Source organism: Paratissierella segnis (genome assembly GCF_014385195.1).
GTDB classification, from domain to species: Bacteria; Bacillota; Clostridia; order Tissierellales; family Tissierellaceae; genus Paratissierella; species Paratissierella segnis.
Genome location: NZ_JACRTG010000029.1, coordinates 1 through 168,094 on the forward strand (window position 1 = coordinate 1; position 168,094 = coordinate 168,094).

145 protein-coding genes are annotated in these 168,094 nt (G+C 34.2%); 28 read left to right on the forward strand and 117 right to left on the reverse strand.

Annotation, left to right across the window (positions count from 1 at the left end):
- Positions 1 to 301: 301 nt before the first annotated feature.
- The 15 genes from wecB to H8707_RS11930 form a co-directional block, all read right to left on the reverse strand.
- Positions 302 to 1,414, reverse strand: coding sequence for a non-hydrolyzing UDP-N-acetylglucosamine 2-epimerase (wecB, locus tag H8707_RS11860; RefSeq protein WP_316699674.1), 1,113 nt, complete (start codon positions 1,412 to 1,414; stop codon positions 302 to 304).
- 12 nt (positions 1,415 to 1,426) lie between these two features.
- Positions 1,427 to 2,455: a glycosyltransferase family 4 protein gene (locus H8707_RS11865; protein WP_262430352.1), complete on the reverse strand. Its 1,029-nt coding sequence runs from the start codon at positions 2,453 to 2,455 to the stop codon at positions 1,427 to 1,429.
- A 202-nt stretch (positions 2,456 to 2,657) separates the two neighbouring features.
- Positions 2,658 to 3,287 (reverse strand): uracil phosphoribosyltransferase, encoded by a 630-nt coding sequence (gene upp / locus H8707_RS11870; RefSeq protein WP_262430353.1) that lies wholly within the window; start codon positions 3,285 to 3,287, stop codon positions 2,658 to 2,660.
- Between the two features lie 103 nt (positions 3,288 to 3,390).
- Positions 3,391 to 3,831: a ribose 5-phosphate isomerase B gene (gene rpiB, locus H8707_RS11875; protein WP_262430354.1), complete on the reverse strand. Its 441-nt coding sequence runs from the start codon at positions 3,829 to 3,831 to the stop codon at positions 3,391 to 3,393.
- Positions 3,832 to 4,016: 185 nt separating this feature from the next.
- Positions 4,017 to 4,454 carry a low molecular weight protein arginine phosphatase gene (locus H8707_RS11880; protein WP_262430355.1) on the reverse strand — a complete coding sequence of 146 codons (438 nt, stop codon included), beginning with the start codon at positions 4,452 to 4,454 and terminating at the stop codon, positions 4,017 to 4,019.
- Positions 4,455 to 4,464: 10 nt separating this feature from the next.
- On the reverse strand, positions 4,465 to 5,508 hold the full coding sequence (locus H8707_RS11885; RefSeq protein ID WP_262430494.1) for an L-threonylcarbamoyladenylate synthase: 1,044 nt from the start codon (positions 5,506 to 5,508) through the stop codon (positions 4,465 to 4,467).
- A 280-nt stretch (positions 5,509 to 5,788) separates the two neighbouring features.
- Positions 5,789 to 6,856, reverse strand: coding sequence for a peptide chain release factor 1 (gene prfA / locus H8707_RS11890; protein ID WP_262430356.1), 1,068 nt, complete (start codon positions 6,854 to 6,856; stop codon positions 5,789 to 5,791).
- A gap of 45 nt (positions 6,857 to 6,901) precedes the next feature.
- Entirely contained in the window at positions 6,902 to 7,777 is an 876-nt protein-coding gene (gene prmC / locus H8707_RS11895; protein WP_262430357.1) for a peptide chain release factor N(5)-glutamine methyltransferase, read from the reverse strand.
- On the reverse strand, positions 7,771 to 8,721 hold the full coding sequence (locus H8707_RS11900; protein ID WP_262430358.1) for a DUF1385 domain-containing protein: 951 nt from the start codon (positions 8,719 to 8,721) through the stop codon (positions 7,771 to 7,773). Before H8707_RS11900 ends, prmC begins: the two co-directional genes overlap by 7 nt.
- A 99-nt stretch (positions 8,722 to 8,820) precedes the next feature.
- Positions 8,821 to 9,021, reverse strand: coding sequence for a 50S ribosomal protein L31 (rpmE, locus tag H8707_RS11905; protein WP_262430359.1), 201 nt, complete (start codon positions 9,019 to 9,021; stop codon positions 8,821 to 8,823).
- Between the two features lie 88 nt (positions 9,022 to 9,109).
- A complete protein-coding gene (gene rho, locus H8707_RS11910) occupies positions 9,110 to 10,465 on the reverse strand; it encodes a transcription termination factor Rho (protein WP_262430360.1) in 1,356 nt (451 codons plus the stop codon).
- A gap of 149 nt (positions 10,466 to 10,614) precedes the next feature.
- Positions 10,615 to 11,472 carry a class II fructose-1,6-bisphosphate aldolase gene (locus H8707_RS11915; RefSeq protein ID WP_262430361.1) on the reverse strand — a complete coding sequence of 286 codons (858 nt, stop codon included), beginning with the start codon at positions 11,470 to 11,472 and terminating at the stop codon, positions 10,615 to 10,617.
- A gap of 162 nt (positions 11,473 to 11,634) precedes the next feature.
- Positions 11,635 to 12,447, reverse strand: coding sequence for a 3-keto-5-aminohexanoate cleavage enzyme (gene kce, locus H8707_RS11920; protein ID WP_262430362.1), 813 nt, complete (start codon positions 12,445 to 12,447; stop codon positions 11,635 to 11,637).
- 261 nt (positions 12,448 to 12,708) lie between these two features.
- On the reverse strand, positions 12,709 to 13,086 hold the full coding sequence (gene kal / locus H8707_RS11925; RefSeq protein ID WP_262430363.1) for a 3-aminobutyryl-CoA ammonia lyase: 378 nt from the start codon (positions 13,084 to 13,086) through the stop codon (positions 12,709 to 12,711).
- A 118-nt stretch (positions 13,087 to 13,204) separates the two neighbouring features.
- Positions 13,205 to 14,188 (reverse strand): D-alanine--D-alanine ligase family protein, encoded by a 984-nt coding sequence (locus tag H8707_RS11930; protein ID WP_262430364.1) that lies wholly within the window; start codon positions 14,186 to 14,188, stop codon positions 13,205 to 13,207.
- A gap of 227 nt (positions 14,189 to 14,415) precedes the next feature.
- Here H8707_RS11930 and H8707_RS11935 point away from each other — a divergent pair, with 227 nt between their 5' ends.
- The gene (locus H8707_RS11935; protein WP_262430365.1) at positions 14,416 to 15,630 is read left to right on the forward strand and encodes a 6-phosphofructokinase; all 1,215 of its coding nucleotides are present in this window, start codon (positions 14,416 to 14,418) and stop codon (positions 15,628 to 15,630) included.
- A gap of 72 nt (positions 15,631 to 15,702) precedes the next feature.
- Here H8707_RS11935 and H8707_RS11940 read toward each other — a convergent pair whose 3' ends face one another.
- The 7 genes from H8707_RS11940 to H8707_RS11970 all read right to left on the reverse strand — a co-directional run bounded on the left by H8707_RS11940 (position 15,703) and on the right by H8707_RS11970 (position 21,468).
- Positions 15,703 to 16,203 (reverse strand): YjbQ family protein, encoded by a 501-nt coding sequence (locus H8707_RS11940; RefSeq protein ID WP_262430366.1) that lies wholly within the window; start codon positions 16,201 to 16,203, stop codon positions 15,703 to 15,705.
- A gap of 32 nt (positions 16,204 to 16,235) precedes the next feature.
- Positions 16,236 to 16,961 carry a triose-phosphate isomerase gene (locus tag H8707_RS11945; protein ID WP_262430367.1) on the reverse strand — a complete coding sequence of 242 codons (726 nt, stop codon included), beginning with the start codon at positions 16,959 to 16,961 and terminating at the stop codon, positions 16,236 to 16,238.
- An 11-nt stretch (positions 16,962 to 16,972) separates the two neighbouring features.
- Positions 16,973 to 17,800 (reverse strand): class II fructose-bisphosphate aldolase, encoded by an 828-nt coding sequence (locus H8707_RS11950; protein ID WP_262430368.1) that lies wholly within the window; start codon positions 17,798 to 17,800, stop codon positions 16,973 to 16,975.
- Between the two features lie 141 nt (positions 17,801 to 17,941).
- Positions 17,942 to 19,336 (reverse strand): PTS transporter subunit IIC, encoded by a 1,395-nt coding sequence (locus H8707_RS11955; RefSeq protein ID WP_262430369.1) that lies wholly within the window; start codon positions 19,334 to 19,336, stop codon positions 17,942 to 17,944.
- A 20-nt stretch (positions 19,337 to 19,356) separates the two neighbouring features.
- The gene (locus tag H8707_RS11960; RefSeq protein ID WP_262430370.1) at positions 19,357 to 19,632 is read right to left on the reverse strand and encodes a PTS sugar transporter subunit IIB; all 276 of its coding nucleotides are present in this window, start codon (positions 19,630 to 19,632) and stop codon (positions 19,357 to 19,359) included.
- 160 nt (positions 19,633 to 19,792) lie between these two features.
- Positions 19,793 to 20,956 (reverse strand): iron-containing alcohol dehydrogenase, encoded by a 1,164-nt coding sequence (locus tag H8707_RS11965; protein WP_262430371.1) that lies wholly within the window; start codon positions 20,954 to 20,956, stop codon positions 19,793 to 19,795.
- Complete coding sequence (locus H8707_RS11970) at positions 20,953 to 21,468, reverse strand: PTS sugar transporter subunit IIA (RefSeq protein ID WP_262430372.1); 516 nt, start codon at positions 21,466 to 21,468, stop codon at positions 20,953 to 20,955. The genes H8707_RS11965 and H8707_RS11970 overlap by 4 nt, the downstream gene beginning before the upstream one ends.
- Positions 21,469 to 21,728: 260 nt before the next feature.
- Here H8707_RS11970 and H8707_RS11975 point away from each other — a divergent pair, with 260 nt between their 5' ends.
- Positions 21,729 to 22,049, forward strand: a complete 321-nt coding sequence (locus H8707_RS11975; protein ID WP_262430373.1) for a helix-turn-helix domain-containing protein — start codon at positions 21,729 to 21,731, stop codon at positions 22,047 to 22,049.
- 430 nt (positions 22,050 to 22,479) lie between these two features.
- Here H8707_RS11975 and H8707_RS11980 read toward each other — a convergent pair whose 3' ends face one another.
- On the reverse strand, positions 22,480 to 25,953 hold the full coding sequence (locus H8707_RS11980; RefSeq protein ID WP_262430374.1) for a UvrD-helicase domain-containing protein: 3,474 nt from the start codon (positions 25,951 to 25,953) through the stop codon (positions 22,480 to 22,482).
- The gene (locus tag H8707_RS11985; RefSeq protein WP_262430375.1) at positions 25,950 to 28,634 is read right to left on the reverse strand and encodes a PD-(D/E)XK nuclease family protein; all 2,685 of its coding nucleotides are present in this window, start codon (positions 28,632 to 28,634) and stop codon (positions 25,950 to 25,952) included. The genes H8707_RS11980 and H8707_RS11985 overlap by 4 nt, the downstream gene beginning before the upstream one ends.
- A 306-nt stretch (positions 28,635 to 28,940) precedes the next feature.
- Here H8707_RS11985 and H8707_RS11990 point away from each other — a divergent pair, with 306 nt between their 5' ends.
- The 3 genes from H8707_RS11990 to H8707_RS12000 are packed head-to-tail and all read left to right on the forward strand — an operon-like array spanning position 28,941 to position 32,958.
- Entirely contained in the window at positions 28,941 to 29,651 is a 711-nt protein-coding gene (locus H8707_RS11990) for an ABC transporter ATP-binding protein (RefSeq protein WP_394354670.1), read from the forward strand.
- The gene (locus H8707_RS11995; protein ID WP_262430376.1) at positions 29,652 to 31,658 is read left to right on the forward strand and encodes a COG1361 S-layer family protein; all 2,007 of its coding nucleotides are present in this window, start codon (positions 29,652 to 29,654) and stop codon (positions 31,656 to 31,658) included. It abuts the gene before it with no gap.
- A complete protein-coding gene (locus H8707_RS12000) occupies positions 31,651 to 32,958 on the forward strand; it encodes an ABC transporter permease (protein ID WP_262430377.1) in 1,308 nt (435 codons plus the stop codon). Before H8707_RS11995 ends, H8707_RS12000 begins: the two co-directional genes overlap by 8 nt.
- A 92-nt stretch (positions 32,959 to 33,050) precedes the next feature.
- Here H8707_RS12000 and H8707_RS12005 read toward each other — a convergent pair whose 3' ends face one another.
- From H8707_RS12005 to H8707_RS12060, 12 genes are all read right to left on the reverse strand, one after another.
- Complete coding sequence (locus H8707_RS12005) at positions 33,051 to 35,123, reverse strand: BglG family transcription antiterminator (protein WP_262430378.1); 2,073 nt, start codon at positions 35,121 to 35,123, stop codon at positions 33,051 to 33,053.
- Positions 35,124 to 35,154: 31 nt separating this feature from the next.
- Positions 35,155 to 35,580, reverse strand: a complete 426-nt coding sequence (locus H8707_RS12010) for a GNAT family N-acetyltransferase (RefSeq protein ID WP_262430379.1) — start codon at positions 35,578 to 35,580, stop codon at positions 35,155 to 35,157.
- Positions 35,581 to 35,684: 104 nt separating this feature from the next.
- A complete protein-coding gene (locus H8707_RS12015) occupies positions 35,685 to 36,128 on the reverse strand; it encodes a PTS sugar transporter subunit IIA (protein ID WP_262430380.1) in 444 nt (147 codons plus the stop codon).
- A gap of 97 nt (positions 36,129 to 36,225) precedes the next feature.
- On the reverse strand, positions 36,226 to 37,353 hold the full coding sequence (locus H8707_RS12020) for a mannitol dehydrogenase family protein (protein ID WP_262430381.1): 1,128 nt from the start codon (positions 37,351 to 37,353) through the stop codon (positions 36,226 to 36,228).
- A gap of 23 nt (positions 37,354 to 37,376) precedes the next feature.
- Positions 37,377 to 37,658, reverse strand: coding sequence for a hypothetical protein (locus tag H8707_RS12025; protein WP_262430382.1), 282 nt, complete (start codon positions 37,656 to 37,658; stop codon positions 37,377 to 37,379).
- A 12-nt stretch (positions 37,659 to 37,670) separates the two neighbouring features.
- Positions 37,671 to 39,137, reverse strand: a complete 1,467-nt coding sequence (locus H8707_RS12030; RefSeq protein WP_262430383.1) for a class I mannose-6-phosphate isomerase — start codon at positions 39,135 to 39,137, stop codon at positions 37,671 to 37,673.
- A 95-nt stretch (positions 39,138 to 39,232) separates the two neighbouring features.
- On the reverse strand, positions 39,233 to 39,361 hold the full coding sequence (locus tag H8707_RS12035; RefSeq protein WP_262430384.1) for a hypothetical protein: 129 nt from the start codon (positions 39,359 to 39,361) through the stop codon (positions 39,233 to 39,235).
- A gap of 1 nt (position 39,362) precedes the next feature.
- A complete protein-coding gene (locus H8707_RS12040) occupies positions 39,363 to 40,646 on the reverse strand; it encodes a PTS transporter subunit IIC (protein WP_262430385.1) in 1,284 nt (427 codons plus the stop codon).
- Between the two features lie 15 nt (positions 40,647 to 40,661).
- Positions 40,662 to 40,967 (reverse strand): PTS sugar transporter subunit IIB, encoded by a 306-nt coding sequence (locus H8707_RS12045; protein WP_262430386.1) that lies wholly within the window; start codon positions 40,965 to 40,967, stop codon positions 40,662 to 40,664.
- Between the two features lie 156 nt (positions 40,968 to 41,123).
- Entirely contained in the window at positions 41,124 to 42,146 is a 1,023-nt protein-coding gene (locus H8707_RS12050) for a class I mannose-6-phosphate isomerase (protein ID WP_262430387.1), read from the reverse strand.
- A 159-nt stretch (positions 42,147 to 42,305) separates the two neighbouring features.
- Complete coding sequence (locus H8707_RS12055; RefSeq protein WP_262430388.1) at positions 42,306 to 44,225, reverse strand: S-layer homology domain-containing protein; 1,920 nt, start codon at positions 44,223 to 44,225, stop codon at positions 42,306 to 42,308.
- Between the two features lie 219 nt (positions 44,226 to 44,444).
- Complete coding sequence (locus H8707_RS12060; RefSeq protein WP_262430389.1) at positions 44,445 to 46,043, reverse strand: CTP synthase; 1,599 nt, start codon at positions 46,041 to 46,043, stop codon at positions 44,445 to 44,447.
- Positions 46,044 to 46,348: 305 nt separating this feature from the next.
- Between H8707_RS12060 and H8707_RS12065 the strand changes: the two genes are divergently transcribed.
- Both H8707_RS12065 and ald read left to right on the forward strand, forming a co-directional pair.
- The gene (locus tag H8707_RS12065) at positions 46,349 to 46,951 is read left to right on the forward strand and encodes an S-layer homology domain-containing protein (RefSeq protein ID WP_262430390.1); all 603 of its coding nucleotides are present in this window, start codon (positions 46,349 to 46,351) and stop codon (positions 46,949 to 46,951) included.
- 135 nt (positions 46,952 to 47,086) lie between these two features.
- Positions 47,087 to 48,205 carry an alanine dehydrogenase gene (gene ald, locus H8707_RS12070; RefSeq protein WP_262430391.1) on the forward strand — a complete coding sequence of 373 codons (1,119 nt, stop codon included), beginning with the start codon at positions 47,087 to 47,089 and terminating at the stop codon, positions 48,203 to 48,205.
- A 98-nt stretch (positions 48,206 to 48,303) separates the two neighbouring features.
- Here the strand turns inward: ald and H8707_RS12075 are convergent, their stop codons facing one another.
- From H8707_RS12075 to H8707_RS12180, 22 genes are all read right to left on the reverse strand, one after another.
- The gene (locus H8707_RS12075) at positions 48,304 to 49,461 is read right to left on the reverse strand and encodes a UxaA family hydrolase (protein WP_262430392.1); all 1,158 of its coding nucleotides are present in this window, start codon (positions 49,459 to 49,461) and stop codon (positions 48,304 to 48,306) included.
- A 14-nt stretch (positions 49,462 to 49,475) separates the two neighbouring features.
- Positions 49,476 to 49,775 (reverse strand): UxaA family hydrolase, encoded by a 300-nt coding sequence (locus H8707_RS12080; protein WP_262430393.1) that lies wholly within the window; start codon positions 49,773 to 49,775, stop codon positions 49,476 to 49,478.
- A 14-nt stretch (positions 49,776 to 49,789) separates the two neighbouring features.
- Complete coding sequence (locus H8707_RS12085) at positions 49,790 to 51,061, reverse strand: nickel-dependent lactate racemase (protein ID WP_262430394.1); 1,272 nt, start codon at positions 51,059 to 51,061, stop codon at positions 49,790 to 49,792.
- Between the two features lie 35 nt (positions 51,062 to 51,096).
- Complete coding sequence (gene ilvD / locus H8707_RS12090; RefSeq protein ID WP_262430395.1) at positions 51,097 to 52,767, reverse strand: dihydroxy-acid dehydratase; 1,671 nt, start codon at positions 52,765 to 52,767, stop codon at positions 51,097 to 51,099.
- 18 nt (positions 52,768 to 52,785) lie between these two features.
- A complete protein-coding gene (locus H8707_RS12095; RefSeq protein ID WP_262430396.1) occupies positions 52,786 to 53,982 on the reverse strand; it encodes a M20 family metallo-hydrolase in 1,197 nt (398 codons plus the stop codon).
- 33 nt (positions 53,983 to 54,015) lie between these two features.
- Positions 54,016 to 54,696, reverse strand: a complete 681-nt coding sequence (locus H8707_RS12100; protein WP_262430397.1) for an aspartate/glutamate racemase family protein — start codon at positions 54,694 to 54,696, stop codon at positions 54,016 to 54,018.
- 29 nt (positions 54,697 to 54,725) lie between these two features.
- Positions 54,726 to 56,114 (reverse strand): allantoinase AllB, encoded by a 1,389-nt coding sequence (gene allB, locus H8707_RS12105; protein ID WP_262430398.1) that lies wholly within the window; start codon positions 56,112 to 56,114, stop codon positions 54,726 to 54,728.
- A 37-nt stretch (positions 56,115 to 56,151) separates the two neighbouring features.
- A complete protein-coding gene (gene buk / locus H8707_RS12110) occupies positions 56,152 to 57,228 on the reverse strand; it encodes a butyrate kinase (RefSeq protein ID WP_262430399.1) in 1,077 nt (358 codons plus the stop codon).
- Positions 57,197 to 58,135, reverse strand: a complete 939-nt coding sequence (locus H8707_RS12115; RefSeq protein ID WP_262430400.1) for a phosphate acyltransferase — start codon at positions 58,133 to 58,135, stop codon at positions 57,197 to 57,199. The genes buk and H8707_RS12115 overlap by 32 nt, the downstream gene beginning before the upstream one ends.
- A 6-nt stretch (positions 58,136 to 58,141) precedes the next feature.
- The gene (locus H8707_RS12120) at positions 58,142 to 58,675 is read right to left on the reverse strand and encodes a 2-oxoacid:acceptor oxidoreductase family protein (RefSeq protein ID WP_262430401.1); all 534 of its coding nucleotides are present in this window, start codon (positions 58,673 to 58,675) and stop codon (positions 58,142 to 58,144) included.
- The gene (locus H8707_RS12125; RefSeq protein WP_262430402.1) at positions 58,675 to 59,424 is read right to left on the reverse strand and encodes a thiamine pyrophosphate-dependent enzyme; all 750 of its coding nucleotides are present in this window, start codon (positions 59,422 to 59,424) and stop codon (positions 58,675 to 58,677) included. The genes H8707_RS12120 and H8707_RS12125 overlap by 1 nt, the downstream gene beginning before the upstream one ends.
- Positions 59,424 to 60,482, reverse strand: coding sequence for a 3-methyl-2-oxobutanoate dehydrogenase subunit VorB (gene vorB, locus H8707_RS12130; protein WP_262430403.1), 1,059 nt, complete (start codon positions 60,480 to 60,482; stop codon positions 59,424 to 59,426). Before vorB ends, H8707_RS12125 begins: the two co-directional genes overlap by 1 nt.
- Before the next feature lie 28 nt (positions 60,483 to 60,510).
- Positions 60,511 to 60,717, reverse strand: a complete 207-nt coding sequence (locus tag H8707_RS12135) for a 4Fe-4S dicluster domain-containing protein (protein WP_262430404.1) — start codon at positions 60,715 to 60,717, stop codon at positions 60,511 to 60,513.
- Between the two features lie 10 nt (positions 60,718 to 60,727).
- Positions 60,728 to 61,492 carry an IclR family transcriptional regulator gene (locus H8707_RS12140; protein ID WP_262430405.1) on the reverse strand — a complete coding sequence of 255 codons (765 nt, stop codon included), beginning with the start codon at positions 61,490 to 61,492 and terminating at the stop codon, positions 60,728 to 60,730.
- 134 nt (positions 61,493 to 61,626) lie between these two features.
- Positions 61,627 to 64,983 (reverse strand): adenosylcobalamin-dependent ribonucleoside-diphosphate reductase, encoded by a 3,357-nt coding sequence (locus tag H8707_RS12145; RefSeq protein WP_262430406.1) that lies wholly within the window; start codon positions 64,981 to 64,983, stop codon positions 61,627 to 61,629.
- A gap of 274 nt (positions 64,984 to 65,257) precedes the next feature.
- Complete coding sequence (locus H8707_RS12150) at positions 65,258 to 66,661, reverse strand: ADP-ribosylglycohydrolase family protein (protein WP_262430407.1); 1,404 nt, start codon at positions 66,659 to 66,661, stop codon at positions 65,258 to 65,260.
- Between the two features lie 26 nt (positions 66,662 to 66,687).
- Positions 66,688 to 67,605: an ABC transporter permease gene (locus H8707_RS12155; protein WP_262430408.1), complete on the reverse strand. Its 918-nt coding sequence runs from the start codon at positions 67,603 to 67,605 to the stop codon at positions 66,688 to 66,690.
- Positions 67,598 to 68,677 (reverse strand): ABC transporter permease, encoded by a 1,080-nt coding sequence (locus H8707_RS12160; protein WP_262430409.1) that lies wholly within the window; start codon positions 68,675 to 68,677, stop codon positions 67,598 to 67,600. Before H8707_RS12160 ends, H8707_RS12155 begins: the two co-directional genes overlap by 8 nt.
- Complete coding sequence (locus H8707_RS12165) at positions 68,664 to 70,220, reverse strand: ABC transporter ATP-binding protein (RefSeq protein ID WP_262430410.1); 1,557 nt, start codon at positions 70,218 to 70,220, stop codon at positions 68,664 to 68,666. The genes H8707_RS12160 and H8707_RS12165 overlap by 14 nt, the downstream gene beginning before the upstream one ends.
- A 65-nt stretch (positions 70,221 to 70,285) precedes the next feature.
- Positions 70,286 to 71,407: a BMP family ABC transporter substrate-binding protein gene (locus tag H8707_RS12170; protein ID WP_262430411.1), complete on the reverse strand. Its 1,122-nt coding sequence runs from the start codon at positions 71,405 to 71,407 to the stop codon at positions 70,286 to 70,288.
- 45 nt (positions 71,408 to 71,452) lie between these two features.
- Positions 71,453 to 72,346: a ribokinase gene (locus H8707_RS12175; protein WP_262430412.1), complete on the reverse strand. Its 894-nt coding sequence runs from the start codon at positions 72,344 to 72,346 to the stop codon at positions 71,453 to 71,455.
- A 60-nt stretch (positions 72,347 to 72,406) separates the two neighbouring features.
- Positions 72,407 to 73,387 (reverse strand): LacI family DNA-binding transcriptional regulator, encoded by a 981-nt coding sequence (locus H8707_RS12180; RefSeq protein ID WP_262430413.1) that lies wholly within the window; start codon positions 73,385 to 73,387, stop codon positions 72,407 to 72,409.
- A gap of 323 nt (positions 73,388 to 73,710) precedes the next feature.
- Between H8707_RS12180 and H8707_RS12185 the strand changes: the two genes are divergently transcribed.
- A complete protein-coding gene (locus H8707_RS12185; protein WP_262430414.1) occupies positions 73,711 to 74,214 on the forward strand; it encodes a hypothetical protein in 504 nt (167 codons plus the stop codon).
- 471 nt (positions 74,215 to 74,685) lie between these two features.
- Entirely contained in the window at positions 74,686 to 74,886 is a 201-nt protein-coding gene (locus H8707_RS12190) for a hypothetical protein (protein ID WP_262430415.1), read from the forward strand.
- A 718-nt stretch (positions 74,887 to 75,604) separates the two neighbouring features.
- Here H8707_RS12190 and H8707_RS12195 read toward each other — a convergent pair.
- The 8 genes from H8707_RS12195 to deoC (H8707_RS12230) all read right to left on the reverse strand — a co-directional run bounded on the left by H8707_RS12195 (position 75,605) and on the right by deoC (H8707_RS12230) (position 82,948).
- On the reverse strand, positions 75,605 to 77,725 hold the full coding sequence (locus H8707_RS12195) for a BglG family transcription antiterminator (protein ID WP_262430416.1): 2,121 nt from the start codon (positions 77,723 to 77,725) through the stop codon (positions 75,605 to 75,607).
- Positions 77,726 to 78,075: 350 nt separating this feature from the next.
- Complete coding sequence (locus tag H8707_RS12200) at positions 78,076 to 78,621, reverse strand: methyltransferase domain-containing protein (protein WP_262430417.1); 546 nt, start codon at positions 78,619 to 78,621, stop codon at positions 78,076 to 78,078.
- Positions 78,622 to 78,706: 85 nt separating this feature from the next.
- Positions 78,707 to 79,960 (reverse strand): PTS ascorbate transporter subunit IIC, encoded by a 1,254-nt coding sequence (locus H8707_RS12205; protein ID WP_262430418.1) that lies wholly within the window; start codon positions 79,958 to 79,960, stop codon positions 78,707 to 78,709.
- A 20-nt stretch (positions 79,961 to 79,980) separates the two neighbouring features.
- Positions 79,981 to 80,766, reverse strand: a complete 786-nt coding sequence (locus tag H8707_RS12210; RefSeq protein WP_262430419.1) for an SDR family NAD(P)-dependent oxidoreductase — start codon at positions 80,764 to 80,766, stop codon at positions 79,981 to 79,983.
- A gap of 53 nt (positions 80,767 to 80,819) precedes the next feature.
- Complete coding sequence (locus H8707_RS12215) at positions 80,820 to 81,107, reverse strand: PTS sugar transporter subunit IIB (protein ID WP_262430420.1); 288 nt, start codon at positions 81,105 to 81,107, stop codon at positions 80,820 to 80,822.
- Positions 81,108 to 81,566 carry a PTS sugar transporter subunit IIA gene (locus H8707_RS12220; RefSeq protein WP_262430421.1) on the reverse strand — a complete coding sequence of 153 codons (459 nt, stop codon included), beginning with the start codon at positions 81,564 to 81,566 and terminating at the stop codon, positions 81,108 to 81,110.
- Complete coding sequence (gene deoC / locus H8707_RS12225; protein WP_262430422.1) at positions 81,563 to 82,237, reverse strand: deoxyribose-phosphate aldolase; 675 nt, start codon at positions 82,235 to 82,237, stop codon at positions 81,563 to 81,565. The genes H8707_RS12220 and deoC (H8707_RS12225) overlap by 4 nt, the downstream gene beginning before the upstream one ends.
- 27 nt (positions 82,238 to 82,264) lie before the next feature.
- Entirely contained in the window at positions 82,265 to 82,948 is a 684-nt protein-coding gene (gene deoC / locus H8707_RS12230; protein WP_262430423.1) for a deoxyribose-phosphate aldolase, read from the reverse strand.
- Between the two features lie 268 nt (positions 82,949 to 83,216).
- On the opposite strand from deoC (H8707_RS12230), the gene H8707_RS12235 reads away from it, so the two are divergent.
- Entirely contained in the window at positions 83,217 to 83,414 is a 198-nt protein-coding gene (locus H8707_RS12235) for a hypothetical protein (RefSeq protein ID WP_262430424.1), read from the forward strand.
- 532 nt (positions 83,415 to 83,946) lie between these two features.
- Here the strand turns inward: H8707_RS12235 and H8707_RS12240 are convergent.
- Positions 83,947 to 84,936, reverse strand: coding sequence for a 2-hydroxyacid dehydrogenase (locus tag H8707_RS12240; RefSeq protein WP_262430425.1), 990 nt, complete (start codon positions 84,934 to 84,936; stop codon positions 83,947 to 83,949).
- 275 nt (positions 84,937 to 85,211) lie between these two features.
- Here H8707_RS12240 and H8707_RS12245 point away from each other — a divergent pair, with 275 nt between their 5' ends.
- The 7 genes from H8707_RS12245 to H8707_RS12275 all read left to right on the forward strand — a co-directional run bounded on the left by H8707_RS12245 (position 85,212) and on the right by H8707_RS12275 (position 90,628).
- Positions 85,212 to 85,994 (forward strand): LamB/YcsF family protein, encoded by a 783-nt coding sequence (locus H8707_RS12245; protein WP_262430426.1) that lies wholly within the window; start codon positions 85,212 to 85,214, stop codon positions 85,992 to 85,994.
- A 3-nt stretch (positions 85,995 to 85,997) separates the two neighbouring features.
- A complete protein-coding gene (locus H8707_RS12250) occupies positions 85,998 to 87,191 on the forward strand; it encodes an NRAMP family divalent metal transporter (RefSeq protein WP_262430427.1) in 1,194 nt (397 codons plus the stop codon).
- Positions 87,192 to 87,206: 15 nt separating this feature from the next.
- Positions 87,207 to 87,953: a 5-oxoprolinase subunit PxpB gene (gene pxpB, locus H8707_RS12255; RefSeq protein WP_262430428.1), complete on the forward strand. Its 747-nt coding sequence runs from the start codon at positions 87,207 to 87,209 to the stop codon at positions 87,951 to 87,953.
- Positions 87,946 to 88,974, forward strand: coding sequence for a 5-oxoprolinase subunit C family protein (locus H8707_RS12260; RefSeq protein ID WP_262430429.1), 1,029 nt, complete (start codon positions 87,946 to 87,948; stop codon positions 88,972 to 88,974). The genes pxpB and H8707_RS12260 overlap by 8 nt, the downstream gene beginning before the upstream one ends.
- Before the next feature lie 321 nt (positions 88,975 to 89,295).
- Positions 89,296 to 89,775, forward strand: a complete 480-nt coding sequence (locus H8707_RS12265; RefSeq protein ID WP_262430430.1) for a glutathione peroxidase — start codon at positions 89,296 to 89,298, stop codon at positions 89,773 to 89,775.
- Positions 89,775 to 90,215, forward strand: coding sequence for a MarR family winged helix-turn-helix transcriptional regulator (locus H8707_RS12270; protein ID WP_262430431.1), 441 nt, complete (start codon positions 89,775 to 89,777; stop codon positions 90,213 to 90,215). Before H8707_RS12265 ends, H8707_RS12270 begins: the two co-directional genes overlap by 1 nt.
- Positions 90,212 to 90,628 (forward strand): flavodoxin family protein, encoded by a 417-nt coding sequence (locus tag H8707_RS12275; protein ID WP_262430432.1) that lies wholly within the window; start codon positions 90,212 to 90,214, stop codon positions 90,626 to 90,628. Before H8707_RS12270 ends, H8707_RS12275 begins: the two co-directional genes overlap by 4 nt.
- A 53-nt stretch (positions 90,629 to 90,681) precedes the next feature.
- Here H8707_RS12275 and H8707_RS12280 read toward each other — a convergent pair whose 3' ends face one another.
- From H8707_RS12280 to chvE, 7 genes are all read right to left on the reverse strand, one after another.
- Positions 90,682 to 91,713, reverse strand: coding sequence for an aldose epimerase family protein (locus H8707_RS12280; RefSeq protein ID WP_262430433.1), 1,032 nt, complete (start codon positions 91,711 to 91,713; stop codon positions 90,682 to 90,684).
- A gap of 44 nt (positions 91,714 to 91,757) precedes the next feature.
- Positions 91,758 to 92,447, reverse strand: coding sequence for an L-ribulose-5-phosphate 4-epimerase (locus tag H8707_RS12285; RefSeq protein WP_262430434.1), 690 nt, complete (start codon positions 92,445 to 92,447; stop codon positions 91,758 to 91,760).
- A gap of 11 nt (positions 92,448 to 92,458) precedes the next feature.
- Complete coding sequence (araA, locus tag H8707_RS12290) at positions 92,459 to 93,922, reverse strand: L-arabinose isomerase (RefSeq protein WP_262430435.1); 1,464 nt, start codon at positions 93,920 to 93,922, stop codon at positions 92,459 to 92,461.
- Positions 93,894 to 95,597: a ribulokinase gene (locus H8707_RS12295; RefSeq protein ID WP_262430436.1), complete on the reverse strand. Its 1,704-nt coding sequence runs from the start codon at positions 95,595 to 95,597 to the stop codon at positions 93,894 to 93,896. The genes araA and H8707_RS12295 overlap by 29 nt, the downstream gene beginning before the upstream one ends.
- Positions 95,598 to 95,611: 14 nt before the next feature.
- A complete protein-coding gene (gene mmsB, locus H8707_RS12300) occupies positions 95,612 to 96,790 on the reverse strand; it encodes a multiple monosaccharide ABC transporter permease (RefSeq protein ID WP_262430437.1) in 1,179 nt (392 codons plus the stop codon).
- Positions 96,777 to 98,330 (reverse strand): sugar ABC transporter ATP-binding protein, encoded by a 1,554-nt coding sequence (locus H8707_RS12305; RefSeq protein WP_262430438.1) that lies wholly within the window; start codon positions 98,328 to 98,330, stop codon positions 96,777 to 96,779. The genes mmsB and H8707_RS12305 overlap by 14 nt, the downstream gene beginning before the upstream one ends.
- A 171-nt stretch (positions 98,331 to 98,501) precedes the next feature.
- Entirely contained in the window at positions 98,502 to 99,644 is a 1,143-nt protein-coding gene (gene chvE, locus H8707_RS12310) for a multiple monosaccharide ABC transporter substrate-binding protein (protein ID WP_316699677.1), read from the reverse strand.
- Between the two features lie 278 nt (positions 99,645 to 99,922).
- Here chvE and H8707_RS12315 point away from each other — a divergent pair, with 278 nt between their 5' ends.
- Positions 99,923 to 100,768: a DeoR/GlpR family DNA-binding transcription regulator gene (locus H8707_RS12315; protein ID WP_262430439.1), complete on the forward strand. Its 846-nt coding sequence runs from the start codon at positions 99,923 to 99,925 to the stop codon at positions 100,766 to 100,768.
- Complete coding sequence (locus H8707_RS12320; RefSeq protein WP_262430440.1) at positions 100,765 to 102,255, forward strand: sugar ABC transporter ATP-binding protein; 1,491 nt, start codon at positions 100,765 to 100,767, stop codon at positions 102,253 to 102,255. Before H8707_RS12315 ends, H8707_RS12320 begins: the two co-directional genes overlap by 4 nt.
- Positions 102,256 to 102,277: 22 nt before the next feature.
- On the opposite strand, the gene H8707_RS12325 is transcribed toward H8707_RS12320, so the two are convergent.
- The 26 genes from H8707_RS12325 to H8707_RS12450 form a co-directional block, all read right to left on the reverse strand.
- Entirely contained in the window at positions 102,278 to 103,435 is a 1,158-nt protein-coding gene (locus H8707_RS12325) for a galactokinase (RefSeq protein WP_262430441.1), read from the reverse strand.
- Positions 103,436 to 103,452: 17 nt separating this feature from the next.
- Positions 103,453 to 104,466 (reverse strand): galactose/methyl galactoside ABC transporter permease MglC, encoded by a 1,014-nt coding sequence (gene mglC, locus H8707_RS12330; RefSeq protein WP_262430442.1) that lies wholly within the window; start codon positions 104,464 to 104,466, stop codon positions 103,453 to 103,455.
- 15 nt (positions 104,467 to 104,481) lie between these two features.
- Complete coding sequence (gene mglA / locus H8707_RS12335) at positions 104,482 to 105,981, reverse strand: galactose/methyl galactoside ABC transporter ATP-binding protein MglA (protein ID WP_262430443.1); 1,500 nt, start codon at positions 105,979 to 105,981, stop codon at positions 104,482 to 104,484.
- A gap of 109 nt (positions 105,982 to 106,090) precedes the next feature.
- Positions 106,091 to 107,095 (reverse strand): galactose ABC transporter substrate-binding protein, encoded by a 1,005-nt coding sequence (locus H8707_RS12340; protein WP_262430444.1) that lies wholly within the window; start codon positions 107,093 to 107,095, stop codon positions 106,091 to 106,093.
- 146 nt (positions 107,096 to 107,241) lie between these two features.
- The gene (iadA, locus tag H8707_RS12345) at positions 107,242 to 108,384 is read right to left on the reverse strand and encodes a beta-aspartyl-peptidase (protein WP_262430445.1); all 1,143 of its coding nucleotides are present in this window, start codon (positions 108,382 to 108,384) and stop codon (positions 107,242 to 107,244) included.
- Between the two features lie 37 nt (positions 108,385 to 108,421).
- Positions 108,422 to 109,675, reverse strand: a complete 1,254-nt coding sequence (lysA, locus tag H8707_RS12350; protein ID WP_262430446.1) for a diaminopimelate decarboxylase — start codon at positions 109,673 to 109,675, stop codon at positions 108,422 to 108,424.
- A 13-nt stretch (positions 109,676 to 109,688) separates the two neighbouring features.
- Complete coding sequence (locus H8707_RS12355; protein WP_262430447.1) at positions 109,689 to 109,994, reverse strand: type II toxin-antitoxin system RelB/DinJ family antitoxin; 306 nt, start codon at positions 109,992 to 109,994, stop codon at positions 109,689 to 109,691.
- Between the two features lie 355 nt (positions 109,995 to 110,349).
- Entirely contained in the window at positions 110,350 to 111,117 is a 768-nt protein-coding gene (gene ku, locus H8707_RS12360) for a non-homologous end joining protein Ku (protein WP_262430448.1), read from the reverse strand.
- Positions 111,118 to 111,183: 66 nt separating this feature from the next.
- Entirely contained in the window at positions 111,184 to 111,807 is a 624-nt protein-coding gene (locus tag H8707_RS12365) for a response regulator (protein WP_262430449.1), read from the reverse strand.
- A complete protein-coding gene (locus H8707_RS12370) occupies positions 111,800 to 113,188 on the reverse strand; it encodes a HAMP domain-containing sensor histidine kinase (RefSeq protein WP_262430450.1) in 1,389 nt (462 codons plus the stop codon). The genes H8707_RS12365 and H8707_RS12370 overlap by 8 nt, the downstream gene beginning before the upstream one ends.
- The gene (gene pgsW / locus H8707_RS12375) at positions 113,178 to 114,242 is read right to left on the reverse strand and encodes a poly-gamma-glutamate system protein (RefSeq protein WP_262430451.1); all 1,065 of its coding nucleotides are present in this window, start codon (positions 114,240 to 114,242) and stop codon (positions 113,178 to 113,180) included. The genes H8707_RS12370 and pgsW overlap by 11 nt, the downstream gene beginning before the upstream one ends.
- A 16-nt stretch (positions 114,243 to 114,258) precedes the next feature.
- A complete protein-coding gene (gene pgsC / locus H8707_RS12380) occupies positions 114,259 to 114,672 on the reverse strand; it encodes a poly-gamma-glutamate biosynthesis protein PgsC (protein WP_262430452.1) in 414 nt (137 codons plus the stop codon).
- A 7-nt stretch (positions 114,673 to 114,679) separates the two neighbouring features.
- The gene (gene pgsB, locus H8707_RS12385) at positions 114,680 to 115,807 is read right to left on the reverse strand and encodes a poly-gamma-glutamate synthase PgsB (protein WP_262430453.1); all 1,128 of its coding nucleotides are present in this window, start codon (positions 115,805 to 115,807) and stop codon (positions 114,680 to 114,682) included.
- Positions 115,808 to 115,855: 48 nt separating this feature from the next.
- Positions 115,856 to 116,992 (reverse strand): M14 family metallopeptidase, encoded by a 1,137-nt coding sequence (locus H8707_RS12390; RefSeq protein WP_262430454.1) that lies wholly within the window; start codon positions 116,990 to 116,992, stop codon positions 115,856 to 115,858.
- A gap of 171 nt (positions 116,993 to 117,163) precedes the next feature.
- Positions 117,164 to 118,435, reverse strand: a complete 1,272-nt coding sequence (locus H8707_RS12395; RefSeq protein WP_262430455.1) for a TRAP transporter large permease subunit — start codon at positions 118,433 to 118,435, stop codon at positions 117,164 to 117,166.
- A gap of 14 nt (positions 118,436 to 118,449) precedes the next feature.
- The gene (locus H8707_RS12400) at positions 118,450 to 119,148 is read right to left on the reverse strand and encodes a DUF6305 family protein (RefSeq protein WP_262430456.1); all 699 of its coding nucleotides are present in this window, start codon (positions 119,146 to 119,148) and stop codon (positions 118,450 to 118,452) included.
- Positions 119,149 to 119,217: 69 nt separating this feature from the next.
- Positions 119,218 to 121,002, reverse strand: coding sequence for a gamma-glutamyltransferase (gene ggt / locus H8707_RS12405; protein ID WP_262430457.1), 1,785 nt, complete (start codon positions 121,000 to 121,002; stop codon positions 119,218 to 119,220).
- 118 nt (positions 121,003 to 121,120) lie between these two features.
- Positions 121,121 to 121,333 carry a hypothetical protein gene (locus tag H8707_RS12410; protein ID WP_262430458.1) on the reverse strand — a complete coding sequence of 71 codons (213 nt, stop codon included), beginning with the start codon at positions 121,331 to 121,333 and terminating at the stop codon, positions 121,121 to 121,123.
- A 121-nt stretch (positions 121,334 to 121,454) separates the two neighbouring features.
- Positions 121,455 to 122,840, reverse strand: a complete 1,386-nt coding sequence (locus H8707_RS12415) for a tryptophanase (RefSeq protein WP_262430459.1) — start codon at positions 122,838 to 122,840, stop codon at positions 121,455 to 121,457.
- A 68-nt stretch (positions 122,841 to 122,908) separates the two neighbouring features.
- Positions 122,909 to 123,331, reverse strand: coding sequence for a PPC domain-containing DNA-binding protein (locus H8707_RS12420; RefSeq protein ID WP_262430460.1), 423 nt, complete (start codon positions 123,329 to 123,331; stop codon positions 122,909 to 122,911).
- A gap of 153 nt (positions 123,332 to 123,484) precedes the next feature.
- Positions 123,485 to 124,543, reverse strand: coding sequence for an NAD(P)-dependent alcohol dehydrogenase (locus H8707_RS12425; protein WP_262430461.1), 1,059 nt, complete (start codon positions 124,541 to 124,543; stop codon positions 123,485 to 123,487).
- A gap of 120 nt (positions 124,544 to 124,663) precedes the next feature.
- A complete protein-coding gene (locus tag H8707_RS12430) occupies positions 124,664 to 126,082 on the reverse strand; it encodes an AraC family transcriptional regulator (RefSeq protein ID WP_262430462.1) in 1,419 nt (472 codons plus the stop codon).
- A gap of 110 nt (positions 126,083 to 126,192) precedes the next feature.
- A complete protein-coding gene (treR, locus tag H8707_RS12435; RefSeq protein ID WP_262430463.1) occupies positions 126,193 to 126,906 on the reverse strand; it encodes a trehalose operon repressor in 714 nt (237 codons plus the stop codon).
- A 77-nt stretch (positions 126,907 to 126,983) separates the two neighbouring features.
- Complete coding sequence (gene treC, locus H8707_RS12440) at positions 126,984 to 128,648, reverse strand: alpha,alpha-phosphotrehalase (RefSeq protein WP_262430464.1); 1,665 nt, start codon at positions 128,646 to 128,648, stop codon at positions 126,984 to 126,986.
- A 14-nt stretch (positions 128,649 to 128,662) separates the two neighbouring features.
- On the reverse strand, positions 128,663 to 130,087 hold the full coding sequence (treP, locus tag H8707_RS12445) for a PTS system trehalose-specific EIIBC component (RefSeq protein WP_262430465.1): 1,425 nt from the start codon (positions 130,085 to 130,087) through the stop codon (positions 128,663 to 128,665).
- A 263-nt stretch (positions 130,088 to 130,350) separates the two neighbouring features.
- Positions 130,351 to 130,917, reverse strand: coding sequence for a sigma-70 family RNA polymerase sigma factor (locus H8707_RS12450; RefSeq protein WP_262430466.1), 567 nt, complete (start codon positions 130,915 to 130,917; stop codon positions 130,351 to 130,353).
- A gap of 204 nt (positions 130,918 to 131,121) precedes the next feature.
- On the opposite strand from H8707_RS12450, the gene H8707_RS12455 reads away from it, so the two are divergent.
- A complete protein-coding gene (locus H8707_RS12455; protein ID WP_262430467.1) occupies positions 131,122 to 131,250 on the forward strand; it encodes a hypothetical protein in 129 nt (42 codons plus the stop codon).
- A 321-nt stretch (positions 131,251 to 131,571) separates the two neighbouring features.
- On the opposite strand, the gene H8707_RS12460 is transcribed toward H8707_RS12455, so the two are convergent.
- Entirely contained in the window at positions 131,572 to 132,579 is a 1,008-nt protein-coding gene (locus tag H8707_RS12460) for an aldo/keto reductase (protein WP_262430468.1), read from the reverse strand.
- Positions 132,580 to 132,671: 92 nt separating this feature from the next.
- The gene (gene murJ / locus H8707_RS12465; protein ID WP_262430469.1) at positions 132,672 to 134,168 is read right to left on the reverse strand and encodes a murein biosynthesis integral membrane protein MurJ; all 1,497 of its coding nucleotides are present in this window, start codon (positions 134,166 to 134,168) and stop codon (positions 132,672 to 132,674) included.
- Between the two features lie 852 nt (positions 134,169 to 135,020).
- On the opposite strand from murJ (H8707_RS12465), the gene H8707_RS12470 reads away from it, so the two are divergent.
- The 5 genes from H8707_RS12470 to H8707_RS12490 all read left to right on the forward strand — a co-directional run bounded on the left by H8707_RS12470 (position 135,021) and on the right by H8707_RS12490 (position 140,684).
- Positions 135,021 to 136,694 (forward strand): peptide ABC transporter substrate-binding protein, encoded by a 1,674-nt coding sequence (locus H8707_RS12470; protein ID WP_262430470.1) that lies wholly within the window; start codon positions 135,021 to 135,023, stop codon positions 136,692 to 136,694.
- A gap of 137 nt (positions 136,695 to 136,831) precedes the next feature.
- On the forward strand, positions 136,832 to 137,761 hold the full coding sequence (locus H8707_RS12475; RefSeq protein WP_262430471.1) for an ABC transporter permease: 930 nt from the start codon (positions 136,832 to 136,834) through the stop codon (positions 137,759 to 137,761).
- Entirely contained in the window at positions 137,761 to 138,705 is a 945-nt protein-coding gene (locus tag H8707_RS12480) for an ABC transporter permease (protein ID WP_262430472.1), read from the forward strand. The genes H8707_RS12475 and H8707_RS12480 overlap by 1 nt, the downstream gene beginning before the upstream one ends.
- 12 nt (positions 138,706 to 138,717) lie before the next feature.
- Complete coding sequence (locus H8707_RS12485; protein ID WP_262430473.1) at positions 138,718 to 139,722, forward strand: ABC transporter ATP-binding protein; 1,005 nt, start codon at positions 138,718 to 138,720, stop codon at positions 139,720 to 139,722.
- Positions 139,722 to 140,684 carry an ABC transporter ATP-binding protein gene (locus H8707_RS12490; RefSeq protein ID WP_262430474.1) on the forward strand — a complete coding sequence of 321 codons (963 nt, stop codon included), beginning with the start codon at positions 139,722 to 139,724 and terminating at the stop codon, positions 140,682 to 140,684. The genes H8707_RS12485 and H8707_RS12490 overlap by 1 nt, the downstream gene beginning before the upstream one ends.
- Positions 140,685 to 140,722: 38 nt before the next feature.
- On the opposite strand, the gene murJ (H8707_RS12495) is transcribed toward H8707_RS12490, so the two are convergent.
- The 15 genes from murJ (H8707_RS12495) to H8707_RS12565 form a co-directional block, all read right to left on the reverse strand.
- The gene (murJ, locus tag H8707_RS12495; RefSeq protein ID WP_262430475.1) at positions 140,723 to 142,264 is read right to left on the reverse strand and encodes a murein biosynthesis integral membrane protein MurJ; all 1,542 of its coding nucleotides are present in this window, start codon (positions 142,262 to 142,264) and stop codon (positions 140,723 to 140,725) included.
- A gap of 275 nt (positions 142,265 to 142,539) precedes the next feature.
- Complete coding sequence (locus H8707_RS12500; RefSeq protein WP_262430476.1) at positions 142,540 to 143,400, reverse strand: S-layer homology domain-containing protein; 861 nt, start codon at positions 143,398 to 143,400, stop codon at positions 142,540 to 142,542.
- A gap of 165 nt (positions 143,401 to 143,565) precedes the next feature.
- Complete coding sequence (locus H8707_RS12505; protein WP_262430477.1) at positions 143,566 to 145,116, reverse strand: putative bifunctional diguanylate cyclase/phosphodiesterase; 1,551 nt, start codon at positions 145,114 to 145,116, stop codon at positions 143,566 to 143,568.
- 242 nt (positions 145,117 to 145,358) lie between these two features.
- Positions 145,359 to 146,102: an ABC transporter ATP-binding protein gene (locus H8707_RS12510; RefSeq protein WP_262430478.1), complete on the reverse strand. Its 744-nt coding sequence runs from the start codon at positions 146,100 to 146,102 to the stop codon at positions 145,359 to 145,361.
- Complete coding sequence (locus tag H8707_RS12515; protein WP_262430479.1) at positions 146,102 to 146,869, reverse strand: ABC transporter ATP-binding protein; 768 nt, start codon at positions 146,867 to 146,869, stop codon at positions 146,102 to 146,104. Before H8707_RS12515 ends, H8707_RS12510 begins: the two co-directional genes overlap by 1 nt.
- A complete protein-coding gene (locus H8707_RS12520) occupies positions 146,853 to 147,917 on the reverse strand; it encodes a branched-chain amino acid ABC transporter permease (protein ID WP_262430480.1) in 1,065 nt (354 codons plus the stop codon). Before H8707_RS12520 ends, H8707_RS12515 begins: the two co-directional genes overlap by 17 nt.
- 3 nt (positions 147,918 to 147,920) lie before the next feature.
- The gene (locus H8707_RS12525) at positions 147,921 to 148,814 is read right to left on the reverse strand and encodes a branched-chain amino acid ABC transporter permease (protein WP_262430481.1); all 894 of its coding nucleotides are present in this window, start codon (positions 148,812 to 148,814) and stop codon (positions 147,921 to 147,923) included.
- A gap of 382 nt (positions 148,815 to 149,196) precedes the next feature.
- On the reverse strand, positions 149,197 to 150,015 hold the full coding sequence (locus H8707_RS12530) for an ABC transporter substrate-binding protein (protein WP_262430482.1): 819 nt from the start codon (positions 150,013 to 150,015) through the stop codon (positions 149,197 to 149,199).
- Between the two features lie 35 nt (positions 150,016 to 150,050).
- Positions 150,051 to 150,380 (reverse strand): ABC transporter substrate-binding protein, encoded by a 330-nt coding sequence (locus tag H8707_RS12535; protein ID WP_262430483.1) that lies wholly within the window; start codon positions 150,378 to 150,380, stop codon positions 150,051 to 150,053.
- 124 nt (positions 150,381 to 150,504) lie between these two features.
- Positions 150,505 to 151,350, reverse strand: coding sequence for a transposase (locus tag H8707_RS12540; RefSeq protein ID WP_262430484.1), 846 nt, complete (start codon positions 151,348 to 151,350; stop codon positions 150,505 to 150,507).
- A 150-nt stretch (positions 151,351 to 151,500) separates the two neighbouring features.
- The gene (locus H8707_RS12545) at positions 151,501 to 156,366 is read right to left on the reverse strand and encodes a SpaA isopeptide-forming pilin-related protein (RefSeq protein WP_262430485.1); all 4,866 of its coding nucleotides are present in this window, start codon (positions 156,364 to 156,366) and stop codon (positions 151,501 to 151,503) included.
- Between the two features lie 176 nt (positions 156,367 to 156,542).
- The gene (locus H8707_RS12550; RefSeq protein ID WP_262430486.1) at positions 156,543 to 157,664 is read right to left on the reverse strand and encodes a response regulator; all 1,122 of its coding nucleotides are present in this window, start codon (positions 157,662 to 157,664) and stop codon (positions 156,543 to 156,545) included.
- Positions 157,645 to 160,731, reverse strand: a complete 3,087-nt coding sequence (locus tag H8707_RS12555) for a hybrid sensor histidine kinase/response regulator (RefSeq protein ID WP_262430487.1) — start codon at positions 160,729 to 160,731, stop codon at positions 157,645 to 157,647. The genes H8707_RS12550 and H8707_RS12555 overlap by 20 nt, the downstream gene beginning before the upstream one ends.
- A gap of 960 nt (positions 160,732 to 161,691) precedes the next feature.
- The gene (locus H8707_RS12560) at positions 161,692 to 163,482 is read right to left on the reverse strand and encodes a 5'-nucleotidase C-terminal domain-containing protein (protein WP_262430488.1); all 1,791 of its coding nucleotides are present in this window, start codon (positions 163,480 to 163,482) and stop codon (positions 161,692 to 161,694) included.
- A 118-nt stretch (positions 163,483 to 163,600) separates the two neighbouring features.
- Positions 163,601 to 164,515, reverse strand: a complete 915-nt coding sequence (locus H8707_RS12565) for a LysR family transcriptional regulator (RefSeq protein WP_262430489.1) — start codon at positions 164,513 to 164,515, stop codon at positions 163,601 to 163,603.
- Between the two features lie 177 nt (positions 164,516 to 164,692).
- On the opposite strand from H8707_RS12565, the gene H8707_RS12570 reads away from it, so the two are divergent.
- The 3 genes from H8707_RS12570 to H8707_RS12580 all read left to right on the forward strand — a co-directional run bounded on the left by H8707_RS12570 (position 164,693) and on the right by H8707_RS12580 (position 167,972).
- Positions 164,693 to 165,919: a CD0519/CD1768 family membrane protein gene (locus tag H8707_RS12570; protein WP_262430490.1), complete on the forward strand. Its 1,227-nt coding sequence runs from the start codon at positions 164,693 to 164,695 to the stop codon at positions 165,917 to 165,919.
- Between the two features lie 16 nt (positions 165,920 to 165,935).
- Positions 165,936 to 167,000: an aminopeptidase gene (locus H8707_RS12575; RefSeq protein ID WP_262430491.1), complete on the forward strand. Its 1,065-nt coding sequence runs from the start codon at positions 165,936 to 165,938 to the stop codon at positions 166,998 to 167,000.
- Positions 167,001 to 167,204: 204 nt separating this feature from the next.
- Positions 167,205 to 167,972: a carbon-nitrogen hydrolase family protein gene (locus H8707_RS12580; RefSeq protein WP_262430492.1), complete on the forward strand. Its 768-nt coding sequence runs from the start codon at positions 167,205 to 167,207 to the stop codon at positions 167,970 to 167,972.
- Positions 167,973 to 168,094: the final 122 nt, after the last annotated feature.

Here is a 168,094-nt window from a genome sequence, read left to right on the forward strand (position 1 = left end):
TGTTTTGGCATGCTGTCAAGGGTGGCGGCGCACCAAGTTTAAATATATTTTGCAATTTTCTAGGTTCATTTGAGCCTAATTTCTTTGACTCTGTTTTTCATAGGCTACTTTACACTATCAATTTAATTAAAATTAATAATAAAAATTAAAAATAATATCTCATAAATCAACTAATAAATGTATTTAATTGATTATTTAAGAGCTAATATCCATATTGAAAGCCTTAGGAAAACGTATGCACAAGTTAGACAAATGTACCCCTTTTACAATTCACAATCAAAAAGATAGTGAAGAGTGCCTTTTACCTATTACCTAATTTAAAAAGTATTTCCACTATTTTTTCTGCTGCGTTACCGTCCCCATATGGATTGACTGCTTTTGCCATCTTATCGTATTCCTCTTTATTTGTTAACAAAGTTTCTAAATTGTCATATATATCCTTATAATCGGTTCCTACAAGTTTTGCAGTACCTGCTTCTATGCCTTCCGGTCTTTCAGTTTCCCTTCTTACAACCAAAACAGGTTTTCCCAAAGAAGGTGCTTCCTCTTGAAGCCCACCGGAATCCGTAACTACAATACTGGATTTAGCCATTAAATTTGTAAACGGTTCATAGTCTAAAGGATCTATTAAATGTATACGTGAATTATCTCCAAGTATTCTATGAGCAATTTCTCTTACCTTTGGATTTAAATGAATCGGAAATACCAATTCTACTTCCTCATGATTATTGACTATATCCCTTAAACTCGTAAAAATATTCTCCATAGGTTTGCCTATATTTTCTCTCCTATGAGATGTTAATAATATGATTTTTTTATTTTCATAATCCAATTCATTCAATAAATTATTGTCAAATATATAACGATCCTTTACGGTATATTTCAACGCATCTATAACTGTATTCCCTGTAATAAATATTTTTTCTTCAGGGTAATCTTCATTAAGTAAATTTTGCTTATTTCTTTCTGTCGGAGCAAAATGAAAGTCAGCAATTACTCCGGTCAATTTTCTATTTGCCTCTTCAGGATATGGTGAATATAAATTTCCACTTCTAAGCCCTGCTTCTACATGCCCTATTTTAACCTTATGATAAAAGGCCGCAAGAGCACCTGCAAATACAGTTGTAGTATCACCTTGTACTAAAAGTATATCGGGTTTTTCTATGTTTATAACTTCTTCCAATCCTTCCAAAGCACGTGTAGTAATCTCGGTTAATGTCTGCCCCGGCTTGAAAATATTTAAATCATAATCCGGTTTTATATTAAACAAACGTAATACCTGATCCAGCATTTCCCTATGTTGTGCTGTAATGCAAATAACGCTCTCTATATTAGATCTTTTTTCTAATGCTTTCAAGATGGGAGCCATTTTAATGCCTTCTGGTCTAGTCCCAAATACCGTCATAACTTTCAAAATATATACCCCCTATTTTTTACTGTTTCTAAACAATCCCATTTTAATTGCAAGAAAAACAATTAAAATAAATAATAATACGGAAAAATAAATAGCCTGATGACTATTGTATTTAGCAACTAAAACCGCAACAATTCCAAATATAGCTGATATTCCATATAGTATTAAAACCGTTTGCCTTTGGGAATATCCCTTATCCAACAATCTATGGTGTAAATGCCCTTTATCGGCAGATGTAATTGACTTACCACTCAGCAACCTCCTAAATATTGCAAATGTTGTATCAAAAATAGGAACTCCAAGGATAATTATGGGAACAATTATCGCGATTGTTGCTATGCTTTTCATAACTCCTTCTATGGATATGGCCGCCAGCATAAATCCTAAAAACAAGGCTCCTGTATCCCCCATAAATATCTTTGCAGGATTGAAATTAAAAGGTAAAAAACCTAAACAAGCCCCACCCAATATACAAGAAAGTATCATAACATCTGTATAATCAAACTTTGCTGCAACAAGCATCAAAGAAAAACTTGAAATCATAGCTACTCCTGCGGCCAAACCATCCAATCCATCAATTAAATTTATAGTATTTGTTATTCCCACAACCCAGAATAAAGTAACCGGTATTGAAAAATATTTTAGATAAAATAATGTATTGTGCATGGAAAAGGGATTTGTAACAAAATCAATCTTTACATCTCCAATTATTAAAACCAATCCTGCAGCTAACTGAAATATGACCTTCTTCTTTGGACTTAATCCCTTTATATCATCAATGATTCCGGAAATGACAATTATGGTCCCACCTAAAATTATTGATAATAGACTTTTATCTTTTGGTAAAAATATTATGGACGAAATTACTACAGAAATAAATATTGCCAAGCCACCCAACAATGGCATCGGCACTTTATGTACTCTTCTTTCATCCTTAGGAATATCTATTGCATTAACTTTAAAAGCCAATTTTCTAATCAACGGCGTCATTATAAATGAAATGAATATTGCTACAAATAATGGTAAAATATATCCTGTCATAAATATTCTCCTTAGTAACTTTCATTATAAAATCTTTTCTAAAGATAAAGCATCAATGAAGTTTTATGAAGCTTCACCAACTGAATATCGGAACTCAAAAGTAGAATTTTTCTATTCATTATAGATAAATTTTATATTAGAAATACATTAATGTCAAACATCTTTAAAAAAAAGGACAGAATATCTGCCCTTTTTATAAATATTATTTAGTTCCGAACAATCTATCTCCCGCATCTCCTAATCCGGGCACGATATAAGCATGATCATTTAGCTTTTCATCTATTGCCGCTACATAAATATCAACATCAGGGTGAGTCTCCTGCATTGCTTTTATTCCTTCAGGTGCAGCAATTAGATTTACTAATTTGATGCCCTTAACTCCTCTAGCTTTAAGAACATCAATAGCAGCTATTGCCGATCCCCCAGTGGCTAGCATGGGATCTAAAACTATCAATTCCCTTTCTTGTATATCTTCAGGTAATTTACAATAATACTCAACAGGTTTAAGTGTTTCAGGGTCTCTATACAGACCTATATGTCCGACCTTTGCTGCAGGAATAAGATTTAACATCCCATCTACCATTCCAAGTCCAGCTCTTAAAATAGGAATTAATCCTACCTTTTTCCCGGAAATTACATGAGCTTTTGTCCTTCCCATAGGGGTTTCTATCTCAACTTCTTCTAAAGGCATATTTCTAGTAACTTCATAAGCCATCAATGTAGAAATTTCCGTAACTAATTCTCTAAACTCTTTAGGACCTGTATTTTTATCTCTAATAATTGTAAGCTTATGCTTGATTAACGGATGATCTAATTCTATAATTTTTGACATACGCACTCCTCCTATGTATTTTTTACTTATTGCATTATAACATAAATTATGATTTAATTCATAGTGTTTTTTCAAATATGAATTAAATCATAAATCATTTGGGCTATTTATTTTCAAGCTCACTGATTAAATTTATTCGCCTTTCATGCCTTCCACCTTGGAACTTACTATTTAGCCAAGTTGATACTATTTCTATTGCCAAATCCTCTCCTAAAATTCTTCCGCCTAATGCCAATACATTGGCATTGTTGTGTTCAACACTCAATCTAGCTGAAAAAGGTTCATTACATAATGCACATCTTACGCCTTTTACCTTGTTTGCTGCTATTGAGATACCAATCCCAGTTCCACAGATTACAATGCCTTTATCTACTTCTTTAGATACAACTGCATCTGCTACCTTTTTCCCGTACTCGGGATAATCTACAGATTCGCTTGAATTGGTTCCATAATCTACATATTCTATTGACTGACTTTCTAAAAATTCCTTTATTCTCTCTTTTAAATTGAAACCGCCATGGTCACTACCAATTGCTATTTTCATCAAATTTCATCCTTTCTTGCCTCTTTCCCCTTACTAAATTGTCCATCATACTCTGTCCATTGTATTTCTCATCCCCAAAGTTCGACCCCAATAACTCTTCACTCTTAGTTCTTCACTGTTTTTGAAACGGAGATCCTTCAATTGCAATGCTTATGCTGCTATCTCAGGATGACATCTTGCAGAGATTATCCTGCCGCAATTTTTTCCATTGCCCTAAAGATTTCATCTCTTGCCATTTCATAATCTTTTAAAGTTCCCCCATAAGGGTCTTCAATATCCTTTTCTATCCCAAAGGCATAATAATTCAATGAATATACCTTTTTATCGCTCTTTGGAAATCTCTTTATAATTGCTTCTTTCTGGTTGTCAGTCATCGTTAATACAATATCTGCCTCTTCAATCATACCCCCATGTAACTGATTGGATATATGATTTGAAATATCAATCCCGATACTATCCAATGCTAAAATTGCATTGCTGCTTGCTCTATCTCCATCAAGTGCAAATATTCCTGCGGATCTTACTTCAATATTTGTATTGTATTTCTTGGATAAATGTTTTAAAATTCCCTCACCCATGGGACTTCTACATGTATTTCCTGTGCAAACAATCAGTACTTTCAAAATTCCACTCCTATACATTAATTACTTTTCCACCGGCTGCCTTTGTCATTCTATTCATTATCGCCATTCCAATATGGTCTAATTCAACACCTTCAGCTAGGATAATATCTACATTTTCTTCATCAAAATGCCTTAAAGCGTTAAATAGATTTGAGGCTATTGTCTCTCTATTGTTTCTACTGCCTACTACTAATACCAATCCTTCATCATAATTAGCTTTGGTTTCCTCTGTTGCCATTATACCAACTTTTTTGCCCTCTGTTAATAATCTTTTAACATTTTCTTTTATGCTTCCAACAATATCTTCAACCTTACCTGTATATAGATACATTTCCGCCTTCGGAGCATAATGTCTATATTTTTGACCGGGTGATTTTGGAGTTACTCCTTCTTTTAATGTGCCAATATCTTGCTCTACATCCGGAATAATTTCTTTTAAGTCCTCCATAGTAATACCGCCGGGTCTTAAAATCATTGGAACATCTCCTGTTAAATCCAAAACTGTGGATTCTACTCCAACACCGGTACTCCCCCCATCAATTATCATATCTATTCTTCCATACTGATCATCGATTACATGTTTTGCGATAGTTGGACTTGGCGCCCCTGACAAATTAGCAGATGGAGCGGCTATTGGAGTGTTAGATGATTTTATTAATTCCAATGCTATAGGATGATTTGGCATTCTTATTGCTACGGTATCAAGCCCCGCTGTAATTACACTTGGAACTAATTGACTTCTTTTAAAAATCATTGTCAATGGTCCCGGCCAAAATCTCTCCATACATTTATAAGAAAGCACAGGTATTTCATTTACTAAGGGATAAATTTGTTCAATAGATGCAATATGTAAAATCAAAGGATTGTCCTGAGGTCTCCCTTTAGCTAAAAAAATCCTTTTTACCGCTTCTGCATCTAAACCATTTGCTCCAAGTCCATAGACTGTTTCCGTCGGGAAAGCTACAAGCTTTCCTTCTTTAATGTATTTTGCTGCTTCTTTTATTAAGTTTTTATCTATATTGTTTTTATCTATTTGTATTATTTGAGTATTCATAACTGCCTCGCTTTTCAATTAACAACTTAATTCAATTCATAATTCACAATTGTTAGGGTCATCCTAAGCATAATGCCGGATAATTACTGCTGTTGTCATTCGTAGGGGCGGATGACCCTATCCGCCCATTAGGATCCCTACTATTTTTTTAGCTCATACTAACATGGGATTCTTCACTAGCGTTCAGAATGACGCCTTTGGCGTGTTGATGCGTCAATACACAATTCTCAGTTCATAATCGATCCTTAGGTCTTTAAAAAAGGAGAAGTTTCCTCCCCCTTTAACCTACTTGTTGAAGTTTCTCAGCTTGATCTGAAGTAACCAATGCGTCAATCATCTCATCTAAGTCTCCATCAATGAAACTATTCAATTTATATAGGGTTAAATTAATTCTATGATCAGTTACCCTACTCTGGGGGAAATTATAAGTTCTAATTCGCTCTGATCTATCCCCTGTTCCTACTTGCCCTTTCTTCATATCAGCTATTTCAGCATTTTGTTCCATCATTTTCATATCATATAATCTTGATTTCAAAATTTTCATAGCCTTTTCTTTGTTCTTAAGCTGGCTTTTTTCATCTTGACATGAAATAACCATTCCGGTAGGAATATGTGTAATCCTTACTGCTGAGTCCGTAGTATTTACGGATTGACCGCCATTGCCGGATGAGCGAAATACATCTATTCTCAAATCGTTGGGTTCAATTTCAACATCTATATCTTCAGCTTCGGGTAAAACAGCTACTGTAGCAGTAGATGTATGAATCCTACCATTTGCTTCTGTTTCAGGTACCCTTTGAACCCTATGAACTCCGGATTCATATTTTAATTTGCTGTAAGCACCTTTACCTTTAATCATAAATATGACTTCTTTATATCCGCCGATTCCTATTTCATTGGTATTCATTATTTCTATTTTCCAATTGTGTCTTTCGGCATATCTTAAATACATTCTGAAAAGAACTCCGGCAAACAGAGCTGCTTCATCTCCACCTGCTCCGCCTCTGATTTCAACAATAACGTTCTTATGGTCATTAGGATCTTTTGGAATCAATAAAATCTTTAATGCATCTTCAGATTTGGATAATTTTTCCTCCAAAACTTTTATTTCTTCCTTGACCATTTCCCTCATATCATCATCTAATTTTTCATAAAGCATCTGTTTAGCTTCTTCTAATTCTTCTTTTGTCTTTGTATATTCTCTATATTCCATGACAATAGGTTCTATATCAGCATGCTCTTTCATGACCTTTTGCCATTCCTCCAGGTCATTGATAAGCTCCGGATCCATCATTCTTTCATTTAATTCTTGATATTTATTTTCGATAAAAGCTAATTTATCCAACATAATATACAGCCCTTTCTAATCAATTCACAATTCACAGTTCACAACTCACAGTTCACAATCGAAAGAAAAACCCATAGCAACTCTATCTCGTCCCTGCAAATCCTTTAAAATATTGATATTTTTATATCCTTCATTATCTAATATATTCGAAACCTGTTTCCCTTGATTATACCCTATTTCATATATAAGAAGTCCATTTTTAATTAATAATTTTTTTGCATCTTCAGTTATTTTTCTATAAAAATTTAACCCATCTATTCCACCATCCAGTGCAAGCTTAGGTTCATAGAGCTTGACCTCGCTTTGTAACTGTTCAATTTCCTCTTTGGGGATATATGGTGGATTAGACACTATTATCTGAAATTCATTTTGCATATTCAATCTTAATATGGGTTCAAACAAATCCCCTTTTAAAAGTTCTACATTGGATAGGTCGAATCTTTCCTTGTTGATATTCGAAACTTTGATAGCAGCATCATCTATATCAATGCCATACACATAAGCTCCCGGACAGTATTTAGCAATGGATAAGGATATTGCGCCGCTACCTGCTCCTATATCCAAGACATTAATCCTATCCCCTTTATAGTATCTATTGATAAAATTGATAATATACTCTACCAAAATTTCCGTATCGGGTCTTGGGATTAGAACACCATCCTCTATATAAAAATCAAGTCCCATAAATTCCTTCTCACCTAATATATATTGTATGGGATAGCCTTTCGATCTTTTCTTTACCATTTCCATAAATTGATTTTCAATGTCTTTGGTGACTTGTCTTTCCCCATGTGAATATATATAGGATTTATCAACATTTAATAACTTTGCCAATATTAACCTTAACTCTAAAGGAGGATTATTAAATTCTTCTTTTTTTAGAAAATTTAAACCCAAAGTTATTAATTCATCAATTACCACTTGTCATCCTCCCTATTTTGGGGAATTACAGCCTCTAAAGCTTTTATCGCTACTTCTATTTGTCCATCGTCAGGTTCCCTAACAGTTGCTATTTTTTGAACCATTAATCCGGGTAAACTTATATAATAGCAAAAACTAGAGTTGCTTCTGCCGATAAACCTATTTACTTCATATGAAATCCCTGCAATTACAGGAAACATGAGCACTCTTATTAATACCCTTTTAAGAGGATTAGGCCAACCAAAAAATGATAACACAATTACGCTTATTATCATTACCATAAATAAAAAGCTGGTTCCGCATCTTGGATGAAGTATGGAATATTTTTTTACATTTTCTACAGTCAATTCTTCTTCGTTCTCATAGCAATGGATTGTTTTATGCTCTGCTCCATGATATTCAAAGACTCTTTTTATGTCTTCCATTTTTGAAATCGCGATTACATAAATAAAAAATATGATGATTCTTATTAAGCCTTCAACTAGGTTTAAGAGAATGTGATTTTCTATTTTAGATTTTGCAAAATTAGTTATAAAACTTGGCAAGATCATAAAAATACCAACAGCCAATACTACTGATATAATTACAGATAGAGTCATTTCCACATCTTGAGCCTTATCTTTAAAGACTCTTTGTGTAAAAGTCTCTTTGTCGGATTCTGCTTCCTCTTCTTCATAGAACTCAGCCGAATACATTAGCGCCTTAGTGCCGATTGATAAGGATTCAACTAAGCTCACAACACCTCTAATAATAGGCCAACCGAGAAATTTATATTTATTTTTTATGGGATTTAATTTATCCACTTTTAATTCTATATCATTATTTGGTTTTCTGATTGCAATAGATATATCATTTGGTCCCCTCATCATAATGCCTTCTATAAGAGCTTGCCCTCCTATGGTAGTTTTATGTTTTGGGTTTATTTTAGAAGATTTTAATTTCAATTTTTCACCGTCCTTCACTGTTCACTGTGTTTTACTCAATTTAAACAAAAATAAAAGGTTAGGTGCCCATGCAACTAACCTAAGATGTAAAGAAATTTATTAGTCAATATTGTATTTCTTCTTAAATTTCTCAACACGTCCACCACGTTCAACAAATTTTTGACGTCCTGTAAAGAATGGATGACATTCTGAACAAATTTCTACTCTTAGTTCATCTTTTGTTGAACCCGTTTTAAATGTATTTCCACAAGCACAGGTAACTGTAGCTTCTTTGTATTCTGGATGAATGCCTTTCTTCATGTTTTCACCTCTCTCTTTGCAAAACTCTGCAAAAAATACATATGCTCTATAACCACTAAATTATAGCATATATTTTTTTTTTTTTCAACTAAATCCAAATTTTATTTCGCATATCATTTATGAAATCAGCGTTAGTTTTTGTTTGAATAAGTTTTTCAATCAGGTTTTCCGTCACATCTTGAGTATTTGCATTGCCCATTGCTTTACGCAATGCCCATACTGTTTCTAATTCTTTTTGACTTAACAGCAATTCTTCTCTTCTGGTACCTGATTTATATATATCAATAGCAGGGAAAATTCTCTTTTCAGACAATTTTCTATCTAAATGAATTTCCATATTACCTGTACCTTTAAATTCTTCAAATATCACATCGTCCATTCTACTGCCTGTTTCAACCAAGGCAGTAGCAAGTATAGTAAGGCTCCCGCCTTCCTCCAAATTTCTTGCCGCTCCAAAAAATCTCTTTGGTTTGTGAAGTGCACCAGGATCTAACCCACCGGACAATGTTCTGCCTGTAGGAGGAATAATAAGGTTGTATGCTCTGGCAAGTCGAGTAATGCTGTCAAGCAATATTACCACATCCTTACCATGTTCGACAAGCCTTTTTGCTCTCTCCAAAACAATTTCCGAAACCTTAGTGTGGTTTTTAGGTAATTCATCAAATGTGGAGTAAACTACATCACCTTTAACAGATCTTTTCATATCCGTTACTTCTTCAGGCCTTTCATCTATCAGCAATATGATCAATTCTACCTCCGGATGATTTTGGGATATTGAATTTGCTATCATCTTCAAAATAGTCGTTTTTCCGGCCTTAGGAGGTGATACAATCATTCCCCTTTGTCCCTTTCCTATAGGTGCAACTAAATCTACCATTCTGGTAGCATATTCATTTGGAATAGTTTCTAGGATTAATCTTTCATTTGGATATATTGGTGTAAGACTATCAAAATCCGGTCTCCTTGTAGCAGTATCAGGAGGCATATCATTAACCGACTTGATGTAAAGTAGGGCTTTAAACTTTTCTCCCACCTTTGGTGGTCTTGTAATACCTGTTATCTTATCTCCGGTTTTTAATCTAAATCTTCGAATTTGAGAAGGTGAAATATAGATATCATCATCACCTGATAAATAATTTTCTCTCCGTAGGAATCCATACCCATCCGTATGCAATTCCAATATACCTTCTGCAATGTTTATATCTTCTAATTGCTCAATTTCTTCTATAGCATTATCCGATATATCTTCCATATCAATTTCTTTAATGTCCATTTTTTCTTCAGTACTTTCATTATCTTTGGATTGATCTGTTGCAGCTAAATTCCCCGCAATAGCGTCAATCAATTCTCTTTTCTTATACTTATAAGCACTTGAAATCCCGTAAGCTTTTGCTATCTCCCTAAGCTCTGTTATATTTTTCCCTTCAAGTATTTCTTGATCCAAATCATCACCATTCCTTAATTAACAATATAACAATTAACATATAACAATTAACATATAACAATTTTAAAAACACTGTAATTCAAGAATTTCTTTGGTAATTTCCAATATATCTGTTAGCGGTTAATTGTTCATGGGAAACAGCCCAAGGGCTATTTCCATGCTTTTCCTACGCTACCGAATACTTCAATTTTTTCTTTAACTGTTTCCTTCATTGCTTCTCTTGCAGGCCCCAAAATCTTTCTTGGATCTATTTCGTCGGGATGTTCTACAAAGAAATTCTTAACCGATTTAGCAAATGTTGCTCTAATATCGGTATCAATATTTATCTTACAAATTCCTAGTGGTATAGCTTTTCTTAAAGCATCATATGGAACACCACTTGAGCCATGTAAAACCAATGGAACAGATACTACTTCTCTAATAGCTTTAATCCTATCAAAGTCTATCTTAGGTTCTCCCTTATAAACACCATGTGCGGTACCAACTGCAATCGCCAATGAGTCTACTTTAGTTTCTTCCACAAATCTTCTAGCTTCCTCAGGATCAGTAAAAGTTGCATCCCTATCCGATACGGTAATATGATCTTCAGTACCACCTATTTTACCCAATTCGGCTTCTACAGATACACCAACTGCATGAGCAATTTCTACAACCTTCTTACTATAAGCTATATTTTCCTCTAATGCAAATTTAGAGCCGTCGATCATGACTGATGAAAATCCATTTCTAATGCATAACATAACTTGATCAAAATCCGTACCATGATCCAGATGGAGTGTTACCGGCACCTTTGCTAATCTGCTGGCCGTCTTTCCTAGATCTGAAATATACTCAATACCGGCATATTTAATGCCGCCTTGACTTGCTTGTAAGATAACTGGGGAATTCAATTCATTTGCTGCCTCTACAATTGCTTGTACTATTTCCATATTGTTGATATTAAACGCTCCAACAGCGTATCCATTTTTTTGTGCATGTAGCAAAATCTCCTTGCCTGTTACTAACATTATATCCCCTCCATGATTTTTGTATAAAATAAATTATTTGTTAATATAATTATACCGCATATAATTGATATTTCCATTATTTTCTGTAAAAATGACCAGAAATTTGTGTAAAATTCGCCTTTTAACTTTTAATTTTATCTCTTCTTTCTGAATTGTCAACTATTATCTAAGTCCCAATATCTTTCTCGTTTCTTCCGGTGTTGCTATTTCTCTACCTAATTCCTTAGCAAGTCTTACTACCTTTTCAACCAGTTCTCCATTGGATTTTGCCAAAACTCCCTTTTCAAGATAGACATTATCCTCAAACCCTACTCTTACATGACCACCCATTACGATGCCTAAAGCTGCCATTGGAAGCTCATGTCTTCCTACACCGGCTACTGTCCAAGTTGAACCTTGAGGGATACTATCTACTAAAAATGCCAAATCTCTTGCTGAAGCAGTCATCTGCACCCCTAATACAAAATCAAAATGCATTGGAGCTTTAATAAATCCTTGTCTGTGAAATCTGATTGCATAATCAACCATGCCCTTATCAAATACCTCTATTTCAGGCTTTATTCCACGTTCATTCATTATCTTTGCAAAGTTCTTGATTGTATTTTCGGTGTTTACAAATATTTCATCTCCACCAAAATTCAATGTCCCACAATCCAATGTAGCCATTTCAGGATATAACTCCGTTGGCTGTAATCTTTCTTCATCGCTCATGCCAACTGCTCCGCCTGTTGAAGGCTGAATAATTACATCCGGGCATCGATTCTTTATTTCTTCAATACAAGCTTTGAATCTATCCTTGCTTTGAGTTGGTGTGCCATCATCTTCTCTAACGTGCAAATGTATAATACTAGCCCCTTTTTTATAAGCGCTTTCAGCTTCTCTGCCTATTTCTTCTACTGTATACGGAACATTTGGATTGTTTTCCTTTGTAACTTCCGCTCCACAAATTGCTGCAGTAATGATCAACTTTTCCATTATATACCCCCTAATCAATTCACAATTCACAATGCACAGTTCACAATTAAAAAAGCAATTCACAATTCACAATGCACAGTTCACAATTGAAAAAGCAATTCACAATTCGCAATGCACAGTTCACAATGCACAATTACTTGGGTCGAGTTTTAGGGCCTTTAAAAGAGGAGATCCTTCAATAGTAACATCCTGCAGAAATAATACTGCCTTTTGTTTTCCACTCTTCACTCTTAGTTCTTATATTTTCACTATTTTTCCCTATTACCTAACTGTCCTCATCTTGTCCTTCGGTACGACACAAGTGCCTTCAGCCCTGCAAACGACTATTGGATGTTCCAGCACATCACATGCGGATTCATTGATATCTGGTCTCGGTGTTATAATTTTTCTTGCTTCAAAGGTCATTTTTCTTGATGTATTCCCTATCTTCGTAATTTCCCCAACAGCCTCAATATAATCCCCTGCATAAACAGGTGCTATAAATTCAACTTTGTCATAGGCCACAAACAAGCCTTCATCCCCATCATGCCTGATAAGAAGCTCCGTAGCTACATCACCAAACAATTGTAATATCCTTGCACCATCTACTAAGTTTCCTCCATAATGTGCGTCAGCCATGCTCATACGAACCCTAATCATAAGCTAAATCCCCCTTATAGCTATTTATCTTTAAAGGTTTTATAACCTTAGTCGCATTTATTATAACATATAGTGGCTAAACTAGGTAGCTTTTCTTGAAACCCAATAATTGAGACAATTATGAAATTTTTATATAGGATTGTTTAAGGTCATATCGTTTTAAAGCATATTTAATTATACTTCCTATAAAATCTCCCGCTGACATCTTCTCAGCCTCAGCCATATAGCCCATATATCCGTTATGCGCTTTGCCTGAAGGCATGGTAAGTCCGGCAAAGGTATTAAGTTCCAAAAAATAAGGTGTACCATCTTGGGCAATAATCATATCTATACGTCCAAAATCCTTTGCGTTTAAAACCTTGTATATTCCCTTTGCTATATCTTCAATCTTATCTTGTTCTTCTTTGGGAAAATTTGCAGGGCAATGAATGATTTCATTATCCAACATTTTATGTTCATAAGTATTAGTGATGGATGAGTTATACTCGATTTCTAAAATGGGCAACACCCTTGGGTTTGAATTTCCTATAATACCTACAGTTATTTCTCTACCCTTGATAAACTCCTCTACTAAAGCAGCTTGACCAATTTTTTTGGTGATTTTATCAACTACCTTAGGTAAATCTTTAGGATTATTTACTACATTTTCTTCACTGATTCCTGCACTCCCACGACCGTCGATGGGTTTCACAAATAATGGATATTTTAAAGAATGTTCAGGAATCATCTTAGAATCTTTTGTTACAAAAAACTTTGGCGTTGGCAGATTATGATAAGTAACCAGTTCTTTACGAACTGACTTATCAGCGGACACCAAATCCAAATCGGACCCGACAAATGGGATCCCAAAAGCCTTTAAAAAAGCGACTTCTCTAAGTGATGAAGCATTGAAAACAATATCTACTTTTTGGTGAGTAAGCTCTTTCACCGTTTCTTTGATATCTTTTTTCCACTCGATTAAAACTGCATCAAAACCAGCCTCTTTGATTGCATTCATATGTTGGAAAGCCTCATCATAGGCGTCGTCATAAATGTTGTTTTGCGAAAGCTTTCTTTGCATCTCAACATTTCTAAATTTACGCCAGAATACTCCTACTTTCAATTTTACTGCACCTCTTTTATTGTTTTTAATATATGAAATAAAGCTCCTTCCGTTATAGATACTTACAGGAACTAATATAAATCATATCACATTATATTTCTATACGCAAAACAATGGATATATTGGTTTGCTTTTCATTGAATTATTGTTGTCTTTCTGATAATATAGATTATAAAGTGAAATTAATTACCAATATAATAAATCTACTATGAGAGGAGTAATATATGATGCTCGAAGGAAAAGTATTAGTTGCGCAAGGGGGAGGTCCTACATCTGTTATAAATCAATCGCTTGTAGGTGTAGTACTGGAATCCAGAAAATTTCCTCAGGTGACCAGAGTATATGGGGCATTAAATGGTGTAAGCGGAATAATCAATGAAGAATTTGTTGATTTAACACAGGAAACGACACATAATCTTGAAAAAATAGCATCAACGCCTTCATCAGCATTATTCTCAACAAGGGATAAGCCTGATGAGGAATATTGCAAGAAAATATTCGAGGTATTAAAGATTCATGGAATAAGATATTTCTTCTATATAGGTGGAAATGATTCTGCTGATACAGTTAGAATAGTAAATGAACAGGCAACCGAATCAGGATATGAATTGAGAGCAATACATATCCCTAAAACAATAGACAATGACCTTCTAGTAAACGATCATTGCCCGGGATATGGCTCAGCGGCAAAATTTGTAGCACAAGCTTTTATGGGAATAAACCTAGATGTAAGTTCTCTGCCGGGAGTTTATATAGGAGTAGTAATGGGAAGACATGCAGGATTTTTAACTGCAGCTTCTGCTATGGCTCAAAAGTTTCCTGATGATGGTCCGCATCTAATATATTTGCCTGAAAGACCATTTATAGTCGAAAACTTCCTATCTGATGTAAAAGATGTCTACGAGAAATACGGTAAATGTATAATTGCAGTATCAGAAGGAATTGTTGATGAAAATCATGTTCCAATCATTACAAAACTTTCAGGAAACGTTGAAAAAGACAGTCATGGAAATGTTCAGCTTTCAGGAACAGGCGCTTTAGGCGACTTATTGGTAAAAATAATTAAAGAAAACTTAAATATAAAAAGAGTTAGAAGCGATACATTCGGATATTTACAAAGATCCTTCATAGGATGTGTGTCCGAAGTAGATCAATATGAAGCCAGAGAAGTGGGTGAAAGGGCAGCTCAATTTGCATTGTGGAACAATGTAGATGGCTCAGTTACTATCCATAGAACAGGCTCCTACTCTGTAGATTACAAGCTTACAAGCCTTGATAAAGTAGCTAGACTGACAAAGTCTATGCCTGATAATTTCATTAATGAAAAAGGTAATCATGTAACGGAAGAATTCAGGAATTATCTTCGACCGCTTCTTGGTCCGGATATGCCACAAGCTCATAGGATTAGAGCTCCAAAGGTTGAAAAAAAGTTAAATAAATAAGTAAAAAATAATTGAACTACACACTGCTTTTTGATAGCGTGTAGTTCAATCATGTAACTAAAAATTAAATCTTTACTCTCCATTTATACATAATACACATTTTCTTTTTCTTGGTCTATTATAATCAAAGTCCACAAACCAAATGGATCCGTAGGGTCCTGTCTGAAGTACTCCTTCATCAATAACAAAAGTCTCAGAGGCTCCTATTAATGTCGATTTCAAATGAGCTGGTCCGTTTAAAATAATTCCTTGGAATTCAACATGCTGACCCCCTCCTATGTTTAAATGCTTAGGACCTGGATAAAAATAATTATCATTAAATTCAACTTGATCAGGAAATATTTTTCTTAACCCTTGGTTTAAATCTATTTGTAAGTAATCATGACCTACCGGATCTTCATCATGAACATATTCTTCAAAAAATACAGCACATGTAGTATGCAAAGACTGAACTGTCACGGTTCCATTTTTAATACTAGATTCAGAAATAACCTCTTCTATTTTATCTGTTATATTAAAAAAGTGAATTTTAGGAAATTTTGTTTCAAATTCAAGATATTTTATTTTAATCATTAGCGTCTTTCCTTTCAAAGTTTTTCTATTAGTTAAACTTCCTGCTTATAAATTCGTGAACCAAAGTCCTTCTTAGCTCTTAGGATACCATCTAAAAAATCGTCAATTTTTGCAATAGGGTCTGAGCAGCAGAATACCCCCGAAGCTCCGCCACCTGACTCAGAACCATTTTTAATGTTGCGATATATATCATTACCATTCTTAATTCCAGCGCCTTGCGATACAATAATATTAGGGTCATAATCTCTTATCGCTTTTGTTGTTGAATGTATATATTCCTCAGAAGAAACAACTCCAGTTCCAATTAAATTTGATTGTTCACATATAATACCTGTTGGATGTAAACTTGCAATTATTCTTACTTCTTCAATTGAATCAGCACAAACAAAGGTATATAATCCAGCTTTTTTTGCATATTTCATAGCATTAATCAATTGACTAAGTGTCATTGGTTTTGCTGAAGCATGATTAAGTATGACACCGTCCGCTCCTGCATCTACTAGGGCCTCAGCTGAGACTCCTCCCATTGTATTGCCTTGTTCAATGGGATCCATAAACTGTGCATTGATAATGATGTGAGGGGCTATCAATGAAACCCTATAAATATCAACAATAGGTACTTCCATTGTTACAGTTATATCATTTTCCACTGCTATTTTTTCACAATATTTAGCAATTTCAAGTAGATCAGCACCCCACATGTAAGATTTAGCATTAATACCCAACGTTGGTGTTTTGATTACCTTTTTTTTAATCATCCTACTTCCTCCTAACAACAATTGAATACACGATAATAGTGTTCAAGTTTTTCTTTGATTGCTTTATCAGCAATCATCATCATCAATCTATAATCATTTGGTCTCTCTTCAAGTATTGAATTTGCTCCTACTACACAAAGGTCAGTGAAAATATTTATTTTACTTATTCCTAATTCTGCACACTTTTTTAAATTTTCATCTCCTGTCGAAGACCCTCCATGTAATACAAGAGGGATACTTACAGCACTTTTTAATTCAACAAGCCTTTCAAAATTTATCTTTGGTGTTCCGTTATAGAACCCGTGTGCAGTTCCTATGGAAACAGCTACTGAGTCAATATTAGTTAAATTAACAAATTTGACTAACTCATTAACTCCAGTATATTTAGATGATTTTACTTTTTCATTTTCATAATTTTCTCCAGCACCTACATGTCCTATTTCTGCCTCTACCGTCACATTTCTAGGATGAGCGTATTCAACTATTTCCTTTGTTTTTCTTACATTTTCTTCAAAACTATCAGTCGATGCATCTATCATCACAGAAGTAAATCCCTGATCAATCGCTTTCTTTATAAAATCTATGGATTTACCATGATCAATATGCAATGCTACTGGAATTTTTGCTTTTTCTGCATAATAACTTCCTATTAAATAAGCTTCTTCTAATGATAGAAAATTCTGCATTCCTTCACTAAAAGCTATAATAGAAGGTCTATCCAGCTTTTCTGCAACCTCAATATAAGATCTGACCATATTCAGGTTAATAAAATCCGGTGAGGGAATTGCATAGTCTCTACTGTTTGCATCTAATAACATTTCTTTTGAGTTTACTAGCATAATATTTCTGATATATCATATGAGATTACATACACGCAAATATGATACATCTCCTCCTTTCTAGTACATGCAATGATTTATTTAAGCATTCCTTTATAGAACATAACTATTGATACTATTTTCTGTGTTATTTTATTTCTTCTATACCTGTTTTACTTCTTTAGTTTCTTCTTGTTGATCCTTATTCTTAAAATATATTCTTTGTAGAACAATAGTACCTACGATAATTATTAAGCTGAAGATAAGTCCTGCCGTATTGCTAAAACGGAATGCAAGAAAAAACGGAGCTGCCGCAATCAATGTACCACCAGAGAGTGATGAAATTAATGCGTACTCTGTTTCAAATCCACTAAGTATTGCTACTTCAGTTATTACTGGGGCCATATATGATGCTATTAGCAATGTGCTTATAAATAAAATCGTGGTAGAAAAAAGTGTTCTCCCAAATTTACCTTTGTGTACAACATTTAGCATTGAACTACAGTAACCACAGGCAGCCAAAGAAGCAATTGGAATAACCCTATTTCCGGGAACAATTGCAGCTAGCACAATGAGGATTGGAATAGCTATAACTGTAATTAACATAACAGTGTTGTGCCCTAAACCAACAGCATTATCCATACCGATATACAAATCGCTATTTCCATCCATTTTACTCCTCATCTTTTGGACAGCTTGATTAATTGGTAATAATCCTTCCATTAAAATTTTGACCATTCTTGGTGTCAAGTATAAAAATGCCGCCATTGCCATTCCTGTAGTAAAAGATGTCTTTGCACCTTGACCAGCAATAAACCCAAGTACCGTTCCTAAAATAAATCCTAAGTAAATTGGATCCTGGATAATCTTAAATATAGCGTTTTCTTGAAGTTTCTTACCCTGCCCACCACCTACCTTTGTTTTTTTATCATTTCTAAACCTTTTACCAATGAAGTTATATATAGGTTCCATAATGAAACCAAATATCCATTGGTCAAGAACACCGCCATGTGGTATTGAAATGCCTGGAATCCCAGTTACCTCCTGTACACGGGGAGCTGTCCTATCTGCAAATAACAAAATAATTGCAGCGTGAGCTATTGCTGCTAATAAACTATATAAAATATTATTTGTAACAAAATATACTAATGACCCTGTCACTGCATAATGCCAAAAATTCCAAATATCTACATTCATTGTTCTGCTAGCACCAATTGTCACCATTATTACATTAAATAAAATCATAACAGGGATAATCATAGCTCCAATTTGAGTTCCAAACGCAATACCTGATAATGCTTGCCATCCAACATCTACTACATCTAGATTTAGGTTAGCTTTTGTAACAAGCCCATTTGCGACCGGTCCCAAATAATCACTAACAATTGACAAAGCTAAATCCAATCCAAATAGTCCAATACCTACAGTAATTCCACCTTTGATTGCCTTATCTACATTGACTTTAAAAAGAACTCCAATTATTGCAATCATTAAAGGAACCATTAAATACTTTCCTAACCCGGCAAGATTCGCAAAAAACTCATTTATAAATGCCATTTTATTTTCCTCCCTTTAAATTAACTTAAAATTTCTAATATCTCTTTCTTTGCCTCTTCTGAATCCTTCCCAGTAATAAATCCGATACCGACAACTGAAGGAACAGAATATTCTCTTTGCAACTGTGATGTGCTTATAATTAAGTCTGCTCTGCTCTCATAACTTTCAATTTCGGGAATACTACATTGAATAATTTCATGAGCAATATTCGCATCATTTAAAATTTCTTCAACATTTGCTGAAATCATTGTTGAAGTTGCAATTCCACTGCCACACGCAATAATAATTGTTTTCATGGTTGTTTACCTCCTTTCTATGAAATCGTTATAATTAAATTACAGCTTTTTCTGTAATAATTATCAATTCCTCTAATTCATTTGTTTTTCTTTCTTGGTAAGCACTTTATCTCTTCGTCTATAATAGCTTTCATAAGAAAAGTACACTCTAATTGTTGTTCTACAATGCTAATTTATATATATTTGCTACATCTTCTTTGAATAACTTTTTAAAAGATCCTATAGGACCCTCTTCAGTTGCTTTATCTGCCATTAGTTCAAATTTATCTGTAGGCAGATTCCCCTCAATAAAAGAAGTGGGTAAACCTATACGATGCAAAAAATCTTCAAATTTTCCAATTCCTTCGAGGACAATTTCATTTTTATTTTTACCTTCTGCTGATACATCAAAAACTTTGGTTGCAAATCGAATAAATCTATCTATATCTACTTTATATACATATTTCATCCATGCAGGAAATACTATAGCTAATGTTACTCCATGGGTTTCCCCATATAATGCTCCAATTTCATGTCCTATCTTATGGCTAGCCCAATCTTCTTCTCTTCCAATACCTAATACTCCATTATGAGCTATTGTACCAGCTAACATAATTTCGGATCTTGCATTATAATTCTGGGGATCTTTCTTTAAAGCGTATGCATTTTTTATTATACTTTTCATCGCCCCTTCACTCATATGGTCTATAAAATCAACATTAGGAGTGTTTGTAAAGTATCTTTCAAATATATGCGATAACATGTCCATAATTCCTGCGAAAGTCTGCTTATCTGGCAAAGTTAGAGTAAGCTTTGGATCCATAATTGCAAATACAGGCCTCATTTCATTACTTCGTAATGATCTTTTATACAAACCATCTTCATTAGTTATTACTGATCCCGTACTAGTTTCGCTTCCCGTTGCTGGTATTGTAAGTATTACACCCACTGGAAGTGATTCCTTAGGTTCAGCTTTACCAGTAAAAAAGTCCCACACATCCTCTTCATATTTTGCACCAATACCTATGGCTTTGGCAGAATCTATAACACTACCTCCACCTACTGCCAATATAAGGTCTATATTATTCTCCCTGCTTATTTTGATCCCTTCTTTTACTAAAGATAATTTAGGATTAGGTTCCACCCCTGATAATTCAAATACATTTACATTCTCTTTTCCCAATATTTGAATTACCTGATTGTATAACCCATATTTTTTGATGCTTCCACCACCATAATGCAACAAAATATTTTTATAATTACCAGATATCATGTTTTTTAATTCTTTTACTGAATTTTCACCAAATATTAACCTAGTCTTACACTGAAAATCAAAGTTTTTCATAATAATTCCTCCTTAAATTTGGGTTTCACCACTTCTCTACAAACCGCATCTATTAAATTTACATATTCCTCCTTATTTTTAACAGATAAAATAGATTCCATTATATAATCATTCTGCCATAGTTTTGTCAAATTAGAGATCGCTTGGGCTTGATGTTCCCTACTTTTTATCAATAGAAAAAACACAACTTTTACATCAATTTCCTCATCATTAACGTCCATACGATGGAATCTGATGGGAGTATCTAATATAACAGTTATCAAAGCATTTTTATTTATGTGCTCAGAATCTACATGCGGAACAGCAATATTATAAAGATTCGATATTAAACCTGTAGGAAATTGTGCCTCTCTTAATTTTAATGCTTCTAAAAAAGAATCTTTCACATACCCTTCTTTATATAAACCATCTGCTATCAAACTGAATAGATCATTTCTGTTTTTTTCACTACTAAAATAAAGTTTTCCATTATCAATTAGATTGCCCAAATTTACCTTATTGTTATTTGCCATATGCTTATACTATTAAACTTTATAATTTTTATTGTATAAAGTTATAGTTTGCACCTCCTTATATAATAATAGGCTCTCAAAAAAACTTAGAGTTTGTAACTTATCACCAATGAAAAGAATCTTTGTATTCATATAGATTAATTTTTATAAATAATGTCAATATTAAATATTGATAAAATTTATATTGATTATAAATCATATGACTAAATTTGTCAATGGTTATTGATATTATTTATATATAAATATATCGGGAGGTTATTATGAAACGTTTAAAGGAATTACGAGAAGAAAAAAATATAACTCAAGTACGCATGGGAATTGAACTAGGTGTGTCCCAAGAAACCATTAGTGGGTATGAAATTGGAAAAGCTATGCCTCCTGCAGATATGCTTGTAAAACTTGCAGATATTTTAGATACATCCGTTGATTATATACTCGGTAGAACCGATAACAGATATTTTAATAAGTTAAACAAGTCTGATTTAAGTGAACAAGAACTCGAATTATTATTGAATTTTCGTAAATTACCCCAAAACAAAAAAGAACGTTTAATAGGATTCTTAATTGGAATAAAAGAATAGACACATCATTCCTTTATTCGTCTTAATAATTTCACCAAAAATATAGCTGTCTGAAAAAACGAATTTAACCCTTAAACCTCAAATAACAAGAATATGCTTAGAAACTTGCTTCCCTTTGGAAGTAAATTTCTAAGCATTCTTTATTTCCCAATTTATATATTATTTTTATTAGTTATCTATTACCTCTTACTTCTTACCTATCTTTTTTGTTTTCAACTCTTAGTTCTTAGTTCTTCACTATTTTAAAACCGGAGATCCTTCGATAGTTAGGTTAATCCTGCCCAGCTCACCCTTAGACTACAAAGGGTACACGGTAAGGATGACAACAGCAGTGATTATCCTGCAGCTGGATTGTGGATCTACAGCAAGCTGTCATCCCGACCAAAGTGGAGGGATCTCCTCTTTTCAATTATAAATTATTAGCTATTCGTTATAGGTAAATCAGCTCATCTATATATGTTGAATAAATAATTAAATCCTTAACATATGCTTTTTCCTCTTTTAAAATCTCCTCAAATAATATCTTATATCCTTTTAGCTGCGGGGTATAAAGCCTCTTAAGAGTTTTTATTGCATTCCCCATTCCTATTGTATTGGTCTTATAATCGAGAATAGTCCAAGTATCATCTACATTCTTTATCACCAAATCCATCGTTCCGTTTATGAGGAATTCTTTACTGCTATCATTTGAGCTTAGCCCTGAGATCATCTCATAGATTTCCATATTCTCTTTATTAATAGCTATAGTAAATGGCATTTCAGTATAGACTTCTTTCGCATTTAACAAAAGTTCTCTTACTTCTTGATTGTTTACAAAATTTGATAGCACTTCTTCGACGAAGTCCTGCAGTGCTTCCTTCAATATAGTCTGCGCCTCTTTGTTGCCTTTGGTAAGCTTTACTTCCAGCAATATACTGGCCATTGGACTTAATGGGTGATATATTTGAGATACATTAGCCGAATTTATTTGGATTTTTTCTACTATCTCACTTAAGGCTCGGCTTGTAGAGTATTTTACATCCTCATCTTTAAATTTTTCAAGATTATTGCTTTTTTTCATCAGTATTTCGATTGCTCTATGGACTATAGTCCCATATAATGGTCCCTTTGGATTTTTGTAAATATCTTTTTTATATTTCTCTTTATTATAATATTTTAATCTTGGTCCTCTTTTGACTAAAATGTAGCTTTGTTTTTCTTTATTATATTCCAATTTAAATTTAGAAGGAATTAATTTTACATAGCCGGGATTGGATATTTCTTTTTGTATTCGTAAATCTTTGGTTAGAGCTAATTCCCTTTGTTTCTCATAGGATAATTCCTCCGTTGTATCGTCTTTTATATTATCTTCTAATTCGTTATCTATATAATTATCGATTTGCGAGGATAAAGGATATAAAAAATTTGCTTCCTCTTCAGTATTTGCCACAATCAAAACCGACTTTGTACGAGTGGCCGCTACATACAATAATCTGTCTATTTCCGCTGAAATAAAATTCATTTCTGTATTCCTGTTTTCTTCTTCATTTGGACCCATTGTTTTAAAATTATTATCAGGATAATTTATATATCCTATATTTTCACCATTTTCATTTTTAAAAACAAAATGACATGGCGAACTAAGAGCTGTAGAACGGCGTTTAAAACCTCCTGCCAATATTACAATATCAGCCTCCAGCCCTTTTGCCTTATGAATATTCATTATCCTTACAGCATTTTTTGATTCATATTCATTTAAAGGCAACTCATTGCTTACCTTCTTTGACATCAAATTTTTAAGTTCTTCTTTTAAATCATAGAAACTTTTTATTTCCTTAGATTTAATGATTTCAATTGCTTGCCTAATGGCAGAATTTGCATCCTTTAACTCTAGGTCCCCATATTCTCTATAAATATCAAAAATGCCTACCCTATCTTCGACAATCCTTTCTAAAAACCCAACAGGGCTAAGAAACCTAGTCATAGATATCATTTCACTCATGGATTCAAAGGCCTTTTTTATGCTGGGATGTACTATTTTTTCTTGTTTTTTTCTATTGAAAATATAAGCAGCCAAATTTTTATCTTCTTCCATAAACAAATCTATGGTTTCTAAATCTATATAAAATGAATTTCTTAAAGCCGATACCAATTTAACATTGTTTTTATAATCAGTTAAAGCATCTACAAGTATATACAAATTCATGACTTCTCTTGTATTTCCCAATATCTTTTCACCGGAAAGCAAGGCTTGTATATCCATCTTTTTCAATGCTTTAAGATATACACCTGTTTCTTCATTGGTTTTTGTTAGAATCATAATATCACTTGCTTTAATCCTTCTAAGCTGGTTATAATAATCCCTTTCATTGGAATCTATTGTATCTGTACTCACCTTTTCAGCAATATAATAATTATCGATTAAATCCTTAACCATATTTGCAACATAATATTCGTCATTTCTGTCAGGATAATCATACAAATATACCCCCAAAAGCTGCTTGTCCGATTCCTCTGTTTTATCATCCCATAGGCTTAATATCTTTTTGAATCCGGCTTGATAAGAGTTTGACTCCTCCCCAAATCCGAAGAAACCCCCTTCTTTTTTCTTGAAGGTATTTTGAACCCAATCACAAATGCAGTCTGAAGATCTGAAATTTATATCTAAATATACCACTTCTCCTGTTCTCTCAATCATGCTTTTAACTTGGTTGTAGGTAGTTATATCCGCCCTTCTAAATCTATAAATGGATTGTTTAGGGTCCCCTACCACAAATAATGAGCCCGGCAGAGGAGTCAAGTCCTGCCAACCCCTTATACCGTCATAGAAGCCGCTGTGAGTTAGATATAAAAGCAATTCCGCCTGCATTGGATCAGTATCCTGAAATTCATCTACATAAAAATATTTATATTTATCTTTGAAATGCTCCCTCGCCTCATCCGATTCCTTAATCAATTTTGACGCCTTATATAACAAATCATTGAAGGTAAGTTTACCTTTATAATACGCCCTCTTATAGTCAACGACCATATTGACAAATTCAGTGCAGGTATTGTATTTTATCCTTTGAATCTTCAGATTAAGATTGTATAAATCATATATTAAAACTCTAAATCTTTCAGGCTCATCAATTTCAGTTCCCTTTTTAATAAGTCCATTGTAAAGCTTATCAATATCAAAAACAAAATCCTTACCATTAAATGTATTATAGAATTTATTTAAATAGTCCTTTAGTTCTCCATCATCTTCTAATATGGAATTTACAAGCTTGGCAATTGATTTTTGCTTGCCTAAATTCTTATATTTCAAATCTTTATACTCTTCTTTTATCCTCTCAAAGTCTTTAAATATTTCCTTATAATCAATTGGTTCATACCCTGCAAATTTTATGTCAGGATTATTTAAAGCCAATAATACGCTGGAATTTAATTTTAAATAATTAATCCCAAAATACTCAAGAATATCAGCCAATTCTTTGTAGTCCCTTTGTTTATCCCTTAAGAAGTTGTACCAAATATTTGTGTGAAATTCCCCATCGTCCTCTATAATCTCATATCCGGGCGTTAGATCGGCATCAAAAGGCAATTCGCTTAACATAAGCTGACAGAATGAATGAATAGTCCCAGTAAATATCTTGTCCACAGATTTTAGCCTGTCGATTCTGCTTAAATCTTTCTCAGTCAAAAGACATTTTAACGCCTCTTTCTGAATTCTCTCAGACAATTCTGTTGAAGCTTTTTTGGTAAAGGTTATTGCAACTATATTGGACGGATCGATATCCTCATTTAATATCTGATTTATTATCCTTTGAACTATTAAGGTAGTCTTTCCCGCTCCGGCACCGGCTTCAAGCAGATAGTTTTTATCATAGGTATTTATAATCTCATCCCGCTTTGACATCTCATCCATTATCAATCGGTTCATCCAATCTTCACCTCCTCATGGTTTTCGTCCGTATCTACCATACATATAGGGCTATAGTCGCAATACATACACGTATCCCTGTCATCCGGATCATAGACTGCATTCTTTTGTTCAGCTAACACATCTATGTTCAATAAATCGGATATCCTGTTTTCAATGACTTTAATAAAATCACCATCGAATCTTATATCAATTGAACTGTCCTCAAAGATATAAGAAAATGAACTTATCTTATAGTCCCTATAAATAGGATGGATTTCAATAATCCTCTCTAAAACTTTTTTATAGATATAATATTGCATCTTTCTGGTTTTAGAATAATCAAATTCATCAATTTCCTTTGTCTTTCCATTTTCATCTATTATTTGTTTCTTGGTCTTAAGTCTCAACAGCTTTTCAAAATTACTTTTATTTCCTGTTTTATAGTCGATTATTCTCAATTCCTTAGTATTCCTATTTAAATCAACTCTGTCAATTGCACCTATAACCGGTAATTCCAAATCCAGAATATTTATTTTTACACAAGGAAGTATTCCAAAAGTTTTATTGTCCTTATCCATACCGAAGGAAAGCTCATTTACCAATACTTCCCACTCGTCATCTATATGAGAGGTCTCTATCATACCATTACAGATTTCAAGCAATTTGACCTTCTCCTTTAAATATACATCATCCAGAATGCTGGCCTTATTTTCCCTTGCCCTAGTACATGCATCTTCCAGAATTTCATTTAAAACCTTATCCGTTCTATCTCCTCTTTCCAAATTAAAATACCTATTCAATATTTCATGTACCAAACTGCCTCTTTCAAGGGGATCCAACCAATATTCTATCAATGTCTCCTTTGGTTCGATAGCTTTGATTCCCATTTTATACGCAAAGTAGGCTTTTCTTACACAGCCGGAAATGGTCTCCAAAGCAGAACCAGATTTAACTAAATCCCTGCCTAAAATAGTATATTTTTCTTCATATATTGGCTTCTCTCTATTCGTTTTATAAGTTTCCATTAACTCAGTATAAACTTGAGATGGGGATTTGCCCTTTACCTCAACAGTATCAAAATTTGAATACCCTATGGAGATGCTCTCAAAATCTGCCGTCAACAATTCCTTAATCTTGTACTTTTTGCTATTATAATTCTCCCTTGCATATTTTAAATTACCGGATAATCTTTTTTTGAACATGTCCAACAAAATTGGAGATTCGATTACCTTGTTGGATATGCTATCGCTATCCATCTCAATTAAATAAAGGTGCTTCCTTCCGGTATACCCTGCATTTCTAAAGTTAGTAGCAAAAACCATTCCAGGTTGAGGCTGTGACCTCAAAATTCTATTTTTGAGAATATAGGATGAAATCATATCCATATATTCATTCACATTTACTTCCATTTTGATATTGCTGATTTGATTCAAGGTCTCTAAAACTACATTTTTTGCCGCACCATCATATTTGTTGATATTTTTAACGTATTTTTCAATTATATTGGATAATTTAAATATATATTTACTAAAGTCAAAACTGTTCTCATTTGGTATCGCATCAAATATATCGCCAAAGAACTCTTGTAGATAGATTAATTCCATTTTTCTATATTCGCTATAGTTATTGAACTCCAAAGGGAAAACCCCATCTAAATACAATTTCCTAAAGTAATTGTCTCTGTCATATACAATTTTTAAAGACATCAATTCATCATATAAATCCGAAGCTGGAAAATTTGTCTTGATATCTCCATTTACAAAGATTGGTCTTAATTCAGTCACGCTGTAGTATCTATTCACCCAATTGAATATCGTACTGATAAATCTATATACGCTGCTATTATCAATCCCAAGTCCGTCTCCGAATGTAATCGGCAGATTGTTTTTTTCAAATTCAATATTTATTAGATCAGCATAATTGTTGTTAGTATAAGCAATGACAATTTCATCAGCCGGGATTAATTTTTGCTTCATATCTTCAATAATATAACCTATCTCTTCCTTAGTGCCATATTTGTTATAAAAGCAGAAATTCTTGTTCTTTAAAATACCTTCATCAACAAAATCCTTGAAATAATAATTCCTCGGATGCCCTTCCAAGGTCTTTACGGGCATATCAATTTTTACAAAATTGTTATCCGTCAATTTCTCAAACAACGATTCCTCTGCATAATTTAATTCAATATTCGAAGCTACAACTATTTGATTGTTTTTATAAGTATTTAAGTCCTCAAGAAGAGAAGCTTTTATAATTACATCACAATGATCCATTGCATTTAAATCTTTAAGTTCCTCGCCATATGCTTTGTAAATCATATCCAGATTTTTAATCTTGGGGAACTCCTCTATGCCGGCATATTTCAACTCCATTATCGCTTTATAGACTTCTTCCGCAGTTGTGGAATCAATCAAACTTTGTTTAAAGAAAAATTCATCCTCTTCTTTAGATAATTTTTTAAGTATTCCTATCATTAAATTGCTTCCGATGATACTATCAACTATCATAATCCTGTTTTTTTCTATGTATTCCTCGCAAATTTCAAAGGCTAATCCCTTCAATGTAGCTATCTTAAGATTGATAGCCGGATTGCCATCCCTAGCCATTTTATTTACTATTTGCATTCCAATTGATTTGGTAGGAACAATAAAGATTTTCTCGCAAGTTAAATTTATTTTACAGAATTCATTCAATTTCATAAAATTCCCCCTATTACCTATTACCTTTTGTCTGCCTTTTCAAAACCAGAGATCCTTCGTTTCACTCAAGGATGACGTAAGCAGTGATTATCCTTAGTTCTTAGTTCTTGCTATCTTTTCATTGTGAATTGTGAACTGTGAATTGTGAATTGAATTAAGTTGTGAATTATCCTTATATCCCATTATATCTTTCATTTCACATAAAAGGTTAATAAATTGATAAAATTTAAACTTTTTGTAACTATTATTCTAATCTATCTAATGATAAAATGGTAATACAGTATATGGCAGGAGGTGGGGATTTCATTGGATGATCTTATAGTTCTTAAAAACTTAAGAAAAATATATAAAATGGGAGACGAAAAAATTGTAGCATTAGATGATATAAATCTAAATATAGGTAAGGAAGAATTTTTATGTTTGCTTGGCACCTCAGGATCCGGTAAAAGTACGCTCTTAAATATGATGGCAGGTCTTGAAAAGCCGACTAGGGGTGAAATTATAGTCAACAAACTCCATTTGGAGAGAATGAATGAAAAGGATTTAACAAATTACAGGCAGCGGTATATAGGTTTTGTATTTCAGTCTTACAACCTTATTTCTACACTATCAGCATTGGAAAATGTAAGCTTAGGACTTATCTTTAAAGGAATACCAAAATCTAAAAGAGAAAAAATGGCTAAAACCATGCTTATTAATGTAGGCTTGGGAAACAGACTTCATCATAAGCCCTCGGAGATGAGCGGTGGGCAACAGCAAAGGGTTAGTATTGCAAGAGCCTTTGTCGGAGATCCCAGTATAGTTTTTGCTGATGAGCCAACGGGTAATCTTGATACAAAAACTACCTTTGAAATAATGAACTTGATTACATCAATGGCAAAAGAATCAAACCAAACATTGATTATTGTAACTCATGATACGGAGATCTCAGTATATGCAAACAGAATTGTATACATGAGGGATGGTAACATAGAAAAGATTGTCGCAAATGAAAAAGCAGAGGGGGAAGTTGTTTAGATGAAACGGATTTTATGTTTTATATTGATGGCATTACTAATAATAGGTGTAATTCCAATAGTAGGGTTCGCTGATTATGGCTCATTGTTTATTTCAAGCTCAAATACGATTACAGCGAAATCAGGTGAAACTGTTAGAGTTCCTGTGGAAATAGAAAATATAAGCAATGAAGCAATAAATGACATTGTAGTAAAAGCTAGTATAGAAAATCCTGATTCTATATATTTAGTAGGTTCTACCTTTAAAAATATAAATTATATAGACGGTAAGGACAGTAAAAAAGTGCATTTCGAGGTTGAAGTTGACCCTAGCGCAAAAAAAGGCAGCTATAAAATAGATATAAGTGTATCAAGCTATGATGGTGACACTACGGCAGATTCCATATACATACGTGTAGATAGTAAGCCAGCCAAGCTAAACATTTCAAGATTAGATATCCTCCCAAATAGTACAATAGGCATCGGCGAAGAATTCAATTTAGGAATCGAATTGGAAAATCTGGGAGATATCATCGCAGAAGATATAAGAGTATCCCTTGACGGATTGTCAGAAGAGGGAATTTCCCTTGCCCAAGGTTCAGGAATACAAAATATCCAATCCATTCCGGCGGGACTTAAAAATTTTGCTGTATTCCAATTGAAAACGTCAAAGAAAATAACCCCCGGAAGTCATCAGCTTAAGTTGAAACTGAAATATAACGAGACAGACGAGGATTCACTGGATGTCTTTGTAAGCGTATCAGCAAATAAGGATAAAGCAGCAAATCTCATATTTGAAAATTTACTCTATCCCTCAGATACTGTAGGACAAAATCAAGAAGTTGTAGTATCCTTTGATTTGACAAATCTGGGACAATCAGAAGCTAAAAATATAGTAATAAAGGCAGAAAGTAAGGACATGGAAGGATTAGTTCCTAAATCAGTAAGTCAATTGAGGATTGATTCCGTAGCTCCCGAAGCTACAGAAAATGTGGAATTTAGATTTTTAACTACAAAAAATGCAGCCACTAAAAATTATCCGGTGGAAATAAACGTAGAATATGAAGATGATATAATTGCAGATGGAGAAAAATATACCTTAAATCAATTTGTCGGTTTCTTTACATCAGGTGAAGAAGAAAATCAATCTAAGCCAAAGCTTATTATAGATAAATACAATTTCGAGCCTAGCTTGGTTAAAGCCGGAGAAAACTTTACTATGAATTTATCATTTTTTAATACTAATAGCGGCAAAGCAGTTAAGAATATAAAAATATTTTTGACATCAAATGAAAAAACGGACACTGATAGCAATTCAGCAGGAGGATCGGTGTTTACTCCGGTGAACAGTTCAAACACCTTTTATATTGAAAGCATTCCACCAAAGGGAAGAGTAGAAAAAAAGATTACCATGTTTACAGTCCCTGATGCACAAGCTAAAACATATACACTTACGGCAAATTTTGAATATGAAGATACCAAAGAGGAGTATACTGCAGAAGAATTGATTGGCGTTCCGGTTATTCAAAGTTCCAAATTGGACATTGGTGAACTAAGTGTCTTCCCGGAATGCTATGTAGGTGAATCCACACCTATATCATTGGAATTTTATAATACCGGAAAGGTAACCCTTTACAATATGATGGTAAAGCTTGAGGGGGACTTCCAAACGGAGAACGGTCAATACTACGTTGGCAATTTTGACAGCGGTGAAAGTGAGTTCTTTGAAGGATATGTAATTCCCAGCGCTCCCGGCGAATTGAACGGAACTGTAATATTTACCTATGAAGACTCCACAGGTCAAGAACAAGAAGTAAAAAAAGAATTTACCCTAAACGTAATGGACGCACCCCCTATGCCTGAGTTTCCTGAAGGCATCCCTCCGGAAGAAGCTAAGCAAGGCGGTATCAAAGGCATCTTAAAATCCAAAGTCTTTTGGGGAATAGTTGTTTTAATAGCAGCAGGCGTAGCAGGCACTTTAGTATATAAAAAGAGAAAGAAAATAAAGGAAATGGAAACAGATGAGTAATATAGACTTAGTACGAATGGGAATTAAAAATCTGTGGAGAAGAAAATTAAGAACTTTTCTTACTGTTCTTGGTGTTATGATAGGTACCAGCTCCATTGTCGTCATGTTGAGTTTAGGGTTTGGACTAAGCGAATCCTTCACGGAACAAATATCTCAATGGGGAAGTTTGACAACTATTAATGTTTATAAAAGATGGCAGGACCCTTCCATGCCAAAACAGAAAGAGTCAAAACTTGATGAAACTGCTGTATTAGCTTTTAAGGCAATACCAAATGTAGAAGCTGTAAGCCCTACTCTGGAAACCTATGGTACAATAAAGACCGGCAGATATGTAGCTAATGTCCCGATAAAAGGCATAGTTCCTGAAGCAATGGAAGCCTTCGGATTTGAAGTTCAGGAGGGGAGGCTGCTCAATGATAATGATGAATTGACAATTTTATTTGGCGGCGGAATGAGCAATAACTTTTACGATCCGAAATCAAGAGTTTGGAGAGAACCAAAGATTGATCTTATGAAAGACAGATTTACCTTCACTTTTGATCAGGATATGGGATATAATTACGGCGGCGGTATGGGCAATGAGAAACCAAATTATAAAGAATATAAGATAAAAGTAGCAGGAGTACTGACAGAAGGAAATTGGGAAACGAACTACGGTGTCTATATGCCTTTACGTGAGGTCCAAAAATTGATGGTGGAAAAGGCAAAAGCCGAAGATCCTAAATCAAGACCTTCAAAAGAAACCGAATATGAACAAATAAATGTTAAAGTAAATGATATGAAAAACGTTCAAGCAGTTCAAGATGCAATAAAGGATTTGGGGCACGAAGCATATAGTTTAAATGACCAGCTTGAATCCATGAAAAAGACAGCCGGTACAATCCAAATGGTATTAGGAGGAATCGGCGCTGTTTCTTTGATTGTAGCAGCAATAGGCATTACAAATACAATGGTAATGAGCATCTACGAGAGAACAAAAGAAATAGGCGTAATGAAAGTAATCGGCGCATCAATAAAGGATATAAAAAGGCTATTTTTGCTTGAATCAACCATGATTGGTATAATCGGAGGAGTATTTGGAGTAGCTCTAAGCTACATACTATCTTTCTTTGTCAATAAATTTAGTGGCGTTTTCGGTGACTTCCTAGGCACAGGAGGAGAAAGTAAGATATCCATCATACCCATATGGCTAATATTTGCAGCCACTGCCTTTTCTGCATTGATAGGTATTTTGTCAGGATATTTCCCTGCAAAACGCGCAATGAATTTGTCCGCTTTAGAAGCAATAAGAACAGAATAAAAAGGAATGCGGTAAATAATTGTTTTATTTACCGCATTCCCACATCACCTATACAAATATATTTTTATTATATAAACGTTACAAATAGTTTTTTAATTATTGTATTTTAAAAAAATATTTATAATGTCTTGTTTAGTTTTTGCATCACATATTTCATTAATCACCGATTGATTACATAAAATATTCATAACGTTTAAAAACATATTTAAATATTTTTTTACGTCAGTAAGTGAGAATGCAACCACTATCTTTACTGGATCATTATCTTTATGTCCAAATTCAATTGGTGTAGCAAGGCGCAATAAAGAAACTCCAATCTCAACAGCCCCATCTGTAGAATTTGCATGTGCAACAGCTACATTAGGTGCAAAAACAATATAAGGACCATTTTCAGTGACAACATCAACCATTGCCTTTAAATATTGCGCTGTTATTTTTTGATTCCATAATAACGGTTCACCTGCTGCAATTATTGCTTCTTTCCAACCGTAAATAGGTTTATCCAGCAATATATATTCCTCACTTAATAAGTCACTGACCTTTAAAATATTATGCCCTCTAGCAGCTCCGTCATTTTCTTCTTTACATGTGTTTTCATCTTCAGAAAATTGGTTTATTAGTATTTTCTGTGTTGTTTTTTCTATCCTAGCGATTTCTCTTTCATCTTCTTCAATTGGTATCTTAGCAATCATTTTATAAATATTATTTATATCCTTCTCAGAAAACATTGGATTTACTTGTATCCACGGCACATTAATATTTTTTAGAGGAATTGTACTGACAATGAAATCAAGCTTTAGATTTTCTATTGCATTGTTTAAGTTATGCGCAGCAACTATTGATAAAATATTTACACGAAAATAATTTTTTATTTTTTCTGCCAAAAAATTCGAAGTGCTAAATCCTGTATCACAAACTACAATGATATTGGGGACTATATTCTTCTGTCTTATTCTTTCTAACGCAGCAACTATGTGCATCAATATATAAGTTAACTCATCATCATCTAATTTAATGTCTAAATTATCCTCTAAAATATAACTGTTTGCTTTTAAAATCTGGTAATCATTAGAATACTGCACTAACAATTCTTCTTTATAAGGATTATACAATTTTTCATGATTATTATATCTGGTATATACGCCAATAATATGTGCACTAAGGAATTGTTGCAATTTATAGTCATTTAAAAGCATAATCCCATATATTAAGGATAATTTATATAAAAAGCTTTTAACAATAATATAAAAATTAATAGAATTTTCTCCTATGATTTCGTTAGAATATGTTAAAGTGTATTTTTTTATTCTGTCAGCTAAAAATGCTACATCACTTTTAGGGGGGTCATTGGTAATATAGATGAGTTTTAAAACATATCTTGAAATTTCAAATACATTTCCCTGAGGATTTAAAGAACTCTCATAGGTATTTTCAATTGATTGTCCCCTGAAATTTTTATTTGCCATTAATGACAAAAGAAAAATAATATCATAAAATTCAATATCCGTCATAAATATATTATAATGTTTTTCCGCTAAAGAAACGGCAACTTCTATTCCATGAAAAAATTTACTTAAATCAAATCTATTTCTAATAAAAACCGTAAATATATTTTCTACAGTAAAGTCATAAATTTCCTTTGGTAATAGTCCAAAATCATATATTAATTTGCATATTAAATCAATCCGTTGGCTTTCGCTAATTCTAAGAAAAAACCCCTTGTTTTTATTATCCTCAAACAAAATTCCATATGAACTAAATTGCTGAGATACAAATGCAAGATCTTTAATAATAGTCCCCCTGTCCACAAATAGTGAAGAACTAAAATCTGAAATAGTTATAGGACCATTTGAAGATAATAGCATTAAAGAAATTATTAAATACCGTTCTTCCACTGACAGCTTATAATCATAAAAGTTACATTTACTAATAAGACTTAAAAGTTGAAATTTTTGTTGAGAATTTCCTTTATATTCAATTTTATTATTAGCACAAAAAATCAATCCTTCTAATTTATTATTTAACAAAAAATCTTCAATCGTTTTCGCATAATTTCTTATAGTGCGTGTACTTACGTGAAAATTGTCCGCAAGTTCATCAATGGAAAATGTTGATTCAGCTTGAGTAAGTAAAAATTTTAATAGTTCATATACTCGTGTATTCATTTCATCCTCCATAAAAAATTAATAATATCCGTTATAATTCTATCCTATAGACATCTCTTACAAAATCATTATCTGAACAAAACTGATCAATTTCTTCTGCTTTTAATTGTTTTAAAAAATATGCTCCTGCTTTTTTTGCAACATTCAGCGATGCAATATTATCATGTGAAATTGAAATATCAATGAACTGCATTCCTTTTATCCTCGCAATATTTATAAGACACATTAGTGTTTTTGTAGCATAACCTTTATTTCTATGTTTTTCCTCAATATAATAGCTGACATTACCCATATATAAAATTACCTTGTCTCCTCCTATAATTAAATAGCAATAACCTACAATCTCCTCACTCTCTAAAGAAACAACATCATAGAAAAATAATTGTTTAATATCTCTTTCTCTTTTAAATATATCAAAATTTATTTTTCTTTCGATTAATTTAATACCATCTTCCATATAATCAATCGCTTTCTTTATTATCACTTTATATACTAATTATTATTTCATAATATCATAAATTTTACAAATTCATCGAATCTTTACACTTTTAAATTTCCTTTCTATTCTCTCCATTTATTTAAGAATTTTTCTTTTAAAACTTCAATTGGAGTGTCCTTAGGTGAATTTAAAAATTCATCATCTTGAAATATATTTGAAATCACAGAGAGCATTTTGAGTTGGTCTTCACTTGATTTAATTGCAATATTAAACACATAATCAACGGCAATTTCTTTCTCGGGATCCTCCATGTTTTTAAACAAAACCGGATTTGTTAACCTTAGCATGCATACCGCAGGCTTTATAACATAACTCCCATCTGTATGTGGAATTGCTACAGGCACTTTGCTGGGCAGTCCAGTAGGAAATACCTTTTCTCTTTCAATACATTTTTCTGCAAAATTTTCTTTTACACAGCCATTTTTATACAATAAACAACTTGTAATTAAAATGGCTTCTTCCCAATCAGATGCTTCTCTTTCGATCACATAGACATTATTTTCCATTTCTTCTCCTCATACATAAATTTAAGTATCTGTTTATGATAAATCCCGTAAATATTTTAAACTTAATGTTTAAAATATTTACGGTTAGGCCTAAGCATTATACAAGTTCAGAAATATAATTAAATATATACTCTCCTGATGCATCAATAGCCCACATATCTTTTATTTTATTTATCAGCTCATGTTTGCTCATGTTTGACTTTTTTGCTTCACTTTCTACCATATCTCTTATTAAATTCAATCCAGGATCAATATTATAATTATTGTCCTTTAAAATAAGCAAGGGTTTAATGAATCTTTCTTCCCTTTCCAATTTTCTCCACATATCCCTTGCTATATCAGACAGTGCTCTTTTGTTTGAAGTTGCATTTGGATCATTTCTTGTATTCCTTTTATTCCTATAAAAATCATTCCATTTTTCAATTTCTTCTGTATTCATTCCAAATCCGACTTCTAAACTTTTCTTTACTAAATCAAAGTAAGGTTTAAGTTCCTTTTGAATTTTACCATCACAAATTGCTTCACCAAAAGTGGAAATATTGTATTTTAGACCTAAAAACGCTACTGAATCGGCATATGTGTTTAACAAAAATCTTTTCCTGTAAAAATGTTGCTTTAGATTATCTACTGCTGGTATCAGTTTGATGTTCGTATCCTTAATGACCTCTCTGTCCACTCCTATTTCAAAAAATTTTTCTGTATATACCAATAAATCATCTTCTAACGATGCACTGCAACCTCTATCTACCATAGTATCCGGCACAACTATTTTTTTCATTTGCTCCAGCGTTTTATCGTCAGACACTGTGCTAAATAACAATTTTTTAAAATAGTCTGAAGCATTTTCCAAGTTTTCACAACATAAAACTTTTCTTGTTTCATTATCATCAAAGCGCCAAACTTCACTTATAAGTTTTGCAACATGAACTAAGTTCTCCTTACGTACAGAAGTAGTAACTGTTTTAACTTCTTTTAAGACCCTTTTTAATTCATCGATATCATTTATACTTGAAAGTGCTCCTTTAATTTTTATTTTTCGTTCTCTTTTACCTTCCTCCTCATCTGCAATGTAAATTGTATACTCTAATGTTTGTTTTAATTTGTTAATAAGTTTTTCATTAACATCAACAACGATTACATCACAATTGCTATCCGTAAGTATAGGTACTATAAATCCTCTACCCAATGAACCTGCTCCAAAATGAATAATTAACTGTCTTTCCATTTCTTCCTCCTAAGCAAATAAAGTTATTGTGGATAATATATTTGTAAAATGGCTATTTCTTCATTTTCTGACCTTCCGCATGGTCGTATCGTATATTGCCCCACATCTGCAGGAATAAATACTGCTTCTGCATAATGCATTACAAATGGTTCAAAAGAATTATCTAAGCTTTCTATAACTGCCTCCTCACCATCAACTAAAACATGGATAATAATATTATCATTTGTTTCAAAATATATAGGCTTTGTAAACCAATATCTATGGACAGCCATCGGTTCATAGTTTATTGCGGAACTATCTTCCATCCTCCAACCATATCACTTTTCTACTAAAGGTTGTTTTGCAACCAAATTATCATATACCCATTCTCCTTGGAAATCTTCTTCGATATTATATTGACCATGGTCAATGTTTATTGGTCGTGGTTTGCCATCATAGTCCACTCTTCCCCAATCCCAAAGTTTAAAAGTAGCAAAACAAAACGCATCTATTTCCAAAACCAAAGTGCCTTCTCCCGAGGCATGAACAGTACCACTCGGAATAAATACATGGTCATGTTTTTTTACAGGAATATTATTAACGTATTTTGAATCATCAAAAATTTCTGTTCCCTTCTGCGCTTCTAGTAATTCTTCAACCATATTAGAGACCTTTATCCCTTCTTTTAACCCTAAATACACAGATGAATGGTCGCTGGAGTCTAAGATATAGTAGCTTTCATGATGCCCATAAGAGGAATTAAATACATCAAAAGCATAACTCGTAAGAGGATGTACCTGAAGACTTAAATTCCCTCCATGCCATGTATCCAAAAAATTAATATGCAACGGGCATTTATATCCCCATGTATAATAAGTCTTTTTACCCAAAAATTGTTTTGGTTTATAATAAATAAGGTCCATACATGGAATTTCTACTATATTTCCACCACACTGTAATTTTATTGATTGATAATCTAATATTCCTGTCATACCCCAACCTACATTTTCCCAATCTTGATGAACGCCTAAAACCTTTTGTATCCATTTGCCACCCCAAATGCTTTTAATAAAGATTGGAACCGGACTAAATGGCCTTTTAGACACTTGGATTATTGCATTACGATATCCATCGGCACTTATAAGCACAGGCTTCATTGGAATATTAAAATCTATCATATAATCAAGTTTATCGAATAAGGAACGCTTATGCTTATCCATCATTCTCCACTCAAGAAATGTCCCTCTTTTATCCTTTTTTAAAGGTTCCTCATCATAATTTTCTGCACCCCAATTATCCAATCCTTTTCTATATCTGTCTTTAATTTCCTGTCTAGCAATATTTCCATATATTAATATGTCTCCACAATGGATAATACTAGCCCCAACACCATAAATAATAATTACTCCATCAGTATGATCAATTTCTTCTCTTAAACTGATGACATCATCATTATTAAAAAATTCTGTTAAATATCCTACACTAAATACCCCATATGTCCTATCTTCAGGAACTATAAATTTTTTAAATTTATCAAAAATAATCTCTTCAGGGTATTTTGCCTGTTCAGAATTTATCATTAAATCTGCATCAAGCTTGGAAACTAAATTGTCTAATATTTCCTTTTGATCAACTCCATGATAACAGTCTATAACAACACAAACTTTCCCATTTTCTTTCTTTTTTACTTCAATAGCTTTGCTAATTTCATCTATAATCTGATCATATCCCAATAGTGAATTGATATCGCTAATTTTTACTACAGGATTTGCTTCAAAATTCGGGGCTCTTTCTTTGTTAAACATTACTTACCTCCATTAGTTTCCTAATGCTTATTTAAAAAAACATTCTATATCTTAAATCTTTTTACATTAAAACAGCTATTTTTATGGACTTTTGTTTAAATATTGCAGCCTCGAAAGCTAACTGACAACTTGACTTGCACCTCAGTTAAATCCAATACTTTGTTAGTAAATCCTTCATCTCCTATTTCTATCTGCCTTGGACCTACTAAAAAAGCTTGTTTCATATTAAAGAACGCTTAATCCTAATAATTTAAATAATTTTACAAATGCATATCCAATAAAACTTCCTCCCTCATCCCAAGAAACTATAGTAATTCCAGATGCTATAGCTTCAGTCATTCGACCTGTTAATCTAGCCGCTTCTGTAACAATAGGTCCAAGCTGTGTTGCAACTAGAGATGCAAGGAATATATATAGACTCATACATATAACGGTATGGACTACATTACCTTTTGTATAAGGAACGACTCCTCCTATCCAATAAGGCATACCTGCCAAGCTTGCTATAGGAATAAAAGCAATCCCAGGGGTTACCATTGCCATAACGATTGAAATAGGAACAAGAATTACGAAAGAAGCCATAACAGAGGGATCACCAAGTAACATAGCCGGATCAACTGCTACATTTAGCTTTCTTCCACTAAAGTGTTTGTTCATAAATCCAATAACAGAAGTAGTAACCGGCACAATACCTTCACAAATCAACGCTGCCATTTTAGGAAATAGTGTCATAGTTGCTGACATGACTACTCCCGTCATCATTATATTCTTAAAATTATACCCGGCAAGAATACCTAAAATAATACCTAAAAGCATTCCAATAACCATTATTTCGCCAAATATCCCAAACCTATCCTGAATACTTTCAGCATCAGCTTTAAGGTCCTTCAATCTAGGAATTTTATTGATTACTTTCATTACAAAGAAAGTAAATATGGCAGGAATTGTTGCTGAAGTTGCATAGACAGCAATATTGGGAGTTCCGTTAAATTCCTGAAAGGTTGGAGCTGTCAAATCTCCAAGTTTAAGCATAATAACTAAGGTTATTATTGCCACAATAGTTCCATAAAGAACACTGCCCGTTAAAGCATATATAAGAAGACCAATATATATTCCATGCCATGTATTATGAACATCTGTCCACATAGTATCTGTCCACTTTAGAAGAATAAACACAATATTAATTACTAACATTATGCACAATGCAGGTATTGCCCCAGGAAACATCCATGATCCGCCTGATCCGCCTGATCCATATCCGCCATCTATCATACTAAGTTCAATTCCCAATCTTGTAGACAAAGCTGTTGCAATTGACTGCATTTCCCCAACACAATAGCTCATAATTAAATTAATTCCTGTCATACCTACAGAAAATAGGCAAGCACTACGCAAAGCATTTTTAATCCCTCCTCCAAAAACTAAGCATAACACTCCCATAACAATCCCAATAAATACTGCAGGAGGAAGAGAGATTATGTACCTCACCACATTAGATAAAATCTGCATTTTTTTACCTCCATTTTAATTTATATCTTTTAATATTTCTACTAGTTCGTTTATCAGTTTTTCTTCGCCTTCCTTATCTTGAACAACAAAAGCCATACCGTTCAAAACAGGAAAAGCATGTTTTTTTCTGTAATTTGTAGAACAAACTAAGATGTCGATTTGTGATTCATAACGCGGAACTTCACTTATTAATCCATGCTGAATTTTAACGTCTTTTATAATGCCTTTTTCTTTTAACCCTTTTTTTATACCTTCCGCGGCCATAAAAGATGTGAGTTTACCAGCTCCACAGCAAACAAATATAAATTTTTTCTCAGCCATTTTCTTTCCTCCTCTCTCTAAAAATTACAGCACTTAATCATTGTTACCTTTCTTCTTAGAAACTACTGATTTATATTATTCTTTGAATATTGATTAATCTATTAGCAACAAAACAGCTATATTCATTGCTATAGAAATTGCTGCAGTGTTCAGTGGTTAACCATGTGCTGCCAAAATTTTCAATTTCCCATTTACATGCATTTCACTAATTTTACTTGTTAAAAGAAAACTTGAACCTGCCTTAACCTTATAACCTTCTACTTCTCCTTCTCCTTCAATCACAAAACAAGCATAAAAAGGTTTTTTCTTTGGTACAACGCTTGCACCGACTACATCAATAATTCTCACAGAATAGTTGTGATTGTCTATAAGCTCTTTTTCTTTTGCCAAACCATAATTATATTCCTTAAAATCATAAGTCATTTCTTCATAAGGGATTAAGATATTGGCCTTTGCCTTTTCAATGTCTAATTGCCTTTCCTTGCCATTTTTGTCTTTCCTATGATAGTCATAAAAACGATAGGTAAGCAGACAGGAAGTACATACTTCAATAAACGTCGTTCCTTTTTGCAAGGAATGAAGTGTCCCTGCTTCTAAATTAAGGAAAGTTCCCTTATGTATAGGTGTTCTTAAAGCTAAATCATCGTATGCATCTCTTGCTATATAATCCTCTAGTTCTTCCATGGCCTTTGCCTTGTGTCCCAGAACTACATCCATTGGTTCTTCATCAACATCCACAATATACCAACATTCTGATTTTCCATGACAGTTTTCATGTTTTAATGCATAGTCTTCACGAGGGTGTACCTGAATGCTCAAATCAGAACAAGCATGACCAATACCGACTTGTATAGGTACGATTTCCCATTTTCTTTCCTCCTCGCTTCCAAACAGCTCCGGATTTTCTTTGTAAAGCTCGTAAACGCTTTTCCCAATAAATTTTCCGCTTATAAATTTATTGCTTCTATCCTTTAGCCCTGCAAAAATACTTAATCCAGCAATATTAGATATGTCAGTTTTTTCGTAAAAATCTATGGGGTATCGTTTTAAAATTGATCCGTCACCCCAAATTGCATAAAACGGCGGGGTTTCCAAAAACATTATTCTATCTTCATTTTCCATGGCTATTATCTTTCCCTCCCTTTGGCAATATGATAAATGCTGCCGTTTATTTTTCACAATTAAACCATATCATCCAATTTTCATATCCACAAGTTCATAAAAGTGCAAAAAAAAATGAACAAGGTTGCACCTCTTTAAGGAGTTTAACCTTGTTCACAATATTATGAAATGAAATAATTATTTTACAACTTAAATTGATCTAATTTGAACTATCTCTTATCTAATATTTATTTCATCTGCTATAAATGAATACCCGTCATAGTAACCATATATATCTACTTCATCATTTCTCGCAAGATAATCAAGATCATAGTCATAATACCTTCCATATCCCACTAGAGTATCCTTGGTAGTTTTAACATACAAAGTATCCCCATAAGACACTCCGGATATATCGGAGTTATAAACTTCCAAATCAATTTCCTTGTTTTTATTACTGATGCGTTTGATTTTTCCTCTAACTAAAGATTGGCTGGCAACGGAATTTGCTTTTATTTCTATAATTTCATCACTGCCTACTACTGCATCTACATAGAATCCCTTTCTCAAATCGAAGCTTGTTCCCTTGGTCTTATCTATTGTAATCTTTGCATCTCTTGCTAAAGTATAAGTTTCCTCTTTATTTGTCTTTTTATTAAGTATTGTTATTTTAGTTCTTTGATTCAATTCATCAGTTATTTTAGTTATTTGACCACTTATATCTTTTTCCACAACTTCTGCATCAATATCAACCACAACATCATATTCCAATTCAATCTCTACTTCATCCTGAACTCTCAAATCTTCTATATGAGCACTTTTGCCATTTCTGTATACATCGGCATCTGAATCTACTTCAAATTCCCGTTCATTGCCCTTGGAATCCTCTATGGTTATATAATACTTAACATCTGAACTCTTGCCATCTTTATCTATCTTGGTAATAACACCTTCAAAATCCCTCGATGCTGAAACCGCCTCAATCTCTGAAGCAACATTGTTTTTAGAAATAATATTCACTTCATCTTTAATCTTTAAGTCAAATAGGGTAATGTCTTTACCATCTAATGTTATGTCAGCATCCTTATCAACAGTCAACTCAGCTGTTTTATTTGTTTTATTGTCCTTGTATTCAATAACTATTCTATTGGCTGAAGGATAAACATATTTAATATATCCTGTCAATTTTTCTTCAACAGATGTAGCTTTAATAGTAGTTACGGTATTCCCGTCTCTTGGAACAGTGATTTCAATATCCTGTCCCTCATAGAGATTCGCAAAAGGAATACTCTTCCCATCTAATGTAATACTAGTTTTAGAATCTACGAGATAGGCTGTTTCCTTATTGTTTTTATCCTTAATAGTAATAAAATATGTGTTATTTCCATAATTAGTTATCTTATATAAAACACCATTAATAATATCAGTCCCTACGTTTGGGGTCGGGTCTGGAGTTGGAATCGGAGTTTGAGGATTGCCTTGCAGATAATCGTAAGCCATGGATATCATCTTTGCCATTTGCTCTCTTTTTACAGGGTCATTGGGTTTAAACTCGTAATTGCCCATACCCTCAGGGCTTAATACTTTAGCATCTATTAATAGGTAAAGAAGCGGCTTGTATTTTTCATGTTCAGGCTTTAAATCCTTATAAACTTGTCCAATCTGCGAATTTACGGATACCTTATCCAGTCCCATTGCCTTTGCAAGGAAAACACTGGTATCTATTCTATTTACTCTCTTTGTTGTGCCGGTCTTAATAGCACCCATAGAATCCGCATATTTCAATTCATCCTCGGATATAACACCTTTATATAGGCAAGTCATAACAGCGTCTTGCGCCCAAGCAGGTACGTTATATAAGGTTACTATAGTTTGATACTTATTCCTCATACTTTGCTTTTCAGTTTCTGTTATGTTAATGATCCTAGATACAAAACTTAATACTTCCAAATAGGTAAGGTTGTCTCCCGGTCTAAATCTTCCATCCGGATCTCCTTTTATATAACCTGATTTGCTCATTCTTTCAATATATTCATATGCCCAATGACTATTCTGAACATCTTTATAAGTTGCCGCATAACTTGGCATAGTAGATATCAACATAAATAACATCAAAGATAAAGATATCACTTTTATAAACTTCTTGCTAAAACGCATAACATAAGTCCCTCCTTTTTACCTATTATATCACCTTTTCTCATAATATTCCTTATTTTAATGATTACAATTGTATTACAAAAACAATTGAAAAAATAGTGAAGAGTTGCTTTGGTCGAGCTATGGGGACATTAAACATAGATTCTTCACTAGCATTCAGAATGACACCTTCGGTGCAATTCACAATGCACAATTCACAATGTTTTTACCTCTTACCTCTTACCTATCTTTTAATGCTGCTTTGATAAACTCCCTAAACAATGGATGGCATCTCGTTGGTCTTGATTTATACTCAGGATGGAAATTCACTCCGACAAACCATGGGTGATCTTTTAATTCAATTATCTCAACTAGTTTTTCATCCGGAGATAACCCAGACATTATCATTCCGTTTTCAACAAATCTATCTCTAAATTCATTGTTGAATTCATACCTGTGTCTATGTCTTTCGTAGACTATCTCATCATTATAAATATCCATTGCTTTTGTATCCGATGCAATCTTGCATGGATAAAGTCCCAATCTCATACCATTAGGTTTAACCAAGTCTTTAGATTCCGGAAGTACATCAATTACCGGGTAATTGGTGTTTGGATTGATTTCAGAACTGTTTGCATCCTTCATATCCAATATATTTCTGGCATATTCAACTACAGCCAATTGCATTCCCAGTGCTATCCCGAAAAATGGAATCTTTCTTTCTCTAGCATATTTTATTGCCTGAATTTTGCCCTCTACACCTCTATCTCCAAATCCTCCCGGCACTAAAATCCCGTCTGCTTCTTCAAATAATTTCTCACTATTTTCTTCATTTACATCTTCCGCTTGTATCCACTTGATTTCTACTTCTACATTATTAGCTATAGCGCCATGCCCTAATGATTCAGCAACAGAAATATATGCATCCCTAAGCTCTACATATTTGCCTACAAGCGCAATTGTAACCTTCCCCTTTGGATTTTTTACTCGTTCAACTATTGAATTCCATTCAGTTAAATCCAACTCACTGCATTCTAATCCTAAATGTTTGATAACCAAATCCGGTAAGCCTTGTTTTTCAAGCATCAATGGAATCTCATATATATTTGGGGCATCTAAATTTTCTATAACTTCACTGGAGTCTAAGTCACAGAACAGTGCGATTTTATCCTTCAAATCCTGTGATAATGGCACTTCTGTTCTACATATCAGGACATCAGGCTGTATACCTAAACTTCTTAATTCCTTAACGCTATGTTGGGTAGGCTTGGTTTTTAATTCACCTGCCTTTGACAAATACGGAATCAATGTAACATGAATATACATTACATTTTCCTTTCCAACATCATATTTGATCTGCCTAATAGCTTCTAAAAACGGTAGTGACTCAATATCTCCAACTGTCCCGCCAATCTCGGTAATTACTACATCCAATTCTCTTTCCTTTGAAGCTCTGATCATTCTTTCCTTTATTTCATTGGTAATATGCGGAATTACCTGTACTGTCCTTCCTTTATACTCTCCTGCCCGCTCTTTATTAAGTACAGACCAATAAATTTTTCCCGTCGTTACGCTGTTATTTTTAGTAAGATTTGTATCAATAAACCTCTCATAATGACCTAAATCCAAATCAGTTTCAGCACCATCATCCGTAACAAAAACTTCACCATGTTGATAGGGACTCATTGCTCCAGGATCTACATTTATATATGGATCAAATTTTTGTATTGTGACTTTTAAGCCACGACTCTTTAATAATTGTCCCAAACTAGCCGCAGTAATTCCTTTCCCTAAAGATGATACAACTCCTCCTGTTACAAAGATAAACTTAGTAGACAAAATTTTCCCCTCCTCAGTTAACACTTCAAATTAAAAATAAAATCTAACTTTACAATTTTATATTAATATTCTTTATAAGTCAAAACATTTATAACTCGAATTTAATATTATTTGTAACCCTAATTTAATATTAGTATGCCAATTACTATAGTATAATTATAGCATACACTAAAAAAGCCTAATATAAAATAATATTACAATTTTAATTCATACCGAAATAGTAAAACTTCATAAATCAATATAGGGGAAAAACAACTTCTCGAATTTATGAAGTGATAGCTTATTAAAAAGAAAGGAGAAATTTTTTGAAAAAAATTATAGTAATACTAATTGTTTTATCTATGGTGCTTTCGCTATTATTACCTATTATCGTAAATGCTGAAAAAGAAGATCTATCTATCTCCGCAGGCAAATCCCTTGAAAGCATGGGAGTATTGGAAGGCAATATCAATGGTGATTTAATGCTTGATAAAATATTAAATAGACAAGACATGGTAGTACTTATTAGTAGATTATATAAGGAAGAAAACAGAGCAAAATCATTTTTAATTAAACCAAAGTTTTCAGACATAACAAATGAATTTTATGCGTCTTATATAGCTTGGTCTACTGATAAGGGACTTATAAAAGGAGTAGGCAATGATAAATTTGGATTTGGAAAGGATACAACTGTCCATGAATTTCAAGCTTTATTGCTAAGAGTTTTAGGATATAATGAAGAGTCCAATCTGTGGAATTCCGTTCCTGAGTTGGCTGTCAAACTCGGTATTATGGATGGGCTTGAAAATAACCCCGGTGAAAAACTCAGCCGTGGTCAAATGGCTGTTATGACGCTAAATACATTGAAACTCACAAAAAAAGGAAGTACAATTACTTTGGCAGAATTTTTGAATATTAAGCTTGATTGAAGAAAGGTCATTGGGTCAATCCTGATATGCTCCACTTGTAGTAGACAGTTAAAATCATAAAATCTTTCACACTAGTATTTTAATATCCCGTATTGTATAATTAAATTAAAGTACTATTTAAAGGGGTGTTGAATTATGATAATAGGAGTGCCCAAAGAAATTAAGGCTCAGGAAAGCAGGGTAGCACTTACTCCGGCAGGAGTTGATGCTTTGGTGCGTGCCGGGCATAAGGTTTTGGTAGAAAGGGAGGCCGGACATGAAGCAGGCTTTTTAGATGAGACTTATACTTCATCCGGTGCTGAAATCATTGAAAGCGCAGCTGATCTTTGGAATGAATCGGAAATGATTGTAAAGGTAAAAGAACCTCTGGAACCAGAGTATAAGTATTTTAGAAAAGGTCTCATAATATTTACCTTCTTCCACCTAGCTGCAGAGCCGGAATTAACAAAAGCATTGATAGAATCTCAAGCTGTGGCAATAGCATATGAAACTGTTCAAAAGGATGATAGGTCTTTACCGCTTCTTACACCTATGAGCGAAGTTGCAGGCCGAATGGCTGTACAAGAAGGGTCGAGATATCTTTCCAAAATCCATGGCGGAAAGGGAATTCTTTTGGAAGGCGTACCGGGAGTACCTCCTGCACATGTTACAGTAGTAGGCGGAGGCATCGTTGGTACAGGAGCATTAAAAACCGCCATAGGTCTTGGCGCTAGGGTTACGGTTCTTGATGTCAATGTAGACAGGTTACGTTACTTAGGTGAGATATTTATGGGCAAAATCGAAACCCTATATTCTAACAATTATAATATGATGGAAGCTATAAAGACATCGGATTTGGTTGTAGGTGCAGTTTTGATTCCAGGAGCAAAAGCTCCCAAACTTGTTACAGAGGAAATGGTAAAAGCAATGCAGCCCGGCGGAGTAATAGTTGACGTTGCCATCGATCAAGGCGGCTGTATTGAAACGATTGAAAAACCAACTACCCATGCAGACCCTGTATTTATAAAACACGATATAATCCATTATGCTGTAGCAAATATACCCGGAGCCGTTCCCAAGACTTCAACTCTGGCATTGACAAATGCAACTTCAGGATATGTGCTAAAAATTGCAAACAAGGGATGGAAACAAGCTCTTAAAGAAGATGCCGCATTAGCAAAGGGTGCAAACGTTATTGATGGAAATATAACCTATAAATCAGTAGCTGATGCTTTTAATTTACCTTATGTCCCTATAGAAGAAATGTTAAATTAAGCTTGTATAGCCCTGATCATAGTAGAGAAATCTCCGATATAAAAAAGGAGATCCTCTACTCCATCAGGATTGAGATCTCCGCTATTAATAATCAATATTTATTGTGTGGGGCTGTCTCTGTAGATAGCAAACTCTCCGCAGCCTAATTGTTCGGCTTTTGTCATCTTACCATTGCATACTTCTATGATTTCATTAAATATTTCTTTGCCTATATCCTGAACCGTACAAAATCCATCAATAATTTTCCCCGCATTTATATCTATGTTTTCTTTCATACTATGGTATGTTTGGGTATTGCTTACTATCTTTATAACTGGTGCAATAGGTGCGCCAACCGGTGTTCCTCTTCCTGTTGAAAAAACACAAACCTGTGCTCCTCCTGCTAATATGCCTGTTACGGAATCCACATCCGTCCCCGGAGTATCCATAATAATCAATCCCTTTTTTGAAGGCTTAACAGCATATTCCACGACTTCCTGTATTACTGCATTTCCTCCCTTGTGAGCGGCGCCAATAGATTTTTCTTCAAGAGTGGTAATCCCACCTTCCTTATTTCCCGGTCCCGGATTAGTAGAGCGAATATCAACTCCGAAATTGAGACTGGACTGTTCGGCACGTTTTACTATATTTATTATATCCTCCGCTACTTTTTTATTTACCGCTCTTTCAGCAAGTAAGTTTTCTGCGCCTATTAATTCCTGTGTCTCTGACAAAACCGACGTCCCGCCTTGCTTTACTAATAAGTCACTGGCAACGCCTATTGCCGGATTTGCCGTAATGCCGGAGGCTGCATCCGACCCTCCACATTCCAATGCCAAAATTAAATCGGAAATATCATGTTCCTCTCTTTGCTGTTTAGACAATTCACTCAGCATCTCTCTGCCAATTCTCACACCTTCAGCTGTTGCATTGATTGTTCCGCCTGATTCCTGTATTAAAATACATGCTACAGATTTTCCGGTTTGTGCAATTTCCTCCGCTACTTTTTTTGTTTGAATAACTTCACATCCTAAACCCACTACAATACATGCACCTACATTGGGATTGCTGCCGTAGCCCACTAAGGTTCTATGAACCCGTTCCGCTTCACGAGGTAAATGTCCGCATCCGTTTTGATGGGTAATAGGTACTGCTCCTGTTAGTTGCTGAGCAATATTCCTTACAGGATTATTGGCGCAAGCAACTGTTGATAATATCAATAAATGATTTCTGACTCCAACTGTTCCGTTGGAACGAGTATATCCCATAAACTTCATTAATAATTCACCCCTTATTTTTTATCTCCTCGTCCTCTAGCTCCTTCTATATTATGAAGATGTGCGTGTTCTCCCTTTTTAATATCTTGAGTTGCTCTTCCGATTACTGCTCCGTATTTTATAATATCGGAACCGGATAAAATATCGTATAAAGCAAATTTATGGCCAAATGCAATATCATCCTTCAGATTTACTTCCATCGTTAGGATATCTCCCCTTGCTAAAACCTTAGTACCCTTAGCCAAATTCTTTAATGCAGTGGCGACGTTATCTTTGTCGCTTATTATTATTGCATCTTGGGTTTTTTCCGCCATTTTTATCACCATCCTCATTCTATTATATAACCCTCAGCATCAAATTGGATTTCTCTAAATTCCCCAATCCTTTCAATTCCTTCATAATCCTTAATTTCTTCCCAATAAGCCAGAGAAACTTCAATTTCATCCATATGTAATGTATTTTTAATCCTTACAATCTTTGCTTTATTGAAATCAATATTGTTACAAGATCTTATAGCTATAAGCAAAGCTTCCTTATCGCTGTTTGCATACATAGGAATCCTTCCGCTGTAAAGAACCGTCGAATTTGCTATATTGGTCCAAGTTGAATCCCAATCAATGTCATTTAACATGCGTTGCGTACTAATATCAACAAATCCAATACCGCAGGCATTATGACGGGTATCCTCCGTTAGTCCTCTAACAAACAGCTGCTGATAATCAAGTACCTCATGAGAAATGATATTGGGGTCAAAGCCGGTGCCGCTTACGTTTTTTCCCATCTCATCTATCACTATGACATCCATATGGGGATACTTAAAATGTGCCATATTCTTTTTAGCAATTTGAAGCAGTTCGGCATCTTTTTCCAATATATTTTCTCTGGGTACAACTTCAAGTTTACAGATTTTATCATAGGCATTTTCAACGATACCTACAGCAAATACATTTTTAAAACATTTTAAAAATTCTTCACATACTTGCGGAATTCTTTCTGCAAATGTCGGGAAGCCTTTCATATGAAACATTGCTGACCCAACATGCTTGCCCAAGCCTATAGCCATCATCTTTGCTAATCCGCTTTCATGTTTTCCATGAAAATTGGTATGCGGTTTTACTTTATTGATTATTACAATACCATCACTGTTATAAGCATATTTATCAATATAAAGGGGAGTACCATCTTCAAGACTTGAATATTGAACTACATCCATACTTGAAAGAATTTCAGCACCCATGCTTTCTTCTATAATATTGAATGTTGCAAGCATTTCTTTCTGTCCTTCGGCAGTGCCGCCGGCATGGCTGCCCATTGCCGGTATAATAAAAGGTTTTGCTCCCCATTCTTTAAGTTGGTCTACTACTGTTTTAGTTATTAAATCAATATTAGAAATTCCCCGGCTGCCGCCGGTAATGCAGATTCTTTTATCCCTATACCATTCCTTGTCGGTAATCGTTTCGTTCATATTGCTAATCAAATGACCCCTTATATCTTCAATACAAGAGGAATCAAATTTTTGCCTAATTTTCACCATAGGGGGAATTACAATATCTTCCAGTCCCTTAAGAACAAAGTCAGATTTCGGGAAATCTATAAACATAATTTATTGCCCCTTCCTTTAATAAATATATGAGCTTATTCCAATACTCCGCCCTGATCAGCTGACTTAGCTAACTTAGCATATCTTGCCAATACGCCCTTAAGTTTTTTAGGAGTATAACTCCAAGATTCTCTGCGTTTAACAAGTTCTGCCTCAGATACATGAAGTTCCAACTTTCTATTTATGACATCAATACTAATTTCATCACCATCCTGAACAAGTGCTATTGGACCGCCGGCTGCAGCTTCAGGAGAAATATGCCCTACAAAGCAGCCGCTGTTAGTTCCCGAAAATCTGCCGTCAGTAATAACAGCTGTAGATCTTTCAAGTCCTTGCCCATCCAACATCTTTGAAGCTTTAAACATTTCACGCATTCCGGGACCACCCTTTGGACCTTCATATCTGACAACTACAACATGTCCCGGCTTTATCTTGTTTTGTGAAATTGCCAAAGTACATTCTTCTTCCGAATCAAAACAAATTGCCTTGCCTACAAATTGTCTTACGTCTTCATGTATTCCTAAAGGCTTTGACACTCCTGTATTTGGCGCCAGATTGCCACGCATAATAGCTATTCCTCCCAGTTTATCATGGGGGTTATCAAGGTTGCGAATCAAATCTTTATTTGCAGGATATAAAAATTTGTATTCGTTCAAATTATCCTCTAAGGTCTTGCCTGATACTGTCATACAATCACCATATAAGAGTGTTTTTAATTCTTTCATTACGGCAGGAACACCTCCGGCATAGTAAAAATCTTCCATATCATACTGTGAAGCCGGAAAGATATTTGCAATAGCAGGGATTTTTTTACTGTAATCATCTATTAAATCGATAATCTCGGATGGAGAAATACCCAATTCATATGCTATTGCACACAGGTGAATAACCGCATTGGTTGAGCCGCCTGTTGCCATTAAAAATATAATTGCATTTTCTATAGACTTAAGAGTCAAAATCTTTCCTGATGTTATATCCTTTTGAACTAATTCAACAATCTTTACTCCGGTTTCCAATGATGCCCTTAATCTTTCATTGTAAGGAGCTGGAATGGCGGCAGTTCCCGAAAGACTCAAACCCAACGCTTCACTAATACAGCACATCGTGTTTGCAGTTCCATAAAATTGGCATGAGCCTGACGAAGGGACACATGTTGTTGTCAAAGCCTGCACTTCATCCATAGTTGCCAGCCCTGCTTGATACATTCCCAAGGCTTTAGTTACAGTGGATGCATCGGCATTTTTAACATCTCTGAAAGGTCCGCCGCTTAACATACAGCCTCCATTGATTAATATACAAGGTATATTAAGTCTTGCAGCTGCCATAATCATTCCGGGAACTATCTTATCACATGATGCTATCAATACTAATCCGTTAAACTTATGAGCCTTTGCCTGTATTTCTATGCTGTCTGCAATATTATCCCGAGACGGAAGCACATAATTTCCTCCGGCATGACCTGTCGCAATACCATCACAAATTGCTATTGTCCCAAATTCAACAGGAGTTCCTCCTCCTCTGTAAACTCCATTTTTGACATATTGTGCGATGGTTCTTAAATTATTATGTCCCGGTACCATTTCATTGAAAGAATTTGCTATTCCTATAATAGGACGTGATAAATCATCATCAGAAAGAGAAGCACCTTTGCACATTCCTTTATTGGAAATATATTCCTCTGTATTGAAAATCCCAACTTCTTTCATATTTAAAAACTCCTTAACTTATATTTGTTCATCAATCTTCAACAAGGTTTTAAACAAAATTTCACAGCCTTTTTCAATATCATCCCAATCTGTCCATTCACTTGGACAATGGCTTTTGCCTTTTTCACTGGGTACAAATATCATACCGACCGGTGCTTTTTTTGCTATGGCATTGGCATCATGACCTGCACCACTGTGTATTGTTTTATATTTAATATTATTATCTTTACATACTTTATCAATAATAGATATAATGTCTTTATCGCATTGACATGATTTTTTTGAAATTATTTTTTCAAATGTAAATTTTGCACTATCAATGCTATCGGCTATAGCTTTTATTCTCTCTATCGTATCATCAATAACATTTTGGTCCATATGCCTTAACTCTAAGATAGCCTCTGCCTTTCCGGGTATAACATTTGCCATATTCGGATAAATATTTACAACCCCAAATGTCCCCACAAGAATATCGTCAACATTTGATATATAATCATCAGATTGTACTGCAAGCTTAGCTAAAGCTTGAAATGCATCTTTTCTGCCCTTCATCATCGTTGTACCGGCATGATTGCTCTCACCTAATGCGGTTATTTTATATCTTGTAATTCCTACAATACCGCTTACTATACCGATGGGTATATTATTTTCATATAGAATATTTCCCTGTTCTATATGAAACTCTATAAAGCATTTAATCCTATCCGTATCAATAGTGCTGTTTTTTATATCATCTATGGATAGATTGTATTTACCTAGCTTTTCAACCAGTCCTTTCTTATCCAAATCTATTAAACCCATCATTGCCCTGCTTCCGAAGGTACCTCCCATTTCTCCTCCTTCTTCCGCATTAAAGCCTACTATTTCTATAGTGTGATTCAGCTTAATATTGTTTTCTTTAATATAGTATGCAAACTCTAAACCTGCAACAGCGCCCATATTGCCATCGAATATCCCGCCATTTACAACGGTATCCAAATGAGATCCGGTCATTATTATCTTTTCCGATTTTTTACCTTTTTTTCTCCCGATTACATTGCCAACTTTATCAATATGTACCTCAAGCCCTGCATCTTCCAGCAATTCTTTGAACAAATCAGCCGCTTTATAGTATTCATCGGTAAAACCGAGCCTTGTTATTCCGCCATACATAGTTCTCCCAATGCTGCCCAGCTTAAGGATATTGTTCTTTAATCTATCAGTGTTCAATTTCACAGCTTCCATCTCCTCATATTGCTTGGGAACAAATTACTTAGATAAGCTCTTAAATCTTCTTACCTTGCTTGTACTTAAGCCGGCCTTTACCAATCCTACTGCAATAATTAAAGCGCATGTTACACCGTCCAAAACCGGTACATGCAGTATTTCCTGCATCCTGCCTGCTACATGTCCCATTCCCGCACATCCTAACACTATCACTTCACTCATATCTTCATCTATAGCTTTTTTAGCGGCTAATATTAAATTGTCCTGATCCTGCCAGTTAAAGCCTTCCCCGTTATTTGCAACGGCAAAGGAAGCAAGGCTACTTATCAGCCCATATTTACGTACCAAAAGTTCCTTATTGGGAATTCCTTTATCCGATGCCATAATTATTGAAAACTTGTGTCCCAACATTGATGCTATCTTAAGTGAAGCTTCTCCAACTCCTACTACCGGTTTATCACACAGCTCTTTTAAAAGATCTAAATTGGGATCACTATGACATGCTATAACAAAGGCATCATAATATTTTTCTTTTTCTTCTATTATCTTTTTCAGCCCCGGCATTGTTTCAGCTATATCGTTATATGTAGTCACGAATGCCGGAGCAGTTTCATTTGTTATACAATCGACTTCATATTCACCTTTAGCAAAATTTCTGGCATTTCTTTCAATGACTTTTGTCATCTCTTCATCGCTGTTTGGATTGATAATTAAAATTTTCATTTGCTATGCTCCTTTCCTTAAGGACATCATTATTGATAAGGTTTTATTAATTGTCCGTATCCTGCCATAGAATCTTTAACTACACCATCTTCCATTACAGTATTGCCTCTTAATATAACTTTTTCTATATATCCTTGGACTTTTCTTTCATTGAATAATTCAGCAACATCTCTTCCTTTTGTATACATCTTATTTTTATCTATTGTGTATGACTTAGTCATATCCACAATCATAAAGTCCGCATCCAATCCGGGCTTAATAAATCCTTTTTTATGGTCAAGTTTGAATATTTTAGCCGGGTTTTCACATATAAGCTCAACCATTTTAGCTAAAGTCATCTTTCCCTTATTTACCGCATCCAGCATTAAAGGCACTCTGGTTTCCAATCCGGGGAATCCTGCCGGAGCTTTAAAGATATTGTCATAGCCGGGCATCTTTTCTTCAATTATATATGGACCATGATCACTGCCTATGATATCAACTGTACCATCATTTATATAATCCCAAATCTTGTCAACATCATCTTTTTTTCTAATTGGTGGGTTGCATTTTGCCATTGGTCCCAAATCGATACATTCCTCTTCTGATGTGAAAATATATTGCGGACAAGTCTCTACTATGACCTTTATCCCTTGTTCTTTAGCTGTTTTTAATATTTTCATTGCCTCGGATGTGGTAATATGACAAATCAAAATTCTTGTATCTGCAGCTTTTGCCAATACCAACAGTTTTATAATACATTCAATTTCGGCTACTATAGGTCTTGATTCATAATGAGCTTTAGTATCGACTCGGCCGCTGTCAGTAAGCTCTTTAGTTATTCCTTTGATTATGTCATCATTCTCAGCATGAAAAGCCATCATCATATCATATTTATGAGCTTCTTCCATAGCTTTCAGCAGATTATAATCATCACTTATGGTCAATCCTTTAAATTCACGTTCTCTTCCTTTCATAGGCTCCTGCAAAAATGTTTTAAAGGATACAATTCCATGCTCCTTCATGTCTTTTACATTGCCTATGCTTTCAGTGCCTAATGCTCCATAGAATCCGCAATCCACCACCATCTGCGGTTTTGCAATATTGATTCTGTTTTCCAAAATTTCACTATTGTATGGAGGCGGAACTGAAATCGGATGTTCCAGAACCGTAGTTACCCCCCCATTGGCAGCTGCCATAGTTCCCGTTAGGAAGGTTTCCCTCTCTTCACTGCCCGGTTCTCTGATATGAACGTGTGTATCAATTGAGCCCGGAAGTACAATTTTGCCTGTACAATCCAATATCTCCCCATCAAATGGTTCAAATCTATCACCTTCAAGTATTTCTTCAATAATTCCGTCATTAACAACAATACTTGCCTTTTTCAATTGCCCGTCTGCAAAGACATCTGCATTCACAATCTTTAATTTTCTTTTCATAACACATCTCCTATAAATATTTAACCCTTAATCTTTATTATTCAGTGTAATTCTTTACTTGTTCTTTTCCCTCTAAAATCTTCATCCCGCCGTAACATAAAGCTTCCATTTCCATATCTCCAGGTAATACTTTTATTTCGGCTAAAAATGATATGTGTTTTTTAAGTTTTTCTACTAATTGACAAGATTTAGCTAAGGAACCGGTTAAAACTATAAAATCCAGCTTTCCATCTACGACAGGTGCTAATGAAACTATGGATTTACTTAATTGATATATCATAGCATCATAAATAAGCAATGCATATTTATCTCCGGAATCAATTCTATCCTCTATTTCAACTACATCATTGGTGCCCAGATAAGATACTAAACCACCATTTCCTCTCATAATCTTATGAACAGCTGCCGCACTATCGTATTCCTTTCCAAAACACAAATCTACCAATTGTCTGGAATGTATGCCCCCGGCTCTGTCGGGAGAGAATGTACCTTCTCCATCGCCAACTACATCTATTATCTTACCTTTGCTGTGAAGAGATATAGTTATTCCTCCGCCTAAATGAGCGGCGATAATATTCAGCTTTTCATAATCCTTATTTAGCTCCTTACAAATCTTTCTGCATACATACCTTGTGTTTAAAGTATGCACCAAACTAACCCTCTCGATTTCCTTCATCCCTGAAATCTTGGCTATGTCTGTAAGTTCACAAGTCGACGGTGAATCATATACATAAGACTTTACTCCGGCTAAATCAGCAATATATCTGGCAATAACAGGTCCCAATATTCCAGCATGTTGCACAAACGGTTTATCCCTTAATCTACTAACCATTATATCATTTATTTCATAAGCTCCGCCTTCTGTCGGGAAGGTAGAGCCGCCTCTTGACATGACAATATCAAGGTCCTTATACTTAATGTTTTTATCTTCTAAAAACTTCATTACCGATTCTTTTCTCATGTCCAATTGAGCTGAAACATTTTTAAATTTATTTATTTCTTCTATGCTATAGGAAATATTGCTTCGTAAAACTTCATTATAATTGTGGAAAATTGATACTTTTGTAGAAGTTGATCCGCAATTAATTATTAATAACGTCTTTTGTTCTTTCATCATCATCCCCCGCTGAAATTATTGCCCCAATTATCATGGAATATAATTTATTTTCTATTGATGAAGCTCTTGATGTTAATCCTATGGGCTTCTTGGTGCCTACTATAAATCCTGCAAATTTTGAATTTGGAGTATAATTAAAGCTCTTACCTAATAAATTCCCTGAAACTAAATCGGGAGTTATGAGAATATCTGCATCGCCTTTAATCAACCCATCATATTTCTTAATCTCGGCAGATTTTTTATCGATAGATAAATCCAAAGATATAGGACCTTCTATAATACACTTATTTAATTCTCCGCTTTGGTTTAATTTCTTAATATAGTCAGCATCAATTGTATCCTGCATTTTATTATTGACTTTTTCTATAGCTGATAATATTGAGATCTTAGGAAGCTCATAACCCAGCTTGTTAAAAAAATCGCGGCTATTCTTAACTATATCAATTTTTCCATTTAAATCAGGCTTTATATTCACACTGGTATCGCTTAACCCTATTATCTTTTCATAGTATGGTAATTCTATTAGGGATATGTGAGATATAAGATTTGATACCATAAAATCCTTTTTTCTTTTTAAAATAGCTTTTAGTACATCTGAAGTATCAACTAGGCCTTTCATCATAAAGCTATCTTTATGCTTATATAATTCTTCACAACTAATGTTGCTTTTTTCTTCATTTGTCTCTGCATCAATTATGGTCATACTTGGAAAATTAATATTGTTTTTTTCAATGATTTCAACTATCTTATCTTTATTGCCAACTAAAATTGGTTCAATATACCCAAGTGAGGATGCTTTTTTAGTAGCTTTTAACAGTTTTTCTTCCTCAGCGCCAACTATAATTATTTTTTGTGTATTTATTTTTCCTGCTTTCTCAATAATCTCATTTAAATTTCTAAACATATATTTCTACTCCCCTTGCCCTAATCCCTTTTCAAAAGCATTAAGGTTAGTTTCTAAATATTGTTTTTTACTTGACATGCTTTCTTTAATTATTTCTTTAACTACATCTTCCCCAACAAATTTAGTAAAACCTGTAAATGCCCCTAACATAACCATATTTGAAGCTAATCTGTTTCCTGCTTCAGCAGCAATATCATCTGATTTTACCCTGACTTGATTAATTCCTTCCAGAACCTCTGATTTGTGTATTTGAGATTCATTTATTATTAAAGTACCACCGGATACTACGCTATTTTTAAATTTATCATACGAAGGCTCATTCATTACAATGATGTAATCTGCCTTATTTACTATAGGCGTACCAATTTCTTCATCAGAAATAACTACAGTACAATTACAAGTTCCTCCTCTTTGTTCACCGCCATAGGATGGAAAGAAGGTAGCATTTTTACCTGCTGAATCTGCTGCTAGGCATACTAATTTACCCAATGTTAATACCCCTTGTCCACCAAATCCTGCCATAATAATATTTATATACATTACTCCTCTACCTCCGTTTTATCTCTATATACTCCCAGTGGAAAATATTTGCTTGTAACATTGCTTACATGATCTAGGGTATCTTTAGGATTCATTTTCCAATTTGTAGGACAGTTTGAAAGCAATTCTACAAATGAATATCCCTTATTATTTATTTGATTAGTAAATGCCTTTTTTATGCCCTTTTTAGCATCATTAATATTTCTGGGACTGTTTAATGCAAATCTTGCTACATATGCCGGAGCCTCCAGTTGTGATATAAGTTCAGCCATTCTAATCGGATATCCTTCTGTGCTGGCATTTCTACCATAAATTGTGGTTGTACTCTTTTGTCCAATTAGAGTTGTTGGAGCCATTTGTCCTCCGGTCATTCCGTATATGCAATTGTTTATAAAAATTACTGTAATATTTTCTCCTCTGTTTGCTGCATGTAAAGTTTCCGCAATACCTATAGACGCTAGATCTCCGTCACCTTGATAACACATTACAACCCTGTCTTTAGCCATTCTCTTATATCCGGTTGCCACAGCTGCAGCTCTTCCGTGAGCGGCACCTATTAAATCAAAATTAAAATATAATTGAGAGAGATTTGCACAACCTACAGCTATAACTCCTACCATCTCTCTCCTAATAGCTAATTCGTCAACTGCCTCCCCAATTATCCTGTTAGCTATACCATGCATACAACCCGGGCAATATTTATGGCCATTTTCACGTAAGGATAAAGGTTTTGTATATAATGTCTTCATTATTTAAGTCCCTCCTTGACCTCTAGTACCTTATTCAAAATTTCTTCAGGAGAAATAACTACTCCCCCTGAGCGTCCAAAGGTATCTATCTCAATTTGACCTTTTACACCAAGTTCAACATCTTCAATCATTTGACTTGGTATTGTCATTTCAACAATTAGTATTTTCCTCACTATGCTCTTATCCAATTTTTCAAATGCCTTATATGGGAAAGGATTTAGGGTTATAGGCCTTAACATTCCTATCTTTATTCCTTGTTTTCTGGCTTCTTTAATTACTGTTTTACATATTCTTGCGGATGTACCATATGAAGCTATTACAATTTCAGCATCCTCCAGCATATACTCTTCATATTGAACATCATTTTCTTCCCATCTCCTAAACATCTTTGCCATTTCAATATTATCTCGTTCAAGGTCTTCCCCACTCCAGCACATAGGGATTATTTCTTTAAGTTCTTCATTTTCAGTTCCGCTTAATGCCCAGTCCGGTGCTTTGATTTCTTTAAAATCAGGAAGTTCTACTGATTCCATCATTATGCCGACAACGCCATCTGCTAAGACCATTACCGGATTTCTATCTCTATAAGCATAATCAAAGGACTTGTATGTAAGGTCTACTGCCTCTTGTACAGTAGAAGGCGCAAATACTATCATTTTAAAACCGCCATGCCCTGAAGCTTTAGTAGCAAATAGATAATCAGATTGTGCCGGTAAGATACCTCCTAATCCCGGACCGCATCTTCCCACGTTTATTATTACTGCCGGTAATTTAGCCTGAGCTAAATATGACATTCCTTCTGCTTTTAAAGATATTCCCGTTGATGAAGATGAAGTCATGCTCGGTTTTCCTGAGCTGGCAGCTCCATATACCATATTTATTGCCGAAACCTCACTTTCAGCTTGTACAAAATCTCCACCTACTTCTCTTAATCTCCATGATAAATATTCAGGTATTTCATTTTGCGGGGTTATAGGATAACCTGCAAAGAACTTACATCCGGCTCTTACAGCTGCTTCTGCTATTGCCTCATTACCCTTCATAAATTTTCTCTCCATGATTTCAAAACCTCTCTTATAAAATAATTTATTTTACACTGACAGTAATTGCTGCTTCCGGACACATAGTGTAACATATACCACATGCCGTGCATTTTTCAGGCTCAATTTGTACTGCATAATTATAGCCTGTTGAATTAGTCTCCGAGGACTTAACCATTATCTTTTTTGGACACTTTATCATACAAAATTCACAGCCCTTGCATTTTTCATTATCAACAGTAACAATATTCATTTTACCCCTCCTAAGCTTGTACTTGTTTATATCCCATCTTTTGGGATAATTTATATATTCTATTTAAAACCCGGTCTTTGATACTAATTATAACTTCATCATTGAACCTAAAATTAGGTCCGGCTATGCTTACGCTGCCAATAACGCTTCCTGCTGCACCAAAAATAGGAACAGCAAAAGCCGTAACTCCTGCATCAACCTCACTTGTTGTTAAGCAATACCCGTTTTCCCTTATGGTTTTAAATTCATCTTTAAGGATGTTTAAATCATCCCGGTAATTAAATAAATTTTGTTGAATAGCAAAACACCTTTCCAATTCACTTTCACTTAAATGGGCTGCAATAACCTTGCCTGATGCTCCTTTTAGCATCGGTATATTTCTCCCAATTTCCGATACGATTTTTAAATCATTACTACTTTCAATTTTATCTATGCAAGTAGCTTTGTAATTGTTATATCTTATCAAAATAACTGTTTCATTAGTTAATGTCTGCAGCTCATTCAAAATTTTTATTGCTTCTGCCTTAAGAAGATCATTCTCATGTCTTATATTCCCAAGCCTAATAATTTCACTTCCCAGAATATATTTTCCTTCTGCATTTACATCTACAAAACCGCAATTATTCAAATTAGTCAGAATTCTAAAAACAGTGCTCTTGTTCAATGACAACATTTCAGCAAATTCAAGTAAACCTATTTCCGTTCTGTTTTCATTGAAACATTTAAGTATATTTAATGCCCTCTCAATTGATCTTATATTATATTGCTCTTCCATATTCCCTCCTAAGTTTCATCTAGTAAAACCTTGGTTTCAAATAATATTGTAATATTCCTGTCCTCTATTGTCAATAGGCTTATTACATTCAAAAAACCGCGGAATATTGATATTCCGCGGTTTAATTATTTATTTTATATTGAACAAGGACTATAACCGCAATCTTGGCATTCAGCACAGCCGCCGGAGTGGTTTAACTTCCCTCCGCACATTGGGCATGTATCCGGGTCTTCCTTCAACTGTTCCGCTGCTAATTGGTCAATTTCTCTCTGCAATTCATCAATTTTGTCAAGTCTACTGGTCTTATCCTTATTGGTAATGAGTATCCCACTTCTTGCACATCCGTCACGATAGATCGTTATACCCTTCAAGCCCTTCTCCCAAGCATAAATATACAAATCCTCTACTTCTTCAATTGTAAATTCATTTGGTACATTTACTGTCGAAGAAATACTTGCATCTATATATTGCTGCCATGTTGATTGTACTTCAATTCTATCTTTGTAATTTAAATTTGTAGTCGTCACTATGAATTCAGGCAAATCTTCTTCCCTATATATTGCGTTTAAGTCCATATATTCCTTTACAATTGGAGTAAATACCTTATAATAGGTGTCCTCATGGTGCAAAGATTCCGACTTTCTGGTATAACTTACTTGAAATATCGGCTCTACACCATTGCTGCAGCCGATAAGGGTTGAAATGCTCCCTGTAGGAGGAATAGTTAACAATTGGCTGTTTCTAAGTCCATATTCCTTAATCAATTCCAACACATCGCTGTCTGCATTTGATAACAAAAATGGAGAATTTAAGATCGCATCAGCGTTATATCTTGGGAATGGTCCATCTTTTTTTGCAAGCATTGCAGATTGCCTTAATGCTTCATTTATCATTGTTCTTCCAATTTGATGAATAATATTTATTGACTCGCTGCTCCCATATTTTATGCCAAGCTTTATAAACATATCTGCAAGTCCCATTATTCCCAGACCTATCTGTCTTAAATCATAAGACATCTGCCTTTGTTCAGGTATAGGATGCATTTTCATATTTTCATCAAGGACTTCATTTAAAAACATAATACCATTTCTGACCATTTCCGAGAACTTTTCAAATTCAAATCTGGCATACTTTGTAAATGGATTTTTAACAAACTCGCTTAAATTGATTGAGGCTAAATTGCAACTGCCAAAGGCAGGTAATGTTTCTTCTGCACATGGATTGACCCCTGCAAATTCAAAACTCTTATCTTCACTCATTAAATGCCATGAATTGATTTTATCTGTATAAAGTATCCCGGGCTCCGCCATATCCCAATTGTTTTTTGCAAGTTTTCTAAATAAATCTTTAGCCCTGATTTTTTTGCTTATCTCTTCGCCGGTCGCTTCAACTTTAAAATATAATTCATATTCCTCATCATTTTTTACTGCTTCCATAAACTTATCATCTATATTAACAGAAATATTGGCATAAGTTATCTTTGATAAGTCGTTTTTAACATCTATAAAGTCCCCTATATCCGGATGATTGACATCCATATTGAGCATCAAAGCACCACGTCTGCCTCTCATTCCGATAAGTCCTGTTACCAAGGAATATAAATCCATAAATGATACGGCTCCTGTAGTTGTACTCGCTGCATTGTTGACCCTAGCTCCCCTTGGTCTTAGCTTTGATAGGGTTAGACCGCAGCCACCACCGTAAGAGTATGTCCTTGCAAGATATTTTGCAGTATCAAATATTGATTCGATATTATCTTCAACTTTTGGCATCACATAACAATTATGAACTACCAATCCATTAACCGTATAGCTGTTTGAGTTTTCCACTGATAAATTGTAGACCTTAGTTTTTACATTTTCAATTATTTCAGTATACTCAACCCTCGTATATACTTCTCCATCCATTGATAAATACTTAGTAGATCCTTTCAAATCATTATTCAATATATGATTTACTCTATTATCGCTATATGACTTTTCCATTAACCCTATGAGTTTCTCCTTAGAGAAAGGTGTGGAAATATGGAGTTTATAAGCTGTATATATTCTGGTTTCATTGGATAAAGATTGTTTGATCTTCTGCGGTTTTCTTACAATAACACCATTTAGCATCAATGTTTCCCTAATATCATATAATAGCTTTTCATTATTCATTACCAATTTTATAGCGCCTGTTTTTAATATACAGCCGTCTGAATCCAATATCCCAAGCACTAAATCCAAACTTCCGATTAACTCCTTTGGTATCCTCTTATTACTTCCGTTAGTTCCAAAATACTTAGCAACAAATTCAGCTAAAAATGGATTCTCAATCCTTAATATGAGAGTGTTTTGTTCAATATTTTCAGTAACCAGAGGCTCATATTTTAAGTTCTCTATAATTATATTTCTGCATCTATCAAATGCTTCTCTTTCATTATTTGAATTAAAAACTATCTGAAAGATACTATGATTTCTCTTTCCTCGTCTTCTGGTTATACTTCCATCACCAATCCATCTTCCAAATAAATATTGCATTTCTTTATTCATATTAATAGTATTATAAATCGGATTGCCAAACTTGATGCCATGTGCATCATTGCCACCAATAAAACGTGTCCCCAAAACAACCATATTGTTCTCATCTACTTCTACAAACTCGTTTTCAAGTGGGTCTATATAATCTGAAAGTTTTATAGTATATTCCTCTACTTCATACCTTAGTGTAGGTGTCTTTATAAAATGGCTATTATTATAGTACTTTCTGTCCATTAATTTCCCGACCAATCTGTCAGCACGAACCCACCCGGAAGAAGTAAAAAATCTATGATTTGGGGTACAAATTATGCTATCATACATATATTCCGTTTTTATTTTATATAAATCCCCGTCATAATCTCTGGACATTACATTATTTACTAACTGCCATGTATTATCGTGTGTTATAACGTAATCTCCTACTTTGACATCTTCAATATTTATTAATCCTCTTTTTGTTATTACTTTGCTTCCAGCTACAAAGCAATTACTAAGTGTAATCTTCTTGCCTAATTTGTCAAGTCCTCTACCTGCCAGTATCCTTCCTGCAGGCATAAATTTTTTGTCCTTTATTGCTTTTTTAATAGGATTGTTGACTCCGCTTACTCTTTCCAAAAAATCTTCAAAGGTTTCTGCATCATATCTATATTTCTTTTCATAGATATCTCTTTGAAGGTCGGTCATATTCCAACCTTGTTCCCTTAGCCTTGCTCTTTCTTCTCTATAAATAATATATTTTCTGGCAACCTCAGGTCTGGTTTTCATTAGCTGTATTTCCACAAAGTCTTGAATTTGCTCTATATTGACAACACCCAAGTCTGTAAATTCATCTAATGCTTCCAATGCAATTTGTTTTACTAAAGCTTCATCTACACCATTTTCAGTCTCCTTCATTGCCTTGGAAACAGCTATTTCAATTTTTCCCTTCTCGAAATCAACGACTTTCCCATTTCTTTTTTCTACTTTTAACACGACTGCACCACCATCCGTTAATATGATTACACACTAAAACACTATATATTGTATATTTTTTTATACCCAATACTATATATATACAATCTATCATATTTTAATTTTATTTTCAAGTTGAATTATGTAATATTTTGTTGAAAAATAATGTCACCAAAGCATTTATGAGCCTTAGTGACATATTTTAAATTACATTCCCAGTGTCTTTAATTAAAAAAATCCTCTGTGATTTATAGTCAATAAATATATTAGCTAAAGGAGGTTTTTGTATCATAAATTAGCAAAGGAGTTTTTCTGAATGATGTCTCACTGCTGTAATAGTCTTTTCTACCAGACTGTCTATAGTAAACTTATCCATCTTGCGCATAAATGTCTTTATAATATTGCCTAAAGGTTCTATCCATGATTTAGATATACCTTCTAGTCCTATTATGATAGCCAAAGCATTCAAGATCGGTCCAGCGTTACAATCTACATCTTCTCCCTCCATTGCAATTATATATGCGGTTTCATCAAAATCTCCGTTACCAAACCACAATGCTACAATCTCAGCAGCTGCATTTGGATAAGCATGAATCCAATGATATTCTTTTAACCTTTCCTGACATAATCCCCAAGCTTCTTCCCAGTCTTTGCTCGACTTACATATATTTAGAGTATTTCTTACTACTTCATAATATTGACTTTTGTATGGCATTAAATACACTGTCTTCTCCACTACTTTTCTTATATCGCTTTCAGTAAAACATAAAGATACTAATATGGCATTAAACATTCCACCAATCATTCCATTGTTAGAATGAGATATTACACTATCATATACTGCTAATTTAGCAGCTAATCTAGGATTGCCCGGAGCTACCATACCATGAATAGCCGTTCTCATCTGTGATCCTATCCAATCTGAAAAATAGTTGTTTTGTATTCCACTTTGCGGTGGCATTAAACCCCTTCTCAAATTACATAAAGCTGTCTCCTCCGCAGAATACCCATCTGTTATAAAGGCTAACCATTTATATGCAATATCCTCAGAGGTAATACTATAACCCTTTTCAACGAATGTTTCCAAAAATGCCAATTCATAGGTTATATCGTCATTATAGGTTTCAGGTTTTCGCAGGTATTCTCTTACTTCGCCAAAAATCTTACGAATATTATCTGTATTATAACCTTCAATTTGTGTACCCAATGCACCGCCAATCAATTGTGCTACCCAACCAGCCTTAATCTTATCTGCAAAATCATCGGAATAAACATTGTAGCTTTCGCAATCGGGAAAATCTACTTCTCCTTCAATATCCTCCCAAGTTTGATAATGTTTATATTTCCAATAAGATGAATTCTTATTTCTAGGAGCATTGTTCAACAAATAATATATTCTTGCAGTTATTTGTTGCAATAGAACTGGATCCTTTTTTTTTGCGGCTTTTAATCCTATATCTATTAGTTCTTCAGCCTCGGATACATCATATCCCCTATTATCCATACTTTGTATAGCAGCTACAACTAGGTGACATGGTGCCAAAGACCCTGGAACAAAACTTTCCCAATCCTTATAAAGTCTTTCATCTGATAGATTCCCGTTTTCAAGATATTCCATCCAATTATTTTCCTTTTCTTCAGTATCTAAGGAAGGAAAAGCAGTTTTTTTCCAATTATATTCCCGCTCCCAAGCTTTCATTTCCATTCCTCCTTTTATTTATTTTTTTATTTAGAAATCTTCTTCTCTGTTCTAGAATAGGAATAGATTGCTATAGCAATAATAGTAACAACATAAGGTATAGTTTGAATCAATTGTACAGGTAAATTTAACATTTGTAATCTTATAGCAAGAGAATCAGCTGCCCCAAACAATAAAGAGGATAACAATACTCCAATAGGGGTACCACGACCCATAGATTCAGCTGCCATTCCTATAAACCCCCTACCGGCTACCATTTCCTTTGAAAAGAAAGAAACATAACCCATGGACATAAATGACCCACCTAATCCAGCCAAAGCTCCCGCTATTATAAGTGCTATATATTTATATTTATAAACTTTTATGCCAATTGATTTAGCTGCATCAGGGTTCTCCCCAACCGAACGAATTCTCAATCCTGTGGGTGTCTTATATATAAATAATGCCAGCACTACAGTCAATAATAACCCCAAATATGTTATAAAATTATGTCCAGACAGAATGCTGCCAAGTATTGGCATATCCTTTAATAAAGGAATATGAATATTTGGTAAAGTAGGACTCATCAAACTCTGTGTTGACCCCTTTTCACCTGTTACATAATATATAATGAAAATAGTCAGTCCACTAGCCAAGGTATTAAGTGCAATACCTGCAAGTACAGGTTCGCTCTTAAGGGAAAGTGTAACATAACCAAACAAGCACGCTAGAAGCGAACCAACTATTACAGCCGTTAGCATCCCCAGAAATGGATTCTGCGTATAATGACTCCCTAAAACTCCAGCCAATGAGCACATAAGCATTATTCCTTCAGTTCCTATGGAGTCTATTCCGCCTTTGGTAAAAATCATACATGCCAATGCTGCGAAAAGTATCGGTGTCATCACTCTTATTGTCGTAAATAAGAAATCTGTAGAGAATATTAAATCCAGTACATTATTCATCTTCTAACACCCCCGTTGCATCTAGCTCTTTAGCCTCTTTAATTATTAGCCGTTGACGATATCCTTTTAATATAGCCTGTGCCGAAATAAGTACTATGACTACCGCTTGAATAATCTTAATAATTTCAAATGGTATATCTGTACTTCTTGACATAATATCTGCTCCTGTACGCAAATACGCTAAAAACAGTGCGGATAGAGGAACATATTCTGCCTTGTAACGTGCTACTATAGCTATTAGAACACCATCCCAGCCATATCCCGGTAACCCAGAATATTGAAATCTTTTATACATTCCAAATAGTTCTATAGCGCCACCGAGCCCTGCAATCATACCACCAATCAATTGTGACCCAAGAATAACCATCCCCGTATTTAATCCAGAATATCTAGCCATAGTTTTGTTTTTCCCTACTAAAGTGACTTTATATCCAAATGAAGTCTTATTAAGTAACAACCATGATAATATAACCATTACCATAGCAACTATAATGCCAGTATTAATCCTAGTTCCCGGTATTATCTTCTTTAAAAGCATACTCTCAGGAAACAAATATGAATAATTTGCATTCATACTTGGGTCATAAAAATAAGTAGTAATTATAAACAACCCAATATATAAACATACATAGTTTAGCATCAAAGATGTAACCAGCTCATTGGCATTGCATTTAACCTTTAGCATGGCAGGTATTGATGTAACCAATCCGCCAGCTAATGCTGCAAAAAGCATAGCTACAATGATATTAATAACTGGAGGTAAATCAAATAACAATGCACCAGCAGTGGCAGCAACACTACCTATGAAGAATGCACCTTCCATAGATAAATTAAATAGACCAGCTCTATAAAGCATAGTTACCGAAAGTCCCGTAAATATTATAGGAACCATGGCTTCAATTACATTACCTATGCGCCTAATTGATTTTAAAGGTCCAAATAGAAAATCTGAAATAGCAGACAAAGGTTGATCGCTTACCAGTAATATAATTGAAAATACAATCAATATAGATGTAGTAATGGCTACGATTGTACGAAGAATTTCTACTAAAGCTAATTTATTCTTTTTCAAACTTGCCCACCCTCTCTTCTAGACTTTGTCTCTTTATTCCTAACATATAAAGCCCTAATTCATATTCTGTAGTATTTTTACCATCCTCAAAAAAAGCAGCTACCTCACCATCTGCCATTACCAGTATACTGTCACTTAGCTCCATTATTTCATTCAAATCAGCTGAAATTAATATAATGCCTCGCCCTTTATCTCTCAAATCAATAATTTTTTTCCATATGAATTCATTAGCACCCACATCAATTCCTCTAGTAGGTTGATTTGCAATTAAAAGATTCGGATCTGATGAAAATTCACGTGCTACTACTACCTTTTGCGTATTTCCGCCGGAAAGCATAGCCACTTGCTGATCTTCATTTCTACACAATATCTTAAACTCTCTAATCAATTCCCTTGCATAACCCTTGATTTTTTTTATATTTAATAACCCCTTGTTCTTTAGAGATTTATTATCAATACTATCGGAAACAAGATTTTCCCATATGCTTACATCTTTGGTTACTCCTATTGTCATTCTATCTTCTGGAATATAGGAAATGCCCAAATTTCTAATATCACGGATACTCTTATCTAATAAGCTGATATCTCTAAAAGTTATTTTCCCATTGATATTATTGTTAAAACCAAATATGCTTTCTGCAATCTCATTTTGCCCATTTCCTTCTACGCCAGCTATCCCTAAAATTTGTCCTTTTCGAACATTAAAACTCACATCCTTTAAGAGCTGTTTCCCATATTTATTTTTATAATTCAAATTTTCCACTCTTAAAAGAACTTCCCCAAAACTTGCAGGTTTTTTATCAACATCTAATACCACATCACGTCCTACCATAAATCTAGAAATTTCCTCTTCAGTAGAATTCTCAACAGGAATTACCCCTATTGATCTACCCCCACGCAATACCGTAATCCTATCACATATCTGCCTTACTTCTCTTATCTTGTGGGATATAAAGATAATAGTATGACCGTTATCTTTCAATAATATTAGTTGCTCAAACAATTCCTCTGTCTCTTGTGGCGTGAGAACTGCAGTAGGTTCATCCAGAATTAAAAGCTTTGCTCCTCTAATTAGAACCTTTAAGATTTCAACTTTTTGTTTTAATCCAACAGAAATATCTGATACTTTCGCCATTGGGTCAACATTTAAGTTGTACTTTTTAGCCGTATCAGCAACTAATTTAATTGCAGACTGAGTATCAGTAAATACACCTTTTCTGGGTTCCATCCCCAATATTACATTTTCATAAACTTTTAAAGAATCAACTAACATGAAATGTTGATGCACCATACCGATTCCTATGTTTATCATATCTGAAGGGTTCACAGCTTCTATCCTTTTGCCCTCAAAATATATATCCCCGCTGTTTTTTCCCTCAATCCCAAATAAAATTTTCATCAAGGTGCTTTTCCCTGCGCCATTTTCTCCCATTAGTGCATGTATTTCACCTTTATTCACAGATAATGTAACATCCTTATTCGCAATTACACCATTTGAATAAATTTTGGTAATATTTTTCATTTTCAAAATTTCATTACTCATAGCAAGCCTCCACAATTAACCTTTTCAAAAAGAGACACATCAGTGTCTCTTTTATGCATTAATAACTAGGGTTTTACTGAGTTGATAATATCATCAATTTTTTCATTTTCTAGTCCTAATGCTGATGTAACTTTAATCTCGCCTGATGTTACTTTTTCCTCAGCCTTTTTAACTTCCTCTCTTATATCTTCCGGTACGTTGGATTCATAGTATTCATTGATTGCAATACCAGAACCACCTTCTTTGATTCCAAGACTCTCAAAATTCCCATATGGTAAAGAACCTTCCAAATGCAATTTTCCTGCACGTAATAGTGATTGATCTACTTGTTTTAGTACAGAAGTTAAAATTACATTTGCCTTAGCTTCATCTACACCTTTAAACAGCAAAGCTTGATCGGAGTCAACCCCAATTATATATTTATTCATCTCAACAGCTGCCTCTATGCATCCCAAACCTGCTTGTTCTGCAGCTGGAAATATAATATCAACGCCTTGGTTATATTGAGCTATAGCAGTTTCTTTGCCTTTTGCAATATCATCCCAAGATCCTACATAAGAAACATAAACTTTAATATCTGGTTCAACTGATTTTGCACCTTCAATATACCCTACAAGAAAGTCACTTATAATTGGATGAACTTCTCCACCTATAAATCCAATTTTCTTCTCAGGATTCGAATTTTCCATATCCGATTTTGTTACTAATGCTGCCAAAACACCTGCTAAATACGAGCCTTCATTTTGTTTATAGCTAATTGCATATACATTGGGATACTGTCCATTTTCTATTTCTGTATCAAATAAAATAAATTTTTGATCCGGGAATTCTGTAGAAATTGATTGTATCAATTCCCCTGCATTAGATCCATTTGTTATAATGGCATCATATTTTCCCCCTTCAGCAAGATCCATAAAAGTTGGTTCCCATTTTGTTTGATCTCTACCTATTTCTATAATATTGGTCTCGAACCCTAATTGTTCCGTGATTAATTTGATTCCATTTGCTGCTGAATCATTAAAAGATCTATCACCTAATTGTCCGGTAACTACAAAAACAAATTTAGGTTTTTTAGTGCTATCCGTATCGCTAACTTCAGGAGTACTTGGTGCTTCAGGCTTAGAACAGCCAGATAACATAGTTAACAATAATGCAGTCATAAGTAATATTGATATAATTTTTTTCATACAATTACCTCTTTCCTTTTTTATTAAATTAGTAAAATAAAACATTTATTTAAGTATTAAATTGTGCAATTCAACCTTCTCTTTGGTAGGAATCGAATCTGATGCTCCTTTTTCGCTTATTGCTAATGCAGAGGCTACTGATGCTCTTTGAAGGGATATAGGAATGGAATTTCCCTCTATCACAGATGCCAAAAAAAAGCCTGCAAAAGTGTCTCCTGCACCAGTAGTATCTTTTATCTCAATATCATATACGCCAAAACTATGGCTTTCATCTTTATCCACATATAATGCACCCCTATTTCCAAGGGTTAGAATAATTTTGGCATTTGGAAACATTTTCAACATGCTCCAAGCAACCTTTGCATTATCCTTTTCACCAGTAATTGACATGCCTTCTAACTCATTTAAAATAAACCATGTGACATTTTTAAGTGGCAATAAACTAATATTTTCATCAATAGGTGATGGATTAAACATTATATGCATATCCTTCTTTTTAGCTTCTTCCATAATGTAATCAATATTGCTTATTTCATTTTGAAGCAAGATAATATCTCCTTCTGAAAAATTCTCAAGAACATGATCAATAAATTCCTTTTTAACATCTTGATTTGCACCGCCATAAATTATAATGCTGTTTTGACCTAATTTATCAACTTGGATAATAGCTTGTCCTGTTTTAGAATCTGATACTCTTATATTTTCTGTATCTACGCCTTCATTGTTTAGAACTTGAATCAATTGTTCTCCATCCTTGCCTATCATTCCAGCATGGAAAACCTTACAACCTGCTCTGGCTAATGCAATAGATTGGTTAAATCCTTTTCCCCCTAAAAAAACCTCCAATGAATCGGATGCTATAGTTTCACCTGGTTGAACTAAATGGTCAACATTATATACATGATCTATATTCAGAGATCCAAAATTCAGAACCTTCAAACACTCACCTCCATCTAAATAATTATTTCTTTTTACTTTGCCTTAATTCGTTGTAATAGACTAAGTTGTCTCTCTTACAATAAGTTCCGTTTTTAAAACTTTGCTCATCTCCATTTCTTTATTATTAATTACATCTATCAACATCCCAACTGCTTCTTCACCCATTTCATAAATAGGTTGTCTAATTGTTGTAAGAGGTGGATCCATATATTTTGAAATTGAAATATCATCAAACCCTATGACCTTTACATCTTGAGGCACCTTAATTCCTCTTTCCTTCAATGCTTTTATCGCGCCAATCGCTATTAGATCATTGCCGCAACAAATCCCATCTATATTAGTTTTTTCCAGTAAAGACACTGTGCCTTTATATCCGGTTTCTATGGTATAATTTTGTAAAAATATTTTATTTTTATCAAAATTTATTTTGCTTTCTAATATAGCGTTTTCATAACCTTGTAACCTTTGAGCAGACGATTTAGTCGTTTTATTAGATGATATAAAGCCTATATTTTTGCATCCCTTTTCAATAAGTAATTTTGTTGCATTATATGTCCCTTCTTCATTATCAACGGTTATTCTCCCAACTTTTTCGTCTGTAGATATATCTCTATCTAATAAAACCATTGGAATCTTTCTTCTTCTCAATGACCTTTTAACACTGTTTTCAGAAGCTGTTAATATGATTCCATCAACCATTTTTTCTTGTAGTATCTGAATATATTTTTCTTCTTTTGATTCCTTATTGTCGGAATTACACAAGATAACAGAATAGCCTTTTTTTTCTGCCGCATCTTCTACTCCCCTAGCTAATTCAGAGAAAAACAGGTTCATTACATCCGGCATAATAATCCCAATAGTTTTGGTATTTTTTATTCTTAAACTTTTTGCAATTCCATTGGGAATATATCCTTCTCTTTCAACAATATCTAAAACATTTTTCCTTGTTGCTTCACTAATATCTTTGTCTTTACCATTTAATATTTTAGAAACGGTTGCAGTTGATACACCTGCAAGCTCAGCAATTTCTTTAATAGTCATTTTATTCCCTACCTCATTATTAAGTAATCGTTTAACTAAATCGTTTACTTAATTATATCACATAGAAAATTAAAATCAATATATAAATCCAAAAAATTGATTCATTTATGATAATGTCCTAATATATCGTTTATGATTATGTCCCAACAATCATAAATAATATATAATATAACCCTATGACAAAAATAATGGGGTGACTAAAATGAGAAAGGTAATTTTAACTATGACAGAAAATGAAAAATACAAAATAATTAAGAAATTAGTTAATACAAATGGAAATAAGAAAAGAGCCGTCTTATCATTAGGTTGTACATGTAAATAGAATGATTCAAGGATATAAAATACATGGAAAGGACTATTTCGTACATGGTAATCGTGGAAGAAAGCCTACTCATACTATTAAAGAAGATATAAAAAATACAATAATATATCTTTATCGTACAAAATATTATGATGCTAATTTTGAACATTTTTCTGAACTACTTGAAAAGTATGAAAATATCAAAGTTTCACCAAGTACTGTCCGTTCTTTTTTAATGGAAGAATTCATTCTTTCTCCTATGGCTCATCGTTCTACAAAGAAAAGAGTTAAAAAACAGTTGGAAGAACAAAGGAAGAATACAGCCTCTAAAAAAGAATTAGAGAGTATTAGTAATAAAATTGTAGAGATTGAAGATGCTCATCCTAGAAGACCTAGATGTGCATACTTTGGGGAAATGATTCAAATGGATGCTTCTGATCATCTTTGGTTTGGAGATGTAAAAACACAACTGCACGTTGCTGTAGATGATTCTACAGGTGCTATAGTAGGTGCAAGAGACTCTTAATGGCTACTACAATGTATTGAGTCAGATACTTAAGGGTTATGGTATACCCTACATGTTTTTTACGGATAGGCGCACTGTTTTTGAGTATAAAAAGAAAAAATCCTCTTTGGTAGAAGAGGATTCTTTCACTCAATTCGGCTATGCCTGCAAGCAATTAGGAATTGATATTAAAACAAGTAGTGTTACCGAAGCCAAAGGACGCGTAGAAAGAATATTTCGAACCCTACAATCACGTCTCATAATAGAATTACGGCTTATAACGGCATTCCCACCATTGAGCAAGCTAATGCATTCTTAGACTCTTTTATAAAAGAATATAATGCTAAGTTTGCTCTGCCAATAGATGATATCAAATCTGTCTTTGAAAAACAACCAGATGATGAGAAAATAAATCTAACTTTAGCTATCCTTACAAGCCGCAAGGTAGATAATGGGCATTGCATTAAATTTGAAAATAAGTATTTTAAGTTAATGGATAGAAATGGATCTCCAGTATATTATCGCAAAGGTACTTCAGGTATGGTAGTTAAAGCATTTAATAAGGATTTGTTTTTCTGCATAGATGAAATTGTTTATGCTTTAGAAGAAATACCTTCACATGAACATAAATCAAGAAACTTTGACCATGATATTAATGTTGAAAAACCAAGAAAAAATATATACCTCCAATGAGCCATCCATGGAAACAGGCATCATTCGAGAAGTATATGAATAAACAAGCACATAGACCGGACATAACTGGGTTAATATCTTAATTAAACTAATAATCTATAAGGGTCTTATAAAATCGTGTATTTTAAAGGTTTATTAAATATGCTTAAATTTCAGAACATTAATCATAAATTGATTTAGCACAACATTTCATGTCTTTATTGTAGAGGTATGTATGCTAGGCTGGCATAAGTGTGCCAACAGGCTTTGTTACCCAGTGCATTTCTGGGGGCAGAGCCTGTTTTCAAGCCTGTTTTAGCTTATATATGGGTTCCTGCAGTCAAGATTTTAATTGTTTAAAAGTTAAATCAATACTAAAAATATCAAAGCACCAAAACATATGATAAGATACCTCCTAAGTAGACAAGGTAAATAACCAAATCTACTTAGGAGGTATTTTTATGGGACATTTTCAAAAGTGCTTGACAGTTTTTTGAAACCTGGTATGTTTATGCAAATATATCCTGCTACTATCTGGAATTTATTTGTCCTATTTAATATAACATATCCAAATTTTCATGAATTTTTTATTTAGCCGACTCTTTTTTTATTTAATGAGAAAAAAGTAAAACTCCCTATTAAAATAAAAAATAAATACAAACCAACTTTACAAAAGAAAGAAAAAAGAGAACAGAGCGTTATAGCAAGGGTGATACTAAGCTATCTATAAATTATAAATTTAGTTGATAATCGCAAAAATATCTTCTGTACTTTTAGCAGTTATCAGCTTTTGTTTTTTTTGTGGTATATTTAACAATTCAATAATTTCTGCAATTATATTTAGATGACTAGTGTTATCATTGGTAAGTAGCATGATTATAAGTGATACTGTGCGCGAAGAATCTAAACGCATAGGAATCGGTTTTTTCAATGTTATTATACTCATGCATGGACCTGATATATCTTGTGTTAACAAATGAGGCATGGCAACATCATCATCAATAACGGAATATCCCTTATATTTTTTATTAAAATAAATCATTTCATTTACATGTTTCTGCGTGATATAACCTTTATTAATCAACAAGTCCCCAGCAGCTTGTATTGCTTCATCACAATTTTGTACATCTACTCCTATCCGCACTAACCCAGGTCTCAATACATGTTTAATCCCAAGGATTACGTCTTTTTCACCTAAATAAGGTTGCTCTTGTAACCGCTTTGCTACATCTACAATGAGCATAAGCTTTTGCTGAGGTTTAATATCTAGTGCATTTATTACAATATCAATTGTTTTATTTATAGATTTGCAATCATAATCCAACTGAAGTTGAAATGGAAGACTTGACATTAGTTTCACGATGTCTTCAATAGGAAGCATGGGATTTACATATATATATTTATTATAGGAATTTTGTAGAGGAATAGTACTAATTATAATATCTCCTTGTAATTCATGTTCTGTTTCTAAAAATTCATTATATGAAATAATATTTGTAACATTAATATTGTTAAACAAACTTTTTAGACGATATTCTAAAAAACGTGAAGTAGCAAGACCACTGTTGCAAACAATAATTACATTTATGATACGACTGACTTCCTCTAATTTCCCATCAGAAATTGAAGAAACTAATATAAATGCGACATCACTTGCTTCCTGTTCAAAGCAACAGGGTTCTATATTTAACCTATTTATTGAAATATCATGCAGCCACTTATAAACAGCTTTATATACATTGGGATATTTTAAAAAAATACTTTCTTTCTCTACTTGATTTTCACGATGACTATATATTTTTAAAAACTGACGGCACGTAAAAATGTTTATATAAGTAGCAATATCCACTAATGAACGCATATCTACATTTATACTTCGCCCTAAATATATCTCCATGCTAGCAATAAATTCCTTAGCCATTTTCATTTCAATTGAATCTTCTTTGATGACTGAGCTATATTTGTCTAAAGAATACCATACTAAATTAAGATACCTCTGTTCATCTTCATTTATACTATCTATGTCTATTAATTTAACAACCTCTGAAAAATCAATATTTTGCTGAGCATAAATTTCCATAAAAAATGAATTGTTTTTAAAACTTACCTTTATACTATGACCTTGTTTAATTCTTGTAACAACAATGAGCAAGTGGAAAAATAAATCACATATGCCTTCATCTGTTAAATTGGTAGAATTCTTACTTTGAAGCAACTGAATAATAGACCATATCTTTTCACGGTACATTTCAAAAATATAAGCAAGTTTATCAAGCCGATAGGTAGTAAGCAAGCCCTTTAAATCAGCAAAGTGAGAATGAATCATTATTGGATACATATAGTCAAAGGAAATCATTATATTTTTTAATAGAATAAAGCATCCACGGCGTATATTCTCCTCACTATCCTCAACATATGTACCAATACGAGGACGAGACACAAGATTGACTTGGTTTTCCTCCATCCATGCTTTAATATCTCTCATATCATTTGTAACAGTAGCTGTACTAATTTTAAAAATCTGTGATATTTTGATTGTAGTTATCGGTCCTTCTCGAAACAAAATCTGACCTACAATAGCAAGAATTCGCTCTTTGGGTAAAAGGAAACATCCTTCTATGGAATAGTCCCTTAGAAGATCAATAATTTCATGACCTAATTCAATAAGTTGAACGCCCAAATTTGGAACCCTTCTAATAGGATTTAAGTCATTGGACAAAAGCCATTCATCAATTTTTTCCATATCATTACGAATGGTACGATCACTGACAGAACAAAATTCAGCTAATTTTGCAATAGGAATTGGTTTTGTACGTCTCAATAGAAAATGAACAATCCCTATACATCGTCTATTAATCATAACTTACACCTCACAAGTACATATTTACCTCCATTAGGATGACAGTCAACGTTACTATTTCTATTAAATTTGCTTCCACAGGAGATTTTACTATGAAAATAGTTATCCTATCGTTGTGGAGTTGATATCCACAAAAAACTATCGTTGCAACGTCTGTATCTACTGATAAACAAGGTATCTCTACCTACCAGCAAAAAACCCTTTTAACTATTAATAGTGATAATAAACGATTTCACTGTCGGTTTATTGAAGACAATTGTTAATCCAAGTGATGGTATATCCATTTTTATTGATTCCCCTGAGAAATAAACTTGTAGAAAACTTTTACTGATTAGAATGGAAGAACAATATCATTTCATACTTAAGAATTCAATTTCTTCATAAATAATTTTTCTTCCATAAAGAAAATTAATTTCATGCTGATTGACACGATATTTATATTTTGACAACTTAAAGAGCAAAGTTTCGAAACATATAAGTTGTCCTACAAATTCATCTTTAAGGGCAATATATATCCTTCCAGTTGGTTTTATTAACATTAGAACCTGCTTCACAATGTCAGCAATATTCATTTTTTTAGTGAAAACATGAAAGATGCATATGACATCATAATAATGAGCAATCAAATCTTTGTATTGATTCGTATAGACTAGGTTAACACAACTAGAAACAAAAGTCTTTTCTGCAAATTCAATACGTGTAATATCTAAATCATAGCCAGTTACTGTTTTAGCATGCTTAGCTAAATAGTAGCTTCCTCCACCATAACCACATCCATAGTCCAAGACAACCTGTTTTTTAATCTTTTCTTCTGTCAGCTCATATGGGGCAAAAATTATGCTTAAAAATTTACTTGTTCGGATAGTATCAAAAAAAATATCAATATTATTGTCCATAAATCTCCTTCATTCTATAAGCAAGATATCCGTCATGTCGAAACGGATATCTTGTTCTAATTAATTTATTAAATAAATATATTAATTATTTAAATAAAGAAAATATCTTTATAAATAGTAACCCAATTGTATTGAAATCGATTGCTTCATAAGCACCACCTGTAGCTACAAGATGCCCAGTAAATGGGAAAGTAAAAGCAACCATATATTGAAGCAAGAATCCTGTAACAAAAGCGCTAAATACAGCATTTTTGTAACCACCATGTGCATTTGCATAAACACCGATTAATGCACCTTCAAAAAAGTTTATTTGTACACCTGGAAGAACAACAGGTGAGAACCCAGTAATACTCATAACCAAAGTTGCACAGACTGACCCCACTAGGCTAGATACAAAACCTATCATTACTGCCGTTCCCCCATAAGGGAAAATTGTGGGATAATCCAAACCAAGCTTTGCATTGGGAAGAATCTTTTCTGCAACACCTGCAAATGCGGGGATTAATTCGGCAAGCATCATACGAACGCCATAAAGAATGACAGCGATGCCACCACCAAATGTTAATGATTGTAATATAACATATACGATCCATGGTGTCGATTCAGCAATCTCCTGAGTTACAGATATTCCAGCTACAAATACAAAAACAAAATTAAGAATCAAAAAAGCTACACTTGTAGACATTATACTGTCTTTCATCCAATTTAAGGATTTTGGAAAACTTATCTCTTCGGCAGACTTGCTATTTTTTTTAAACAATCTACCAGATTCACCAGCAATTATAATACCAATGCTACTTGGAACAAAATTGCAATGCTCATCGGTAAGTGGTTTTGCATAATGAGCTGAAATCGTAGTAGATATCCAGAAATAAATTCCTGAAAAAACACCTCCAATAAGAACAATCTGGGCTATTGAAAGGCCAAACCCACCCATTACACTTGCCATAAATGCAGTCCAAAACAATTGAAGATGAACGGTTAAAGCAAGATTTCTCCACTTAGTAAACCTAGCTAAAATAATATTGATAATAAAAGCTACAATAAACATTAATGCCGATTCAGTACCGTATTTTAACATAGATTCTGAATATACTGCCCAGTATAACGGAAGAACACCGTTAACACCTAATCCTTTCTGAACAAGTGTGGTAAGAAGATTGATAGGTGTACCAATTATCCCTGTACCTGCACTAAGAATAAGATATCCCATCATGGTTTTCAATGTCCCAAGAATAATATCCCCGCTTTTTTTTCTTTGGATAATAAGACCAATTAAAGCTATAAACCCTAACATTATTGTAGGATCACCTAAAACATTAACTATAAAATTAATCACAGAGACTTCCCCTCCTTTATTCACTTTTTATTCCAAGCGATAGTAGGTGTTTGTGTAGCCCACATCCCACCATCTATACCAATAGTTTGACCAGTAATATATTCAGCTTGTTCAGAACATAAGAAACTTAGAAGCTTAAATATATCTTCAGATTCGCCGAATCGACGCAATGGAATCTGGGATAGCTTGGATTCTTCCCTATGTTGAACAAAAATTTCTGACATCATTGGAGTATTGACTACACCAGGCGCATAACAATTAACTCGGATATCATATGGTGCTAGCTCAGCAGCCCAAACCCTAGTAAGTGTTACCAAGCCATTCTTTGCCGCGCCGTATGCTCCTGAGGATGTATTGGGGAAAGTAGCAAGAATAGATGAAACGTTAATTATATTACCACCTTCCCTTTTCATAAATGGTATAACTGATCGCGTACAATACATTGGTGCCATCAGATTTACACGAATCATCAACTCTATATGATCATCAGTAGAGGTTTCAATCATGCTTTTGTGTAATATCCCTGCATTGTTGATCAAAATGTCGATTTTGCCAAAATGTTTACCTATATCTTCAATAATTGCTGAAACTTGTGTACTGTCACTCACATCAGTCGCATAAGCCTTAAAACGGTCTGAATCAGTAGGACCCATATCTTTTACTACCTCATCAAGAGACTTCGAATTCAAATCAAGTAGACTTACTGCTGCACCTGCATGATAAAATTGCTCAGCAAAATATCTACCTTGACCTTGACCAGCGCCTGTAATGACAACGATTTTTCCTTTAAACCCTTCTGTTCCCATGGTTCTCCTCCTTTACAAAAATATTTGATATTAACAACGCCTAGTCTCTAACATTAAAGCATATTCTTCTCTTTAAAAAATACTTCTAGCTTATCTCGTATCTCTTGTTTATTTACAAAGCTGTTTAAAATAATGATAGGAACATTGATTTCGGTTATAACTTCTGCTATTTCACTACCAACCAGTATTAAATCAGCATCTTTTACAGCACCCTTATATGTTGTAGTATCACTTACCTCTAGATCAGCATTAATACCGAGGCTATCAATGACTTTTTTAGCATTCATTTTTAAAATTACACTGCTTCCACATCCACATCCACATATTACCAGAATACGCACTTATAAGTTCACCTCCTTTCCATTAAAAATGTCCGCAATTTTTTGTTTGTTTTTGCATTTTGCAATTTCATAGATAATATTTTCATCTTCAAATATATCTGCAATCATTTTCATATGCGCCAAATGAACACCATCATTATATCCTGCCAATCCTATTACTAATTGAACAGGATCATTAGACTGGTTACCAAAATAAACAGGTGCCTTGAGAGTAACAATGCTAATACCGCTACTTATCACACTAATGCTAGGTCTAGCATGAGGTATTGCTAACCCTGGAGCAATTACAATATATGGACCTAGTTCTTTGACCATTTTTATCATATCATCCACGTATTCTGACTTGACAAACCCATTCTTCACCAGCAGATTCCCAGCTATTACAATGGCTTCTTCCCATGTCTTAGGTTCGGCACCTAAGATAATACAATTATTAGAAACTACATTTGCTGCTTTCATTCATCCAATCCAGCAACGATCTCTTTTCCTGAGCTCGCTCCTATCCTCGTTGCACCTGCTTCAATCATCTTAAGCGCATCAGCAGTAATACGTATACCACCAGCAGCCTTTAGTCCAGTAGTAGGTTTTATATGTTTTCTAATCAGCTTTACATCCTCAACTGATGTGGATCGTGGTAACATTGCGCTAAAACCAGTGGAAGTCTTTACAATATCAACCTGATTTGCCTCAGCTAACTCACAAGCTTTTATTATTTGCTCCTCATTAAGAAGTGGTGTTTCGATAATCAATTTAAGTAGAACACCATTATCATGGCATAATTGGGAAACCCCAAATAACTCTTGGTTTACAATATTATAAAGCCCAGATTTAAGAGCACATACATTAAGAACTAAATCAATTTCTTCTGCTCCTTTTTCAATAGCTTCTTTAGTAGCACAAATTTTGACCTCAGGTACATCCATACCTAAAGGGAAACTTATTACAGTACACACCTTAGTATTAGTGTTTTTGAGAACTGATGTAGCTGTCTCTACCAGCGTGGGAAGTATGCATACGCTTGCAAAACCTGCTTCATCAGCTTCCTTACAAAATTCGGTGATATATTGTTCCGTCTGACCAGGCTTCAAGTTTGTCTGATCAATAAATTTAGCAAGTACTTGTTTTTTCATAATAATCTCTCCTTTCTTTACTAAGCTTTATAAACTGTCCACAATTTCGAATGAAGCACTAGTTGCGATACGTGAAACTCCAGCTTCAATAAAAGCTATAGCATCTTCTTTGGTACGGACACCACCAGATACCATTATTTTAAGATCATCTCCATAATGTTTTTTAACAAGCTTAACTTGGTCAAGAGTTGTTGAATAACCATATCCAGGGTTAGTCTTTAAAAAAGGTATTCCTAATTCAAGTGCAATTTCACAAGCACAAAGTTGCTCATCCTCTGTAAGTAAGCTTGCAAAATACAATAATTTGCATATCCTGCCTTCCATCATTTCTACGCATGGCTTTAAATCTTCCTTTACCTTTTCATAATGTTTAGACTTGAATGCACTGATATCCATTGCGATATCTAACTCGTCAGCCCCATCTTTTAAAGCAGTCTGAACCTGTAATACTTTTGATTTATGGTTCATACTTCCTAATGGATAAGATATTACAGAACATAATTGCTTACCAGCAGCGTGCAAAATCTCTGCATTGCTCTTAATAAAGAATGGTTCTGTCAAAGTCATTTTGAAGTTGTAATTTAGAGTTTTGCGGACAAAAGACTCCACTTGTGTCATAGTCGGTGCAGGTGTAGCACCAAGTGATGCATCTATGATACTTTCCACATCATACTTAGTAACATTCATTTTATAACTCCTTTCTCTATACATGTATTCTTGATAACAGTGAGGCTAAATTTGAATCACTGCTACTTAATTTCAAGCATAGCATGAGGAATATTATGTGTAAATCATATATGTTTTCACTCCCATTTTGAAATTTATTATTGAATAACTAGATAAGCTATACTAAAAAGGACAAGTTAATTCTGAAAAAATAATACTATTAGGTCAAATGACCCAGGGTAATGTATAATAAGAGTTAGTAGATACTGACGAATGGAGGATTCCCCAATGGGGAATTATAGCAGAAGAAATAATGGAAAGTAATAATTCATGTCAAAGATTACTTAATGAATTAAAAGAAGAATATGGGTTAAGCCCAATAGAGACGAAAGCACTGATTGAGCAGTATCTAGTACCAGCTGCACTTACCGCGAGTTTTAATTGTGAAGAAAATCCAGAAAACAGAAAAGGTTTAGCATTTACAAAAATTAAAATCCAACAATTAACATGAATTTATGAAGATAATCTTCTTAGCTATGAAGATATAGGAAATATACTGTGGATAAGTATATGCATTATAAATCGTTACATAAACACTATCGAAAGGTATAAAAAGGTGGAAAATTTCTTTAATTTGATCTAATAGAAAACAAGCTTTTGAAACTAGTTTTTGTGATTTAACTTTAAAAAGTCTAATTTAGCCCTGCTATTGATATAGGCTCACTGCGGAAACCTTCAGCGAGCCTATATCAATAATTTTATTTTGACCTAATGACTTCTCTAAATCCATAACCCTTATGCAAGTATGCAAAAATTTGTATTCCAAAAATATCCCTCCTATTTATTTAAGGTATAGTATAACATACCCACTCATCATTCATTAAAAAAACAGTATTTGTTAAACAACACAATCTATAAGAAGAACCAAAAACAATCATCATATGTTGTAGAAAACTTCTTAGAAAATATAATTCAAGAGAAAAACAAAACACCCTAAACAGTAGTATAATAAATTGGAGATGCATAATGCATAAATGAAGCTGTTAATTCTTTTCAAATTCAATTATATCTCGTAATTCTGGTACAACATCCTTTGGCAACTCTCCATACAAACCTTGAACCAAATTTTGTGCAGCTGCCATAGCCATTTTATTTCTTGTTTTTTCAGTTGAAGATGCAATATGTGGCACCGTAATCACATTTTTCATTTTTAGCAAAGGGCTATTGCTGTCAACTGGTTCTTGTTCATATACATCAAGACCGGCAGCTAATATCTTATTATTTTGTAATGCTCTTATTAAAGCATTTTCATCTACAGTTTTTCCTCTGGAGGCATTGATGAAAATAGCTTCTTTTTTCATCTTTGAGAATTTATCATCATCCATAAGATGATATGTCTCATCTGTTAATGGAGTCATTAAAACCACAAATTCACAAGTACCTAGTAAAGAATCCAATTCTAGATACCTTACCCCAAAGGAATCCTCAATTTCATGTCTTCTATTCCTATTATAATAATAAACATCCATATCAAAACCTAACTTAGCTCTTTTAGCCACATACCCGCCTATTCTCCCCATACCAATAATTCCGAGAGATGATTTATAAACATCTTTTCCAAAAAATATTTCATCATCTCCCTTTTTCCAATTACCATCTTTAACATATCCATCTAATTCAGGAATTCTCCTAGCAGAAGCTATTATAAGTCCCATTATCAAATCCGCCACGGTATTATTTAGTACTTCAGGTGTATTAGTTCCAATAATATTTCTTTTTTTCATAGCATCAATGTCAAAATTATTATATCCAACAGATATATTGCTGATTATCTTAAGCTTTGGAGCATGTTCTAGAAAATTTTCATCTACCTTAATTGGAGGCATTATTATCCCTTCCGCATCATGAATTTTATCTATTATTGTATTATAATTTGCCTTTTCACTCAAAATCGCATAATCACAATATTTTGCAATATATTCTTCTACATCTTTTGGAATTTTTTTAGCAATTATCACTTTAGGTTTTAACATATTTATACCTCCTATTTTGAAGTTTACTATAAAAAGGTTAACTATACATAGGATGATATAAGCAGCCTAATTTCAGTATTTTGAATCATCCCATTATTAAATAGTACCCCAATATTAATCATTAATAACTATTAATAATCTTTTTTATCTTTACCCATCATTCACCCAATTTTAATTCAATATTCTAAAAAATTAAAGACTTTTCTACATTAATATTGTATTATTAATATATAGTAGATTTTATTAAGCAGTTTAATTTTAATGGAGGTGTTATTATGAAGGGATTTGTAGACCTAAACTCAGACTTAGGAGAAAGTTTTGGAGCCTATACCATTGGTTTAGACTCAGAGGTACTTAAATATGTCACTTCTGCAAACGTTGCCTGCGGATGGCACGCCGGTGATCCTCTAATAATGGACAAAACTGTTAAGCTCGCAGTAGAAAATGGGGTCGCAGTTGGCGCACATCCCGGTTATCCTGATTTAATGGCTTTTGGAAGAAGAAATATGGATATTACACCAAATGAAGCAAAAAATTATATGCTTTATCAATTAGGTGCATTGAGTGCCTTTGCTAAATTCCATGGTACAAAGATACAGCATATGAAACTACATGGTGCATTTTATAATACCGCATGTGTAAAAAAAGAATTAGCAGATGCAATAGTAGAAGCCATGTTAGAAGTAGACAAAGATATAATTATCATGGCATTAAGCGGAAGCTGCTTATTACAAATAGCTGAAGAAAGGGGGTTAAAGGTTGCTCACGAAGTATTTGCAGACAGGGCATATAATGCAGATGGTACATTAGTTAACAGAAGATTGCCCGGTGCAATGATACATGATAAAAACTTAGCAATTCAAAGAATTAAAAGAATGGTATTAGAAGGAAAGGTTACAGCTATTGACGGTACAGATATTGACATCAAGGCTGATTCAATCTGTGTTCATGGAGATAATCCTGAAGCAGTTAGTTTTGTGAAATTGATAAGAGAGAGTCTAGAGGCAGAAGGGATAGAAGTCAAAAATATAGGTAGTTTTATTAAAAGGGGGAATTAGAATATGAGTAAGACAAAAAGTAAAAATTATTCAGTTCTTATTGGCGCAGCATTTTTAATGGCTACATCGGCAATCGGACCGGGTTTCTTGACTCAAACTGCAGTATTCACCGGTGAACTTCAATCAACCTTTGGGTTTGTTATACTTGTATCTGTAATCTTATCCTTGATTGCTCAGCTTAATGTTTGGAGAATTATAGGCGTATCAGGGCTTAAAGGACAAGAAATCGCAAATAAGGTTGTTCCGGGATTAGGCTATTTTGTTGCATTTTTAGTAGCTTTAGGCGGATTAGCATTCAATATCGGAAATGTTGGCGGAGCCGCTATGGGATTTAATATTTTATTTGGAATAGATATTAAAATCGCCGCAGTTATATCAGCCGCATTAGCAATCGTAATCTTCGTTTCTAAAGAAGCAGGCAAGGCAATGGATAATTTGACCAAAATATTGGGTGGCATAATGATAGTCTTAGTTGCTTATGTAGCTATAAAAACAAAACCTCCAATAGGTGAGGCTCTTTATAGAACCGTAATACCTAAAGAATTTCCTATGCTTGCAATTATAACCTTGGTAGGTGGCACTGTAGGCGGATATATAACATTTTCAGGAGGGCATAGGCTTATAGATGCCGGAATCTCCGGTGAAGAAAATTTAGATGAAATAAACAAATCGGCATATATGGGAATCGGAATAGCAGCAATAATGAGAGTATTGTTATTCTTAGCTGTTTTGGGAGTCGTTTCAAAAGGATTTGTACTTGACCCTGCAAGTCCTCCGGCATCTGCTTTTAAGGAGGCAGCTGGAAACTTTGGATATAAAGTATTTGGGCTAGTCATTTGGGCTGCAGCTCTTACATCAATAGTAGGCGCTGCATATACATCGGTTTCATTTATTTCAACATTTACAAAACTGATATCCGACCATGTTAATAAGTGGATAATTGGATTTATAGGCGTATCTACGATTATATTTATTACCATAGGTCAGCCTGCAAAGTTATTGGTAGTTGCAGGATCATTGAATGGACTTATACTTCCTGTAACCCTAGGTACCATGCTATTAGCATCCGGAAAGAAAGAAATAGTTGGCGATTATAAACATCCTAAATGGCTGCTTATCACTGGCATTTTAGTAGTAATAATTACAGCTTTCTTAGGAATAAGCTCCTTGTCAGGTCTTAAGGCTCTATGGAGCTAGAAAAGGGTGATTTGAATGTATGATAAAACGAAGTTTCTTCCTGCAGGTGATCGAGCCTTAGTAATGGAATTCGGAAATAGCATTAGTCCGGAAATCAATACAAAAATCAGAAATATGGCTAATACAATAAATAATTTAAATATCAATTATATAACTGAAATCATTCCTACCTACAGATCAATTTTGATTATTTTTGATCCATTACAAATTTCATACGGAAAACTGATAGAAAATCTAGAGGAAATTGAAAGTTCTATGGGCGAAGGAGATGTAGGAGCTATAAGGATCGTAGAAATCCCTACAGTATATGGTGGAGAATACGGTCCAGATATCGAATTCGTGGCAAGTCACAACAACTTAACTGTTGAAGAGGTCATTGAGATACATACATCAAGGGATTATCTTCTTTACATGTTAGGTTTTACTCCGGGATTTGGATATCTGGGCGGAATGGATGAAAGAATTGCCACACCCAGACTTAAAACACCGAGAACTAAAATTCCCGGAGGATCCACTGGCGTCGCAGGTTCACAGACAGGGATATACCCCATAGATAGTCCGGGAGGTTGGCAGCTTCTAGGGCGCACTCCTATTAAGCTTTATGATCCCATATCAGATCCGCCTGTACTTCTAAAGGCAGGAGACTTTATAAGATTTGTACAAATAACTGAAGAAGAATATAAGGAAATACAAGAATTAGTCAAAAGGAACGAATATGAGGTAAATATTATAATGGATGGGGAGGTAAGAAGCCATGAATAAAATTATAATAAAAAAGCCCGGACTTTTTACTACCATCCAAGACCAAGGAAGATGGGGCTTTCAACAATTTGGAATAACTACAGCGGGGGCGATGGACAACTTCTCCATGAGAATTGCAAACATGCTCATCGGAAATAAAGAGAATGAAGCTCTGTTAGAATGTACCTTTTTAGGACCTGAAGTTGAATTTGGTTGTGATGAAATCATAAGCATTACAGGGGCCAACATGAGTCCTAAGATCAATGGAGAACCAGCCTTGATGTGGACTTCAATTAGAGTAAATGCAGGAGATAAACTTACGTTTTCCGGTGTACTGAATGGATTAAGAACTTACATTGCCTTCAGTAAAGGGATTGATGTCCCGAAAGTCATGGGAAGCAAGTCAACCTATGTTAGAGGAAACCTTGGCGGATTGAATGGTGGAAAGTTGTCAGAAAATGACGAAATTAAATTGGGTGAAAAATCTTTAAGCAATGAGGGAAGCTATCTTCTTAAAGGATTTATGCCAATATACAAGAAAGAAAATGTAGTCAGGGTGGTAATGGGACCTCAGGATGATTATTTCACTGATGAAGCCATCCAAGCTTTTTTGAATTCTATCTACAAGGTCACAGCTGAATCTGACAGAATGGGCTATAGACTTGATGGACCAAAGATTGAGCACAAACTGGGAGCGGATATAATATCCGATGGCATAGTCTCAGGTTCGGTCCAAGTACCAGGGCATGGCTCTCCGATAATAATGATGAATGATAAACAAACTACGGGAGGATATACAAAGATTGCTACAGTGATAACTCCTGATTTAAACTTACTTGCCCAAATGAGCCCGGGATGCGAGTTAAGATTTGAAAAGGTGACAGTTGAGAAATCCCATGAATTATATATAGAATATGAGAATCAATTTAAGGAAATACGAGAGTTTATTGATAAAAATAGATTTCAATTCCATAAAACTAAAAACCTCAATCTCAATATATCCGAAAGGATATTTAATGTTAAAGTAAACGAGATAGAATGACTATAATGAGATAGTCTCTCTAGACTCCAAACATCATATCATAAAATACTTAGCAAAAACTTATAAAAGGATCAATCAGAAATAGTTGCTCCGTGAACTAAAAAAGAAACCCATAAGATTAAAGGCTTTGAAAAAGTTAATTCATCTCAAGGGTTTCTTTTTAAGTATTTAGATTTTTGTTTTTTTATACAACAAATAAAGGCATCAGATTTGAGGCTTCACTTTTTCTTTAAGCTGCTACTTCCAAGTAAAAAACCCTTGACAAAAATAATTAAATTGAATACAATTTAATAAAGAACAATTTAATTTAAGGAGAATAAAATGAAATTTTATGATATAACAGTAAAAGATTCAAAAGGTAATGACGTGAGTCTTTCGGAATACAAGGACAAGGTATTATTAATAGTTAACACGGCAACAGGTTGTGGATTTACCCCGCAATATAATGGGTTACAGGAACTATATGAAAAGTACAAGGATAAAGGTTTTGAAATTCTTGATTTTCCGTGTAATCAATTTGGAAATCAGGCTCCGGGTACTAATGAAGAAATCAATAATTTCTGCACACTTCATTATAATATAACTTTCAAACAATTTGATAAAATCAATGTGAACGGAGATAATGAAAGTAAGCTTTATTCCTGGCTTAAATCTCAGAAAGGTGGATTGGGCAGTTCTAATATCAAATGGAATTTTACGAAATTTCTCATTAACAGAAATGGCGAGGTTGTAGAACGTTATGGATCTGCAAAGACTCCTGCTTCTATTGAGAGTGCCATAGTAAAACTATTGGAGGAATAATGAATTACGATATACTTAAGCTTGAAAATCAGCTTTGCTTTCCCATTTATGCCTGTTCCAGAGAGATTGTGAAAAAATACAAACCATTTTTGAACGAAATTGGTTTGACTTATACACAGTATATTGTAATGTTGGTACTTTGGGAAAAAAAGAGCATGAATGTTAAAAGTCTGGGAGAATATCTGTATCTTGATTCAGGTACGCTTACCCCTCTTCTTAAGAAACTGGAATCGGTAGGTTTAGTGTCAAGGACGAGATTAGCTGAGGATGAGCGTAACTTAATTGTAACTATTACAGATAAGGGAGAAAGATTGAAAGACAAGGCGGTTAATATTCCGCTGAAGCTTGCATCCTGTATAAATCTTTCTGTCGAGGAAGCAAAAATATTGTACAACCTGCTATATAAAATTTTAGATGAATCAAAGGAGATTGAATTATGAATACAGCTATTCGATATTACAGTAAGACGGGGAATACCAAGAAACTTGCAGATGCAATCAGTGAAGTGACCGGTGCGGAAGCACAAACAGTGGATGTACCCCTTAATGACGAAGTTGACATTCTATTTTTAGGAAGCTCAGTATATGCTGCCGGCGTGGATGAAAAGGTTAAGAAATTTATTCAGTCACTGAACAGCAGAAAAGTAAAAAAGGTAATTAATTTCAGCACCGCTGCCATTTTGACTTCAACATATTCTCAGGTGTCAAAGCTGCTTTCTGAAAAGAACATACTCGCTGACAGTCGTGAATTTCATTGTCGCGGAAGTTTTAAGGTAATGCACAAGAATAGACCTAATGGTGAAGATATAAGTGAATTGAAAAGTTTTGTAAAAGAAGTAATGAAATCAGAATAGGTATTAAAATATTTTCGTTAGATTAAGATTAAAACATATCCGATTGGGATTACCTAATCGGATATGTTTTTAAATCTATATGTTGTTTTACTATAATACTCTCCCTCGGGTTTTAATATATTATCCGGCAGGAAGTCTTGATTTAATGCATCTGGATACCATTGAGTTTCTAAACATACCCCTTGATAGTTAAAGGTTTTCTCCCCATTGGACAGCAACAAATCTTTTTCTAACTTATTACTGCAATATAGTACTACAACCGGTTCTGTAGTTTCAACGCTTAGAGATATTCCCGATTTTTTCGAGTACAATTCAATGCGCTTTTCTCCATTCAATATAAATGGATGGTCATATCCTTTTGTATATTTGAAAGTCTCAAGGGACAAATCCATGTCGGATTTTATCATCTTTGCATTTCTAAAATCAAAAGGAGTGTTTTCAACACTAACTACTTTAACGGGAATACTTTTTTCATCTAATTTTAAATAGCTGTCTGCATCTATTTTTAAGAAGTGTTCTAATATATCCTCATTCAAATCGTCATTTAAATTAAAATAGCTATGATTAGTGAGGGTAATCGGAGTAGGCTTATCGGTTCTTGCGAAGTATTCTATTGAAAGTGAATCATCATCATATACTGTATATTGCACAAATACTGTAACCTCTCCGGGAAAACCCGACTCTAAATTAGGACTTATATATTTTAAGGTAACGCTTACGGAATTGTCCGAAATTTTACTTTCTTCAAATTCCCATGCTTTAAATGCAAATCCTTCCTGCCCGCCGTGTAAGCAAGTAGTCCCTTCATTTTGATTTAGCTTATAATCCACCCCGTCAATCCTTATTAGTCTGCTTGAAATCCTACCGGCAACCCTTCCTACTATAGCTCCAAAATACGTTCTTAAATTTATATAATCATCAACGTTATTGAAACCCAAAACTCGATTTTTGCCTTTATAATTAATTTCCCTGATTGTTCCGCCTAAGGATAGGATTTTAACGATTAAATTTTTGTCGTTGTCTAAAATATATTCTCTTATTGGATAGTTTTTATATTTCCCAAAGTAAGTCTCTCTATAATCCATAATACTCCTCCCCCAATATGACTATGACGATAAAGGCACTTATCCTATTGCCCATAATAAGCGTTCTTACCATGCTTCCGCAAATAATGGGTATCCAAAAGATTCTGATCCATCCTTTTCAGCACGCCTCTACTTAGATGTTCACTTCCATATGCTATATGTGCCAATTCTTCCAAAATTAACGCATTATTGACAGCTTCTATTGAATCTTTTCCCCACGAAAATGGACCATGTGATTTTACCAATACTGACGGTATAGAGTCAGGATCTATGCTTTGAAAGGTTTCTACTATTACCTTTCCCGTCTCCTTCTCATAATCTAATTCTATCTCACCCTCTGTCAAATTTCTAGTGCAAGGTATCATACCATAAAAATAATCTGCATGAGTAGTCCCATAGGCTTCTATTCCCCTGCCCGCTTGGGCCCACATTGTTGCCCATTTGGAATGAGTATGGACAATTCCGCCAATATTTTTAAAGTTTTTATATAATTCAAGATGAGTGGGGGTATCAGAGGAGGGCTTCAAGTCCCCCTCTATTTTATTGCCATCAAGGTCTACAACAACCATATCCCCTACCTTCAGCCTTTCATATGGAACTCCGGAGGGTTTGATTACCACTAATCCCTTCTCTCTATCTATACCTGATGCATTTCCCCAAGTTAAGATAATCAGTTCCTTCTCCTTTAGCATCATATTTGCTTTATACACTTTTTGTTTCAATTCTTCTAACATAGATATTCACCTTACTTAAACTTCCAAAGAATGTCGTTATAGGCTAATTCCTTTTTTAGGTCCACGATATTTGTATCTTTGTTGATATGAATAAACTCAATTCCCGCCATTTCAGCGAAATCTCTCATATGGTCGGCTGTCAAAGCATAACTCATAACTGTATGATGTGCTCCTCCTGATAATATCCATGCCTCTGCTGCTGTTTGTAAATCCGGCAATGGTTTCCACATCACTCTTGCCACAGGTAGGTTTGGCATGTCTTTTAAAGGTTTTACTGCTACTGCATCATTTACAATAAGTCTCATTCTCCCGCCTAAATCAACCAATGATGCAAGTATTACATCGCCTTCTTTGCCATCGAAGACCATGCGAGCAGGGGCATTCTTTCCTCCTATATCCAAATCATGGACTTCTATGGTTGGTACATCATCAGCTATTGTTGGATCAACTTCCAACATATGAGCTCCTAATATTAGCTCGTTGTTTTTTTCTAGATGATAAGTGTAGTCTTCCATAAAGCTGGTGCCGCCTTCTAAACCTGATGCCATTATTTTCATAATATGCCCTAAAGCTGCTGTTTTCCAATCCCCTTCAGCGCCAAAGCCAAAACCATCTTCCATCAATCTTTGTACTGCAAGACCGGGTAATTGCTCCAGTCCGTATAAATCTTCAAATGTTGTAGTAAATGCACTAAATTTACCATCCTCCAAAAACTTCCTCATTCCCAACTCTAATCTAGCTTGATATTTTATAGGTCCTATATTATCTGTAGAAATCTTATACTTCTCCCTATATACCTCAAATAATTCATCGACTTTCTTATCCTCTATATTTTCAATATATTTCACTAAATCTCCCATGGGATAATAATTTATAGACCAGCCAAGTTTGATTTGAGCTTCAACCTTATCTCCTTCAGTGACTGCAACCTCACGCATATTGTCTCCGAACCTAGCTACATTTAGAGTCTTAGATTCCATAACAGATATTGCAGACCTCATCCAGTTCCCTATTTTGATTTGAAAATCTTTATCTTCCCAATATCCAACCACTACTTTCCTAGGTAATCTTAAGCGAGAGCCAATAAATCCATGCTCCCTGTCTCCATGAGCGGATTGGTTCAAATTCATAAAGTCCATATCTATCTCATCCCAAGGTATTTCCCTGTTGAATTGTGTATTCATATGAAGATATGGCTTGTTCAATCGAGTAAATCCTCTTATCCACATCTTTGAAGGCGAAAATGTATGCATCCATGTCATTATCCCGGCACAATTCTCATCGTAATTTGCTTCATCCATTATTTTAACAATCTCATCAGATGTGGTGGCAACAGTTGCGAATTTTACCTTCCAAGGAATAAAAGGTGATTTATCCAACTCTCCGGCGATGATTTCACCATGCTTTTTTACTTTCTTTAGCACTTCTTCTCCGTACAAGTGTTGACTACCTACTATAAGCCAAAATTCCCTCATAGTCCCCCTCCTCTTTAATAGACTTCTTTATATTTTTTAATCTTTTCATTACATCATTTTCTCCACGTCCGAAATAATCATGTAGTATTCTATATTCTTTAAATAATTCATCATATATTTTAGCGTTTTCTTCATTGGGTTTATAGTATCTATCATTAACCTTCCCCATTATCTTGGAAGCTTCAACTACATTATCAAAACCACCCTTTTCCCTTCCCGCAGCAACTGCGGCAAATATAGCAGACCCTAATGCAGGACCCTGCTCAGTCCCTGCTATATAAATTGGCATATTCAGCACATCTGCATATATCTGCATTATAAATGAATTCTTTTGAGGTATACCCCCTGAAGCGTAGAATTCATTTACCGAGACTTTATTTTCTCTAAAGGTTTCTATTATCATTCGCGTTCCATAAGCTGTTGCCTCAACTAAAGCCCGATATATTTCTTCTGGTTTTGTTTGTAAATCCATACCTATTATAAGCCCTGTCAAATCCACATCTACTAAAACCGATCTATTGCCATTCCACCAATCAAGGGCAATCAAGCCGCTTTCTCCCGGCTTTAGGGCTTCTGCTTTATTGGCTAAATATTGATGTATATTAAGTCCTTCTTCCTTTGCTCTTTGCATATAGTTTTCGGGAACTTGGGTTTCAGCAAACCATGCAAAATGATCTCCCACACAGGATTGACCTGCTTCATATCCATAATATCCGGGTATAATTCCATCTTCTACTACTCCACACATGCCCGATACTTCCCTTTCTTCTTCTCCCAGCAGCATATGACAGGTAGAAGTACCTATGATTGCTAGCATCTTTCCGGGTTCGTAAATTTTTACAGCCGGCACACATACATGAGCATCAACATTTGCAACTGCAACTGCAGTCCCGATATTTAAACCTGTTAATTTAGATGCATATTCAGTTATTTCTCCCGCTTTTTCTCCTATGGAGACTATATCCCTAGAAAGCTTTTCATCTACTACGTTTTCTAATCTCGAATCCAACTCTTTAAAGAATTTATTGTCCGGATACCCGTCTTTTTTATGCCATATTGCCTTATATCCTGCAGTACAAGAGTTTCTTGTTTCTTTCCCTGTTAATTGCCAAATAACCCAATCGCTAGCCTCAATAAATCTATCCATTTCTTCATATATTTCCTGGTCTTCCTTTAATATCTGCCATAGCTTTGGGAAAAGCCACTCTGAGGATATCTTCCCTCCATATCTAGATAGCCACTTTTCACCCATTTTTTCCGCCTTTTCGTTGAGTTCATTGGCCAAATACTGTGCTGCATGATGCTTCCAAAGCTTCACATATGCGTGTTCTCTGTCTCTATATTTATCTATAAAACACATGGGTGTACCGTCCTTCTTTACAGGAAGAACAGTGCATGCAGTAAAATCTATTCCTATACCTATCACATCATCCGGACTTATATTAGTCTTTCTAAGTATATCTGGGATTGTATTACTCAATACATCTAAATAATCCTGTGGATGCTGCAATGCCCAATCAGGGGGTAATGGCTTGCCTGAAGGCAATTTCTTGTCCATTACTTGATGAGGATATTCATGCACGCTGGAATCAACTTCTTCGCCAGTAGATAGATTGACAATTACAGCTCTGCCTGATAATGTGCCAAAATCAACACCTATTGTATACTTAGTCAATTGAATCACCTCTTTTAATTTTTAACCTTGGACTTTGTATAAGCATCAAAGGCTACCGCAATAAGCAATACAAGCCCCTTTATTGCCTGTTGCCAGTCAATCCCTATTCCTAGAATCGACATACCATTGTTTAATACTCCCATTACAAGTCCACCTATTATAGCCCCAATAATAGTACCTATACCTCCAGATGCTGAAGCTCCCCCTATATAGCATGCTGCTATGGCATCTAGCTCAAAACCTTGTCCTGCCCTTGGCATTGCTGCATTCAATCTCCCTGAAAAAACTATACCTGCCAATGCGGTCAACAACCCCATATTTACATAAACCCAGAACAATACCTTGTCTGTTTTTATCCCTGATAATCTTGCTGCCTTTTCATTGCCTCCAATGGCATATATATATCTGCCGACAACTGTTTTATTGGCTATAAAGCTATATATTAATACTAGGAAAAATAGTAAAACCAATACATTGGGGATTCCTTTATAAACAGCTAAACTATAAGTAGTAAGATTGATAGCTATAATTATTAAAATAATCTTTGCTATCACCAATCGGTTGGGAGTTACCCTGAAGCCATATTTTATTTTATTGCTTCTATCTTTGTATTCATAAAAAATATACGCTATTGAAAACACTATACCAACTAAAATAGTTGTGATATGAAGGTTCTGTCCATTAAAGATATCTTTAATAAAACCTGAACTTAAAACTTGATATGATTTTTCGAAAGGAGCCAAGGTTTGCCCTTTTAATATAACCAAAGTTAAACCCCTAAATAACAGCATACCTGATAGGGTTACAATAAATGCCGGTATTTTTACAAAGGCAATCCAAAACCCATGCCATGCGCCTACCAATGCTCCTATTAACAAGGATATAAAGATAACAGGTACAACTGACATATTGTGTTTAATCATTAAATTTGCAGCAACAGCACCTATTAAAGCAACTACCGAGCCTACAGATAGATCTACATTTCCGGTTATAATGACTAGCAACATACCTATAGCCATAATAAGTATGTAGCTGTTTTGCAATATCAGATTTGTAATATTAAGAGGTTTCAACAGTATTCCTTTGGTTAAAATTTCAAAGAAAATCATTATAGCTACTAACGCTATCAACATCGTATATTTTCTAATGTTGCTTTTTAATGTATCCTTTATTGAATATTTAGTTTTTTCCATATTCAACTTGTCCTCCTTTTATATCCCTCATTATACAGGTCATAACATTTTCGGCTGTTTGCATATCCCCACTAAGCTCTCCTACTATCCTGCCTTGATTCATGACATAAATTCTGTCGCACATTTTTAATAACTCCGGCAGTTCAGAAGAAATCATTAAAATAGACTTTCCTTCCTCTGCTAATCTATTGATTATGGTATAGATTTCTCTTTTGGCTCCTACATCTATTCCTCTTGTAGGTTCATCCAGAATCAACAGACTGGGATCTGAAAATATCCACCTGCTCAAAACTACTTTTTGTTGATTGCCTCCGCTCAAATCTTCAGTATTTTGCAATATATCTTTAGCTCTTATATTAAAATCGTTCTTGTATTTTTCTGACGCCTTAATTTCTTCATTTTTATTGATTATCGCATTTTTACTTATTTTCTTAAAATTGGATAGACTTATATTGTTTTTTACGCTATCAATCAGTATCAACCCATAAGTTTTTCTATCTTCCGTTACATAGGCAATTCCATTTTCAATTGCCTTATCCACAGATTTTATATCTGCCTTTTTATTATCTATAAAAATATCACCGGATAATTTCTTTCCGAATGATTCGCCAAATATGCTCATAGCAAGCTCAGTCCTTCCGGCGCCCATAAGCCCGGCTATACCTACTACTTCGCCTTTTCTGATTTGAAGACCTACATCATCTATAATTTTCCTATTTTGATCCAAAGCATCCGCCACAGTCCAATTTTTAATTTCAAAAAATACATTTCCGATATTTGCATACCTAGTTGGGTAATAATCTCCTATGTCCCTTCCCACCATCGCCTTTATGATTTTTTCTTCTTTCAAATTTTCATCATTTATTAGCGTTTCAACTGTTGAGCCGTCCCTTAATATAGTTATTCTGTCAGCTACTTTTAGAACTTCCTTCAGTTTATGAGATATAAGTATTGAAGTTATGCCATTTTTTTTAAACTCCAAGAGCAAATTAAGCAGCTTATGACTATCCTCTTCATTTAATGCTGCTGTAGGTTCATCAAGAATCAATAATTTGACGCTTTTGGTAAGCGCCTTTGCAATTTCAATAAGTTGCTGTTTTCCAATACCTAATGTATTGACAATAGAATTTGGATCTTCATCTAAACCGATTTTTTCAAATAGTCTCTTAGCTTCTACCGTGGTCTTTCCCCAATCGATAATGCCGTTTTTGGATTGCTCATTTCCCAAAAAAACATTCTCAGCACAGGTTAGATAGGGACTCAATGTCAATTCTTGGTGAATTATAACTATTCCTATATCCTCACTTTGCCTTATATCTGTAAATTTACATTCTTTACCCTCATATAAAATTTTACCTTTATAAGTACCATAAGGATATACACCACCAAGTACATTTATCAAAGTAGATTTCCCTGCGCCATTTTCTCCTACCAGAGCATGTATTTCGCCTTGTTGTACCTCAAAATTTACATTATCCAATGCCTTTATTCCATAAAATTCTTTAGTGATATTGAGCATTTTCAATATATAATCTGACATTCAACCACCTCTTTCATTTTGAAAATTTGGCGATAGCCATAGGCTATCACCAAAAAATTTTATAACGAATAGGAAAGTCCCTACAATTCTGATAATTTATTTTTATGGGACTGTTTTGACCTTAATGAGTTTCAAGAAAAGCTTCCTTAATGCATTTTTTAGATGCTTTTCTTATAAACCTAAATCTTCATTTGTATAGTAGCCTGAATCTATTAGAACTTCTTTATAGTTATTGATATCAACAGATATAGGTTTTAGCAGATATGAAGGTACAACTTTTACTCCGTTATCATAGGTTTCAGTATCATTGATTGAAGGGTCCTTGTCTGTCAGTACTGCTTCGCACATTTCAACAGCTACCTTGGCTAGTTCTCTGGTATCTTTAAATATGGTTTGTGTTTGCTCTCCGGCAATTATTGATTTAACTCCCGGTACATCCGCATCTTGACCTGTAATTATTGGAAGAGGTAAATCTTCGGAGCCATATCCTACACCTTTAAGAGATGAAATAACACCCAAGGTAATCGGATCATATGGTGATAAAACTACATCAACTTTTGCATCAGTGTAGTAGGCTGTAAGTATATTATCCATACGTGCTTGAGCTGTTGCAGCATCCCATCTTAGGGTTGAAACTTTGTCCATTCCCATCTGTCCGCTTCTTACAACCAATTGTCCCTCGTCTATATATGGCTGCAGGATTGACATAGCGCCATCATAGAAAAAGTATGCATTGTTATCATCTGGTGAACCACCAAACAATTCAATATTGAATGGTCCTTTACCCTCTTTTAAGCCCATTTTTTCTTCAATATAGCTTGCTTGCTCTACACCGACTTGGAAATTGTCAAAGGTCGCATAATAGCTTACGTGTTCACTATTCATTAAAAGTCTGTCATATGCTATAACCGGGATGTTTTCATCGGCAGCTTTTGACAATACGTCGGTTAGCGCTTCTCCGTCAATAGAAGCTATTACCAAGACATCCACACCTTTGGTTATCATGTTTTCAACCTGTAATACTTGGTTCTCAACTACGTCTTCACCAAATTGAAGGTCAACTTTGTATCCCTTAGACTCTAGTAATTCCTTCATTCCATTTCCGTCATTGATCCACCTTTGTGCTGATTGAGTAGGCATTGCTATACCAATAGTCTTACCTGCTCCTGTTGATTCTTGCCCGCTAGTAGCTGGAGTTGAATCACCGTTACTACCGCCATTTCCGCCACTAGATGGAGCTTCGCCTCCGCCACCACAAGCTACTAATGATAATGTCAGTGCTAATACTAATAAAAGAACTAGTATTTTTTTCATGACTTTTTTTGCCCCCTTAAAATTTATTTTTATTATGAACTCTAATTACTTAATCATATGACATCGTTTTCATATCTAATAAGCAATTAGGTACAATAAACATAACTATTTCGATTCTGGGTTTCAATCATTTACTTCTTGTTTCGAATTGTATCATATGCTTATGATTTAGTCAATATATTATGTTGTTTTCTTTTTATTGCTTTCTTTTGATTGTCAATCTCAACTTATCTATGTCTTGATTTTTGTATTATATATAGTGTATAATACATATACAAATGCTTGACAATACTTTAAGAAATGGTGATAATTTAATGTTTGCAATAGAAAGAATAAGAATCATAAAGAACTATTTATACACAAAAAAGAAAGCATCCGTAAACGAATTAAGCCAGATGTTAAACGTTTCGGAAGTTACGATTAGAAAAGACCTAGAAAAACTAGAAGAAGAGGGATTTCTAATAAGAACTCACGGTGGCGCTGTCTTAAAAAAACAAGAAAAGCCAAAAAATACTTTTAGCGATTATAATGGGATTGCAATTTCTGATTCCCAATTTGGAGTTCTTTATGATGAAATAGCCAATATAGCCATACATATCATTGAAAACGGCGATGTTATTATGCTAACTAACGGTATAATAAATTATCACATAGCTAAAAAACTAAAAGAAAAAAAGAATATTACCGTATTAACAAATGATCTCTTAATCTCTATTGAGGCTTCTTCAAGTTCTTCAAATAAAGCCGTTCTTTTAGGCGGCGATGTGGATTTTGATACTAAAGTTACATATGGTGCTCTGACTGTTTTAAATATTCAAAAGTTCTTCGTTAACAAATTATTTATAGAAGTTGACGGTATTGATGCTGAAACCGGTATAAGCGTATCAAATATGGACAAAGCAAACTTGATCAATAGTATACTGCCTAATTCACGAGAAAAAATAGTTTTATGTTTAGCTTCCAATTTTAATAAAACCGCATTTTATAATATTAGCAATATAAATATAGCAGATAAAATCGTCACTAATCCTAATATTGATGATTACTATAAAAAATTATTGTCCAACAACGGGATACAACTTTATACTTCAATCAATGCCGTTGAAGGGGGAAGTCATTTATGAATGTTCCTATTCTCTCATTGATTAACATCAATAAAAGAATATCCAGTAAATTCAAATTATCTAATATAAATATGGACTTTTATCCCGGGGAAGTATGTGGAATCATCGGGGAAAACGGCTCTGGAAAATCCAGCCTAATGAAGATAATAAGCGGGATTTATAAACCGGATTCAGGTATTATTGAATTTGAAAGTAATCACGTAGAATTTCCGAATGTATTTGAAAGCAAAAAGAAAGGCATATACTATGTACCTCAAGAGATTAACCTATTTGATAATCTAACCGTTGCCGAGAATATCTTTATCGATGTTAAATCCCATCTTTATGCCCCTTATGATATCGTGAAAATGAACAATATTTATCATTTAACCGAGGAAATATTTAATGAATTAAACGTAGATATTGATCCGTTCATGTATGTTAAAGATATGGAATTATCAAAAAAACAAATTCTATCATTTGTAAAAGCATATATTTCAGACGCTAAATTTATAATTTTTGATGAGCCTGCCTCTACATTAACGGATTTGGAAAACGATATTCTCTTTGATATAATCAATAAATTGAAAGCAAATAATTGCTCAATTGTGCTGATTTCCCATAAAATTGATCGTATCAAAAAAATCAGCGACAAAATTGCTGTATTGAAAAATGGCTCCATAATAAAAAAGGGGGAGAGCAAGGATTACAGCAGTGAGAAGATAATACAAGTCCTTTCCGAATCAAAAAATCCTATCAAATATCCTAAATTATATTTCGAAAACGATGATGTAATCTTATCAGTAGAAAATCTAAATTATAAAAATATACTAAAAAGTATCAATTTTAAACTGCAAAAACAAGAGATAATTGGCATCATAGGAAATTCCAATTCAAGAAAAGATACATTGATTTCCATATTGTTTGGGTTGATAAAACCTGATTCAGGTAAAATATTTTTAGATGGAGAAAAGATTGAAATCAATCACCCCAGCGATGCGATGCTTAAAGGCATAACTTTGGTTCCTGAAGATAAAATCGAATTTGCTATTTTCAATAACTTTAATCTAATTAACAATTTATCCATATCTTCTTTAAAGAGGTTTTCTAAAAATCAAATTTTAGATAATTATATAATGGAAAATGTAGCGGAGAATTATATATACAAATTGAGGATAACACCGGGAAATCCTGAGGATAAAATTATCTATTACAGTGGAGGAAATCAGCAAAAAGTGACCTTTGCCAAGAGCATCATGCAGCTTGCAAAGATTTATTTGTTGGACGAGCCTACCAGAGGAATTGATGTAGTTTCAAAAAATGATGTTTATAACATAATAAACAATCTTCTTATCAGTGGTTCTTCCGTAATTCTCTTTTCAACAGATTTTGATGAGATATTGGGAATGTGTGATAGAATTTTAGTTCTTTCCGATGGAGAAATAGTAGCTTTACTGGATGCCCATGATACAAACAAAGAAGAATTAATATATTATTTAACTTTGTAAATATAGGACAAGTCCCCTTGTCCTATATTTGTCTTGTACCGTCATCTATGCCCGTTACTATAAATTCCGCATCATATCCAATCTTTTCTTTATAAGCTTTTCCTACATAAGAAATAAAATCATCGACATAAGTCTTTTTTACAATAGCAACCGCACATCCGCCAAAGCCTGCTCCTGTCATTCTTGCGCCAAGGCAATGATCATAGGAATTGGCCGCAAATACAATAGTATCCAATTCTATTCCGGTTACTTCATACAAATCCCTCAAGGATTTATGTGATTGTTTCAAAAGTTCGCCTAAAACTTCTATTTCCCCATGGATTAAGGCTTCGCTTGCCCTATTTACCCGATCATTTTCATATACCGCATGCTCTGCCCTTTTCCTTATATTTTCTTCCTTTATATGAGTCTTTAATTGTTCAAATTCATCTATGTTTAATTGGCAAAGATAATCTATGTCTTTATGTCCTTTAATGATTTCTAATGCCCTATCACATTCCATTCTTCTTTCGTTATATTTCGAATCGCTTAATTCGCGCCTTTTGTTTGTATTCATAATAACTAAGATATTATCCTTCAAATCCATATCTATATAATCATATACCAGAGTATCAGTATCTAATAGGATCGCCTTATTCTTTTTTCCCATGGCTATCGCAAATTGATCCATTATCCCGCAATTAACTCCGACAAATTGATTTTCGGCTCTTTGGGAAAGCTTTGCCAATTCAATCTTTGATATATTTCCCTCATTGAAGAGCACATTTATCATCTCAGCTATTAATAGTTCCAATGATGCAGAAGATGACAATCCTGCTCCGTTTGGGATATTGCCTTTTACAAGGATGTCCATCCCTGAAACATTATACCCTCTAGTTTTCATTTCGTGGACTACACCTTTTGGATAATTGCCCCAATTATGTTCCTTTTCATATCTTAAATTATCTATACAGGTTACTACTTTTAAATCAAAATTTTCCGAAGCTAGTCGCAATATATTGTCGCCTCTTTTTCTTGCTATACCATATGTTCCTATCTGAATAGCTCCCGGTAATACCTTCCCTCCATTGTAATCAATATGTTCCCCGATTAGATTTATCCTGCTTGGGGAGAAGAACATATCTATATCTCCATCTCCATACAGCTCATAAAACCTTGATTTTAAAAGATTTATATCCACTTTTACCACCCCTGTATCTATTTCTTTTCTATATATTTCCTTACATCTATGGAGACAGCAACTATTATAATCAATCCCTTAACAATGATCTGTAAATACGGATTTACCTGTATAAAATTCAGACCATAATTAATAAATTGAAGAATAATTGAACCTATCAATACCCCCGGAATTGTTCCGACTCCTCCTGAGAAGGATACTCCTCCAACTACGCAGGCAGCAATTGCATCAAGTTCATAATTTTGACCTGTAATGCTCGTTGCTGAACCTATTCTTGCCGCTTCTAAAAATCCTGCGATACCATAAAGAATACCCGCAATTAGATATACATACATTATATTTTTAGTAAGGTTAACTCCTGATACTGCAGCAGCCTCCGGGTTTCCCCCTATTGCAAACATGTTTTTACCTAATTTGGTCTTGTTCCAAACAAAATACATAATAACGGCTATGATCGCAGCATAAATGATTAAATAGGGTATTTCAATATTTCCTATTTTAAAAGCACCCTTTACTAGATTGGTATATCTCTCATCTAATCCTGCGATAGGTTGTGCCCCTAAAGGAGGTCTGTCAATATAGATTAACGCTGCTCCGTAAGCTATCAGCTGAGTCCCCAAAGTTATAATAAAAGCATGAAGCTTCAATTTCGCTACACCAAAGCCATTTATCAGAGTAAAAAATACTCCGATTCCAATGGCTATTAAAAATGGCACTATTAAAGGCAATTGTTCAAGATTTGGATACATTCTGGCAGCATAATTTATATCTTGTAATAACGAAGCAGATACTATAGCAGATAGTCCCAATATCCTTCCGGCTGATAAATCCGTACCTTGAAGCACTATTAGCCCTGCTACCCCCATTGCCAATATTGCCCTCGTAGATGCTTGGCTCAATATATTTGTAAAGTTTTTAATAGATACAAATGAAGGTTCTATTATAATAACCCCAAGAATCATTATCCCCAATATAATAGGTAAAGCATAATTGAGCAATTTATCATATAATTTTGTCTTGTCTTTAACCATTTTTGCACCTCAATTCTATAAGTATTTTGCCGCTAGGGTCATAATCTTTTCTTGATCCAAATCTTTTGTATCTTCTATCCCGGCTATTCTGCCATTGGACATCACCATGATCCTATCACAAATCCCCAGTAGTTCCGGCATTTCAGAAGACACAAAAATTATCCCTTTGTCCCTATTAGCTAAATCTATAATAAGTTGGTAAATTTCATATTTAGCACCGACATCAATCCCCCTAGTTGGCTCGTCCAATAAGAGTACTTCCGGTTCAGTTAAAAGCCACCTTCCTATGATGACCTTCTGTTGATTCCCTCCCGATAAGCTTCTCATCAATGTATTTTGACTGGGTGTCTTGACGCTCATGCTGTCGATTACCCAATTTGTATCATCCTTAGTTTTTTTATTATTCAACACGCCATGTTTAGAATATCTATCGATGTTGGCAATAATTGAATTGAACCTGACATTTAGTCCACCAAATATCCCTGTAGCCCTTCTTTCCTCTGTCAGTAATGCAAACCCATTTTTAATGGCATCTGTGGAATCCTTATTCCTGATAGCTTTTCCGTTTAATCTAATTTCACCTTCCGAATAAGATGCAATCCCGAAAATAGTCTCCAATAGCTCAGTACGTTTTGATCCTACTAAACCGGAAACTCCTAATATTTCACCTTTTCTTAAGTCAAAGGATATATCTTTTATATTGGGCTGATATTTACCTGTCAGATTTTTTACCTCCAATATTACATCCTTAGGCACATTTGTTTTGGCTGGAAATCGCTGTGTTAGCTCTCTTCCAACCATTAAACTGATTATTTTTTCATTAGTTAATTCATCAGCCGGCTTTGTACTTATCCACTTGCCATCTCTCATAACCGTCACTTCATCAGATATTCTTAAGATTTCTTCAATTTTGTGGGAAATATATATTATCCCGCAGCCTCTATCCCGTAATAAATTTATAATCCTAAATAAATGGTCTACTTCCTGCTGTGTTAAAGATGATGTAGGCTCATCTAATACGAGAATCTTGGCATCATAAGACACCGCCTTAGCTATTTCTACCATCTGTCTTGCAGATACGGGCAGTTTCCCAAGCTTAGCCTTAGGATCAACATCAATGCCTAAGTCATCAAATACTTTTTTTGTATATTCATACATTTCTTTTTGGTCTACAATTATACCTTTCTGTGGGTACCTCCCCAGTAAAATATTGTCCATGACATCTCTTTGCATTACCTGATTAAGCTCCTGATGCACCATTGATATGCCATTTTCCAATGCTTGCTTTGGATTATCAAAATGCATTTTAACCCCGTTTACAAAAATCTCTCCACTATCTTCCTTGTATATCCCAAAGAGGCATTTCATCAATGTAGATTTCCCTGCACCATTTTCCCCCATCAAAGCATGAACCGTGCCCTTTTTTAGTCTAAGGCTTACGTTATCCAGTGCCTTTACCCCGGGGAACTCTTTGGAAATGTTCACCATCTCTAAAAGATATTTTTCTTCCGACATTTTTCTCACCACATCTTTACTATTAAGTGTATAGGTAAAAAAAATCGCACACCAGAAAATTAAACCAATGTGCGATTCCCTGCAACTAAATGCTCCATGCTTTTTTAAATTATTTATATGCTTGATAAGGGATCCTCACAGCTATATCAGATTCATCATATTTATAATCTGTTCCTTCAATGAATTCTTTCTTATTAGCTGCATTCAATGCCAATGCAAATACTGCTTTCGCCATACCTTCTCCGTCTTGTTTTACGGTACCGGTCATCTCGCCTTTTTCAATTAGGTTTTTAGCTTCATCAGTAGCATCAACACCAAATACCGGAATGTACTTATCAGCATCACCTTTGTTGTATCCGGCGTTTTGCAATGCTGATATAGCGCCTGATGCCATACCGTCATTGTTTGCTATAACAAATTCAATTTTATCTCCGTCTTTTGCCATCCATGCTTCCATAGCTTGATTTGCTTTGTCATTATCCCAATTTGCTACTTGAAGTCCTAATTCTTCAGTTTTAACTCCCTTTTCATTTAGAGTTTTAACTGAATATTCTGTTCTGGCAATTGCCTCCGGATTGTCTGCATCACCTTTAAGCATTACATATTGCATAACTTCATCGTTATTTCTATCATATTTGCCTTCGTTCCAAACTTCTGCCATCATTTCACCTTGAATTATTCCGGCTTCTTCCGGCTTAGTGCCAACAAATCTAGCCTTATCATAGGTTTTAATAACTTCGGCGTCAGGCTCTCTATTGAAGAATACAACAGGTATGTCTGCTGCCTTTGCTTTGTCTATAACTGTTTTTGCAGCCCCTATATCAACAATGTTAACTATTAAAGCATCTACATTTTTCTCAATTAATATGTCGATTTGATCATTTTGTTTTGATTGATCATTTTGTGAATCGTTCATAAGAAGGGTTGCATTTGCATGACCATCAGCCTCAGCTTCTAAAGCCTGTCTTACTGTTGAGATATAGGTATCATCGTATTTGTAAATTAATACTCCTATTTCCAGATCTTCTGAACTAGTAGCAGGTTTAGAAGAACATCCTCCTAACATGGTAGTCAACATAGCCACTACCACCAACACAGTAATTAACTTTTTCAAGTTAATCCCCCCTATTTTTTTATTTATTAATCTATATCTTAATAATAACAACTGTGCAAACGTTTGTCAATTTATTTTAATGCGTCTTGCATTATCCTTTAACATTAAAACAAAAATTCAGACAGATATGATAATCTGCCTAAATTTTATTCATATGTTCCTTTTACTAATATTCTACCATCATTTAACATCAATCTGCCATTGGCTATTACCGAGACTAGATTCATATTATCGTCTACTATCAATAAATCCGCATCTGAATTCTCCATAATAACGCCTTTTTTAGGATAAATATTGAGAGCTTTAGACACATTTGTAGTAAAGAATTGTAATGCTTTATCTAAATCATATCCAACCTCTAATACCATGGTTTTTAATTCATTAAAAAGGCTATCTACAGAAGATACTCCAATTTTTACAAGATTTCCATACTCATCATATCTTGACCAACTTCCATAACCATCCGAACTTATAGTTATATTTTCAAGGGGCACTCCTTCCCGTTCAGCCATCTTTACAACATTTGCCGGAGATAAGTCTTTATTGCTGCCGCAGGTCAAATCAATTATTCCGCCTTTTTTAGCATATTCAAAGGCTTCCTTCAATAATTCCTCTTTCCTGTTTACATGAGTCGGTCTAAAGGTTCTTATCGGTATTTCGGTATCTTCCAGCACCTTATTGATTGGCCCCAGTCCCTTGTCCCCATTGCCCATATGTGCTACGACTATTCCGGCTTTCCCAGATAACATTCCTGCTACTCTCACATCAGATGCAAGTCTGGCTAATTCATCATTAGTTATGCTTGGAGATCTGTGGTCTGATAAAGCAATCTTCACCCCTATTATCTCATCAATGAAGGCAATATCCTTCTTCACTGAATCCGTTAGCGTTATGGAAGGGAAGCCATAGGATCCTGTATGTACGTAGGCGGATATCCCTTCTTCTTTTAGGGCTTTGGCTTTTGCCACCAAATTTTCCACGCATCTTGTAGTGGAATCCGTGCCCAATAATCCTACTACTGTTGTAATCCCTCCCTCTATTAGCTTTGAAAGAGTAATCTCGGGGACTCTGGTTTTAAAACTTCCTTCTCCGCCGCCACCTGTAATATGGACATGGTTATCAATTAATCCTGGTATCAATTTCTTTGCGGTTCCATCTATTATTTGAATTTTATTGCTAAATGGCTCAATTTTCCCATCAATTAAAGTAATTTTCCCATTGGTTATTAAGATATCTTTTACACCAATATTTTTAGGAGAATATACTTCTATATCTTTTATTAGTAACATACTAACCCCCCTTAGCCATATTGTATCTTATATGATTTTATATATCATTTCTTATTATGTCTTCATAGGTTTCTCTTTTTACTATTACTCTGTCCTTCCCTTGGCTTAGCATAACTACAGCAGGTCTTGGAATTCTGTTATAATTACTGGACATGGAATAATTATATGCTCCGGTGGTAAACACTACCAATATATCCCCACTTTCTACTTTAGGCAATCTTAAATCCCATATAAGAATGTCTCCGGACTCACAGTATTTTCCCGCTATAGTCACCGTATTATTTGCCGGTTCATTTATCTTATTTGCCAAGACAGCTTGGTATTTTGCTCCATATAAACTGGGTCTGGGATTATCCAACATACCTCCGTCTACGGATACATATGTCTTTAGCTTTGGTATTTTCTTTATATTGCCTATGGTATAAAGGGTAATGCCTGCTTCACCTACTATCCATCTTCCGGGCTCTATAATGACCAAAGGCCTTTCCAAATTATATTCTACGCAATTTTTATCTACTTCATTGATTATAGGATCTGTAAAATAGTTTAAATCTTTGCCGGCTTCTTCTGTATATGGTATTCCATATCCTCCCCCGGTATTTAGTTCCTTAGTTACAAATCCGTATTTGCCCTTTGCATTCTTCATTATATCAGCCATTATTCTAACTGCCATTATATAACTTTCATTATCCAAAATCTGGGATCCTAAATGAAAATGAAACCCTAGCAAATCTATGTATTTAAGACTAAACGTCTTTTCTAACACCTCATATATATTATCTAGGGGAATACCAAATTTAGAATCCTTCTGACCTGTTTGTATATATTTATGAGTTTGGATATCCAGCCCCGGATTTATCCTAAGGAGAATTTTCATCCGTTTATTATATTCTTTAGCTATTTCTTCTATAAGGTCAAGCTCCTCAACATAATCTACCACTATTCTTCCAACATTGTTTTTAATTGCTAATGTCAATTCATCTTTAGTCTTATTGTTTCCGTGAAATATGACGTCCTCCATTGGAAAATCAGCTTTAATTGCTGTATATAGCTCTCCGCCGGATACTACATCCATTCCCAATCCTTCAGATTTGATTATTCTTGCCATCTCTTTAGTTAAAAAAGCCTTGCTTGCGTAAACCGCCTTGGTCTTTGGATATTTGTTTATGAAGTCTCTTTTTATTTCTCCACATCTTTCTCTAATATGATCTTCCGACATCACGTATAAGGGAGTGCCATACTTTTTTGCTAATTCAACAGTATCACACCCTGAAAAAATAAAATTGCTCACTGAAACACCTCCGCTATATCCCATAATCCTCATAGATATCCGAAAATACTTTATCAACAGATTTTATATTTCCCTTACTAAAATCCTCATATCCCTCTTCAAGCTCTGTATTTAATTCTTCCTCTGTTAAATCAGCCATTCCAACAGGCTTTCTTGTTGGGAGCTTTATATCAAAAGGAATTCCCCTCTGCATAACAATCTGTTTTAAAAACATATTTACTGCATTAGACATGGGAATTCCTAATTTCCCAAGCACTAACTCTGCCTGTTCCTTAAGTTCAGGTTCAAGTCTTACATATAAATTTGTTGTTTTTGACATACAATCACATCCTTTCTATACATATTATATGCCATTGTATTTACAAAAGCAATACATTAGTCAATAAAAATAACCCTTTTAAGATCCCATAGCTCACCCTAACAACTCTTAGTTCTCACCTCTACTATTTTTAAAGCCGGAGATCCTTCGTTACACTCAAGGATGACAATAGCAGTAAATTCGGGTTAATGAATACAGTATAATCAATGCTTGCGTCATTCTAAACTTCAATAGCTTCAGTGAAGAATCCCATTTTAGTATGAGCTAAAAAGATAGTAGAGATCCTAATGGGTTCTTAGTTCTTCACTGTTTTTTATTTGTGAATTGTGAATTGTGAATTGTGAATTGTGAATTGTTATTGTGCCTTCTTTGTTGCCTCTACACTCCTCTTTAAAGCCTCCATCAAATCTATAACATTTGTCCTTTCCTGAGGAGCCTCTTCCACAATCTCTTCACCTTCAACCTTCTTCTGTATAGCTTCTTTTACTCTTTCACTGTAGGTATCCCTATATAGTTCAGGTTTAAACTCATTTGTCATATTGTTGATAAGCATCTTTGCCATATCCAGCTCGGACTCATTTAATTCCGCCTGAACAAATGCCTTTGGAACGACTCTGATTTCTTCTAAAAAATACATCGTTTCCAGCACTAGTCCCTCTTTGGTCGAACGAATAGTAACCAATTTTTCTTTTGTTCCCAATACAGTTTTGGCAATTGCCACCTTATGCTCATTTTCCAGAGCAGTCTTGAGCAATGCATATGCCTTGTCGCTGCCATTTGGCACCACATAATATGTCTTTTCATAAAATATGGGGTCAATTTCATCTAAATCTACGAAATGTAGAATCGTAATATTTTTGTCTTTCTGTGTCTTAGTTTTCTCTAAATCTTCATCCTCCATAACTACATATTTCCCTTTTTCATATTCATAGCCTTTGATTATATCATCCGATTTTAAATCATCAACATTGCATGTGGGACAATACTTTTTATATCTTATTCTCTGCCTGCATACCTTATGAAGCTGATTGAAACTAACTCCTGAATCTCCCGTCGCAGTATATAAATCTACCGGTATATAGACCAATCCAAATGATATTGCACCTTTATGTGCTACTGCCATAAAAAACACCTCCGAGGTTAGTTTAACCATTTGGAGGTGTTTTATTAGTAGGATAAATCATATCTTTCATTTCAATTTATAGTGTTTTTTTGGTCTTCCTACCTTGCCATATGTTTCATTTACTTGAACTTTTCCAGTACTAGTTAAATATTGTAGATACCTGTATACAGTTTGTTCTGCAAATCCTGTACCTTTGGAAATTCGCTCCACAGTAACTGAATCCTTGCATTTTTTTATGTACTCTTCTATTAATTTTAATGTAGACCTGCTGATACCTTTGACTACAAAGTCATCTATTGCAGAATCTTTGTTTTTCATAGTCATTAGTTCAACATGTAAATTTATTCTTGAAATTATATCCGGAGCTTTTATGGGTTTTAAAGCAAAATCAGTAGCACCAGCATTAAGAAATTCATCTGCAACTTTTTGATCTTCCTCCACAGTAAAGACTATTATAGGGACATCTTCTGAAAGTTTTCTTATTTTCTTAACACCCTCTATTCCATTTTCTCCCGGCAGATGATAGTCTATAAGAACAATACTTGGTATTTTATCCTCGTATATTTTTATTCCTTTACCCACATCTTCAGCAGAATAATATATCCATCCCTTTTGTTCAAATACTACTCCAAGTGCATATAGTATTTCCTTATCATCATCAATGGCCAAAATTGATATTTTATCACTCATCTAAGTCACCTTCTGGTATATGAATTATGACAGTAGTTCCCTGCTTTGCAATACTATTGACTTCTATTGTGCCATTATGCGTGCTTACAACTTCTTTAACAAATTTCAATCCTAAACCAAGTGAATTTCTAGAACTAAATCCACTACTCCATATCCTATCCAGCATGTCCAAAGAGATGCCGCTTCCATTATCTATAATAATAAATTGAATATACGACATCTTTTCCTTAACAATACTATTGATAGACAATATTATTTTCCCCTCTTCTTTACCTATAGCATAAAATGAGTTCTCAAAAATATTGATAAGTGCCCTGGTAAATCTTATTTTGTTCACATTTATAATGGAATTGGGTACAAAATTATCAACCCTTACTTTCAAAGCATATTCTGCGCTTGATATACTGGAAAGTAAATAATCAACCAGTTCCTTTGTAGTAATAAGACTTTTATGTTCCTCATATAATATTTCAGATATCATCTGATTCATACTTTCAATTGAAAATTCAATTTTAGACAAATATTCTACATTTTTGTCATTTTCTTCGTTCATCTTTACTACACCTACTAATGCTAATGCAGATGTTAGAGGAGTTTTGAGATCATGTACTAAATTCTGTAATTCCTTATATGTGCGATTTTCCAATACTTGCATACGTGTTTTGCTAAGCATTTTTTCATTGTATTCTTTCTCTTCATTTATTGTTAGCAGTCTTCTTTCGTCCATTATCAATTTCAGTAGCTCAAAAGCAATAGAAAAAAGCAAAACAAATAATAGAATAGCCGTAATTTGCAGAAAATAATTAGCACCCAAAAAATCCGATATCATCTTTATATCATTTGAGGCCTCTCCTCTACCAAATGCCCATCCCGATAATGAAGGTATCATATCTAAACATTGAATCGCTGCAATTAACATAAAAATCATAATTGCCTTTTTACTAAAATTTATTATATTAAAGCCTATCTTATCTAAAGCAATTATCATCGCTATTATTAAGACAGCAGGTATCCCAAAATCATATTTTATTCCATAAATTAATTCAATTAAGTAATATACTAAAATAATTAGAAAAAATACTAGAAGGGGTTTTATAATTTTACCTTTTTCCTTTATCAATGATGTATCCATAGATTCAACAATACAAAATACTCCCAGATAGTGAGGAAAAGCCCTTATGCTATTTAAAAATATAAGCTTTAATGCTGCAATGATTACATATATCTTTTCGTCTTCAGAAGTAGCTTTGCTTAAATCTGAATAAATTCCCATCAATTTTACATTAAGAAATAAGGGCATAAGAAGTCCAATTAGCACCAAGATTATACCCATATAAAACATTGGCTTTTCTATCTCAAATATTCCATTATTATTCTTCATAAGCATCAGTCCGTCTTTTTACATAAATTAATAAAATAAATATAATACCAATAGAAAAAATAATCAGACCTTTATTGTATTCAACCTCATGATAAATAGGGCCTTCTCCAATTTGACCAAATCCTATTGGATCATATGGTAATCCGTATTTTTTAGTTAGTCCTTTCATATTCAATAAATTTATCGTAGGAACTCCCCTATGGGAATAGATTTCTATTAGCCCGCTTTTTTCACTAACTTTATCAACTGTATCAACTATTCCCTCTTTAATTGGTTCAGAATAATCATCTATTCCCATAGATGTAATATTTCCACCTACGCTAATGAAAACATCAATATCATTTTCATCATAGATTTCTATCCTTTTTTCAATATTTTTATTGAAATCAGGCTCACGTAACACCTCTATATTATAACCTTTAATTCTATCAGTTATATTATTCAATATTTGCCTATCCATAAAAGAGCCCGAGTCATCTTCTCCTCCAGGGGTTACAAGAGTTACATTAGTAGATAAAATGCCTTTACCAACTAAATAGTTAGCCATATCAGGAAATGTAAATTCTATCTGATTAGCTCCATAATTTGATGAACCTATCGAGCATATGTACACAATATCTAAATCCATGGCATCACACGCTGCTAATACTGCAATATTTAAAGAAGGAAAACTTCCCGAAAAATTAGCACCAACCATATCTCCTTTTTGAATATTCAGTTGCCCCAACATATGTACTACCAATGCTGCCATATCTGGATTAGAACTTGTACGCTTTGCTTCAATAGAGCCAAGCGTAGTAGTGATGGGCGAGTATTGTTCCCCAATCATACCAGTAGAATTAATGTCTATTGAATCAATAGATAGACCAATCTCAAGTTTTCTATTCTTAATGACTCCCATAGAATTTCTCATAATATTGGCAGCTTCTACTTTTTCTTTATATAAGGAACCTTTGACAACACTTTTGGTTTTTACAATTATCAGTAGAGAAACGATACTATACAATACAGCTATAAATAAAATGACTCTTTTATTGTGCAATATTTTTTTCATATATAACCACCTTAAACTAAAATACTGATATGTTAAACAGCAACAATATCAATACTAAAATGGCCACAACTATACTTAAAGAAATTATTGTATTAAATATTCCCTGCTTTTCAAAATCTTGTGCAATAATTCCAGGTATTAAATATCCTATAACATCTAAATTCCCGGGAATTATATGAAAAAGCCCAATAAAATATTTTATAATAAATGAAAATAATATCATAATAGCAAATCTTCTCTTACCATATAATATGGCAAAACTTCCGATGACCTTAACAATTAAAAAAGTCAATATGGATATTATAAGCGTATAAAATATTTTTTCAGGTGAATTAATGTAAAGAGCAATGTATCCCGGGACTATTAATCCTCCCGGGGAAATTTCAGTAAGCTCATAATATATTATACTTAATAGAATACCAAGAATCATACACTCCTTAGACAAATAACTCACCTTCCCTTGATACTCTATCCATCAATTCTATACCATTCTTACCTATATTCCCTATAGCAAAAACAATATCACTATAACCCAGACTCTTGAATGGAATATCTTTAATATTTCTAAAAATTTCTATGTTTTTCTTTGGATACATCTTTTTAAGATACATATATGCATAGTAACGATTATCGCCACTAATCCAGACCCTACTTGCTCCGATTTTCCCAATAAAATCTATTAGCAGTCTGGCTCTATAACCTCTATCTACTCGATTATTAATAAGAATTATAAATTCCTTATCGTTAAATTTATATCTATCCATAATATAATTATAAACTATTTCAGTGGAATCAACATCATTTATAGAAAGGCCATTAACAAATAGACCGCCATTTTCAAACTTATATATTGATAAAGAGTAAGGATCGCGAATAAAGTCTTTCATACTTATCAATGCATTTTCCCGATTAATTCCACAATATTCGCATACTGCAAGAGCAAGAGATATATTATCTTTAAAGTCAAAATCAGGTAAGCTGTTATCCACATCTACTAAATATGATACTGTGTCCAGTTTATCACATATTTTGTCGAAAATAAAATAATACTTATTTTCCGTAGTGAATAAAGTACCTTGACTTGGTATTGTATTGCTTAAGGAATATGCAATCTTTGTTAATGTGTTCCCCATGACATCACTGTGATCCATGCGAACATTTGTAATAACACCGATATCTGATTTTAGCATTTTATGTTGAGATACATATTGTAATTCAGGTGTTATTGCCATGCACTCAATAACTAATACTTCAGAATTATCCTCATTAGCTCTTTTAAGAATCTGTATCTGCTCCTTAATATTTGTCCTTCCTTTTCTCTTAATACTGTGCTCAATACCTTCCGGATCAATATATATCGGAACTGTTCCGGTCGTTTTGGCTGAGCATCGCAAATCTGAAGCTTTTAATCCAGCATAAATAAGCCGTGTAACAGTAGACTTTCCTCGCGTCCCATTTACATATATGACATGTTTTAATTTACTTCGATATATTTTAACGTAATATTTTTCAATTAATAGCTTAAAGATATAAATAACTGTAATTAAAATTATTAGGTATTCCATATATAAACTCCTTTGTTTGCTTTATTAAAAGCAACATACAAGTTTGATTTATCGAGGTTGTAAATACTCTCCCAACCCATGATTTATCATATCTTCATAGTTTGGAATTCCTTTTATATCTATATTTTTATCTGGATTTTGCTCGCCAAAAACTGTATAAAATTCCTTAACTCCTGTGATATGCCTTGCTACACGCTCGCTTAGAGGATGTCCTTTTTCATCAAAAGGAACATACAGTCTACCATGTTCTGCTGCTCTTACATAAAACTTATCTTTACCATTTACGACCAGGTCAGAATCTGTTTTACCTCTAAGCCTTCCTTGAGATGGATTCGCTGTTTCCATAAGCAATGCTAACGTATCCGTGTGATCTCCTAACTCACGATGCGTTAATCCTCTAAGATTGGTTGGAGAAGGCTCAAGGCTAATATTTATTCCCTCAATTTGCATATTAATTAGAGCTTGAGATGCCAAAGGCATAGCCTTCTCATGAGCAACTATGGCATTAATGGTTGGATATTCCGGTGACGCCTCATGTAAATCAACGGTAATATCTATATTCTCTTGTTTTATCATCTCCGTGATGGCATAACTAACTTTTTCAGTAAAGCTTCCATCCGCTCTTCCGGGATATGTTCTATTTATATTACGAGTTTCACTACCTGATAATTTTTGTCCAGAGGACTTATGAACATAAATATCAGGATCAGGCCATTGATGTATAGGATTTGTTGCTCTGGAGCCAAACCTAAACCACCTCTCTCCACTAGGAGTATCTATAGTAAATCTCATTGGAGAACCTTCTTGTGGGTCATCATGAGTGAATCCACTATTATTGGTTCTTGGAACTACAAACATCGTTCCTTGTTCAGGCACTGCATTTTCAATAAGTAAAATAGCAGAAACAAATCCAGAAGGCTCATTAGGATGCGTACCTCCTAACACTAAAATACTTCCGCCGGGTTTCTCTCCTTTTAATACATATACTTCCGTATCACCCGGTGTACCTTTAATATCCTCAAAATAATCACTTAACATCTTTATCTCACTTACCCCTTTTCCAGGATAAATCGGTTCTTCAACTAACATAGATTTAAACTGTTTTGATAAAGAGAATATACATAAAGCAGCAATAATACATATGATTATTGCTGAAGTCTTTTCATTTTTGACCTCTATCTTCAATTGTGTCCACCGTCCTTCATTTGATTAATAATAATCGTAAAATTAATGGAATTAACACTAAAGCTGCATCTATTTGGAAGAAAATGTCCTTTTCTTCAAACATATTTTTTAAAATTAAAATTACAATTAGTAAAACTATTCCAAGATAAATATAAAGCATTAATTTCCCTCCTAAAAAATCAAAAATCCTAGCTTATTTGATGTCAATAAGCATAATAATGCAAATCCTAAACAAACAAAAAATGGAATAGCTGCAAATTTTAATACTTCTGAATATTTTTCGTTAACAATCTGAGCTGAATAATTCCCCGCTAAAGCTGTTGGAGGCATTAAGTCTCCTAAAGATGCTATAAATGAGAGAGTAGCCGCAGTTACTATTTGATTTCCGCTTAACAATGCCAATAGGAAAGGCACTCCCAAAACTGATGCTCCTCCATAGGATGAAACTGCTCCAAACGCAGGTAATATCACAATAATAGCTATATACAACATAGCAAGATTTAAGTTTAAGGCATTATTTACTATAAACCCTCTGACTCCTGTAAGTGTCATGATTTGAATAAACATCCCAACACCCATTAATTTCCCTAAAACGGGAATTGTAGTCTTCATAGATTCTACCAAGGTGTTCTTTAAGTTGAATTTTTTGCCTGTAAATATACCAACAGCACTACTAATTAAAAATATTAAAGGCATCCCAAGATTAGGAACTACTGTTGGCATAGCTCTAGTTATAATCATTAATACAACAAGTACAATTAGAGGAAGATAGAGTTTAAGTCCATATTCGTTATAAGTCTCATAATTTAACTTTCCTTTTATATTTTCAAAATCTACTTTTTTAGAATCTTTTAACCCTAAAAATAATACAGTAAATATTGCACAAGGAACAGTTAAAAATAATAACGGTCCTTCAAATCCAATATACGGCATGTCTACCCCTCCAGCAATAAGCATAGCCGGTATATTTACGGGTGGGGCAGCCATACCCATAATAGCTCCAATAGCTATTATAGCACCTGTTTTCGGATTTGGAATTCCCATCATAATTAGAATCGGCGCAACAATTGCCCCCGCACTCAAAACAGCTACAGTTGATGATCCGGTTATCATACCCGGAAACATAATAATAAACATCAATAATATTAACATCACTATGGGGCTTTTATAAAATTTTCTCACTATTGATGAAGTTAATGCTTCTAATAAACCTGATTCTTGAATAACCATCATAAAAATCATTGCGGTTGAAATAATAAGTATGGTATCAATATAGACAAAAGTTCCCTCAAAGAGATGTCTAAGAGGGATTCCTTCTCCGCCAATTAAAGCACCCACTATAGCACCGGCAACCATGGAAAGACTTACCGGAAGCTTCAATAAAATATTAAACAATAGGAATATCCCTATCATAGAAATAAATATTATGAATTCTATTTCCAATCAAATCCCTCCAATCATTCATTTTCAAGTAACGCTTTTAGTGGTTCAACAGCATCAGAAATATTCAACACTAAAGAAATAGGTATACTGTTATCAGAAGAATAATCTGTAAAAATACCATCAGAATTACCATCTTCTACAACAATCATATAATCTGAAATATCAAAAATTAGATTAGTAAATTGATCTGAAAGTGTGCCACGGCGAGCTTGACCGCCAAGATGAACTAAAACTACCTTTATATCATCGTTATCCTTTACCATGTCTATAATTTCTTCAGTTCTTTTAGTTTCATCCTCAACTGATATTCCTGCAGCTCCTAATCCTTTAGAGCTTGCACCAGCTGCAATTAATATGGTTTTACTATCCTCCATATCTTCCGCATTAGCCACTGGGTCTAATGTGTATTCTCTTCCTATTTTTTTCATCAGAGCATCTAACATTGAAACATCAGCACTTTGACCGACAGATGTAACGAAGACAGGATCTTCTAATTTTACATTAAACTCTCCATTTTCATAAACTACCTTGTTTTCATTACTTGTTTTTCGCCCATTTTCTGAACTATTTTCCGAAGTGTTACCAGAATTATCTGTAACAACCTGATCTTTATCGGAATCACTATTAGTGCCTTCTTTTGCACAACCTGTAAGGGAAAGTGAAAAAGCAATCAACAATACTATAAATAAATTAATTTTTTTGTTTGAAATCATTGATATCCTCCTAATATAAATCAACAGGACGGAATAAATATTCCGTCACTGTTAAAATTAATAATATCTCTAAAAACCTACTGCCTTTGAATCACAATATGGGTCAGCGCCTCCATGAATTGTACCGTCTTCTTTGTAAAGCGCACCTTGAATATATCCAAATGTATCATTTGCCATATGGTAAACTTCATGCCCCATTTCAACAAGCTTATTTACCTCTTCTTCAGATATTCCATCTTGATATGTTATAACATTGTCAAGATTATCCCAAATTCTTGGCATGCTTATAGCTTCCTGCATGTCCATATCGAAATCAATAACATTACTAATTGTCTGTGCAACTATTGCAAATATTGATGAACCACCCGGTGCTCCTAAAACCATGAATGGTTTTCCATCTTTTAATACCATGGTAGGAGACATTGAGCTTAAAGGTTTTTTCCCGGGAGCAACAGAGTTTGGTTCATCCGGATAAGGGGAAAAGTCATCCATTTGATTGTTCAATATAAAGCCATACCCTCCTACACAAACGCCACTGCCAAAATAGTAATTTAGAGTTTTTGTTATGGCTACCATATTACCATCTTTATCTGCAACAGAAAGATGAGTTGTGCTATCTCCTTCATATTTCCAAGGATCATCAGCCTCATAAGTTTGAGATTTATTTATATCTATCTTTTCTGCAAGTTTTTCTGCATAATCTTTATTAGACAATCCATTTAAAGGAACCTCAATATAGTCAGGATCTCCCATATATTTAGCTCTATCAGCATATGCTATTTTAAATGCTTCTGACAATAAATGCATATGTTCCGCTGAATAAGGTTCCATGCTTCCTACATCAAAATTCTCAAGTATATTTAATATCTGAAGAAGATGCGTGCCGCCGGAACTTGGTGGTGGAGAAGATATGATTTCATAACCTCTATAACTTCCTGTAACAGGTTCTCTTTCGATAACCTTATAATTTTCAAGATCGCTATGAGATATTATTCCACCGTATTTTTTACATGATTCCACGATAGCATCTGCTACTTCTCCCTTATAAAAGCCATCCGCACCTTTATCAATAATAATTTGAAGTGTTTTCGCCAAATCTGGATTTTTTATATAGTCCCCGACTGAAGGAGGTAAACCATCATTTAGATAGATTTCACCTAACTCCGGAAATTTCATCATAGTTTCATATGCATCATTAATATTTCCCAGAGCTATAGGGGTTACTACATATCCATTAGTTGCTAATTCAATAGCAGGTCTAATTACTTCTTCCCTTGACATTGTTCCATATTTCTCAAGTATATGTAACAGCCCGGCTACTTCACCCGGTACGCCCACAGCTAAACCACCTTGCCATGAAAGATTATCAATTACATTTCCTTCTTCATCCACTTTGTACATGTCCGGAGTTGCTAATTCTGGTGCTACCTCTCTAAAGTCTATGAAAACTGTTTCCCCGGTTTCAGCAATTCTTAAGGTCATAAACCCTCCGCCGCCTAAACCAGATGCATTCGGCTCACAAACACCTAATGCAAATGCAGTAGCAACAGCCGCATCTACAGCATTACCTCCCTTTTCTATGATTTCCGCACCAATTTTTGATGCTTCATACCTTTCAGATGATACAATCCCATTTTTACCTATTGCATCTCTTGGAGGATTTAGAGGTGAACCATTCTCGTCAAATAACTTGAATTCTTCTTCAACTTTTCCCAAATCAGAATTTTCTTCGGGTTGATTAGTTACATTTCCTGTTCCCGGCTCATCAACTGGTTTATTTTTAGTACAGCCTACAGTACTTGAAATAACCAACAGAATAACAAGGAAAAATGAAAGCAGCTTTTTCTTTGACATTTATTATCCATCCTTTCTTATACCAGATAGCTGGCTTATTTAAAGCAAAATATTACCAAGCCTTATTTTAATGGTAAAGAAATATATTGATGAAATCAACAGATAAATATGAGAAAAACTATTTTCCAATTTCTCCGCCTAACTGAATAACAATGTCCTGAAGTTCTTCTAATTTTATATCTCTCTTTTTTATTGAGGAATAATTTTTCAAAAAATTCAAGAGTATCATGTACCTATCCTCATTAAATTTCATATCGTATTTATCTAATACAACTTTGAGTTGCGTTATATTATTGATATTATGGATTTGTATATATTTATTATCTATCACTATATCACCTCTCAATAAAATAAATTTCATCTTATAGAATAAATAAGTGAACAAAGATGGATTTATTGAATCCATCTTTGTTCACTTTAAACTATATTTGAATCTTTAACTCATTATAATATTATTTTTCAATTGGTTCAAGTTTAGCCGTAAAATGTCTCAATACTTTAGGTTCCCATGTGATTCTATATCCTGAAACTTCACTTGCTCTCTTCTTAATTGCAATTAAAGCTTCTGCCATTATATCAAAATGCGCTTGTGTATAGACCCTTCTTGGAATAGCAAGTCTTGTAAATTCAAAATCAGCTTCCAGTTGCTTACCGGTATCCGGATCATTTCCCAACATATATGAACCTATATCGCATGCTCTGATACCTGCCTCTTTATACAATTCTATACCCAATGCTTGCCCCGGGAATTCATAATATGGAATTTGCGGAAACATTGCCTTAGCATCTATAAACAATCCGTGCCCCCCTACAGGAGATTGATATGCAATGCCTTCATCATCTAATATACTTGCCAGATATTCCATTTGACCATTTCTATACTCCAGATATTGTTCATCCATACCTTCATATAGCCCAATAGCAAGCGCCTCCAAATCTCTGCCTGAAAGCCCTCCATATGTAATGAATCCTTCAAATGAAATACAGTTTTCCTTTACTCTTTGATATAATTCCTCATTGTCCTTAATCCCAATAAGTCCCCCCATATTGACAATTGCATCTTTTTTTGCACTCATAGTAAACATATCAGCGTAACTAAACATTTCTTTAGTTATTTCTTTGATAGAAGAATTTTTAAATTCTTCTTCATCTCGTTTAACGAAAAAGGCATTTTCAGCAAACCTTGCGGCATCTATACATAATGGAATCCCGTATTTCTTACAAACAGCTGAGACTTCTCTCATGTTTTGAACAGAAACAGGTTGTCCGCCTGCTGAATTGTTTGTTATAGTCATTACAACTAATCCAACATTTTCCTTGCCGTGGTCTTTGATTAAGCTTTCAAGTTTTTCAACATCCATATTTCCTTTAAAAGGTGCTCTCAAAGATGGATCCAATGCTTCTTTTACCACACAGTCAATAGCTCTTGCACCTGCAAGCTCTACATGAGCTCTGGTTGTATCAAAAAACATATTGGATATGGCAAATTTACCCGATCCTACCAACAAATTGAATAAAACTTTTTCAGCTGCTCTTCCCTGATGTACCGGTTGAATATATTCATAGCCAAATATATCCTGTCCGGCCTCCACTAGTCTAAAATAGCTTCTTCCACCTGCATATGCCTCGTCGCCCCTCATGACTCCTGCCCATTGAACATCACTCATGGCATTAGTTCCGGAATCTGTTAATAAATCAATGTAAACGTCTTCCCCCCTAAGACTAAAAAGATTATAATTAGCTTCCTTGATTTTTTGTTTTCTCTCTTCACGAGTAAGTACTTTAATAGTTTCTACCATTTTAATTCTAAATGGTTCAGGAATATATTTTTTAGCCAATACGACTGCCCCCTTTATTTTTAACATCCAATATTATCTTACATAAATATACTATCATGATAGTAATATTATGTAAATAATATAAGATTCAATCCAATATCCTCATCCAATTCCCTATCGACTTTCCCTTCTATGACATCAATTACTATTTCTCCTGTAGCACTGATAATTGCTGAATTCAGATGCCCGCCTACCGCGTTTAAATTATCATCAGCAATTGTAATATGAAGGTGTAAATAAACTTCATTATTCATTTCAGATATATTCCCATTGAGATTTAATATCTCCATATCTCCCTTTAATACTTTGGAGTGATATTCTTTGATTTTTGTTTCAAAATATCCTATTTCCACTTCTCCTACTGCTCCGATACCTGAAATCCTTCCAAGGCTTATTTTTTCTTTTCTAGATAATTCCTTTAGTGAACTCACTATCTCTTCGCCCTTTTCAAGCCTAACGACATACTTGTTTCCAAATTTCCTGTAATCCATTTCAATCTCCTTTCCAAATTATTTTCGTCTTTCTACATATTAATTATATAATACCCTACTTTGCTATTTTAAAAGTCTTTAATAAATAAGAATGAGCAATCTTTGCTTCAAAAAAACAGAACCTATGATTTAGGTTCCGTATAATACATTCGTCTAATCGATAAATACAATGGGTTTAATCAAGTCTTGCTGCTTATCTTTCATAAGCATCAATGCTTCTTCTATATGATCAAAACCATGGAATTTATGTGTTACCAATCTTGAAGGATCTACCCTATTATATTTTACTAATTTAATTAATCTTTCCATTCTATCTCTTCCGCCTGGAGTTAGACCTCCTACTATAGTCTTGTGCGCCATTCCACAACCCCAATCAAGTCTGGGAATCGGAATAGTATCTCCTTCCCCATAATAATTTACATTCGATACCCTGCCGCCGGGTTTGACTATCTTTACAGCAGTATTCATTATAGTAGGTTTAGCTCCTGCTATTATTACTCTGTCTACGCCTTTACCATCTGTAGCTTCCATTATCTGTTCATCGATAGCACCATTTCTGTAGTTAATAATATCCGTAGCTCCATAGTACATCGCAGCATCAACCAGAGCCTTTCTGCTTCCTACTCCTATAATTCTACTTGCTCCTTGAATCTTTGCGCCTGCTATAGCCATTAATCCTACAGGTCCTATTCCAATGACAGCAACTACATCACCTAAATCTATATTTGCCAGTTCAGCTCCATGAAATCCTGTAGTAACCATATCCGTTAGCATAACTGCAGTCTCAATAGAAATATCCTCCGGTAAATGAGCCAAATTCATATCTGCATCATTTACATGGAAAAATTCAGCAAATACTCCATCTTTAAAGTTTGAGAATTTCCACCCTGATAGCATCCCTCCGGAATGTTGAGGAAATCCTTGTTGACTCTCAATAGTTCTCCAATCCGGTGTAATAGCAGGTACAATAACTCTATCTCCTGGTTTAAAATCTTTTACCTCTTTTCCTATTTCTACAACTTCACCTACCGCTTCATGCCCTAATATCATGTCTTTTTTGTCACCTAATGCTCCTTCAAAAACTGTATGTATATCGGATGTACACGGTGAAACAGCAATCGGCTTAACTATTGCGTCATAATCTGTCATAGTAGGTATTTCTTTTTCAATCCAGCCAAGTTCATTAATTCCCAACATAGCAAAACCTTTCATTTGAATCCCCCTTATCATTATATAATTAACCTCACCATCATTAATTATATAATTAACAATCTTTAATTTCTATTGATGATTGTGTGGTTTTTAACAAAGTTGTATAGACATATTTGTCTGCTAAACTTCAAAGAAATACTTTATTTTAGCGTTTTCTATTTTCGATTCTATCAAATCTCCAATAGCATTTGCACGTTTAAAAGACATCTCATCGCTATAAAATATAAAGAAAACCCATTTAGCAATAGTAATTTCACTATACCTATATATGCAGGAATTCAAAAATTTACCCACGACCTTTTTAAAGTTTTTATTGTTTATTTTTTCACATTCAATCTTAATATTAAAGTCAAAATTAGAGGTTTCACTAAAATTTACTAACAAATCAATATTTTGCCAATTGAAATAGGGAATATTTTTTATCATCTTAAAGTTATTTGTGTTTAAAATGTCAATAGAAACATTTCGAGGGGGTCTTTGCGGGGTTATTTTGTCAATTTTATATAAATATTTCATCCTTACATAATTATCAAATAATTCTGTGGTATTCCAGATATTTTCCCTAGCATATTCAGGGAGTATTATATTTTTAATATAGTCTTCAATGATTTTTGCCATATTGTCTAATTCCAAATCCTCATAACTTAAATTTATATGCATAAAGTCCAGACATCTTTTTTTAAACTCTAACGGACTACACCCATACCATCGCTTAAAATGTAAATAATAATATTTTACATCGGAAAATCCACAACTTTCGGATATGGATGATATACTCATATTTGCAGTAAGCAATAAAAACCCTGATTTCATTACCCTCTCATAATTAAGCCGTTCTTGAAAACTAAAATAACTTAAGTTTCTCCATAGATGAGACAAATAATTTTTGGTAATATACTCATTATTAGCAATATCATCCAAGGTTATTTTATCCTTATAATTTTCATCAATGTATTTAATACTTCTATGATATCTATTCAATTGTAAGGGACTAAAATTTTTATTGCTTTTATTTGCAAACTTGAGCCAGTCAAATTCTTTAACCATAAAAGCTACCAATTGATAAATAGAGTCTTTGGTAAGTTCTTTAGCGATCTTATCATTACTTGTGGCATCTGTTAAAACGCTAATCAATAAATTTCTAAACCTTACCTTATATGAACTCCTTTTATCATCATCATAATTATCGCTTTCTATTATAACATTGTCCTCAGAATACATATTATTCCTAAAGAACATATACTTAATATACTCAAAGTATTTCTCATAATAATTTAAATCAATATGAAAAACTGCAACCATCACCTTTGAAGAGCTTTTAACGGAATGTATGGTTTTATTGTTCACAATCCAGAAGTCACCTTTTTTCACCAAGATGTGTTCAAAATTAGCATAAACTTCAATAGAATCCTCCAAGGGCATCAATACTTCAGTAATATTTTCATGCCAATGAATCGGATATCCATTCATAGCTTGTATCTTAATTGCATATGGTTTTTCTTTGACGTCAATTATTTCTTCTTTTATAATATTATCCATCAAACCACCTCTATTAAGAATATACATTTTAACATTACTCAACTATATATTATACTAATTCGTTAAAATATGGAAGCTACCGGTTATATTATTTACCGGTAGCTTCATATTCAATATCCTCTTCTAGCAAAATCAACAAATCTAAATTTATCAGGCCTATGCCTTGACTCAGTATACTGAAACAATATGGCATTGCTTAAATAAACATAATTTTTTACAACCACCACCATATCGCTGTCATCTAAATCTAAGTATTTTCTATCCTCTTTAGTAGCATTCTGTACAGTAACTTCCTTTTTCGCAAAGCTTATTTGAAGCCCAAGACCTTCTTCAACATATTCATAGATTGAATCCATGCAAATATCTTTTGTTAAATCGGGAACAATGCCCTCAACGATATAATCCTTGTCCAAGATAATCTTTTCCTTGTCGATCTCTCTTATTCGGATAACTTTCCAGACATTTTCTTCTTTTGATATATTAAGGTCTTTCATTATTTGTTTGTCCGGGCTAATCAACTCCAAATCCACTAATATAGTCTGAACACGATTATCCATTTTTTCTGCAAGTTCTTTGAAACTAACCAGATTGGAAACCGGGAAATCAAGCTTATGGATATCCAATACTAATGAGCCCTTGCCCTTCACCTTTTCAATAAAACCGTTCTTTGCCAATAGATCTAATGACTTTCTTATGGTATCTCTGGAAACGTCATATTTTTTCATCAATTCGGATTCTGATGGTAAAAAGGTACCTGAAGATATTTCACCGCCCTCAATTTTTGATAAAATTTCCTTATAGATACTTATATATTTAGCGTGCATATCAATCACCTTTGACTATTTTACCATTAACATCCTTATTCCACAAGAACAAATCTCTATTGCTTACAGACAGCATATTAACTGTATAAATGATAAACTATTGATTCATATGGTCTTAGAAGTATTTTTTTATAACAGATAGGAGAGTCCTTATAATTTGAAATCAGTATCTTTGACTTGAAATCATCAAAATCCAATTCACTTGGCAGCTCAAAATATGTTTCTCTTTCGTAAAAATTGTTAATTGCCAACAATCTTTCACCCTTATATTCCCTGATATATGCAAAAATATCTTTATGCTCCTTCAAAATCATCTTGAAACTGCCATAGGCAATGATGTCATATTCTTTTCTTAAGTCAATAAGCTTTCTATAGTGCCAAAATATGGAGTCCTCATCATTCAATGAATTTTCCACATTTATCTCCTTATAATTTTGCGATAGGTTTATCCACGGTGCATCGGTTGTAAAACCGGCACTTGTATTAGAATCCCACTGCATAGGAGTCCTTCCATTGTCCCTTGACTTGGAACCGACTATTTTTAATATCAAATCCTCATCTATTCCATCCGCTTTCATTTCATTATAGCTATTTATAGTTTCGACGTCTCTATAATCATCAATGCTGTCAAACTTGGGATTTGTCATACCAATTTCTTCCCCTTGATAAATATAAGGTGTCCCTCTCAGCATATGAATGGCAGTAGCCAGCATCTTGGCTGATTCCTTGATGTACTTATCATCATTTCCAAACCTTGAAACCACGCGAGGCTGGTCATGGTTGCACCAAAACACTGCGTTCCATCCATTGCCCTCTTGGATTCCAACTTGCCAATATTCAAAAATTTCCTTTAATTTTAGAAAGTCAAAATCCATAAGAGTCCACTTTTCATTATCCTTGTAGTCAACCTTCAAATGATGAAAATTAAAAACCATGGACAGTTCTTCTTCCTTTGGATTCGAATATCGTATACAATCTTCAAGAGTTGTCGACGACATTTCTCCAACAGTTATAATATCCTCGTATTTGCCAAAGGTGTTTTTGTTTAATTCCTTAAGATATTTGTGAATATCAGCTCCATCAGTATAAAGTTTTCGACCGTCACCATTCAAATCATCTTCAAATACTTTAGGCTTTGAGATTAAATTTATTACATCAAATCGAAAGCCCTTTACCCCTTTATCTATCCAAAAATTCACTATTTTATATATTTCTTTTCTTAAATTCTCATTATCCCAATTCAAGTCTGCCTGAGTCACGTCAAATAGATGCAGATAATATTGATCCTGATCTTTTACATATTGCCAAGTTGAACCGCCAAATTTTGAAATCCAGTTGGTAGGTTCTTTACCATCTTTGGGCTCTTTAAATATATAAAATTCTTTGTAATATTCATCCCCTTTTATAGCTTTTTTGAACCATTCATGCTCTATGGATGTGTGATTAAATACCATATCGAGCATTATATCCATACCCTTGTCATTAGCTTCCTTGACCAGCCTTTCAAAGTCGTCCATGGTGCCAAATAAGGGATCTATTTTTAAATAATCTGCGATATCATATCCGTTATCCCTTTGCGGGGATATATAAAATGGTGTAATCCAAATATAATCAACTCCAAGCGTCTTCAAATAATCCAACTTTTGAGTAATTCCTTTTAAGTCTCCTACTCCATCTCCATCTGAATCTTTGAAGGATTTTGGGTATACCTGGTAAACCACACTCTTTGCAAAATCTTTCATGTCCTAACTCCTTGTCATACAGCCTCTTGTTTTTTATTCATCTTTGTCTTTGAAAATACTACGGTTAATACAAATGGGACTACTATTGCTATTACCATTGCTATAGCAAATTTAAGCATATATTGTGGCTGAATAGACAATATCCCCGGTAACCCACCAACTCCTATTGAATTTGCCATGACATTTGTGCCAACGGAAAATACTGCTGCAATTGATGAACCGATCATAGCCGCTAAGAAAGGATAAATATATTTTAAATTTATTCCAAACATCGCAGGCTCTGTTACTCCTAGGTAACATGAAATTGTAGCAGGAATTGAAACCTGTTTTTCTTCTTCATTGTCCTTATTCAGATAGATCATAGCAAGTACTGCTGAGCCTTGAGCAATATTGGATAATGCAATCATTGGCCAGAGATTGGTTCCATTAAATTCGCTCATCAGCTGAAGGTCTATAGCATTTGTCATATGATGAAGTCCTGTGATTACCAAAGGAGCATATGCAAATCCAAATATAGCTGCAAAAAGCCATCTCAATGTGGAAGTCAGCCCTTTATATACTATATTGGATATAAAGGATCCAATAGCCCAACCAATAGGTCCTAAAATAATATGAGCTATTAAAACTGTTGGCACTAAGGAAAGTAATGGTACCAATATCATGGAAATAGATTGAGGGATCACCTTACGCAATTTTAATTCCGAAAATGAAAGCAAGAAACCTGCAAGCATAGCAGGTATAACCTGAGCTTGATAGCCTATCATCTTAACTTGCGCAAAGCCAAAGTCCCAGAACGGAGCTGCTTCACCGCCTGCTACACCATAAGCGTTTAAAAGTTGCGGAGAAACCAATGTCAATCCCAATACTATCCCCAAAATTTGAGTTGTACCCATTTTCCTGGAAATAGACCAAGTAATGCCTACAGGCAGGAAGTGGAATATTGCCTCTCCAATAAGCCATAGAAAATGATGAGCTCCCGCCCAAAATTGTGATACTTCAACCAAAGCCTTGGTGCCGCCTTCCAACATTTTAATATCGCCAATTACATTTCGAAAACCCAGAATAAGTCCTCCTACTACTATTGCCGGAATCAATGGAGCAAATATTTCTGCCAAATGAGCAATCAAATTTTGCAATACATTCATATTTTGTCTTGCAGCTACCTTTGCTTCATCCTTACTTACACCTTCTACACCTGAAATTTTCGTAAATTCATTGTAAAAAGTGGCTACATCATTTCCAATTATGATTTGAAATTGCCCTGCTTGTGTAAATGTTCCTTTAACTGACTTGATAGCTTCTACTTTCTTTATATCCGCTTTTTGTGCATCATTTAGAACAAAGCGCAATCGTGTTGCACAGTGAGATACAGCCGAGATGTTTTCTTTTCCGCCAACTGCTTCAAGTAATAATTTTGCATCGTTAGAAAAATTACTCATGATAATACCTCCTTTAAATTTTTACATGTACGTATAGGTTAATTTTATGCTAACATATACGTACATGTATTGTCAAGCAAATCATGAAAACATTTTCTTACATTTTATGCCAAAATTTCGCCCATTTTTGCCATCTATCAATTGTAATTTTCATCTCTAATATGATTATACTTTGAATCCCCTCTTTAATCCCCAAAGCTCGACCTAAGCAATCTTTTATCTTTTCAATTGTGAATTGTGAATTGTGAATTGTTCTTATCTTTTCATCTGGCTGTCATCTGCCTTTTCATCTTCTCTAATGCATTTGTCTTGGTATTTACTATCGTCCTATATGTCACACCCATTCTCTTAGCTATTTCAGGTATCGAATACCCTTCAAAGTAGAAATATATGATTACCTCCCTTTGCCTTTCTGTCAAAGACGCTAGAGCATATCTTATTTCTTCCAATTCTTCTGTTTTTAAAATCTCTTCCAATATCTCCCCATCTTCAGACTCCAATACATCTATCAATTCCTGATCTTCATCTTCTCCAATGGAAGTGTTGAGAGAAAGCGTAATTTTTTCTTTATGCTTATTCAAATATAAAAATTTGAGCTTTATCTTAACATATCCTAAAAAATACACCCCTTTTGATTCATCATAATCCTTTATACATTCAAGCACAACAAGTCTGCCTTCTTGAATCAAGTCATCATAATCCATAATTTTGTTATAATATCTTCTTATAGAAGAAATTATCAGTGGATTTAATTTCTCAATTATCAATTGTGTACTTTTAGTATCACCTTCCCTTGCTTTTGCCAATAAATCATCTAATTCTTTATACATATTTCCTCCTAATAGAGGCTAGCCTTTTTTGTTATTCCTAGGTAAGGTGAGTATATAAAAATCTTTAAAAAAATAGAAAAATAAAATTTAAAAGTCTTCGAACATACGTTCCCCTTTCTTGATTTATTTTCCCTGATAATGGCTGAATACTATTTTGAACATTATCCAATAATATAATTAAATACTAAAATGGAGGTTTTTTTAATGGATAAGAATAATTTAGACCAATTGAAAATAGCAGATATATCTGAAAATGAATTGAAGCAAGTCAAAGACTTAGAGGGTCAATTGGACGATAAATACTATATAGTAGCTTTTGAAAAAGAAGAATAAAAAAAGGTTATGCCATTATTTGTGAGTAGATACAAATAGTGACATAACTTTTATAACCTGAGATCCTTCGATAGCAATGCTTATCCTGCTCGTCTCAGGATGACAACAGCAGTGATTATTCTGCCCCTTAGATTGCCAACTGTATTTCTATCCACAAAGCTCGGCCCCAGCAACTCTTCACTCTTAGTTCTTCACTCTTAACTATCTTTAAAACCGGAGATCCTTCGAAAGCAGTGCTTATACTGCCCAGCTCAGGACGACCCAAGGGTCGATTGTGATTTGTGATTTGTGATTTGTGAATTGTGAATTGTGAATTGATCTTTAATAGTGGCTTGCTACATTTTTAAGCATTTCAATTATTGGTAGATTATACGGACATCTGCTTTCACATTCACCACATTCTATACAATCACCGGCATTTACTTCAAAAGAACTATATCTTGCTATAGCCCAATCCTGTAGATTATATCTTGTGTAATAAGCATCTATTGTAAAATTCAAGGGAATATCTATTCCAACAGTACAAGGTGCACAGTAGCCACATCTCCTGCAAAATTCAGTCCCCAATCCTGCTGCTTCCTTTTCCAATAATTTTCTTTCATCATCGCTTAGCTTCCTAAGTTCGTTCCCGGCTTTTGCATTTTCAATTACCTGTTCAACTGAATCCATACCCGGTATAACAACGGAAATATTTGGATTTTCCAGTATAAATCTCATAGCAAGTTCTCCATTTGAAAGTGCTCCGCCTGCCATAGGCTTCATTATAATTACACCCATATTATTTTCCCTAGCCTTTTCAAATATGGGCTCTCCTTGTCTTTCAACAGCATTGTATGGAAATTGAATTGTTGAAAATTCACCTGTATCTATGGCAATGTCCAATAAATCCGCACTATGACTGGTGATGCCGATTTCTTTTATTAATCCTTTTCCCTTGGATTCCTTTAATGCTTGTAAAGCTCCGCCTTCTGCCAACACTTTGTCCAATGTTTCCTTGTCAGCAATATTATGAAATTGAAAAAGGTCTATATAATCAGTTTTTAATAGTTTCAAGCTCGTATGCAATTCTTCAAGTATTCCATCATAAGTTCTATTCATGGATTTCGTAGCTAATATAAATTTATCCCTTCCCAATACTTCTAAAGCATGCCCAATCAATGCTTCGCTTTGCCTATATCCTCTTGCCGTATCTACAAAATTTATTCCTTGATTTAGAGCCTCTTTCAAAAGTTGAACAGCAGTATCTTCATCCACTCTTTGAATTGGAATACCGCCAAATCCTACTATAGATACTTCATAATTTGTTTGCCCAAGAATTCTTTTTTTCATCATATGCCTCCAATATTTTCTTCCTTACTGTATTTTATTATACTTAATAGACGAAAAAAGGCAACTAAGGGAAAGCCCTAATTTACATGCAGTTACTGCCTTTCTATCCTCCAAATAATTCTACCAAAAATGGCTATACCGGGTAATGCCGATATCAATATTAAAACTAGATTACCTATAAGAGTATTTCCAAATACTCCGGATAATAATGTATATATTATAGTAATAATCAATGCCATAATTATTCCAGCTAAAATATATTTGCACAATTTCATAAACATATCCTTCCATAGTATAAATTTGAGCTTAAAATTCAAACTGCATATTCCATAGATGGCTGTTATAATTACAGATAAGGAAGTACCTAACGCTATGCCCTTCGCACCTATTATCTTAATTAATAAGTAATTAAGAATGACATTCATTACCAATGACATTATTCCAAATATAATTGGCGACTTTAAATCACGGATTGCATAAAATATCCTTATCAGCAACAATATCATGCTAGTCCCAATAATTCCTATAGCATAATATCGCAAGAAACCCGCCGTAATAATTGTCGCATCATATCCGAAATCTCCTCTTTCATAGAATAACCTGACAATAGGCACTGACAATGTTATAAGAATTATAGCCACAGAAATAGCAATTAGTGCTATTATTTTTAAGCTATCATTTATAGTCTGTTTCAAATTCTTGTACTCATTATCATCATAGTTTTCTGCAAGAATAGGATATATTGCAATTACAAACGCAGCAATAAATATTCCCACTATTAAGGTTATTATATCGTTTGCATAATTTAGTTGTGCTATAGTGCCTTTCTCTAGGACTGAACCCATGGTCTTATTAACGGTTAGGATGATTTCATTGATTACGATATTTATCATCACGGGTAAGAGAAAAGTAAGAGTCCCGGTAAATTGCTTATCTCTTAATGCTATATAAAATTTATATTTATAGCCATCTTTTAAACAGGCTTTATAAACTATATAAATTTGAGCTATTATCGCAATTATACCTGCTATCATTAATCCTTCCAAACCAAAATATTTAGACAAAGCAACTAAATATATTATGTATATAAGAGGATTTGCTACCCCTGATTTTGGTCCTGCTTTGAACCTATGAAGACTTTGGAGATAGCCAAGTAAAATTGCTCTTATAAACTCAAAAGTCACAATAAAAATGCCTATCCTAAATAATTTAACCCCTCTTAAAAATTCTTCTCCTACTAATCCCGGTCCATGAGCTTTAATTGCAAGTGGAGCTATTATAAATCCAATTAAAATCAAAGTAAGTGAAAGGAGACTAAAGCTGTTAATCATATTATTAGCCAATCTATTCCTTCCATCTAGACCTTCTTTTCTGTGGGATTCCTGAAGCTTCGGTACCAATGAAATTGTTAGTCCTTCGGATATTATCTTTGTCAACAGCATCGTTAAAGAAAATGCAACTAAATAGCTATCCATCTCATAGTTTGAACCAATATAATATGCCAATAATATTCCCTTAAAAAAAGTTAAAACCCTAGCAATTATTCCATAGGATACGATACTCAATACTGACTTTTTAATTTTATTCAACGTTACCATTTAATATATGCCTTTCTAAAATATACTTAACATAATTACATATTATATCAAAACAATTCACAATTCACAATTCACAATTAAAAGCGCTAGCCGTCATTCTAAATATAATGAAGAATCCCTACTATATTAGGATTCACAATAAAATGGGATCCTGCTGTTCACTCAAGGATGACACGAGCAGTGATTATACTGCCTTTGAACAATGCACAGGTCACAACTTAATTCAATTCACAATTCACAGTTCACAATTACTTGGGTAGAGCTTTAGGGTCTTTAAAGAGGAAGATCCTTGATTCATCTTATGCAGGATAATCACTGCAGGAGTCATTCTAGAACGTAGTGAAGAATCCCATGTTTGTATGTATTAAAAAATAGTAGGGATCCTAATGGGCGGATAGAGTCATCCGCCCCTACGAATGACACGAGCAACTCTTCACTGTCTTAAAACCGGAGATTCTTCGATAGCAAAAATTATCCTGTCCGTCTCAGAATGACAAGGTCGGAGATTACCTATTACTTTTTACTTATTAACTATCTTTTCTCTCTTCACTATTTTTCAACTGCTGTTCACTGTTACTTATTCACTGCTTCTCTCTTCCCTATCTTTTAATTGTGCATTGTGAATTGTGAATTGTTCGAATAAGTATTGCCTATGGATAATATAATGAAATGAGCCGTACTATATAAAAGCTATAAGACAAAAAAATCAAAAAATCGCATAATTTAGTATTAAGTTTGTCAATTTTTAGAGTATTCGATTTTCTTCTTGTAATTTTCGCTTGAATCTGCTAAACTAATAAAAAATGTACTAATATTAAAAAATTAAAAAGGGGGAAATTTTTAATGAGCAAGAAGTTTTTTGTGCTTATGAGCATATTATTAGTTGCAGCGATGGTTTTTACAGGGTGTAGTAAACCTGCAGATGCACCTGAGGTAGCAACTCCAGACGCACCAACAGATGAACCAGCACCGGAACCAACAGGAGAAAAAATCCTAAGGGCTAATAACGCCAGCGAACCTGGATCCTTAGACCCGGCATTGGCTCAAGGAACCCATGAATCATGGGTATTAGACCACTCCTTTGAAGGTCTTATGAAGCTGGACCAAGAAGGACACGTTGCATCAGGTATGGCTGAAGACTACAAAATATCTGATGACTTTTTAACTTATACCTTTACCCTAAGAGATGGTATTAAATGGTCAAATGGTGATCCGGTTACAGCAGAAGACTTTGAATTTGCTTGGAAGAGAGCTATTGACCCAGAACTTGCAGCTGATTATGCTTTCCAAATTGCAGACTATGTTAAAGGCGGAAATGCATATCTTTCAGGAGAAGGTTCACTGGATGACGTAGCAATAAAAGCTTTGGATGATAAAACATTGGAAGTAACATTAGAAGCTCCAACAGCTTATTTCTTAGAATTAACTGCATTCTATACTTATTATCCGGTTAACAAAAATGTAGTTGAGGCTAATCCTGATTGGGCTAAATCAGCTGATACTCATGTATCAAATGGACCTTTCTACTTAACGGAATGGGAACATGATGCAAGCCTAAAGATGAGAAAAAATGATAACTACTATGACGCAGACAAGGTACACCTTGATGGTATTGATCTAACAATCATCGATGATGAAAATACTACATGGCAAGCATATGAAGGCGGAGAATATGATTTATTATTACCTATCCCTCAAGCCGTAGTAGCAAAGATGAAGGACGAAGGCAATCCGGAATTAGTCCTAGGCGGAGAAGTTGGAACATATTACTTCAACTTAAATAACGATGTAAAACCTTTTAACAATGCTAAAGTAAGAAAAGGATTATCATATGCATTGGATAAGGCTACAATCACAGATAAGATTGCTCAAGGTGGTCAAATGCCCGCTGAAGGCGTTGTACCATTTGGAATGTTCGATGAAGACGGCAAAGAATACAGAGATAAAGTCGGCAATTTAATCCCATATGACTTAGATCTAGCTAAAAATCTATTTGAAGAGGGATTAGCTGAAGAAGGCATGACAATTGATGATTTCAACAGCAAGGGGTTCGTATTATTATACAACACTCAAGAATCTCATAAGAAAATAGCACAAGCTGCTCAAGAAATGTGGAGAACAAATCTTGGTATCGAAATCGGACTTGAAAATGTAGATTTCCAAGTTAAGCTTGACAGAGAAAAAGCAGGAGATTACGATATTTCCAGAGCAGGATGGATTGGCGACTATATGGATCCTATGACATTTATTGACTTATGGTACAGTAAATCCAGTTTTAATGATGCAAATTACAACAATCCGAAATATGATGAATTGGTTTTAAAAGCAAAATCAACAGCAGATCAAAAGGTACGATTTGAAGCTATGAGAGAAGCTGAGAATATACTAATGGACGAAATGCCAATCGTTCCGGTATACTTCTACACTCAACCTTATGCTCAAAAACCTTATGTAACAGGAGTTTATAAACCTCTTGTAAACTATCCAAGATTAACATACGCTGATATAAATAAATAATATAAGTAATTGGGGACGGTCCTCAAACCGTCCCTTAAACAAGATTAATAGGGGGTTTATTCCCCATAGAAATGAAGGTCGGGTGAATAATTTCACATCGATTTTCTTTTTCAATTATAGAAAAAGGAGAGGTAAAATTGAAAAAGTACCTTTTAAAACGACTTGCAATGTCTATAATCACAATTTGGGCTGTAATAACAATTACCTTTTTCCTGATGCATGCAGTTCCCGGAAATCCATTTGCTAAAGAAGGTAAAATGCCAAAGGTTGTATATGACAATCTGCAAAAAAAATATGGGCTTGATAAACCACTAAGAGAGCAGTATGTAATATATTTAAAGAATGTATTGAAGGGTGACTTCGGCGATTCAATGAAATCCAGAGTTGAAACTGTAAATGACATGATAGAAAGAGGTTTTCCTGTATCGGCTCGTATAGGCGCCCAAGCATTGCTTATCGCAATAGTATTTGGTCCCGCCCTTGGAGCATTGGCTGCATTGTATCAAAACAAATTTCCCGATTATTTTTCGATGGTTCTGGCTATCTTAGGAATATCCGTTCCAAGCTTTATAATGGGGACAATATTTATCCAATTTATAGCAAAAAATGTGAGTTGGATTCCAATAGGCGGCTGGGGTACTTGGCGTCATACATTGCTTCCATCTTTAGCGCTTGCTATGATGCCGCTTGCTCATATGGCAAGACTTATGCGTTCCAGCATGCTTGAAGTTTTAGGACAAGATTATATAAAAACTGCACAATCAAAAGGAATCACAAAATCTGCCGTTATTTTAAAGCACGCAGTCAGAAACGCTATATTACCTGTTGTGTCTATCCTAGGTACTACTATCTCAAACTTATTGGTAGGTAGCTTTGTTATTGAAAAAATATTTGGAATACCCGGACTAGGATCTTTCTTTACCAAATCAATATCCAACCGGGACTATACCCTAATAATGGGTACTACAATCTTTTATGCAATTATTTTAGTAGCTTTGCTTTTTACTGTTGACCTTGCATATATGTTTATCGACCCTAGAATTAAACTTACTCAGGAGGGACGTTGATGGAAAATAAAATAAAATTAAACCCAAGCATGTTTGAAAAAGCTACATTGGAAGACAGAAATGCTGAAAAAATTAAACGTCCCAGCATTAAATATTGGCCAGATGTTTGGCGAAGATTAAAACAGAATAAACTAGCCATGGTTGGCCTTACACTGATTGTTATCATGAGTGTAATGTCAATTGTAGGTACTCATATAAATGAATTTGACTATAAAGAACAGAATTATGGTCTCATCAATCAGCCGCCTGACAGTGTTCACTGGTTTGGAACAGACGAATTGGGCAGAGACCTTTTTACAAGAGTATGGCTTGGAACCAGATACTCCTTGATCATTGGTGTACTTGCTGCAGCTATTGACTTTGTCATCGGAGTTGTATATGGCGGATTATCCGGTATGGCAAGCAGGCGAGTAGACAGCATAATGATGCGTATTGCAGAAGTAATTTATTCAATACCATACTTGCTTATTGTAATACTTTTGTCTGTAGTATTCTCTCAACAAGGGTCGGGAACTTCTATGTTTGTGCTAATCCTGGCAATGACATTAACTGATTGGGTTCCAATGGCTATACTTGTTAGAGGTCAAGTACTACAGCTTAAGGAATCTGAATACTCATTGGCATCGGAATCATTGGGCGGAACAAGGGGATGGATACTAAAGAAACATATTATACCAAATACATTGGGTCCAATACTTGTAAATGTAACACTTACAATCCCTAGGGCAATATTTGCTGAAGCAACCCTCGGATTTTTAGGATTGGGACTTCAACCACCTAGCCCAAGCTTAGGAAACTTATCAAATGATGGATTAGCAGTAATGCCCGTAGGAATATTCTATCAAATATTTATTCCGGCATTGTTTATATCCCTAATTATGTTTTCATTCAACGTATTGGGTGATGGGCTAAGAGATGCATTAGACCCAAGACTACGTAAATAAAGAGGTGGAAAAATGGAAAAAATACTCGAAGTAAAAGACTTGGCCGTATCATTTAAGACATTTTTTGGCGAAGTTGAAGCTGTGAGAGGAATAAGTTTTGATGTTCACAGAAAAGAAACTATAGCCATTGTAGGTGAGTCAGGATGTGGAAAAAGTGTTACCGCAAACTCTATAATGCAGCTTCTTCCAATGCCACCTGCATTCTTTAAGGGTGGGCAAATCCTATTTAATGGTGAAGATATAGTACAAAAAAGTGAAAAAGAAATGCAGCATATACGTGGAAATCAGATAGCTATGGTGTTTCAGGATCCAATGACATCACTGAATCCCACAATGAAAATTGGAAAACAAATTGTTGAAGGACTTATGAAACATCAAAAATTATCACAATCCGATGCGAGAAATAAAGCTATTGAAATGTTAAATTTAGTGGCAGTACCCCAACCTGAAAAAAGGATAGACCAATATCCTCATGAATTTTCAGGAGGTATGAGACAGAGGGTTATGATAGCCTTGGCAATGGTATCAAATCCACAATTATTAATAGCCGACGAGCCTACAACTGCCTTAGATGTAACAGTACAAGCTCAAATACTGGAACTTATGAAAAATATTCAAGATAAGATGGATATGTCCATCATATTGATTACCCATGACTTGGGTATCGTGGCTGACATGAGCGATAAGGTAATCGTAATGTATGCAGGGCAAATTATGGAACAAGGGCAAACAGATGAAATATTTAAAAGCCCCAGCCATCCCTATACAAAAAAACTATTGGCAAGTGTTCCAAGGTTGGATATGAACAGAAGTGAATCACTACATTCCATAGAAGGTACTCCGCCGGATCTATATATTCCTCCAAAGGGATGCCCATTCTATGATAGATGTGAAGATGCAATGAAAATATGTAAAGATTATATGCCTGATATTGACAATCATACAAATACACATTATAGCCGTTGTTGGTTAAATCATCCTATGGCTAAGTCAAAAGCTGAAGGGAGTGAAGCTTAATGGTAGAACCTTTAATTTCCGCAAGAAATATTAAAAAATACTTTGATGTTGGAGAAGGCGTTTTAAAAGCAGTAGATGGCATAAGCTTTGATATATATGAAGGAGAAACCTTCGGTTTAGTAGGTGAATCAGGATGCGGTAAATCAACAGCAGGCAGGACTATAATTAGGCTGTATGATCCGACAGACGGCGAACTTTACTTCAATGGAAAGAACATATATGAATTGTCCAGACATGAAATGCAAGAAGCAAGACGTAATTTCCAAATGATATTCCAAGACCCTTATGCATCTCTAAATCCTCGTATGACAGTTGAAGAAATAGTAGCAGAGCCATTGGATATACACGGGATATATAAAAATCACAAGGAAAGATACGAAAGGGTTATAGAACTATTGGAACTGGTAGGATTAAATGACGAACATGCAATGCGTTTCCCCCATGAATTCTCCGGCGGGCAACGTCAAAGAATAGGCATAGCAAGAGCATTGGCTTTAAACCCTAAATTTATCGTCTGTGACGAGCCTATATCTGCACTTGATGTTTCTATCCAAGCGCAGGTTGTAAACCTTCTAAAAGAATTGCAGAAGGAGCTGGGGCTTACCTATATGTTCATAGCCCATGACTTATCAATGGTAAGATATATTTCCGATAGAGTCGGAGTTATGTACTTGGGACATATGATGGAACTGGCTCAATCTGAGGAACTATATATAAATCCAATCCATCCATATACCAGAGCATTGCTATCAGCCATACCTATACCTGATCCTGAAATTCAAAGAAACAGACAAAGGATCATGCTTGAAGGAGATGTGCCCAGTCCCATAAATCCTAAGCCGGGCTGCAGGTTTGTGGATAGATGTTCATATGCAGTGCCAAAATGCAGAGAAACAACACCGGAATTCGAAGAAATTAAACCAAAGCATTTTGTAGCTTGTCATCGAGCGAGAGAAATATAAGTCAATTCACAGTATACATTGGGTTATATTAAGTAAAGTTATTTCATAACTTTACTTAATATAACCCTTACTTCATCCACCTTCATCAATAACAGCAACATAAAATAAACTACAACTCCGGCAGCAACGGATGCCAATAGCATTATCATTTGAATTATCTTAGTTTGCGGAAGCAGAACCCCCGCCTTATAATATAAAAGATATACCACCACACCCATTATAGCAGATGCTACTACTGTTTTAATCAATGCATAAAGCATCTTGGAATATCCTAAATGCCCAACTTTTTTCCTCAAATCTACAAATAACAATAACGTCGTTATGGTTGCAGATATGCTCGTAGCCAAAGCAAGACCTTTATGTCCCATGGGTTTTATAAGTATTAGGTTTAATACGACATTCAATAAGACTGCTATAACTCCATTTGTCATTGGAGTTTTTGTATCCTGAAAAGAATAAAATACTTTATTTAACATAAGACGCAAAGCAGAGCCTACCAAACCTAAAGAATAAAATACAAGCGCTTCACTTGTCATTATAGTTGCATTTGGACTAAAAGCTCCCCTTTCAAAGAACAATTGTATCAAAGGTTTAGAAAGCAGAATAAGCCCAACTGTAGCAGGTACCGTAATTATAAGTATGATATTTATGCCTTGATTCAATATGTGTTTAACCTCATTCTTATTATCCTTCGAAAAAGCTTTAGATAACATTGGAAATACTACAGTGGTAATAGCAGCTACAAATACACTTATAACCATGTCGTTGACTCTGGATGCATAAGATAATGCAGATATACTGCCCTCAATCAAATCTGACGCTAACGTTTTATCTATAATTACATTTATTTGTTGAACTGCAGAACCAACTAATACCGGCATTACCAGAGCAAATGCCTTTTTTATATATGGATCTTTAAAGTTTACATTTAAAGAATAGCTATACCCGGAATGTTTAACTGCCGGAGTTTGGATTAAAACTTGTGTAAATGAAGCCAATACACTTACAAACATCAATGATGAAATATCACTGTTCTTAGCAAAAAAGAACAAATAAACTAAAAATACGAAATTGTATGGAATTCCCATTATAGCATGAGGACCAAATATTTGGGCGGACTGCAGATAGCCGGAAAATACATGTGTAAATCCTAAAAATATAATAATGGGTAATCCTATTCTGTTAAGTTTAACAGCAAGTAAAAATTGCTCTCCTTCAAAACCTTTAGCCAATATTTTTATTATGATAGGAGAAAATACAAAAGCAAAAATTGATAATATTAATGTTATGAAAAATACAATATTTAATATATTGTTTAAATATTTTAATTTTCCGTTCTTACCACGTTTCTCTTCTATTTCCGAAAAAATCGGTATCAATGTAGTATTGAGCGCTGACCCTATTGTCCCCACTATAATTACCGTTGCGGTCATCGCAACAAAATATGTATCCGTTTCCATTCCCGAACCAAATCTTGACGCTATAAGCACTTCTCTGATAAAGCCTAACCCCTTACTGATAAGGGTAAACGCCGCTATCATCGCAGCTGTCTTGGCAACATGTTGTCCTTTGTTGTTCATCTATATTTACCTCTTCTAATTTGATATAAAGAATAATAGTATTATATCAAATCAATGAACAATTCACAATTGCTTTCAATTCACAATGCACAGTTCACAGTTCACAATTGTTGGGGTCGAGCTTTGGAGTCTTAAAAATAAGAGAATTATCAAGTCCCTTCATTTTTCAAGACAGACTTTTATTGTGTAGTCAAAAGTTGCCTAGAAGATGAATCTAAAGGCTAAATGTTTAGCACAATTATTCAAAAAAATAGAATCCAAGTTCGGATTCTATTTTAAGTAGTTCTTCTGATTGGTATTTTATTATAGCCATCCAGAATGAAATTATATGGAGGATTTCCTAAAAAACGCTTATCTATCTCCATGGTAAGGGTTTTATAAGTTAAAACCTGTGATTGAATTGAATCGGCTTTTGGTGGAATTATATCCATAAAGACCCTAAATCCATCCCTCTCTTTTCGTATTTTTTTTACACCCATGGAATACCCCGGAGTTGGAAAAGACTTGGTAATAGTAACCATTACCTTGTCACTATTTTGTGTTATAATCAACTCTTCTTGATTATTGTATGATTGCACTATGCCCACTGTTTCAAAAGCTACGGTATTCATATGTTCCAATACCTCCTTAACTCTATCCAGAATTATTATAGCCTCAGCTTGCGTCAAATTCCTATCGGGATTAAAAGTTGAATTATCTTCACCGACAATAATTCCGTTTTTATATAGTTCTCTTAATAATTCTATGCTATCAGTTGACATAGTATTAATATCTTTAAAAGGTAATTCTACATATTCAATATCATTAAACCGAATTTCTTTTAAGGCAGAACCAATTCTATTGACCATCTGCTCCCTATTTAAACTGTTAAGGTCACCAACCGGGGAAATATCATAATCATTGTCCTTAAATAAAGATGCTAGGGACAACATAAAATCTTGCTCTGAAATATTTCCGTTCGGGTCAAATCTCTCAAAATTATCCTTTGCAAGATATGGGAAATAATATGCTAAAAACATCCTGTCTATCATTTTGTTAGACCAATGATTGTCTAATTTTTCTAATGCATTTGCATGAACAATAGTTGAAGATAAAATCAAAAGTATAATAAGTAAAGTAATAGTGCGTCTTTTCATATAAAAAACCCCCTTTTTCACCTATACTCATTATACCCACTAATGCAATGCATTAAAGTTACATTTTAGTTACAGATTTATCAATTCACAATTCACAATTCACAGTTCACAATTCACAATTCACAGTTCACAGTTCACAATTCACAATTGAAAAGAGGAGATTCGTTAGGATACTACTTTACCCAGCTTCTCGATTTCCATTGCAGATGCAGGTCTATGAATATAGAATCCTTGGGCATTTTCGCACCCCAATTCAAGCAGTAAATCATATTGTTCCTTAGTTTCAATTCCTTCAGCTATAATCTTTAAACCCAGAGCCTTTGCCAATTGAATCACACTTATAACGACTTTCCTTGAACTATCATCAGTATCAATACTCATGATAAAAGTCCTATCAAGCTTTAAATAATCAATTTGCAAATCCTTAAGCCTAGCAAGAGAAGAATAGCCTGTACCAAAATCATCTATTGCAATTTCTACGCCCAATCTTTTTAACTCAATAATATTTCTCTTGATATCATCTAAATCCTCAACAAAACCGGTTTCTGTTAATTCCAGAATCAATTCATTGCTGTCTATGTCATATTCCTTCAATTTATTGTTTATTATACTTACTAAATCAGCAGATCTAAAGGATTTTGCAGAGATATTGATGCTTATCTTAGGTATTTTAAGCCCCATATTATTCCATACGCTTTTTTGTCTTAAAGCCTCATCAATTACATAGTCCGTAATATCTAATATTAAACTTGTATTTTCAACAACGGGGATAAAATTCATAGGAGGGACATTCCCTCTTTCAGGATGATTCCACCTTATCAAAGATTCCGCACTATGAAATTTACCTTTTTTAGTATCTTCTATCAATTGATAATTGAGTGTAAACTCATGTTTTGTAATTGCTCCTTTAACATCATTTAACAATGAAATATTGTCGACAAATTCTCTTTGAACATCTTCATTAAAATAGCAATAATTAGTTTTATTGTTGACTTTGCAATACTCCATAGAAATATTAGCGTTTTTTAACAATGAAATATAGTCGAAACCATCCTTAGGCATTAGTGCAATACCTATTGTAGTTGATATATAAAAATTTTTATTTTCATATATCCAAGGTTCTTTGATTTTTTCCTGAATATTTCTTACAATCTCCTCTACTTCATTCTTTGACTTTATATTGCATAGAATAATAACAAATTCATCGTCACCCATTCTACAGATCAAATGTTTATTTCCCAGTAATTTTTTTAAATTCTCAGCAATATGTAATAGTAAACTATCACCTGCGTTATGCCCTAAAGTATCATTAATGTGTTTTAGTCCATCAATATCAATATAAAGAAAAGCATAATTCCAATACTTACCTTGATTATTTATTATATTTTCAAATCTTTTTTCTAAATACCTCCTATTAGGAAGTCTTGTCAAAGTATCATATAATCCTATAATTTCGATAGTCTTTTCAAGCTCTTTGTTTTCCTGTATGATATCGTTTTTATCATCTGTTTTATCCATTTTCATAAGTTTGTTCATACTATGATAAACAAAAAAGAACAACATTAAAGAAGTTATAACAATAATCATAGAACCTTTGAGATCCAGAATTTCAGATGTTAACAATAAAATAAATTCGAATATAAAGTAAAAAACGGAAATCTTAATTGCTTCTTTGTATATAGGTTTATTGGTATGTGGAAAACCTTCCCCTTTCAATTTGCAAAACCCCCCGGATGGTAATTATTATCAATTATAATATATATAATATATATCGGCAATATTTAGAATATCTAAATAGTATTTGAAAAAATTGGTAGAAAATATCAAAAGACAATGCACAATTCACAATTCACAGTTCACAATTGAAAAGTTATTAGAAATTAAGAATTGTTAAAGAAGAAATCCCTCCACATTGATCGGGATGAACAAAGCAGAGGGCTTAGCTATTACCTATTTACCTAATTTTCTCCTTTCTTCTGCTCACTATCAACTGTTTTCGCCTCTCCCAAATATGCCTCTTTCACCTTATCATTTAGAAGGAGTTCTTTTCCATTTCCCTCCAAGACCAATGACCCGGTTTCCAAGACATACCCATAGTCTGCTATTTCCAGTGCCTTTTTAGCATTTTGTTCCACTAAAAGAATTGTATTTCCTTGCCTGTGAATTTCTTTTATAATTTCAAATATATCCCTTACCAACAGAGGCGCCAATCCTAATGACGGTTCATCCAACATGAGAACTTTGGGTTTTACCATCAGTGCCCTTCCTACAGCGAGCATTTGTTGTTCTCCACCTGATAATGTTCCTGCCTTTTGCCAATTTCTCTCCTTAAGTATAGGGAACAAATCATATACCTTATTCATTTCATTATCAATCAAAGCTTTGTCCTTGATAGTATATGCACCGAGGATTAAATTTTCTTCAACCGTAAGATTTTCAAAGACCCTTCGCCCCTCAGGGCAAAGAGCTATCCCTTTCTTTACTATATCCATAGTATTTAAATTGGTCAGGTCCTCTCCGTCATACTTGACAGTACCTTCCGTCTTTTTTACAAGATTCATTATAGCTCTAAGGGTAGAAGACTTTCCTGCTCCATTCGCTCCTATAAGTGTTACTATCTTGTTTTCCTCAATATTTAGATTGATCCCTCTTAATGCATTTATACCTCCATAGCTAACTTCCAAATTGCTGATTGTAAGCATCATTCCACCCCCAGATAAGCTTCTATAACCTTTTGGTCATTTTGGATTTCCAAAGGATTTCCTTCTTTTATTAAAATCCCGTGGTCAAGAACATAAATCCTTTCACATATTCCCATTACAACTTCCATATGATGTTCTATAAGGAATATAGTAAGCTTAAATTCCTTCTTAATATCCACAATAAATTCCATCAAATCTTGAGTTTCTTGAGGGTTCATGCCTGCAGCAGGCTCATCTAACAATAAGAGCTTGGGATCTGTAGCAAGCGCTCTGGCTATCTCAAGCCTTCTTTGCTTGCCATAGGGCAATGAAAAAGCCTTCTCATCTCTTTCTTCATATAATCCTACCTTTTCAAGAAGGTATCTGGATTTTTCAAATTGCTCTCTTTCCTCACTTCTATATTTTGGAAGTCGCAATACCGCCGAAAAAACTCCTGAATCAAGTCTTAAGTGATTGCCGATAAAAACATTATCCATTACCGTCAATTCCTTAAAGAGCCTTATGTTCTGAAAAGTTCGACATATGCCTAGTTTAGCGATCTTATCCGGTCTTAACCCTGTGATATCTTCTTCATTCTCATTGACTTCATATATTATGCTTCCAAGGGTTGGTTTATAAACCCCTGTAATCATGTTGAATATAGTAGTTTTACCAGCCCCATTAGGACCGATGAGCCCTACGATTTCTCCCTTGGATATGCTCGCATTGAATTGATTGACTGCGACTACTCCACCAAATTTCATAGTTATATTATCTATCTTTAGCATATCTTCCCCTCGCTTTCTGTAGGGTAGATTTGAACACATTATCTTTTTTAAATATTATCACAATCATTAAAATCAAGGAGAATACAACCATTCTTAGCCCCGGCAATGCATTGGTGTGTATGGGTCCAATGTTAATAGGTTCATCCAAGAATCTCAATGCTTCCATTGCAACTGTAATTATAATAGCTGAAATGGCGGTACCCTTTATATTTCCCATTCCACCTAATACAACAATCAATAGGATATTGAAAGTCAAACTAAATTTGAATAATGCAGGATCTATAGTCCCAATAGAAACAGCCAATAAACCTCCTCCAACTCCTGCGAAGAAGGAGCCTATGCTAAAACTCAAAACCTTATGCTTAAATAGATTGATGCCCATGCTTCTGGCAGCAACCTCATCTTCTCTGATAGATTTCAATGCCTTCCCATAGCTGCTTGACATCAGCGAGTACATAAATATAATGGTAAGAATGGCAAAACTCCAAGCCCAAAGGAGGTGATTCCTTGGAGGAATTCCTTTCAAACCCAATGCTCCATTGGTTATACTTTGGGTATTTGTAAACACAATCCTTATTATCTCTGAAAATCCTAATGTAGCTATTGCCAAATAGTCATCCGTAAGTTTTAATACGGGAGCTCCAATCAAAAATCCACATAATGCCGCTAAAAGTCCCCCCATCAATAAAGCAAAGATAAACCAAAGGAACTCACTGGCAGCAGGTGGTAAAAAAGGTATTTCCAACATCTTGAGATTTAATAAAAAAGGAACCATAGGTTTCATATAGAAATTCATTTCCTTCATCGCAACCGGCATAGTAAGTATAGCAACCGTATATGCACCTATAGCCATGAAACCTGCATGCCCAAGAGTGAAAAGCCCTGTGAATCCATTTATTAAATTCATGCTTAATCCCAATATAATATATATTGCACATAAGTTTACTATTCTCTTCAAATAACTATCCAAGAACTTGTTCATCACGATTAAAGCAATAATAGTCAAACCGATTATTATCAGTGATTTTATTAGATTATTATTTTTCATAGTCTACACCTTCTCCGCTTGTCTTTCTCCCATTAACCCTGTAGGCTTAACAAGAAGAATTATAATCAATAAAACAAATGCAAATGCATCCCTATAGCCGGTTAAAGTCGGTAAAAATGCTATAATGAGAATTTCACCTAACCCCAATATAAACCCCCCGATTACAGCACCGGTAATGTTGCCTATACCTCCGATTACCGCTGCTATAAAACATTTAAGTCCCGGCACTACACCCATAAGAGGCACAAGCTGAGGATATTTTATCCCCCACATTATTCCGCCGACTGCGGCTAAAAATGACCCTAAAAAGAAAGTAGTGGAAATAACTTTGTTGATATTGATTCCCATTAAACTAGCTGTTTCAAAGTCTTTTGAAAGGGCTCGCATTGCCATTCCTGTTTTAGTCTTTTGGATAATAAATGTTAAAGTCAACAATAGGATTATGGTGATGATTGGTATCACAATCGAAATTACTGCAATAGAGACTCCACCGATCTTTAATGTCCCGCTTAGCATTTTGGGGATAGGGAAAGCTTTAGGCCTTCCCCCAAATACTAAAGTTCCAAGGTTTTGTAATAGAAATGATGCTCCTATTGCAGAGATGAGGACTGTAATTCTCGGTGAACCTCGCAAAGGTTTATATGCAAGTTTCTCCAATATTAGTCCCATTATTCCTGTTAGCACAGGTGCTAAAATAAAAACTGCCCACCATGGTAGGGATGTATAAACGATACCATAATAAGTCAGATATGCTCCTATCATAAAGATATCTCCATGGGCAAAATTTATAAGCCTCAATATACCATATACCATTGTATATCCTATAGCCATTAATGCATATAAACTGCCTAAGGAAGTACCATTTGCCAAGTGTTGCATAAACTCAGAAACGCTCATTGTATTTGCCCCCATTTCAATTCAGTGAACAGTTCACAATTCACAGTTCACAATTCACAGTTCACAGTTCACAATTCACAATGAAAAGATAGTAAAGGGTGAAGAACTAAGAGTTAAAAGACTCAAGATTGATGCTTTTGTCATTCTGAACATTAGTGAAGAATCCCATATTAGTATATATTTAAAAAACAGTATGGATCCTTCGTTTTACTCAGGATGACATCAGCAGTAGATTCGGGTCTATAAAGACAGTATAATCGTTGCTATCGAAGAATCTCCTCTTTTAAGTCCCCAAAGTTCGACCTCAAAAACTCTTCACTCTTTATTCTTATCTCTTCACTGGTTTTAAATTGTGATTTGTGAATTGCTCTTTGAACTGTTTTTATGGTTCTACTGTTGTTAAATATACAAATTTCCCATTTTCAACTTTGTTAATAACTGCAGATTTTACTGCATCCCCATTTTCATCAAGGGTAATATTGCCTGTTGCTCCTACAAATCCCTCTGTATTTGCAATCTCATCTCTTATCTTAACAGGATCTACAGAATCTGCTCTCTCAATTGCTTTAAGAATTACCAAATAAGCGTCATAGCCTAAAGCTGCAAATGCATTAGCTTCCTTATTGAACTTTGTTCTATAATCTGATAAAAATACTTCTGAAACCGGAGTAACAGGCGATTCAGCAGTAAAATGGGTAGAAAATACTATGCCCTCAACAGCATCTCCGCCTATTGACAAGAATTCCGGTGACTCCCAAGTATCTCCGCCAAGGATTGGCAAATCCATCCCTAAATCTCTGGCTTGCTTTATAAGCAACGCTGACTCACCATAGTTTCCCGGCGCAAATATGACATCGGGATTTAATGATCTTACATTTGTAAGTTGAGCTGAGAAATCTTGATCTCCTGCGTTGTATGAAGTAGTAGCCACTATACTGTCCGGATCCCCTGTCAACTCTTTGAAAGCATCAACAAAGTATTTTGAAAGCCCTACAGAATAATCATTTTGCACGTCTTGAATAATTGCTGCTTTTTTCGCTCCCAATTCGTTGAAAGCATAATTAGCCATTACAGTCCCTTGGAACGGATCGATAAAGCAGACCCTAAAATAATAATCATTGTTCAGTGTAACCAAAGGATTGGTTGGTGAACAACCTACTGCCGGAACTTTAGCATTTTTGACTATATCTCCCGCAGCCATGGACAATGAACTTCCATAACTTCCTATAATAGCAACTACCTATCCTTCTCTATCAATTTAGATGCTGCATTAGCCGCATCAACTTTTTCCGATTTGTTATCAACAACTACCAATTGAACTTTTTTTCCTAAAACCTCGGGGAATTTTTCATTAGCCAGTTCTATTCCCTCTACCGTCATCTGACCACCGGCTGCATTTGCACCTGTCATTGGCTCAAACACGCCTATTTTTATGACATCTGAATCTGAGCTTGAATCTGAAGGTGTATTTGTACCTGTGTCTGTATCTGTTCCATTAGAACACCCCGACAACATACCTACTATCAAAATAGCAGATAAACAAAATACCAATATTCTTCTCTTCATAAAATTTTCCTCCTTTTAATTTTGAATTTTAAAAGCTCCACCATAATATATTAAAAGGCATTAACTCACACCTTAAATATACATTTTCTATAATCTATTTATATGAATAAAAGAATGTGTTATGTCATAGATATCTACGAATAGACCTTTCACTCAATCTAATAAAATCTCCTATTTCACATAAACTAAACCCTAGTTTCACACATTTAGCGATAAACATTGATTTATACTCCATTAAATATGCCATTCTTGATCCCGACCTAATCAAATCATAGTCAGCCTGCGTTTCACAAATATCCTTTAGTGCCTTCTCTAATTCTCTTTTCTTAGTTTGAATATCTTCATTGATTCCATGAAGATTCTTCTTTACATTTGTAATAGGTACTGTGTTCATTTCTTCAAATTCCTGTTTTAGCGCTTCATAGTCTTCATAGTAAATGCTCATTAATTCAATATAATTTTTTACAGCTACATCTCTGTTCTGACTCAGTATATCCAGTGCATAATCTATATCTACAACGCCTTCTATATTCATTCTATAGAAGATATCACTACTCCATTTATATTCTGTCATTGAATTTGCTTTTCCTTCATATACAACCTTATTGTGGATATAATTGATTAAATTGAACAAATAATACTCACTATCCACAATTATGCTCTTATATCTGCCTCCAAAGGGTGAGCCTGTACTTTTAGTTGAAGCATTATAGTATTTGGCGTAAAGGGTATTTATCCTATGCATTATCCTGCTTATGGGTATATTGTGGGCTTTTATCACAAGATGATAACGTTCTCCCATTATGCAATATGCCAAAAGGTAGAAATCAAATATCTCCTTTGTCTCTCCAATTATATTTAGAAGTGCAAGTTTTTCCGAGTCATTATCAAATATATTGTTTTTCTCATTTCCCTTTTGGATAATATGATATATGGCACCATAATATTCTTCTCTAGGTTTTCTTCCCATTTTATCTCCCCTGTTTCACCTATATAATAGTAATTCGACATTAATTTATATAATCCTTCTTTTTTTCGTAATATTTCAAAAATTAAAAAATTAACAAAATTGGAAGCTATTTGCAAAGAAAAGGGGCAAGCTTTAAGCTCACCCTTTTAATTAATAATTATTTTTTTTAATTTTTAACATCAATCCTATAGATAGTAATACAAAACCAATCATCAATATGCCTATTTCTATAGTATATCCTGTCTTTGGCAATGTTGGCCTGCCGGTATTGTCTTTGTCTTTGTCCTCTCCGGGCTGAGTAGTACCTTCTGGGTTTTTATCGTCAACATTTTCAAATTCATCCCCTTGACCTTTTGGTCCTTCAGGACTATTTGGATCTGTTGGCTTTCCAGGTTCTACAGGCTTTCCAGGCTCTACAGGTTTTCCCGGATCCGTAGGTTTGTTTGGCTTATTAGGCTTATTTGGTTTATGTGGTTTGTCCGGACCTTCTTCTTCGTTATATACTTCTATCTCTTTTGTTACTCCATCGGTAACTGTAATCTCTATTTCTTCTGATTCTAGAATATATCCATCCGGTGCAGTTATCTCTTCTATAGTATATTTACCTATTGGTAGATAATTGGATACTGCTTCTCCATCGTCATTTGTAGTTATAGTATCTACTACTTTACCATTAGAGTCAATTATATTGAACTTTGCTCCTGATAATAGTTCATCTGTATCATAATCCATTTTTATGATTTTGATACGGCCTTCTGGATCTGGTGTGGTTGGAGTTCTTTTATTGGTCTTTTCTAATTCAATAGTTTCATTTTGATCTACAGTTATTTCAAAGTATATCGGACTCTTGTCTAACACATATCCTGATGGTGCTTTTACTTCGACTAACTTGTAATATCCAACTAATAAATCTCCTAAGAAGATTACTCCATTACTATCTGTTGTTAGATTTTCCATTCCCGGAATAACTTCATATATATAGTTTTCTTCATCATCACGATTATCCATGAACTTCATTAACTGGAAGATTGCTCCGTTAAGAGTCCTTGTCTTCCCTGTATTGTATTTGGTTAATCTAACAGAACGGTCTTTCTTTGTGTTTTCAACTTCCTTTGTCACTACTTCATTATCTTCAGCACTATCCAATACTATTTCTATTAGAGTAACATCTAATACATAATCTTCATGTGCTTCAGTTTCTTCTATAGTATAAGTGTCATAAGGTAAATCGGTAAATTCAATTATGCCATTTTTATTAGTAGATTTAGTATCAACTATCTCATCCTTGCTATTTTTAATAGTGAACTTTACACCTTCTAGCAAAATATCAGAATTAATTGAATCAACTTTTGTAATGATAATCTTTCCAGAACCACGAGTATTCTCCTTTGTTACTTCTTTAAGCTCTGTTTGGTCAGCTGTAATTTCAAATACTTCTGTATTAGCATCATTTCCTGTTGGCAATAAATAATAATCAGGTGCAGTAATCTCTTTGAAGTAGTAGCTACCTACTGGTAAATTGTTTACTGTAAAAGTTCCATCTTCACCTGTAATTATATATCCTATATCATTACCATCTTTATCCTTAAGGATTTTTTCATTATCCGAATTATATAGAACAAATTCTGCTCCTACCAATCCATTACCTTGTGAACCTATCTTTTTGATTCTAACAGCTTGGTATATCTCTATATTTATTACTTGCACAGCTTTATCATCATTACTGTCAATTGAATAATCTGTATCTTCTCCCATTCTAAATGATATACCTTCAGCTGAAATTCCTATATAACCATTTGGAGTTTCTATCTCCTTGATTATATAACTGCCATATCTAATATCATTAAAGGTTAAAATCCCATCTGCATTTGTTTCTTCCTCATATAACTTATATTCACCAGTTTTGTTATATAAAGCAAACTTAACGCCGGAGAGATTGACTTCTTCCTCAGTTACTAGACTATGACCAATTTTATGAAGCCTGATAGCTCCTTTTTTAGAGTAGATATCTCCAGAAGATGAATTATCCTTATATTCAACTAGACCACCCTTATCGGAGTTCCCCCCCTCGTTTATAACGCCATCCCATTCAATAGAAGCTGTATTTGTAAGAGTATTGCTTTCACCGCCTGTAAAGAATGTTTTGTATTCAACTTGATACCCTTCATTTTTTAAATCGCCCAAAATCAAGATGAAACCTCCATCATCGGTGAATTTAATCATATCTGAACTGATCTTCTGCCAAATTCCATATGTTGTATTTCCCTTTTCATCTTTAATAGATTTTCTGATTTGAATTGTATCCTTTAATAGCATTTGATTTGGTGAAGGTATATCTGTTAGTGTAGTGATACCCAAATTTGAATGGGACTTATTAACATCAATTGTCCACGTTATTGTATCATCTGTATTTTGTTTTCCATTTTTGTTAATTAACTCATTTGCATTCTTAACAGTTACTTTCCCCTCAAATGGATACTCTTTTGTTGTTTTAAATATGGCTGAGTTTGTATAAACTCCTGAACCATCGTCTTGTCCTATTATATCATCAATATCCATGGATTCATAAGTGACGTAGTAGGCTTGATTATTTTCATCATCTGATAAATTATCATTAAAAGTAATAGTGTAACCAGTAATCATACCATCGGTTACTTTAGGTTCTATATTCCACTTATCTACTGGTAATTTATCACCAGGCATTCCTGTATCGTTTAAACCTAAATTTAATTTTCTTACTGTAACAAGATCCTTAAGATTGGTACCTTCTTTAGCAATATAATGCCCTTTCCCTAAGGTATCTGTTAATGTAGCACCTTTAATGTTCTGTTTATTTATATTAATAGCTATATTCCAAGTGAATTTTTGAGTTTCGTAATTGAAGCTGCCATTCTTATATCCATTTTTCCCTGTAGGAGTTTCTTTTGGTTCATAGCTAGCTCCTTTAGTTATTGTATTATCTGTTGATGTTGACCCATTCCACATGGACTTCGCACTATTTCCATACTTAGCATAGGCACTTCCATCATCTTTGATATCAAATCTTGTTTTATAAGTGATTGTAATTTTAGTGTCTTTTGGAATATCTCCAAATGATAATTTATAACCCTCAGTCTCATTACGTTCTGTTAATGTCACTTTAGAGACATCATATCCGGAGATTGTGAAATATTTCTCAACCCCAGTTTTCCCATCATTTTTAACTAGTGTTTGATGGCTACTCTCTTCTATTTTTGTAAAGGTGTCTTCAATAACAAAATTCTTTAATTCCTTTTCTGCATTAATCGTTAGTTTCCATGTGATCATTTTTTTATCATAATCAATTGAATCTCTGGATTTTCCAAAAATACCTTCACCTAAACCTAGTTTTACATTTGCCTCATACACTTGATTGTCACTATTCTTATTTGTACTTGTTACAGTATTGGTTACAGTTGATCCTTCTATAATAAACTCTTTTGTTGATATCGTGTCATATACTACTTTAAAAGCTTTTGTTACAGTTCCGTCTTTTGCACTATTCGAAAAATCAATAACAAGTTTTTTATTGCCTTCACTAAATTCTGCAATATAGTCAGTATCTTCCGTCAAAAGACTTGCTGATTCAGCTACTTCTTTTCCATTTTCATCAATGATAACTTCATATACTATCAATGAGCTAGGATCAATTTCATGAGCGCCTAATAAAACATCAGTAATCTTTGCATCCTCTGCTTTGATAGCAGCACTTAAATAATTATAATTAACTTCCCAGCTTGCTCTATATTTATCTCCACCTGTATTTGATTTATCCAATGGAGTTCCATAGGTAATATCTACTCTCCCATTAGCTGTTGCGATATCAGAATCGTTTGTTAATGTCGCAGTATTTTTAAATGTTTCAGTCTCTGAAGATGCAGTACGGGTTACTTCAGTTTGATAGGTTACCTTATATGCAAACTTTCCATCTTCCAAAGCTATAGGAAATTTAATTGTGTTAATATGATTTTCTATTGGAATATCACTTAGACCATTTAATCCTACCTTATACTTTTCAATATTAATTGAGCCTTCTACTAGTATATGTCCATCTTCCGGAGTATCATCTAAAGTGGCATTTTTTAATTCTTTGCCAGCTTTATTTACCCATACTGTCCAATTGATATATTTTTTACCATCTTTTGATACTACAGCCCCTGTTTTCTCCATTTTTTCATCAGAAGTTGAGGGCAAGAATGTCAACTCAATCGTTATATCTTCACTGCCTGCAACTGGGATTTCTAAATCTATATCTAAGTCTTCATCCCCCCCAAATTTACCGAATGAAGCAGCAAAATCTAAATTTAAAGTATACTCAGATGGTTCTAATTTATCTAAAAAGGTTACAGTCACCAAGCCTTCCTCGTTGGTTTCGTATTTAAACCTCGGTTCCCCTTCTTTCTCTACAGTTCCACTTAAATCGCTAGCATCAAATGCAATAATCGACTGTGGCAATTGAAAGGTAAAATATGAATCAATTTCATATGGTTTTTTAAGATCCATATTGAAATGATAAAATACCTCTACTTTCTGTCCCGATTGTAATTCTATACCTTTAGCACTATTAGAATCTGTTATATCAGTATATCCATCTTCCGTTTTAACTGAAAGCTTTACAAATTTCATTCCAATTTCATCATCAGGAATTTTTTCACCTTCATCAGCAACTCCATAAGGAACTATACTAAGAGGAGATAATTCTGTTTCATCTTCTCCCTTACCTGCAGGAACTTCTTCGTTTACTTCTTCCTCTCCATCTTCTACCGGAGCGGGCTTTCCTTCTGGTTCTTCTATATCACCATTCGATTTTTCTTTATCTGGTTCATTTGTTCCATCGTCTTCCTGATTTTCACCTTGAGATGGTGTATCCACATCTACCATCTCCGCTTCTTCAGCAAAGGCGAAACTAGAGACGACGGGTGCTGCTAATTGAAGTAGCATTGCCAGTACAACAACCACAACAATATTTAATTTTGCCCTACCTTTTAATATACTCATAAAATTCCCCCTTTCATTCATTATTTAATTTAAGTTTTTTGACGTATGCGGATTTAATACCCTATCCGATACATAATTAAACCTATAAATACTTTTTTTGTCATTACAATTTAGTCTATTTATTATAGCTAAATTTTCTGAACAAATACTGAACAAAAGGGGGTTCCCCGCGTTTCTTATTCCGTTTTTTTTATATATATATTATACACTTCCCTTGTACTTTCCGATGGCCGTAAGTTCAAGTCCAACCATAGGTTTTTTACATACTCGTTATAAAACTTTTCCAAACTTGCTTTGTTTCTTTGAATTCCATAATATTGGATTATCAACCTAGCTATATCTTCATTATAGGGGTCCATATTTATCATGGCTTCCAGACAGATTCTCAAAAATTCATCTAATCTACCTAACTCAAGTTGGCTTTTTGCAAAGTCCTCCAATATATTTAACACCATATCCTTATATATTTGCTGGACTCCCATCACCCAATTATAGCCTTCTTCTTCGAGAAAATCTCCCTTGTAGATATTCAAGATTTTCTTTATATCTTCCTCATTTAATGTCTTTGTATCTATTATCCTATTTAATTCTCCAAGATCGCTTATAATTGGCACATTGAGCTGATAACTTTCATTAAAATAAACTATCCCTTTAGCAAACCCCAATCTCTCTAAGTTTTTCCTAAGCTGATATACTGTTGTATGCAGTATAGTAGTTGCCTTATCTATATCCCTATTAGGAAAAATATTTTCCATAATCAGTGATTTAGATATCGGTCTCCCTTTCTGACACCAAAGATAGGCAAACAATTCCTTAGTTTTTTGAGTACGCCAGATTAGAGGGTTGTTTGACTTATCAACTACTTCAAAATTTCCAAAGCTTTTTATTGTAAGTCTATTATCAAACCCATCGGTGTCAACTTCAACACTATGTTTATTTTCAATGGTTTCTTCAAGTCTTTTTATGGTTTTATAGAGCCGTTTTTCTTGTATCGGTTTCAATAAATAATCCAAAGCATTAATTTCAAAGGCTTCTACCGCATATTTAGAATAAGCAGTTATAAAAACTATTTCAATTGAAAACTTTTCTTCCGCAAAAAGTTGAGCCATTTCCAATCCATTTATAGAACCCATTTCAATATCTAAAAATAATACATCAGGCTGCAGCTCTTTTATCTTTTCAAGTGCCACATTGGGATTTGTATAGCTTCCTAGAACTTCTATATCTTCATATTTTGAAAGAATATGCTCCAATGTCTCTAACGCTAAAGGTTCATCGTCAACTAGAATAACTTTCATAAGATTTCGCCTCCGGAATGGTAATTGTTATTCTCGTACCCTCATTTTCATTGCTTTCTATACTTATAGTAGAACCTTTAAGTATTTTCAATTTTTCAACTATATTTCTAAAACCTAACCTTTGACTTTTCCCTTCCAATAACTCTTTTTGTTTTTCCTGACTCATGCCTACACCATCATCTTCGACTTCAATACACACTGAATCCATGGATGTACTCTTCACAGAAATCTTTATATTTCCTCCATGATTTTTCTTAGCTAATCCATAGCGAATTGAATTTTCAATTAAAGGCTGCAATGTCAGCGGAGGAATCATAACATTTATGTCCTCATCTATGTCATAATCAACATTCAATCTATCCCCATATCTCATTTGCTCGATTTCCAAATATGCCTTTACTAATTCCAATTCAGTTTCCAGTGGAATCAAAGCTTTCCCTTTATATAATTCCAATTTCCCTCTAAAATAAATGGATAAGTTATTTAATGCAGCCCTTGTTTGTTCCGTATCCTTATAGCTTAGTCCGATTATGGTATTTATCGTATTGTAGAGAAAATGAGGCGATATTTGTGAATAAAAATACTGAAGTTCTTTATTTATACCTTCTTCAACCGATGTTTTCATCGACAATAGGGATAATATTCTCGATCTTAATTCATCCGCATCTGCAGGTTTTTTTAGAAAATCATTGGCCCCGTACTCAAAAGCATCCAATAAATCTACATTTCTCCCCGAAGCAGTCAATACCAATATGGGTAATTCAGATATGGCATATTTCTCGCGTATTCTCCCGCAAACTTCAGCTCCTGACATATCCGGCAGCATAAAGTCCAGCACTACCAAATCCACCTTGTCCCGCTTTAGCACTTGTAATGCCTCATTCCCATTATCAGCAAATATAATATTGAAGCCCATCTCAAGGATAATATCTGCCATAACTTTTTGATTGGATACTTCATCATCCACTATTAAAATAGAATATTTATTATCGTTTTTATATAAATCCTTTTTAAGAGAAACTTTTTCTTCAATAGATTTTATAGAATATTTAAAATCATCCTGTATCTCAGTTTCTGATTCATCATTGGATAACGGCAAGGAAAAACTAAAACATGAACCTTTTCCATAAACCGATTTTACGTCTATCTTACCCCCTTGGACTTCAACAAGCTGCTTAACAATTGTCAATCCCAGTCCCAGACCGCCCCCATTGTTGTCATCCCCATTTTTCTGATAAAACGCATCAAATATCTGCCCTATATTTTCTTCCTCTATACCAGACCCCGTATCTTTTACCTCGAAAAATGCTTGTCCTTCCTTTTGGTATGCTGATACTCTTATTTCTCCTGAATCGGTATATTTTATAGCATTATATACCAAATTGTAAATAATTTGAGTAAATTTATCAGGATCAGCTTTTAATTTCGGAAATGAATTTGGAATTTCATTTATCAATTTTAAATCTTTGCCACTAGGTATCATTAATCTCATTTCGTCTAAGATTTCTTCCACTATCTTATGGGATTCTACAGCCCTTATTCTTAACTTGATTTCTCCCTTATTGAGCTGAGAAGCATCCAGCAAATCCTCAACTAAACGAGTTAGTCTTTTCCCTTCCTTATTTATGAAATATAAATCCTCTTGCTGTTTGGAATTTAAAGTCCCCTTTTTCCCTTCAATCAATGATTGTGTAAGGTTTAGCATCACATGCAGAGGCGTCCTAAGTTCATGGGATGCTCTTGCTAAAAATTCATCTTTTAGCTTATCGTAGACCACAAGTCTTTTTGAAAGGCTGTCCGCCTTCTGATAGTCTAATTGCAGTTTGTAGCTCATAAGCAGTGCTACTGTTATCATCATAATAAGCAATAAAACGACAGATAAATAGCCTAAATCCAACTCAAAAAATATTTTTAAAGCCAGGGTGAGCCAATAGGTAGTCAAAGTGGCAGCTATTATCAATGCATAACCTGATGATTCAGCTTTATGTAATATCGCTTTGGTCAGTGTATAGATTATATAAGTATAGCTTATTAAAATACTTGTCATTATCAATAATTGTACTACTCCCTGAGGAATAGATGGAGTCTGTGCAGGGTTATTTAATATAAGCAACAGATTGATACACATTAGTCCTATGACCGATTTCATCCGTTTTTCATTTCTATATTCCTTAAAGAAATAATAAACGAAGAAAAGAAAACATATGGTAACCATTATCATGCTAAACAGCTGAATTCTTATACGAGTTAAATAATCATAATCTATAAACAAATCCAATAACTGCTCATTCATAGTGGATAAATACAAACCCATAAATAAGCTTGTCCCGCTAAAATATATTAAATACGTTTCTTTCCGTCTTTGAAAATATATCAGAAAAAAATAAAAGCTAAGTACCAAACAAACACTTATGATTAATCCATCAAACCATCGGTCAAGTCTATCTCGTTTTATTATTGATTGAGACGTGCCAAATTCAATAGGCTTGATTATTCCTCCTGAACTATATCCATAACTGGAAATATGGATTACCAATTCCAGTTCATTGTTATCACTTCCGATAAATCCAATCTTATATTTGCTGTCGGGTATAAAAGATGATCTGTCTAGAGATGGTCTTCCCATATTTATGACATCATTGCCATTTATAAATACATGGCTTGATACCCTTATAGTTCTAGTCTTTATACCATAATTATCCTCTTTCGGCAATATTATTTTCAATCTATAGGTCCCAGAGCCGTCCGTAGATCTATCTTCATTTAGATATGACTCCCAAGCCCCCGGAACATTTACGTACTTTTTTATATCCCTATAGTCTTCAAATTTACCTTCATTGGGATCGATTAAGACATTGGGATAAAATTCCCACTCTCCATCAAGGTCTATATTCCCTTCCATATCCCATAATCTCAAATCAAATGTTCCACTAACAGCTTCACACTTATTGGGAATAGTTGTTAAGTTGATATTGTAAAGATAGATTGCTGACATAAGTACAATTGCAATAGATATTGTTATGAAGACGATGCTTTTGTTATCAAGTTTGCCCTTAAAAGAAGTCATCTTTTGCACTCCCATTGAGTTGATATTATCATAATTATATCAAATAAAAGGGCAATTCACAAGTCACAATCGACCCTTGGGTCGTCCTGCCGTGTACCCTTTGTAGTCTAAGGGTGAGCCGGGCAGGATTAACTTAACTATCGAAGGATCTCCGGTTTTATTGATATTCTAAATTCTATGGGATTCTTCACTGACGTTCAGAATGACGCGAGCATTGATTATACTGCCTTTATTGACCCGGGATTACTGCTTAAGTCATCCTGAGCGTAAAGCGAAGGATCTCTATTTTATTGATATTCTAAATTCTATGGGATTCTTCACTGGCGTTCAGAATGACGCGAGCATTGATTATACTGCCTTTATTGACCCGGGATTACTGCTTAAGTCATCCTGAGTGTAAAGCGAAGGATCTCTATTTTATTGATATTCTAAATTCTATAGGATTCTTCACTGGCGTTCAGAATGACGCAAGCATTGATTATACTGCCTTTATTGACCCGGGATCACTGCTTAAGTCATCCTGAGCGTAAAGCAAAGGATCTCTATTTTATTGATATTCTAAATTCTATGGGATTCTTCACTGGCGTTCAGAATGACGCAAGCATTAATTATATTGCCTTTATGGACCCGGGATCACTGCTTAAGTCATCCTGAGCGTAAAGCGAAGGATCTCTATTTTATTGATATTCTAAATTCTATAGGATTCTTCACTGGCGTTCAGAATGACGCAAGCATTGATTATACTGACTTTATTGACCCGAGATTACTGCTGATGTCATCCTGAGCGTAAAGCAAAGGACCTTTACTGTTTTTATAATACATACTAACATGGGATTCCAGCGGGGCGGATAGGGTCATCCACCCCTACGAATGACACCTTCGGTGTGTCAAATTCACAATGCATATTAAAAGAGGAGAGCAAATTGCTCTCCTCTTTCGTCTATCCTTTGTTATCTATATTTACGGTACTAGTATTACTTGTCCAGGGAAGATTAGATGCGGATTCTTAAGACTATTGAATTCAGCTAATTTTTCCCAAGTAGTATCAAATGATCTTGCTATCTTCCAAAGCACGTCTCCTGCTTTTACTACGTATTTTCTAACTTCTGGTACAGGCACTGGTTCCGGTTTTGGTTCAGGAATTGGTTCAGGAGTTGGTTCCGGTGCCGGAACTGGTTCAGGAGTAGGTACTGGTTCAGGAGCCGGAGCTTCCACTTCAGCAGGAATTGCTACGATTCTTCCTTCTACAGTTGGGGCAACTTCTCCTAATTCCTTAACATAATCTATCAATACATCTGATAATAAACCGCCTTCAGCTATAAATGTCTTTCCTTCAAACATAGTGTAGTCATCTCCTCCGGCAGCCATAAAATCATTGGTAACTAATTTATATGTCTTGTCTAGCTCTAAAGGTTTTCCATCGACCAACACTTCTACAATTCTTTCTCCAACTGGTTTCCCAGCATCAAATCTGTATGTCATACCGCTAACATGTGGGAAATGTCCTGCTTGTTCAGGATATAAATCCACGCCATGTTCTAACGCTTTAGTTAATTCTTCACCAGTTACCTCAATCACTGCTAAGGTATTGGTAAACGGGAATGATGTGATTATGTTCCCGAAGGTAATATCACCGGCAGGTATAGAAGCCCTGATTCCGCCACCGTTTGTGAATGCTATATCTGCTCCGGTCGATTTTCTCATTGCATCAGTAATTAAATTTCCTAAATTTGTTTCACCTGTTCTAGCATTAGCTCTTTCACCATCTAAATCTACTTTGGATTTTCCTACTACTTCAGCTAGCTTAGGCGCATTCAATTCTGCTATTTTCCCTATTTCCTCTTCTATCTTCGGATCAGGAACGATATCCTTAGCTTCATCGAAACTAATCAATTTTGCTTCTTTATTTAATATCTTACCATCTTCTACTTCGATATTGACAACGCCAATATTATTGGTGTAGTTACCCGTTTGAACTAATAGTGCATCTCCTATTACTTCGTTTTCTATTTCATGACTATGACCATCAACTATCAAATCTATACCTTTAACATTTTCAGCGATTTCTTTAGAAGTGGTCAATGTAGTGCCTTCGTTTCCTAAGTGAACCAGTGCAACAATTACATCTACCTTTTCTTCTTGCAATTTCTTAACTACATCTTTTGCTATCTCTACCGGTTTTCCAAAATTGATTCCTTCAGTATTGTCCGGATGAGATTTGAATTTTGTTTCTTCAGTAGTTAACCCAAATATTCCGACCTTTAATCCATTTTCCATTTCTTTAATTGTATATGGCTCAAAATCCGATTTATTGTCTTTGTCCTTCAAAATATTAGCTCCTACGATTGGAAATTTAGCCAAGTCTTTTAATTCTAATAATCTTTTATATCCATAATTAAAATCGTGATTTCCCGGTACCATTGCATCAAAGCCAACTTCATTCATCAAATCAACCATAGCTTTACCTTCGGTTAAATTGACATCTACTACGCCATGGAAGGTATCTCCCGCATTTAAAAGAAGTACATTTGGGTTGTCCTCTTTTAATTCATCAACCTTGGTCTTTAACCTTCCAAAACCTATTTCTTTTTGCCCTTCATCAAATTTAAGTCTGCCATGTACATCATTTACATGTACAATGGTTAGTTTTTGCGTCTCTGCTGCAAAAACACTGCTAGGAACTATCATTATACCTAATACTAGTACAAATGATAAAATGACGCTAATAAATCGTTTGTTTCTTAGATTCATCTTCATTCCCCCTATATTATTTAATTAATTAACCTATACCCTTATTGTAATATATTTACCTATTTTTTTCCATAGGAAATGATAAATTCAATTCACATAAAAGAATGGTTCCAAATCTCTAATTGCTCTTCCATTCACGATACACTGGTGATGGATATTGACTCTTTACGAAGTCTATTAGATACTTTGCTCCTTTTGTTATTTCAACCTTATTATTCCAAGCAAGACAAATTGTAGACTGTACGCTTTCCCCTTCTATTGAAATTACTTTTATCTTGTTTTCATTTATAGATCCCATTTGAGCAACAAAAGCAATCCCAAAACCCTCTTCAACTAAAGCGGCTACAGTAGAATTATCCATAGCCTCATATGCAATATTTGGATAAAATCCATATCTTGCACATATATCAATTATCTCTTGCTTAAATCCAGTTGATTCATCAAAGACAATGATAGGTTCATATCTTAATTCATCTATCTTAATACTCTTATTAGCTGCTAGCCTATGTGATTTTGGCAGTAATACATAAATATCCTCAATAAATATGGGATGATAATCTAAAATTGATGTCTCCTTAGCCATAGGTGCAACCCGTCCCAAAACAAAATCTACATCCTCATTGATTAATCTCTTTATTATGTAATTATTAGGTCCTTGATGGATTTTTAAAGTTACCTCTGGATGTTTATTCTGAAATGATGAAATTAATGATGGTAAAGTACTAGATCCCAATGAAAATGTTGTTGCTAACTCAACTACTAGGTCTTGATTTTCTTTGAACTTAGTGATCTGATTGATTCCGTTTTCCAGAGAAGATAAGCTTTCCTCCACATATTTTGCAAAAATCAACCCACATTGTGTGATTTCTATTCCACGGCCATCTTTCTTTAAAAGTGAAACTCCTAACTCATCTTCAAGATTGCAGATAGCTGTACTAATGGTTGATTGTGAAACATGATGTAATTCTGAAGCTTTTGTAATATGTTTAAGTCTTACTACTGTCATAAAATAATAAAGTTGTTGTAAGTTCATATTAGGCCTCCAAATTAATTCATCAAATTTATCAATGTATTAATCAAATATTGCTATTAGACATGTTTTATAAAATATAATAACCTTATATTAAACACTATAGTGATAAATATATCTATTCTAGAATAACACACTTTTATTTGAAACTCAATAAGGAGTGGAGGGAGTGGAGGTTATATGAAAACAAAAACTATTCAAACAGAGAATAAACAATACAAAAAGATTAAAAATACTATCAACAAAGGTTACAAAAATGCCATAAGTTTGGAAGGTATAATATTTTCCCTATTATTTATATCTTTTTTCCTATTATTAGGTCAAAAAATAGGTGGCATTAATTTAATCAATACTTTAATCAATACGACCTATGATTTATTAACGAAAACAGTTTTCCGGATTATGGCTATCGCTGTTCTTGCAGGTGCCATTTCCGAATTATTAATGGAATTTGGTGTTGTTTCAATCATTAACCATATCTTCTCTCCTTTGATAGGACCAATCTATGGACTACCTGGTGCTAGTATAGTAGGTATCTTATCTTCTTATCTTTCGGATAATCCTGCTATTTTAGCATTAGCTAGTAATAAGCATTTTAAAATGTACTATAAGAAATATCAATTGCCTGCTTTAACCAATATTGGTACATCTTTTGGTATGGGAGCAATAGTTTCTGTATTTATTGCTAGTATTAACGGTCCCAATGGTGAAAGTATGATTACTCCAGTAATCATCGGGAACATCGGAGCAATTATTGGAAGTATTGTAAGCACTAGATTGATGTTAAGAGAAACTACTAAAATCTACGGTAAAGAGGCAACTATCCAAGATGATTTAGATTTTGATGAAACATATGATATTTTGAAGTACAGAAAAATTAGAGAAGGTAGTCTTGGCCAAAGAATTATATCTTGTTTAATGGATGGTGGAAATATGGGAGTTTCCATGGGAATTTCCATAATACCAGGAGTACTCATTATCTGTACCTTTGTAATGCTGCTTACTAATGGCCCTAATTCTCTTGGAGAATATACTGGAGCTGCGTATGAAGGTGTAGGATTAATACCATTCATAGGAGAAAAATTGGAATTCATATTAAAACCACTATTTGGTTTTTCTAGTTCACAGGCAATTGCAGTACCTCTTACTGCACTTGGAGCTGCTGGCGCTGCTATTGGATTAATACCTTCAATGGTAAGTTCAGGACTTGCAACAGGTAATGATGTTGCAGTGTTTACTGCAATTTGTATGTGCTGGAGTGGATATTTAAGTACACATACTGCAATGATGAAAAGTTTAGGTTTTCAAGAGTTGACAGGAAAGGCAATCAAATCACACACGATAGGCGGATTTGCTGCTGGCATCAGTACAAATTTGATCTATAAATTATTTATGACTTTAATTTAAGAAAGGAAGGGTTTTAATGGATTTAAATATTGGAACTGAAACTAGAAACGAGTATATGAATTTAGAACTTCAAAAGGGTGCATATACTTTAGCAAAAGAGATAATGTTGATTAAACCTGGAGAAAACGTAGTCATATCTGGAGATACAGCCTCTGATAAAAGGGTTATTGATGCAGTTGCTGGGGCAGTTTATTCAATAGGCGGTATTCCAACCATTATAAACTATGCAACAGCACCAACAGTAGGACTACAACCTCCAGCACCAATTGCTGCAGCTGTTGCAAAAGCCGATGTATGGATAGAATTTACCTACTCCTATATCATGCATTCAAAGGCTTTTAGAGATGCAATGGACTTTGGAACTAGATATATCTGTTTGACAGGTATGGATGTGGAAATGCTAGTCAATACCATTTCTAGAATAGATTATGCTACTATGATTGAACTTGGAGAATACATGAAAAGCGTCTTAGAACAAACAGATGAAATAATAATTAAATGCCCTAATGGAACAAACCTAGTTGCACACAACCGAGGAAGAAAAATTAGACATTCAGGTCAGATTGCAACTAAAAAAGGATATCCTGTAATGCTAGGTGGACAAATAAGTTGGTGCCCTGTTGAAAGTACCATTAACGGAACATTAGTATTTGATGGAGCAATTTTTCCTCCGCTAGAACTAGGAAAATTAAATAATCCTATAACTCTACACTTAGAAAAAGGAAAAATTGTAAAAGTAGAGGGTGGAGCTGAAGCCAAGATATTTGAAAACTGGCTGCATGGTTTCAATGATGATAATATGTTTAGACTTGCTCACTATTCCCTTGGATTTAATCCTGGAGTAACTAAAGTAACAGGAAGAATAGTTGAAGATGAAAGAGTATTTGGTTGTATGGAATTTGGAATAGGTAGCCAAGGTGCTGCTATTATGGGTGAATTCTGGACTGCAGCATCTCATACAGATGGTATAGTTCTAAAACCTACAATGATCTTTGATGGAAAAGTATTTGAAGAAGAAGGCATTTATTTAGACGAAAAAGCAAGAGAACTATGTAAAAAATTAGGTGTACAGGGATATTAATCATATACAGAGAATTACAAAGATAGCATCTTAATGAAAGCGCAACAAAAACATTTTAGGTTCTGCTTAATAGATAAGATTATTGTTGTTAAATTGAATGAATTAGACTATAAATTATTTTGAATAATTATTATAAAACTAAGCAGATTAGATATTTAATGTAAACTATTTTTTTATAATATATAAATTTGGAGGTGAGAGTTAGTGTTAAATATTGGTTTGGTACAGTTAGATGTAAAAGAGGGTGATATTGAATGGAATAAAATAAAAATAGAAAACTATGTCAAAAATAAAACTAGTAAGGGCTTAGATTTGTTATGCTTTCCAGAGTTGTGTATAAGTGGCTATGATTTTGAAGTAGCAAGAAATTCACTGGATGAGCTAGACTTTTTTTCAAAAATAAGTAAAAAATATAATCAAGCTATTTTAGCTGGTGTAAGTAAAAAAGAAAACGGAGACTACTTTGATACATTATGTATTTGGGATGAGGAAGGGATAGTTCTAGGTGAATATAAAAAAATACATCTTTGGGGAGAAGAGAGAAAGTTTTTCACTGCAGGTAAGGATGTAGTTATGGTAAATTTTAAAGGATGGAAAGTAGGTTTATTAATATGTGCAGACTATGGATTTGCAGAATTATCAAGGGAATTAACTCTTAAAGGTGCAGAAGTAATATTTAATTCAAGTGCTTGGGATGTAAATGCAGGTGAACTATTTAGATTATGTGCAAAAATTAGAGCTGTAGAAAACCAAAATTATTCAGTGGCATTAAATAGAGGAAGTTCCATTAATAAATATTGCGGAAGTACAGGAGTATATGGTCCAGATGGTGTAGTTGTTAAAGAAATTAGACATAAAGGTGAAGATTATTTGGAAGTTACATTAAGGAAAGGGGAAATAGAAAGTTATAGAAAAGTATTACCTTGGTTAGAAATGAGAAGGCCTGATGTATATACAAAATTTAAAAATTAAATTGGCTCTGTAAACTAAATATGAAAAAATAGTACAATATCTTCATAGAATTGCTTTAAGTTTCTTTGGATTGCTTTAAATTTCGCTTTCCATATGATAAAGCTTCGTCTATGAAATCATCA

What these genes read in the sequence shown, in the direction of transcription:
- H8707_RS12320 (WP_262430440.1), top strand. Translation starts at nt 100,765, where the DNA reads ATGAATGTTCCTATTCTCTCATTGATTAACATCAATAAAAGAATATCC.
- deoC (WP_262430422.1), bottom strand. Translation starts at nt 82,237, where the DNA reads ATGAAAAAACAAGTACTTGCTAAATTTATTGATCAGACAAACTTGAAG.
- H8707_RS12555 (WP_262430487.1), bottom strand. Translation starts at nt 160,731, where the DNA reads ATGACTTCTTTTAAGGGCAAACTTGATAACAAAAGCATCGTCTTCATA.
- H8707_RS12000 (WP_262430377.1), top strand. Translation starts at nt 31,651, where the DNA reads ATGAGTAATATAGACTTAGTACGAATGGGAATTAAAAATCTGTGGAGA.
- kce (WP_262430362.1), bottom strand. Translation starts at nt 12,447, where the DNA reads ATGGAAAAGTTGATCATTACTGCAGCAATTTGTGGAGCGGAAGTTACA.
- H8707_RS12265 (WP_262430430.1), top strand. Translation starts at nt 89,296, where the DNA reads ATGAAATTTTATGATATAACAGTAAAAGATTCAAAAGGTAATGACGTG.
- H8707_RS12425 (WP_262430461.1), bottom strand. Translation starts at nt 124,543, where the DNA reads ATGAAAGGTTTTGCTATGTTGGGAATTAATGAACTTGGCTGGATTGAA.
- H8707_RS12535 (WP_262430483.1), bottom strand. Translation starts at nt 150,380, where the DNA reads ATGAAGAGAAGAATATTGGTATTTTGTTTATCTGCTATTTTGATAGTA.
- H8707_RS12140 (WP_262430405.1), bottom strand. Translation starts at nt 61,492, where the DNA reads ATGGAAGAGCAATATAATATAAGATCAATTGAGAGGGCATTAAATATA.
- treC (WP_262430464.1), bottom strand. Translation starts at nt 128,648, where the DNA reads ATGAAAGATTTTGCAAAGAGTGTGGTTTACCAGGTATACCCAAAATCC.
- rpmE (WP_262430359.1), bottom strand. Translation starts at nt 9,021, where the DNA reads ATGAAGAAAGGCATTCATCCAGAATACAAAGAAGCTACAGTTACCTGT.
- H8707_RS12420 (WP_262430460.1), bottom strand. Translation starts at nt 123,331, where the DNA reads ATGGATTACAGGAAATTTGGAAACAAGTATGTCGTTAGGCTTGAAAAG.
- H8707_RS12115 (WP_262430400.1), bottom strand. Translation starts at nt 58,135, where the DNA reads ATGTTTAGAAATTTAAATGAGATTATTGAGAAAGCAGGAAAAATAAAT.
- H8707_RS12210 (WP_262430419.1), bottom strand. Translation starts at nt 80,766, where the DNA reads ATGGGAACAGAAGGGTTTAAAGGAAAAATCGTTGTCATTACAGGCGCT.
- H8707_RS12490 (WP_262430474.1), top strand. Translation starts at nt 139,722, where the DNA reads ATGGTAGAACCTTTAATTTCCGCAAGAAATATTAAAAAATACTTTGAT.
- H8707_RS12025 (WP_262430382.1), bottom strand. Translation starts at nt 37,658, where the DNA reads ATGGAAGATAGTTCCGCAATAAACTATGAACCGATGGCTGTCCATAGA.
- H8707_RS12245 (WP_262430426.1), top strand. Translation starts at nt 85,212, where the DNA reads ATGAAGGGATTTGTAGACCTAAACTCAGACTTAGGAGAAAGTTTTGGA.
- H8707_RS11960 (WP_262430370.1), bottom strand. Translation starts at nt 19,632, where the DNA reads ATGAAAACAATTATTATTGCGTGTGGCAGTGGAATTGCAACTTCAACA.
- H8707_RS11955 (WP_262430369.1), bottom strand. Translation starts at nt 19,336, where the DNA reads ATGGCATTTATAAATGAGTTTTTTGCGAATCTTGCCGGGTTAGGAAAG.
- murJ (WP_262430475.1), bottom strand. Translation starts at nt 142,264, where the DNA reads ATGAACAACAAAGGACAACATGTTGCCAAGACAGCTGCGATGATAGCG.
- H8707_RS12135 (WP_262430404.1), bottom strand. Translation starts at nt 60,717, where the DNA reads ATGAATATTGTTACTGTTGATAATGAAAAATGCAAGGGCTGTGAATTT.
- H8707_RS12010 (WP_262430379.1), bottom strand. Translation starts at nt 35,580, where the DNA reads ATGGAAGATGGTATTAAATTAATCGAAAGAAAAATAAATTTTGATATA.
- ggt (WP_262430457.1), bottom strand. Translation starts at nt 121,002, where the DNA reads ATGTCAAAGAAAAAGCTGCTTTCATTTTTCCTTGTTATTCTGTTGGTT.
- H8707_RS12195 (WP_262430416.1), bottom strand. Translation starts at nt 77,725, where the DNA reads ATGATTAATAGACGATGTATAGGGATTGTTCATTTTCTATTGAGACGT.
- mglA (WP_262430443.1), bottom strand. Translation starts at nt 105,981, where the DNA reads ATGTCGGAAGAAAAATATCTTTTAGAGATGGTGAACATTTCCAAAGAG.
- mglC (WP_262430442.1), bottom strand. Translation starts at nt 104,466, where the DNA reads ATGGTTAAAGACAAGACAAAATTATATGATAAATTGCTCAATTATGCT.
- H8707_RS12530 (WP_262430482.1), bottom strand. Translation starts at nt 150,015, where the DNA reads ATGGCTGCGGGAGATATAGTCAAAAATGCTAAAGTTCCGGCAGTAGGT.
- vorB (WP_262430403.1), bottom strand. Translation starts at nt 60,482, where the DNA reads ATGGAGAGAAAATTTATGAAGGGTAATGAGGCAATAGCAGAAGCAGCT.
- mmsB (WP_262430437.1), bottom strand. Translation starts at nt 96,790, where the DNA reads ATGGAAAAAACTAAATATTCAATAAAGGATACATTAAAAAGCAACATT.
- H8707_RS12040 (WP_262430385.1), bottom strand. Translation starts at nt 40,646, where the DNA reads ATGCAGATTTTATCTAATGTGGTGAGGTACATAATCTCTCTTCCTCCT.
- H8707_RS12165 (WP_262430410.1), bottom strand. Translation starts at nt 70,220, where the DNA reads ATGAGTAATGAAATTTTGAAAATGAAAAATATTACCAAAATTTATTCA.
- H8707_RS12080 (WP_262430393.1), bottom strand. Translation starts at nt 49,775, where the DNA reads ATGGCGGAAAAAACCCAAGATGCAATAATAATAAGCGACAAAGATAAC.
- treP (WP_262430465.1), bottom strand. Translation starts at nt 130,087, where the DNA reads ATGAGTAATTTTTCTAACGATGCAAAATTATTACTTGAAGCAGTTGGC.
- upp (WP_262430353.1), bottom strand. Translation starts at nt 3,287, where the DNA reads ATGTCAAAAATTATAGAATTAGATCATCCGTTAATCAAGCATAAGCTT.
- pgsC (WP_262430452.1), bottom strand. Translation starts at nt 114,672, where the DNA reads ATGATTCTTGGTATTCTATTAAGTATAATATATTATGAGCTTACTGAA.
- H8707_RS12035 (WP_262430384.1), bottom strand. Translation starts at nt 39,361, where the DNA reads ATGAAACAAGCTTTTTTAGTAGGTCCAAGGCAGATAGAAATAGGAGAT.
- pgsB (WP_262430453.1), bottom strand. Translation starts at nt 115,807, where the DNA reads ATGGAATACCTAATAATTTTAATTACAGTTATTTATATCTTTAAGCTA.
- H8707_RS12525 (WP_262430481.1), bottom strand. Translation starts at nt 148,814, where the DNA reads ATGAGCGTTTCTGAGTTTATGCAACACTTGGCAAATGGTACTTCCTTA.
- araA (WP_262430435.1), bottom strand. Translation starts at nt 93,922, where the DNA reads ATGAGGGAATTTTGGCTTATAGTAGGTAGTCAACACTTGTACGGAGAA.
- H8707_RS12280 (WP_262430433.1), bottom strand. Translation starts at nt 91,713, where the DNA reads ATGGATTATAGAGAGACTTACTTTGGGAAATATAAAAACTATCCAATA.
- allB (WP_262430398.1), bottom strand. Translation starts at nt 56,114, where the DNA reads ATGAAAAGAAAATTAAAGATTGTGAATGCAGATGTCTTTGCAGACGGG.
- deoC (WP_262430423.1), bottom strand. Translation starts at nt 82,948, where the DNA reads ATGTATAGAGAAAGGAGTTATAAAATGAATGTTACTAAGTATGATGTG.
- H8707_RS12485 (WP_262430473.1), top strand. Translation starts at nt 138,718, where the DNA reads ATGGAAAAAATACTCGAAGTAAAAGACTTGGCCGTATCATTTAAGACA.
- H8707_RS12150 (WP_262430407.1), bottom strand. Translation starts at nt 66,661, where the DNA reads ATGAAAGCTTGGGAGCGGGAATATAATTGGAAAAAAACTGCTTTTCCT.
- H8707_RS11935 (WP_262430365.1), top strand. Translation starts at nt 14,416, where the DNA reads ATGCTCGAAGGAAAAGTATTAGTTGCGCAAGGGGGAGGTCCTACATCT.
- H8707_RS11965 (WP_262430371.1), bottom strand. Translation starts at nt 20,956, where the DNA reads ATGAAAAACTTTGATTTTCAGTGTAAGACTAGGTTAATATTTGGTGAA.
- H8707_RS11950 (WP_262430368.1), bottom strand. Translation starts at nt 17,800, where the DNA reads ATGCTAGTAAACTCAAAAGAAATGTTATTAGATGCAAACAGTAGAGAC.
- H8707_RS12365 (WP_262430449.1), bottom strand. Translation starts at nt 111,807, where the DNA reads ATGAGTGATAAAATATCAATTTTGGCCATTGATGATGATAAGGAAATA.
- H8707_RS12540 (WP_262430484.1), bottom strand. Translation starts at nt 151,350, where the DNA reads ATGGGAAGAAAACCTAGAGAAGAATATTATGGTGCCATATATCATATT.
- H8707_RS11885 (WP_262430494.1), bottom strand. Translation starts at nt 5,508, where the DNA reads ATGAATACTCAAATAATACAAATAGATAAAAACAATATAGATAAAAAC.
- pxpB (WP_262430428.1), top strand. Translation starts at nt 87,207, where the DNA reads ATGTATGATAAAACGAAGTTTCTTCCTGCAGGTGATCGAGCCTTAGTA.
- H8707_RS11945 (WP_262430367.1), bottom strand. Translation starts at nt 16,961, where the DNA reads ATGATTAAAAAAAAGGTAATCAAAACACCAACGTTGGGTATTAATGCT.
- H8707_RS12500 (WP_262430476.1), bottom strand. Translation starts at nt 143,400, where the DNA reads ATGAAAAGACGCACTATTACTTTACTTATTATACTTTTGATTTTATCT.
- H8707_RS12510 (WP_262430478.1), bottom strand. Translation starts at nt 146,102, where the DNA reads ATGCTTACAATCAGCAATTTGGAAGTTAGCTATGGAGGTATAAATGCA.
- H8707_RS12250 (WP_262430427.1), top strand. Translation starts at nt 85,998, where the DNA reads ATGAGTAAGACAAAAAGTAAAAATTATTCAGTTCTTATTGGCGCAGCA.
- H8707_RS11970 (WP_262430372.1), bottom strand. Translation starts at nt 21,468, where the DNA reads ATGGCAAATAACAATAAGGTAAATTTGGGCAATCTAATTGATAATGGA.
- H8707_RS12190 (WP_262430415.1), top strand. Translation starts at nt 74,686, where the DNA reads ATGGATAGAAATGGATCTCCAGTATATTATCGCAAAGGTACTTCAGGT.
- H8707_RS12355 (WP_262430447.1), bottom strand. Translation starts at nt 109,994, where the DNA reads ATGTCAAAAACAACAAATTTATATGTAAGACTTGAACCTGAACTTAAG.
- H8707_RS12005 (WP_262430378.1), bottom strand. Translation starts at nt 35,123, where the DNA reads ATGAATACACGAGTATATGAACTATTAAAATTTTTACTTACTCAAGCT.
- H8707_RS12515 (WP_262430479.1), bottom strand. Translation starts at nt 146,869, where the DNA reads ATGCTAAAGATAGATAATATAACTATGAAATTTGGTGGAGTAGTCGCA.
- H8707_RS12370 (WP_262430450.1), bottom strand. Translation starts at nt 113,188, where the DNA reads ATGAAGAATAATAATGGAATATTTGAGATAGAAAAGCCAATGTTTTAT.
- H8707_RS12075 (WP_262430392.1), bottom strand. Translation starts at nt 49,461, where the DNA reads ATGAAGTTTATGGGATATACTCGTTCCAACGGAACAGTTGGAGTCAGA.
- H8707_RS12430 (WP_262430462.1), bottom strand. Translation starts at nt 126,082, where the DNA reads ATGGATAATATTATAAAAGAAGAAATAATTGACGTCAAAGAAAAACCA.
- H8707_RS12235 (WP_262430424.1), top strand. Translation starts at nt 83,217, where the DNA reads ATGGAAAGTAATAATTCATGTCAAAGATTACTTAATGAATTAAAAGAA.
- H8707_RS12460 (WP_262430468.1), bottom strand. Translation starts at nt 132,579, where the DNA reads ATGAAAAAAAGAATTCTTGGGCAAACAAATTATGAAGTATCTATAGTA.
- H8707_RS12030 (WP_262430383.1), bottom strand. Translation starts at nt 39,137, where the DNA reads ATGTTTAACAAAGAAAGAGCCCCGAATTTTGAAGCAAATCCTGTAGTA.
- H8707_RS12285 (WP_262430434.1), bottom strand. Translation starts at nt 92,447, where the DNA reads ATGTTAGAAGAATTGAAACAAAAAGTGTATAAAGCAAATATGATGCTA.
- treR (WP_262430463.1), bottom strand. Translation starts at nt 126,906, where the DNA reads ATGCACGCTAAATATATAAGTATCTATAAGGAAATTTTATCAAAAATT.
- H8707_RS12275 (WP_262430432.1), top strand. Translation starts at nt 90,212, where the DNA reads ATGAATACAGCTATTCGATATTACAGTAAGACGGGGAATACCAAGAAA.
- H8707_RS12125 (WP_262430402.1), bottom strand. Translation starts at nt 59,424, where the DNA reads ATGAAGACATTATATACAAAACCTTTATCCTTACGTGAAAATGGCCAT.
- H8707_RS12020 (WP_262430381.1), bottom strand. Translation starts at nt 37,353, where the DNA reads ATGGAAAGACAGTTAATTATTCATTTTGGAGCAGGTTCATTGGGTAGA.
- H8707_RS12560 (WP_262430488.1), bottom strand. Translation starts at nt 163,482, where the DNA reads ATGAATCTAAGAAACAAACGATTTATTAGCGTCATTTTATCATTTGTA.
- H8707_RS12545 (WP_262430485.1), bottom strand. Translation starts at nt 156,366, where the DNA reads ATGAGTATATTAAAAGGTAGGGCAAAATTAAATATTGTTGTGGTTGTT.
- H8707_RS12180 (WP_262430413.1), bottom strand. Translation starts at nt 73,387, where the DNA reads ATGACTATTAAAGAAATTGCTGAGCTTGCAGGTGTATCAACTGCAACC.
- H8707_RS12200 (WP_262430417.1), bottom strand. Translation starts at nt 78,621, where the DNA reads ATGGACAATAATATTGATATTTTTTTTGATACTATCCGAACAAGTAAA.
- H8707_RS11985 (WP_262430375.1), bottom strand. Translation starts at nt 28,634, where the DNA reads ATGAAATTGAATGAATTCTGTAAAATAAATTTAACTTGCGAGAAAATC.
- H8707_RS11975 (WP_262430373.1), top strand. Translation starts at nt 21,729, where the DNA reads ATGAAACGTTTAAAGGAATTACGAGAAGAAAAAAATATAACTCAAGTA.
- iadA (WP_262430445.1), bottom strand. Translation starts at nt 108,384, where the DNA reads ATGTTACTAATAAAAGATATAGAAGTATATTCTCCTAAAAATATTGGT.
- H8707_RS12575 (WP_262430491.1), top strand. Translation starts at nt 165,936, where the DNA reads ATGGATTTAAATATTGGAACTGAAACTAGAAACGAGTATATGAATTTA.
- H8707_RS12450 (WP_262430466.1), bottom strand. Translation starts at nt 130,917, where the DNA reads ATGTATAAAGAATTAGATGATTTATTGGCAAAAGCAAGGGAAGGTGAT.
- H8707_RS12520 (WP_262430480.1), bottom strand. Translation starts at nt 147,917, where the DNA reads ATGAAAAATAATAATCTAATAAAATCACTGATAATAATCGGTTTGACT.
- kal (WP_262430363.1), bottom strand. Translation starts at nt 13,086, where the DNA reads ATGATTAGGGTTCGTATGAGCATGGCTGACGCACATTATGGAGGAAAC.
- H8707_RS12240 (WP_262430425.1), bottom strand. Translation starts at nt 84,936, where the DNA reads ATGTTAAAACCTAAAGTGATAATTGCTAAAAAAATTCCAAAAGATGTA.
- prfA (WP_262430356.1), bottom strand. Translation starts at nt 6,856, where the DNA reads ATGTTGGATAAATTAGCTTTTATCGAAAATAAATATCAAGAATTAAAT.
- H8707_RS12100 (WP_262430397.1), bottom strand. Translation starts at nt 54,696, where the DNA reads ATGAAAATTTTAATTATCAATCCAAACAGCGATGAAGAGATGACAAAA.
- H8707_RS11980 (WP_262430374.1), bottom strand. Translation starts at nt 25,953, where the DNA reads ATGAACCGATTGATAATGGATGAGATGTCAAAGCGGGATGAGATTATA.
- H8707_RS12045 (WP_262430386.1), bottom strand. Translation starts at nt 40,967, where the DNA reads ATGGCTGAGAAAAAATTTATATTTGTTTGCTGTGGAGCTGGTAAACTC.
- ku (WP_262430448.1), bottom strand. Translation starts at nt 111,117, where the DNA reads ATGGCAGTAGCACATAAAGGTGCAATATCATTTGGATTGGTCTATATA.
- H8707_RS11865 (WP_262430352.1), bottom strand. Translation starts at nt 2,455, where the DNA reads ATGACAGGATATATTTTACCATTATTTGTAGCAATATTCATTTCATTT.
- H8707_RS12565 (WP_262430489.1), bottom strand. Translation starts at nt 164,515, where the DNA reads ATGAACTTACAACAACTTTATTATTTTATGACAGTAGTAAGACTTAAA.
- H8707_RS12170 (WP_262430411.1), bottom strand. Translation starts at nt 71,407, where the DNA reads ATGAAAAAAATTATATCAATATTACTTATGACTGCATTATTGTTAACT.
- H8707_RS12185 (WP_262430414.1), top strand. Translation starts at nt 73,711, where the DNA reads ATGATTCAAGGATATAAAATACATGGAAAGGACTATTTCGTACATGGT.
- H8707_RS12085 (WP_262430394.1), bottom strand. Translation starts at nt 51,061, where the DNA reads ATGTTTATAGATTTCCCGAAATCTGACTTTGTTCTTAAGGGACTGGAA.
- H8707_RS12220 (WP_262430421.1), bottom strand. Translation starts at nt 81,566, where the DNA reads ATGAAAGCAGCAAATGTAGTTTCTAATAATTGTATTATCTTAGGTGCC.
- rpiB (WP_262430354.1), bottom strand. Translation starts at nt 3,831, where the DNA reads ATGAAAATAGCAATTGGTAGTGACCATGGCGGTTTCAATTTAAAAGAG.
- ilvD (WP_262430395.1), bottom strand. Translation starts at nt 52,767, where the DNA reads ATGAAAGAAGTTGGGATTTTCAATACAGAGGAATATATTTCCAATAAA.
- pgsW (WP_262430451.1), bottom strand. Translation starts at nt 114,242, where the DNA reads ATGAAAAAAATATTGCACAATAAAAGAGTCATTTTATTTATAGCTGTA.
- H8707_RS12120 (WP_262430401.1), bottom strand. Translation starts at nt 58,675, where the DNA reads ATGTATATAAATATTATTATGGCAGGATTTGGTGGACAAGGGGTATTA.
- H8707_RS12270 (WP_262430431.1), top strand. Translation starts at nt 89,775, where the DNA reads ATGAATTACGATATACTTAAGCTTGAAAATCAGCTTTGCTTTCCCATT.
- H8707_RS11940 (WP_262430366.1), bottom strand. Translation starts at nt 16,203, where the DNA reads ATGATTAAAATAAAATATCTTGAATTTGAAACAAAATTTCCTAAAATT.
- H8707_RS12305 (WP_262430438.1), bottom strand. Translation starts at nt 98,330, where the DNA reads ATGTCAGATTATATATTGAAAATGCTCAATATCACTAAAGAATTTTAT.
- H8707_RS12550 (WP_262430486.1), bottom strand. Translation starts at nt 157,664, where the DNA reads ATGAAAGTTATTCTAGTTGACGATGAACCTTTAGCGTTAGAGACATTG.
- H8707_RS12055 (WP_262430388.1), bottom strand. Translation starts at nt 44,225, where the DNA reads ATGCGTTTTAGCAAGAAGTTTATAAAAGTGATATCTTTATCTTTGATG.
- H8707_RS12470 (WP_262430470.1), top strand. Translation starts at nt 135,021, where the DNA reads ATGAGCAAGAAGTTTTTTGTGCTTATGAGCATATTATTAGTTGCAGCG.
- H8707_RS11915 (WP_262430361.1), bottom strand. Translation starts at nt 11,472, where the DNA reads ATGTTAGTAACAGGCAAGGAGATTTTGCTACATGCACAAAAAAATGGA.
- H8707_RS12570 (WP_262430490.1), top strand. Translation starts at nt 164,693, where the DNA reads ATGAAAACAAAAACTATTCAAACAGAGAATAAACAATACAAAAAGATT.
- H8707_RS12260 (WP_262430429.1), top strand. Translation starts at nt 87,946, where the DNA reads ATGAATAAAATTATAATAAAAAAGCCCGGACTTTTTACTACCATCCAA.
- ald (WP_262430391.1), top strand. Translation starts at nt 47,087, where the DNA reads ATGATAATAGGAGTGCCCAAAGAAATTAAGGCTCAGGAAAGCAGGGTA.
- H8707_RS12400 (WP_262430456.1), bottom strand. Translation starts at nt 119,148, where the DNA reads ATGATTTCAAACAAAAAAATTAATTTATTTATAGTATTGTTGATTGCT.
- H8707_RS11995 (WP_262430376.1), top strand. Translation starts at nt 29,652, where the DNA reads ATGAAACGGATTTTATGTTTTATATTGATGGCATTACTAATAATAGGT.
- H8707_RS12015 (WP_262430380.1), bottom strand. Translation starts at nt 36,128, where the DNA reads ATGGAAAATAATGTCTATGTGATCGAAAGAGAAGCATCTGATTGGGAA.
- chvE (WP_316699677.1), bottom strand. Translation starts at nt 99,644, where the DNA reads ATGAAAAAAATACTAGTTCTTTTATTAGTATTAGCACTGACATTATCA.
- H8707_RS12315 (WP_262430439.1), top strand. Translation starts at nt 99,923, where the DNA reads ATGCTTGACAATACTTTAAGAAATGGTGATAATTTAATGTTTGCAATA.
- H8707_RS12155 (WP_262430408.1), bottom strand. Translation starts at nt 67,605, where the DNA reads ATGAATAATGTACTGGATTTAATATTCTCTACAGATTTCTTATTTACG.
- H8707_RS12480 (WP_262430472.1), top strand. Translation starts at nt 137,761, where the DNA reads ATGGAAAATAAAATAAAATTAAACCCAAGCATGTTTGAAAAAGCTACA.
- H8707_RS12455 (WP_262430467.1), top strand. Translation starts at nt 131,122, where the DNA reads ATGGATAAGAATAATTTAGACCAATTGAAAATAGCAGATATATCTGAA.
- buk (WP_262430399.1), bottom strand. Translation starts at nt 57,228, where the DNA reads ATGAAAGAACAAAAGACGTTATTAATAATTAATTGCGGATCAACTTCT.